The 188410-nt window shown below is 70.9% G+C and carries 176 protein-coding genes (1 of these 176 running past the window's edge); 88 read left to right on the top strand and 88 right to left on the bottom strand.

Translation table 11 applies throughout. The annotated features are described in order from the left end of the window. Window positions 1-448 carry the 3' portion of a secondary thiamine-phosphate synthase enzyme YjbQ gene (locus tag MKK82_RS16040; RefSeq protein WP_238286799.1) on the top strand. Its footprint begins 20 nt before the window's first position, so the window shows 448 of its 468 coding nt (coding positions 21-468); its start codon lies off the left edge, out of view; it ends in the stop codon at window positions 446-448. Between the two features lie 244 nt (window positions 449-692). Further along, on the top strand, window positions 693-1484 hold the full coding sequence (locus MKK82_RS16045) for a flagellar hook basal-body protein (protein ID WP_238286797.1): 792 nt from the start codon (window positions 693-695) through the stop codon (window positions 1482-1484). 16 nt (window positions 1485-1500) lie between these two features. Here MKK82_RS16045 and MKK82_RS16050 read toward each other — a convergent pair whose 3' ends face one another. The 3 genes from MKK82_RS16050 to MKK82_RS16060 form a co-directional block, all read right to left on the bottom strand. After that, complete coding sequence (locus MKK82_RS16050; protein WP_243986260.1) at window positions 1501-3036, bottom strand: efflux transporter outer membrane subunit; 1536 nt, start codon at window positions 3034-3036, stop codon at window positions 1501-1503. A 134-nt stretch (window positions 3037-3170) separates the two neighbouring features. After that, entirely contained in the window at window positions 3171-6320 is a 3150-nt protein-coding gene (locus MKK82_RS16055) for an efflux RND transporter permease subunit (protein WP_243986261.1), read from the bottom strand. 16 nt (window positions 6321-6336) lie between these two features. Further along, window positions 6337-7653 (bottom strand): efflux RND transporter periplasmic adaptor subunit, encoded by a 1317-nt coding sequence (locus MKK82_RS16060; protein ID WP_238286794.1) that lies wholly within the window; start codon window positions 7651-7653, stop codon window positions 6337-6339. Between the two features lie 291 nt (window positions 7654-7944). On the opposite strand from MKK82_RS16060, the gene MKK82_RS16065 reads away from it, so the two are divergent. The 3 genes from MKK82_RS16065 to MKK82_RS16075 all read left to right on the top strand — a co-directional run bounded on the left by MKK82_RS16065 (window position 7945) and on the right by MKK82_RS16075 (window position 13986). Beyond that, window positions 7945-8958: a CobW family GTP-binding protein gene (locus MKK82_RS16065; protein ID WP_238286793.1), complete on the top strand. Its 1014-nt coding sequence runs from the start codon at window positions 7945-7947 to the stop codon at window positions 8956-8958. Between the two features lie 338 nt (window positions 8959-9296). Then, window positions 9297-10568, top strand: coding sequence for an O-antigen ligase family protein (locus MKK82_RS16070; RefSeq protein ID WP_238286792.1), 1272 nt, complete (start codon window positions 9297-9299; stop codon window positions 10566-10568). A gap of 79 nt (window positions 10569-10647) precedes the next feature. Next, window positions 10648-13986 carry an ATP-binding protein gene (locus MKK82_RS16075; RefSeq protein WP_409566809.1) on the top strand — a complete coding sequence of 1113 codons (3339 nt, stop codon included), beginning with the start codon at window positions 10648-10650 and terminating at the stop codon, window positions 13984-13986. A 146-nt stretch (window positions 13987-14132) separates the two neighbouring features. Here the strand turns inward: MKK82_RS16075 and MKK82_RS16080 are convergent, their stop codons facing one another. The 4 genes from MKK82_RS16080 to maiA form a co-directional block, all read right to left on the bottom strand. Next, window positions 14133-14444 carry a hypothetical protein gene (locus MKK82_RS16080; RefSeq protein ID WP_238286790.1) on the bottom strand — a complete coding sequence of 104 codons (312 nt, stop codon included), beginning with the start codon at window positions 14442-14444 and terminating at the stop codon, window positions 14133-14135. Beyond that, on the bottom strand, window positions 14441-14752 hold the full coding sequence (locus tag MKK82_RS16085) for an EthD family reductase (protein ID WP_238286788.1): 312 nt from the start codon (window positions 14750-14752) through the stop codon (window positions 14441-14443). Before MKK82_RS16085 ends, MKK82_RS16080 begins: the two co-directional genes overlap by 4 nt. Before the next feature lie 56 nt (window positions 14753-14808). After that, a complete protein-coding gene (locus MKK82_RS16090) occupies window positions 14809-16140 on the bottom strand; it encodes an NAD(P)/FAD-dependent oxidoreductase (RefSeq protein WP_238286786.1) in 1332 nt (443 codons plus the stop codon). A 130-nt stretch (window positions 16141-16270) separates the two neighbouring features. Next, window positions 16271-16918, bottom strand: a complete 648-nt coding sequence (maiA, locus tag MKK82_RS16095; RefSeq protein ID WP_238286785.1) for a maleylacetoacetate isomerase — start codon at window positions 16916-16918, stop codon at window positions 16271-16273. A 143-nt stretch (window positions 16919-17061) separates the two neighbouring features. On the opposite strand from maiA, the gene moaB reads away from it, so the two are divergent. After that, entirely contained in the window at window positions 17062-17619 is a 558-nt protein-coding gene (gene moaB / locus MKK82_RS16100) for a molybdenum cofactor biosynthesis protein B (RefSeq protein WP_238286783.1), read from the top strand. 81 nt (window positions 17620-17700) lie between these two features. Here the strand turns inward: moaB and MKK82_RS16105 are convergent, their stop codons facing one another. Together MKK82_RS16105 and MKK82_RS16110 are read right to left on the bottom strand one after the other, a co-directional pair. Beyond that, entirely contained in the window at window positions 17701-19149 is a 1449-nt protein-coding gene (locus MKK82_RS16105; RefSeq protein ID WP_238286781.1) for an amino acid permease, read from the bottom strand. 135 nt (window positions 19150-19284) lie between these two features. Continuing rightward, the gene (locus tag MKK82_RS16110) at window positions 19285-19803 is read right to left on the bottom strand and encodes a hypothetical protein (protein WP_238286780.1); all 519 of its coding nucleotides are present in this window, start codon (window positions 19801-19803) and stop codon (window positions 19285-19287) included. A gap of 164 nt (window positions 19804-19967) precedes the next feature. Here MKK82_RS16110 and MKK82_RS16115 point away from each other — a divergent pair, with 164 nt between their 5' ends. Beyond that, entirely contained in the window at window positions 19968-21083 is a 1116-nt protein-coding gene (locus MKK82_RS16115) for a PA0069 family radical SAM protein (protein ID WP_238286779.1), read from the top strand. Window positions 21084-21125: 42 nt separating this feature from the next. Here the strand turns inward: MKK82_RS16115 and MKK82_RS16120 are convergent, their stop codons facing one another. Genes MKK82_RS16120 through MKK82_RS16130 form a run of 3 tightly spaced genes read right to left on the bottom strand, consistent with a single transcriptional unit; the run spans window position 21126 to window position 23659 of the window. Beyond that, window positions 21126-21749: a ribonuclease HII gene (locus tag MKK82_RS16120; RefSeq protein WP_238286778.1), complete on the bottom strand. Its 624-nt coding sequence runs from the start codon at window positions 21747-21749 to the stop codon at window positions 21126-21128. Between the two features lie 37 nt (window positions 21750-21786). Then, on the bottom strand, window positions 21787-22833 hold the full coding sequence (locus MKK82_RS16125; protein WP_238286777.1) for a glycosyltransferase family 4 protein: 1047 nt from the start codon (window positions 22831-22833) through the stop codon (window positions 21787-21789). 10 nt (window positions 22834-22843) lie between these two features. Next, window positions 22844-23659: a UDP-2,3-diacylglucosamine diphosphatase gene (locus tag MKK82_RS16130; protein WP_243986262.1), complete on the bottom strand. Its 816-nt coding sequence runs from the start codon at window positions 23657-23659 to the stop codon at window positions 22844-22846. Between the two features lie 514 nt (window positions 23660-24173). Between MKK82_RS16130 and MKK82_RS16135 the strand changes: the two genes are divergently transcribed. The 8 genes from MKK82_RS16135 to MKK82_RS16170 all read left to right on the top strand — a co-directional run bounded on the left by MKK82_RS16135 (window position 24174) and on the right by MKK82_RS16170 (window position 34706). Continuing rightward, window positions 24174-25382: an aminotransferase class V-fold PLP-dependent enzyme gene (locus MKK82_RS16135; protein WP_238286775.1), complete on the top strand. Its 1209-nt coding sequence runs from the start codon at window positions 24174-24176 to the stop codon at window positions 25380-25382. A 102-nt stretch (window positions 25383-25484) separates the two neighbouring features. After that, a complete protein-coding gene (locus MKK82_RS16140; protein ID WP_238286774.1) occupies window positions 25485-26429 on the top strand; it encodes a D-2-hydroxyacid dehydrogenase in 945 nt (314 codons plus the stop codon). 295 nt (window positions 26430-26724) lie between these two features. Continuing rightward, window positions 26725-27588 carry an NADP-dependent methylenetetrahydromethanopterin/methylenetetrahydrofolate dehydrogenase gene (locus MKK82_RS16145; RefSeq protein ID WP_238286773.1) on the top strand — a complete coding sequence of 288 codons (864 nt, stop codon included), beginning with the start codon at window positions 26725-26727 and terminating at the stop codon, window positions 27586-27588. A gap of 14 nt (window positions 27589-27602) precedes the next feature. Beyond that, complete coding sequence (fchA, locus tag MKK82_RS16150; RefSeq protein ID WP_238286772.1) at window positions 27603-28244, top strand: methenyltetrahydrofolate cyclohydrolase; 642 nt, start codon at window positions 27603-27605, stop codon at window positions 28242-28244. Window positions 28245-28481: 237 nt separating this feature from the next. Continuing rightward, complete coding sequence (locus MKK82_RS16155; protein ID WP_238286771.1) at window positions 28482-29660, top strand: malate--CoA ligase subunit beta; 1179 nt, start codon at window positions 28482-28484, stop codon at window positions 29658-29660. A 16-nt stretch (window positions 29661-29676) separates the two neighbouring features. Then, the gene (sucD, locus tag MKK82_RS16160; RefSeq protein ID WP_238286770.1) at window positions 29677-30567 is read left to right on the top strand and encodes a succinate--CoA ligase subunit alpha; all 891 of its coding nucleotides are present in this window, start codon (window positions 29677-29679) and stop codon (window positions 30565-30567) included. Window positions 30568-30790: 223 nt separating this feature from the next. Beyond that, a complete protein-coding gene (locus MKK82_RS16165; RefSeq protein WP_238286769.1) occupies window positions 30791-33541 on the top strand; it encodes a phosphoenolpyruvate carboxylase in 2751 nt (916 codons plus the stop codon). A 193-nt stretch (window positions 33542-33734) separates the two neighbouring features. Further along, window positions 33735-34706 (top strand): HpcH/HpaI aldolase/citrate lyase family protein, encoded by a 972-nt coding sequence (locus MKK82_RS16170; protein WP_238286768.1) that lies wholly within the window; start codon window positions 33735-33737, stop codon window positions 34704-34706. 217 nt (window positions 34707-34923) lie between these two features. Here MKK82_RS16170 and MKK82_RS16175 read toward each other — a convergent pair whose 3' ends face one another. From MKK82_RS16175 to MKK82_RS16190, 4 genes are all read right to left on the bottom strand, one after another. Then, window positions 34924-35775, bottom strand: a complete 852-nt coding sequence (locus MKK82_RS16175) for a glycosyltransferase family 2 protein (RefSeq protein ID WP_238286767.1) — start codon at window positions 35773-35775, stop codon at window positions 34924-34926. Next, window positions 35772-36365: an SAM-dependent methyltransferase gene (locus MKK82_RS16180; protein WP_238286766.1), complete on the bottom strand. Its 594-nt coding sequence runs from the start codon at window positions 36363-36365 to the stop codon at window positions 35772-35774. The genes MKK82_RS16175 and MKK82_RS16180 overlap by 4 nt, the downstream gene beginning before the upstream one ends. Beyond that, on the bottom strand, window positions 36362-37099 hold the full coding sequence (locus tag MKK82_RS16185) for a PIG-L deacetylase family protein (protein ID WP_238286763.1): 738 nt from the start codon (window positions 37097-37099) through the stop codon (window positions 36362-36364). The genes MKK82_RS16180 and MKK82_RS16185 overlap by 4 nt, the downstream gene beginning before the upstream one ends. A gap of 171 nt (window positions 37100-37270) precedes the next feature. Next, window positions 37271-37546 (bottom strand): multiprotein-bridging factor 1 family protein, encoded by a 276-nt coding sequence (locus MKK82_RS16190; RefSeq protein ID WP_308445430.1) that lies wholly within the window; start codon window positions 37544-37546, stop codon window positions 37271-37273. 270 nt (window positions 37547-37816) lie between these two features. Here MKK82_RS16190 and MKK82_RS16195 point away from each other — a divergent pair, with 270 nt between their 5' ends. Continuing rightward, window positions 37817-38332 carry an META domain-containing protein gene (locus MKK82_RS16195; RefSeq protein ID WP_238286760.1) on the top strand — a complete coding sequence of 172 codons (516 nt, stop codon included), beginning with the start codon at window positions 37817-37819 and terminating at the stop codon, window positions 38330-38332. A 94-nt stretch (window positions 38333-38426) separates the two neighbouring features. Further along, on the top strand, window positions 38427-38591 hold the full coding sequence (locus MKK82_RS16200; protein ID WP_238286758.1) for a hypothetical protein: 165 nt from the start codon (window positions 38427-38429) through the stop codon (window positions 38589-38591). A gap of 135 nt (window positions 38592-38726) precedes the next feature. Here MKK82_RS16200 and MKK82_RS16205 read toward each other — a convergent pair whose 3' ends face one another. Further along, window positions 38727-39029 carry a hypothetical protein gene (locus tag MKK82_RS16205; RefSeq protein ID WP_238286755.1) on the bottom strand — a complete coding sequence of 101 codons (303 nt, stop codon included), beginning with the start codon at window positions 39027-39029 and terminating at the stop codon, window positions 38727-38729. A gap of 237 nt (window positions 39030-39266) precedes the next feature. Between MKK82_RS16205 and MKK82_RS16210 the strand changes: the two genes are divergently transcribed. Then, a complete protein-coding gene (locus MKK82_RS16210) occupies window positions 39267-39800 on the top strand; it encodes a gamma carbonic anhydrase family protein (protein ID WP_238286754.1) in 534 nt (177 codons plus the stop codon). A gap of 39 nt (window positions 39801-39839) precedes the next feature. On the opposite strand, the gene ppa is transcribed toward MKK82_RS16210, so the two are convergent. After that, the gene (gene ppa, locus MKK82_RS16215; protein WP_238286752.1) at window positions 39840-40373 is read right to left on the bottom strand and encodes an inorganic diphosphatase; all 534 of its coding nucleotides are present in this window, start codon (window positions 40371-40373) and stop codon (window positions 39840-39842) included. 123 nt (window positions 40374-40496) lie between these two features. Then, the gene (locus tag MKK82_RS16220) at window positions 40497-41003 is read right to left on the bottom strand and encodes a GNAT family N-acetyltransferase (RefSeq protein ID WP_238286751.1); all 507 of its coding nucleotides are present in this window, start codon (window positions 41001-41003) and stop codon (window positions 40497-40499) included. Between the two features lie 172 nt (window positions 41004-41175). Between MKK82_RS16220 and MKK82_RS16225 the strand changes: the two genes are divergently transcribed. After that, the gene (locus MKK82_RS16225; RefSeq protein ID WP_238286750.1) at window positions 41176-41901 is read left to right on the top strand and encodes a tyrosine-protein phosphatase; all 726 of its coding nucleotides are present in this window, start codon (window positions 41176-41178) and stop codon (window positions 41899-41901) included. A gap of 7 nt (window positions 41902-41908) precedes the next feature. Here MKK82_RS16225 and MKK82_RS16230 read toward each other — a convergent pair whose 3' ends face one another. Both MKK82_RS16230 and MKK82_RS16235 read right to left on the bottom strand, forming a co-directional pair. Then, window positions 41909-42766, bottom strand: coding sequence for a prephenate dehydratase (locus MKK82_RS16230; protein WP_238286749.1), 858 nt, complete (start codon window positions 42764-42766; stop codon window positions 41909-41911). Between the two features lie 23 nt (window positions 42767-42789). Then, on the bottom strand, window positions 42790-43533 hold the full coding sequence (locus tag MKK82_RS16235) for a 3-deoxy-manno-octulosonate cytidylyltransferase (RefSeq protein ID WP_238286748.1): 744 nt from the start codon (window positions 43531-43533) through the stop codon (window positions 42790-42792). Between the two features lie 310 nt (window positions 43534-43843). Between MKK82_RS16235 and MKK82_RS16240 the strand changes: the two genes are divergently transcribed. After that, a complete protein-coding gene (locus MKK82_RS16240) occupies window positions 43844-44821 on the top strand; it encodes a c-type cytochrome (RefSeq protein ID WP_238286747.1) in 978 nt (325 codons plus the stop codon). A 142-nt stretch (window positions 44822-44963) separates the two neighbouring features. Beyond that, the gene (locus tag MKK82_RS16245; RefSeq protein WP_238286746.1) at window positions 44964-46145 is read left to right on the top strand and encodes a multidrug effflux MFS transporter; all 1182 of its coding nucleotides are present in this window, start codon (window positions 44964-44966) and stop codon (window positions 46143-46145) included. Here MKK82_RS16245 and MKK82_RS16250 read toward each other — a convergent pair whose 3' ends face one another. Then, window positions 46146-46652, bottom strand: a complete 507-nt coding sequence (locus MKK82_RS16250) for a GNAT family N-acetyltransferase (RefSeq protein WP_238286745.1) — start codon at window positions 46650-46652, stop codon at window positions 46146-46148. It abuts the gene before it with no gap. A 73-nt stretch (window positions 46653-46725) separates the two neighbouring features. Beyond that, entirely contained in the window at window positions 46726-47922 is a 1197-nt protein-coding gene (locus MKK82_RS16255) for an MFS transporter (protein ID WP_238286744.1), read from the bottom strand. Window positions 47923-47984: 62 nt separating this feature from the next. Between MKK82_RS16255 and MKK82_RS16260 the strand changes: the two genes are divergently transcribed. Then, on the top strand, window positions 47985-48803 hold the full coding sequence (locus MKK82_RS16260; protein ID WP_238286743.1) for an AraC family transcriptional regulator: 819 nt from the start codon (window positions 47985-47987) through the stop codon (window positions 48801-48803). Between the two features lie 7 nt (window positions 48804-48810). On the opposite strand, the gene hmpA is transcribed toward MKK82_RS16260, so the two are convergent. Beyond that, complete coding sequence (gene hmpA, locus MKK82_RS16265) at window positions 48811-50052, bottom strand: NO-inducible flavohemoprotein (RefSeq protein WP_238286742.1); 1242 nt, start codon at window positions 50050-50052, stop codon at window positions 48811-48813. Between the two features lie 190 nt (window positions 50053-50242). On the opposite strand from hmpA, the gene MKK82_RS16270 reads away from it, so the two are divergent. Continuing rightward, the gene (locus MKK82_RS16270) at window positions 50243-50734 is read left to right on the top strand and encodes an Rrf2 family transcriptional regulator (protein ID WP_238286741.1); all 492 of its coding nucleotides are present in this window, start codon (window positions 50243-50245) and stop codon (window positions 50732-50734) included. A 19-nt stretch (window positions 50735-50753) separates the two neighbouring features. Here MKK82_RS16270 and MKK82_RS16275 read toward each other — a convergent pair whose 3' ends face one another. The 8 genes from MKK82_RS16275 to MKK82_RS16310 all read right to left on the bottom strand — a co-directional run bounded on the left by MKK82_RS16275 (window position 50754) and on the right by MKK82_RS16310 (window position 63616). Continuing rightward, window positions 50754-51860: a microcin C ABC transporter permease YejB gene (locus MKK82_RS16275; protein WP_238286740.1), complete on the bottom strand. Its 1107-nt coding sequence runs from the start codon at window positions 51858-51860 to the stop codon at window positions 50754-50756. A gap of 4 nt (window positions 51861-51864) precedes the next feature. Next, a complete protein-coding gene (locus tag MKK82_RS16280; RefSeq protein ID WP_238286739.1) occupies window positions 51865-53724 on the bottom strand; it encodes an extracellular solute-binding protein in 1860 nt (619 codons plus the stop codon). After that, window positions 53721-55634 (bottom strand): extracellular solute-binding protein, encoded by a 1914-nt coding sequence (locus tag MKK82_RS16285; protein ID WP_243986263.1) that lies wholly within the window; start codon window positions 55632-55634, stop codon window positions 53721-53723. The genes MKK82_RS16280 and MKK82_RS16285 overlap by 4 nt, the downstream gene beginning before the upstream one ends. Before the next feature lie 169 nt (window positions 55635-55803). After that, complete coding sequence (locus MKK82_RS16290) at window positions 55804-57888, bottom strand: hypothetical protein (protein ID WP_238286736.1); 2085 nt, start codon at window positions 57886-57888, stop codon at window positions 55804-55806. Window positions 57889-58081: 193 nt separating this feature from the next. Further along, on the bottom strand, window positions 58082-60901 hold the full coding sequence (locus MKK82_RS16295) for a DUF4159 domain-containing protein (protein WP_238286734.1): 2820 nt from the start codon (window positions 60899-60901) through the stop codon (window positions 58082-58084). A 7-nt stretch (window positions 60902-60908) separates the two neighbouring features. Next, window positions 60909-61820 carry a DUF58 domain-containing protein gene (locus MKK82_RS16300; protein ID WP_238286733.1) on the bottom strand — a complete coding sequence of 304 codons (912 nt, stop codon included), beginning with the start codon at window positions 61818-61820 and terminating at the stop codon, window positions 60909-60911. A 2-nt stretch (window positions 61821-61822) separates the two neighbouring features. Continuing rightward, window positions 61823-62827 carry an AAA family ATPase gene (locus MKK82_RS16305; RefSeq protein WP_243986264.1) on the bottom strand — a complete coding sequence of 335 codons (1005 nt, stop codon included), beginning with the start codon at window positions 62825-62827 and terminating at the stop codon, window positions 61823-61825. Between the two features lie 240 nt (window positions 62828-63067). Beyond that, complete coding sequence (locus MKK82_RS16310; RefSeq protein WP_091718756.1) at window positions 63068-63616, bottom strand: formaldehyde-activating enzyme; 549 nt, start codon at window positions 63614-63616, stop codon at window positions 63068-63070. Window positions 63617-63945: 329 nt separating this feature from the next. Between MKK82_RS16310 and MKK82_RS16315 the strand changes: the two genes are divergently transcribed. After that, window positions 63946-67092, top strand: coding sequence for a rhamnan synthesis F family protein (locus MKK82_RS16315; RefSeq protein ID WP_238286729.1), 3147 nt, complete (start codon window positions 63946-63948; stop codon window positions 67090-67092). Window positions 67093-67111: 19 nt separating this feature from the next. Further along, window positions 67112-68644 (top strand): glycosyltransferase family 2 protein, encoded by a 1533-nt coding sequence (locus MKK82_RS16320; RefSeq protein ID WP_243986265.1) that lies wholly within the window; start codon window positions 67112-67114, stop codon window positions 68642-68644. A 167-nt stretch (window positions 68645-68811) separates the two neighbouring features. Here MKK82_RS16320 and MKK82_RS16325 read toward each other — a convergent pair whose 3' ends face one another. Beyond that, window positions 68812-70077 (bottom strand): FAD-dependent monooxygenase, encoded by a 1266-nt coding sequence (locus tag MKK82_RS16325; RefSeq protein ID WP_238286725.1) that lies wholly within the window; start codon window positions 70075-70077, stop codon window positions 68812-68814. A gap of 99 nt (window positions 70078-70176) precedes the next feature. Between MKK82_RS16325 and tesB the strand changes: the two genes are divergently transcribed. The 3 genes from tesB to MKK82_RS16340 all read left to right on the top strand — a co-directional run bounded on the left by tesB (window position 70177) and on the right by MKK82_RS16340 (window position 73286). Beyond that, complete coding sequence (gene tesB / locus MKK82_RS16330) at window positions 70177-71076, top strand: acyl-CoA thioesterase II (protein ID WP_238286723.1); 900 nt, start codon at window positions 70177-70179, stop codon at window positions 71074-71076. A 299-nt stretch (window positions 71077-71375) separates the two neighbouring features. Further along, complete coding sequence (locus MKK82_RS16335; RefSeq protein WP_010683623.1) at window positions 71376-71714, top strand: P-II family nitrogen regulator; 339 nt, start codon at window positions 71376-71378, stop codon at window positions 71712-71714. A 72-nt stretch (window positions 71715-71786) separates the two neighbouring features. Beyond that, on the top strand, window positions 71787-73286 hold the full coding sequence (locus MKK82_RS16340) for an ammonium transporter (protein ID WP_238286721.1): 1500 nt from the start codon (window positions 71787-71789) through the stop codon (window positions 73284-73286). Between the two features lie 248 nt (window positions 73287-73534). Here the strand turns inward: MKK82_RS16340 and MKK82_RS16345 are convergent, their stop codons facing one another. Further along, window positions 73535-74704: a phosphoserine transaminase gene (locus tag MKK82_RS16345; RefSeq protein WP_238286719.1), complete on the bottom strand. Its 1170-nt coding sequence runs from the start codon at window positions 74702-74704 to the stop codon at window positions 73535-73537. Between the two features lie 361 nt (window positions 74705-75065). Continuing rightward, window positions 75066-75815, bottom strand: a complete 750-nt coding sequence (gene trmD / locus MKK82_RS16350) for a tRNA (guanosine(37)-N1)-methyltransferase TrmD (RefSeq protein WP_238286717.1) — start codon at window positions 75813-75815, stop codon at window positions 75066-75068. 75 nt (window positions 75816-75890) lie between these two features. Here trmD and MKK82_RS16355 point away from each other — a divergent pair, with 75 nt between their 5' ends. Together MKK82_RS16355 and MKK82_RS16360 are read left to right on the top strand one after the other, a co-directional pair. Then, entirely contained in the window at window positions 75891-76622 is a 732-nt protein-coding gene (locus MKK82_RS16355; protein WP_238286715.1) for a class I SAM-dependent methyltransferase, read from the top strand. Between the two features lie 191 nt (window positions 76623-76813). Beyond that, complete coding sequence (locus tag MKK82_RS16360) at window positions 76814-77605, top strand: DUF4239 domain-containing protein (protein ID WP_238286713.1); 792 nt, start codon at window positions 76814-76816, stop codon at window positions 77603-77605. A gap of 23 nt (window positions 77606-77628) precedes the next feature. On the opposite strand, the gene rimM is transcribed toward MKK82_RS16360, so the two are convergent. The 5 genes from rimM to MKK82_RS16385 are packed head-to-tail and all read right to left on the bottom strand — an operon-like array spanning window position 77629 to window position 80847. Beyond that, window positions 77629-78324 carry a ribosome maturation factor RimM gene (rimM, locus tag MKK82_RS16365; protein WP_238286712.1) on the bottom strand — a complete coding sequence of 232 codons (696 nt, stop codon included), beginning with the start codon at window positions 78322-78324 and terminating at the stop codon, window positions 77629-77631. A gap of 12 nt (window positions 78325-78336) precedes the next feature. Beyond that, complete coding sequence (gene rpsP / locus MKK82_RS16370) at window positions 78337-78699, bottom strand: 30S ribosomal protein S16 (RefSeq protein WP_192706308.1); 363 nt, start codon at window positions 78697-78699, stop codon at window positions 78337-78339. A 4-nt stretch (window positions 78700-78703) separates the two neighbouring features. Continuing rightward, the gene (locus tag MKK82_RS16375; RefSeq protein WP_238286711.1) at window positions 78704-79036 is read right to left on the bottom strand and encodes a chorismate mutase; all 333 of its coding nucleotides are present in this window, start codon (window positions 79034-79036) and stop codon (window positions 78704-78706) included. Beyond that, window positions 79033-80601, bottom strand: coding sequence for a signal recognition particle protein (ffh, locus tag MKK82_RS16380; RefSeq protein ID WP_238286710.1), 1569 nt, complete (start codon window positions 80599-80601; stop codon window positions 79033-79035). Before ffh ends, MKK82_RS16375 begins: the two co-directional genes overlap by 4 nt. A 15-nt stretch (window positions 80602-80616) precedes the next feature. Further along, entirely contained in the window at window positions 80617-80847 is a 231-nt protein-coding gene (locus MKK82_RS16385) for a glutathione S-transferase (RefSeq protein ID WP_238286709.1), read from the bottom strand. Window positions 80848-81160: 313 nt separating this feature from the next. Here MKK82_RS16385 and MKK82_RS16390 point away from each other — a divergent pair, with 313 nt between their 5' ends. From MKK82_RS16390 to MKK82_RS16415, 6 genes are all read left to right on the top strand, one after another. Beyond that, the gene (locus MKK82_RS16390; protein ID WP_238286708.1) at window positions 81161-81790 is read left to right on the top strand and encodes an ATPase; all 630 of its coding nucleotides are present in this window, start codon (window positions 81161-81163) and stop codon (window positions 81788-81790) included. A 416-nt stretch (window positions 81791-82206) separates the two neighbouring features. Then, the gene (locus tag MKK82_RS16395) at window positions 82207-83256 is read left to right on the top strand and encodes an aromatic ring-hydroxylating oxygenase subunit alpha (RefSeq protein ID WP_373323303.1); all 1050 of its coding nucleotides are present in this window, start codon (window positions 82207-82209) and stop codon (window positions 83254-83256) included. Between the two features lie 104 nt (window positions 83257-83360). Then, complete coding sequence (locus MKK82_RS16400) at window positions 83361-83597, top strand: DUF6894 family protein (protein WP_238286706.1); 237 nt, start codon at window positions 83361-83363, stop codon at window positions 83595-83597. Between the two features lie 120 nt (window positions 83598-83717). Beyond that, a complete protein-coding gene (locus tag MKK82_RS16405; protein ID WP_238286705.1) occupies window positions 83718-84779 on the top strand; it encodes an MBL fold metallo-hydrolase in 1062 nt (353 codons plus the stop codon). A gap of 134 nt (window positions 84780-84913) precedes the next feature. Beyond that, window positions 84914-86533 carry an ABC transporter substrate-binding protein gene (locus tag MKK82_RS16410; RefSeq protein WP_243986267.1) on the top strand — a complete coding sequence of 540 codons (1620 nt, stop codon included), beginning with the start codon at window positions 84914-84916 and terminating at the stop codon, window positions 86531-86533. Between the two features lie 536 nt (window positions 86534-87069). Next, window positions 87070-87483 carry an EF-hand domain-containing protein gene (locus MKK82_RS16415; RefSeq protein WP_238286702.1) on the top strand — a complete coding sequence of 138 codons (414 nt, stop codon included), beginning with the start codon at window positions 87070-87072 and terminating at the stop codon, window positions 87481-87483. Between the two features lie 79 nt (window positions 87484-87562). Here the strand turns inward: MKK82_RS16415 and pcaD are convergent, their stop codons facing one another. Both pcaD and MKK82_RS16425 read right to left on the bottom strand, forming a co-directional pair. Further along, window positions 87563-88363, bottom strand: a complete 801-nt coding sequence (gene pcaD, locus MKK82_RS16420; protein ID WP_238286700.1) for a 3-oxoadipate enol-lactonase — start codon at window positions 88361-88363, stop codon at window positions 87563-87565. Window positions 88364-88634: 271 nt separating this feature from the next. Beyond that, window positions 88635-88892: a DUF2061 domain-containing protein gene (locus MKK82_RS16425; protein WP_243986269.1), complete on the bottom strand. Its 258-nt coding sequence runs from the start codon at window positions 88890-88892 to the stop codon at window positions 88635-88637. Window positions 88893-89080: 188 nt separating this feature from the next. On the opposite strand from MKK82_RS16425, the gene MKK82_RS16430 reads away from it, so the two are divergent. Next, window positions 89081-89365, top strand: a complete 285-nt coding sequence (locus tag MKK82_RS16430; RefSeq protein ID WP_238286697.1) for a hypothetical protein — start codon at window positions 89081-89083, stop codon at window positions 89363-89365. Between the two features lie 38 nt (window positions 89366-89403). Here MKK82_RS16430 and MKK82_RS16435 read toward each other — a convergent pair whose 3' ends face one another. Continuing rightward, window positions 89404-89787 (bottom strand): hypothetical protein, encoded by a 384-nt coding sequence (locus MKK82_RS16435; RefSeq protein ID WP_238286696.1) that lies wholly within the window; start codon window positions 89785-89787, stop codon window positions 89404-89406. Between the two features lie 101 nt (window positions 89788-89888). Here MKK82_RS16435 and MKK82_RS16440 point away from each other — a divergent pair, with 101 nt between their 5' ends. Continuing rightward, entirely contained in the window at window positions 89889-90311 is a 423-nt protein-coding gene (locus MKK82_RS16440; RefSeq protein ID WP_238286695.1) for a DUF1810 domain-containing protein, read from the top strand. Between the two features lie 10 nt (window positions 90312-90321). Here the strand turns inward: MKK82_RS16440 and MKK82_RS16445 are convergent, their stop codons facing one another. Together MKK82_RS16445 and MKK82_RS16450 are read right to left on the bottom strand one after the other, a co-directional pair. Continuing rightward, a complete protein-coding gene (locus MKK82_RS16445) occupies window positions 90322-92793 on the bottom strand; it encodes a PBP1A family penicillin-binding protein (protein ID WP_238286694.1) in 2472 nt (823 codons plus the stop codon). 127 nt (window positions 92794-92920) lie between these two features. Then, window positions 92921-93559 (bottom strand): HdeD family acid-resistance protein, encoded by a 639-nt coding sequence (locus MKK82_RS16450; RefSeq protein WP_238286693.1) that lies wholly within the window; start codon window positions 93557-93559, stop codon window positions 92921-92923. Between the two features lie 195 nt (window positions 93560-93754). Between MKK82_RS16450 and MKK82_RS16455 the strand changes: the two genes are divergently transcribed. Further along, the gene (locus MKK82_RS16455; protein WP_238286692.1) at window positions 93755-95011 is read left to right on the top strand and encodes an HlyD family secretion protein; all 1257 of its coding nucleotides are present in this window, start codon (window positions 93755-93757) and stop codon (window positions 95009-95011) included. Further along, complete coding sequence (locus tag MKK82_RS16460) at window positions 95008-96711, top strand: DHA2 family efflux MFS transporter permease subunit (protein ID WP_238286691.1); 1704 nt, start codon at window positions 95008-95010, stop codon at window positions 96709-96711. The genes MKK82_RS16455 and MKK82_RS16460 overlap by 4 nt, the downstream gene beginning before the upstream one ends. A gap of 108 nt (window positions 96712-96819) precedes the next feature. Here the strand turns inward: MKK82_RS16460 and MKK82_RS16465 are convergent, their stop codons facing one another. Continuing rightward, the gene (locus MKK82_RS16465; RefSeq protein ID WP_238286689.1) at window positions 96820-98109 is read right to left on the bottom strand and encodes a transglycosylase SLT domain-containing protein; all 1290 of its coding nucleotides are present in this window, start codon (window positions 98107-98109) and stop codon (window positions 96820-96822) included. Window positions 98110-98430: 321 nt separating this feature from the next. On the opposite strand from MKK82_RS16465, the gene MKK82_RS16470 reads away from it, so the two are divergent. The 11 genes from MKK82_RS16470 to MKK82_RS16520 all read left to right on the top strand — a co-directional run bounded on the left by MKK82_RS16470 (window position 98431) and on the right by MKK82_RS16520 (window position 111049). Next, window positions 98431-99621: an inositol-3-phosphate synthase gene (locus tag MKK82_RS16470; protein WP_238286688.1), complete on the top strand. Its 1191-nt coding sequence runs from the start codon at window positions 98431-98433 to the stop codon at window positions 99619-99621. Window positions 99622-99849: 228 nt separating this feature from the next. Then, complete coding sequence (locus MKK82_RS16475) at window positions 99850-100773, top strand: HD domain-containing protein (protein WP_238286687.1); 924 nt, start codon at window positions 99850-99852, stop codon at window positions 100771-100773. Window positions 100774-100817: 44 nt separating this feature from the next. Continuing rightward, window positions 100818-101999, top strand: coding sequence for a class I SAM-dependent methyltransferase (locus MKK82_RS16480; RefSeq protein WP_243986271.1), 1182 nt, complete (start codon window positions 100818-100820; stop codon window positions 101997-101999). Further along, window positions 101999-102994: a Gfo/Idh/MocA family protein gene (locus MKK82_RS16485; RefSeq protein WP_243986273.1), complete on the top strand. Its 996-nt coding sequence runs from the start codon at window positions 101999-102001 to the stop codon at window positions 102992-102994. The genes MKK82_RS16480 and MKK82_RS16485 overlap by 1 nt, the downstream gene beginning before the upstream one ends. A 228-nt stretch (window positions 102995-103222) precedes the next feature. After that, the gene (locus MKK82_RS16490; protein ID WP_238286684.1) at window positions 103223-104824 is read left to right on the top strand and encodes a YcaO-like family protein; all 1602 of its coding nucleotides are present in this window, start codon (window positions 103223-103225) and stop codon (window positions 104822-104824) included. Continuing rightward, window positions 104821-105687 carry a sugar phosphate isomerase/epimerase family protein gene (locus tag MKK82_RS16495; protein WP_238286683.1) on the top strand — a complete coding sequence of 289 codons (867 nt, stop codon included), beginning with the start codon at window positions 104821-104823 and terminating at the stop codon, window positions 105685-105687. Before MKK82_RS16490 ends, MKK82_RS16495 begins: the two co-directional genes overlap by 4 nt. A 109-nt stretch (window positions 105688-105796) precedes the next feature. After that, a complete protein-coding gene (locus MKK82_RS16500) occupies window positions 105797-107035 on the top strand; it encodes a glycosyltransferase family 4 protein (protein ID WP_243986275.1) in 1239 nt (412 codons plus the stop codon). A gap of 114 nt (window positions 107036-107149) precedes the next feature. Then, the gene (locus MKK82_RS16505) at window positions 107150-107908 is read left to right on the top strand and encodes a PIG-L deacetylase family protein (RefSeq protein ID WP_238286681.1); all 759 of its coding nucleotides are present in this window, start codon (window positions 107150-107152) and stop codon (window positions 107906-107908) included. Next, window positions 107898-108533 (top strand): uracil-DNA glycosylase, encoded by a 636-nt coding sequence (locus tag MKK82_RS16510; protein ID WP_238286680.1) that lies wholly within the window; start codon window positions 107898-107900, stop codon window positions 108531-108533. Before MKK82_RS16505 ends, MKK82_RS16510 begins: the two co-directional genes overlap by 11 nt. A 145-nt stretch (window positions 108534-108678) precedes the next feature. Continuing rightward, complete coding sequence (locus MKK82_RS16515; RefSeq protein WP_243986277.1) at window positions 108679-109767, top strand: lysylphosphatidylglycerol synthase domain-containing protein; 1089 nt, start codon at window positions 108679-108681, stop codon at window positions 109765-109767. A gap of 19 nt (window positions 109768-109786) precedes the next feature. Continuing rightward, window positions 109787-111049, top strand: a complete 1263-nt coding sequence (locus tag MKK82_RS16520; RefSeq protein WP_238286678.1) for an ATP-binding protein — start codon at window positions 109787-109789, stop codon at window positions 111047-111049. On the opposite strand, the gene MKK82_RS16525 is transcribed toward MKK82_RS16520, so the two are convergent. Beyond that, entirely contained in the window at window positions 111040-111642 is a 603-nt protein-coding gene (locus MKK82_RS16525; RefSeq protein ID WP_238286677.1) for a glutathione S-transferase family protein, read from the bottom strand. The two genes, MKK82_RS16520 and MKK82_RS16525, sit on opposite strands and share 10 nt — an antisense overlap. Window positions 111643-111812: 170 nt before the next feature. On the opposite strand from MKK82_RS16525, the gene MKK82_RS16530 reads away from it, so the two are divergent. The 3 genes from MKK82_RS16530 (at window position 111813) to MKK82_RS16540 (ending at window position 116122) form a co-directional block, all read left to right on the top strand. Continuing rightward, window positions 111813-114287, top strand: coding sequence for a heavy metal translocating P-type ATPase (locus tag MKK82_RS16530; RefSeq protein ID WP_238286676.1), 2475 nt, complete (start codon window positions 111813-111815; stop codon window positions 114285-114287). Then, the gene (gene cueR / locus MKK82_RS16535) at window positions 114284-114757 is read left to right on the top strand and encodes a Cu(I)-responsive transcriptional regulator (protein WP_238286675.1); all 474 of its coding nucleotides are present in this window, start codon (window positions 114284-114286) and stop codon (window positions 114755-114757) included. Before MKK82_RS16530 ends, cueR begins: the two co-directional genes overlap by 4 nt. Window positions 114758-114949: 192 nt before the next feature. Beyond that, the gene (locus MKK82_RS16540; RefSeq protein WP_243986279.1) at window positions 114950-116122 is read left to right on the top strand and encodes a M20 aminoacylase family protein; all 1173 of its coding nucleotides are present in this window, start codon (window positions 114950-114952) and stop codon (window positions 116120-116122) included. Window positions 116123-116440: 318 nt separating this feature from the next. Here the strand turns inward: MKK82_RS16540 and MKK82_RS16545 are convergent, their stop codons facing one another. Continuing rightward, a complete protein-coding gene (locus MKK82_RS16545) occupies window positions 116441-117805 on the bottom strand; it encodes a leucyl aminopeptidase family protein (protein WP_409566817.1) in 1365 nt (454 codons plus the stop codon). A gap of 177 nt (window positions 117806-117982) precedes the next feature. On the opposite strand from MKK82_RS16545, the gene MKK82_RS16550 reads away from it, so the two are divergent. The 3 genes from MKK82_RS16550 (at window position 117983) to MKK82_RS16560 (ending at window position 122787) form a co-directional block, all read left to right on the top strand. Further along, entirely contained in the window at window positions 117983-118792 is an 810-nt protein-coding gene (locus MKK82_RS16550) for a CDC27 family protein (protein WP_373323309.1), read from the top strand. A gap of 441 nt (window positions 118793-119233) precedes the next feature. Continuing rightward, on the top strand, window positions 119234-121933 hold the full coding sequence (gene acnA / locus MKK82_RS16555; RefSeq protein WP_243986283.1) for an aconitate hydratase AcnA: 2700 nt from the start codon (window positions 119234-119236) through the stop codon (window positions 121931-121933). 167 nt (window positions 121934-122100) lie between these two features. Then, the gene (locus tag MKK82_RS16560; protein ID WP_238286670.1) at window positions 122101-122787 is read left to right on the top strand and encodes a metal ABC transporter permease; all 687 of its coding nucleotides are present in this window, start codon (window positions 122101-122103) and stop codon (window positions 122785-122787) included. Window positions 122788-123043: 256 nt separating this feature from the next. On the opposite strand, the gene MKK82_RS16565 is transcribed toward MKK82_RS16560, so the two are convergent. Continuing rightward, on the bottom strand, window positions 123044-123706 hold the full coding sequence (locus MKK82_RS16565) for a 3-oxoacid CoA-transferase subunit B (RefSeq protein ID WP_238286669.1): 663 nt from the start codon (window positions 123704-123706) through the stop codon (window positions 123044-123046). Window positions 123707-123730: 24 nt separating this feature from the next. Continuing rightward, a complete protein-coding gene (locus MKK82_RS16570) occupies window positions 123731-124471 on the bottom strand; it encodes a CoA transferase subunit A (protein WP_238286667.1) in 741 nt (246 codons plus the stop codon). A gap of 310 nt (window positions 124472-124781) precedes the next feature. On the opposite strand from MKK82_RS16570, the gene MKK82_RS16575 reads away from it, so the two are divergent. Beyond that, complete coding sequence (locus MKK82_RS16575; protein ID WP_238286664.1) at window positions 124782-126611, top strand: AsmA-like C-terminal region-containing protein; 1830 nt, start codon at window positions 124782-124784, stop codon at window positions 126609-126611. Window positions 126612-126673: 62 nt separating this feature from the next. Beyond that, window positions 126674-127453: a DUF1499 domain-containing protein gene (locus MKK82_RS16580; RefSeq protein WP_238286662.1), complete on the top strand. Its 780-nt coding sequence runs from the start codon at window positions 126674-126676 to the stop codon at window positions 127451-127453. 17 nt (window positions 127454-127470) lie between these two features. Here MKK82_RS16580 and MKK82_RS16585 read toward each other — a convergent pair whose 3' ends face one another. Together MKK82_RS16585 and MKK82_RS16590 are read right to left on the bottom strand one after the other, a co-directional pair. Beyond that, window positions 127471-128391 carry an MBL fold metallo-hydrolase gene (locus MKK82_RS16585; protein WP_238286660.1) on the bottom strand — a complete coding sequence of 307 codons (921 nt, stop codon included), beginning with the start codon at window positions 128389-128391 and terminating at the stop codon, window positions 127471-127473. 131 nt (window positions 128392-128522) lie between these two features. Then, window positions 128523-128699 (bottom strand): hypothetical protein, encoded by a 177-nt coding sequence (locus tag MKK82_RS16590; RefSeq protein ID WP_238286659.1) that lies wholly within the window; start codon window positions 128697-128699, stop codon window positions 128523-128525. Window positions 128700-128919: 220 nt separating this feature from the next. On the opposite strand from MKK82_RS16590, the gene MKK82_RS16595 reads away from it, so the two are divergent. Further along, window positions 128920-129096 carry a DUF1328 domain-containing protein gene (locus MKK82_RS16595; protein WP_007568853.1) on the top strand — a complete coding sequence of 59 codons (177 nt, stop codon included), beginning with the start codon at window positions 128920-128922 and terminating at the stop codon, window positions 129094-129096. Window positions 129097-129436: 340 nt separating this feature from the next. Here the strand turns inward: MKK82_RS16595 and MKK82_RS16600 are convergent, their stop codons facing one another. Next, a complete protein-coding gene (locus tag MKK82_RS16600; protein ID WP_243986285.1) occupies window positions 129437-129775 on the bottom strand; it encodes a NepR family anti-sigma factor in 339 nt (112 codons plus the stop codon). A gap of 172 nt (window positions 129776-129947) precedes the next feature. Between MKK82_RS16600 and MKK82_RS16605 the strand changes: the two genes are divergently transcribed. Together MKK82_RS16605 and MKK82_RS16610 are read left to right on the top strand one after the other, a co-directional pair. Beyond that, the gene (locus MKK82_RS16605; protein WP_058194056.1) at window positions 129948-130751 is read left to right on the top strand and encodes a response regulator; all 804 of its coding nucleotides are present in this window, start codon (window positions 129948-129950) and stop codon (window positions 130749-130751) included. 430 nt (window positions 130752-131181) lie between these two features. Then, on the top strand, window positions 131182-131547 hold the full coding sequence (locus tag MKK82_RS16610; protein WP_243986287.1) for a hypothetical protein: 366 nt from the start codon (window positions 131182-131184) through the stop codon (window positions 131545-131547). A gap of 138 nt (window positions 131548-131685) precedes the next feature. Here the strand turns inward: MKK82_RS16610 and MKK82_RS16615 are convergent, their stop codons facing one another. Continuing rightward, the gene (locus MKK82_RS16615; protein ID WP_043349455.1) at window positions 131686-131874 is read right to left on the bottom strand and encodes a general stress protein; all 189 of its coding nucleotides are present in this window, start codon (window positions 131872-131874) and stop codon (window positions 131686-131688) included. A 242-nt stretch (window positions 131875-132116) separates the two neighbouring features. On the opposite strand from MKK82_RS16615, the gene MKK82_RS16620 reads away from it, so the two are divergent. Continuing rightward, window positions 132117-132323, top strand: coding sequence for a hypothetical protein (locus MKK82_RS16620; protein ID WP_238286655.1), 207 nt, complete (start codon window positions 132117-132119; stop codon window positions 132321-132323). A 9-nt stretch (window positions 132324-132332) separates the two neighbouring features. On the opposite strand, the gene MKK82_RS16625 is transcribed toward MKK82_RS16620, so the two are convergent. Continuing rightward, window positions 132333-133175 (bottom strand): electron transporter, encoded by an 843-nt coding sequence (locus tag MKK82_RS16625; RefSeq protein ID WP_238286654.1) that lies wholly within the window; start codon window positions 133173-133175, stop codon window positions 132333-132335. Between the two features lie 61 nt (window positions 133176-133236). On the opposite strand from MKK82_RS16625, the gene MKK82_RS16630 reads away from it, so the two are divergent. Beyond that, on the top strand, window positions 133237-133680 hold the full coding sequence (locus MKK82_RS16630) for a cyclic nucleotide-binding domain-containing protein (protein WP_238286653.1): 444 nt from the start codon (window positions 133237-133239) through the stop codon (window positions 133678-133680). 7 nt (window positions 133681-133687) lie between these two features. On the opposite strand, the gene MKK82_RS16635 is transcribed toward MKK82_RS16630, so the two are convergent. Then, window positions 133688-134131 carry a VOC family protein gene (locus tag MKK82_RS16635; RefSeq protein WP_243986288.1) on the bottom strand — a complete coding sequence of 148 codons (444 nt, stop codon included), beginning with the start codon at window positions 134129-134131 and terminating at the stop codon, window positions 133688-133690. Between the two features lie 157 nt (window positions 134132-134288). Between MKK82_RS16635 and MKK82_RS16640 the strand changes: the two genes are divergently transcribed. Next, a complete protein-coding gene (locus MKK82_RS16640) occupies window positions 134289-134981 on the top strand; it encodes a L,D-transpeptidase (protein ID WP_373323299.1) in 693 nt (230 codons plus the stop codon). Window positions 134982-135204: 223 nt separating this feature from the next. Here the strand turns inward: MKK82_RS16640 and MKK82_RS16645 are convergent, their stop codons facing one another. Further along, entirely contained in the window at window positions 135205-135456 is a 252-nt protein-coding gene (locus MKK82_RS16645) for a hypothetical protein (protein WP_238286650.1), read from the bottom strand. A gap of 193 nt (window positions 135457-135649) precedes the next feature. Between MKK82_RS16645 and MKK82_RS16650 the strand changes: the two genes are divergently transcribed. Further along, a complete protein-coding gene (locus MKK82_RS16650) occupies window positions 135650-136150 on the top strand; it encodes a thermonuclease family protein (RefSeq protein ID WP_238286649.1) in 501 nt (166 codons plus the stop codon). A 13-nt stretch (window positions 136151-136163) separates the two neighbouring features. On the opposite strand, the gene MKK82_RS16655 is transcribed toward MKK82_RS16650, so the two are convergent. Beyond that, entirely contained in the window at window positions 136164-137291 is a 1128-nt protein-coding gene (locus tag MKK82_RS16655; RefSeq protein WP_238286648.1) for an AI-2E family transporter, read from the bottom strand. 312 nt (window positions 137292-137603) lie between these two features. Here MKK82_RS16655 and MKK82_RS16660 point away from each other — a divergent pair, with 312 nt between their 5' ends. The 6 genes from MKK82_RS16660 (at window position 137604) to MKK82_RS16685 (ending at window position 140982) form a co-directional block, all read left to right on the top strand. Continuing rightward, on the top strand, window positions 137604-137912 hold the full coding sequence (locus MKK82_RS16660) for an acyl carrier protein (RefSeq protein ID WP_238286647.1): 309 nt from the start codon (window positions 137604-137606) through the stop codon (window positions 137910-137912). A 22-nt stretch (window positions 137913-137934) separates the two neighbouring features. Next, window positions 137935-138414 carry a 3-hydroxyacyl-ACP dehydratase FabZ family protein gene (locus MKK82_RS16665; RefSeq protein WP_238286646.1) on the top strand — a complete coding sequence of 160 codons (480 nt, stop codon included), beginning with the start codon at window positions 137935-137937 and terminating at the stop codon, window positions 138412-138414. Beyond that, entirely contained in the window at window positions 138411-139544 is a 1134-nt protein-coding gene (locus MKK82_RS16670; RefSeq protein ID WP_238286645.1) for a beta-ketoacyl-ACP synthase, read from the top strand. The genes MKK82_RS16665 and MKK82_RS16670 overlap by 4 nt, the downstream gene beginning before the upstream one ends. 513 nt (window positions 139545-140057) lie before the next feature. Beyond that, window positions 140058-140267: a cold-shock protein gene (locus MKK82_RS16675; RefSeq protein WP_010683690.1), complete on the top strand. Its 210-nt coding sequence runs from the start codon at window positions 140058-140060 to the stop codon at window positions 140265-140267. A gap of 106 nt (window positions 140268-140373) precedes the next feature. Continuing rightward, window positions 140374-140742 carry a DUF6481 family protein gene (locus tag MKK82_RS16680; RefSeq protein WP_238286644.1) on the top strand — a complete coding sequence of 123 codons (369 nt, stop codon included), beginning with the start codon at window positions 140374-140376 and terminating at the stop codon, window positions 140740-140742. Between the two features lie 39 nt (window positions 140743-140781). Further along, window positions 140782-140982, top strand: a complete 201-nt coding sequence (locus tag MKK82_RS16685) for a hypothetical protein (protein WP_238286643.1) — start codon at window positions 140782-140784, stop codon at window positions 140980-140982. Between the two features lie 4 nt (window positions 140983-140986). Here the strand turns inward: MKK82_RS16685 and MKK82_RS16690 are convergent, their stop codons facing one another. After that, complete coding sequence (locus MKK82_RS16690; protein ID WP_238286642.1) at window positions 140987-141475, bottom strand: GNAT family N-acetyltransferase; 489 nt, start codon at window positions 141473-141475, stop codon at window positions 140987-140989. After that, window positions 141472-142239: an NAD kinase gene (locus tag MKK82_RS16695; protein WP_238286641.1), complete on the bottom strand. Its 768-nt coding sequence runs from the start codon at window positions 142237-142239 to the stop codon at window positions 141472-141474. The genes MKK82_RS16690 and MKK82_RS16695 overlap by 4 nt, the downstream gene beginning before the upstream one ends. Before the next feature lie 143 nt (window positions 142240-142382). On the opposite strand from MKK82_RS16695, the gene cutA reads away from it, so the two are divergent. After that, on the top strand, window positions 142383-142736 hold the full coding sequence (cutA, locus tag MKK82_RS16700; protein ID WP_243986289.1) for a divalent-cation tolerance protein CutA: 354 nt from the start codon (window positions 142383-142385) through the stop codon (window positions 142734-142736). A 45-nt stretch (window positions 142737-142781) separates the two neighbouring features. Here the strand turns inward: cutA and MKK82_RS16705 are convergent, their stop codons facing one another. The 8 genes from MKK82_RS16705 to crtI form a co-directional block, all read right to left on the bottom strand. Further along, window positions 142782-143927: a glycosyltransferase gene (locus MKK82_RS16705; RefSeq protein WP_238286639.1), complete on the bottom strand. Its 1146-nt coding sequence runs from the start codon at window positions 143925-143927 to the stop codon at window positions 142782-142784. Window positions 143928-143994: 67 nt separating this feature from the next. Further along, a complete protein-coding gene (locus MKK82_RS16710) occupies window positions 143995-144753 on the bottom strand; it encodes a lysophospholipid acyltransferase family protein (protein ID WP_238286638.1) in 759 nt (252 codons plus the stop codon). An 86-nt stretch (window positions 144754-144839) separates the two neighbouring features. Further along, window positions 144840-146369: a phytoene desaturase family protein gene (locus tag MKK82_RS16715; RefSeq protein WP_238286637.1), complete on the bottom strand. Its 1530-nt coding sequence runs from the start codon at window positions 146367-146369 to the stop codon at window positions 144840-144842. 104 nt (window positions 146370-146473) lie between these two features. Further along, on the bottom strand, window positions 146474-147316 hold the full coding sequence (locus MKK82_RS16720) for a type 1 glutamine amidotransferase (RefSeq protein WP_238286636.1): 843 nt from the start codon (window positions 147314-147316) through the stop codon (window positions 146474-146476). A 104-nt stretch (window positions 147317-147420) separates the two neighbouring features. After that, entirely contained in the window at window positions 147421-148629 is a 1209-nt protein-coding gene (locus MKK82_RS16725; RefSeq protein WP_238286635.1) for an ABC transporter permease, read from the bottom strand. Next, complete coding sequence (locus MKK82_RS16730) at window positions 148626-149606, bottom strand: ABC transporter ATP-binding protein (RefSeq protein ID WP_238286633.1); 981 nt, start codon at window positions 149604-149606, stop codon at window positions 148626-148628. Before MKK82_RS16730 ends, MKK82_RS16725 begins: the two co-directional genes overlap by 4 nt. 4 nt (window positions 149607-149610) lie before the next feature. After that, window positions 149611-150072 (bottom strand): DUF2141 domain-containing protein, encoded by a 462-nt coding sequence (locus MKK82_RS16735; protein ID WP_373323297.1) that lies wholly within the window; start codon window positions 150070-150072, stop codon window positions 149611-149613. After that, window positions 150069-151658, bottom strand: coding sequence for a phytoene desaturase family protein (gene crtI / locus MKK82_RS16740; RefSeq protein ID WP_238286631.1), 1590 nt, complete (start codon window positions 151656-151658; stop codon window positions 150069-150071). The genes MKK82_RS16735 and crtI overlap by 4 nt, the downstream gene beginning before the upstream one ends. A gap of 289 nt (window positions 151659-151947) precedes the next feature. On the opposite strand from crtI, the gene MKK82_RS16745 reads away from it, so the two are divergent. After that, entirely contained in the window at window positions 151948-152328 is a 381-nt protein-coding gene (locus MKK82_RS16745; RefSeq protein WP_243986291.1) for a hypothetical protein, read from the top strand. A gap of 151 nt (window positions 152329-152479) precedes the next feature. Here MKK82_RS16745 and MKK82_RS16750 read toward each other — a convergent pair whose 3' ends face one another. Together MKK82_RS16750 and croR are read right to left on the bottom strand one after the other, a co-directional pair. Further along, on the bottom strand, window positions 152480-153325 hold the full coding sequence (locus MKK82_RS16750; protein WP_238286627.1) for a TrmH family RNA methyltransferase: 846 nt from the start codon (window positions 153323-153325) through the stop codon (window positions 152480-152482). Between the two features lies 1 nt (window position 153326). Continuing rightward, entirely contained in the window at window positions 153327-153800 is a 474-nt protein-coding gene (gene croR / locus MKK82_RS16755; RefSeq protein ID WP_010683707.1) for a 3-hydroxybutyryl-CoA dehydratase, read from the bottom strand. A 186-nt stretch (window positions 153801-153986) separates the two neighbouring features. On the opposite strand from croR, the gene MKK82_RS16760 reads away from it, so the two are divergent. Continuing rightward, complete coding sequence (locus tag MKK82_RS16760; protein WP_238286626.1) at window positions 153987-154592, top strand: cation transporter; 606 nt, start codon at window positions 153987-153989, stop codon at window positions 154590-154592. A gap of 8 nt (window positions 154593-154600) precedes the next feature. Next, window positions 154601-155479: a metallophosphoesterase gene (locus MKK82_RS16765; protein ID WP_238286862.1), complete on the top strand. Its 879-nt coding sequence runs from the start codon at window positions 154601-154603 to the stop codon at window positions 155477-155479. A 169-nt stretch (window positions 155480-155648) separates the two neighbouring features. Here MKK82_RS16765 and MKK82_RS16770 read toward each other — a convergent pair whose 3' ends face one another. Then, window positions 155649-156788 (bottom strand): glycosyltransferase, encoded by a 1140-nt coding sequence (locus MKK82_RS16770; RefSeq protein WP_238286625.1) that lies wholly within the window; start codon window positions 156786-156788, stop codon window positions 155649-155651. Window positions 156789-157877: 1089 nt separating this feature from the next. On the opposite strand from MKK82_RS16770, the gene MKK82_RS16775 reads away from it, so the two are divergent. After that, the gene (locus MKK82_RS16775) at window positions 157878-158759 is read left to right on the top strand and encodes a transporter (RefSeq protein WP_238286624.1); all 882 of its coding nucleotides are present in this window, start codon (window positions 157878-157880) and stop codon (window positions 158757-158759) included. 59 nt (window positions 158760-158818) lie between these two features. Here the strand turns inward: MKK82_RS16775 and MKK82_RS16780 are convergent, their stop codons facing one another. Beyond that, entirely contained in the window at window positions 158819-160264 is a 1446-nt protein-coding gene (locus MKK82_RS16780; RefSeq protein ID WP_243986293.1) for a homospermidine synthase, read from the bottom strand. Window positions 160265-160777: 513 nt separating this feature from the next. Here MKK82_RS16780 and MKK82_RS16785 point away from each other — a divergent pair. The 4 genes from MKK82_RS16785 (at window position 160778) to MKK82_RS33955 (ending at window position 165407) form a co-directional block, all read left to right on the top strand. Beyond that, window positions 160778-160954: a hypothetical protein gene (locus tag MKK82_RS16785; protein ID WP_238286622.1), complete on the top strand. Its 177-nt coding sequence runs from the start codon at window positions 160778-160780 to the stop codon at window positions 160952-160954. Window positions 160955-161081: 127 nt separating this feature from the next. After that, window positions 161082-161768, top strand: a complete 687-nt coding sequence (locus tag MKK82_RS16790; RefSeq protein WP_238286621.1) for an invasion associated locus B family protein — start codon at window positions 161082-161084, stop codon at window positions 161766-161768. A 127-nt stretch (window positions 161769-161895) separates the two neighbouring features. After that, window positions 161896-165288, top strand: coding sequence for a tetratricopeptide repeat protein (locus MKK82_RS16795; protein ID WP_243986294.1), 3393 nt, complete (start codon window positions 161896-161898; stop codon window positions 165286-165288). Then, window positions 165285-165407, top strand: a complete 123-nt coding sequence (locus MKK82_RS33955; RefSeq protein WP_279603059.1) for a hypothetical protein — start codon at window positions 165285-165287, stop codon at window positions 165405-165407. The genes MKK82_RS16795 and MKK82_RS33955 overlap by 4 nt, the downstream gene beginning before the upstream one ends. A gap of 208 nt (window positions 165408-165615) precedes the next feature. On the opposite strand, the gene MKK82_RS16800 is transcribed toward MKK82_RS33955, so the two are convergent. The 6 genes from MKK82_RS16800 to MKK82_RS16825 all read right to left on the bottom strand — a co-directional run bounded on the left by MKK82_RS16800 (window position 165616) and on the right by MKK82_RS16825 (window position 170787). Then, entirely contained in the window at window positions 165616-167064 is a 1449-nt protein-coding gene (locus tag MKK82_RS16800; RefSeq protein WP_238286619.1) for a pilus assembly protein TadG-related protein, read from the bottom strand. After that, a complete protein-coding gene (locus MKK82_RS16805) occupies window positions 167049-167762 on the bottom strand; it encodes a TadE/TadG family type IV pilus assembly protein (RefSeq protein WP_238286617.1) in 714 nt (237 codons plus the stop codon). Before MKK82_RS16805 ends, MKK82_RS16800 begins: the two co-directional genes overlap by 16 nt. Further along, window positions 167762-168307 carry a TadE/TadG family type IV pilus assembly protein gene (locus tag MKK82_RS16810; RefSeq protein WP_243986295.1) on the bottom strand — a complete coding sequence of 182 codons (546 nt, stop codon included), beginning with the start codon at window positions 168305-168307 and terminating at the stop codon, window positions 167762-167764. The genes MKK82_RS16805 and MKK82_RS16810 overlap by 1 nt, the downstream gene beginning before the upstream one ends. A 74-nt stretch (window positions 168308-168381) precedes the next feature. Next, on the bottom strand, window positions 168382-169155 hold the full coding sequence (fliP, locus tag MKK82_RS16815) for a flagellar type III secretion system pore protein FliP (protein ID WP_238286861.1): 774 nt from the start codon (window positions 169153-169155) through the stop codon (window positions 168382-168384). Between the two features lie 5 nt (window positions 169156-169160). Then, the gene (locus MKK82_RS16820; RefSeq protein WP_238286615.1) at window positions 169161-170228 is read right to left on the bottom strand and encodes a flippase-like domain-containing protein; all 1068 of its coding nucleotides are present in this window, start codon (window positions 170226-170228) and stop codon (window positions 169161-169163) included. A gap of 64 nt (window positions 170229-170292) precedes the next feature. Beyond that, on the bottom strand, window positions 170293-170787 hold the full coding sequence (locus MKK82_RS16825) for a hypothetical protein (RefSeq protein WP_243986299.1): 495 nt from the start codon (window positions 170785-170787) through the stop codon (window positions 170293-170295). 179 nt (window positions 170788-170966) lie between these two features. On the opposite strand from MKK82_RS16825, the gene MKK82_RS16830 reads away from it, so the two are divergent. Both MKK82_RS16830 and MKK82_RS16835 read left to right on the top strand, forming a co-directional pair. Next, complete coding sequence (locus MKK82_RS16830; RefSeq protein ID WP_238286613.1) at window positions 170967-172274, top strand: capsule biosynthesis protein; 1308 nt, start codon at window positions 170967-170969, stop codon at window positions 172272-172274. Between the two features lie 98 nt (window positions 172275-172372). Beyond that, window positions 172373-172657 (top strand): hypothetical protein, encoded by a 285-nt coding sequence (locus MKK82_RS16835; RefSeq protein WP_238286612.1) that lies wholly within the window; start codon window positions 172373-172375, stop codon window positions 172655-172657. Window positions 172658-172961: 304 nt separating this feature from the next. On the opposite strand, the gene MKK82_RS16840 is transcribed toward MKK82_RS16835, so the two are convergent. From MKK82_RS16840 to MKK82_RS33960, 8 genes are all read right to left on the bottom strand, one after another. Next, window positions 172962-174323, bottom strand: coding sequence for a sigma-54-dependent transcriptional regulator (locus tag MKK82_RS16840; protein ID WP_238286611.1), 1362 nt, complete (start codon window positions 174321-174323; stop codon window positions 172962-172964). Window positions 174324-174383: 60 nt separating this feature from the next. After that, entirely contained in the window at window positions 174384-174716 is a 333-nt protein-coding gene (fliN, locus tag MKK82_RS16845) for a flagellar motor switch protein FliN (protein WP_238286610.1), read from the bottom strand. Window positions 174717-174726: 10 nt separating this feature from the next. Continuing rightward, window positions 174727-175338 carry a FliH/SctL family protein gene (locus MKK82_RS16850; protein ID WP_238286609.1) on the bottom strand — a complete coding sequence of 204 codons (612 nt, stop codon included), beginning with the start codon at window positions 175336-175338 and terminating at the stop codon, window positions 174727-174729. After that, a complete protein-coding gene (locus MKK82_RS16855) occupies window positions 175335-176393 on the bottom strand; it encodes a flagellar motor switch protein FliG (protein WP_373323308.1) in 1059 nt (352 codons plus the stop codon). Before MKK82_RS16855 ends, MKK82_RS16850 begins: the two co-directional genes overlap by 4 nt. 37 nt (window positions 176394-176430) lie before the next feature. Then, window positions 176431-178062 carry a flagellar basal-body MS-ring/collar protein FliF gene (fliF, locus tag MKK82_RS16860; protein WP_238286607.1) on the bottom strand — a complete coding sequence of 544 codons (1632 nt, stop codon included), beginning with the start codon at window positions 178060-178062 and terminating at the stop codon, window positions 176431-176433. 282 nt (window positions 178063-178344) lie between these two features. Then, window positions 178345-178620 (bottom strand): DUF1153 domain-containing protein, encoded by a 276-nt coding sequence (locus MKK82_RS16865; RefSeq protein ID WP_007569077.1) that lies wholly within the window; start codon window positions 178618-178620, stop codon window positions 178345-178347. Window positions 178621-178711: 91 nt separating this feature from the next. After that, window positions 178712-179398, bottom strand: coding sequence for a flagellar hook assembly protein FlgD (locus tag MKK82_RS16870; RefSeq protein ID WP_238286606.1), 687 nt, complete (start codon window positions 179396-179398; stop codon window positions 178712-178714). A 95-nt stretch (window positions 179399-179493) separates the two neighbouring features. Beyond that, a complete protein-coding gene (locus tag MKK82_RS33960) occupies window positions 179494-181113 on the bottom strand; it encodes a flagellar hook-length control protein FliK (protein ID WP_279603060.1) in 1620 nt (539 codons plus the stop codon). Window positions 181114-181362: 249 nt separating this feature from the next. Here MKK82_RS33960 and mnmA point away from each other — a divergent pair, with 249 nt between their 5' ends. From mnmA to MKK82_RS16895, 4 genes are all read left to right on the top strand, one after another. Further along, window positions 181363-182517 (top strand): tRNA 2-thiouridine(34) synthase MnmA, encoded by a 1155-nt coding sequence (gene mnmA / locus MKK82_RS16880; RefSeq protein ID WP_238286604.1) that lies wholly within the window; start codon window positions 181363-181365, stop codon window positions 182515-182517. A gap of 25 nt (window positions 182518-182542) precedes the next feature. Continuing rightward, the gene (locus tag MKK82_RS16885; protein ID WP_192706426.1) at window positions 182543-183196 is read left to right on the top strand and encodes a class I SAM-dependent methyltransferase; all 654 of its coding nucleotides are present in this window, start codon (window positions 182543-182545) and stop codon (window positions 183194-183196) included. Window positions 183197-183252: 56 nt separating this feature from the next. Further along, window positions 183253-183969 carry a TVP38/TMEM64 family protein gene (locus MKK82_RS16890; protein ID WP_238286860.1) on the top strand — a complete coding sequence of 239 codons (717 nt, stop codon included), beginning with the start codon at window positions 183253-183255 and terminating at the stop codon, window positions 183967-183969. A gap of 197 nt (window positions 183970-184166) precedes the next feature. Next, window positions 184167-185633 carry a sensor histidine kinase gene (locus MKK82_RS16895; RefSeq protein WP_243986301.1) on the top strand — a complete coding sequence of 489 codons (1467 nt, stop codon included), beginning with the start codon at window positions 184167-184169 and terminating at the stop codon, window positions 185631-185633. 43 nt (window positions 185634-185676) lie between these two features. On the opposite strand, the gene bioB is transcribed toward MKK82_RS16895, so the two are convergent. Continuing rightward, on the bottom strand, window positions 185677-186675 hold the full coding sequence (bioB, locus tag MKK82_RS16900) for a biotin synthase BioB (protein WP_238286601.1): 999 nt from the start codon (window positions 186673-186675) through the stop codon (window positions 185677-185679). Window positions 186676-186918: 243 nt separating this feature from the next. Further along, entirely contained in the window at window positions 186919-187803 is an 885-nt protein-coding gene (locus MKK82_RS16905) for a fumarylacetoacetate hydrolase family protein (RefSeq protein ID WP_238286600.1), read from the bottom strand. 409 nt (window positions 187804-188212) lie between these two features. On the opposite strand from MKK82_RS16905, the gene MKK82_RS16910 reads away from it, so the two are divergent. Continuing rightward, the coding region (locus tag MKK82_RS16910) for an outer membrane protein transport protein (RefSeq protein WP_243986303.1) at window positions 188213-188410 on the top strand (198 nt) is incomplete at its 3' end.

Below are 188410 nucleotides of genomic sequence, written 5' to 3' on the forward strand. Positions count from 1 at the left end.
TCCGGTGGAGACGATGGCCGCAGGTCCGGTGGAGCGGCACGCCAGCGGGCGGCTGACCATCGCGACCGCGGGGCCGGGCTTCACGGATTTCACCGCCGCCGTGGTGGCGTTCGTGCGCGGCAGCGGCGTCCGGGACGGGCTGGTGACGGTGTTCTGCCGGCACACCTCGGCCTCGCTCACCATCCAGGAGAATGCCGACCCCGACGTCCAGACCGACCTGATGGCCGCTCTGGACGGCTTCGCGCCGCGGCATGCCGGCTACGTCCACGGTGCCGAGGGGCCGGACGACATGCCGGCGCATATCCGCACCCTGATCACCGATTCGGCCCTGACCGTCCCTCTGATCGACGGGCGCCTGGCCCTCGGCACGTGGCAGGGGATCTACCTGATCGAGCACCGCGACCGGCCGCACCGGCGGGAGATCGTGCTGAGCGTGATCGGGGCGTGAGGCTCCCCCTCGTCCCCGTCATCGCGGGCGCGGCGAAGCGATCCCGGGCCGCACGACACCGGCCGACATGGCGCCGCGGGATCGCGCCGCTCCGCTCGCCACGACGGCGCGTGCGTCACGCCGCGGACCTGGACCCGGGCGCCGGATCGGCAACATGCCGTCACACACCGCCGGTTAACCATAGGGCGCGCTTATGATCCCCCGTCGGATCGGTCTGTCCCGATCCCGCGAAGGGAGATCCCCGATGGGCCTGTTCGCCGCGCTCTCGAACTCGATTTCCGGCGCCTCGGCGCAGTCGCTCGCCCTGAACAACATCTCCGGGAACATCGCCAACACCCAGACGGCGGGGTTCAAGACCACGGAGACGCACTTCGCCGACCTGCTGGCCCAAACCGAGGGCGGCACGCAGCCGGCGGGCGGCGTGGGCTCGAGCACGCGCAACACCCTCAACATCCAGGGCACGGTGCAGTCGACCGGCGTGTCGACCAACCTCGCCATCTCGGGCAACGGCTACTTCATCGTCCGAGAGAACAACGGGACGACCGACAGCCCGGATTTCACCGGCGAGACCGGCTACACGCGGCGCGGCGACTTCGCGCCCGATGCCAGCGGCTATCTCACCAACGGCGCGGGCTACTACCTGTTCGCCGGACCCTCGGCGACGACCCCGGTCCAAGTCCCGACCGGCGCCAACACCCTGTCGAGTCTCGCGGTCTCGCCGGCCGGCACCCTCACGGGCACCGCCGCGGATGGCAGCCCCGTGGCGCTGGGGTCGCTGACGCTCGCGCAGTTCGGCCTGCAGGACAATCTGACCTCCCTCGACGGCGGGACCTACGTGGCCAATGGCCGGTCCGGCACGCCGAGCTACGGCCTCAACGGCGCGACCCTCACGCCCGGCTCGGTGGAGCAATCGAACGCCGGCATCTCCGACCAGTTCTCGAAGATGATCGAGACCCAGCAGGCCTACACGGCCAACACCAAGGTCATGAGCACCACCGACCAGATGCTGCAGGACGCCATCGCGATGTACACCTGACGCGGCCGGGGGCCCGTCACAGGAACTTCAGCGGATCCGTCTCGGGCGGGGGCGGCGCCACGTCGGCGCGGTTCCACCAGCCGCCGCCCAGGGCCACGAACAGGGCCGCGGTGTCGGCGTACTGGGTGGCGCGCGCGCCCGCCGAGGTCACCAGCGCGGAGAGGTAGCCCTGCTGGGCGATCAGAACCTGCGAGGAGGTGACCGCGCCCGCCGTGTATTGCTTGCGGATCAGGCCGAGGCTCTGGTTCGTCGCGCTCACCGCGGCGTCGGCGGCGGCCACCGCCCTGGCGTCGGCCTGGAGCGCCCGCAGGGCGTCGGCCACGTTCTGGAAGGCGGTGATGACGGTCGCCTTGTACTGCGCCTGCGCCAGCGTCAGCGATTCCTCGGAGGCGCGCTGGCGCCGGAACAGGGTGCCGGCATCGAAGATCGGCGCCGTCGCCTGCCCGATGATCGTGAAGAACGCGGCCCCCGGTGCGGCCACCTGCGCGATCCGCGTCGCGCTGGATCCGCCCGTGGCGGTCAGGCTGAACTGCGGCAGGCGGTTGGCCACGGCGACGCCGACATTGGCGCTCGCCTCCTGGACCAGGGCTTCGGCGGCCTTCACGTCGGGCCGCTGCTGCACGAGCCGCGACGGCAGGCTCACCGGAAGCTTGGTCGGCAGCCGCAGGGCGGACAGGTCGAAGGTCTCGGGAATCTCGTCGGAGGGCAGCCGACCGGCGAGCGCGGTCAGCAGGTTGCGCTGCTGGGCCAGCGCCTTCTCCAGCGGCGGCAGCAATTGCTGCGACAGCGCCAGGGCGGCCTGCTGCTGCACCACGTCGGCGCCCGCGATCTGCCCGAGCGAGAGCTGCTTGTTGTAGAGCTGCAGCACCTCGGTCTGCGCCTGGATCACCTTGCGGGTCGCGTCGATCTGCGCCCGGAGGGCCGCCTCCTGGATGGCGGCGGCCACGACGTTGGCGGTGAGGCTGAGGTAGGCCGCCTCCAGCTGGAAGCGCTGGTTCTGGGTGGCGGCCTCCAGCGACTCGATCTGGCGGCGGTTCCCGCCGAACACATCCGGATTGTAGGAGACCACCGCCTGCGGCGTGGACAGGCTGTAGAGATACTGGGTCTGGTTGTTGAGCGGCGATTGCAGGTCGAGGCCGGGCGCCAGGGCGCCCTGGATCTGCGGCGTCGCGGTGAGGCTCGGGTAGAGCGTGCCCTTCTGGGCGAGGGTATTCTGCTGCGCCACCCGCAGCGAGGCCTGCGCGGCCTCCAGAGTCGGGTTGTTGGCCAGGGCCTGCTCGACGATGCGGTTCAGCGCCTTCGAGTGGAACAGGGTCCACCACCGGCCGGGAATGTCGGCGCCGGAGACGAAGCTCTGGTCCGCCGAGCCGCCCTGGCGGGTGCGGATGTTGTCGGCCGCGGACGGATTCTGCAGGGGCTCCCGGGTGTAGCGACCGACCGGAGGCGCCTCGGGCGGCACGAAGTTCGGGCCGACCGCGCAGGCCGACAGGCACAGGGATGCGGCCAGCAAAGCGGCCGCCCGTCCGCACCGGCTCGGCGCAAAGCTCACCATCCCGCCCCCGAAAACCCCACCCCGGTAGAGCGGCGCGGGGCGCGTCCGAGTCAATGCGGCCGCCGCCGGGCCACGCGCGCGACCGGGACGTTGTGGCCCCCCTGCAACGCGCCGCCTGCCCATCCGGAACCGGCTCACGCGGCGGCCCGGTGCTCGGTCCGCGCCCGGGCATCCGGATTCGGCTGGCGGCGGGAGAAAAGGGCGATCAGCACCGGCACGATCACGAGGATCAGGTTCGGTGCCAGGATGATGCCGCCCACCACCACGAGCGCCAGGGGTTTCTGCACCTGCGAGCCGATGCCGGTGGAGACCGCCGCCGGCAGCAGGCCGACGCAGGCGGCCACGCAGGTCATCATCACCGGGCGCATCCGCACCACGGCCGCCTGCCAGACCGCCTCCTGCCGCTTCCAGCCCTCGTCGAGGAGCTGGTTGTAGTAGGCGAGCAGGATCACGCCCTCCATGGTCGAGATGCCGAACAGCGCGATGAAGCCGATCGCCGCCGAGATCGAGAACGGCGTCCCGGTCAGGAACAGGGCGAAGATGCCGCCGATCATCGCCATCGGGATCACCGACAGGGTCAGCAGCATGTCGGCCACCGACGAGAAGTTGATGTAGAGGAGCAGCGCGATCAGCAGCAGCGTCAGCGGCACCACGAGGCTCAGGCGGGCCGCCGCCTCCTTCAGGTTGGTGAACTGCCCGACCCATTCCAGCCGGTAGCCCGGCGGCAGGTCCACCGCGTCGGCGACCTTGCGCTGCGCCTCGATCACGGCGCTGCCGAGGTCCCGGCCGCGCACCGAGAACTTCACCGGGATGTAGCGCTCCTGATCCTCGCGGTAGATGAACGAGGCGCCCGAGACGAGGTCCACGTCGGCGATCTCGGAGAGCGGCACCTGGATGACGCCGCCGTTGGGGTTCTGCGCGCCGACCGCGATGTTGCGGATGCCGGCGAGCGACGAGCGGTACTCCTTGGCGAGGCGCACCCGCATGGGGAAGTGCCGGTCGGAGCCGTACTCGTAGAGGTCGCCCGCGGTCTGGCCGCCGATCGCCGCCTGGATCGTGGTGTTCACGTCGCCGATCGACAGGCCGTAGCGGGCGGCCTTGTGACGGTCGACGTCGATCCGCACCGTCGGCTGGCCCAGCGACTCGAACACGGACAGGTCGGTGACGCCCTGGACGGTGCCGAGCGCCGCCTTGACGGCGTTGGCGGTCTTGGTGAGCTGAGCGAGGTCGTTGCCGTAGACCTTCACCGAGTTCTCGCCCTTCACGCCCGAGGCCGCTTCCTGGACGTTGTCCTCGATATACTGCGAGAAGTTGAACTCGATGCCTGGAAATTCGTCTCCTAGTTGTTTGCTCAGGGTCTGGATCAGGGTCTCCTTGTCGAGCCCCTTCCGCCACTGGTCGATAGGCTTGAGCGGCGCCAGGAGCTCGACGTTGAAGAAGCCGGTGGCGTCGGTGCCGTCGTTCGGCCGGCCCTGGTGCGACAGCACGGTGACGACCTCGGGGACCTCCTGGAAAATCTTGCGCATGCGCTGGACGTAGGCGTTGCCGGCCTCCAGCGAGATCGAGGCCGGCATCGTGCCGCGCACGTACAGGTTGCCCTCCTCGAGGCGCGGCAGGAACTCCAGGCCGAGATTGCGCGCCACGAGACCCGAGGCCAGCAGGATCGCCAGCATCACCGCGAGCGACAGGATGCGGTTGCGCAGTCCGAAGGCCAGGATGCGCTCGTGGCCGAAGCGCAGGAGCCGCACGATCAGCGTGTCGCGCTCCTCCAGTTTCCTGGGCAGGATCAGCGCGGAGAGGGCGGGCGACACCGTGAAGGTCGCCAGCAGCCCGCCCAGAAGGGCGTACGCGTAGGTCTTGGCCATCGGCCCGAAGATGTGGCCCTCGACGCCCGTCATCGTGAACAGTGGCAGGAAGCCGACGATGATGATCGTGGCCGAGAAGAAGATCGCCCGGTTCACCTCGCGCCCGGCCACCGCGATGGTGCCGAGCCGGCCGGTCAGGCCGGCGGGAGGCGCCTCGCCCTTCACGTGGTCGGGTTCGGCGATGTGCCGGAACACGTTCTCGACCATGATCACGGTGGCGTCGACGATCAGGCCGAAATCGATGGCGCCGAGCGACAGCAGGTTCGCCGAATCCCCGCGCACGACGAGGATCAGGATCGCGAAGCCCAGGGCGAACGGGATCGTGGCCGCCACGATGATCGCGCTGGTGAGCGAGCCGAGGAACAGCCACTGCACCACGAAGACCAGCACCACGCCGAAGACGAGGTTGTGCATCACGGTGTGGGTCGTGGTGTGGATCAGGCCGGACCGGTCGTAGATCCGTTCGATCTTCACGTCGGGCGGCAGGATCGAGGACGCGTTGATCTTGTCGATCTCGGCCTCGACGCGCTGCAGGGTCGGCAGGCTCTGGCCGCCGCGGCTCATCAGCACGATGCCCTCGACGATGTCGGACGCGTCGTCGTGGCCCACGATGCCGAGCCGCGGCGCGTTCGACACGCGCACCTCGGCCACGTCCCGCACCAGCACCGGCGTGCCGTTGACGAGGCTGATCATCGTATCCCTGATGTCGTCCATGTCGCGGATCAGGCCGATGCCGCGCACCACCGCCGATTGCTGGCCGACATTGAGCGTCTGCCCGCCGACGTTGATCGAGGCGTTGTTGAGCGCCGTCGTCAGCTGGACGAGCGTCAGGCCCTGGGCCTGGAGGCGGTTCAGGTCGACCGCCACCTCGTATTCCTTGGCCTTGCCGCCGAAGGCGGTCACATCGACCACGCCGGGGATCGCCTTGAACCTGCGCTGCAGCACCCAGTCCTGCAGGGTCTTCATGTCCATCGGAGAGTAGCCCGCCGGGCCGACGAGTTTGTAGCGCATGATCTCGCCCACCGGGCTCGTCGGCGAGATCTGCGGCGTCGCCCCGTTGGGCAGCGTCGGCGCCTGCGACAGGCGGTTGAGCACCCGCTGCAGCGCCTGCTCGTACGTGTACTCGTAGTTGAACTGGACCTTCACGTCGGAGAGGCCGAACAGCGAGATCGTCCGCACCACCTGGGCGTTGGGGATGCCGGCGAGCGCCACTTCCAGCGGGATGGTGATGTAGCGCTCGATCTCGTCGGCCGACTGGCCCGGGTTCTGGGTGATCACGTCGACGAGCGGCGGAACCGGATCGGGATAGGCCTCGATGTTGAGCTGCGTGTAGGCGCCGTAGCCGATGCCCAGCATCATCACGAACAGCAGCACGACCAGCACGCGCTGGCGCAGCGAGAAGGCGATCAGGGCGTTCATCGGACCGGATCCCCGCTCAGGACGCCTTGTCGCCGGTGGCGGCCCGGTCGATGAACAGCGCGCCGCGGGTGACGACCTGCTCGCCGGCGCGCAGCCCCTGTGTGACCTGGGCGTTGTCGCCGTTGATCAGGCCGAGCTTGATGTCGCGCGCCTCCACGGCCCCGTCCGGCCGGGCCACCCAGACATGGGTGCGGTCCCCCTCGTACACGATGGCGGCCACGGGAATGCTGGGGGCCGGCTCGCCCTTGCCGGTGACGATCGTGTAGGTGGCGAACATCTCGGGGCGCAGCACCCGGTCGGGGTTGTCGACCTCGCTGCGCACGGCGAGCCGCCGCGTGGCCGCGTCGAGGCTGGCGGCCATGTAGTTCACCCGCGCCTTGAAGACCCGCGCGCCGAAGCCCGCCACCTTCGCCTCGACCTCCTGGCCGATGCGGATCTTCGGAATCTCGCTCTCCCGGACATTGGCGACCAGCCAGACCGTGGACAGGTCGCCGATCACGAAGACTGGATCGCTGGAGGCCGAGAGATACTGGCCGATGCCCACCTTCCGCTGCACGATCGTGCCGGGGATCGGTGCCCGGATCTGGGTCTCCGGGCTCATCGTGCCCTTCTTCTCGTAGGCGGCGATCTCGGCGTCGGACTTGCCCAGCAGCCGCAGGCGGTTCTTCACCGCGTCGAGGGCGGCCTCGGCGGTCTTCAGGTCGCTCTGGGCGGCGATCACGTCGTTCTGCGCCGACTGGTAGTCCTTCAGCGCCACCGCATGGGCCTGGAACAGCTCCTGCTGGCGCGCCGCGATGGTCTGATCGAGCTTCAGCAGCGCCTGCTGTTTCTGCAGGTTGTTCAGCGCCGCCTGATAATCGTTCTGCGCCTGGACCATATCGGTGGCCTCAAGCGTCAGGAGCACGTCGCCGGCCTTCACGTCGTCGCCCGCCCGGACCAGAACCTTGGTCACCCGGCCCGCGTAGGGCGAGACCACCGGCACGTTGTCGTCGTCGTTGAGGGCGATGCGCCCCTCGGCCGATCCCTCCGGCCGGAACACCTGCGTGGCGACCGGCAGGATCTCGAAGGCGGCGCGCTGCTCCTTGGTGGGCCGGAAGATCCGTTCGACTGGGCCGGCCTTCTGCATGTCGAGGCCCGGATCGGGGTTGCTCGGCGCGAACAGCCCGGTCAGCGAGGCGACGAGCCCGGACGCGGCCTCGCGGGCGCGGTCCGGGAAGGCGAAGGCCAAGCCGGCCGCAGTTCCGACGAGCACCAGCGCGACCACGAGGGCCGGCCACCGGCGCCTGGGCGCGGTGATGGCCTCGTCCTGTTCCAGCGGGTTTCGGGCGTCCATGGGATGATCTTCAGGAACCGGGCTGACCGACGAAGACACGCGCCGCGTCGGGACGCCGCTCACATCAATGCGACCGCAGGTGCTTTTCTATGGCAGAGCGTGCGGAACATTCCGCGTGACGCGATCTGCCTAGAGCAAAGCTTCTCCGACTCGCAATCGACCGGCAGCCCCGGTCGCGAAACCGTGTGGCCCCGTCTTCCTTTGACGGAATCTGTTACAATATGACAACGGTCGCGGGCGTGCCTCGCCTGACACGGCCTGCCCGATCCTCTCCGCCACGAAGAACCCGTCATGACCGATACGAGCGCCGCCTCTGCCCAAGGGGCATCACTTGCTGGATCGACCGCCGGCAAGATCCCCGTGACCGTGCTGACCGGCTACCTCGGCGCCGGCAAGACCACGCTCCTCAACCGGATCCTCACCGAGAACCACGGCAAGCGCTACGCCGTGATCGTCAACGAGTTCGGCGAGATCGGCATCGACAACGATCTCGTCGTCGGCGCCGACGAGGAAGTGTTCGAGATGAACAACGGGTGCGTCTGCTGCACGGTACGCGGCGACCTGATCCGCATCATGGACGGGCTGGTGAAGCGCCGCGGCAAGTTCGACGCGATCATCGTCGAGACCACCGGCCTCGCCGACCCGGCGCCCGTGGCCCAGACCTTCTTCGTCGACCAGGACGTGGGCGAGGCCGCCCGCCTCGACGCGGTGGTGACGGTGGCCGACGCCAAGTGGCTCTCCGCCCGCCTGAAAGACGCTCCCGAGGCGAAGAACCAGATCGCCTTCGCGGACGTGATCCTGCTCAACAAGAGCGACCTCGTGGCGCCGGCCGACCTCGACCGGGTCGAGGCCGAGATCCGCACCATCAACCCGCTGGCCAAGCTCCACCGCACCCAGAACTGCGCGGTACCCCTCGAGGCCGTGCTGGAGCGCAACGCCTTCGACCTCGACCGCATCCTCGACGTCGAGCCCGACTTCCTGGAGGAGGGGCACCACCACCATCACGATTCGGACATCCGCTCGATCTCGGCGCGGATCGAGGGAGAAGTCGATCCCGAGAAGTTCATGCCGTGGATCTCGAACCTGACCCAGGTCCAGGGCCCCGACATCCTGCGCTGCAAGGGGATCGTGGCCTTCCCGAACGAGCCGAAGCGCTTCGTCTTCCAGGGCGTGCACATGATCCTCGACGGGGACGTTCAGGGCGACTGGAAGCCGGATGAGGAGAGGGTCTCCCGGGTGGTGTTCATCGGCCGAAACCTCGACGAGGCGGCGATCCGGGAGGGTTTCGAGAGCTGCCGGGTGTGAGGCGTGGAGGGGCAGGGCGCGGCTCTCCCGCCCCTCCCTGCGGGGGCGAAGGACCTGCGTAGCAAGCCGGGGGAGCCACGGTGCAGGACAGGGCTCTGCCCTGCGTTGAAGGCTCCGCTTCTGCCTGGACCCGGGTTCCCGTCTCCCGACCCCTGCTGGCGCCGAGGGCGCCCATCGGGTCACCCGCGCACGCGGGGGAGGGCGACGCGTGAGGGCTCGGGGATGCTAACGTCGCAATCGAAGAGGCTCCCGGTTCGCCCCCGAAGTCGATTCTCAACCATTCCCGGTCAGTCTAGCGGCTGCGGGCCCGCGTCTCCGGCCTGCGGAGCCCGCGTATCATGGCCCATACCGCAGCGCCCGGAATCCCGGTTCCCTCCGGGCTGACGGATGGAATCCCGCGCGGCATCCCGCTCCTCGCGGCCGTCCAGGGCCTGGCGAAGGTGCTGTTCGCGGCCTTTATCTTCTTCGCCTGCTTCGCGTTCTCCGAGACGTCGCCCTACGACGCGGTGGCGCTGCCGACGATCCTGCTGTGGCTCTGCCTCGGAGTGCGGCTGCACCGCGGGATGGTGCCGCTGCTCGCGCTCCTGCTCGTCTACCTGGCGGCGATCGTCATGGGGCTGCTCCCGTACCTGAACGAGGACTTCCCGGTCACCTGGACGGTCCAGCTGATCTACCTCGCGGTCACCTGCATCTTCTTCGCCATGTTCTTCGCGGACGACACGCACGCCCGGATGGAACTGGCGCTGAAGGCCTACACGGCGAGCTGCGTGTTCTCGGCCGCGCTCGGCATCGTCGGCTACCTGCAGTGGCTCGGGATCGAGGACCTCTTCTACAAGTACGACCGGGCCTCCGGCACCTTCCAGGATCCGAACGTGTTCGGCTCGTTCCTGACGCTCGGCGCCCTCTACCTGATGCACGGCCTGCTCACCGGCACCGCGCGGCGGCCCCTGGCGGCGCTCGTCGGCCTGCTGATCATCGTGGCGGGCATCTTCCTGTCGTTCTCGCGGGGCTCCTGGGCGGGGAGCGTCGTCGCGGTGCTGCTGATGGTGGGGTCGGTCTACGCGGGCAGCACCTCGCTGCGCCTGCGCCGCCGGATCGTGCTCCTGACCGTCGCGACCCTCGTGCTCGGCACGGTCGCGGTGATCGCCCTGCTCTCGGTCGACCACGTGCGCAAGATGTTCGAGATCCGTGCGTCCCTGGCGCAGGACTACGACCAGGGCGAGACCGGCCGCTTCGGCAATCAGCTGCGCGGCCTCGCGATGCTGCTGGAGCGCCCGTTCGGGATGGGGCCGATGCACTGGCGCCTGGTCTTTGGGCTGGAGCCGCACAATTCCTACATCGGCTCCTTCGCCAACGGCGGCTGGCTCGGCGGCGCGGTGTTCATCGGCCTCGTGCTGACCACGGGCGTCGTCGGCTTCCGGCTGCTGGCGCGACCGTCGCCGGTCCGGGCGCACGCGCAGATCGTGTGGCCGGCGCTGCTGATGTTCTTCCTGCAGGCCTTCCAGATCGACATCGAGAAGTGGCGTCACGTCTACATGATGCTCGGCATGGTCTGGGCTCTGGAGGCGGCGCGGCTGCGCGCGCCGCCGCCGCAGGTCGGTGACGCTTGAAACCCGGGCCCAGCCGCGCCATCGCTCCCCCGCCGCGGAGGCGAACACCGCTCGGCGCATGCCCACCCGGAGACGGATCGTGACGAGACAGCCGGATAGGGAGGGGGACCGGCTCGCCGCTCTCAACGCCGTGGGCATCCTCGGGACGGCGCCCGAGCCGCATTTCGACGCGGTCTGCCGCACCGCCCGCCGCTTGTTCGGCGTGCGCAGCGCCCTGGTCGCTTTCATCGACGACACCGAGCTGTGGCCCAAGACCCCCTGCATCGACGTGCCGGGGGCGATCCCGCGCGAGAACGGCATCTGCCATCACACCATCCGCAGCGACGCCCTTCTGGTCGTCTCCGACGCCCGGACCGACCCGCGCTTCCGCGGCCTGCCGGGGGTCACCGCCGAGAACGGCTTCCGCTTCTACGCGGGCCTGCCGCTCAGCCTGCGGCCCGGGCTGCGGATCGGCACCTTCTGCCTGATCGATCCGGAGCCCCGCGCCGGGCTCTCGGAGGCCGAAGTGGCCGCCTTCCGCGATCTCGCCGAGGTCGTCCTTGCCCACCTTCGGCTCACCGAGGCCAACGCGCGCCGGGATCGCGAGATCGCACAGGCGACGATCCGCGAGGCCCTGATCCGCGAGCAGCACCGCGAGATCAACGCCCGCGCGAAGGCCCAGGAGGCGGCCAACCACCAGCTGACCATGGCCGAGCAGCTCGCTCATATCGGCAACTGGCGCGTGGAGCTCTCCGACGGCCAGCCGGTGTGGTCGGCCAGCCTCTACGCCATCGCGGGCCGCGACCCGCGGTCGCCGCCGCCCTGCCTCGCGGATTTCGCGCTGATCTACCATCCCGACGACCGGGCCCGCCTGGAAGCGATCGTCGCCGATGCCGTCGCCCGCCGCGCCAGCTTCGACTTCGAGGCGCGGCTCCTGCGGCCCGACGGCGCCATCCGCGACGTGGTCGTCCGGGGCCTGTGCCGGGGGGAGGGCGCGGCGGCCGGCCTCGTCGGCGTGCTCATCGACGTCACCGAGCGGCGGCGCGCCGAGGACGAGGTGCGCCGGAGCGAGCTGCGCTACCGGGGCCTGGCCGAGACGCTGCCGCTCCTGGTCTGGACCATGCGGGTCGGCGACGGGCGGGCGACCTACGCCAACGCGCAGTTCCACGCCTATTACGGGGCGCTCGGACCGGAGCGGGCCGAACGCCTCGCCCGCAACCATCCGGAGGATGCCGCCGCCATGGAGGCGGCCTGGAACCGCGCGGTCGAGACCGGCACGGGCTTCAGCGGCCAGTGGCGGATCCGGCGCCACGACGGCGTCTTCCGGTGGCACAAGATCTCGCTGATTCCGATCCGCCTCGATGCCGCGGACGGCGCCGTGGCGGAGTGGCTCGGCACCGCCCTCGACGTGGACGACATCGTGACCGCGCGCCTCGCCGTCGAGGAAGCCCGCGGATTGTTGGGGATCGCCCTGGACGCCGCGGAGGCCGGCACCTGGGATTGGGACATGCGCACCGGACTCGCCACGCTCAGCCCGGAGAGCGCGCGCATGCACGGGTTGCCGGAATCCGACGCACCCCGCGCCGTCACCGCCGCCGAGTGGACGGCACTCCTGCATCCCGACGACGTCTCGGACGTCTGGAACGAGATCCGGCGCGCGGTCGAGACCTCCACGCCCTACACGGCGGAGTTCCGCGTGGGCGGCCGCTGGCTGTACGCTCGCGGCCGCACGCTCTCCGGCGCCGAGGGTCAGCCGCAGAGCATGGTCGGCCTCCACCTCGACATCACCGAGCGCAAGTCGGCCGAAGCGGCTCTGCGGGCCGCCACCTTCGACGCGGAGGCGGCCCGCGCCGAGGCGGAGCGGGCGAGCGAGGCCAAGAGCGAGTTCCTGGCCGCGATGAGTCACGAGATCCGCACGCCCTTGAACGGCATCCTGGGCTACGCCGACCTGCTCCTCGAGGAGGGCGCGATCCAGAACGAGGATCGGCGACGCCTGGAACTGATCCAGAGCTCCGGGGCGGCCCTGCTCACCGTCGTCAACGACATCCTCGATTTCTCGAAGATCGAGGCCGGCGAACTGGTCCTCGATCCGGTGTCGTTTCCGCTGGTCTCCACGGTGGACGCCACGGTGTCGATCGTCCGGGGGAGCGCACTCCGGAGCGGCCTCACCATCGGGGCCCGGATCGATCCGGCGCTCCCGAACTTCGTGGTCGGCGATGCCAGCCGGTTGCGGCAGGTCCTGCTCAACCTGCTGAACAACGCCGTGAAGTTCACCTCCGAGGGCTCCGTCACGGTGATCGTGGAGCGGGAGGGCCAGGGCATCGCCCCCGACGGCAACCCGGGTGACATCGTGCGCTTCGCCGTGACCGATACCGGCATCGGCATCGCGCCGACGCAGCAGGACCGCCTGTTCAAGCGCTTCAGCCAAGTGGACGGCTCCATCAGCCGGCGCTTCGGCGGTACCGGGCTCGGGCTGGCCATATCGCGGCACCTCGTGACCCTGATGGGCGGCGAGATCGGCGTGGAGAGCCGCGAGGGCGAGGGATCAACCTTCTGGTTCCGCCTCGTCCTCCCGCGGAGCGCCGAGACCGTCGGCACGCACGGCGCCCCGGTGGAGGAGACCGGCACGGCGCCGCTGCGGTCGCCGGCGCCGGCGTCCGGTCCTGAGCCCGCTCCCGCGCCGCGACTCCGCTTGCTGCTCGTGGAGGATGTGCCGCTCAACCAGGAACTCGCCTGCGCGGTGCTGGAATCGCAGGGCTACGCGGTGGACGTGGCGGGCGACGGCGCCGAGGCGATCACGGCGGTCGGAACATCCGTGGCTTCGGGCCGCGCCTACGACCTCGTGCTGATGGACGTGCAGATGCCCCGCGTCGACGGCCTGACGGCCACCCGCCGCATCCGCGCCCTGGCGCCCCCGGCCTGCGACATCCCGATCGTCGCCATGACCGCCAACGTCCTCCCGGCGCAGATCGAGGAGCTGCGCGAGGCCGGGATGGACGATCATGTCGGCAAGCCGTTCCGCCGGGCCGACCTGTTCGCCACGATCAGCCGCTGGACCGCCCCCGGGGCACGTCGTCCGACGCGAGCGGAGGAAGCCTGCCGCGTCCCGGAGGTTGATTCCGCCGTCCTCGACGCCGCCGTGCTTACCGAGATGAGGGCGAGCTTCGGCGCGGACCGGGTGGCCGCACTCCTCGATCTCCTGGCCAACGAGCTGTCGGAGCGGTTCCGTCCGACGGAGACCGACCGGCTTCAGATCGCCCACGACGCCCACGCCCTGGTGGCGGCCGCCGGGCTCCTCGGCTTCGTCGGGCTGTCGAGCCTGTGCCGGGAGGTCGAGGCCGCCGCCCATGCAGGCGCCGACCTGATGCCGCTGATCCGGCGCCTGGAGGTGCAACGGGCGACGGCCCTGCGGGCGATCCGGCAGTTACGGGCGGCCTGAGCGGCGCCTCGACGGGATGGTCCGGAACCCGGCGCGTGCGCCGGGTTCCGGTGCTTCGATCCCCCCGCGGCGCCGAAGCGAGGCGGAGGACGCCCTCAAGGGGGGCGCCGCCCTTTAGGAGAGCGGGGACGAACGGAGCAGCCCGATCAGACCGGTTCCTCGGAATCCTCCGGTAGCGGATCCACCGTCCAGGTCGTGGCGAAGGCGGCGAGTTCCCGGGCGTCCGCGAAGGCCGCCACAGTCACCTCGCGCTCGGCCGGCACCGCCCCCGGATAGGGGGCGAGCTGGATCCGCACGCGGGCGACGCGGCCGCCAGGAGCGTTCTGCGCAATCCAGGCCTGTGCGTCCGGCGTGAGCCGCTCCGGACCGTCGAGGGCGCGGGAATCACCCCGCAGCACGATGACGTAGCTGCCCAGGCTGAGATCCGCCTCCTGCACGGCTTTGACGATGTCGATCACGGGTTTTCCGCGAAGTCGTTGATCTGCACCTGGGCCTGCGCCTGGGTGAAGTTCGGGATGTCGGCGAAGATCTCCTCGCCGTGGGCGGCCACGGCCTTCTTGAAGGCGTCCACCGATTCGAAGGTCAGCAGCGCCATCACCTGGAACGGAGCGGCTCCGCCGTCCGGGGTGCCGGTGCCCTTGATCACCTTCGCGTCGTGCAGGCCCAGCGAGGACCAGCGCTCCCGCACCAGCGGCATGTGGTGGCCGAGATAGTAGCCCATGTCGAAGCTCGGGCCGGCGGGGTACATCACGCTTACCAGGATCATGTGATCTCCTTCATGTGGGTCGCCCGGGCGCCCGCGATCGCAGCGCGCCGTGAGAGCTAGTGCAGCTTCACCCGCGGCTCGGTGCGGCGGGTGAGCGCGCGCGCCAGGGTGTCGAGCGCCGTCTTGGCGGTCCCGTGCAGCGCCTGCTCGTGCATCTTGTAGAGCGAGCGGTACATCATCCGGGCGAACAGGCCGGCGATCAGCATGTTCTTGCCGCGCACGAAGCCCATCAGGCTGCCCACGGTCGAGTACTCGCCGAGCGACACCAGCGAACCGAAATCCTTGTACTTGAAGGCTTTCAGCGGCTTGCCGTCGATCTTGGCCTGGATCTGGCCGATGAGATGGCTGGCCTGCTGGTGGGCGGCCTGGGCGCGCGGCGGCACCGGGGTGTCGGATCCCGCCTCGACCAAGTAGGCGCAGTCGCCGAGCGCGAAGATGTCGGGGTCGCGGGTGGTCTGCAGGGTCGGGGTGACCACGAGCTGGTTGGTCCGGGTGGTCTCCAGACCGCCGATGCCCTGCAGGAACGGCGGCGCCTTCACGCCGGCCGCCCAGACGACCAGCTCCGACGGGACGAATGTGCCGTCAGCGAGCTGGACGCCGTCGGCGCGGACCTCGGTCACCCGTGCCTTCACGCGCACGTCGACGCCGATCTTGTTGAGGAGCTGCATCACCTCGGACGAGAGGCGCTGCGGCACCGCCGGCAGGATCCGGTCGGCCGCTTCCACGAGGGTGATGCGGATATCCTTGCCCGGGTCGATCCTGTCGAGGCCGGTGGAGACGACGTGGCGCAGGGTCCGGTGCAATTCGGCGGCGAGCTCGGTGCCGGTGGCGCCGGCACCGATCACCGTGACGTGAAGCTGGCCAGGCCGGACCGGTCCGTCCTGGGTATGGGCCCGCAGGGAGGCGTTCACGAGGCGCTGGTGGAAGCGCACCGCCTGGTCCTGGGTATCGAGGGCGATGGCGTGCTCGGCGACGCCCGGCGTGCCGAAATCGTTGGTTGTGGAGCCCACCGCCATCACCAGGGTGTCGTAGGGGACGGAGCGCTCGGGCGTGACCTCGCGCCCCTCGGCGTCGTGGCTCGCCGCGAGCTGGATGGTGCGCCCCTCCCGGTCGAGTCCGGTCATCCGCCCGATCCGGTAGCGGAAGCCGTGGGTGTGGGCGTGGTGCAGGTAATCCACCGCGTGATGGCCGACGTCGAGGCTGCCGGCCGCGACCTCGTGGAGCAGGGGCTTCCAGATGTGGGTGCGCGCGCGGTCGACCAGCGTGACGTGCGCACGCTTACCGCGGCCGAGCTTGTCTCCGAGCTTCGTCACCAACTGGAGCCCGGCGGCGCCGCCACCGACCACGACGACGCGATGCAGGCCGGACTCGTTCTCGACGGGTACCATCGACACTCTTTCTGCCCCCGAACCGGGATTGAAACGCCGGCCTGCTTACACACACCGGGTGTCCGATTGCCACATCTGCCTGCCGGGGGCACCCGCTACCAGAAGGCGCGGGCCCGGCGCGACAAAGCGATCAGACGCCCGGGGCGCCGGGCTGACGCAACGGGTGTGCCTCGGCGACCTCGGGCAGGGCGAGGCAGGCTTCGGCGATCCGCGCCACATGGGGGTAGGGTGCCGTATCGATTCCGAAGATGCCGGTGCCGACCCAGAGGCTGACAAGGCAGAGGTCGGCGTGGCTCACCGCATCCCCCTGGCAGAACCGGCCGGTCCCCGGTTCCGTGCCGAGCCGCGTCTCCAGGGTCTTGAGCCCGGTCTCGAAGGCGTTGCGCAGGAAGTCCAGCATCCGCTCCCGGGGCAGGCCGTACTGCTCCATCAGGAAGGTGCGCACCCGGGGGACGTAGAGGGGATGGGTGTCGCAGGCGACCACCTGCGCCAGGGAACGCGCCCGCGCCCGGGCCCGGGGCTCCTCGGGCAGGAGACGCACGCCGCCCCTCGTCTCTTCCAGATAGTCGAGGATGGCGAGCGATTGGGTGAGCGGCGGCCCGTCGCCGTCGAACAGCGCCGGCACCGCGCCCTGCGGATTGATCTTGCGAAACTCCGGCTCGTGCTGGTCGCCCGCGTCGAGGTCGATGAAGGTCTCCTCGAAGGCGATGCCCTTCAGCTTCAAGGCGATCCGCACCCGGAAGGCCGCGGCCGAGCGCCAGTTGCCGTACATGTGCATGGGGGAAGGGTCTCCGGCGAGGTCGGGGGAGCACAGCCGAGTTTGCGTCGCGCCGCAAGGGGCGGGGCCTCGGAGGCGCCCGTGGGGGCGACAACCGGAACCGGCCGGCCCATATCGAGGCCGTGACCCGGAGACCCCGAACGATGGCCGACCAGACCGCCCCGCGCAGCTTCATTCCCCTCAACATCGCGGTCCTCACCGTGTCGGATACCCGCCGCCCGGAGGACGACCGTTCGGGGGACACGCTGAGCCAGCGCCTCATCGAGGCGGGGCACCGTCTCTCGGGCCGGGCGATCGTGCCGGACGAGATCCCGGCGATCCGCGGTCAGGTGGATGCGTGGCTGCGTGACCCGGACGTCGATGTCGTGATCACCACCGGCGGCACGGGCTTCACCGGCCGTGACGTGACGCCGGAGGCACTGGAGCCGCTGTTCGAGAAGCGCATGGACGGGTTCTCGGCCGTCTTCCATCGGATCTCGTACGACAAGATCGGCACCTCGACGCTGCAATCCCGCGCCACCGCGGGGGTGGCGCGGGCGACCTACGTGTTCGTGCTGCCGGGCTCCCCCGGGGCCTGCCGGGACGCCTGGGACGGCATCCTGGCCCAGCAACTCGACTACAGGCACCGGCCCTGCAACTTCGTGGAGATCATGCCGCGGCTCGACGAGCACCTGCGGCGCGGGGCGAGCGTGTCGGTGTGAAGGATCGCGACGCCGTCACTCCCAGATCGTCGCGGTAGAGCCGCACCCGATACGGCCGGGGACTTCGCGCATCGAACGGCGCTACGCCGCATTCCCCTCCTTGCGGCGCAGCACCGAGTGCTTGCGGCCGTAGAAGAAGTACACGGCCAGCCCGACCGCCATCCAGATCACCAGCCGCAGCCACGTATCGAGGGGCAGGCCGATCATCAGCAGCAGGCAGAGCAGAATGCCGAGAATCGGCACCACCGGCACGGCGGGGACGCGGAACGGGCGCTTCATGTGACGGTCGGTGCGGCGCAGGTAGATCACCGAGCCGCAGACCAGGATGAAGGCGGCCAGGGTCCCGATGCTGACCATCTCGCCCAGGATGTTGATCGGCACCAGGGCCGCCACGAGGGCGACCAGCGCCCCGATGAGCGCTTGGCTGCGGTAGGGCGTCTGGTAGGTCGGGTGGACCTGCGAGAACATCTTCGGCAGCAGGCCGTCACTCGCCATGGTGAAGAAGATCCGGCTCTGTCCGTAGAGCAGCACGAGGATCACCGTCGTCAGGCCGGTGAGCGCGCCGAGCTTGATCGCGATCGAGAACCAGCCGATGCCGATCGCGTCGACGCCCTTGGCGATCGGATCGGGCACGTTCAGGTCCTTGTAGGGGACGAGGCCGGTGAGAACGGCGGCCACCAGCACGTACAGGATCGTGCAGACGGCGAGCGAGCCCAGGATGCCGATCGGCATGTCCTTCTGGGGGCGGCGCGCTTCCTGGGCCGCGGTCGAGACCGCGTCGAAGCCGATGAAGGCGAAGAACACCACGCCGGCGCCGCGCAGGATGCCGCTGTAGCCGAATTCTCCGAACGTTCCGTGGTTGTCGGGGATCAGCGGGTGCCAGTTCGCCGAGTCGACATGGCCCCAGCCCAGCGCGATGAAGGCCACCACCACGGTGAGCTTCACCGCCACCATGATGTTGTTGAAGCGCGCCGATTCCTTGGTGCCGCGCATCAGCAGCATCGTGATCAGGGCCACGATCAGCACCGCCGGCAGGTTGAACAGGGCGGTGCCCCCACCGTCGATCGGCGTGCCGGGCGCGTGGGCGAACTGAGCCGGGATCACGATCCCGACGTCCTTCAGGATGCTGGTGACGTAGCCGGACCAGCCCACCGCCACCGTGGCCGCGCCCATGGCGTATTCGAGGATCAGGTCCCAGCCGATCAGCCACGCGAAGAACTCACCGAGGGTCGCGTAGGTGTAGGTGTAGCTCGATCCCGCCACCGGGATCAGCGCCGCCATCTCGGAGTAGCACAGGCCCACGAAGGCGCAGGCGATGCCGCCGAGCACGAAGGACAGCATGATCCCCGGCCCGGCATATTGCGCCGCCGCCGTGCCGGTGAGGACGAAGATGCCGGCGCCGATGATCGCGCCGACCCCCATGGCGGTGATCGAGAGGGCGCCCAACGTTTTCGAGAGCTGCTGCTCGCCCTCGCCGCTCTCAAGGATGTCGTCGACCGACTTCCGACCCATCAGGCCTGACGAATCCATTGGGCAATCCTTCCAGGCTGGGATCAGGTCAGCGTCCGCTCGCAGGCGAGAAGACGGCAAATCTTCCTCCCTGAACGGGGTGTTGTAGAGGAGGAATGTCCGACAACAACGAGCGACACGGATAGATTCTGCCGATCAGGCCCGGTCGATCCGCGCGATCAGCGGCCTGATCCTGAGGCGAGGCGCGAAGGCGTTCCCGGCCCGCAGCGCCGCCCGCCGCACGACGTCTCCAGCCCGGGCCTGCCGGGCACCGGCCAGGACCTCGATCCCACCGACGAGGCGGCGGCGCCAGCCGGCGGCCGGTCGGTGCAGGCGTCCGAGGCCGATCTCCGGGCGGGCGGTCCCGACGAAGCGGTCGAGGGTGCGGATCCAGCCCTCGCCGAGGACGTCGCCAGCTTCCAGGCAGAGGACCCAGTCCCGGCGGGCCGCGGCCGCACCCGCCGCGTAGGGATTGCCGTCCCGATGAAGGACGAGGGTGGCGCCGGTGGCCTCCGCCACGGCCGTGACCGCCTCGCTCTCCCGGCCCGTCACGATCACGGCGTCGCCGATCAGGCCGCCGGCCACGCCGGAGACGAGCACGCTGAGCGTGTCGGCCAGACGATCGATCGCGTCCGGATCGGCCGGGTCGGCCAGATAGGTCACCGCGGAGAGCATGAGCGCGCATAGACGATTTTGCGCGGCCGTAAACCGTTGATCCGTCTCCGGAAGGCGCTGGTGTGACCGAGGAGCGCGCTCAGACGTGGATTGCCTCAAAAAAGAGCGTCGCATGCGCTCTGCGTTCGCTCTATGTTCCCGTCGGGGGACAGGAGCGACTCGTCATGGTGCGGCCAGGGGACGGATCGAGACCCGACGCCTCGGCGCGGCTCGGCACCAGTACACCACCGGCGGGCGCGCGGCGCGGACGCGGGGCGACCGCCAACCCGGCCGGCCGCTTCGAGGCGGCCGAGCGGGAGGCGTTCCACGATTCCACCTGGGAATCCGATGAACCGCTCGCCTTGCGCACGCAGGTCACCCCGGAACGATCCGCCCGGATCATCGCCCGCAACACCTCGCCGGACATCCCGTTCGACCGCTCGATCAACCCCTATCGCGGCTGCGAGCACGGCTGCATCTACTGCTATGCCCGCCCGACCCATGCGTGGCTCGGCCTGTCGCCGGGGCTCGATTTCGAGTCGCGGATCGTCGCCAAGCCCGACGCGCCCCGGCTCCTCGCCCGCGAACTCGCGGCGCCGAGCTATCGTGCGGAGACGATCGCCCTCGGCACCGCCACCGACCCCTATCAGCCGGCCGAGCGCGAGCATCGCATCACCCGCGGCGTGCTCGAGGTGCTGCGGGAGGCGCGCCATCCCGTCGGGATCACCACCAAGTCCGACCTCGTGCTGCGCGACCTCGACATCCTCGCCGAGATGGCCGCGCGGAACCTCGTGCTCGTCGCGCTCTCGCTTCCGACCCTGGATCCGGACCTTGCCCGGCGACTCGATCCCCGCGCGCCGCGGCCGGAGAAGCGGCTCGCCGCGATGCGTCGCCTCAGCGAGGCGGGCGTGCCCGTGATGGTCAACATCTCGCCGATCATCCCGGGTCTGACCGACCACGAGATCGAGACGATCCTGAGCCGCGCCCGGGAGAGCGGCGCGGGCCGGATCGGTCACGCGCTGCTGCGGCTGCCGGGCGAGGTCGCCGACCTCATGGCCGACTGGTTCTCCGAGCATTATCCCGAGCGGAAGGACCGTGCCTTCGGGCTCCTGACGCAGGCGCGCGGCGGCCGCGAGAACGATCCCCGCTTCGGTCACCGCTTCCGCGGGGAGGGCCCCTACGCGGCGATGATCGGCCAGCGGGTCAGGCTCGCCGGCACCCGCCTCGGCTTCGCCTTCGGGCGGATGGAGCTGGACCGGACTGCGTTCCGCAGGCCGGGGGCGCAGCTGACGCTGCTCTGATCCGCCGGCTCCAGGTCCCCCGCGAGTCGTTCGGGGCGGGCTCTAAGGCCCGAACCCCCGGGTGAAGCTGAGCCGGTGATGCGGGCTGCGGCCCAGCTTCATCAGGCCGGCCCGGTGAACCGCCGTCCCGTAGCCGACATTGCGCTCCCAGCCGTAGCCGGGATGACGCGCAGCCAAGCACCGCATCAGGTCGTCGCGAAACACCTTGGCGACGATCGAGGCGGCGGCGATCTGCGGCACCAGCCGGTCGCCCCCGACCACCGCGCGGCCCGACAGGCCGGGCAGGGCATCCCGCCCATCCACCAGCACCGGGGCCGTGATCCCCAGGCGGGCGACCGCGCGCCCCATGGCGTCCAGCGTCGCGGCGCGGATGTTGATCCGGTCGATCAGCGCCCGGGATCCCGCCGCCACGGCGACGCGCCCATGGGCGCGGATCAGTGGTGCCAGCCGCATGCGGACCGGCTCGGGCACCCGCTTGCTGTCGTCGAGGGTGCCGAGCAGGTCCGGCGGGATCGCCGCGGGGTCGAACCAGACCGCGGCCACCACCACCGGCCCGCAGAGCGCGCCGCGGCCGACCTCGTCGCAGCCGATCACCGCGGGGTAATCGGTCGCGCGAGCCGGGTCGAACGGCAGGGTCGTGGCGGCTGGCTTCCGGACGGGCGGCATACTCCCTCCTGCCACCCCGCGCGGGCGCCGTCACCGGTCAGGCCGCGTCCCGGTCTTCCCGCTCGCCGCGATGCGCCGCGATGATGTTGCCGAAGAACTGCCGCGCGCTCACGTCCCAGCCGCAGCGCAGGGCTTCGGCGCGGCACTCGGTCCGCGACAGGGCGAGGGCGGCCAGCGCCGCGGCCCGCAGGTCGCGATCGAGGCAGCCCACCCGGGTGCCGCCGACCACGTCGTTGGGCCCGGGCACCGGGAAGGCCGCCACCGGCAGGCCGCTGGCCAGGGCCTCCAGGAGCACGATGCCGAACGTGTCGGTGAGGCTCGGGAACACGAAGACGTCGCAGGCGGCGTAGAGGGCCGAGAGGGCGGGTCCGGTGCGGGTGCCGAGGAACCGGGCTCCGGGCGCGAGGGCCTGCAGCCGTGCCCGGTCCGGTCCGTCACCGACCATGACCTTCGTGCCGGGCAGGTCGAGGCTGAGGAAGGCCGCGACGTTCTTCTCCACCGCCAGCCGCCCGACATACAGGAAGAGCGGCCGCGGCAGAGCGGCGAGCTCCGCCGGCACCGGAGCCCCGGGATCGGCGGGCCGGAACCGGCCAGTGTCGACCCCGCGGGTCCAGCGCATCAGCCGGGGGAAGCCTCGGGCGGAGAGTTCGTCCTGGAGCGAGGCCGTGCTGACCATCGTGCCCCGGGCGGCGCTGTGGAAGCGGCGCAGGTAGGCATAGGACCACGCCTCCGGCACCGGCGCGCGGGCGGCCAGGTACTCGGGAAACCGCGTGTGGTAGCTCGTGGTGAAGGGCAGGCCGTGGGCGAGGCAGTGGCGCCGGGCGGCCAGACCCACCGGGCCCTCGGTGGCGATGTGGACGTGGCTCGGCCGTTCCGCTCTCCAGCGCGCCGCCACCCGCTCCCGGCCGGCATACGCCAAGCGGATCTCGGGGTAGCCGGGCAGGGGCAGCGAGCGGAAGTCCGCCACCGTGAGCAGCGCCGTCTCGAAGCCGTGCTCGGGCGCGCGGCGGACCATCTGTTCCAGGGATCGCACCACGCCGTTGACCTGGGGGTGGTACGCGTCGCTGGCGATGAGGAGCTTCACGCCGGCCCCCTCACGCCACCGCGCGCCGGCCCGGCAGCGCCTGCGGCTCCGCCTCGGCCGCGCGGGCCCGCAGGACACTCGGGTAGTGCAGCACCTCGAGGCGGCCGTCGTAATGCTCCACCAACCCGGTGCAGGATTCCACCCAATCGCCGGTGTTGAGGTAGCGCAGGTCGCCGATCGACCGGTCGGCCGCGTGGTGGATATGCCCGCAGATCACGCCGTCGGCGCCCTGGCGGCGGGCTTCCTCGGCCAGGATCGTCTCGAACCGGCCGATGAAGCTGACGGCGTTCTTCACCCGCAGCTTCGCCCAGGCGGAGAGCGAACAGTAGGACAGCCCGAGCCGGCGCCGCGCCCGGTTGATGACCGTGTTGAGGGTCAGCGCCAGCGTGTAGGCGCCGTCGCCCAGATGGGCGAGCCAGGGCGAATGGCGCACCACCATGTCGAACTGGTCGCCGTGGATCACGAGGTAGCGGCGCCCGTCCGCAGCCTGGTGGATCGCGGTCTCGGCGAGTTCAATGCCGCCGAAGCTCGTGCCCACGTAGTCGCGCAGGAACTCGTCGTGGTTGCCGGGCAGGTAGACGATCCGCGCGCCCTTGCGGACCTTGCGCAGGAGCTTCTGGACGACGTCGTTGTGATCCTGCGGCCAGTACCAGCCGGAACGCAGCTGCCAGCCGTCCACGATGTCGCCGACGAGGTAGATTGTGTCGGCGTCGTAATCCCTCAGGAACGAGAGCAGCAGGCCGGCCTGGCAGCCACGCGTGCCGAGATGCAGATCGGACAGGAACAGAGTCCGCACGCGGACCGGCATCTCCTCAACCTCGGCCACGGCATCCTCTCCCGGCGGCTGTACGGTGCCGGAAGCCTGTGCGCGATCATGTCTCAGTTTGATGACGCGCGCTGCGCGTCCGGTCCGGATACACGTGCGTCGCCGCGACGGTTCTCAACCGGCGATCGCCATCGCTGCGCTGCACAAAAAATTTTTTTGCCAAGTTCCGGAAGTTTTTCCGGTTTTCCTTTCGAACTACGCCGCCTCATAATACCAGGAACTCACGGCTCGGCATGCGCTGGGTCGGGCGTACACAGGAAGGCGGCGAGGACGGCCCTGGGGCCGTTGAACGGGACGGCAATTCGGAGGCGACCGGTGCGCGGGGGCGTGCCGCGACGCGAGCGGCGCGAGGCCGCCTGCCGCTCCGTGACGCCCCCCGATCCACGGCACTGGAAGGCGTTCGAGGGTGCGCGGCGCGAGCCGCTTCCGCCGATGCCCGACCGACTCCCGACGACGCTTGGACAACCCGGCGCGAGCCAAGCCCGCGCACAGACGACTATTCGGAGGAAACATCATGGCCGCCACCCGTCGCCCCGGTCGCAACCACCTGTTCATCCCGGGCCCCACCAACATCCCGGACCGGGTGTTGCGCGCGATGCACGTGCCGTCCGAGGACCATCGCTCGCCGAGCTTCCCCGAGTTGGTGAAGCCCCTCTTCCAGGACGTGAAGATGGTGTTCGGCTCGACCAACGGGACGGTGATCCTGTTCCCGTCCTCGGGCACCGGCATCTGGGAGTCGGCCCTCTCCAACACCCTGTGCCGCGGCGACACGGTGCTGACCGCCCGCTACGGCCAGTTCAGCCACCTGTGGGTCGACATGGCCCAGCGCCTCGGCCTCGAGGTCATCGTGCAGGACGAGGAGTGGGGCACCGGCGCCGATCCCCAGAAGATCGAGGAGGCCCTGCGGGCCGACAAGGATCACAAGATCAAGGCCGTGATGGTCGTCCATAATGAGACCGCCACCGGCGTCACCAGCGACATCGGCGCGGTGCGCAAGGCGATGGACGCCGCCGGCCACCCGGCGCTGCTGTTCGTCGACGGCATCTCGTCGATCGGCTCGCTGCCGTTCAAGATGGACGAGTGGAAGGTCGACTGCGCCATCGCGGGCTCGCAGAAGGGCTTCATGCTGCCGGCCGGCCTCGGCCTGATCTGCATCAGCCCCAAGGCGCTCAAGGTCGCCGAGGGCGGCGCCGGACGCAACGACCGGCTCGGGCACGTCTACTTCGCCTGGAAGGACCAGCTCACCACCAACGCGACCGGCTACTTCCCCTACACGCCCGCTCTGCCGCTGCTCTACGGCCTGCGCGAGGCCCTTGAGATCGTGAAGGAGGAGGGGCTGGAGAACATCTACCACCGCCATCACGTGCTCGGCGAGGCGACCCGTCAGGCCGTCGCGGCCTGGGGCCTCAAGCCCTGCGCCAAGGAGCCGAAGTGGAACTCCGACACGGTCACGGCCATCCTGGTTCCGGAGGGCGTCGACGCCGTCAAGGTCATCAACCACGCCTACGCGCGCTACAACCTGTCCCTCGGCAGCGGCCTGTCCAAGGTTGCCGGCAAGGTGTTCCGGATCGGCCATATCGGCGACCTGAACGAGCTGTCGCTGCTCGGCGCCATCGCGGGTGCCGAGATGGCGCTCATCGACTGCGGCGTGAAGGTCACGCCGGGGTCGGGCGTCGCCGCCGCCTCCAGCTACCTGCGCGAGAATCCGCTTCACAAGGCGTGATCCGTTCGCGCCGCCGGGACGGGGCCGGGTTGCCGGTTCCGCCCCGGCGGACAAGTAAGAACAAGAATCCCGAGGAAACCGCCTTCGTCCGAGAGGGGATCTATGACAAAGAAGATCGTATTCCTGGATCGCGAGTCCCTCGACGCGACGGTCCGGCCGTTCAATTTCCCGCACGAATACGTCGAGCATGACTCGACCTGGACGCCGGAGGACACGGTCTCCCGCCTGAAGGGGGCCGAGATCGCGCTGATCAACAAGGTCCCGATGCGGGCCGAGACCCTGAAGCAGCTCCCCGACCTGAAGCTGATCGCGGTCGCGGCCACCGGCACCGACGTGGTCGACAAGGCCCAGGCCAAGGCGCAGGGCATCACGGTCGTCAACATCCGCAACTACGCGTTCAACACCGTGCCGGAGCACGTGGTCGGGCTGATGTTCGCCCTGCGCCGGGCGATCGTGCCGTACGCCAACTCGGTGCGGCGCGGCGACTGGGCGAAGTCCACGCAGTTCTGCTACTTCGACTATCCGATCTACGACATCGCCGGCTCGACGCTCGGCATCGTCGGCTACGGCGCGCTGGGCAAGTCCATCGCCAAGCGCGCCGAGGCGCTGGGCATGAAAGTCCTAGCCTTCGACGTCTTCCCGCAGGACGGGCTCGTCGACTTCGAGACGATCCTGACGCAGTCCGACGTGATCACCCTGCACGTGCCGCTGACCCCCGACACAAAGGGGATGATCGGCGCCGCCGAGCTCAAGAAGATGAAGAAGAGCGCCATCCTCATCAACACGGCCCGGGGCGGGCTCGTGGACGAGGCGGCCCTGCTCGCGGCGCTCAAGGACGGCACCATCGCGGGCGCCGGCTTCGACGTGGTGGCCCAGGAGCCGCCCAAGGACGGCAACATCCTGTGCGAGGCCGACCTGCCGAACCTGATCGTCACCCCGCACGTGGCCTGGGCGAGCAAGGAGGCGATGCAGATCCTGGCCGATCAGCTCGTCGACAACGTCGAGGCCTTCGTGGCCGGCAAGCCGCAGAACGTGGTCGAGAGCTGAAGCGCCATTCGCCCTCCCCTCTGCGAGGGCGGCCGACCCCTGCGTGAGCAGGGGCCGGGCGAGGGGAATCCGGCCTCCGAAGACGGACGCGCAGACGTGAAGGCCGGTGCCCGTTCTGCACCGTGGCTCCCCGCTCCTGGACCCGCTTCGCGCGCCGCCCTCTCCCGCAGGTGAGGGCGGGGGAGGCGCGGATCGGGTCCCCGCATTGGATATCTCCGCTTCCCTCAAGATCGGGAACGGATCGGAAGACACCACGACGGCGCTACGCAGGCGCCACGGAAAGGTCCGAAAAGAGATGACGAAGAAGCTGCTGTTCCTCTTCGATACCGATGCGGTGCCGAACGTGTTCGACACGGTGGTCGGCTACGACGGCGGTGCCGATCACATCACCGGATATGGCGGCGTGAACCCCGACAACGTCGGCGCGCTCGTGGACGGGACGATCTACACCCGCGGCGGCTCCGAGAAGAAGTCGACCGCGATCTTCGTCGGCGGCGGCAGCATGGCGGCCGGCGAGGCGCTGTTCACCGCGGTCAAGAAGCGCTTCTTCGGCCCGTTCCGCGTCTCGTGCATGCTCGATTCGAACGGCTCGAACACCACGGCGGCCGCCGGCGTGGCGCTGGTGGCGAAGGCCGCCGGCTCCCTCCAGGGCAAGAAGGCCGTCGTGCTGGCGGGCACCGGCCCGGTCGGCATGCGCTCGGCGGCGCTGCTCGCCGGCGAGGGCGCCGAGGTGACGATCGCGGGCCGCGCCCTCGACAAGACACAGGCCGCCGCGGACCAGATCAACAAGCGCTTCAAGGTCGAGGTGAAGGCCGCCGCGACCCCCGATGAGGCCTCGCGGGTCGCCCTCGTGAAGGGCACGAACCTGGTGTTCACCGCCGGCGCCATCGGCGTCGAGCTGTTGCCCGAGGCCGCCTGGGCGCAGGAATCGTCCATCGAGTTCGTCGCCGACTACAACGCCCAGCCCCCAACCGGCATCGGCGGCATCGACGTGATGGACAAGGGCAAGGACCGCAACGGCAAGAAGGCGTTCGGCGCGCTCGGGATCGGCGGGTTGAAGCTCAAGCTCCACCGGGCCTGCGTGGGTCAGCTCTTCGAGAGCACCGAGCAGATGCTCGACGCCGAGGAGATCTACGCCCTCGCCAAGAAGATGGCCTGACCGGAGAGGCGCCCATGTCGGACACGCAATCGCCTGAGAACGCGACCATCCAAACCTTCCTCACGGAGCTGGCGAGCGCCGCCCCGACACCCGGCGGGGGCGGCGCGGCGGCGATCTCCGGCGCGATGGGCGCGGCCCTGGTGTCGATGGTCTGCAACCTCACCATCGGCAAGAAAAAGTACGTCGAGGTCGAGGCCGAGCTGAAGGACGTGCTGGCCAAGTCCGAGGGACTGCGGGTCGTGCTCACCGGCATGATCGGCGAGGACGTGCAGGCCTTCGACGCCGTGATGGGCGCCTACGGCCTGCCCAAGGCCACCGACGACGAGAAGACGGTACGCGCCGGGAAGATCCAGGCGGCGCTGAAGACCGCCTGCGACGTGCCGCTCGCCTGCTGTCGCGCCTGTCGCGCGGTGATCGACCTTGCGGCGATCACCGCCGACAAGGGCAATCTCAACGTCGTGTCGGATGCGGGTGTCGCGGTGCTCTCGGCCTATGCCGGGCTGCGCAGCGCGGCGCTCAACGTCTACGTCAACGCGAAGGGCTTGGAGGACCGTGACTTCGCCGACGAACGGCTGAAGGAACTGGAGGGCCTGCTGTCCGAGGCCGGGGCGCTCACCGAACGAATCTACGGGGTGGTGAAGGCGAAGGTGAACTGACGCGCGCCGCGCGCGGTCCTCGCGCCGGCAAAGCATCGATAGTCGAGGCCGGGTGCATCTTGCCCCGGCCTCGTTGTTTTTCAGTATGCTGCGTTGCAGCATCGAATTCGATCTGTGTTGCGATTGCGAAAAAGTCGTCGTGAAGCGACGGATCAAAAAATTTGACGGGCGTAATCTTTCGACTCAACTAAAGTACAGCGCATCAACGGCGGCAACGAACCGCGGAGGAGGCGCCGAATGGATGTCCACGAGTATCAGGCCAAAGAGCTGCTTGCGAGCTTCGGCGTGGCCGTCCCCAAAGGCGCCATCGCGTTCAGCCCGGATCAGGCGGTCTACGCCGCCACCGAACTCGGCGGCTCGTTCTGGGCCGTGAAGGCTCAGATCCATGCGGGCGCCCGCGGCAAGGCCGGCGGCATCAAGCTGTGCCGGACCTACAACGAGGTCCGCGACGCCGCCAAGGACCTCCTCGGCAAGCGCCTCGTCACCATCCAGACCGGCCCCGAGGGCAAGCCGGTGCAGCGGGTCTACGTGGAGACCGCCGATCCCTTCGAGCGCGAGCTCTACCTCGGCTACGTCCTCGACCGGAAGGCCGAGCGCGTCCGCGTCATCGCCAGTCAGCGCGGCGGCATGGACATCGAGGAGATCGCCGCCAAGGAGCCGGAATCGCTCATCCAGGTCGTGGTCGAGCCGGCGGTGGGCCTGCAGCAATTCCAGGCCCGCGAGATCGCCTTCCAGCTCGGGCTCAACATCAAGCAGGTCTCGGCCGCGGTGAAGACCATCATGAACGCCTACCGGGCGTTCCGCGACTGCGACGGCACCATGCTGGAGATCAACCCGCTCGTCGTCACCAAGGACGACCGCGTGCTGGCGCTCGATGCCAAGATGAGCTTCGACGACAACGCCATGTTCCGCCGGCCGGGCATCGCCGACATGCACGACCCGTCCCAGGGCGATCCCCGCGAGGCCCAGGCCGCCGAGCACAACCTCAGCTACATCGGCCTCGAGGGCGAGATCGGCTGCATCGTCAACGGCGCCGGACTGGCCATGGCCACCATGGACATGATCAAGCACGCGGGCGGCGAGCCGGCGAACTTCCTGGATGTCGGCGGCGGTGCCTCCCCGGAGCGGGTCGCCACGGCCTTCCGGCTCGTCCTCTCGGACCGCAACGTCAAGGCGATCCTGGTCAACATCTTCGCCGGCATCAACCGCTGCGACTGGGTCGCGGAGGGCGTCATCCAGGCGGCCCGCGAGGTCAAGATCGACGTGCCCCTGGTGGTCCGCCTCGCCGGCACGAACGTGGAGGCCGGCAAGAAGATCCTGGCCGAGAGCGGCCTCGACCTGATCACCGCCGACACCCTGTCGGAGGCGGCCAGGAAGGCGGTCGAAGCCTGCGCCGCCGCCAAGACGCAGCACTGAAAGGGGAGACCGCGCCATGAGCATTCTCATCGACGAGACCACCCCGATCATCGTCCAGGGCATCACGGGCGACAAGGGCACCTTCCACGCCAAGGAGATGCTGGAATACGGCTCGAACGTCGTCGGCGGCGTCACGCCCGGCAAGGGCGGGCGCACCCATCTCGGCCTGCCGGTGTTCAACACCGTCAAGGAGGCGGTGGCGGCGACCGGGGCCACCACCTCGATCACCTTCGTGGCGCCACCCTTCGCGGCGGACGCCATCATGGAGGCGGCCGATGCCGGCCTGCGTCTGGTCTGCTCGATCACCGACGGCATCCCGGCCCAGGACATGATGCGGGTGAAGCGCTACCTCTACCGCTACCCCAAGGAGAAGCGGACGATGGTGGTCGGCCCGAACTGCGCGGGCATCATCTCGCCCGGCAAGTCGATGCTCGGCATCATGCCCGGCCACATCTACCTGCAGGGCAATGTCGGGGTGATCTCCCGCTCGGGGACGCTGGGCTACGAAGCCGCCTCGCAGCTCAAGGAACTCGGCCTCGGCATCTCGACCTCGGTGGGCATCGGCGGCGACCCGATCAACGGCTCGTCGTTCCTCGACCACCTCGCCCTGTTCGAGACCGATCCGGACACGGAGGCGGTGCTGATGATCGGCGAGATCGGCGGCCCGCAGGAGGCCGAGGCCTCGGCCTGGATCCGCGAGAACATGTCGAAGCCGGTGATCGGCTTCGTGGCCGGGCTCACGGCGCCGAAGGGCCGGCGCATGGGCCATGCCGGGGCGATCATCTCGGCGGCCGGCGACAGCGCCGCCGAGAAGGCCGAGATCATGCGCTCGTATGGTCTCACGGTGGCGCCGGATCCGGGCAGCTTCGGTCAGACGGTGGCCGACGTGCTGGCCCGGGCGGCGTAGCCGCATCTCAGCCCTCCCCTGTACGGGGGAGGGGACCCCGCGGAGGCGGGGCGGGAGAGGGGCAGCGCGACGGTGCGGGCTTCGGCTCCCGTCGCGACCTCTCCGGACAGGGCGCCCCCCTCTCCCGACCGCTGCTGACGCAGTGGCCACCCGTCCCCGCAGAGGGGAAGGGCGGGTGCGTCGCGCCGACCCCTGGAAGTACCCTGTGCCACGAGGTGGCCCTATGACCCGTACCCTTCATGCAACCCCCGGCCTCGTCGATGCCACGGCCTTCGCGCCGCCGGTGATCGTCGGCACGTCGTCGGAGCAGGCGCTGGACATCCTGTTCCAGGCGCTGCTCGACGTCGCCCGCCGTCACGATCCCGACCTTGAGGCGGTGCTGCACGGCACGGCCGACATCTCGCGTTTCTCGCCGCAGATGCTGGCGCGTGCCCTGCAGGTGCAGGGCATCTGGTTCCAGCTGATCTCCATCGCCGAGCAGAACGCCGCGATGCGCCGCCGTCGCCACGTGGAGCGCACGGAGGGCCGTGCCGCGCTCGGCGGCTCCTTCGCCAAGGTTTTTTCCGACGCCCGCAAGCAGGGGGTGCCCCCTGAGAAGATCCAGGCGCTGCTCAGCGATCTGCGCATCCGGCCGACGCTCACCGCCCATCCGACCGAGGGCAAGCGGGTGACGGTCCTCGAGAAGTTCCGGCGGATTTACCTCGTGCTGCGCGAGCTGGAGATGCCGCGCTGGACCGATCGTGAGCGCAACGGGCTCATGAACGAGCTGCGCGACCAGATCGAGCTGGTCTGGATGACGGGCGAACTGCATCTGGAGAAGGCGACCGTCGAGCGGGAGGTGGCCTGGGGGCTGCATTTCTTCGACGAGACCCTGTTCGAGATGCTGCCCGAGACTCTGGAGACCCTGGAGGAGACGCTCGCCGAGACCTATCCGGGCACGGACTTCAAAGTGCCGCCCTTCTTCCAGTTCGGGTCTTGGATCGGGGGTGACCGGGACGGCAATCCCTACGTGACGGCCGCGGTGACTCGGCAGACCCTCCACCGCAACGCGCTGGCCTCGCTCACCCGCTACCAGGATGGCGTGCGCGAGCTGGGCCGGACCCTGTCGCTCACCGAGCGCTCCCTGCCGCTCCCGGAAAGTTTCCGCGCGGAACTCGATCGGCAACTCGCCGAGAGCGGGCAGGAGCGGGCGATCACCCGGCGCAATCCCGGCGAGCCCTACCGCCAGTACCTGAGCTGCGTCTCGCGCAAGATCGAGGCGACGATCGCCCGAAACGAGGGCGAGCACCCGTCCGGCCCCGACTACGCCAGCGCGGACGGGCTGATCGAAGACCTGCGCGTTCTGGAGCGCGGCTTGGCGGAGGCCAAGTGCGCGGCGCTCGCCCGCGACCTGGTCCGGCCCGTTCGGCGGATGGTGGAGATCTTCCGGTTCTCGACGGTCCGCCTGGACCTGCGCGAGAACACGACCCGGACCACCGATACGCTCCACGCCCTCTGGCGCCAGCGCAACGGCGAAGGCGAACCGCCGGCCCTCGGCTCGGCCGGGTGGCGCCAGTGGCTCGACACGGAACTGGCCCGGCCGCGCGATCCGGAGCGGTCGTTCGAGGATCTGCCCGACGCCGCGCGGGAGACGCTCGCCACCTTCGCCCTGGTCGCCGAGATGCGCGAGGCCCTCGATCGCGAGGCGTTCGGCGCCTTCGTGCTGTCGATGACCCGTTCGGTGGAGGACGTGCTGGGCGCCTACTTGCTCGCCAAGGAGGCGGGGGTGTTCCTCGATGCGGCCGGCACCGAGATCTGCCCGCTGCCGATCGTGCCGCTGTTCGAGACGATCGACGACCTGCGCGCCGCTCCGGCGATCATGCGGGCGCTGCTCAACGTGCCGGTCGTGCGCCGCTCCACCCGCTGGCAGGGCGGGGTGCAGGAGGTGATGATCGGCTACTCCGACTCCAACAAGGACGGTGGCTTCGTCGCCGCCAACTGGGAGCTGTACAAGGCGCAGAGCAAGCTGACCCGGCTGGGGGAGGAACTCGGCGTCGGGATCGCCTTCTTCCACGGGCGCGGCGGCTCGGTGAGCCGCGGCGGCGTCCCGACCCACCGGGGCATCATGGCCCAGCCGCCGGGCTCGATCCGCGGCCGGTTCCGCACCACGGAGCAGGGCGAGGTCGTCTCGTTCAAGTACGCCAACCGCGGCACCGCCGCCTACCAGATGGAGCTGCTGGCGGCCTCGGTGTTCGAGCACGCGCTGGCCGGCGACGGTGAGCGGGCGGGGCCCGGCCACGACGACGCCCTGGAGGCCCTGGCCGGTGCGTCCCGGGCCGCCTATGTCCAGCTTCTCCAGACCGACGGCCTCGTCGACTACTTCCAGGCCGCGAGCCCGCTCGACGAGATCGCGCTCCTGAACATCGGCTCGCGTCCGGCCCGGCGTTTCGGCGCACGCTCGCTCTCGGACCTGCGGGCGATCCCGTGGGTGTTCGCGTGGTCCCAGAACCGGCACGTGATCACCGGCTGGTACGGGGTCGGCTCGGGGCTGGCGAGCTTCCTCGACGTGCGCGGCCGGGAGGGCGAGGCGACGCTCAAGCGGCTGTTCCAGGAATCCCGGGTGCTGCGCCTCGTCCTCGATGAGGTCGAGAAGACCCTGATGATGGTCGATCTCGACATCGCCCGCGCCTATGCCGGCCTGGTGCCGGATGCCGGCGTCCGGGACCGGATCTTCGGCATGATCGAGGCCGAATACGCGCTCACCCGGGAGATGGTCCTGCGGGTGAGCGGCGGCACCGACCTGGCCGAGCGCTTCCCCTTGTTCCGCGACCGCCTGAAGGGCCGGTTGCCGACCATCAACCAGGTCGGCCGCGAGCAGGTCGAACTGCTCGCCCGGTACCGCGCCGAGACCGACGAGGACCGGCGCGAAGCGGTCAAGTCGGCCCTGCTCCTGTCGATCAACTGCATCGCGGTCGGTTTCGGGGCGACGGGATGAGGCGATCGGGCACCCGCACGCGCAGGCCCTCTGCCTTGCCGGGGAAGGGCGCGCGCAGGTGTTGCGAGCTGAGGACGCCCTCTGAAACGCCGCCGTGCGCCCTGTCGCCACGCGACGCGAGCGCCATCTTCACCGCTGGGCGGGTCCTACCCCGCAACGGCATCAGAACCGACACACAGAGAGAGGAACATCCATGAGTTTCACCCTGATCCAGCAGGCCAAGCCGCGCCTGCACCGGTCCGAACTCGCCGTCCCCGGCTCGAACCCGACCTTCATGGAGAAGTCGGCCTCCTCGGCGGCGGACGTGATCTTCCTCGACCTCGAGGACGCGGTCGCCCCCGACGACAAGGAGAAGGCCCGCACCAATATCATCCAGGCGCTCAACGACCTGGATTGGGGCAGCAAGACCATGATGATCCGCATCAATGGTCTCGACACGCACTACATGTATCGTGACGTGGTCGACATCGTCGAAGCCTGCCCGCGCCTCGACATGGTGCTGATCCCCAAGGTCGGCGTGCCGGCCGACGTCTACGCGATCGACGTGCTGGTCACGCAGATCGAGCAGGCCAAGAAGCGCGACAAGCAGATCGGCTTCGAGGTGCTGATCGAGACGGCGCTCGGCATGGCCAATGTCGAGGCGATCGCCCAGTCGTCGAAGCGTCTGGAGGCGATGTCCTTCGGCGTGGCCGACTACGCCGCCTCGACCCGCGCCCGCTCCACGGTGATCGGCGGCGTGAACCCGGACTTCTCGGTGCTCACCGACAAGGACGAGGCCGGCAACCGCCAGACCCACTGGCAGGATCCGTGGCTGTTCGCCCAGAACCGCATGCTGGTGGCCTGCCGCGCCTACGGCCTCCGTCCGATCGACGGACCGTTCGGCGACTTCTCGGATCCCGATGGCTACCGCTCGGCGGCCCGGCGCTGCGCCGCCCTCGGATTCGAAGGCAAGTGGGCGATCCACCCGTCGCAGATCGATCTCGCCAACGAGGTCTTCACCCCGTCCGAGGCCGAGGTCACCAAGGCCCGCCGCATCCTGGAGGCCATGGAAGAGGCCGCCAAGGCGGGCCGCGGCGCCGTCTCGCTGGATGGGCGCCTCATCGACATCGCGTCGATCCGCATGGCTGAGGCACTGATCGAGAAGGCCAATGCCATGAAGGCGTGAGCGTTCTCTCCCTTCCCGGGAGGGCTGCCGGATCCACACGCCTCCATCAGCGGAGACGAGCTTGCGAAGCCGCGACGCTCGCCCTCCCCCGCAGAGGGGGAGGGCGGGGCGTGCGGAGCAGAGAGTGCCTGTTCCTAAAGGAGATCTGTGCGCGCCGCAGCCGGCGCGGAAGAACGAGCGCGTCGCGACCCGGATCACCGGCCGCGCCGCAATCCCGTCAGAGCGGCCGCTCGTCCGGTAGCCGTGCCGCCGCCATTTCCTCGGGCGTCGGACCACGCCGGACCATGATCCCCCCGGACCTGTCCGCATCGATCAGCCCCAGCCGAGCGAATCCGTCGAGCCAGCCGTCCATCGGCCAGAGGCCGTGTCGGGCATGAAACCGCGTGGCGTTGGCCACGATGTCGCGAAAATGCTGGAGCGGCGGGTCGTAGCCCGGATGGTGCTGGTGATAGGCCCGCGGGCCGCCGAGGAACAGGATCGGGACCCCCGCCGCGTCGGCCCGGAAGGCGAGGTCGGTATCCTCGGCCCCGTAGCCCGTAAAATTCTCGTCGAAGCCGCCGAGACGGTCGTAGGTGGCGGCGCGTACCGCGAAGGCGAGCGACCAGAACAGGCCGGGCTGCGGCGCGGGCGCAACCGCGTCCGCCGGTGGGAACGTCCGCACCGGGTGTGGCTGCCCCAGCCGCTCCAGATCGGTCTCCTGCCAGCCGTCCGTGACCGCTCCGGCCGGTAGGTAGCCGATCTCGCAGCAGATCAAGCCGTCCTGCTCGGCCACCGCCCGCGACAGGCCGGCGACGAGCCCCGCAGACGGGATGCAATCCACGTCGAGGAAGATCAGCGTGTCGGCCGTGGCCGCCCGGCGGCCGGCATTGCGCGCCGCCGCCAGCGGCAGGCCGGGATGCGGGAACGGGACGCGCTTCACCGGGAAGGGCAGGGCGGGCAGGGGCGCGTCGTCCCCGCCCATCTCCACGACGATGCCGGCATCCGGCGGCGCGCCCCGCCCGAGCCCTTCGAGCAGGCGCGTCAGATGCGGGCGCCGGCCCTTGTTGAGGGTGATGACCGCCGTGCTCACGGCGCGGTCCCTGCGCGCAGCAGGTCGATCCGGTATTCGGGTGTCCGAGACTGGTGCAGGACCCGGGCGAAGGGTGCGGCCAACCCGATGAAACCCTCGGCGGCCCCGTCGCCCGAGTGCGGGTAATCGGTCTCCCCGAGCCAGTGCACCAGCACGATGTCGCCGCCGGGCTCGACCGCTCCCCCGACCCGGCGCACCAGCGTGGCGAGATCCTCCGGCGCGAGGAAGTACAGGAACTCGGACAGCACGATCAGGTCGAACCGGCCCTCGGGCCAGTCGGCCGGCACGCCCCCCCGGCGGATCTCGACATGGGGTCGGTCGGCGCAACGGGCCTGCGCGGCCCGCACGGCCGTCGCGACGGGGTCGGTCGCGAGCAGGTGGTCGCACCGCTCCGACAAGGCGTGGGTGAAGACGCCGATCGAGCAGGCCGGCTCGAAGGCGGCGCGGTAGCGCGCCCGCGGCAGGGATGCGAGCGTCGCCGCGTACTTGTCGCGCTCGTAGGGCGAGGTCGTGAAGCGCCAGGGATCGGCTTCGCTGGCGTAGATGCCGGCGAAATAATCATCCGGCACGGTCTCGGTGCGCCGGCTCATGCCGGTACCGCCACGAAGCGCTCGTAGGGGCCGCAGAGCCGGTCGATCATCGCGGGCTCCAGACGGAAGCCCTGCGGATCGTCCGCGATCAGGTTGGTGGTCTGGGATTCGTGCGCGGCGACCGCCCGGGCCTTGGTTCCGCGCTGCGCGGAGACGTCGAGGCGCAGGCCGGCCGGCTCCGGGCCGACCTCGGTCTCGGGGGGCAGGGTCCAGCCCCAGACCGGATATTCATAGACCCGCACACCCGGCATGCGGGGACGGGCCAGCGCAACGATGAGGGCCGCAGCCCTGTGGTCGCAATGGGGATCGTGCCGCCACGTCACGAACACCGCGCCCGCACCGCACCGGGAGGCCGCCTGCGCGACCGATTCGGCGGCCGCCTCGGCGGAGGGCCCGGCGCTCGGCACATGGGCATCGGGCAGGCGCAGGAAGGTGATATCTTCCGGACGGAGACCGAGGATCGCCGCGGCCCGCAGGGTCTCGGCCTCGCGCAGCGCGCGCAAGGCCTCGGGCGGGTACAGGCGGGACTGCGTGTGGGACCCGCAACCGTCGCTGACCACGATCAGGTGCACGCGCCGCCCGGCCGCCCGCGCCGCAGCGATCAGGCCGCCGCAGCCCAGGCTCTCGTCATCGGGGTGCGGGGCGACGACCACGAGGCCACCGGGTCCCGCCAGATCGTCGAGGCTCGCGACCGGCAACCTGTCGGCGGCGGCGAGAAAGGCGTCGGCACGCATCAACGTGACGCCGCTACCGTCGCGGGCGCGGGAGACGCGCAGGCGTGGGAGGCGCGGCGGAATGGCTCGGTCACGGATCGCTCCCGGAACGGAAGGCAGGTCGATCCGCCCGCTATCGGCTCCGGCGCCTGAACGCGCCATGAGCGGCGCGACCGGCCGACCGCGCCGCCGCTACCGGTCGTTCTCGGTGGTCAGGGCGCCGAGACGGGTTCCCTCGTCGGCGCCGCGGCGCTCGCTCAAATGGACCCCGGCATTCGGAGCGTCGGTGAACACGGCACCGGCGGTGGTCATCGCGCTCCGCAGAGCCTCGATCTGCCCGCTCGGCGGATCGCCGTAGCCGCCTTCAAAATCGCGCACCAGCTTCTCGTCGACGCCGACCTTGGCGGCGAGATCGGCTTCGGACCAGCCGAGCAGGCCCCGGGCCGCCCGCGACTGGGCCGGACTCATCGCCGGTCCGCTCGCGCCGCTCTGCGCGCCTTCGTCAGATCCGACCAACATCACCCTCCCGACCCGCGATGTCAGATAACGGCGCTCCCGCCCGATCGTTTCCAAACCCGTCGCGGGACCGCACGACCATAATTGTGCTGAATTCCTGTCGCATCCGCTGAGGCGCATGGATTCGGGGCGGCCTCCGCGCAGGGCCGGCATGCGCCGCGGCGCTGCATCCCCCGACCTGGGTTCTGAGCCGAGCACTGAGCGCGAGATGGGGACTGAACGATGAGAGGGGTGCTGATCGCGACCTTGGCCTGCGCCGTATTGGCCGCAGACCTGTCCGCGGCGACGCAGGCGCAGGCTCAGATGGGCGGGGCTCCGACCGGCTTCGGCCGCGGCAACCGCCGTCCCGGTGGTGAGGACGAGAAGAAGCCTCAGTACGTGCCGGGCGCAAAGGCCAGCGAGAAGATCTTCCCGCTCGACTCGACCTGGACGGCCGTGAGCCTCAACGGCAAGCCGTTCACGGGCGGCGACCGGCCCAGCTTCATCATCGACAAGCAGTATCGCGCCCGTGGCTACGGCGGCTGCAACACCTTCGCGGCCACCGCCTTCCCGCTCAAGGAGCAGCACATCGCGGTCGGCCCGCTCGCGCTGACGAAGAAGAGCTGCGACAAGGGGCTCGCCTCGGTCGAGCAGGCCTTCTTCGTCGCGCTGCGGACCGCGGCCGTGTGGGATCTGGTCGGCTCGCAGCTCGTCCTGAAGAGCCCGAACGGCGAACTCAAGTTCGACCGCGCCCTTTAAGGGCCGGTTCACCACGCCGCACGAAGGCGGCCGCGGATTCAGAAGGCTTTGACGGAGGTCGGGCCTCACTCCCCGGGTATCGGGGAGGCCGCGGATGCCAGTCGGGATCGGAATCGGGCGAGGGCAACCGTTGCGCCCCGGCGTGACGCGCTCGCTCCGGTTCACCGGGCCGGAGAGCTTCCATCCGGGAGCCCTCTGGCTCGCCGCCGCCGTCCCCGTGCTGGCGACGCTGCTCTTGGTCGTCCGCCTCGCGTCGTGACGCCTCCGGCGGGGCTTGGTGGAGCCCGCGTCGTTCTGCGTCCCGACGGGCGAGCGCCGATTCCTGCACGGCGCGGCCGCTGGCGAGGGGTTTGTTCCCGGACGCGGCGGGACCTGATCGCGGCCGCTCCGCCGCTCAGCCCCGGTTGCGCAGCACGATGGCTCCCGGCGTCGCCCGGCGGCAGGCGGACGGTACGACGCTCATGATCGCGGCGCTCGGGCAGCGAGCCCGGCACTTCTGCTCCGCGTCGATCTGATCTGCCCCGCAGCCGTCGGCGAAGCAGAAGGTGCCGAGATCCTCGCAGGTCGCCCGGAAGCCGCTGAATCCGGGTCGCGCCGCGTGCAGGTCCGCCGCCGCGGCCTGCGCCAGCAGGAGGCCCGAGAGGACCAGAACGCCCAGGGCACGCGGAGGGCAGATCGATACCGAGAGCCGCCGCATCCGCCTCAATCCGGTTGCCGCGGCCGTACCGGAGGACAGGGCCGGCGCGCCCGTCCGGGGGCGCGGTGACGCCTGTCGGGTCGTTTGCCGCTTCGCGTACGCTGTTAGCATTGGCAGGCTGCCGATGCCTGTGCCATTCCCGCGACAGGATCGTGCGATCCGATCCCGTCGCGGGGCCCGGAGCCGCCGGAAGCCCGCGCGCGCATGCCTACGGATGCGAGCCCACGGAAGCCAATCATGCCGCTCTACGCCCTCGACGAATACGTGCCGCAGCTTGCCGATCCCGACCGGGTCTGGATCGCGCCCGACGCGCAGGTGATCGGCCGCATCCATCTCGGCCTCGACGTCGGCATCTGGTTCGGTTCGGCCCTGCGCGGCGACAACGAGCCGATCCGGATCGGCGACAGGACGAACGTGCAGGAAGGCGTGATCATGCACGTCGATCCCGGTTTCCCCGTCAGCATCGGGTCGGACGTCACCGTGGGCCACGGGGCGATCGTCCACGGCTGCACGATCGGCGACGGCAGCCTGATCGGCATGGGCGCGACGGTGCTCAACGGCGCCGTGATCGGCCGCGGCTGCCTCGTCGGGGCCAACGCGCTGATCACGGAGGGCAAGACCTTCCCGGATCACAGCCTGATCGTCGGGGCGCCCGCGCGGGCGGTGCGCACTCTCGACGAGGAGGCGGTCGCGGGCTTGCGACAGGCCGCCCTGCGCTACGTCGAGAACGCCCGGCGCTACCGGGCCGGGCTGCGTCGGATCGACGGCTGAAGCGGAACGGCCGCCCCCGGGCGGGAGCGGCCGGGTCGCCTACTTCTTGGCCTTGGCCCGCTCGATCGCTTCCTCGATCAGCCGGTGAGCCTCCTCCTTGTCGCCCCAGCGGACGAACTTGACCCACTTGCCGGGCTCCAGATCCTTGTAGTGCTCGAAGAAGTGCTGGATCTGTTGGATGGTGATGTCGGGGAGGTCGGTGTAATTCTCCACGCGGTCGTAGCGCTTCGTCAGGTGGCGCGACGGCACCGCGATGACCTTCTCGTCCTCGCCCCCCTCGTCCTGCATCACCATCACGCCCACGGGGCGCGCGCTGATGATCGCCCCCGGCAGCACCGCGCGGGTGTTGGCCACCAGCACGTCGCAGGGATCGCCGTCGCCCGACAGGGTGTGGGGGATGAAGCCGTAATTGCCGGGATAGAACATCGGCGTGTACAGGAACCGGTCGACGACCAGCGCGCCGGACTCCTTGTCCATCTCGTACTTGATCGGTTCGCCGCCGAGCGGCACCTCCACGATCACGTTGACGTCGTGGGGCGGCTTCTTGCCGAGCGGAATGGCGTCGATCTTCATGGCGTATCGGTCCCGGAACGCGGTCAGCTCCGCTTCCAGGACCTCTTAGAGGCGCGGCCCGGCATTGCAAATCTGTCGACGTTGCGGCTCGGCAACGAGCGCTGGAAAACGTCAGCCGACGATTCAGCCGAAGATGTAGCCGACCTTCGGGAGCGCGATGCCCGCCAGGCGGTCGAGGGCCTGCGGGCCCGGCCGGCCTCCGAGGCCCTCGTAGAACGCGCCGGCGCGGTCGTTGTCCGCGAGGCTCCAGACGCCGAGCCGGGTCAGGCCATGGTCCGCGAGGTCGTTCCGCACGGCCCGGAACAGGCGCCGGCCGAGGCCGATGCCCTGGTACTCCGGCAGCAGGTACAGTTCGTCGATCTCGGCCTCGGTACCGAGAGCTCGGCTGCGGGCCCGGCCGTAGGACGCGTAGCCGACCAGCAGGTCGCCGGTCTCCACCACGGCCACGGGCCGCCCGCGGCGCAGGGCGCCGCGCCACCAAGCGCGGTCGCGGTCCGCGATCAGGCGTTCCAGGGCGACGCCCGGGATGATCCCGCGATAAGCCTCGCGCCACGCGGCATCGAACACCTTGGACAAGCCGCCGATGTCGGCCTCGCGGGCCCGGCGGATGCTCGTGGTGCGCGTGCTCATGGGCTTCGGGCCTCCCGTCGTCCGACCGGCGTACAACCCGTGCGGCCCGCCCAGGTTCGATGCCGATCCGGGCGGAGTGAAGGCAAGATCGGCGCCGCGTCCCCGCAGCCGCGAATTGCCGGCCTCCCGGACGGCTGGTAGAGCCCGCGCTCCTCCCCTTGGCAGCACCGCCGTGTTCAACCGCTTCCTCAAGCCCGAGACGCGCTACGCGCGGCGCATGGCGCGGATCGCCCGCTTCGAGCGGCCGATCGCGGGCCCCGGCGACCGGCTGAAGGCCTGGGCCAACATGCTGCTGATGGACCACGGCGTGTTCCGGCTGGTCTACCTCAACCGCCACCGGGTCGGCTCGGGCGCGCTCTGGCGATCGGCCCAGCCCGGTCCGCACCAGCTCGCCCGGTTCCGCGCCGAGGGCGTGCGGACGATTATCTCCCTGCGCGGCGGACGCGAGCACGGGTCCTGGCCGCTCCAGCGGGAGGCCTGCGAGCGCAACGGCCTGATCCTGAAGGAGTTCGTGCTGCGCTCCCGGGAGGCGCCGGACCGGGATACCATCCTGAGGGCCAAGGCGTTCTTCGACGGCATCGCGTATCCGGCGGTGATGCACTGCAAGTCGGGCGCCGACCGGGCCGGCCTCGCCTCGGCCCTGTACCTGATCCTGCACGAGGGCCGCCCGGTCGCCGAGGCCGCCCGGCAGCTCTCGGCCCGCTACGGCCATCTCCGCTTCGCCAAGACCGGCATCCTCGACGCGTTCTTCGTCCGCTACCGCGTCGAGGGCGAGGCCAAGGGGATCGACTTCCTGACCTGGGTCGAGACCCTTTACGACCCGGAGGCGCTCAAGCGCGACTTCCGGCCGGGCTTCTGGTCGGATCTGGCCGTCGACCGGCTGATGCGGCGGGAGTAGGCGGGGCCTACTCCGCCGCCGGACGCGCGGCCTCCCGGAACGGGTGGGCCGGGTAGGTGCCGATCACCCGCAGCTCGCGGGAGAAGAAGCCGAGCTCGTCGAGCGCGCGGGCGAGGCCGGGATCCTCCGGGTGGCCGTCCACCTCGGCGTAGAACTGCGTGGCCGTGAACTCACCGTCCATCATGTAGCTCTCGAGCTTCGACATGTTGACGCCGTTGGTCGCGAAGCCGCCGAGGGCCTTGTAGAGGGCCGCCGGGATGTTGCGGACGCGGAACACGAAGCTCGTCACGCAGGCCTGGGTCCCCTGGGCGACCGGCTCGGCCTCGGGGGAGAACACCACGAACCGGGTCGTGTTGTGCACCTCGTCCTCGACGTCGCGCTCCAGGATGTCGAGGCCGTAGACCTCGGCGGCGAGCGCGGGCGCCAGCGCGGCCCGGCTCGGGTCGCCGATCTCGGCGACCTCGCGGGCCGCCCCGGCGGTGTCGCCGGCCACCACGGCCTTCAGCCCCAGGCGGCGGATGATCCGGCGGCACTGGCCGAGCGCGTGGATGTGGCTGTGGACGCTGCGCAGAGCCTCGATCCCCGTGCCCGGCAGGACCATCAGCTGGAAGTGGATCGGCAGGAAGTGCTCGGCCACGATGTGCAGCGGCGAGAGCGGGATCAGGTGATGGATGTCGGCGACCCGGCCCGCGATGGAGTTCTCGATCGGGATCATCGCCCGCTGGGCCCGGCCCTCGGTGACCGCCGCGAAGGCGTCCTCGAAGGTCGCGCAGGGCAGCGGGGTCCAGTCCGGATAGGCCTCCGCGCAGATGATGTGCGAGTTGGCCCCGGGCTCACCCTGATAGGCGATCGTGCGGTCTGTCATGGCGGTCGGGTTTCGTCTGGGAGTCAGTTCAGGCGCCGGCCCTGGAGCAGGGCGCGGGCGCGCTCCAGGTCGGCGGGAGTGTCGACGCCCAGCGGCAGGTCGTCGACGATGACGGCGTCGATGCGCATGCCGGCTTCGAGCGCGCGGAGCTGCTCCAGCTTCTCCCGCACCTCCAACTCGCCCGGCGGCAGGGCGACGAACCGGCTCAGCGCGGTCCGCCGGTAGGCGTAGAGGCCGATATGATGCCAGAGCGGGCCATCGCCCCAGGGCGCGCGCGACCGGGTGAAGTAGAGCGCGCGCAGGCGCCCCGGGCCGACCGCGTGGCCCACGAGCTTGACCACGTTCGGGTTGTCCGCCTCGTGCGGATCGGTGATCGGCGCGCACAGGGTGACGATGTCGACGGTGCGGTCGGCCAGTGGCAGGACGGAGGCGCCGATGATCGCCGGATCGATGGTGGGCAGATCGCCCTGTACGTTGACCACCACGTCGTGCCGGCCCTCCGGATCGACGATCTCCAGCGCCTCGGCGAGGCGGTCGGAGCCGGACGGATGGTCGGCGCGGGTCATGACGGCGAGGCCGCCGACCGCCTCGACGGCCCGGGCGATCTCGTCCGTGTCGGTCGCCACGACGACCGGGCCGATGCCGGCCTCCACGGCGCGGCGCCAGACATGCACGATCATGGCCTCCCCGGCGATGTCGGCCAGGGGCTTACGGGGCAGGCGCGTCGCGGCGAGGCGGGCCGGGATCAAGACCAGGGGATCGGACATGGGACTTCAGGCCTGGGCACGCGAACCCGGCGGTCGCGCCAGGCGGCGGGCGGCTGCTTAACAGGCCCGCCCCCGGTTGTCGTCCCCCGGCCCCGGCCGGGTCGGACAGGCCGGATCGCGGGGCGGCCGGTGACAAGCTGGGCAATTCGGTGAAACAATCCTGCGCCTGAGCGACGCGGATGGCGCTCTCGGCATTGTCAGGAACCGCCGGGAACGGCTAAGGCAACCTCGAAATCTTCCAATGTCCGGCGTCCGAGTCTGCTGGCCCGTGTCAGGCGCGCGTCGGGCCCGGCCGAGTCGTGAGAAGAGCATGAACTCATTCGAGGTGAACAAGGTCCTGGGTGCCGTCCTCGGCGCCCTGCTGTTCGCGGCTGGATCGGGGTTCGTGGCCGAATTGATCTACCACCCGCGACCGGCGGGCAAAGCCGGCTACGACCTGCCCGAGCCGGAGCCCCAGGCCGCCGCCGCGGCGCCGGAGGCCAAGGTCGAGCCGATCGCGGTCCGCCTCGCCAGCGCCAACGCCGAGAAGGGCGAGGCCGGCACCAAGGCCTGCCACGCCTGCCACGCCTTCGAGAAGGGCGGCCCCAACAAGGTGGGCCCGGATCTCTACGGCGTCGTGGAGCGTCCGAAGGGCGGCCATGCGGGCTTCGAGTACTCGGCGGCCCTGAAGGAGAAGGGCGGCGCCTGGACCTACGAGGATCTGGACGCGTTCCTCACCAACCCGAAGGGCTACGTGAAGGGCACCAAGATGGCCTTCGCGGGCATCGCCTCGCCGCAGGAGCGCGCCAACGTCATCGCCTACCTGCGCTCGAACGCGGATGATCCCAAGCCGCTGCCCGCCGTCGAGAAGGGCGACGCGCCCGCCGCCACGCCCGCGGCGGCCAAGCCTGAGGACAAGCCCGCGGCTGCCCCCGAGAAGCCCGCCGCTGAGAAGCCGACCGCCGACAAGCCTGCGGCGTCGAAGCCGTCGGAGGGCAAGGACAGCCCCGCCAAGCCTGCCGATACCAGCACCGCCAAGCCCGTCGAGGAGAAGTCCCCCGGCAGCCCGCGGGCGCCCAGCGAGTCGAGCGACCGCAACGCGCCGACGCCGCCGGCCAACGCCCATGACGGCGACCAGCAGGGCACGCCGTCGAGCGTGATCCCCGCGGAGCCGACCGCGCCGTCGGCCCCGGCCGCCAAGGAGCCTGCGGCCAAGGCCAATCCGGAGGCCGTCGACCGGGCGAAGGATCTCGAGGTCGGTGTTCCGACCAAGGATCTGAACGCGCCGCTGCCGACCCCGAAGGAGTAGTCCGAACGGGCAAAGGAGCCCGCCGTCCCGCGAACGCCCCGGGGTGGGTGCGCCCCGGCGGCATGGCTCTGGGCCCGGCCTTTGCCTAAGAGCGGCCGTGACCCGTCGTCCGTCGGGGTCGAGGAACCGCGAAGGAAGGCTCTTGCCAGAGCGAAGTCGCGAAGCGGGCGAGCGCCGGGCGCCCCTGCCGCTTCTGGTCGCCGTCACCATGACGGGCACGGTCGCCCTGCACATCTTCGTGCCGGCGCTCGCCGCCGTTGCGGCCGACCTGGGGACCAACGCGGCGGGCGCGCAACTCACCATCACCGTCTACCTCGTCGGCCTCGCGGGCGGGCAGCTCCTCTACGGCCCGCTCTCGGACCGCTACGGTCGGCGCCCGATCCTGATTGGCGGCCTCGGCCTCTACCTCGCCGGCCTGCTGCTCGCGATCCCCGCGCCGAACGTCGGCGTGCTGCTGGTCGCCCGCGTCCTGCAGTCGCTCGGCGCCTGCGGCTCGCTGGTGATCGGCCGGGCCATGGTGCGCGACGTCTCCACCCGCGAGGACGCGGCCCGGAAGCTCGCGATCCTGACCACCGCGATGACGCTCACGCCGGCCCTGGCGCCCGCGATCGGCGGCGTGGTGAACGAGGCCTTCGGCTGGCGCGCCGTCTTCGTGGTGCTCGCCGCCCTCGTCGCCGTGCTGGGCGCCCTGGTGGTGTTCACGCTGCCCGAGACCAACCGGCACAAGGTGGCGCTGCCGGGCGTCGTGGCGGTGCTGGCGGGCTATCTCCGGCTGGTGCGGGTTCCGGTGTTCCGCGCCTATCTGGTGGCGGGGGCCTGCGGCGGAACCAGCCTTTACGCCTTCCTGGCGGTGGCGCCGTTCCTGCTCGTGGACCGGCTCGGCCGCTCCTCGCAGGAGGTGGGGTTCGATTGCCTGATCGTGGTGTTCGGCATGGTCGGCGGCGCGGTGCTGGCGAGCCGGCTGGCCGCGCGGGTGCCGATCCGCAGGGCGGCGCGGAGCGGCAACCTCCTCTGCATCGCGGCCGCGCTGGCGCTGCTGGTGGTAGACCGGACCGGGATGCTCGGCGTCGTCAGCCTGATCGTGCCGCTCTTCGCCTACGCGGTGGGCGTCGGCCTGCTCAGCCCCAACGCGGTGGCCGGCCTGATGAACGTCGATCCCCACGCGGCGGGCTCCGCCTCCAGCCTCTACGGCTTCACGCAGATGACCTTCGGGGCGGTGTTCACCGCCGCCGCCTCCGCGTGGCCCGCGACCTCGGCCACGCCCGTGGCGCTGGCGCTGCTCGCGGCCGGGCTGATCGCCGCGCTGGCCCTGCGTCGGGCATGATCATCCGGCGCGCACCGCCTCGACGAGGCCGGCCGCGCCCGCACCGAAGCCGGGGCTGAGTTCCAGCCACAGGAGCCGCGCGGGATCGACCGGGCCCGGCAGGCTCAGGCGCCCGGGCGGCACGACGGTGAAGCCGAACCGTGCGTAATAGGGTGCGTCCCCCACGAGGATGACCAGCCCGTCGCCAGCCTGCCGCGCCGCCTCGATCGCCGCGCGAGTCAGGGTGCCGCCGATGCCGCGGCCCTCGAAGCTCGGATCGACCGCCAGGGGCCCCAGCATCACGAAGGGCGTGGCCCCGGTCCGCACCGGACCCATCCGCACCGAGCCGACCAGAAAGCTGCCCACCGAGGCGGTGACGCCGAGATCCATCCGCTCGTCCGCCCCCTCGCGCAGGCGATAGGCGGTGCGGGCGAAGCGCCCGGGGCCGAAGGCGCGGGCCTGGAGGCGCTCGATGGCGGGGGCATCCTCCGGCCGCTCGGGCCGGATGACGAGGGACAAAGCGGTCACGGGGGTTCAGGGGATGATGCCGATCGGACCGGCGCCGCGTAGCAGCGTCGGCCCCGACCCGCAAACCACGGCGCTACTCCGCCGCCGCGAGCCCGGGTCGCGCGCCGCCCTGCGTCAGCTTCAGGAAGCCGACGGCTGAGAGCCAGATCACCGCCCCGCAGGCGGAGGCGACGCCGAGGACCAGAGCGAACCCGCCCCGATCGTGGAGCAGCGCGATGGCCGGCACCACGAAGCCGCTCGCCGTGAAGCCCACGAAGTAGCGCACGCTGTACGCCCGGGCCCGATAGGCGGGCGGCACGTAGCGGGCGATCATCGCGTCGTTGATCACCACCTGTCCGTAGATCGCCGTCATGGCGAGCACGAGCCCGGCCAGCAGCGGCAGGCCGGTGGAGAGGGCGGCGATCCCCAGGCCCAGCGGCTGCAGCACCGAGAGCGCCACGAACAGCGACGGCAGGCTGTAGCGGTCGATCAGGCGGCCCATGGCGAGCTGCATCAGGGCGCCGAACAGGAACACCCCGGTGGTGAGGGAGCCGATGAGCGCCAGCGGCAGGGCGTGGCCGATGCCCTCGTCGATCACCTTAGGCAGGCTGATCGTGGTCAGGTTGAAGGTCAGGCCGCCCGCGAAGATCGACAGGCCGAACATCGCCATCAGCGCCCAGGGACGGGTCACCGGGATCACGGCCGCGCCGCCGGCCTTCTTGGCCGAAGCCTCGCCGTCGTCCGGCACCATCGCCACGAAGGCGGCCCCGCAGGCGAGGCAGACGAGGCCCGGCACCACGAAGGCCGCGCGCCACCCGGCGGTCGCCGCGAGCAACGCCGTGATACCGGACGCCGAGGCCGCGCCGAAATTGCCCCAGACCCCGTTGATGCCGAGATCACGGCCGAGCCGGCGGGCATGGGTCACCAGCATGGCCGAGCCGACCGGGTGGTAGATCGCCGAGGCGAGCCCGAGCACGCAGAGCCAGACGGCGAATCCCAGCGGCGTCGAGGCGCTCGCCACGCCGAGGCAGGACAGGCCGTAGCCGAAGAAGAACAGGGCCAGCATGTTGCGCCGCCCGAACCGGTCGGCGAGCGAGCCCATCGGCAGCGAGCACAGGCCGAAGGCTACGAAGGCGCCGGTGGCGAGCCCGATCAGCTCGCCGTAGCCCAGGCCCGTCTGCACCGCGATGGCGATGACCGCGGTCGGGTAGATCAGCAGTACGAAATGGTCGAGGGCGTGCGCGACGTTGACGAAGCGCAGGGTACGGCGGGACAGCGTGTCCGAATCCATCGCGGCGTATCCTCCGGGATCGGACCCTGATAGCCTGACCCGATGGAGGTGTCGGGCCGGATATGAATGCGAACGGGCCAATCTCCCCGGGCCTGGCGCGTCCCGACGGGCGTTCCACGAATGCCGCCGACTATCAGGACGTGCCCCGCGCCGTCGCGGTGATGCCGAAGGCCTACGCGGCCGGGATGAGGCTCGACCGGCATTTCCATCCGCGGGCGCAACTCCTCTACGCCACCACCGGCCTGATGATGGCGTCCGCCGAGGACGGGACCTGGGTCGTGCCCGAGGGCCACGCCCTCTGGATCCCGCCGCGCCTGCCCCACGCGGTGGCGACGCACGGCGCTGTGGCGATGTGCTCGGCCTACCTCGACCCCGATACCGTCGCGGACTTCCCGACGGGCTGCCGGGTCATCGCGGTGTCGCCGCTGCTCGCCGCCGCGCTGGCCGCGCTGGCGGAAGAGCCGGTGCTGTACGATCAGGACGGCCGCGGCGGCCATCTCGCCGCCCTCGTGCTCGACGAGATCGGCCGCGCCCCCGCGACGCCTCTGACCCTGCCGCTGCCGCGCGACCCGCGCCTGCGCCGGGTCTGCCTGGGGATTATCGAGGATCCGGCCCAGGCGTCGGATCTCGATGCCTGGGCCGACCGCGCCGGGGCGAGCCGGCGGACCCTGACGCGTGGTTTCCGCGCGGAGACGGGCCTGAGCTTCGGCGATTGGCGGGCCCGGGCCCGGGTGATCCGGGCGCTGGCCCTGGCGGCCGAGGGCCGGCCGCCGCGGGCGGTCGCGGCGGCCGTCGGGTATCGGAGCGCGCAGGCCCTGCGGACGACCGTGGCGCGGGTGCTCGGTCCGGAGCGCCCGCCCCGTGGCGACGGGGCCGCGTGAGCGCCGTCTAGGCCGCTTGGCGGGGTTCCTCGACGAGGTCGTCAGCCGGCCCGAAGAACTCGAACTTCACCCGCTCGGTCGGGACGCCGTGGCGCGCCAGCCCGGTGACGAGATCCCGCAGGAACGGCTTGGGACCGCAGAGGTAGTAGGTCGCGCGGTCGTGCGGCGTGTTCTGCACCAGCCAGTCCGCCGTGATCAGGCCCTGAACGTCGTAATCCTCGCCGTGCCGATCCGCGGGTTCGGGCGCCGCGTAGAAGGTCGCGAGCTTCGTGTTGCCGGCCCGCGTCGCGAGCGTCCGGGCGTGATCGCGCAGGGCGTGCACGCGGCCGAACAGGGCCCCGTGGACGTACCAGGTCGGCCGGTCCGGGCTGGCCGTCGCGATCGTCTCCAGCATGCTCATCATCGGTGTCAGCCCGACGCCGCCGCTGACCAGCACCACGGGTTCGTCGCTCTGCCCGTCGAGGGCGAAGTCGCCCGCGGGCGCGGCCACCTTCAACACGGTGCCGGGCCGGGCGTGGTCGTGCAGCCAGTTCGAGGCGATTCCGGCCGGGCGACCCGGCGCGACCTCGCGCTTGACGGTGATGCGGTAGGCCCGGTCGCTCGGCGCGCAGGAGATCGAGTAGTTCCGCTTCAGCACGCCGCGGCCCGGCAGATCCAGGAGAAAGCCGAGATACTGTCCCGGCCGATGCCGCAGCACCGGACCGCCATCGGCGGGAACCAGGACGAAGGAGCGGATCGTCTCGCTCTCCAGCGCGACGCTCTCGACCACGAAGTCGCGCCAGCCGTTCCAGCCGCCGGGCTTGCCGGCGTGGTCGCGGTAGATCGCGGCCTCCCGGCCGATCAGCAGCTCCGCCAGGAACCAGTAGGCCTCCCCCCAGGCGGTGGCGATCTCGGGCGTGGCGGCCTCGCCGAGCACGTCCCCGATCGCGCCGAGCAGGGCGTCGGCCACGAAGGGATAGTGCTCCGGCAGGATGTTCAGCGCGACGTGCTTCTGCGCGATCCGTTCCACCGCGCCCGCCAGGACACTCAGATTGTCGATGTTGCGGGCGTAGGCGAGCACGGCCTGGGCCAGGGCCTTCGGCTGCGAACCGGTCTCGCCGTGGTGGGACTGGTTGAAGAGGTCGCGCATCGCCGGATCCGCGAAGAGGCGCTCGTACATGCGCTTCGTGATGGTGAGGCCGTGGGCCTCCAGGGCCGGTACGGTGGCCTTGATGAGGCTGATGGTGGCGGGGGACAGCGGAGCGGGCATGTCACAGCTCTAAAGGTGTATCTGACATGCATCTTTTAGCGCGGCCCTCGAAAAGGTGCAAGCAGAATACATCTTATGGATACGACATCTGTCACCGGGTCGACGGTGGTGCCCGCCATCCTCACGGCTTACGGATCGAACCCGTGGCGCACGGTGCATCCCCCGGCAGGGATCGGCTTCTGGAGTTGAGATGCGTCTGACCCGCTATACGGACTACGCTCTGCGCACCCTGATCTACGTCGGCCTCCATGAGCCCGAGCAGAGCTCGATCGCCGCGATCGCGCGCGCCTATGGCATCTCGGAGAACCACCTGAACAAGGTGGTCCATCAACTGGGCCGGCTCGGCCTGATCCGGACGATCCGCGGGCGGGGCGGCGGACTCCGGCTGGCGCTGCCGCCGGGGGAGATCGTCGTCGGGGCGGTGGTGCGTCAGACCGAGGACGATCTGGCACTGGTCGAGTGCTTCGGCGGCGGCGCCTGCGCGATCACGGCCCCGTGCCGGCTCCGGCGGGTGCTGGGCGAGGCCCTGGCTGCGTTCCTCGCGGTCCTCGACCGCTACACCCTGGCGGATCTCCTCGGCGCGCCGGACGGGGAGGCGATCGCGGCGCTGCTGGGCTTGGCCGGACCGACGCACGGCGAGCCGCCCACGCCGGACGGCGCCCTGCGCCTGCCGGACCGCTGACGACCCGCACCCCTTGGGGTCAGGTCGCCCGCGCCGAGAAGTCGATCCGCGGGTCGATCCAGACGTAGATCAGGTCGGACAGCAGGTTCACCGCGAGCCCAAGCAGCGAGAAGATGTAGAGGGTGGCGAACACCACCGGGTAGTCGCGGCCCACGATCGCCCGGAAGGACAGTTCCCCCAGGCCGTCCAGGGAGAAGATCGTCTCGATCAGCAGCGAGCCGGTGAAGAAGGCCGAGATGAAGGCCCCGGGAAAGCCCGCGATCACGATCAGCATGGCGTTGCGGAAGACGTGGCCGTAGAGGACGCGCCGCTGGGACAGGCCCTTCATCCGCGCGGTCAGCACGTACTGCTTGCGGATCTCGTCGAGGAACGAGTTCTTGGTCAGCAGGGTCGAGGTCGCGAAGGCGCCGATCACCAGGGCGGTCAGCGGCAGCACCATGTGCCACGTGTAGTCGGTCACCTTGTGCCAGGCCGAGAAGCCCTCCCAGCCCTCGCTGGTCAGGCCGCGCAGCGGGAACCATTGATAGAACGAGCCGCCCGCGAACAGGATGATCAGCATCAGGCCGAACATGAAGCCCGGGATCGCGTAGCCGATGATCACCACGAAGGACGTCCAGCGGTCGAAGCGCTCGCCGTCCTTCACGGCCTTGCGGATGCCCAGCGGGATCGAGATCGCGTAGGACAGGAGCGTCATCCACAGGCCGAGCGAGATCGAGACCGGCAGGCGCTCCTTGATCAGCTGGATCACGGTGACGTCGCGGAAGTAGCTGCGACCGAAATCGAAGCGGACGTAGTCCCACAGCATCTTGGCGAAGCGCTCGGGCGCCGGCTTGTCGAAGCCGAACTGCGTCTCCAGCTTGGCGATGAATTCCGGGCTCAGGCCCTGGGCCCCGCGGTAGCGGGAACTCGCCTCGCCGCCACCGGCCGACGGCCGGCTGGCGCCGCCCAGGTCGCCGGAGCCGCCGGTCACGCGCGACATCGCGCCGTCGCGCTGGCCTTGCAGCTGCGACAGCACCCGCTCCACCGGGCCGCCTGGAGCGAACTGCACGATGGTGAAGGTGATCAGCATGATCCCGAACAGGGTCGGAATCATCAGGCCAATGCGGCGCAGGATATAGGCGAGCATGGTCTCAGTCCCGCCCGATCCGCTTGGCCTTCTCGGCGTCGAACCACCATGTGGCCGGCGCGCCGAGGTCGTATTTCGGTGGGTTGGCCGGGCGGCCGTAGATGTCCCACAGGGCGAGGCGGTGGGTCGAGGCGTACCACATCGGCACCCAGTAGCGGCCGGCCCGCAGGACCCGGTCGAGGGCCCGGCAGGCGGTGGTCAGATCCGCCCGCGACTTGGCGTCCGCGATCGCCGTGAGCAGGGCGTCGATGGCCGAGTCCGCGATCCCCGACAGGTTGTTGGAGCCCGCAGTCCCGGCCGCCCGGGAGCCGTAGGTCTCGCGCAATTCCGCGCCCGGGGTCACGCCGCTGCTGTACCGGCGCGCCGTGAGATCGAAGTCGAAATCCTTGAGCCGGGCTTGATACTGCGACGGATCGACCGTGCGTTGCGTCGCCTTGATCCCGAGCAGGCCCAGGTTGCGGATGAACGGCTGCGTGACCGCCTGGAAGACCGGGTCCTCGTCCAGCACCTCCAGGGTCAGGGGCTGCCCGCCGGGCAGCGCGAGGCTGCCGCCCTGGCGGGTGCAGCCCGCCTCCCGCAGCAGCGCGTCGGCGCGCTTGAGCAGGGCGCGGTCCTGGCCGGACCCGTCCGAGACGGGCGGCGTCCAGGCCTCGCCGAACACCTCCGGGGGCAGATCCTTCAGCGGCTCCAGCAGAACCAGTTCCTCGGACGACGGCTTGCCTGTCGCCTTGAGATCGGAATTCTCGAAGAACGACGCCGTGCGCGCGTAGGCGCCGTACATCAGATTCCGGTTCGACCACTCGAAGTCGAAGCACAGGCCGATCGCCTCGCGGACCCGGGGATCGCGGAACGCCGCGCGGCGGGTGTTGATCCACCAGCCCTGTGTGCCGCTGGGTCGGGCATCCGGCACCGTCTCGCGGACGACCCGGCCCTCGGCCAGCGCCGGGAAGTCGTAGCCGGTCGCCCAGACTCGGGCGGTGAATTCCTCGCGGAAGGTGAAGGCGCCGCTCTTGAACGCCTCGAACGCCACGGTGCGGTCGCGGAAATACTCGTAGCGGATCGCGTCGAAGTTGTTCTGGCCGACATTCACCGGCAAGTCCGCGGCCCAGTAATCCGGCACGCGCTCCAGACCGATGGAGCGGCCGGAATCGACCGTGCCGACCCGATACGGGCCCGAGCCCAGGGGCGGCTCCAGGGTCGAAGCTTCGAAGTCGCGGCCGCCGTAATAGGCGGCGGAGAAGATCGGGAGTTGCGCCACGAACAGCGGCAGATCCCGGGCGCGATCCGGCGCGAAGGTGACGACCAGCCGCGCGTCGTCCTCGGCGCGGGCATCCGTCATGGCGCGGATTACCTCGGCGATCTCCGGGTGCCCCTTGTCCCGCAGGAGCTTGAGGCTGAAGGCCGCGTCGCGTGCGGTGAGCCGCGAGCCGTCGTGGAACCGGGCCTGCGGGCGGAGGGAGAACACGTAGGTCAGGCCGTCCGGGCTCACCGCGACCGAGCGCGCCGCGAGGCCGTAAACCGCGTCCGGCTCGTCGAGGGCGCGGACCATCAGGCTGTCGAAGGTCAGGTTCATCCCGGCCGCGCCCTCGCCGCGCAGCACGTAGATGTTGAGCGTGTTGAAGGTGTTGAGTGCCTGATTGCCGATCGACGCGGCGAGCTGGCCCGAGAACCGGCCGCCTCGGGGCGCCATCGGATTGACGTAGGCGAAGCGCTCGAAATCCGGGCCGTATTTCAGCTCGCCGAAGCTCGAGAGGCCGTGCCGCTCCCCATCGGCGGCCCGGACCGCGCGGCCGGGCCGGATCGCCGCGAGGGCACTTGCGCCGAGGACGAGGGCGCGGCGGCTCGGCGTCCAGATCCGCCTCAACGGGGCGCCCCGGTCTTGGCGGCGAGCTTCTCGTCGTACCACCACGTCGTCGGAAAGCCGGAACTGGCGTAGAGCGGCAGGATCGCCGGGTGGCCGAACCGGTTCCAGCGCAGGGTCCGCTGCTGGTCGGAGGCCCATTGCGGCACGACGTAATCGTGGGCCAGCAGCACCCGGTCGAGCGCCCGGGTCGCGGCGATCACCGTGGGCCGGTCCTTGGCGAAGATCACCTTCTCGATCAGCGCGTCGATGCCGGGATCCTTGATCCCGATCAGGTTGCGCGAACCGGGCTTGTCGGCCGCCGCCGAGCCCCAGTACTCGCGCTGCTCGTTTCCGGGCGACAGCGACTCGCCCCAGTTCGACGTCGTGATGTCGAAGTCGAAGTTGCGGATTCGGTTCTGGTACTGCGCTTGGTCGATCACGCGCAGCGTCGCGTCGATGCCGATGAGCTTCAGCTGTGCCGAGAACGGCAGGATCACGCGCTCGAAGGTGCTCTGGAACTCCAAGAACTCGACGGTCAGCGGCTCGCCGGTCGCCTTGCTGACCATCTTGCCGCCGCGCAGGTCGTAACCCGCCTCGCGCAGCAGGCCGACGGCTTCGCGGAGGTTCTTGCGCACGGCCTCCGGACTGTCGTTCACCGGGTTCGCGTAAGGCGTGGTGAAGACCGAGGGCGGGACCTTGTCCCTGACGCTCTCGAGGATCGCCTTCTCGTCGCCTTCCGGCAGGCCCGTGGAGGCCAGTTCCGAGCCGAAGAAGTAGGAGTTGATGCGCTTGTAGAGGCCGTAGAACAGGGCCTTGTTCATCTCCTCGTAGTTCATCGCGAGGTTGAAGGCTCGGCGGACGCGCGGATCCTTGAACTTCTCCCGGCGGGTGTTGAACGTGAAGGCCTGCATGAGGCCCATGCCGCGGTCGGGGAACGCCTCCTTGATCAGGCGTCCTTCCCGCACCGCCGGGAAATCCTCGTAGGCCGTCGCCCAATTCCGGGCGATGTTCTCGACACGATAATCGTAGAGGTCGCCCTTCAGCGCCTCGACCAGCACGGTGCCGTCGCGGAAGTACTCGTAGCGCTCGGTATCGAAGTTGTAGCGGCCGGCATTCACCGGTAGGTCCTTGCCCCAGTAATCCGGCACGCGGGTGTAGGTCGCGGTGCGGCCGGGCTCGAACTTCGCCAGCCGGTAAGGGCCGGAGCCCAGCGGCGGTTCCAGGGTCGTCTCGGTGACGCTGCGCTGCCGGCCGCTGGCATCCTTGGCGGTCCACCAGTGCTTGGGCAGGATCCGGAGTTGCCCGATGACCTGCGGCAACTCGCGATTGCCGGTCTCCGAGAAGGTGAAGGTCACCTCGTGCGGCCCGCTCGCCTCGGCCTTGGCGACGGTCTGATAATAGGCGGCGTAGAACGGGCTGTTGGCCTTCAGCACGTCGAAGGACCAGACCACGTCCTCGGGGGTGATCGGCTTGCCGTCGTGCCAGCGGGCGTCCTCGCGCAGCCGGTAGGAGACCGAGCCCAGATCGGGGGCGATCCGCACCGCCTCGGCGAGCAGACCGTAGGAGGTGAACGGCTCGTCCGCCGATTCCGTCATCAGCGAATCGTAGATCTGCTGGATGCCGCCCTCGAGGTCGCCCTTGAGGCCCGTGACGACGATGTTGAAATTGTCGAAGCCGCCCTGCGCGCCGAAGCGGACCATGCCGCCCTTGGGCGCGGCCGGGTCGGCGTAATCGAAATGCTTGAAGGAGGGGCCGTATTTCGGCTGACCCATCAGCGTGATCGCGTGGGTCCATTGCCCGTTGGCGGCCGGCATCGCGGCGGGCGTGGACGGCATCGCGACCGGCTCCTGCACGCGCGCAGGGGTGAACTGGAGGCAGGCGACGAGGAGCGTCGCGGCGAGGAGGCGTCCGGTGGCGGTCTGCGCTGTCACGGGCAGGCTGTCTCCGTTGTGTCGGGCCGCGCGGAGCGCGGATGAGTACCGTGGCTCATAGGCCGGGGGAGCCCCGCCCGTCGAGCGCGCTGGCTCCCCCGCCGAGGGGCGTGAGAGGCGCGGGTTCTCTCCCCGCCTGCGGGGGTAGGGCAGCGCGCGGAAAACCCCCTCACGCGGCCCGGCCCCGCCGGCCCTCCACGAGCCACATGGCGAGGACCGCCGCCGCCAGCGCCGCCAGGGCGGCGAGGCCCAGCGCGAGTGGGTAGACCTCGACGCCGCGGATGTTGGCGCTGTCGCTCGGCCGGAAGCCGATCCAGTCCGCGCCCGCGAGGCGCCCGCTCCGCACGGTGGCGAGGCGCGGGACCTGGAGGCCGCCGCCGGTCTCGGCGACCCGGCGGACCGAGCCGCCCGATCCCTCCGCCACGGTCTTCAGGCGATCGGTGTCGCTGAAGACGTCGGCGAGTTCCCGCGGGTTGGCCGGGCCGACGCTGACGAAGGCGACGAGGTTGCCCGAGCGCAGGGTGTGCAGCCCCAGTGTCTCGGCGTCGAACGTCGCGGTGAACAGGCCGGGCTCGCCGGGCTTCAGCGGCAGCGTCGTCACCTTGCCGGTGGGACCGGTGACGGTGACGGGCTCGGCCTGATCCGCCATGGTCTGGCGCTCGACGCGCACCTCGCGACCGTGCCCGGTCATCTGCGCCCGGAGCGCCTCCTCCTCCAGCGCCGGCTCCTTCATGAGCCAGTGGCCGAGGCGGCGCAGCAGGTCGAGATAGGGACCGCCCTCCTGATAGCCCCGCGCCCACAGCCACGCGTGGTCGGACAGCAGCAGTGCGACGCGACCCTTGTCCTCGCGCGACAGGGCCAGCAGCGGCAGTCCCTCGGCCCCCGACAGGATCGGCTGGATGCCGGCGCGGGTCCGCGCCTCGACGATGCGCAGCCAGTCGCCCCAGGCGGGCGGGTTCGCGTCCGAACCCGGCAGCGCGCGGGTCACCGGATGCCGCTGGCCGGTCTGGGTCGGCGTCGCCTTGTAGGGCTTCTCGACAACCCGCCCGTCCGGGTCGCCCGGCAGGATGCCGGCGAGCCGGGTGCGGGCGAGGCTCGCCGGCCCGGCGAATTCGGGGCCGGCCGCGATGAGGAGGGCGCCGCCCTCGCGCACGTAGCGGACGATGTTGTCAAAATAGGCCTGCGGCAGCACGCTCTGGTTGGCGTAGCGGTCGAAGATGATCAGGTCGAAGTCCTTGATCTTCTGGACGAACAGCTCGCGCGTCGGGAAGGCGATCAGCGAGAGTTCGGAGATCGGCGTGCCGTCCTGCTTCTCCGGCGGGCGCAGGATGGTGAAGTGGACGAGGTCGACGTTGGCGTCCGACTTCAGCAGGTTGCGCCACGTCCGCTCGCCCTGGTGCGGCTCGCCGGAGACGAGGAGCACCCGGAGCTTCTCGCGGATGCCCTCGATGGGCAGGACTGCGCGGTTGTTGACCGTGGTGAGTTCGCCCGGCAGGGGCTCGACCTCGATCTCGACGACGTTCGGCCCGCCGTGTTCGATCCGAGTGGTCAGCGAGAACGCCTTGTCGGTGACGACGTCCCGGCGGCCGATCTCCTCGCCGTCGCGACGGATGGTGACGATGGCGTGGCCGGTTCCGCCGCGCTCCATGACCTCGGCCCGGATTGTCAGGTCCTTGCCGACGATACCGAAGCGGGGCGCTTCCAGGAGCTTGATCTGCCGGTCGCGCTCGTCCGGATGGCCGGTGACCAGGACGTGCAGCGGCGCCTTGATGCCGAGCTGCGCCATGGAGGCCGGGATATCGTGGACCACGCCGTCGGTGAGCATCACGATGCCGGCGAGGCGCTCCGGCGGCACGTCGGCGAGGGCTTGGCCGAGCGCCGTGAACAGCTTGGTGCCGTCGTCCCCGTCCTTGGAATCCGGCACGTCGATGAAGCGCGGCTCGATGTTGGTCAGCGCGCCGAAGCGCCGCTGCAGCTCGGCACGCACCGCGTCGGTCATCTGCGGCCGGTCGCCCAGGGCCTGCGATCCGGACCGGTCGACCACGATGGCCGCCACGTCCTTCACGGGTTCGCGGTCCTCGCGCACGAGCGCGGGGTTGGTGAGCGCCGCCAGCACCAGGGCGAGGACGAGGACGCGCAGCAGCGCAGTCCGCCCCCGGGCCAGGACGGCGAACACCGCCAGCACGGCGACGATCACGCCCAGGATGGCGATGGCCGGCCACGGCAGGAGGGGTGTGAAGCTGAGGCTCAGCATGGGGCACCACCGTTCCCTTCCCCGTCTGCGGAGGAGGGCGGCCCGGCCGTCAGGCCGGGTCGGGAGAAGGGGCCGACGGCGCAGGAAACGGGCCGGCCTTCATGACCGTCTTCGCCCCTCCTGTCGCGCAGGGGAGTGGTCCCCGCAGAGGGGGGAGGGGGAGCGGCGTCGCGCGCGTCGTCTCGAGGAGACATCACTGTCCCAGCCGTTCCAACAGCGCGGGCACGTGGACCTGATCGGCCTTGTAGTTGCCGGTGAGCGTGTACATCACGATGTTGACGCCCCCGCGGAACGCCATCTCGCGCTGGCGCTGGTCGCCGCCGACCACGGGATAGAGCGGTTCGCCGCGGCGGCCCACCGCCCAGGCGGCGGCGAGATCGTTGCCGGTGATGATGATCGGGCTCACGCCGTCGCCCGCGCGGGCCGGACGGCGCTCGGCACCCTCGGCGGCGGGCGGCAGGGCCTCCACCCAGGTCTGGCCGGTGGCGTAGCGGCCCGGGAAGCTGTCCACGAGGTAGAACGCCTTGGTCAGCACGTGGTCGAGGGGCACCGGCTCCAGCTCCGGCACCTCGAGGGTCGCCAGCATCGTGCGCAGATACGTCGCCTCCGGCGAGGGCGGCCCGCCCGGCCGGGCGGTGAGCGCATCGCGGGTGTCGAACAGGACCGTGCCGCCGTTGCGCATGAAGGCGTCGATCTTGCGGATCGCGGCTTCCGACGGCTGCGGCCGCGACGGCGCGATCGGCCAGTAGATCAGCGGGTAGAAGGCCAGCTCGTCCTTGGCCGGGTCGATTCCGGCCGGCTCACCCGGCTCCAGGGCGGTGCGGGACGACAGCATCTGGGTCAGGCCGGTGAGCCCGGTCCGGCTCGCCTCGTCGAGGGCGGCGTCGCCCGTGATGATGTAGGCGAGGCGCGTGACCAGCGCCGATTCGATGCCGTTTGGCCGGTTGGCTGCGGGCTCCTCGGCGCGAACCGGCAAGGCCGGCAGCGCCGCGAACAGCAGCAGGCCCGCGAAGGCCAGCATCGCCGGCCGGCCGCGCAGGCGGCGCGCGAGGCCGCCGCGGCGCAGGAAGCCGCCGAGCCACAGGCCCGCCAGGGTGTCGAGGGCCAGCAGCAGCAGCGCCAGGGTGAACAGGCTCGGGCGCAGGTCCACGGTCTCGGCCCCGGCGAGGGACCCGGTGCGGGCGTCCGCGATCGCCGCGATGTCGAGGGGCTTCAACCGGTCGTCCGGTTTCAGGGCGTTCACGCTGATGCCTCCGTCCGGCGGTCCGTAGAAACCCGGCGGGTGCTCCATGGTCGCGCGTTCGGCGTAGTCGGCCGAGACCGCGGTGGCCGAGGCCGGCGGCGAGCCCAGTGCGCCGAACCCGTCGAGGGTCACCCGGGGGGCGAGCACCGGGGCGGCGGCCCGCGGGGTCTCGCCCTGGACGGGGGCCGAGGCGCCCGCCAGCGCCACGACCCGCCGGAGCATGTCGATGAACAGCCCCGAGAGCGGCAGGTTCGACCACGTGGTGTCGGCGGTGACGTGGAACAGCACGATCGTGCCCTGGCCGCGCTTCTGCGCGGTGACGATCGGGGTGCCGTCCTGGAGGGAGGCCCAGGTCCGGTTCGGCAGGTCGCCGTCCGGCTCGGCCAGGATCTGCCGGCGCACGCCGATATCGGCCGGCGGCGTGAGGCCCGCGAACGGGCTCTCGGGCGGGAACGGCGCCAGCGTCTTGGGGCTGTCCCAGGACAGGGTGCCGCCCAGCGTCCGGCCGCCCCGGCGCAGGCGTACCGGCACCAGCGGATCGTTGCCGGCCGCGAGGCGGGGCCCGGCGAAGCGCAGCAGCATGCCGCCGTCCTTCACGAAGCCTTCGATTCGGGCGGTGGTCTTCTCGTCCAGCGCGCCGACATCGGCGAGGACGAGGACCGAGACCTGATTGTCGAGGAGCTGGTTGATCGACTCCGCCGTACCCTTGGCGCCCCGGGCCTCCTGAACGTCCGCGAAGGGCTGGAGCGCCCGCGACAGGTAGTAGGTCGGCGCCAGCAGAGGCTGGGCCTGATCGAGGGTGCCGCCGAAGACGAGCCCGACCCGGCGCCGCTTGCCGCGCTCGTCCTGCAGCACCACGGCACCGGCCGAGCGCTCGCCCGCGATTTCCAGGCGGCTGATGCTGTTGCGCAGTTCCACGGGCATCTCGAAGGTCGCGTCCGCTTCCGTGGCATCCGCCGCGAAGGCGAAATCGCGCTCGGCGAGCGGCAGCCCCTTCTGGTCGAGCGCCCGGATGACGCCGACATCGCGCCCGTTCGGGGTCGCGCGGAGCGCGTGCGTGACGAGCTTGCCGGCCTTCTCGGTGGCGGTGAGGGCGAGCGCGGGCGGTTTGTCGGCGCGCAGCACGGTGAGCGCGGCGCCGCTGCCGCCCGCGAGGTCGGCGAGGCCCTTGGCGAAGCGCTCGTCGCTCCCGCCGGCGACGCCGTCGCTGATCCAGACGAGGCCGGCACCCCGGTTCTTCTCCAGAAAAGTCTCGATCGCCGCGAGATGCGCGTCGCGGGCGGGCAGGATCGGGCGCGGCGCGATGGCGCGCAGGCGCTCCAGGGCGGCGGCCGGCGTCTTCGCCTCGAAGGCCGCGGCGGCGTCGGCCAGCCCGATCACCGCCACGGGCCGGCCATCGCGGGCGGCGCCCTCGACGGCGTCGGTGGCGACGCGCAGGCGGGCGCGCCAATCGTGGGCGGCCGGGAAGCCGTTGTCGAAGAGCACGAGCAGCGCGCTGCGGCCGCCCCCGGCTCCCACACCCCCGGCGTTCCAGACCGGCCCGGCGACCGCGAGGATCAGGGCAGCGGCGATCAGCAGGCGCAGGGCGAGCAGCCAGGGCGGGGTACGTGCAGGGGTCTGCCGCTGCGGGATCAGGTCGGCGACGAGCTTCAGCGGCGGGAAGTTGATCCGTCGCGGGCGCGGCGGGGTCACCCGCAGCAGGAACCACAGGGCCGGCAGGCCGATGAGGGCGGCGAGCGCCAGCGGGGCGGCGAAGGTCAGACCCAGCATGGCGGCCTCACTCCGTGCCGCGGGCGGCGATCAGCGTGGCGAGCCGCAGCGCCGCCTCGCTCGCGGGCCGGTCCGTGCGGTGGATCGTCAGGGTCCAGCCCTGCCCGCGCGCGATGGAGGCCAACGCGGCCCGGTGTTCCCCGATGCGGGCGCGGTAGCGGGCGCCCCAGGCGTCGGCGTCGCCGATATCGAGGCTGAGGCTGCCTTCGAGGTCGTGCAGCACGGCCTGCCCGGTGAACGGGAAGGTCTCCTCGATCGGATCGACGATCATCAGGATGTGGCCGCGGCTGCCGCGGCCGGCGAGGCTCTGCACGGAGGCGGCGATCCGGTCCGGCTCGGTGAGGAAGTCGCCGATCAGCACCACCTCGTCGAAGCGCGCCGGGCTCGCCCGCGGCGGCAGGTCCTGCGCGAGGCCGGCCCTGTCGGCGACGAGCGCCTGCGTCAGCCGCTCGACGATGCCGCGGGAGGCCGTCGCCCGGGTGAGACCGAGGAGGCCGACCCGCTCGCCGCCTTCCACGAAGGCGTCGGCCAGCGCCAGGCCGAGGACGAGGGCGCGCTCGACCTTCGGCGCCGAAGCCAAGTCCGAGGAGAAACCCATCGAGGCGGAGCGGTCGATCCAGAGCCAGATGTTGTGGGCCGCCTCCCATTCGCGCTCCCGCACGTAGAGCCGGTCGTCCCGCGCCGAGCGGCGCCAGTCGACCCGCGCGGCGGCCTCGCCGGTGACGAAGGGGCGGAACTGCCAGAAGCTCTCGCCCGGCCCCGCGCGGCGGCGGCCGTGGAGGCCGTGGGCCAGCAGGCTGGACACGCGGCGCGCCTCCAGGACGAGGCGGGGCATCCTGTCGGAGAGGGCGGTCGCGCCCTCGCTCTCGCGCCGGCCGGGGGTGCGCCTGCCGGCGTCGAGGGCGTGCGTCGCGACCAAAGTCAGAGCTTCTCCGCGAGCTTGGCGATCAGGCCTTCGATGGTCTCGCCGTCGGCGCGGGCGGTGTAGCTCAGCGCCATCCGGTGCTTGAGCACCGGCTCGGCGAGCGCCTTCACGTCGGCCACGGAGGGCGCGACCCGGCCCTCGATCAGCGCCCGGGCGCGGGCGGCGAGCGTCAGCGCCTGGCTGGCGCGGGGGCCGGGACCCCAGAGGAGCTTGTCCTTCACCAGGGCGTCGCCGCCGTCGGGGCGGGCGGCGCGCACGAGGTCGAGGATCGCCTCGACCACGGCCTCACCCACCGGAAGACGGCGCACGAGGCGCTGGGCGGTGAGGAGCTGCTCGGTCGTCATCACCGCGCGGGGTCGTGCCTCGTCGACGCCCGTGGTCTCGATCAGGATCCGGCGCTCTGCGGCGCGGTCGGGGTAGCCGACGTCGATCTCCAGGAGGAACCGGTCGAGCTGCGCCTCCGGCAGGGGGTAGGTGCCCTCCTGCTCGATCGGGTTCTGGGTGGCGAGGACGTGGAACGGACGCGGCAGGTTGTGGCGGGCGCCCGCCACCGACACGTGGCCCTCCTGCATGGCCTGAAGCAGGGCCGACTGGGTGCGGGGGCTCGCCCGGTTGATCTCGTCGGCCATCAGGAGCTGCGTGAAGACCGGCCCCTGCACGAACCGGAAGGCGCGGCGGCGCTCGGCATCCTCCTCCAGGATCTCGGTCCCGAGGATGTCCGAAGGCATCAGGTCCGGGGTGAACTGCACGCGCCGTGCGTCAAGTCCCAGCACGGTACCGAGCGTCTCAACGAGCTTGGTCTTGGCCAGACCCGGCAGGCCGACCAGAAGGCCGTGTCCGCCCGCCAGGATGGTCACGAGGGCGAGATCGACGACCTTCTCCTGCCCGAAGATCACCCCGTGGATCGCGTCCCGCGCCGCGCCGACAGCGGCGAGGCAGCTCTCCGCGGTCGCCACGATGCCGTCGTCGAGGGTCGTGGCCGGGTTGATCCCCTGCGTCATGCCGCTGTCCATCTCCTGCCCGGGCCTTCGGAAAGGCCCCCGGGTGAATCGGGTGAGTGTGGGGCGGATGGTACCGGGCTGGCAAGGTCGGGATCGCCGCACGCGGAAGCGCGGTCCGCGGCGGTCGTCGGCGTTCCGCCCGGAGCCGCGGACCGCCAGGCTCATCCGGGTTCGTAACGGATCGGGGAGCGGTCGGCCTCCGGGCCCGGACCGCTCCCGGCATCATAGGGACGTCGAAGGTCAGATCTTACCCTCAAGCCCCATCGTGTAGTATTTGTGCACGATCTTATCCTGGTTCTCCAGCAGCCAGTCGATCGACGGCTCGTTGGTCATGGCCTTGCGGATCGCCTCGGTCATGCCCTTGCGCTGGATCTCGAACAGCGCCTTGTGGTCGACCGTCTCGGCCTGGATCACGCCAGGGCTCAGCCAGACCGAGCAGATGATGCCGAGGTCGTTGGCCTTCTCCTTCGGGATGTAGCCCGCCCGCACGGCGTCGAGCACGCCGTTGGCGATGGCGAACTGCACCGTGCCCATGAGGATCGACGTGTACTTGCTCTCGGTCACGCTGACCTTGGAGACGCAGAGCGTCACGGGGCGGACCATGATGTCGGTGTTGAGCAGGGCGAAGACGCGGCTGTGGCCGACCACTTGGTCGCCCGTCAGCGTGGCGAGTGCCGTGCCGACCGGACCGTCGAGCTCGCCGATGATCACTTCCGGCTCGGAGGCCGTGTTGGGCGGTCCGCCCGCCACGAGTGCTTCGCCGGCGCGGAGGATGATGCGTTCACTCATTGAGATTGGCTCCCTGGGTTGCGGCCCGATCGGGCATGTCGCGGTCGTCGTAGCGCATGCCGGTCGGGGATGCTCCCCTTAGCAGGCGATCGGATCGGGCACGGCCGTCCACCGACATCGCCGCACCTCGTCCGCAACCCCGGCCGCGGCGCGGGGATCCGCCCCGGGTCTTAACCCCGGGTCTTGGCGCGGGCGACCCGGGCCATTAGGAAGGCGCCCAAGCCGGAGCGGTTCCGCCCGCGACCCGTCCACCGGCCGAACCCTCTGATGTCTCTCGCGGATCGCGGTGTGGGCAGCTTTGCGGGCTTCCCGCGTATCCGGACCTGACCATGCGCCTTCGAGATGTGTTCGTCGTCGGATCGTCGGAGAAGGCCGGCCTCGCCGGCGCCGCGCAATCCCTCGCGCGCCCGCTGACACGGCGCCTCAAGGGTCGCCGCCGCAGCGAGCCCCGCCAGGCGGACCTCGTCTGTGCGGTCAAGGAATCCGGCCTGTTCGATCCGGCCTGGTACGCCCGGCGCTATCCGGACGTGGTCGGCGAAGGGATCGACCCGGTGGTCCACTACGCGGTCCATGGCGGGCGCGAGGGGCGCTGGCCGCACCCGCTGTTCCACGGCGACCTCTACCTCGATTCCGTTCCGGGGCTCCGGGCCGAGGGCATCAACCCGCTGCTCCATTACATCGATCGCGGTGCCGCAGCGGGCATCCGGCCCAACCCGCTGTTCGACCCGGACTGGTACGCGACGCGCTATCTCGGCGGCGCCGAGCACCGCGCCCGGGCGTTCTCCGATTTCCTGTCCCGGACCGACACCGACCCGTCGCCGCTGTTCGACACCGCCTGGTACCTGTCCCGCTACCCGGATGCCCGCGCTGCCGGCGGCAGCGCCCTCAGCCACTTCTTCGAGACCGGAAGGAAGCAGGGCTACCTGCGCAACCCGGAGGAATTCGCCGGCCTGTCGCGGCACGTCGACCTGATCCGCCAGTCGGGCCTGTTCGACGCCGCGTTCTACCGCAGCCGCTGCCCGGAGGCCGAGACCAGCGGGCTCGAGCCGCTGGAGCACTACGTGATGGCCGGCGGCTACCGCCGCACCGCGCCCCATCCGCTGTTCGATCCCGACTGGTACGCGGCCCAATCCGCCGCCGTGCGGGCCGACAGCCTCAACCCCCTGGTCCATTACCTGGAGCACGGCGCCGCCGAGGGCCTCGACCCGGGGCCCTGGTTCGACACGCGCTGGTACACCGAGACCTACCTGGCGAACCCCGCGGCCGATGACGCGGCCGGGCAGAACCCGCTGGCGCATTTCCTCGCCGATGGCGGGCGCACGATGAGCCCATCGCCGCGCTTCGATGCGCCCTGGTACCGCGCCCGCTACCCGAAGGTCGCCGCCCTGGGCCTCAACCCGCTGGTCGACTACGTCACCACCGGCCTGGAGGCGGGCCGCCTGACCCGCCGCGTCCCCGGCGCGGCGGTGCCGGAAGCCTCCGACGCGCGCCTCTCGTGCCTCAAGCGCGAGAGGCGCCAGCACGGCCGCACGGCCCTGTTCATCACCCACTGCCCCGAGGGGCGGATCCGCGGCCACGTCGAGCCCTACCTGAGGGCCTTCGCGGAGAACGGCGCGGACATCGTCCTGATCATCGCCGCCGACCAGCAGAAGAACGCCGTGCCGCAGGCGATCCTGGACCTCTGCGCCTCCGTCTACCTGCGCGACAACCGCGGGTTCGATTTCGCGGCCTGGGCGCATGTCCTGCTGGAGGATACCGACCTCCTGGATTCCGAGACGCTCTACCTCGCCAACGACAGCCTCGTCGGGCCCCTCGACCGCGGCGACTTCGCCGGCCTGCTCGCCAAGATCGACGCCTTCCCGGAGGCGGTGATCGGGCTCGCCGACAATTTCTACTACAGCCACCACCTGCAGAGCTTCTTCCTGGCCCTGAAGAGGCGCTGCCTGTCCTCCTACGCGTTCAGCCAGTTCCTCCTGTCCGTCGCGAACTGGCCGGACAAGAACGCGGTCATCACCGAGTACGAGCTGACCTTCTCGGGACGGATGCGTGCGGCCGGACTCGGCATGCGCAGCCTGTTCTCGGCCCAGAACAAGCACATGTCGCTGGTCAACGACCCGCGCAACAACCGCACCCTGTTCGATTGGGAGAACATGCTCAGCCAGGGCTTCCCGTTCGTGAAGCGCTCGCTGCTGGGCGAGCACGCCGCGATCGGCGGGGCTGCGGTGCGCGAGGCGATCGCCGAGCGGGGTTTCGACCTCGACCGGCTCGACGTCACCTACACGTATCCGGGCGGGCGGATCTGGGCGGACCTGCGCAGGCCCCAGGCGCCGGACCGGCCGCTGCGCGTCGCCTACGTCTCGCCGATGAACTACGCCAACGGGCTCGGCGTCGCGGCCCGCAGCTACGCCCGCGCCCTGCACCGCGCGCCCTTCGCGCTGAACGTCCACCCGATGGAGCGGCCGTTCCACGTCCATGCCCGGGTGGCGCCCGCGTGGCAGGCCCGGACCTTCTCGGGGCCCGCCGACGTCGCCCTGGTGCATTTCAACGGCGACAGCTGGCACTCGCTGATGAGCGACCGGCAGCGGGCGACCGCCGCGGAGGCGCGGCTGAAGATCGGGCTGTTCGTCTGGGAGACCTCCCACGTGCCCGGCGGCTGGCTGCAGACCGTCGACGGCCTCGACGCGATCTGGGCGCCCACGGAGTTCTGCGCGTCGATCTTCCGGCAGATCACCGACATCCCGGTCGACGTCGTGCCCTACGTGGTCGAGAACGAAGCCGGCGAGCCGGCGAGCGCCGCCGCCAAGGCCAACCTGCGCAAGGCCTTCGCGATCGACCCGTCCAAGCGGGTGATTCTCTACGCCTTCGACGGCTCGAGCTACCTCGCCCGCAAGAACCCGCACGCGCTGATCCGGGCCTTCCGGGGGGCCGGCCTGGGACAGGCGGGCTGGCAGCTCGTGCTCAAGACCAAGCACGTCTTCGACCTGCCGGAGGAGGGCAAGAAGCTCCTCGACCTCGTGGGCACGTCGGGCGACGTGGTGGTGATCGACCAGCCGCTCTCCCAGAACGAGCTCGGCGCGCTGTTCGATCTCTGCGCGGTCTACGCGTCGTCGCATTCCTCGGAGGGCTTCGGCCTGACGATCGCCGAGGCGATGGAGATGGGCAAGGTCGTGGTCGCCACCGATTACGGCGGCTGCCGCGACTTCCTCGACGCCGCCTGCGGCTTCCCCGTGAAGGCGGAGGTCACGGCCCTCGAACAGACCTACGGCCCGTACCTGCGCGGCGCCGAGTGGGGCCAGGTGGACGAGGCGGACCTGACCCGGGCCCTCAACGACGCGGCCCGGGCAGTGACCGGCGGCGACGCGGCCCGGATCGGCGCCGCTGCCCGGGCGCGGATCCGCGAGCGGCTGTCCACCAGCGCGGTGGCCTCCGCCATGGAGGCGAGCCTGACCCGTCTGCTGGCGGCCGAACGTTCCTGACGTCCCGGAGACGCGACCCGTGTTGAAGAAGAAGCCGGTTCCGGCCCCGTCGGCCTCGTGGGGCACGCTCCCGTGGCCGGACGCGATCCTGCCGCTGCCCCTCGACGCCCAGTTCCGCCCCGTCGACGAGCGCCGGCTCGGCCAAGTCGCGGCCGGTCAGCTCCCCGCCTGCCGGGCGATCTTCGTCGCCCCCGCGGCCTCGGAGCTGCGCCCCGACCTCGTGGGGCACCTGACGCGCGCGCTGGCGGAGCGGCCCGATATCGGCATCTTCTACGGCGACGACGCCGTGGTGGACGGCGCCGGCCAGATCCGCAGCGTCCATTGCAAGCCGGCCTTCAACCCGGCCCTCCTCATGGCCGACGATTATATCGGCTTCCCGCTCCTCGTCCGCGTCTCGGCCCTGGCCGGTCTGAGCCCGGATTTCGGCCTGCGCCACGGCAGCGCCGCGTGGTTCCGGTTCCTGCTCGGCGCGATCTCCGCGGGGATCGGCATCGACCGGATCCCCCAGACCCTGATCGCCTCGCCGCTGGAGCGCCCGAAGGCGACGCGCACGGCGCGCGCCCACGCCCTCGACCGGTGGTTCGAGACGTCCGGCCTGCCGCTCCGCGCCGCCCCCGGGCTGACTGCGGACACGTTGGAGATCCGCCGGAGCTTCGACGCGCGGCCGGCCGTGACCCTGGTCGTGCCCACCAATCAGAGCCGCCCGAAGGACGATCAGGGCCGCGCCGTGGAGGGCGCCAAGCCCCACGTGATCAACCTGCTGGACAGCCTCGGCCGCAGCACCTACCCGGCCGACAGGATCCGCGTGCTGATCGGCGACGACGTGGCCGACGACGCGATCTATCGCGGGCGTTCCGACCGCTTCGCCGTGACCCGCCTGCTGACGACCCGGGCCCCGGGCGAGCGGTTCAACTACGCGGCCAAGATGAACACGCTCTGGCGCGCGGCCGAGACCGAGCTGGTCATCCTGATGAACGACGACCTCGTCGTGCGCCGGCCCGGCTGGATCGAGGCGCTCCTGGCCTTCGCGCTGGACCGCGGCGTCGGCGGCGCCGGCGGCCGGCTGCTGTTCCCCACGGGCAAGATCCAGCATGCCGGCATGACCGGCGGCATCTTCGAAGTGTTCGCCCACCCCTGGTACAACCGGGACGCGGCCGAGCCGACCTACGGCGACTGGGCGCTGGCGCAGCGCGACTGCTCGGCGGTGACCGGGGCGCTGTTCGCCACCCGCAAGGCGGTGCTGGAGGCCGTGAACGGCTTCGACGAGGGCTTCGCCCTCGACTTCAACGACGTCGACCTGTGCCTGAAGATGCGCCAGCTCGGCTACCGCATCGTCTACACGCCCTTCGCCGAGATGGCGCACCACGAGAGCGCCTCGCGGCAGGCCAGCTTCGCGCCCGGTTCGCAGACCGCGCGCTTCCTGCGGCGCTGGCACGACGTGCTGGCGGAGGATCCCGCCTACAGCCCGCAATTGCGGACCGACACCGACGTGGTCGCGCCCCGGGCCGACGCGACGCGCTGGATCACGGAATTGCGGGTGGAGGTTGTCTGAGAGCTGCGTTCAGCCCGGCGCGCCCGGTAGCGCGAAGCGGCGTCGAGCCCCGCTCCCACTTGGGAGAGGGCGGCTGTCGCGGGCCGTCATCGGCGTCGTGACCATGCCGGTGTCGAGCATCGCCATGTCGGGAGGAAGCCGCCTCGGCCCACCGCCGCTGCGCGTCGCTACAGCGCCTCCCCCCGCATCAGCCGCGGCCGCGACCCGCGCGCGGCCGCGGCCTCGCCAATGAAGAAGCGCTTCAACCCCGGCAACCGGTCCACGATCCCGAGGCCGAGATCGCGGGCGAGCCGCAGCGGAAGGGCATCGTTCGAGAACAGGCGGTTCAGCCCGTCGGTGGCCGCCGCCATGGCAAAGCTGTCGAAGCGGCGGGCGCGCTCGTAGGCGCGCAGGACGTCGGGGCCGCCGGGATCGAGGCCGAGGCGCAGCGCCCCGGTTACCGCCTCCGCCAGGGCGGCGGCGTCCGCGAGGCCGAGGTTGAGGCCCTGGCCGGCGATCGGGTGGATCACGTGGGCGGCATCGCCCAGCAGGGCCAAGCGCTCGGCCCGAAAGGCGCGGGCGAGGCCGAAGGCCAGGGGGTGCCGGCTCGGGCCGTGCTCGAGCGCGAGCACCCCGAGATCCAGGGTGAAACGGCGCTCGATCTCGGCCAGCACCTCGTCGGCGTCTCCGGAGAGCAGGGCGTCGGCCTCGTCCGCCCGCTCGGTCCAGACGATGGACGAGCGGTGGCCCAGATTGCCGCCGTCCCGCAGCGGCAGGATCGCGAAGGGACCGGCGGGCAGGAAATGCTCGACGGCGCGTCCCTCGTGCGGTCGGGCATGGCCGATGGTCGCCACGATGCCGACCTGTGGGTAGGACCAGCCGACCCACCCGATCCGCGCCGCCTCGCGCAGGCGCGATCGGGCGCCGTCGGCGGCCACCAGCAGGTCGCCCCGCAGGCTCTCGCCGGTCGTCAGGCGGGCGCGGATCGCCGTGCCCTCCGGAACGGCGCGCTCCACCCCTGCCGTGACGAAGGCCACCCCGACCGCCCGGCAGGCCTCCGCCAGCGCCTCGGCCAGGGGCTCCGCCTCGACCATGTGGGCGAAGGGCTCGTCGGCCGCGCGCGCATCCTCGTCCTCCCGCCCGAAGGTCAGGAAGACGGGCCGCACCGGATCGGCGAGGCGGCTGTCGCTGATCACCATCTCGGCGATCGGCTCCGCCGCGCGCGCCACGCGCGTCCACAGGCCGAGCTGGGTCAGCATCCGGCGTCCGCCCGCCGCGAGGGCGTAGGCGCGGCCGCGGTGCCGCGCGGGATCGGCGGCGCCCGGATCGATCACCGTCACGGCCAGGGCCGGGCCGTGGGCCTGCTTGAGGGCGAGCGCGAGGGCGAGGCTGGGCAGGCCGCCGCCGGCGATCAGGAGGTTGCGGCTGCCGGGGCGGGGCGTCTCGTCCGTCATCGTGGCGGATCTCCTTGGCTCCCGCGTGCGGGACGCGTGGATTGGTTCGTCGGAAACGCCTATGTCGCACGCGGGCAACGAACGGAAACCCCGCGGGCCATGACCGACGCCAATACCGATGCGGTGACGGATGCCGTCGCCGAGCTGATCGCCATCCTCGACCTGGAGCGCCTGGAGGTCGACCTGTTCCGTGGCCAGAACCCGAAGACGGGGTGGCGGCGCGTCTTCGGCGGACAGGTCGTCGCACAGGCGCTGGTCGCCGCGACCCGGACCGTGCCGGACGATCGCCCGGCGCACTCGCTGCACGCCTACTTCCTGCTGCCGGGCGATCCCCGGACGCCCATCGTGTACGAGGTCGAGCGCATCCGGGACGGGCGGAGCTTCACCACCCGCCGGGTCAAGGCGATCCAGCACGGGCGGGCGATCTTCGCCACGACGGTCTCCTATCAGGTCGCCGAGGAGGGCCTGACGCACCAGCCCGCGATGCCGGCGGTGGCGGGGCCGGACGGGCTCCTCGACGGCAAGGCCCTGGCGGCGGCCGGCGGTACCGGCATGCCCGAGGCGATCGCCGCCTATTTCGGCCGCGAGCGGCCGATCGCGCTGCGGCCGGTCGATCTCAACCGCTACATCGCGGCCGGGATGGGCGGTCGCCCGCCGGAACCGGTCTTCAACGTCTGGCTGCGTGCCGCCTCGGCCCTGCCGGATGATCCGGCCCTTCATCGGGCAGTTCTCGCCTACGCTTCCGACATGACCCTGCTCGACGTCTCGCTGATCCCGCACGCCCGGTCGGTGTTCGATCCCACCATCCAGGCGGCGAGCCTCGACCACGCGCTGTGGTTCCACCGCCCCGTGAAAATCGACGACTGGCTCCTCTACGCGCAGGACAGCCCCGCGGCCGGGGGCGCCCGCGGATTCGCTCGCGGGCAGATCTTCGACCGCGCCGGCCGTCTGGTCGCGTCCGTGGCGCAGGAGGGTTTGATCCGTCCGATCCGGGATTAAAGTCGTTTGCTGCGCGTGCGTTGCGTATCCGCCACAGGGCGGAATGCGCATTTTTGAGCAAGTTGTTTATTTCGACGGCAGATTTTCTCCGAGGCGTGCCCTGAATCTGGTCGCGCGCGGCTAATCCGTGGGCAGACCGGTGCCGCGCGGCCTCAGTCGCGGTCAAGCTTGCGTGGCATAGTCCTTGAATAGCGGCGTCCAACCGCGGGCCTTCCCGTCCCCGCGGACGATCCGGGCCGGGTCGTCCGCAGGCCGGGCGACGGCAACGGTTCCCAGGGACTTCGAAGGGGGCGTCGCCCATGAAAATCGTGATGGCCATCATCAAGCCGTTCAAGCTCGAGGAGGTGCGCGACGCGCTCACCGGCATCGGCGTCCACGGCCTGACGGTGACGGAGGTGAAGGGCTACGGCCGCCAGAAGGGCCACACCGAGATCTATCGCGGGGCGGAATACGCGGTGAGCTTCCTGCCCAAGCTGAAGATCGAGGTGGCGGTCGCCTCCGACCTGACGTCGAGCGTGATCGATGCCATCGCGGGAGCCGCCCGCACCGGCCAGATCGGCGACGGCAAGATCTTCGTGATGCCGCTGGAGAAGGCGGTGCGCATCCGGACCGGCGAGACCGACGCGGACGCCCTCTGACCCGCGGCCCGGCGCGCCCGGACCGTAGACCTCCTGAACCAACACGGACTTGAGACCTGGAGCCACGTGCCCATGAAACTTCGTCATGCCCTCATGCTCGGCTTGGGCGGGGCGGCCGTCGCCGCCCTCCTGATCGAGCCATCCCTCGCCCAGACCCCGGTACCGGAAGCCGCGTCGCCCCCGCCGTCACCGATCCCCAACAAGGGTGACACGGCCTGGATGCTGATCTCCTCGGCCCTGGTGCTGATGATGAGCGTTCCGGGCCTCGCCCTGTTCTACGGCGGCCTCGTGCGCACCAAGAACATGCTCTCGGTGCTGACCCAGGTGTTCGCGATCGTGTCGATCGTCGGACTGCTCTGGGTGTTCTACGGCTACAGTCTCGCCTTCACCAACGGCGGCGGCATCAACGACTTCGTCGGCGGCTTCTCGAAGGCGTTCCTGAAGGGCATCGACGCGAACTCGACGGTGGCAACCTTCTCGAACGGCGTCGTGATCCCCGAATACGTCTATCTGTGCTTCCAGATGACCTTCGCCATGATCACGCCCGCGCTGATCGTCGGGGCCTTCGCAGAGCGGATGAAGTTCTCCGCCCTGGTGGTGTTCACGATCCTCTGGGTCACGGTCATCTACTTCCCGATGGCCCACATGGTCTGGTACTGGGGCGGACCGGATGCCGTCGGCAACGCCGCGAAGGCGCTGGCCGCCGCCACCGACGACGCCTCGAAGGCGGCCGCGCAGGCGGCTCTGGACGCGGTCAACAAGGATGCGGGCTTCCTCTTCCAGAAGGGCGCCCTCGACTTCGCCGGCGGCACCGTGGTGCACATCAACGCGGGCATCGCGGGCTTCGTCGGCTGCCTGATCATGGGCAAGCGCATCGGTTACGGCCGCGACCTGCTCGCCCCGCACTCCCTGACCATGACGATGATCGGCGCTTCGCTGCTGTGGGTCGGCTGGTTCGGCTTCAACGCCGGCTCGAACCTCGAGTCCAACGGCACCGCCGCGCTGGCGATGCTGAACACCTTCGTGGCGACCTGCGGCGCCGCGGTGGCCTGGCTGTTCGCCGAATGGGCCCTCAAGGGCAAGCCCTCGCTTCTCGGCATGCTGTCGGGCGCGGTGGCCGGCCTCGTGGCCGTCACCCCGGCCTCCGGCTTCGCCGGCCCGATGGGCTCGATCGTGCTCGGCCTCGTGGCCGGCGTGGTCTGCTTCGTGATGTGCTCCACGGTGAAGAACGCGCTGGGCTACGACGACTCGCTGGACGTCTTCGGCGTGCACTGCGTCGGCGGCATCCTGGGCGCTCTGGCGACCGGCATCCTGGTCGACCCGAACCTCGGCGGCGTCGGCATCCCGGACTACAGCTCGAAGCCGGGCGAGATGGTCGTGGGCGCCTACGACATGATGAGCCAGCTCATCGTGCAGGCGGAGGCGGTCGGCCTGACCCTGCTGTGGTCGGGCATCGGCTCGGCGATCCTCTACAAGCTCGTGGACCTGACGATCGGCCTGCGGGTGACGCAGGAGGAGGAGCGCGAGGGCCTCGACATCGCCGATCACGGCGAGCGCGCCTACAACTACTGAGATCGGACGGCGCGCGGTCCGACGGGGCCGCGTCCCCGGCATGGGAAACCCCGGCTCCATGTGGGCCGGGGTTTTTCTTTGCCGAGGCGCGGGCCGGTGGGGGAAGGCTGCGGCCACGCCCTCATCCGGAGGCGCCTGTGCGCAGCGGAGTCCGCGAAGGAGGGCTCCAGGGAGTGCGGTGCTGTCGGGACGGCTTCTTCGCGGCGCACTCGAGGGAGCCGAAGATCAGGTGCTCACGATCCGCTGCCTCACGCCGCCCGGCTCAGAGCCGCCTTCTCCTCCGCGAAAGCCCAGTCGAGCCACGGCGTGAGCGCCTCCAGGTCCGACGTCTCGACGGTGGCGCCGCACCAGATCCGCAGGCCCGCCGGGGCGTCGCGATAGGCGCCGATGTCGAGGGCGACGCCTTCCCGGTCGAGGCGCCCGACGATCCCGGCCGCGAAGGCCGCGACCGCCGCGTCGCCGCGGGCCAGCACGTCCGGATCGGCGATCACGAGGCAGACGCCCGTGTTCGAGTACGTGGCCGGGTCGACCGCCAGCGGTGCGATCCAGGGCGTCCGGGCGACCCAGTCGTAGATCGTCCTGGCATTGGCGTCGGCCCGGGCGTGGAGCGCCTTCAGGCCGCCGATCCGCTCGGCCCAGGCCAGGGTGTCGAGGTAGTCCTCCACGGCCAGCATCGAGGGCGTGTTGATCGTATCGCCCCTGAAGATGCCCTCGATCAGCTTGCCGTCCTTGGTCAGGCGGAAGACCTTCGGCAGCGGCCAGGACGGGGTGTGGCTCTCCAGCCGCTCCACCGCCCGGGGCGACAGGATCAGCATGCCGTGCGCCGCCTCGCCGCCCATCACCTTCTGCCAGGAGAAGGTCACGACATCGAGCTTGTCCCACGGCAGCGGCTGCGCGAAGGCCGCCGAGGTCGCGTCGCAGATCGTCAGACCTTCGCGGTCCGGGGCGATCCAGGCGCCGTCCGGGACCTTCACGCCCGCCGCCGTGCCGTTCCAGGTGAAGACCACGTCGCTGCGCTTCGTGTCGATCGCCGCGAGGTCCGGCAGGATTCCGTAGGGCGTCTGGTGGATGCGCGGCGCGATCTTGAGCTGCCTGAGCGCGTCGGTGACCCACTCCTTGCCGAACGCCTCCCAGGCGGCGACCTCCACGCGCTTCGGCCCGAGCATCGTCCACATCGCCATCTCGACGGCGCCGGTGTCGGAGGCCGGCACGATCCCGATGCGGTAATCGGCCGGCACCTGCAGCACGGTGCGCGTCAAGTCGATGGCGCGGCCGAGCTTATCCTTGCCGATGGGGGAGCGGTGCGAGCGGCCCAGCGCGGCGTCGGACAGGGCGGCGGGGGTCCAGCCGGGGCGCTTGGCGCAGGGGCCTGAGGAGAAATGGGGCACGCGCGGGCGCTGCGCGGGGCGGCTGGTCATGACGGTCCATCCTTGCAGATGGGCGCTCCTCGGCGGGGAGGAGTTCCCGAGCCCGCGCATGCGCCCAAACCGCGCGCCTGGCAAGCGGCTGGCAAGCGGCTGCCGGGCGGGCAGTCTTCGGCCCATGCCCCTGGTCGGGACAGCCTCTCCGCGGGCGCGGAACAGACGATTAAGCCTGGAGCGTTAGCCTTAATGGCGTGCCGTGTTGTGTTCGAGGTACGCCTATGACTATCCACAGCGCCGCGATATTGGCGGTCTGGTCTGTTCTGCTTGTGGTTATTGGAGCCTTAACGGCCCACGCCGCGCTCCCGAGCCGCCTCCGACGCCCGGCGCCGCAGCCGCTGTGCCTCGACCCGATCGATTACGACCGCGACGGCCCGGTGATCGATTTGGAGCCGGCCTGATCGGGTGCGCTCCCGCCCCGCAGGTCCGGGCGCCGCTCGGCGGTGATGCGCTCGGCTTCCGCCCGGCGCCAGCGGGCGATGGCGGCGTGGTTGCCGCTGGAGAGCACGTCGGGAATCGCACGCCCCTCCCAGTCCCGGGGGCGCGTGTAATGCGGGTATTCGAGGAGGCCGCCTTCGAAGCTCTCCTCGACGCCGGAGGCCATCTTGCCCATCACGCCGGGCAGGAGCCGCACGCAGGCGTCGAGCACCACCAGAGCGGCGACCTCGCCGCCGGAGAGCACGTAGTCGCCGATCGACACCTCCTCGAGGCCGCGCCCGGCGATCACCCGCTCGTCGACCCCCTCGAAACGTCCGCAGACGATCAGCGCCCCCGGACCCTCGGCCAGGGCGCGTACCCGCGCCTGCGTGAGGGGACGTCCGCGGGGCGACATCAGCAGCCGGGGCCGTCGATCCTGCTCGCCCGTGGCCGCGTCGATCGCGGCGGCGAGGACGTCGCAGCGCAGCACCATCCCGGCGCCGCCGCCGGCCGGGGTGTCGTCCACCGAGCGGTGGCGACCGAGGCCGTGCTCCCGGATGTTGCGCGCCTCCAGCGTCCAGTCGCCCCGGGCGAGCGCGTCGCCCGAGAGCGACACGCCGAGGGGGCCCGGAAACATCTCCGGGTAGAGGGTCAGGATCGTGGCCCGCCAGGGCGTGTCCGTGCGCGTCATGCCGCTTGATCGCGCGCGGGGTGCGGCACGGTCAACGGCGCCGGCACCGATCGGGTCCCTCGCCGGTTGTCGGCGATGATCCGCGCCGTGGCCTCGCTCTCCATTCCCCTCGCCCTGCTCCTTGCAGGGCCGGTTCTCGCCGCGGAGCCGATGGCGCCGCCGGGCGCGCCCGCAGGCGCGTTCCCGAAGCCGGACCGGCCGGTGGCCGAGATCGTCGCCCCGCGCTGGTCCTCGGAGGCCGAGCGCGACCGGGCCGGCGAGTTCGAGGCCGTGGCGCAGGGAATGGGCATCGCGGCCGGCGAGACGGTGGCGGATATCGGCGCCGGCAGCGGCTACTACGTGGTGCGGCTGAGCCAGCGGGTCGGGCCGGGCGGCCGGGTGTTGGCCGAGGACGTCACGCCCGATTACCTCGCGGCCCTGGAGAAGCGCGTGGCGGGGCGCGCCAACGTGACGGTGGTGCAGGGCGAGCCGCACGATCCGCGCCTGTCCGCGGCCTCCGTCGACGCGGCGATCCTCGTCCACATGTACCACGAGATCACCCAGCCCTTCGGGCTGCTCCACAATCTCGCGGCCGCGATGCGCCCCGGCGGCCGGGTCGGCATCGTGGACGCCGACACCATCCCCTCTCGGCACGGCACCCCGCCGGCGCTCCTGCGCTGCGAACTCAAGGCCGCAGGCTACCGCGAGACCGCGTTTCAGCCCCTGAAGGACGGGGCCTACCTCGCGGTCTTCGCCGCACCCGCACCCGACGAGCAGCCGAGGCCGGAGACGATCCGTCCCTGCCGGGATGCGGCGACGCCGCGCTAGGGCGATCCTCGGTCGCAGCGCAGCCGGGCACTGCGCTGCGGCTTGGTTCCGGCGCGCTCGGGCCGGACCGGTGTCCCGTTCGGCGGCGAGCACTCCAGCGCTCCGGTTCCACGGCCGCCGTCCCGTCTTCATGCTTTCTCAGCCCGCGAGCCTCAGGATCGCGCTCCGTCGTTCTCGGTGCGGGCTGACGCATGCTCTTCGGACTCTGGCTCGATCAGCCCGTCTGGGCGATCTTCGCCCTCCTGGCGGTGCCGTTCGCCACCCTCAGCGCCCTCCTGTGCTTGGCTGCCCACGTGCGCCGGACCCGCCCGCTGATCGTCCGGCTCGGCGCCGGGATGGTGCCGACTTATTTCACCGCGCTCGCGACCCTGCTGGCCCTGCTCACCGGCTTCGTGGCCAACGACGCCTGGGAGCGTCAGCGCTCGGCCGCGCGTACGCTGCAGGCTGAGCGCGCCAATGCCCTGGCGCTCTACGACCTCAGCCTCGCCTCCGTGTCCGACATGCACAACATCCGGACGGCGCTGGCCGAGTATCTCGATCTGGTGATCACGCAGGAATGGCCCCGCATGGGCGAGGGCGGTTACGCGCCCCAGGCCGGAAGCGGGCTGCGGCACCTGCTCGAGGCCGTCTCCGATCCGAAGATCACCGCGGAGGCGGGCGCGCCGACGCACGCCGCCCTGCTCAGCGCCGCCATGGCGCTCAGGGCCGATCGCGGCGAGCGGCTGGCGCTGAGCCAGACCGCGAGCGACGGGACGAAATGGCTGACCCTGCTGATCCTGGCGGCGTTGACCCTTGTCGCCCTGGGCCTCGTCCATACGGAGCACCGGCCCGCACAGGCGACGGTCCTGACGACGTTCTCGCTGGCGATGGTGGCGACCCTCGGCCTGATCGCCCTGCACGAGCGCCCGTTCGACGGCCCGCTGGCGATGAGCGCCGAGCCGCTGATCATCGCGCGGGCGGCCGTGACGGGGCCCGCGCCGTAGCGGGCGATCCCGGCGTCGCGCGCTCAGCCCGGATCGTCCGCCGGCTTCTCGCCGGCCGGCGCGAACAAATCCTCCGGCGCGATGACGGTGACGCGCCGCCCGGCCAGATCCAGCACCGGCACGAAGGCCTTGGTGAACGGCAGGAGCGCGGTGGCGCCGCCGCCCAGGGGGCGCAGCTCCAGGAGGTCGCCGCCGCCGTAATTCGGCACGCCCACGACCGTCCCGATCGGGGTTCCGGCCGCGTCCACCGCCGTGCTGCCGATCAGGTCGGCCGCGTAGACCTCGTCCGCGTCCTCGGAGGCGGCCAGGCGGTCGCGGGGCACGAACAGGCCGACGCGGTTCAACACCTCCGCGGCGTTGCGGCCGGTGACGCCCGTCACGCGGGCGATCAGCATGTCGGGGGAGGAGCCCGGCGCGGGACGCACGTCGGCGAGGGTCAGCGTGCGCCCGTCCGTGGTCAGCAGGGCGCCGTAATCGGCGATCGCCAGTGGGTCGCCGGTATAGGATTTGAGGCGGATCTCGCCGTTCAGCCCGTGCGCGCGCCCGAACTCGCCCAGGAGGACGAGGCTCGGGTCGACCGCCACGGGCTTCGGGGCCGGCTTCGGGGCCGGCGCCTTGGGCGAGGTCGCGGCGTCCGGCGCAATCGCGCCGACCGCCGTACTCGTGCGGCCGCGGCGGCCGCCGTCGCGGGGAGAGGGACCTGCGGGGCGGCGCGCCATGACCGGAGCGCCTTACGCGGCGGCGTCCTCAGCGGGCGCCGCGGCCTTCTCGGCGCGCTTGGCGGCGCGCTCCTTGGCCTTCTCGCCCGGCTCGGCCTTCTGCGGGTTGTTGCGGGTCGGGCGCTTGGCGAGGCCGGCCTGATCCAGGAAGCGCAGGACGCGGTCGGTCGGCTGCGCGCCCTTGGCGAGCCAGCTCTGGATCTTCTCGTTGTCGAGGATGATGCGGGCCGGATCGTCCTTGGCCTTCATCGGGTCGTAGGCGCCGACCTTGTCGATGAAGCGGCCGTCGCGCGGGGCGCGGGCGTCGGCGACGACGATGCGGTAGTAGGGGCGCTTCTTGGCGCCGCCGCGGGTGAGGCGGATCTTGAGGGCCATGGTCTTACTTTCTCTCGGTGTCGGTCGCCGACTCGTGCGTCGCCGCGATCGACTGGTGGTGCCGGATGACCTCCTTGACCACGAAGGCCAGGAACTTTTCGGCGAAATCGGGGTCGAGCTTGGCCTCGACCGCGAGCTTGCGGAGCCGGGCGACCTGACGGGCCTCCCGGTCCGGATCGGAAGGGGGGATCCCCTTTCGGGCCTTGAGCTCGCCGACCCGCTGCGTGCAGCGGAAACGCTCGGCGAGGAGATGGATCAGCGCCGCATCGAAATTGTCGATGCTGTCCCGCAGGCGCGCCAGTTCGGGATCGACGGCTTGAGCGGAGAGGAGGCTCATTTCTTCTTCCCCGGCATGAACCCGCCGAGGCCCGGAAGCTTCGGGCCGCCGAGGCCGGGGAGTCCGGGGAGCTTCGGCATGCCCCCGCCCAGGCCGGGCGGCATCGGCGGCAGCTTGCCGCCGAACTGCTTCTCGATCTGAGCGATCTGCTCCGGCGTCGGCTCCGGCATGCCGGGGGGAAGGCCGGGCATGCCGCCCATCCCGCCGCCCATCCCGCCCCCGCCCAGGCCGAACATCGAGCCGAGCGCCTGCCCGATCCCGCGCTTGCCCTGGCCCATCGCCTTCATCATGTCGGCCATGGTCCGGTGCATCTTCAGGAGCTTGTTGATCTCCGAGACGTCGACGCCCGAGCCCGCGGCGATGCGCTTCTTGCGGCTGTTCTTGAGCAGATCAGGGTTCTTACGCTCCTGCGGGGTCATCGACGAGATGATCGCCCGCTGGCGCTTGAACATCTTCTCGTCGAGGTTGGCGCCCTCGACCTGCTTCTTGATCTGGCCCATTCCGGGCAGCATGCCCATCAGGCCGCCGATGCCGCCCATCTTCTCCATCTGGGCGAGCTGCATGGACAGGTCTTCGAGATCGAACTTGCCCTTGCGCATCTTCTCCGCGGTGCGGAGCGCCTGCTCGTGGTCGATGGTTTCGGCGGCCTTCTCGACGAGCGAGACGATGTCGCCCATGCCGAGGATGCGGTTGGCGACGCGGGCCGGGTGGAACTCCTCCAGCGCGTCGACCTTCTCGCCGACGCCGACGAGCTTGATCGGCTTGCCGGTGACGGCGCGCATCGACAGGGCCGCGCCGCCGCGGGAATCGCCGTCCATGCGGGTCAGGACGATGCCGGTGACGCCGAGCCGCTCGTCGAAGGCGCGGGCGGTGTTGACCGCGTCCTGGCCGGTGAGCGCGTCGGCGACGAGCAGGACCTCGTGGGGCCGGGTCGCGGCCTTCACCTCGGCGGCCTCGGCCATCAGGGCCTCGTCCACGGTGGTGCGGCCGGCGGTGTCGAGCATCACCACGTCGAAGCCGCCGAGCCGCGCGGCGTCCATGGCGCGCTTGGCGATCTGCACCGCCGACTGGCCGGCGATGATCGGCAGCGACTCGACGCCGACCTGCTTCGCCAGAACCGCGAGCTGCTCCATGGCGGCCGGGCGGCGCGTGTCGAGGGAGGCGAGCAGGACCTTGCGCTTCTCGCGGTCGGAGAGCCGCCGGGCGATCTTGGCGGTGGTGGTGGTTTTTCCCGAGCCCTGCAGGCCGACCATCAGGATCGGCACCGGGGCGGGGGCGTTGAGATCGACGGTCTCGGCATCGGTGCCGAGCATCGCAACGAGCTCGTCGTTGACGATCTTCACGACCATCTGGCCGGGCGTCACCGACTTGAGGACGACGGCGCCGACGGCCTTCTCCTTCACCCGGTCGGTGAAGCCGCGGACCACCTCAAGGGCGACGTCGGCCTCCAGCAGGGCGCGGCGCACCTCGCGCATGGCGGCGGTGACGTCGGCCTCGGTGAGCGCGCCGCGGCGCGTCAGTCCCGAGAGGATGCCGGAGAGGCGGTCGGACAGGCCTTCGAACATGGTCTGGACCCGCGCTTACTGTTCGAGGCCGGAGCGCTCGACGCGGCGCGCCTGGAGGGCGGCCTCGAAGCTGCGCAGGGCGCTCGCGAACTTGTCCCGGCAATCCGGGTTGCAGAAGCCGACCACGGCGCCGCTGTAGAGCGTCAGCGCGTCGGCCGAGATCGGCTTGCCCGACCACGGGCAGGTCTCGTTGATCGCGTCCTCGATGTGCAACTCGTGCTGCAACGCTTGCTGATCTCGCGTCATGCGGGTGCCTCGGCCGGCGGATCCCGTCGCGGCGGCGCGGCCCAACGCCCATCGCGCCCGAGGGCGCGCACGCGCTGTCGGGCGTTGACCTCCGGCCTCACGGGGCCGGTCGGCTTGGCACGGGTCGATCTGCTACGGATCGGGAGGGCGGGGCGTAGCCGCGATATGCGGGAAAGTCAATTTTGCGCACCCGCGCTTCGCCTTAGTGCCCCGGGGCGAACCTGCGATGGGGCGTCGCGAGGCGGTCGGGCTTTACCGATCGTTAAGCATGTTCGGATTGTCATCGGCGGGTATTCGCTCAGGACGCCCGCCGATGTCGGAACCCGCCCGCTCCACGCCGCCGATCGACGCCGGCACCCGCACCGCGCCGGGCCCGCTCCGAGACTGGCTCGCCGCGATGAAGACGCACAGCCCGGCCGAGACGCGCAGCGAGCCTCGCGCCCCGGAGATGTCGCCGGAGTCGAAGGGCGCGCGCCCCGCCGAGGCGAGCTGGTCGCCGCGGATCGTCGAGCCGGCCGTGCCGCAGAACGAGACGGTCGAGGATGCCGACCTGTCCGAGCTGATGGCCGAGAACCTGATGCTGAAGGCCAAGCTCCGCCTGGAGGCCGAGCGGAAGGACGAGCTGCAGGCGATCCTGGCGCAGGAGATCCGGGCGCTGCGCGAGCACATCCGCGAGGAGATGGGCTCCCTGGAGGATCTGCGGGCAGAACAGGAGGAGGTCCGCGCCGAGCGCGAGGCGCTTAAGGCCGAGCGCGCGCGGCTGCTTGCCGAGTGCGAGGCGATGCGGCTCGAACACGACCGGGTGCGCGTCGAGCGCGACGTCCTGCGCACCGAGGCCGTTACTCTGGCGGGTGAGCGCGACGCGCTGCGCGAGGAGCGCGACCTGTGGCGCGCGCGGACCGAGGCGCTGGCCCAGCCGTTGTTCCAGATGCAGAAGCGCTAAGCGCGCCGGTCTTCGTCGAGACCCCCGAAAAGCCGAAGGGCCACCCGAGTGGGTGGCCCTTCCATTGCCGAACCGTCGTGTCCGGCGGAACTGTCCCGAAATCGGGTCTCTGACGCGTCTTAGAGCGACGCGCCGGAGGCGACGGTCCAGGTCCGATGAGCCGAGACACACGGCTGATGACAATGAGACACTGGATCACCTCCTTTCGTTCGTTGCGGGTGAGGCGAAGGTAGGTGGCCGCGCCGGACTTGTGAAGCCCCGCGCCTGCGCCCGTTTGTCCTCCCTCGGTGCCGCGCTTCCCCACTCCGGGCACCGGGCGTATGACGGGCCATCCGTGGTCAGCCCGAACCGCCTTGAACGCGCCCTTCACGAATCCGCCGCGCCCCGCCGAGGAACCTGACCTCGATCCCGGTTCGATGCGCCAGCCGCTCGGCAATGCGTGGTACTGCGTCGGCCAGTCCCGAGGCCTCGGCAAGTCCAGCGGCAGGTCCGGCGGGAGCACGGGGCTGCGGGCCGTGGAACTGAACGGCGAGCAGATCGTGCTCGGGCGCGCCCCGGATGGCAGTCCCTTCGCGCTGCGCGACCGGTGCCCCCATCGCGGCATGGCCCTGTCGAAGGGCCGCTTCGACGGCGACACGCTGATGTGCCCGTTCCACGGATGGCGCTTCGGGACGGACGGGCGCTGCCGCGACGTTCCGACACTGTCGGAGCAGGACGCCGCCGATTTCTCACGCATCCAGGTTCAGCGCTTCCCCGTCCGAGAGAGCGCCGGGTTCCTCTGGGTGAACCCACATCTTGGTCCCGCCGCCGGGGAGGTGCCGGCGGTTCCGGCGCTGGATTTCGAGCCGGCCGGGTCGCTCGTGGTCGAACTCGTGGTGGAGGCCTCCTTCGATCTGACGACCCTGAGCCTCGTGGACCCGGGGCACGTCGCCTTCGTCCATGATTCCTGGTGGTTCCGCCCCTCGAAGCAGCTCCGCGAGAAGGTGAAGACCTTCCAGCCGGTGCCGCACGGCTTCGTCATGACGAGCCACGCCACCACGACGAGTTCGCCGATCTACCGGCTGCTCGGCGGCGTGCCCGAGGTCGAGATCGAGTTCCGCCTGCCCGGGGTGCGCCTGGAGCGCATCCGCGCGGGCGAGAAGCGCGTGGCGAACTTTACCTTCGCGACGCCGCTGACCGCCGACCGGACCCTTCTTACCAACGCCCTCTACTGGAGCATGCCGGCGCTGAACCTGCTCAAGCCGGTCGCGCGCCCGTTGATGCGGCAGTTCCTCACCCAGGACCAGGAGGTGCTTCAGCACGCGCAAGCCGGCCTGGATAGAAAGCCCACCATGGTGCTGTTCGGCCAGGGCGATCTGCCCTCGCAATGGTATTTCCGCCTGAAGCGCGAGGCGCTGGAAGCGGCGCGCGACGGGCGGTCCTTCACGAACCCGCTGGAGCGGCGGGACCTGCGCTGGCGCTCCTGACAGTGCGCCGGCTGTAGTTCCGAAAGCCGGTCGTTTAAGGCATTGTTAACCATAGGAGATCAATCGTTTCGGTGCATTACCTCTCATTGAGACAATTTGCGCTGATGCCTCGCTTCTTCATCGATCTTCATGACGGCTTGCAGCCGATCCGCGATGAGGTCGGCTTCGATCTTCCGGACCTGCCGGCCGCGCGCGCCAAGGTCACCCGCATCATGTCGGCGATCGCCCGCGACATGCTGCCCGACGTCGAACGTCAGGATTACGTCGCCTGCGTGCGCGACGGTGTCGGGAAGGTCGTCTATCGGGCGCGGCTGTCGCTGGCCGCCGAGGCGGTCGACTGAGCGGGCCCGCTGCCCAGTCGCTGCTGAGGCGTCCCTGAATTTCCCCGGGGTCTCCCCTGAGGCGCCCGGCCGCGCCGCCGGAGAGCTTGACCGGTCCGCGCCTGCGGCCATCTCACACCCATGAAACGGCGCAGCCTGCTTACGGTCGCCAGCGCGGCCACGGTGATGACTCTCGGTGGTGTCGGCTACGCCGCCCATCGGCGCGGCAGGAACCCGTACTACAGCGGGCCGACCTCCGATCATTTCGACGGCCTGCGGTTCTTCCTGCCGGATCAGGCCACCGACAAGTCGCTGCCGGACGTACTCCGCTGGCAGGCCAAGCGGCAGCGCGAGCCCTGGCCGAAGAGCGCCCCCAGCCCCTATCCAGCGGACCATCCGCCCGAGCGCGTCGCCGGCCTGCGGGTCGTGCTCATCGGCCATGCGAGCTACCTCGTGCAGGTCGCGGGCCGCAACATCCTGATCGATCCGGTCTTTGCCAGACGGGCGAGTCCCGTCCGCTTCGCCGGGCCCCGGCGCGTCAACCCGCCGGGCATCGCCCCGGCCGATCTTCCGCCCATCGACGCGGTGCTGATCACCCACAATCACTACGACCATCTCGACGGGCCGAGCCTCGCGCGGATCTGGCAGCAGCACCAGCCGCTGATCGTGGCGCCCCTGGGCAACGACGCCATCCTGCGCGGCTACGACGACACGATGCACGTCGAGACCCGCGACTGGGGCCAGACGGTCGATCTCGGCGACGGGCTCCAGGTCTACCTCACGCCGGCGAACCATTGGTCGGCCCGGGGCGTCAACGACGGGCGCATGGCCCTGTGGTGCGCCTTCGTGATCACCTCGCCCCGCGGCGTGCATTACCATGTCGGCGATACCGGCTTCGGCGATGGCGGCCTGTTCCGCGAGATCCGAGCCCGCTTCGGGCCTCCGAGGCTGGCGACGCTGCCGATCGGCGCCTACGAGCCGCGCTGGTTCATGCGGGCCCAGCACGTCAATCCCGCCGAGGCCGTCGACGCCTTCACGCTGCTGGGCGCCGAGCAGGCCCTGGGCCATCACTGGGGCACCTTCCAGCTCACCGACGAGGGCATCGAGCGACCCGCCGAGGCCCTGACGGCGGCACTCGGGGCCGCGGGCCTGCCGCCCGAGCGGTTCCTGGCGCTCCGGCCCGGTCAGGTCTGGGAGGCCTGAACCCGCCGTCCAGCTCGGCATGATGCGTGCATCATTCTGTATGCGGCACGGGTTCGCGGCGCGGGAGCGCCGCCGCACGCCTGAGAGGCGGGCGCCGCTCCGTGCGGCGCATCCGCCCTCAGCCGAGAGACACGATGGACTCGATCAAGCCGACACGTCGATCCCTGATGGCCGGGGCCGCGGCGCTCGCCGCGGTCGCGGCTCCGGGCCGGGCCGGTGCACAGGGCGCAGCGCCCGGCGGCCTGACCTACGGCATCTCGATGACCGACCTGCCGCTCACCACCGGGCAGCCGGACCGGGGCGCCGGCGGCTACCAGTTCACCGGCCTGACCCTCTACGACCCGCTGGTGGCGTGGGAACTCGACGTCGCGGACCGGCCGGGCAAGATGGTCCCCGGGCTCGCCACCGACTGGTCCAGCGACCCGGCGGACCCCAAGGTCTGGACCTTCCACCTGCGCGAGGGCGTCAAATTCCACGACGGGTCCGGCTTCGATGCCGACGCGGTGATCTGGAACTTCGACAAGGTGCTGAACAAGGAGGCACCGCATTTCGATCAGCGGCAGGCCGCCCAGGTCCGCCCGCGCCTGCCCGGCGTGGCGAGCTACCGGAAGCTCGACGCCAAGACCGTTCTGGTCACGACCAAGACTCCCGACAGCCTGTTCCCCTACCAGATGCTGTGGTTCCTGATCTCCTCGCCCGCACAGTACGAGGCGGTCGGGCGCGACTGGGCGAAGTTCGCCTTCGCGCCGGCCGGCACCGGGCCGTTCCGGATGGGCCAGCTGGTCCCGCGGGTGCGCCTCGAACTCCTACCGAACGCCGCGTACTGGAATCCGAAGCGGGTCCCGAAGCTCGCCAAACTCACGCTCACCTGCATTCCCGAGGATCTGGCGCGGGTGAACGCGCTCCTGTCCGGCAACGTCGACCTGATCGAATCGCCCGCGCCCGACGCGGTGCCACGGCTGAAGGCCGCCGGCATGCGCGTCGTCGGCAACGACACGCCCCATGTCTGGAACTACCACCTATCGATGCTGGAGGGCTCGCCCTGGCGGGACCTGCGTCTGCGCAAGGCGGCCAACCTCGCCATCGACCGCGCCGGCGTCGTCGAGCTGATGGGCGGCCTCGCCCAGCCGGCGATCGGGCAGGTTCAGGCGTCGAGCCCGTGGTTCGGCAAGCCCAATTTCCAGATCAAGACCGACGTCGACGCGGCCCGCAAGCTCGTGGAGCAGGCCGGCTACTCCGTCCAGAAGCCCGTCAAGGCCACGATCCTGATCCCCACGGGCGGCACCGGGCAGATGCTGTCGCTCCCGATCAATGAGTTTCTGCAGCAGAGCTGGGCCGAGGTGGGCATCCAGGTCGAGTTCAAGACCGTGGAGCTCGAAGTCGCCTACACGGCTTGGCGCCAGGGCGCGGCCGATCCGAGCCTCAAGGGCGTCACCGCCGGCAACATCGCGTACGTCACCTCGGACCCGTTCTACGCGATCCTGCGCTTCTACGATTCGAAGCAGATCGCCCCGAATGGGGTGAACTGGAGTCACTATCGCAATCCCGAGGTCGACGCCCTCTGCGACCAAGTGAAGGCGAGCCTCGACGCGGATGAGCAGAACAGGCTGCTGGCGCGCATCCACGGGATCGTCGTCGATGATGCCGTGCAGGTGTGGGTGGTGCACGACACCAATCCCCACGCATTGTCACCGCGAGTGAAGGAGTATGTTCAGGCTCAGCATTGGTTTCAGGACTTGGCGACACTCGCCTGATCCCACGGGATACCTCGGGCGCGGCAGCGACGACGGGGCGGCCGGGAGCGATCTTCGTAAGAACGTGTCGGGTCGCCACGGCACGCAGGAGCGTCCCACGAGGACCCTGCTCGCTGGCGCCGTTCTGGCCCCCACCGTGCCGACGGTCGTCCCGGCTTCGGCGCAGCGGCGCAGCGCAGGTCGACATCGGACCGGGCGGCCCGCGCGTCGACCTGCATGCCCGCGCCCAGCGTGACGGTGACGTCGGCCGCGAAGAGTATCGCCGCGTCCGCACCTGCGACGAGGGTGTTACTACCGGCGTCACCGCTTCGACAAGGATCGTTCCGTGGGCCGCCGCGGCTACGGATACTGATTCGGCGCTCCACTTCGGTTTCGAGGACTAGCCCTACAGGAAGGGGCCGGCATCCGCCGGCCCCTTTTTCTGCGCGCGGAACATCCAAACACGACGCGCGACCCTGGGCAGGCGATTTCGCACTTGCAGCATGGCTGCGCTAGGATTAGGACGACCAAGCATCAAATTTCGGGAGCATCTGGCAATGACCCTTCGTATCCTCAGTGGTTTCGCCGCGGCAGCCCTCGCCGTGTCCGCATTCTCGGTTCCGGCTGCGCTGGCCAAGCCGGTGAGCGGGGCGAGCGCCGTCAAGATGATCGACACCGACAACGATGGCACCGTCGACATGAAGGAAGTGGAGGCGGTGGCCTCGGCTACCTTCGATCGCCTGGAGAAGGATGCGGACGGCACCCTTGATGCCCGCGAGCTGAAGGGTCGTCTGAGCCAGGCCGGCGTGAAGCGGGCCGATCCGGACAGCGACGGCACCCTCGACAAGAAGGAGTACCTCGCGGCGGTCGGCGAGCGCTTCAAGATGGCCGACCCGGACGGCGACGGTACCCTGGATGCCAAGGAGCTGAACTCGAAGGCCGGCAAGGCGCTCCTTGCCCTTATCAAGTGAGGCGCGGTGAGCGTTCCTGAAGGAGCGCGAAGGGAGGCCCTCGCGGTCGTATCCGCGGGGGCCTTCCCGTTTGTCGGCCTCAGGCGTCGGACGCCGCGTTGCGTTCGAGGAAGGCCCGCAGGTAGCCACCGGCGGCCCCCGCGCGTTCGACGGCCAGGAGGTGGGCGGCTCGCGGCAGGACCACGAGTTCGGCCTGAGCGATCCCCCGGCAGATCTCCTCCGCCATCGCGGGCGGCGTCGAGGAATCATCGCGTCCGGCGATCACGAGTGTCGGCGCGGTGATGGCGGGAAGAACCGGCCTCAGGTCCATGCGTCCGATGGCGCCGCAGCAGACCGCGTAACCCACCCGGTCGCAGGCCAGGAAGCGCGCGCGCACCGCCTGGATCGCCTCGGGCGCGCGTTCGGCGAAGCCGGGGGTGAACCATCGGCCCAGGGTCGCCTCGACGACGGCGCCGGTGCCCTGGCTCCGGACGGTGTCGGCGCGTTCGTTCCAGCTCTGCGCACTCGGCAAGTGCGCCGCCGTCGCCATCAGGGTCGCGCTGAGCACCCGTTCGGGATGGGCGCTCGCGAGGGCCTGAACGGTCATGCCACCGAGCGACAAGCCCACCAGATGGGCGCGGCCGATCTCGAGGGCGTCGAGCAGTCCCGCGAGGTCACCGGCTAGATCGGCGATCTCCGCGGGCGCGTCGCGGGTCTGCGAGCCGCCATGTCCTCGCGTGTCGTAGCGCAGCGTGCGGAACCGGTCCCCCAGTACCGGCAGCACTCCGTCCCACATCTCCAGCGTTGCCCCGAGGGAGTTCGAGAAGGCGACCACCGGGGCGTCCTCCGGTCCCGCGAGGACGTAGCGGAACGTGAGTCCGCCGATTGCGATCTGGGACATGCGGTAACCTCCGAATGACGGTCTCACCTCCGCGGCGCATCACGCCCGCAGGAAGCAAGCCCCGTCGAGATAGGTCTCGCTCCGGCCGATGGGCAGCACCCGCCGAAACAGCACGGGCCCGTTCGCCACAGGATCCGCCGTGCCCGTGATGCGAGGCCGCAGCCCCGATCGCGATCGTCGCTCCCGTGCTCCGGACCGCGGGCGTGCCGCCGCTCGGAGTGAGCGCTCGTCTTGCCGGCGGTCCCGCTGAGGGGGCATCGCGGCGTCCCGGTCAGGCGCGGCCCAGCGCTATCAGGCTCCAGCCGCGCTCGTGCAGGTAGTACAGAACCGTCTTGGTCACGGTCTCGGTCGACGCGATGGACCCCGCGATGAGGACGTTCCCGGTAAACAGGTAGGACAGCACCAGCGTGTCCAGGCTTCCGATGATGCGCCAGCTCACCGCCTTGGCGATCGAGCGGACCCGGCTCTCGCGGGCGAGCGCGGCCCGCTGCTCCGCGGGGACCGGACCGGCTCGGTCCTGGGCTGGCACACCTTCCCGGCCATGTCGGAATCCTGCGGTTGATTCACCGGCCAACGCGCGGATCGGCGTCGGGTCCACGGACCGCATCACGGTCCCTCCGGAATGCTGGCGCCGGCGGCCAGCCTGCAACATGTGTCGATGCGGATCACGGACATTCGCCCGGCACAGCACGCTGCGAAGCGGGAGGGTTACGCGCGATGCACGAGCCTTCGGTTCAGGATCCTACATCCCGCGAGCCTGCGACCCGCCCGGCTGAGATCTGGGAGACGGTAGCCGGTTTGGTCACCGCGAAGGTTGAGCCGGTAATCGGACGGGGTGAGACGCTGCGCGGTCCGGCGACCGACGACCTGCGCGATCTGGAGGCGCTGGCGGGGCGCCACTGCGACAGCCCCGACACGGTCCAGATCATCGCCTCAGGGCGGCGGCTCCTCGGCGATCGTCGCGAGATCGGTCCGCCGGAGGGGCCCTTCCGGCGGACCTGAGCACCCGGCCGCGGTGCGCGCGGAACGTGAGGCGGGCGCTAGGATGATCTGCGGTTCGACGGGACAGTGGTCGCGTCCCGCCCGGTCCGGGACCGGATCAGGACGATGGCCGCAGCCACCGCCCAAGCCGTGCAGGTCGGCGCGACCCATTGCTGGAGGTTCGGAAGCGTCCAACCGTACAGGAACTCGGCGCCGAGATGCGCCTCAACGGCCTCCCAGCCGGCATGCTTGAGGTCGTGCTCGCGCTGTCCGGCCTCGCGGCCGTAATAGTAGCTCGACACGACGAGGGCTGCGGTGACTTCCGGGCGCGGACCGCGCAGCGCGACCATGGCGACCGCCACGCCCACGGTCTCCAGGACCGCCGTGAGGGCGTGACTGGCCGCCGGGTTCGCGATCATGAAGGCGACGAGGGATTCGAGCATGCGTCCGCGCTTACACCGGGCCGGTGGATCTGCGGCCGAGAGCGTCTCGGATCGGCCGCGCGGGTGACGCGCCGGCCATAGGGGTACCGAGGAGCGAGAGGATGAACGACGCGTACGATCTCGGCCGCTTCGTGGCGGCACAGGAAGGCATCTATCCGCGGGCGCTGGCGGAGCTTCAAGCCGGGGAGAAGCGCAGCCACTGGATGTGGTTCATCTTCCCGCAGATCGCCGGGCTGGGCCTCAGCTCGATGGCGCGGCGTTACGCGATCCGGTCCCTCGATGAGGGACGCGCCTATCTCGGCCATCCGCTGCTCGGGCCACGCCTGCGCGCCTGCACGGCAGCCGTCAACGCCCTGTCCGGACGCTCGGCAAACGCGATCTTCGGGACTCCCGACGACGTGAAGTTCCGCTCCAGCATGACCCTGTTCGCCGCCGCCGCACCGGAGGAGCCGTGCTTCGCGGAGGCGCTGGCGCACTACTTTGCTGGCTCACCCGACCCCCTCACCCTGGAAAAGCTTGGCTGAGCCGGGCGGGTCAACGGCCCCACAGGCCCACCCGCTCGGCCCGGGCCTGTTCTTCGGCGCCGAGAAGGTCGGCCGGCGCATCCTCGGAGGCGCGCGCGCCGCCCGCCGCGAGGATCAGCGCGGCGAGATCATCACCCTCGATGCGACAGCGCGCCGTGGCGCTGTCCGAGACGCCGGTGCAGACCACTTCTCGCCGCCGCAGATAGCTCGCGAGCTGGCGGGCGAGGTGGCCGCGCTCGCCCTCGACGCCGAGGAGGCGCACGGGTCGCCCGCGCAGGGTCAGCGTTCCGGTATCGATCACCTCCGGCACACCGCGGACCTCGCCGGCCGCCGCCGCACCGGCCGGAGTTGCGACTGCGCGGGCCGCCTCGGCGCGCTCCGCCGCGGGCCGCGGCTTGCCCTTCGTGAGCTTCTCGGAGGCCCGCTGGACGAAATCGTGGAAGATCCCGGCCGGCATCTCGCCGCCGAACATCCGGTTCATCGCGCTGTCGTCGTCGTTGCCGATCCAGACTCCGACCACGAGGTCGGGCGTCATGCCGATGAACCACGCGTCCCGGAAATCCTGGCTCGTGCCGGTCTTGCCGCCGATGATCTGCCCCGGCACCCGCGCGGCTCGGCCGGTGCCGGATTCCACCACCGCCTGGAGCGAGTCGAGCATCATCGTGCGCGGCTCCTGGGCGAGGCTCGTTCCGCCCGCCGGGTCGGCGTGGACGTAGAGCGGCTGCGGGGTGCCGCCGCGGATCGCGTGGATGGCGAAGGCGTCGAGCGGGGTGCGGCCGGCGAGGACCGAGCCGTAGGCCCGGGTCATCTCCAGCAGGCTGACGCCGCCGGAGCCCAGGACGAGGCTCGGCACGTTCGGAAGGTCGGACTGGATCCCGAGCTTGCGCGCCGTGGCGATCACCGCCGGGATGCCGACCTCCTGGCCGAGTTCCGCCGCCACCGTGTTGATGGAGAGCGCGAAGGCGGTCCGGAGCGGCACCGACCCGCGGTAGCGCCCGTCGTCGTTCTCCGGCTCCCAGTCGCCGATCTTCACCGGGCGATCGACCACGATCGATTCGGGCGTGAAACCCTGCTCGTAGGCCGTGAGGTAGACGAGCAGCTTGAACAGCGAGCCCGGCTGTCGCTTGGCCTGAACAGCCCGGTTGAACTGGCTGTCCTCGTAGTCGCGCCCGCCCACCATGGCGAGAATCGCTCCCTCCTTCGACAGCACCACCATGGCCGCCTGGCCGACCTTGCGGCGCGCCCCGTCCTTGTCGAGGCGGCGGCCGACGATGCCTTCGGCGAGGCTCTGGAGGTCGAGGTTGAGGGTCGACCGGACCGTGATGTCGCCGTCCTTGCCGGCCAGGCGCTTCACGTCGCCCGCGATCATGTCGAGGAAGTAGTTGGTGCCGGGGGGCGCCTCGGGCGGCGACTTCAGGGTCACGCTCTGCTTGCGGGCCGCGTCGGCGGCGGCCGGGGTGATCGCTCCCGTCTCGACCATCGTCTGGAGCACCACGTCGGCGCGCTCCTTTGCGCCGCCGAGGTTGCGTGTCGGGGCGAGCTGCGAAGGCGCCCGCACCAGCCCGGCCAGCATGGCCGATTCCGGGAGGTTCAGGGCCTTGGCGGGCTTGCCGAAGTAGCGCCGGGCGGCCGCGTCCGCGCCGTAGGCACCGGCGCCGAAATAGGCGGTGTCGAGGTAGCCGAGCAGGATCTCGTCCTTGCTCATCGTCGCCTCCACGCGCAGCGCCAGGAACGCCTCCTGGACCTTGCGCCAGAGCGACTTTTCCTGGTTGAGGGAGGTGAGACGCGCATATTGCTGGGTGATCGTCGATCCGCCCTCGCGCACGCCGCCGCCCGCGAAGTTGCGCCAGGCCGCCCGGGCGAGCCCGCGCAGGTCGATGCCCCAGTGGCTGTAGAAACGCCGGTCCTCGATCGCCACGATCGCCTGGGCGAGGTGCGGCGGCAGGTCGGCCTGGGTGAGCTTCTGACCGCGGAAGCTGCCGCGTGTGGCGAAGACCCGCCCGTCGTCGGACTCCACCGTGATCGCCCGCTGTCCGGTCTCGACCACGGCCCCGCCGAGCGGCGGCAGCGTCAGAAGCGCGGCGAGCAGGTAGACCGCCAGGGCCAGGACCGGCAGCAGGATCGCGGCGCCGGCGAGGCGCAGGACGGGAATCCGGCCCCCGCGCCGGAATCCGGCCGCCCTGGCGCTCGGCCGCACGGCGGGGGCTGGCGGGCGGGCGGTCGAGGCCGCGTCGGGTCGCAGGCGAGCGCGGCCCCGCGCCATCAGGGCGCCGGACCGCGCCGATGCCCTGCGCCCGAGGCGGACGACGCCGCGCGCGGCCGCCGCGATCAGGACCCACAGGTGGCGGACGAGGTCCAGCGCCGCGCGCCGCGCCTCCCGGGCCGCCAAGCGCGGATCCGGGGCGGGGGCGGCCGATCCGGAATCCGGTCTCGGCGGTGTCGGCTCCTCGGCCGGGGCGCGTTCCGGCGCGTCGGGCGTCATCGCAGTGCGGCTTCCGGGACCGGGGGGTTCCGGTCGACGGCGTGTCTTAAGCCTCATCCGGATCCCTGTCCCACGCTGCGGGGACGCAATCCCGCCCGGCGAGCGTCGGACCGCGGGCCACCTGCGGTCACCGCCGGGCCGGCGGGAGCGTCGAACCGTGCTGGCTGCGCAGCTTGAAGGCGAGGATCAGCAGGAGCACGCCGAACGCGAACGTGTAGGAGCCGATCCACCACGTCAGCACCAGGGCCGACATGCCCGGGTTGATGAGGAGCGCGGCTCCGAACAGGATCGACACGACGCCGCCGAGGACGAGCCACCAGCGCCCGTAATGCAGATGCAGGCGGAACGCGGCCGCGATCATCAGGCCGCCGGTGACCAGCGCCCAGGCCGCAAGCAGGAGGACGAAGGCCCAGACGGCGGCCGCCGGCACGAGCACCGCGGCGACGCCGACGATGACGTCGACGATGCCCTCCAGCAGCAGGAAGCCCCAGCGCTCGTGCCGCTGCGCGGCCCGGACGGCGCCCACGATGGCGAAGACGCCGTCGGCGAACATGTAGGCCGCGAAGAACAGCACCAGGGAGAGCACGAAGGCGCCCGGCGCCACGAACGCCAGGATGCCGAACAGGATGGCGACGACCCCGCGCAGGGCGATGAGCCACCAGTTGCGGGCGAGGGCCGCGCTCATGGCGTCGAGGCGCGCGACCCCGACGAGGGGGACGCCGGAGGATGAGGTGGCGGTCGGACCTGGGTTCGGGCTGCTGGTCATGGCTGGACTCCGGAACGTGCTGGCAGTGCACGGCAAAGGTTCCCGGCGCAGAACGCCGCACTGCGGCAACCGTTCCTGAGCCCCGGCCAGACGATAGGGAACCTTGTAGCAGGGCCCGGCTTGTGAAGGTCGAGGCGGGCGATGTGCAGCGCCCGGTCGCTGCGAGGCGACCGGCCCATCGGGCGACGATTTCCCATGTTTGACGATCAGCGGCAGGCCTCCGAGGCCGAGGCGTGCGCGCGGCCGGTCGACGGCCGGAGCGGTGCGGTCGATCGCGATGTGCTCGACCTCGGCCGGGACCGCGCGGCTGCGGACCGCGAGACCACCCGCAAGCCCGGCACCGAAGACGCGGATCCGGCCGAGGACCCGGATACGCAGGACGGCGAAGGCGACGACGGCGACGATGATGCTTGGGCGCGGCGGCCCAACATTCTGCGGCGCCACCCGTTTGCGTTCCTGCTCGGCGGCCTCGCGGTGGTCGCCCTCTGCGTCGGCATCTTCTTCTACTGGCTCCTGTACATGCATCCGTACGAGAGCACCGACGACGCCTTCGTCGACGCGCGCAGCATCGCGATCCAGCCGAAGGTCGGGGGCTACCTCGCCGAGGTGCCGGTCACCGACAACCAGCACGTCGAGGGTGGTCAGGTGCTGTTCCGGATCGACCCCCGCGACTACCAGATCGCGCTGGAGCAGGCGAAGGCACAGGTCCAGGCCGATCAGGCCGCGATCCGGAACATCGACGCGCAGATCCAGGCGCAGAACGCCAACATCGACGTGTCCAAGGCGCAGGTCGCCACCGCCGAGGCGGCCCTGAAATTCGCCCAGGAGGACGCGGCCCGCTACAAGGACCTCGCCGAGCGCGGCTCGGGCTCGGTCCAGCAGTCGCAATCCGCGACCTCGACGCTGCAGCAGCGGCAGGCCTCCCTGCAGAGTGCCAGTGCCAGCGTCGTCGCGGCCCAGAAGCAGATCGGCTCCCTCCAGGCGCAGAAGGCCTCGACCGAGGCGCAGCTCGCCCGCGACGCCGCGCAGGTCGAGCAGGCCGAGCTGAACCTCGGCTACACCACGATCCGGTCCGTGCAGCCCGGCCGCATCGTCCGGCTCACCGGAGGCAGCGGACAACTCGCGCAGGCCGGCCAGAGCCTGTCGATGTTCGTGCCCGACGACATCTGGATCACCGCGAACTTCAAGGAGACGCAGATCACCGACATGCGCCCGGGCCAGCCGGTCGACGTCGAGATCGACGCCTATCCGGGCCGCAGGATCCACGGCACCGTGGCCTCCGTGCAGCCGGGCTCGGGCACAGCCTTCAGCCTGCTGCCGGCGCAGAACGCCACCGGCAACTACGTGAAGGTGACGCAGCGTATCCCGGTGAAGATCGTCGTCGAGGAATGGCCGAAGGACGTCGCGATCGGTCCGGGCATGTCGATCGTCCCGACCGTCACGGTGCGGTGAGCGCCGTGACCGGCCAAGCGGGCGCCGTGCCCGGGCACAAGTCGAAGGCGGGCCGGGCATCGTCCGGCCAAGCATCGTCCGGCAAGGGGTCTTCCGGGAAAGCGTCTTCCGGGAAAGCATCGTCCGGCACGGCACCGGGCGGCCACAACCCGTGGCTGATCGCCGGCGTGGTCGCGCTGGCGACCTTCATGGAGGTGCTCGACACCACCATCGCCAACGTGGCCCTCCGCTACATCTCGGGCGGCCTCGCGGTCGGCCCCGACGAGGCCGCCTGGGTGGTGACGAGCTACCTCGTGGCCAACGCCATCACGCTGACGGCCTCGAGCTTCCTGGCCAAGCGCTACGGCCGCAAGGCCTTCTTCATGTGGTCGGTGGGCCTGTTCACCGTCGCGTCGATCCTGTGCGGCTTCGCCTGGAGCCTGGAATCGCTGCTCTTCTTCCGGGTGCTGCAGGGACTCGGCGGCGGCGGCATGGCGCCGCTGGCCCAGTCGATCCTGGCGGATTCCTTCCCGCCGGAGAAGCGGGGGCAGGCCTTCGCGCTCTACGGCGTCGCCATCGTGGTCGCGCCCGTGATCGGGCCGACGCTCGGCGGCTGGCTGTCCGACAACGCATCCTGGCACTGGTGCTTCCTGATCAACGGCCCGGTGGGCGTCATCGCCCTCGGCCTGATGCACTGGCTCATCGAGGACAGCGAGGCGGCCAAGAAGGAGCGGCGCGCCCTGGTGCGCAGGGGCATCCGGTTCGACAGCGTCGGTTTCCTGCTGGTCGCCCTCTTCCTCGGCTCGCTGGAGGTGATCCTCGACGAGGGGCAGCGGAAGGACTGGTTCGGCACCTCGACGCTGATGAACGTGTCCGGCGTCCTCATGGTGGTCTCGTTCGTGGCCATGATTCCGTGGCTCCTGAACGCGAAGAACCCCGTCGTCGACCTGAGGCTCATCGGCAACCGGCAGTTCGGATCCTGCTTCGTGGTGATGATGTTCACCGGGGCGATCCTCATCTCGACGACGCAGTTCATCCCGCAGATCACCCAGGAATATTACGGCTACACCGCCACCCTGTCGGGACTCGTCCTCGGCCCGGGCGGCATCGTCACCGTGGTGATGATGTTCCTCACCGGGCGCGCCTCGGCGTTCCTCCAGCCGAAATGGCTGATCGCCACCGGCATGGCCATCGTGGCGCTCGGCATGTACGACCTGACGCGGATCGACGGCACCACGACGTTCTCGTTCTTCGCGTGGTCGCGGGTCTACATCGGCATCGGCCTGCCGATGGTGTTCCTGTCGATCACCTCGGCTTCCTACGAGGGCATCCGCAAGGACCAGACCGATCAGGCCTCGGCGCTGATCAACGTCGCCCGCAACGTCGGGGGCTCCATGGGCGTCTCCCTCGCCCAGAACATCCTGGCCTACCGCGGCCAGTTCCATCAGAGCCGGCTGGCGGAGAGCGTGAACTCGACGGCGCCTGCGTATCAGGAGACCATGCGGCAGGCGACGCAGTACTTCTCCGAGCACGGCTACGCCGGCGTCGAGGCGAAGAGCCAGGCAACGGCGTGGATCGGGAGCGTGCTGAGCACGCAGGTAGCCTACTGGGCCTATATCGACGTGTTCTGGGTCCTCGGCGTCGTGGCCGCCTGCGCGGTGCCGATCGCACTCAGTCTCAAGAGCGTGAAGCGTGGTGGCGGCGCCCCGGCCGGGCATTGAGGCGGGAGTCGAGGTTCAAGAACGTGGACCGCGCCCCGCACGTCGCGCGGTCCTCGGTTTCGGAACGGAACTCCACCCGCGGCCGGATCCGCTCGCCCCGAGCGACCGTCACACCCCGTCCGGCGGCAGCGCTTCCGTCACCTCGACGCGGCGGCTGCCGGCGGGCGCGGGCGTCTCCTCGGCGGCCACCTCGGTCGGGGCCGGCGGCTTCTCCAGGGCCTCCGCCACCGCGGCGACGCCCTGGTAGCGGGTCAGGCGCCGGTCGATCATGCCGTCGATCCGCCCGTGCAGTTCCGCGACGGTCAGGCTGCGGCGCTTGCCGCCCGTCTTCTGGGTGAACAGGCTGCGGTTGGCCCGGGCAGCGCTCCGGAATTCCCGTCCCGCGACCTCGTCGGGCCTCTCGGACGAGAGCGACAGGAAGCGGCCGGCGCTGGCCGTGCCGAGGAAGTGGGCGAGGTACAGTTCGGTCGTGGTCAGAGCGCGGCCCACACGGGCCTCGATCCGCTCGCGGTCGCGCTTGATCAGCTCGGCCGCCATCAGCGCCGCCACGCGGGGATCGTTGCGCAGCCCGAGAACCCGGGTGCGCATGCCGGCCGTGACGGTGATCGCGGAGCCGCGACCCTTCACGGAGGCGGCCTCCTCGGCGAGCCCGTAGCGGGCCCCGTAATCGCGGATCATCTCCAGCCACGTGCGGGCCACGAACTGGAACAGGCCTTGCGCCGAGGAGGTCGCGGCCTTCGCGTCCGTGTCGAAGCTCGATTCCTTGTCGGCCAGCGCCATCATGTAGACGGGGTCGACCCCGGCCTCGTCGGAGGCCTTCACGATCGTGTCGACCACCTTGCGCGGCACGCTCCGCTCGCCGAACTGAACGGTGGTCTCGCCTTCCCCCTCGGTCACCCGCGGAAGGGTCGCGAGGTCCTCCTGGACCAGCGCCGTGGTTGCCGGCTCCTGCTCGGGCACCGGCAGGCCGTTCCAGGCGGCCGGGGTGTCGATCTCCGGCGCCGGAGCCTGGTCCAGGCTCGTCCGGAGGGACAGCTCCTGCGCGAATGCCGCGACGGCCTGCGCCTGTGCGGCGAGCGCCTGCGCAGCGAGGTCCTGTGCGGCGCGGGGGCTGGTATCGACGCGGTCGTGAGCCTGCGCGGCAGGCGCGAAATAGGCGGGCGCGAAGGCGGCCTGCGGCAGGCCGAACCCGGCGACGAGGCCGAGTGCCAGCGTCGACGAGAGGTGCCGGATCCCGCTCCGGCCCGCGCGGCGGCGTGGCCGGCGCGTCATCGTGCGACCGGCGCGCGGCAGCCACGCCACGGCTTCATCTTCGAAATGGCCCGCGCCGTTCCGGATCTGCGGCACGAGTCGGCTCACGTCGTCGGCGCGACGCGCCGGCTCCGGGAAAACCCCCATCACTGGTCCTCTTCCGATTGGTCCTTACGTCGGCCCGACGTCTTCCGGCCGGGCTCCTTGAAGCGGCGGCCCTATCGGCGCCGGCCGTGACCAGAATGGGACGACCGCGTGATCCAAGCGTGGCACGGTCAAGGAAGGGTTAACCGTGCGCGTTAAGGCCGTCCGGGCGCCGCGATCCCGCCGTGGATGCGACGATGGAGGCGCAAAGTTGTCGCATTCAGCTTGGAACGCCGCACGTCCGAGCCAGTTAGGTACGGCCCGGGGGGCAGAACTTTCCGTCCCAAGACGCCACCCGCGTCCCCACAAGGACTCTAATTTCCGATGAGCATACAGTCCGGTCGCCGCGTCGGTGTCGCCTTCGTTGGCATGGGAGGCGCAGTCGCCACCACCGCCATCGCCGGCATCGAGATGATCAAATCCGGCTCGAACCGGCTCGACGGGCTGCCGCTCGCCGGCCTCTCCGTTGCGGGCATGGTGGACTACAAGGATCTCGTCTTCGGCGGATGGGATCTCAACGGCGACGATCTCGGCGCGGCCGCGAGCGGCCACGGCGTGCTGTCGAAGGACGACATCGATAACGGCGCCCAGGTCTTGAAGGGCATCACGCCCTGGCCGGCCGTCGGCAGTGCCAAGTTCTGCAAGAACATCGACGGTCAGAACCGCATCGTGGCCAAGGATCACCGCGAGGCGGTCTCCGTGATCGCCAACGATCTCCGCCGCTTCCAGAAGGAGAGCAACCTCGACGACGTGGTCGTGGTGAACCTCGCCTCCACCGAGCGCTGGCCCGACCTGAACGACCCGACCCTGAACTCCGCGGCGGCCTTCGAGAAGGGCCTCGATTCCAGCGACGAGTCGATCTCGCCCGCGATGCTCTACGCCTACGCGGCGATCAAGAGCGGCATCCCCTACGCCAACTTCACCCCGAGCGTGGCCGCCGACGTCCCGGCCCTCCTCGACCTCGCCAGGGAACTGAACGTTCCGGTGGCCGGCAAGGACGGCAAGACCGGTCAGACCATGATGAAGACCGTGCTGGCTCCCGCCTTCAAGGCGCGGGCGCTCCACGTGGACGGCTGGTTCTCGACCAACATCCTGGGCAACCGCGACGGCCTCGCCCTGAACGATCCGAACTCGCTCCAGTCGAAGCTCAACACCAAGGGCACGGTGCTCGACTCGATCCTCGGCTACCCCGTCGAGGACCACTTGGTGCACATCCACTATTACCGCCCGCGCGGCGACGACAAGGAAGCCTGGGACAACATCGACGTCACCGGCTTCATGGGCCAGCGGATGCAGATCAAGGTGAACTTCCTCTGCAAGGACTCGATCCTGGCCGCGCCGCTCGTCATCGAGATCGCCCGCGTCCTCGATCTCGCCAGCAAGCGCGGCGACGGCGGCGTGCAGGAGCAGCTCTCGACCTTCTTCAAGGCTCCGATGGTCAAGAACGGCCACGGTCCGGAGCATGCCTTCGGCAAGCAGGAGAAGATGCTCCACGACTGGCTGGGCGTGCACTGACCGGGCGCTGACGCGTCACCGCGGACGCTCCTCCCCCGGGCGGGAGGGGCCTGGAGACGGCGGGCGCCCCCCGGACGCTCGAGCCTGCGCCACGCCATCCCCCTGTGGCCCTTCCCACGAGGGAAGCGGCCTCGCGCCTTCAGTTTCGCGCCTTGACGGTCCAGAAGTATCCGCGCGGAATCCGGCGAGGACCCCGCGCGCATTGCCGACCGCTGTCTGAAAGAGCCGATGTCCAGCGACAACCAAGGATCCGGCCCCGCGGCGCCGGAAGCGCTGCGCGACCTGCTGGTCGAGATGAACGACCTCAAGCGCGTCCGCTCCGCCGGACGCACGGGTTCGATCGCCGAGCGGCTGTTCGCGCAGGGGTGGGGTCTCCTCACCGGAGGCACTCCGCCGGACGACGTCGCCCTCGACATCACCGCGACCACCCTCGCGGCGACGCGCCTCTGCGACCTCGACGCGGCCTTCCTGACGGCGGCGGGCCTGTCGGAGGAAGCGGCCAGCGCGGTGCTGGTCGCGGGCTTCGATGCCGTGACGGGTGACCTCGATCCGGATCTCCGCGCCCGGTTGCGGGCGCGGCTCGCCCCGCGTCCGGCCGGTCAGCCGGGCCCGTTGCCGGGTTTCGTCGGCGCCCTGGCGCAGCAGCCGCGCGCCGGCGTCACCTGTCCGGGACGCGCCCGCATCCTGCTGGAGCCGCCCGAGAACCACGCCGAGCATTGCCTGATCGTGGCCGCCTACGGCGTCTGCCTCAGCCCGTTCTACCGGGCCGACCCCGGCACCGTGTTCCTGGCCGCCATGGCGCACCACTTCCACAACGCCGCGATGCCGGATGCGGGCTTCACCGGCGAGATGCTGCTCGGCGATCATCTGGGGCCGATCATGGCCGCCACCACCGCCTGGGCCCTGGACGAACTCGCCGAGCCCCTGCGGGGTCAGGTCGAGCGCGCCCGCGCGGTGCTCCCCGACGACGCCACCGCCGAGGGCCGTGCCTTCCACGCGGCGGATTGCATCGACCGGGTCCTGCAGATCGCCCAGCACCTGCGCGGGGCCTCGACCACGATGGGGATGGTGCTCGACGAGTGGGAGCTGGTCCATGCCGGCCCCGTGAAGGGTTTTCACGACCGTGTCCTCGCCGACATGCGCATCCCTTGATCGCCCGACCCATCCGCCCATCTGCCCGGGCGGTCCCGAGAGCCATGATCCCCTTCGAACTCAGATCGCCGGATACCGGCCACCCGCTGAAGGCCGACGGCCCGCACGCCCTGCGCGACGCGGTCACCGGCGCGCGCTGGCCCGTGATCGATGGCATCCCGTACCTGCGCGTCGGCCGCGACACCCTCATCGAACGGGTATTGGCGCATCTCGACGCGGGTGAGCCCGACGAGGCTCTGGCCGTCCTGCTGGTCGATCAGGACGAGTGGTGGAACGGCCCCCCCGCCGATCCCGCCGGGATCATCCGCCTCATCAAGGATCGCCGCACCGCCACCCTGCGCGACGCGGTCGAGCTCCTCGGGTGGGGACGCGTCGGCGACTACTTCGTGCACCGGTGGAGCGACCCGACCTACCTGGCCGGCCTGTCGCTCCTGGAGGCGCACTGGAACGAGCCGACCTGCGTCTTCGAGTTCGCCTGCGGCATCGGTCATTACCTGCGGGAGCTGCAGCGCCGCGGCTGCAAGGTCGCGGGGGCCGACGTGGTCTTCGCCAAGCTCTGGGTCGCGCGCCACTGGGTCGTGACCGAGAAAGCGCAGCTCGTCTGCTTCGATGCGGGCTCGCCGCACTGGCCGATCCCGGGGGCGCCGGTCGATCTCGTCGTCTGCAACGATGCCTTCTACTTCCTCGACGACAAGGCGACACTCCTCGACTGCCTGCGCCAGAATGCCGGCGACGACGGGTGGCTGGCGCTCAGCCACATCCACAACAGCGACTGCCCGGGTTTCTCGGCCGGTCGGGCGGTGGCCGCTGAGGAGATCGCCGAGCTGTTCCCCGACGCCTTGGTCTACGACGACGCGGAGCTGACCCGGGCGCTCGTGGCGGCGCGGGCGCCGGGTCCGCAGGAGCCCGCGGCCCTGCGGAGCTGCGAGGCCTTCTCGGTGGTGTGCGGTCCCGGGATGCGCCCGGCACCGCGCGCGCTGGTCGACGGTCTGACCCTGCCGAAGCCCGGTACGGTGCTGCGGCTCAACCCGCTCTACGAGGCCGAGGGCGAAGGCTACGCCATCCGGTGGCCGTCGGAACGCTACGAGGCGGAATACGCCCCCCGGGCCACCTACCCGCTGCACTCCCCCGGTCCCGAAACGCTGACCTTCGCGGAGGGCCTCGACGCGGCGGAAATCCAGCGCGTCCGCGTGCGCGAATTCGTCGACCTGCCGGAGCGGTGGTGATGGACGCGGTCGGCTGGGGCATCGTCGGCTACGGATGGGTCGCCCGCGACTACATGGAGCCGGGCATCCGCGCCGCCGGCCACCGATTGGTCGCGGTCTGCGATCCGCATCCGGACAGCCGCGCCGCCGCCGAGCGGGCGGGCGCCCGCGGCCATGCCGACCTCGCCGGCCTGATCGCCGAGCCGGAGGTCGAGGCCGTCTACGTGGCCACGCCGAACCATCTCCACCGGGGCGCCGTCGAGGCGCTGGCTGCGTCCGGCAAGGCGATCCTGTGCGAGAAGCCGATGGCGGCGACGCTCAGCGACGCCGAGGCGATCACGCGGGCGGTCGAGAGCGAGAAAGCCTTCTACGGTACGGCCTTCGACCAGCGGCACCACCCGGCCCACCGTGCGATCCGCGCCCAGATCGAGGCCGGCCGGCTCGGAACCGTGACCACCGTGCGAATCGTCTACGCCTGCTGGCTCGGGCGCGACTGGTCGGAGGCCGGCCAGCCGAACTGGCGGATCGACGCCGCCCAGGCCGGGGGCGGCGCCCTCATGGACCTCGCCCCGCACGGGCTCGACCTCGTGGATTTCCTCCTCGCCGAGCCGATCACGGACCTCGCGGCCCTGACACAGACCCGCGCCCAGGACTACGCCGTCGACGACGGCGCCCTGCTGATCGGGCGCACGCCGAGCGGCGCGCTGGCGAGCCTGCACGTCGCCTACAATTGCCCGGACGCGCTGCCCCGCCGTCGCCTGGAGGTGGTCGGCACGAAGGGCATGCTGGTGGCCGAGAACACGATGGGACAGACGGCCGGCGGATCGCTGACCTTCATCGACGGCGCGAGCGGGCGCTCCGAACCGGTCGCCTTCGACCGCGACCGGTCCCCCTTCACCGAGCAGGTGCGCGCCTTCGGCTCGGCCCTGCGCCGGCCCGAGGAGCGGGTCGCGTATTCGGCCGCACGCGACCTTCACACGATGCGGCTCGTCGCCCGCGCCTACGGGCAGGGGTAGCGACCACAGGACAGGACGACCAGACGCCGACACACCACCCGCTCCATCCCGTCCCCGCCCTCATCCTGAGGTGCCCGCACCAGCGGGCCTCGAAGGAGGGCTCCAGCCGGCCGCACGGTCCCTGAAGGGCTCCTTCGAGGCGTCCGCTGCGCTCCGCCACCTCAGGATGAGGGGTCGGGTGGGACATGACGGCGGAACGGGCGGATACGAGAGGGACGGGACCATACCTTGACCAACGCAGACGCCTTCCACGACCAGGACGACCGCGCCCGCCACGAGCGGATCAAGGCGCCGCGCTCCTACCGCTTCGGTGCCAAGCGGCCCATCGAAGGTCTGCCCGCGATCCTGCCCGATCCCGTGCGCGCCTATCTCGACGTCCTGCCGGAGGGCCGCGTCGTCGGCTTCCCGCTGGCGCCGCTGGACCGCACCGGCATCCCGGTCTGGTTCGTGGCCCTGTTCCTCGACGACCCGTTCTTCGTCGGCGCGATGCCGTCGGGCATCGGCTACGGCGCCACCGACGACGAGGCGCTGATCGGCGCCGTGGCGGAGATTGCCGAGAACCTGATGCCGTCGCTGGCGGTGCTGCCCCGGGCCAAGGAGCGGGCGAGCTACAATGATCTCGCGCGCGTCTACGGCCTGAAATCCGTTGCCGACCCGCTGACCCTCTGCCTGCCCGCTGGCTCACCGGTCGGCCGCGACACGGTGCTCGAATGGACGCCCAGCGTCCGGCACGCCACGGGCGAGATCGTGCTGATGCCCCTCGACGTGGCCGCCACCGACTATTTCGAGCTGTCGGAGGGCTACCGGCCCTTCACCAATCTGATCACCAACGGGCTCGGCGCCGGGCCGGACGTGCCCTTCGCGCTCGGCCACGGGGTGCTGGAGCTGCTCCAGCGGGACGGCAACGGCCTGCTGTTCCGGGCCCTCGACCAGGGCGTGATGCTCGATCTCGACGGCATCGGCCCGGAGAACGCCGCGATGCTGGCCCGGCTGAAGGAGCTCGGGATCCGCGCGCTGCCGAAATTCGCCACCGACCAGTTCGGCCTGACCAACCTCTACGTCGTCGGCTACGACGAGGACCCGGCGCGCACCCCGGCGCCGATCGCGCTGTCGGCCTGCGGCGAGGCCTGCGATCCGGACCGGGAGCGGGCGCTCCGCAAGGCGCTCCTGGAATTCCAGGCCGCGCGGGTGCGCAAGACGTTCGGGCACGGCCCCCTCGACATGGCCGCCACGGTGACGCCGCCGGGCTATATCGACGCGTTCATCCAGAAGGCGCTGCCGAGCCTCGACCTGGAAGAGAGCCGCGCACTCCAGGCGATGCTCGAATGGATCGAGATGCCGGCGGGCGACCTCCGGGGCGTCCTTGCCGACACCGTCTATTCCCAGCGCAGCACCAAGCGCTTCGCGGAGCTGCCCTCGACCCCGGCCGCCGACGGCCATGCCCGGGGCAAGATCGCCTGCGACCGGCTGCTGGAGGCCGGGTTCGACGTGCTCTACGTCGATTGCACGCCTCCCGGCGGCGGTGTCGGCGTGGTGAAGGCGATCGTGCCGGGGCTCGAGGTCGAGACCATGAGTTATTACCGGATCGGCGAGCGCAACACGAGGAAGCTCCTCGACCGCGACCATCCGCTGATCCGCTTCGGCACCGAGAGCGAGACCCTGCGCCCGGTGCGGCTCACGCCGGAGGCCCTGGAGCGGTTCGGCGGCCAGCCGCTGTTCGACGTGGCCCTGGCCGAGACGATCGTCGGGCGGCACTATCCGCTTTACCGCGAGCCCGAATCGCACCACGCGCCGTTCCGGCTCGCCCAGCGGAAGGGGAGAGAGGCGTGACGCTCCGGTTCGCCTACAACACCAACGGCGCGGCCAACCACCGCCTCGACGACGCGATCCACCTGATCAAGGCGGCGGGCTACGACGGCGTGGCCCTGACCCTCGACATCCACCACCTCGATCCGTTCTCCGAGACCTGGGCGGCCGAGGCCGGCCGGGTGGCGAGCCTGTTGGAGAAGCTGGAGCTGACCTGCGTCATCGAGACGGGCGCCCGCTTCCTCCTCGACCCCAATGCCAAGCACGAGCCGACGCTGGTGACGGCCGACGCCGCGGGCCGGGCGCGGCGGGTCGGCTTCCTCAAGCGGGCGATCGAGATCGGCGCCATGCTCTCCGCCGAGGCGGTCTCGTTCTGGGCCGGCGTCCCGAAGCCCGGCGTCGATCACGGCGAGGCCCGGCGCTGGCTGGCCGAGGGCCTTCACGAGGTCGCGGGTTTCGCCACCGAGGCCGGGATCGTAGCCTGCCTGGAGCCGGAGCCCGGCATGCTGATCGAGACGCTCGACGACTACGCGGCCCTCGACATCCCCGGGTTGAAGCTCGCCCTCGACACCGGTCACTGCCTCGTCACCGGCGAGCGCGAGCCGGAAGCGGCGGTGCGGGAATTCGCCGACCGGATCGGCACCGTGGCAATCGAGGACATGAAGCGGGGCAGCCACATCCATCTCCCCTTCGGCGAGGGCGACATGGACGTGCCGGGCGTGCTGGAGGCGCTGGAGGCGGTCGGCTTCGGCAAGCTGATCTGCGTCGAGCTGTCCCGCGAGAGCCACCGGGCCGACGTGATGATCCCGCAGGCGCTGGACTATCTCCGCGGCTGCCGGCGCTCCGGCCCGGTGCTGGCCGGCAGGCAGGAGACACGGCGTCAATGACGGTGAGGGTGATGCCGCGGCGGGCCGAGGATGCGGCGCAGGCCCCCTCATCCGCTCGCGAGAGGACATTCCGGAACTTCTCCTCCTGCCGGATCGATGGCGTCGCGCGATGAGAATCCTCTTCCTCAGCCGCCGCTACTTTCCCGCCATATCGGGCATGAGCGTCTACTCGCAGAACCTGCTGCGTGAACTGGCTGGCGCCGGCCACGACGTGACGATGATCTCGCAGTACCGGGGCGACGCCTTCGGGACCCGCGTCTACGGGGGCGGTCCGCCGCCGCCGGTGCCGGGCGTGCGGGTGATCGGCCTGGAGCAGCTCGGCGAGCAGGAGGCGGGCGATTTCGAGCGTGATATCGCCACGATGGTCGACGCCATCTGCCGGGAGCACGCGCGTGAGCCCTTCGACATCCTGCACGCGCAGTACGGCTACCCCACGGGCTGGGCGGTGCTGCTCGCCGCGCGCAGGCTCGGCGTGCCGAGCGTCGTCTCGATCCAGGGCGGCGACGGCCATTGGGTCGGTTCCTGCTGCGAGACCCACAGGGTCGCGATGTGCGAGGTCCTGGCCCATGCCAACGCGCTCCTGATCGGCGGCGCCTCCTTCGTGAACGAGGTCTGCGGCCGGCTGGGATCGGATCCCGCCCGCTTCACGATCGTACCCGGCGCGGTTGATACCGACCGCTTCGCGCAGGGGACGCCGGACGGGCTGCCGGCGCCCCATGCCGGTCCGGTGCGGCTGTTCTACCACGGTCGTGTCGACCGCCGGAAAGGCGTGCTCGATTTCATCAATGCCCTGGCGATCTTGCGCGAACAGGGCACGCCGTTCGCCGCGACCATCTCGGGGATCGGACCGGACGTGGAGCCGGCGCAGGCGCTCGCCGCGGAACTGGCCTTCTCGGCGGCCGAGATCGCCTTCACGGGCTACGCCGAGTACGGTTCGGTGCCCGATCTCTACCGCCGCGCCGATGTGTTCGTCTCGCCGACCTACGCGGAGGGGTTCTCCAACACGATCCTGGAGGCGCTGGCGGCCGGCCTCGCCACGGTGTCGTGCCACGCCGTCGGCGTCTCGGACTGCCTGCGCGACGGCGAGAACGGATTGCTGGTCGATCCCGGCGACGTGCCGGCGCAGGCCGCCGCGCTGACCCGGATCATCACGGACGAGGAGTTGCGCCGCCGCATCGCGACGGCCGGCCTCGAGGAGTGCCGGCGGGTTTATTCCTGGCACGCGGTCGGGCAGCAGATCATGGAGATCTACGGGCGCGTCCGGCACGAACGGCCGGCCACCGACTTCACGCCGGACCTGCCTTACGATCCGAGCTGCCGGTTCCGAGCCGAACCGCATCTCCTCTGAAGGCATCGCTCACGCGGGATGACTCGCCCAGCCTATCATCCCGAGGCGCGGCGCTCCGGCGCCGCGGGAGGCGGCGGCGGATTGGACTTCGCCCCAGCCGAGAGGCCTTGAAACGTGCCAATTGCCCTCGCCCTGTCACCCCATCTCGACGACGCCGCTTTCTCCTGCGGCGGCCTCCTGGCGAGCCTCGCCGCGGACGGCTGGCGCGTGGTGATGGCGACCCTGTTCACCGGCAGCGTCGCCGAGCCGAAGGGCTTTGCGCTGGCCTGTCAGCTCGACAAGGGCCTGCCCGCCGGGATCGACTACATGGCGCTGCGCCGGGATGAGGATATCGGCGCCGCCGCCGAACTCGGGATCGCGCCACCCGTCCATCTGCCGTTCCGGGAAGCGCCGCACCGGGGCTACGGCTCGGCGCCGGACCTGTTCTCCGACACCCGCCCGGACGACGGCATCGCGGCCGATCTCGCCCCGGCCATCGCGGAGCTGATCGCGGCCGAGAGCCCCGACCTCCTCCTGGCGCCGCAGGCGATCGGCGGACATGTGGACCACGTGCAGTTGGTCCGGGCGCTCCGCAGCCTCGATCCGGCGCAGCCGATCCTGTGGTGGCGCGACTTCCCCTACACCGTGCGCGATGCTGCCCCGAAAGCGCCGCTGGCCGCGTCGTTCACGAATCTCGCCGAGCCCACGATGCGTCTCGGTCCGGATGCGCAGGCCCGGAAGCGGGCATCGTGCGCCGCCTATGCCAGCCAGATCGGCTTCCAGTTCGGCGGTCGCAAGGGCCTCGATGCGCGGCTCGCCCAGGAACAGGGAGTCGAGCGCTATCGATTGTCCGGCCGGCTCGGTGCAGCCATCCGCGGCCTCGATGTCGGCTGAGCCGCAGGCGCCGAAGTCCCTGGCTGATCCGGACGCCCTCGCGGCCCGCCGCGCGATGATCGGGGCTCCGCACATCGCGCCGATCCGGGCGCTCGGCGACCGGATCTCCGCGGAGCGCGGGGCGCCGGTCCCGGTGCCCGATCCCCTCGACGGTGGGGTCGGCGCGCGGATGCTGCTCCTCCTGGAGACGCCCGGTCCGGCCGTGCTGCGCACCGGTTTCGTCACCCGCGACAGCGCGAACGGCACCGCCGCCAACCTGTTCCGCTTCCTCGCCGAGGCCGGCATCGCCCGGACCGACACCCTGATTTGGAACGCCGTACCCTGGCTGATTCACCCGGAAGGCGCGCTCAACCGCGCCCCCCGCCGGGCCGAGATCGCGGCCGCCGGGCCCTATCTGGAGCCGCTCCTCGACCTGCTGCCGCGCCTCGCGGTGGCCATTCTGGCCGGCCGCCATGCCGGCGAGGCGGCCCCTGTGGTCGCGGCGCTCCGACCCGACCTGCCGGTGATCCGGGTTCCGCACCCGAGCCCGACCTACGTCTGCACCTCGCCGGACGTGCCCGCCCGCATCCGGCGCGGTCTCGCCGAGGCGGCCGCGATCCTTGGCCGAGCGGCAGGTTGCGGATAGAACAGCGCACACCGTCGGACCTTCCCTGGCCTTAAGCGCTTGTTCGGCCTACATGCGGGGCAACGGGCCGCGGTCCGGGAGATCCCGGCATAGGCTGACGGCCTTCGGCCGGGCCGCGCAGCCGGAAGGGCGGACGCCGAACGGCATGAATTTTCAGGGACAGCACAGGGACGCGGCCGAGAAGGCCGAGCCGGTCCAGCACGACGACGCTGCCGCCGCGAAGCGCAAGATCCGGCGCAGCCGCTATGCCTGGATCGGCACGGCCGCCAGCATCGTGCTGGTCGCGGTCTCCCTCGGCGTGCTCTGGAAGCTCGTCCAAAGCGTGAGCTGGGCGGAGGTGCGCACCGCCATCGCGGCCGCCACCGCCGAGCAACTCGGCCTCGCCTTCCTGTTCGTCGGGATCAGCTACCTGTTCCTCACCGGCTACGACGCCCTCGCGCTGCGCCAGCTCAAGATCAAGGTGCCCTACCGGATCACGGCGCTCGCCTCGTTCACCAGCTACGCGGTGAGCTTCACCCTGGGCTTCCCGCTGCTCACCGCCGGCACGATCCGCTACTGGATCTACGCCCGGCAGGGCCTGTCGACGGCCAAGATCGCGGCGCTCACCGTCATCGCGGGCTTCACCTTCTGGCTCGGCATGGGCGTCGTACTGGGCCTCAGCCTGATCATCGAGGCGGGCCAGCTCGCCGGGCTCGCCTTCACGTCGATCCGGATCAACCAGGGCGTCGGGCTCGCGGCGCTCGCCCTGGTGCTCGGTTACCTGGCCTGGGTCTCGGCCAAGAAGCGCAGCATCACCGTGAAGCAGTGGCGCCTCGAGCTGCCCGGCGCCTCGGTGTCGATCGGGCAGATGATCGTCGGGATCGGCGACGTCTGCGCGGCCGCGGCCGTGCTCTACGTCCTGCTGCCGCAGGAGACGACGATTGGCTTCACGACCTTCCTGGCGGTCTACGTGCTCGCCGCCATGCTGGGCATCGCGTCGAACGCCCCGGGGGGCATCGGCGTGTTCGAGGCGACGGTGCTGCTCGCCCTGTCGAGCCTGCCGCGCAACGAGGTGCTGACCTCGCTCCTCCTGTTCCGGGGTTGCTACTACGTCGTGCCCTTCGTGACCGCCCTCGCGATGCTCGGCCTGTATGAGATTGTGAAGCGCGCGGGCGGTGCGCGCGATTCCGGGCCGCCGGAGGGCACCGCCGGACCGTCCGGCCGGGCGTGGCGCGACAAGACCGAGTCGCGGTAATCCGCCCGCCGCGCCCGCCATGTCCGGCCGCCTGCACAGTTCCCCCGCCTGGGCCGGTGCCGCGATCGCTGCGGGTCTGTTCGGGCTCGCCACGGCCCTCGCCGGACGCCTCGATCTCCCGCTGATCCTGGTCGGGCTCGGATCGGTTTGCCTCGGCGGATGGCTGGGGGGGCGCGACCGCGAAGCTCCGGCACCGCGGCCCGCCGCCGCGGCGCAGCGTTACGCGGTGGCGGAGGCGCTGCTCGCCCACGTTCCGGACCCGGTGATCCTCGTGGACCGGCGGACCCTGGTGGTGGAGGCGAATCCCGCCGCCCGTTCGCTCCTGCCGGCCCTGCATCAGGCCCGGCCCCTGTCCTTCGCTCTGCGTGACCCGGAGGTCCTCGACGCCGTCGAGGCCGTCCTGAATTCCGGCATGCCCCGTCGGGTCGCCCTCTCGACCCGGATTCCCCTGGAGCGGACCTTCGACGTCCAGATCGGCGCCCTGCCGATGCCCGACGGCTCGGGGGTCAGCGCCCTGCTGTTCCTGCGCGATCTCACGGCCGCCCGGCGGCTGGAGGCGATGCGGGTCGATTTCGTCGCCAACGCGAGCCATGAGCTGCGCACGCCGCTCGCCACCCTGATCGGCTTCATCGAGACGCTCCAGGGCCCCGCCCGCGAGGACACGCGGGCCCGGGAGCGTTTCCTCGAGATCATGCGCGGGCAGGCCCTGCGCATGACGCGGTTGATCGACGACCTGCTCTCGCTCTCGCGGATCGAGCTGCGCGAGCACGTCGCGCCCACCACCGTGGTCGATCTCGGGGCGCTCGCCCACCAGATGGTCGACGCGCAGGCGCCGCCGGCCGAGGCCCGGGGCGCCGCGATCCGGTTCGAGGACGGTCACGGGCCCTACCGCGTGGCCGGTGACGCGGACGAGCTCGCCCGGGTGATCGAGAACCTGATCGAGAACGCGGTGAAGTACGGCGGCGGCCGGATCAGCGTGGGGCTGTCCCGCGAGGACGACCCCCGGCTCGGATCCCGGATCGTCCTCTCGGTGGCCGATGACGGGCCCGGCATTCCGCCCGAGCACATCCCGCGGCTGACGGAGCGCTTCTACCGGGTCGACGTCGCCTCCAGCCGGGCCCGCGGAGGCACCGGCCTGGGGCTCGCCATCGTCAAGCACAGCCTGAACCGCCACCGCGGCCGCCTCACCATCGAGAGCTCGGCGGGCCAGGGGACGACGGTGCGGGTCAGCCTGCCCGAATACGGCTCCGCCGCCGTGCAGCCGCCAGCCGATCAGACGTAGGCGCCGATCCCGAGCCCGGCCTCGACGCGTCCGATCCAGGCGCGGACGGCCGGATAGGCGCCGAGATCGAAGCCGCCCTCGTGGGCCATGCGGGTGTAGGCGACGAGGGCGACGTCGGCGAGCGTCAGGGCGTCCCCCGCGATGTAGGCGGAGCGTGCGAGGGTTCCATCCATCAGCTGCAGCGCGTCGGCACCGCGCACGGCGAGCTTCGAATCCAGGTCCTCGGGCGGACGCTTGAGGTAGTGAAGCTGGTAGCGCCGGACCGCGATGTAGGGCTCGTGGCTGTACTGTTCCCAGAACATCCACTGCAGCATCCGGGCACGGGCGAGTGCCGCCTCCGGGATAAGCGGGGAGCCCTCCGCGAGGTAGGCGATGATCGCGTTCGATTCCGACAGCACGGCGCCGTCGGGAAAGACCACGACCGGCACCCGCCCGGCCGGGTTCAGGGCCAGGAATTCGGGTGTGCGCGTCCCGCCGCGGGGCACGTCGACGTCGTGCCAGAGTGCGGGAATGCCGAGGTGGGCGGCGACCCATTTGACCTTGAGGCAGTTCCCGGACCCCGGATCGCCGTAGATCGTCAGCGGTTCGGTCATTTGTTTCCTCGTCGTCCCGGGTGCGGCCGAGCTTCGACGGACCCGCGCGATTCCGCAACGGGCACTTCGACGAAGCCCCCCGTGACACGTCCGCGAGCCTGGCCCTTGACCTTCCCATGATGGGAACCCCCATCTGACGCAGCGTGGAAGCTTCGAATGGAACTGCCGCCATGCCGGACCCCGTCGTCCTGACACTCCCCGTGGAGGGGATGTCCTGCGCCTCCTGCGTCGGGCGCGTCGAGCGTGTCCTCCGGACCCTGCCCGGCGCGCGCGACGTGGCGGTCAACCTCGCCACCAGCCGGGCCAGCCTCATCCTGGAAGGCGCCGCCGGTCCGGCCGACGCGGCCGCGGTTCTGGCGGAGGCCGGCTATCCGGTGCCCGAGACGCAGAGCCTGCTGGCGGTCGACGGGATGACCTGCGCGAGTTGCGTCGGCCGCGTCGAGCGGGCGCTCGCCGCCGTACCGGGCGTGACCGGCGCCAGCGTCAACCTCGCCGCCGGGCGCGCCGCGATCCGCTATCCCGAGGGCGTCGTCGCGATGGCCGATCTGGTCGCCGCCGTCGAGACGGCGGGTTACGAGGCCCGGCCCGTCGACGCGGCGCATCCCGCCGACCCCGCGGCGCGTCAGGAGGCCGAGAGCCGGATCCTGCGCCGCGACCTGCTCGCCGCGGCCCTGCTCTCGGCCCCCGTGGTGATCCTCGACATGGGCGGCCACGTCCTGCCGAGCGCGGACGGCGGCGCAGTGACAGCGCTGGTCCAGGCCGTCCTGGCTACGCTGGTGCTCGTCGGGCCGGGCCGGCGCTTCTTTCTCAAGGGCGTGCCGGGCCTCCTGCGCGGCCATCCGGACATGAACGCCCTCGTCGCCCTCGGCGCCGGTGCGGCCTATCTCTATTCCCTGGTCTCGACCGTGGAGCCCGCCCTGCTACCCGTCGGCGCGGCGCATCTGTACTTCGAGGCGAGCGTGCTCATCGTCACGCTGATCCTGCTCGGCCGGACCCTGGAGGCCCGGGCCAGGGGCCGCACCGGGCAGGCGATCGCCCGATTGATGAACCTGGCACCGAAGGTGGCCCGGGTGGTCCGGGACGGCGCGGAGGCCGAGGTGCCGCTCGACGCGCTGCGGGTCGGCGATGTGGTCCGGGTCCGTCCGGGCGAGCGCGTCGCCGCCGACGGCGCCGTGGTGTCCGGCACCAGCCTCGTCGACGAGAGCATGGTCACCGGCGAGGCGGCACCGGTGCGCAAGGGGCCGGGCGATCGGACGGTCGGCGGCACCCTCAACGGCCGCGGCAGCCTCGATCTCCGCGTCGATGCGGTCGGAGGCGCCACCGTGCTCGCCCAGATCGCCGCCATGGTGGAGCGCGCCCAGGGCGGCAAGCTGCCGATCCAGGCGCTGGTCGACCGGGTGACCGGGCGCTTCGTGCCCGCCGTGATCGGCATCGCTCTGATCACCTTCCTGGCGTGGCTGTTCCTCGCTCCGGCCCCCGCCCTGGGGACGGCACTGGTCAACGCGGTGGCGGTGCTGATCATCGCCTGCCCCTGTGCCATGGGCTTGGCGACGCCGACCGCCATCATGGTCGGCACCGGCCGGGCGGCGGGACGCGGTGTCCTGTTCCGCGACGGCGCAGCGCTGCAGCGCTTGCGTGACGTGCGCGTCGTCGCCCTCGACAAGACCGGCACCCTGACGGAGGGACGGCCGCGGATCACGGATCTCGTTCCGGCGCCGGGCGTCGCGGCGGACGAGGCGCTCGCGCTGGCGGCCGGCCTGGAGAGCCGGTCCGAGCATCCGCTGGCCGGCGCCGTCGTGGCGGCCGCGCGGGCCCGCGGCCTCCGCACGCTCGAACCCGACACCGTCGAGGCTCTGGAGGGATTCGGCATTTCCGGCCGCGTGGCCGGGCAGGCCGTGGTCCTGGGCGCGCCGCGCTACCTCGACCGTCTCGGCATCGCGCCGGATCCCACCCTCATGGCCCGCGCCGAGGGGCTGGCCGAGGACGGGCGGAGCCCGATCCATCTGGCTCTGGACGGGCGCCACGCCGCCGTACTGGCCGTGGCCGATCCCGTGAAGGCCGGCGCCCGTGAGGCGGTGGCGGCACTGAAGGCCCGCGGCCTCACCGTCGCGATGGTGACGGGCGACGATCCCCGCACCGCCGCGGGCGTCGCCCGTGGCCTCGGCATCGACGTGGTGGCCGCCGGGGTTCTGCCCGGCGGGAAGGTCGAGGCGGTCCAGCGGTTCCGGGCGGAGCACGGGCCGGTGGCCTTCGTGGGCGACGGCATCAACGACGCGCCCGCCTTGGCCGAGGCCGATGTCGGGCTGGCCATCGGGACCGGCACCGACATCGCCATGGACAGCGCCGATGTGGTGCTGATGTCGGGCGCCCTGGACTCCCTGGTCGAGGCGCTGGCCCTCTCCCGGGCCGTCATGGCCAACATCCGCCAGAACCTGTTCTGGGCCTTTGCCTACAACGCCGCGCTGATCCCCGTCGCCGCGGGCGTGCTGGTGCCGTTCGGCGGCCCGGCCCTCTCGCCGATCCTGGCCGCGGGCGCGATGGCGTTCTCCAGCGTCTTCGTCCTGGGCAACGCCCTGCGGTTGCGCCGGGCGGGCCGGCGACCTGCGCCGGCCGGCGCGGACGCACTCACCCCGAGGCCGGCATGAGCGCCGCGCCCCTGACCATCGGCGAGGCGGCGCGCCGCACCGGCGTCTCGGCCAAGATGATCCGCTGGTACGAGGCGACAGGCCTGCTGCCGCCAGCCGTTCGGTCGGAGTCCGGGTACCGCCATTACGGCGAGGCCGACCTGCACACGCTGCGCTTCATCCGCCGGGCCCGGGATCTCGGCTTCAGCGTGGACGGGATCGCGGACCTGCTGGCGCTCTGGCGCGACCGCGCCCGGCCGAGTGCCGGAGTGAAGGCGATCGCGCAGGAGCAGATCGCCGATCTGCGCCGCCGCATCGCCGAATTGGAGGGCATGGCCCGGACCCTGGAGCACCTGTCCGATGCCTGCTGCGGCGACGACCGTCCCGAATGCCCGATCCTGGACGACCTCGCCGCGGCGGATCGTGCGCCGATGCCCCGGCCGTCGCGCCGCGGCTTGCCGGGGCGCGGACCGGCGCGGAAGAGCGTCTGAGCGGGGCAGCGTCCTCGCGGTCGGTTCTTGACGACGTTTGAGGTGGACGCGGCCGGGCCACCGCTCGGCGGTCAACCGCTCGTCCGTCAGCTTTCCTTCTGCGGCCTCCCCGAGCGCGGCCGTTGACGACGGCTCTGGCCCCGGCTTTGCTGAGACGGTCGATATTCCCTGGACCACGAGAGCCCCGATCCGATGCCCGTCCTCGAACGGATTCGCGACTTCGCCGAAACGATGCAGGCGTGGCGCCACGACCTGCACGCCCATCCGGAGCTGCTCTACGACGTGGAGCGGACGGCCGGGTTCGTGGCCGAGAAACTCCGGTCCTTCGGCTGCGACGCGGTGGTGACCGGCATCGGCCGCACCGGAGTCGTCGGCGTGATCCGCGGGAAGGGGCGCGCCTCCAACCGCGCCATCGGGCTGCGCGCGGACATGGATGCGCTGCCGATCCAGGAGGTGCGGGATCTGCCCTACCGCTCGACCGTGCCGGGCATGATGCACGCCTGCGGCCATGACGGGCACACGACGATGCTGCTGGGCGCCGCCAAGTATCTCGCCGAGACCCGCGATTTCGACGGCGCGGCCGTGCTGATCTTCCAGCCCGCGGAGGAGGGCGGCGGCGGCGGCGAGGCGATGGTCGAGGACGGGCTGATGGAGCGCTTCGGCATCGAATCGGTCTACGGGATGCACAACATCCCCGGCATGGCTGTGGGGACCTTCGCGGTCCGGCCGGGTCCGATCATGGCCTCCACCGACCGCTTCACCATCACCGTCGAGGGCCGCGGCGGCCACGCGGCCCTGCCGCAGAACGCCGTCGACAGCGTGCTCGTGGCGAGCCACGTCATCATCGCCCTGCAGAGCATCGTGTCGCGCAACATCGATCCGGTGCAGTCGGCCGTGGTCTCGGTGTGCACGCTCGAAGCCGGCGATGCGTTCAACGTGCTGCCGCAGACCGTGACCCTGCGGGGCACCGTGCGCACCTTGTCTTCGGCGCTGCGCACGCAGGTCCGGGCGCGCATCGAGACGCTGGTGGCCGAGATCGCCGCGGGCTTCGGCGCGACCGGCGTCACCGAGTTCGGCGGCAGCTACCCGGTTACCGAGAACCATCCGGCCGAGACGGTTTTCATGGCCGACGTAGCCGCGGCTGTGGTCGGTGAGGAGAACGTCGACCGCGCGGTGGCGCCGATGATGACCGCCGAGGACTTCTCCTACATGCTCGAGCGCCGCCCCGGCGCCTACATGTTCATCGGCAACGGCGACAGTGCCTCGCTCCACCATCCCCATTACGACTTCAACGACGCGGCTGCGCCATACGGCGCTTCCCTATGGGCGCGCCTGATCGAGACGGGATTGCCGCTCCAAGCCTGAGGGTTCACGCCCTCGCCGAGGCCGTCCCGCTCTGGCTGCGCGGGGCGGCCCCGTCCTTAGGGGACCCGCCGGCCAGATCGCCGAGATGCCCCGGATCCCGTTGCTGCCCGGGCTCTACACCCTGACGACCCTGGGCCGGCTGTACCGGCTCGGGGGTCACGTCGACGTCTGGCCCGCCCGATCTTCGGCCTGAAAGCCGCGGTGCCCGCCAACAGGCCGCACGCCCGCCGGCGCCATCGTCATCGCGGGCGCACCGACGCGGAGATCGGGCGCCGCGCCGGGTAGCCCCGCAGCGCCCGCGACGACGCGGCAGCCGCATCACCCCCCGTAGCGCGCCTTCAGGAGCGCGTAGGTCAGCCGCGCGGTCTGGACCTCGCCGCCCTCCGGCCGGCCGGGCTTGGTCGAGGGGTTCCAGCCGTACAGGTCGAAATGCCCGTGCGCCTTCGTCTTCGGAGCGAAGCGCCGCAGGAACAGGGCCGCAGTGATCGCCCCCGCGAAAGGCCCACCCGAGACGTTGTTGAGGTCGGCCACCTTGGAGTCGAGCAGGCTCGCGTAGGGGGCGTGCAGGGGCATCCGCCAGATCGGGTCGATCGCCGTCCGGCCGGCCTGCGCCACCGCCTCGGCCAGCGCTTCGTCCTCCGTGAAGAATGCGGGCAGGTCCGGCCCGAGCGCCACCCGCGCCGCGCCCGTCAGCGTCGAGTAATCGAGGATCAGCTCCGGGCCGTCCGCATCGGCCAGGGTCAGGGCGTCCGCGAGGATCAGCCGGCCTTCCGCGTCGGTGTTGCCGATCTCGATGCTGAGTCCGGCGCGGCTCGGCAACACGTCGCCGGGGCGGAAGGCATTGCCCGAGACCGCGTTCTCCACCGCGGGGATGAGCACGCGCAGGCGCAGCCTGAGACCGGCGCCCATGACCATGTCGGCCGCCGCGAGCGCCGCGGCGGCGCCGCCCATATCCTTCTTCATCAGCAGCATCGCGGAGGACGGCTTGATGTCGAGGCCGCCCGTGTCGAAGGCCACGCCCTTGCCGACCAGGGTCACGCGCGGGGCGTCCGCCGGGCCCCAGGTCAGATCGATCAGCCGCGGCGCCCGCGGCGAAGCGACCCCTACGGCGTGGATCAGGGGGAAATTGCTGGCGAGCGCGTCCCCCTGCACGACACTGATCGCCGCGCCATGGCGCTCGGCGAGCCCCCGGGCGGCGGCCTCGATCTCGGCGGGGCCGAGGTCGTTGGCGGGGGTGTTGACGAGGTCGCGGCCAAGCGCCACCGCGGCGGCGATGCGCTCCACTTCGGTGGCATCGATGCCCGCCGTCGCCGCGAGCCGCGCCTTGGTGCCGCCGCCGGAGCGGTAGCGGCCGAACCGGTAGCTCCCCATCAGCCACGCGAGGGCGGCCTCTGCGGGATCGGGCGCGTTCTCCAGGCGGAAGATGCCCTCGGGCAGCAGACCCGGCAGCTTGCCGACGAGCAGCCGGTCGTAGGTGGGCGCCTCGGGGTCGCCGAGGCCGTACAGCACGCGGGCGAGGGTGCCGTCCGGGCCGGGCAGCAGAGCGAGGCTGCCCGCCTTCGGCGTGAAGCCGAGGGCCTGCGCAAATCGCCGCTGGGCCTGTTCCAGGCCGGCCTCGGCCTCCGTCCAGGACGCCGTCGTGACCAGGGTCACCGGCACGGCCGGCGTGTCTGCGGGCATCATAGCCGGCCGCCCTGCCGGAGTTCCGGCCTGCGTCGTGTCAGCCTGAGTCATGGGCCTCTCGTGCGCCGGCCGGTCCGCCGGCTTAACCGCTGGTTAGGGTTAACGCTCTATCACCGGCCGGCCGGGAGCGTGAAGCGCGCGCCAGCCTTCACCGTCCCGCCCGCGGAGCGTACCATGATGACGGCCCTGACCCGTGTCGCCACCACGTCGGCTTCCGCGGGACGCCGCGCCGGCCTCGCCGTCGCCCTGCTGGCCGCCCTCGGCCTCGCCGGCTGCAACACCCGCTCCCCGGAGACGACCGGCTCGATCGGCGATCGCGGCGCCCGAGCGCCCGATGCCCGCAAGGAGGTCGAGTCGCTGGCCGAACGCTACAACGCCAACCCGGGCGACGCCCGCACCGCCATCGCGTATGCCCGCGCCCTCCGGGCCACCGACCAGACCAGCCAGGCGAGCGCCGTCCTCCAGCAGGCGGCCCTGCGCAACCCGCGCGACACCGTGATCCTCGGCGCCTACGGCAAGTCGCTGGTCGAGGTCGGCCGCTACCGCGAGGCGATCGACGTCCTCGCCAACGCCCATTCCCCGGCGGCCCCGGATTGGCGCATCCTGTCGGCGCAGGGCTCAGCCTCCGCACAGCTCGGCGAGCAGACCCGCGCCCAGGGCTTCTACGAAGCCGCCCTCAAGATCCGGCCCAACGAGCCCTCGCTCCTGTCGAATCTCGGCCTGTCCTACGCCCTGTCGCGCAACCTCGATCAGGCCGAGCAGACCCTGCGTCTGGCCGCCGACCAGCCCGGTGCCGATGCGCGGGTGCGGGCGAACCTCGCCATGGTGCTGGGCCTGAAGGGCCGGTTCGCCGACGCCGAGGCGGTCCTGTGCCGCGACATGAGCCCCGAGGAGGCGGCTACGAACGTCGCGTCCCTGCGCAAGCTCGCGGCCCAGCCGAATCGGTCCAAGGCGCTGTCCGGCGCGGGTGCGCCGGGGCAGGGGTGACGCGGCGGCGCATCACAGTACCGCTTCGCGGACGCCCCGAGACCTCCGACGAACAACCGCCTTGCCGTCAACCGCCTTGCCGTTCAGGGGCCGCGACGCGGATCCCCTGCGTGACGCCGTGCCAGGACGCCTGAGTGCCGGTCACGGCGAAGCGACCCCGCGCGTCCGCCCGCCACCGTCACGCGCCTCCGCGCCATGCCGGACACGCAAACGCACCTGTCATCACGACACGGTAGCGGCCAGATTCGAAAAGTTCTATATCGTTCCGCGGCTGCGCCGCGCGGCTCCACGGGCGTCCAAATCGCCCCCGCGCATCGTCTCCTGCCCGGGCACTCCCGGGGCGGCGCGCGCCCGTCGGGCGCTACACAGGCCGAACACAGACTTCGTAGCGCAGGTCTTGCCTGTGCGTGTTCGACAACCGCAGCGAGGATAGAACCAGCCGTGCCATCATTAGACAGCTTCAAGGCTCGCCAGACGCTCGAAGCCGGCGGCAAGACCTACATGTATTATTCGATTCCCGAGGCCGAGAAGAACGGCCTCGCCTCGGCGGCCGCGCTGCCCTTCTCCATGAAGGTCATCCTGGAGAACCTGCTGCGCTACGAGGACGACCGCTCGGTCAAGAAGACCGACATCGTGGCCGCGGTGGACTGGCTCGCCGAGAAGGGCAAGGCCGAGGCCGAGATCGCGTTCCGCCCCGCCCGCGTGCTGATGCAGGACTTCACCGGCGTCCCGGCCGTGGTCGACCTCGCCGCCATGCGCGACGCCATGGTGGCCCTGGGCGGCGACCCGCAGAAGATCAACCCGCTGGTCCCGGTGGACCTCGTCATCGACCACTCGGTGATCGTCGACGAGTTCGGAACCCCGAAGGCGCTCGCCGATAACGTCGCGCTGGAATACGAGCGCAACGGCGAGCGCTACACCTTCCTCAAATGGGGCCAGTCGGCCTTCGACAATTTCTCGGTGGTCCCGCCGGGCACGGGCATCTGCCATCAGGTGAACCTGGAATACCTCTCGCAGACCGTCTGGACGAAATCCGAGGACGGGTCCGACGTGGCCTACCCGGATTCGCTGGTCGGCACCGATTCGCACACCACCATGGTCAACGGCATGGCGGTGCTGGGCTGGGGCGTGGGCGGCATCGAGGCCGAGGCGGCCATGCTCGGCCAGCCGCTCTCCATGCTGATACCCGAGGTCGTCGGCTTCAAGCTGTCGGGCAAGCTGCCCGAGGGTACCACCGCCACCGATCTCGTGCTCACCGTCACCCAGATGCTGCGCAAGAAGGGCGTGGTCGGGAAGTTCGTGGAGTTCTACGGCCCCGGCCTCGACGACATGGCGGTCGCCGACCGGGCCACCATCTCCAACATGGCGCCCGAGTACGGCGCGACCTGCGGGTTCTTCCCCGTCGACCAGAAGACCATCGACTTCCTGAAGGTCACCGGCCGGTCCGACGACCGGATCGCCTTGGTGGAGGCCTACGCGAAGGCGCAGGGCATGTGGCGCGACGCCCGCACGCCCGATCCGGTCTTCACCGACACGCTGGAGCTCGACATGAGCGAGGTCCGGCCCTCGCTTGCCGGGCCGAAGCGCCCGCAGGACCGGGTGCTCCTCGACGGCGCCAAGCCCGGCTTCGCGACCTCGATGGAGACCGAGTTCAAGAAGGCCGCCGACCTCGCGCGCCGTTACCCGGTCGAGGGTACGAACTTCGACATCGGGCACGGCGACGTGGTGATCGCCGCGATCACGAGCTGCACCAACACGTCGAACCCCTCGGTGATGATCGGCGCGGGCCTGCTCGCCCGCAACGCCGTCGCCAAGGGCCTGCGCTCCAAGCCGTGGGTGAAGACCTCGCTGGCCCCCGGATCGCAGGTCGTCGGCGAGTACCTGGAGAAGTCCGGGCTGCAGGAGCCCCTCGACGCCCTGGGCTTCAACCTCGTGGGCTTCGGCTGCACGACCTGCATCGGCAATTCCGGCCCGCTGCCGGAGGCCATCTCCAAGGCGATCAACGACAACGACGTCGTCGCGGCGGCGGTGCTCTCGGGCAACCGCAACTTCGAGGGCCGGGTGAACCCGGACGTGCGGGCGAACTACCTCGCCTCGCCGCCGCTGGTCGTCGCCTACGCGCTGGCCGGCTCGATGCAGATCGACATCACCACGGAGCCGCTCGGCCTGGGGTCTGACGGCAAGCCCGTCTACCTGAAAGACATCTGGCCGTCCTCGGCCGAGATCCAGCAGTTCATCGAGGAGAACATCACCTCGGCGCTGTTCAAGTCGCGCTACGCGGACGTGTTCGGCGGCGACCAGAACTGGAAGGACGTCGAGGTCACGGAGGCCGAGACCTTCGCGTGGAACCCGGGCTCCACCTACGTGCAGAACCCGCCGTACTTCGTCGGCATGGAGAAGACCCCGAAGCCGGTGGAGGACATCGCGGAGGCCCGCATCCTCGGCCTGTTCCTCGACTCGATCACCACCGACCACATCTCGCCCGCAGGCAACATCCGCGCGGCCTCGCCGGCCGGCGAGTACCTGCAGTCGCATCAGGTGCGCGTGCAGGACTTCAACCAGTACGGCACAAGGCGCGGCAACCACGAGGTGATGATGCGGGGCACCTTCGCCAACATCCGCATCAAGAACCAGATGGTCCGCGACCCCTCGGGCAGCGTGGTCGAGGGCGGCTGGACGCTGTTCCAGCCCTCCGGCGAGAAGATGTTCATCTACGACGCGGCGCAGAGATACGCCGCCGAGGGTACGCCGCTCGTCGTCTTCGCCGGCAAGGAATACGGTACCGGATCGTCGCGCGACTGGGCGGCCAAGGGCACGAAGCTGCTCGGCATCCGCGCCGTGGTCGCCGAGAGCTTCGAGCGCATCCACCGCTCGAACCTCGTCGGCATGGGCGTGGTGCCGCTGGTCTTCCAGGGCGAGACGAGCTGGCAGTCGCTGGGCCTGAAGGGGGACGAGACCGTCACCATCAAGGGGCTGGCGGGTGAGCTGAAGCCGCGCCAGACGCTGATCGCGGAGATCAAGTCCGCCGACGGCTCGGTGAAGGAGGTCCCGCTGACCTGCCGGATCGATACCCTCGACGAGCTGGAATACTTCCGCAACGGCGGCATCCTGCCCTACGTGCTGCGCTCGCTCGCGGCCTGATCCCTCAGCGGGGCGGCGTTCGCGCCGCACCCGGGTGAGTTCGAGGCGGCGCCCGGGAGGGCGCCGCCTTATTTGTCTGTCAGTCTGGTATGTTTCGCTTGCGCGCAACCTTGTTTGGCGGGTCTGGCGCCCCATAACCCGGCTCCTGAAGTCAGGATGGGATCCCGATGAAGCACCTCAGCAAGACCCTCGCCGCCGCCGGCCTGACAGCCCTGCTGTCGAGCGCGGCCCTCGCCGCGCAGGTCGAGCGCGTCCGCGGCACCATCGACAAGGCCGAGGGCAGCACGCTCACGATCAAGACCGACGACGGCAAGTCGGAGACGGTGGATGTCGGCGGCGCCAAGTTCGCCTGGGTGGTCCCGTCGAACCTCGACGCCATCAAGGACGGCGTCTTCATCGGCACGGCCACCAAGGGCGAGGATCCGATGACGGCCCTGGAGGTGGTGCTGTTCCCCGAGTCGATGCGCGGCACCGGCGAGGGCCATTACGGCTGGGACACGATCACCGACCAGACCGCGGGCGCCGGCGCCAAGGTGAAGAGCGCCATGACCAACGGCACCGTGAAGGCCGAGACCTCGAACGCGCCCAAGGTGAAGAGCGCGATGACCAACGGCACCGTGAAGGCCGACAAGGCGGCCTCCGGCGGCGAGCGGACCCTGACGGTGAGCTACGGCAAGGACGGGTCGAAGGAGATCGTGGTGCCGTCCTCGGCGCCGATCGTCGCCTTCGAGCCGGCCGACAAGGCGATCCTGAGCCCGGGCTCCAAGGTGTTCGCGGTGGTCGCCAAGGACGGCGCCAAGGCCGAGGGCAAGCTGGTGGCCGTCGGCAAGGACGGCCTGACCCCGCCCATGTAACGACGCGAGGGGCCCGCCCGGCGATCCTCGTCGGGCGGACCGGAATGGTCGGAGCGCGGGGCCTGACTCCGCCGCCGCGGGCCATCCCGCCCGCGCCGCCATCGCGCGGTGCGGGGGCGCAGCGGAAGCCCCCAGATCGAACCGCGTCCCGGGAGCGCGCCGCCGAGGCTGCTGCGGAGCCGTTCGGGATCATAACGCGGGGGGGACGATCCCCGATCACGATGCCCGGCGAAGGGTGTCGCCGGGCTCGCGTGGATCAGCCCTTCAGCGCGACCGTGAAGTCCGCCTCGGTCTTCGTCCGGATCTCGTCCTCGGTGACGCCGTCGGCGAGCTCGATGAGCCTCATGCCGCCGTCGCCCTTCTTGTCGATCTCGAACACGCCGAGGTCGGTGATGACGAGGTCGACCACCTGGGTGCCGGTCAGCGGCAGGTCGCAGGCCTTGAGCAGCTTCGGGCTCTCGGTGCCGTCCTTGTTTCTGGCGACGTGCTCCATCACCACCACGACGCGCTTCACGCCCGCCACGAGGTCCATGGCGCCGCCCATCCCCTTCACCATCTTGCCCGGGATCATCCAGTTGGCGAGGTCGCCGTTGCCGGCCACCTGCATGGCGCCGAGGATCGACAGGTTGATGTGACCGCCGCGGATCATCCCGAAGGAGTCGGCCGAGGAGAAGTAGCTCGTCGTCGGCAGGGCGGTGATGGTCTGCTTGCCGGCGTTGATCAGGTCCGGGTCCTCCTCACCCTCGTACGGGAAGGGACCCATGCCCAGCATGCCGTTCTCGGATTGAAGCTGCACCGACATGCCCTCGGGGATGTAGTTCGACACCAGCGTCGGGATGCCGATGCCGAGGTTCACGTAGAAGCCGTCCTCCAGCTCCTTGGCGGCGCGCGCCGCCATCTGCTCGCGGGTCCAGGCCATGATGTTCGCTCCCTTCCCGTCCGATCAGTGCGTGCCGCCGCCGGCGGCGGCGGCCGGGGTGCTGTCGCCGCGCTTGCGGGTCGTGCGCTGCTCGATGCGCTTGTCGCGCGTGCCCACGTCGATGATGCGCTTCACGAAGATGCCGGGCGTGTGGATGGTGTCCGGGTCGATCTCGCCGGGCTTCACGAGGTGCTCCACCTGCGCCACCGTCATCCGGGCGGCGGTCGCCATCATCGGGTTGAAGTTGCGCGCGGTCATCCGGTAGCGGAGGTTCCCCTCGGTATCGCCCGTATGGGCGTGGACCAGGGCGAGGTCGGCGAACAGGCCGCGCTCCATGACGAAGTGCTCGCCGTCGAACTCGCGCACCTCCTTGCCCTCGGCGACCTTGGTGCCGACGCCGGTCTTGGTGAAGAAGGCCGGGATGCCGGCGCCGCCGGCGCGGATGCGCTCGGCCAGCGTTCCCTGCGGGTTGAACTCGATCTCCAGCTCGCCGCCGAGATACTGCCGGGCGAATTCCTTGTTCTCGCCCACGTAGGACGAGATCATCTTCCGCACCTGGCGGGTGTCGAGGAGCTTGCCGAGGCCGACGCCGTCGATGCCGGCATTGTTCGAGACGACGGTCAGGCCCTTGACGCCGGAGAGGCGCACCGCCTCGATCAGCTCGTCGGGAATGCCGCACAGGCCGAAGCCGCCGCACATCACCATCATGTCGTCGCGCAGGAGGCCGGCGAGCGCCGCGGCGGCATCCGAGTAGACCTTCTTCATCGAACCGTCCTTTTCCCGCCGGACCCGACCGGCCGAAATCTTTGGGAAGCGCGTTTCCTCGCGCCCCCTGTCGGCGATTCCCCCGGCGAAATCCAGTGCCGTACACCGCAACTCCGTGCGGCCGGCGGCGATCCGTAACCCCCGGCGGCAGGGGAGGGGCCGAAGGTTCTGTGCGGAGCCGGCAGACAAAACCCGCGGAGGACGCTACAACGCCGCCTCGATGAGCAGAGCCTGCCGGGCCCCGCGACGGCTTGAGGGGGCCTGGCGCGGCCCCGGCTTCCGGCCGCAACCGCGGCCCGTCCGGAGCAAGATGTCGCCGCGCCGCCCTATCCTCTTCCTCGCCGCCGGGAGCGTGGTCGTCGCTGGTCTCGGCCTGCGCGACTGGCCGGTGGATGCCGTGAGGGCTTCCGCCTTCGCCGGCCGCGCCTTCGACGCATACGGTCTCACGGTGACCGTCGAGGGGCCGGCGAGCCTGACGCTGCTGCCCCTGCCGCGCCTCACCCTGGGCCGCGTCCGCGTGGCGGCGGAATCAAACGGGCCGCCGCTGGCGGCGGACGGCCGCCTGGTCCTCGACTTCGATCTTCTGAGCCTGCTCGCCGGGCGGGCGGCCGTGGGGGGGCTGCGCCTGGAGGGCGCCCGCCTCGCGCGCGACGCCGATTGGCGGACGCCCCTGACCCGCCTCGCCGAGCAGGCCCGCGCCGGCGGGACGGTGCGGCCGCGCCGGATCACTCTGAGCGCTGCCCGCCTCGACGGTGGCGATGAGGCCCGGGACATCGACCTCGACCTCGCATGGCCGTTCTGGAGCGCCGCGGCGGAGGGCCGTGCGAGCCTGACCTGGCAGGGCGTGGCCACGCGGATCACCCTGGCGAACCTGCGCCCGGCCGACATCGTCCAGGGGCGAAGCAGCCCGTTCTCCGCGGAGGTCGCGTGGCCGGGCGGGCGCCTCGCGGCGGACGGGACGGTGGCGCCCCCGAGGCCCGGCGCTGCGCTGCCGGTCCTCGCCGGACAGGTGCGGTTCGAGACGCGCGCGCTGCCGGAGTGCCTCACCTGGATCGGCCGGGACGTGCCGCTCTCGCCCCTCGCCGGCGCTTTCTCGATCGCCGGGCGGATCGAGACCGCGGACAGGTCGGTGTCCTGGCCAAGCCTGCGGATCGGCCTCGGCCAGAACGTGCTGGAGGGCGCGGGCTCCGTCGCCCTGGGCCCCGGCGCCACGCCCCGCCTCTCCGTTCAGGCGACGCTGGCGGCCGAGACCCTCGACCTCGCGCCCCTGGTCGGTGACCTCAGGCAACTCCTCGACCGGGAAACCCGACCGCTGGCCCTGGGACCGTTCACGCGCGGGGACCTCGATCTGCGCCTGTCGGCGGCCGAGGGACAGGTCGGGCCGGTTCAGGTCCAGGATCTGGCGGCGAGCGTCCTGGTGCGCGACGCCGCCGTCGAGATCGCGGTGAACCGGGCCCGGATCCAGAACGGCACGTTCAAGGGCCGGATGACCCTGGCGAGCGGAGCCGATCCGGACGCGACCGAGATGCGCGCGCAGGGAAGCCTCGACCGCCTCGATCTCGGCAGCCTGCTGAGCGACCTCGGCGTAGCCCGCTGGCTGACGGGGCCTGCGCACGGCCAGTTCGCCCTCGAGGCCAGCGCCCGCGACAGCGCCGGCCTCTTGGCGCGCCTCGGCGGTCGGGCGAGCCTCGCCGTCGAGAACGGCACGATCACGGGCCTCGACCTCGCCGACGTCATCCACCGCAACGGTGCCGTCGCGGCCGGGGCGCTCGCGCGCCGCAACGGCCGTACGGCCTTCGAGCGCGCCGCCATCACCCTCCGCTTCGCCGACGGCATCGGCGAGATCGCCGAGGCGGGCCTGATCGGGTCGGCGGTCGGGGCGACCCTGCACGGACAGGTGTCGCTGCCGGACCGGCGCCTCAACGCCAGGGGCAGTCTCGTCCTGCGACCCTCGAGCGAGCCGTCGCGCGGGCTGTCCTTCGAGATCGCGGGACCCTTGAGCGCGCCCGCCGTTCAGACCGGCGCGCAGGACGAGGCCGCCGAGGCGGCGGGCCGGGCAGGGGAGGCGATGTTGCCCGAAGCCCTCAAGGAACCCGCCGCGCTGGGCCTCCCCGGCACGGTCCGCGCCTACGCTCCGTAGCATCCCCGATGGCGCCTTCGACGGCCAAGCTCTAAGATCGCGCCCACCGCCCCATGATCCCCATGCGCCGCCTGCTCATCGAGGAACCCGTCACCCGCGCGGGGCCGCTGGCCCGCCGGCTGGCCGTGTTCTCCATCGTCGCCACCGGGATCGCGCTGATCCTGGTCCGCGACCCGCGTGCCGATACCGACGCGGCGCTCGCCGCCCTGGTGGCCGGGCTCGGCATCGCCATCGCGGCGGCGCTCGCCGCGGTCTTCGCCTTCGTGCAGGTCTGGCGCGAGGGCGCGCGGGGTCTCGGCGCCGCCGTCGCCGGGTTGATCCTCGCACTCCTCGTGCTGGGCTATCCGGCCTTCCTCGGCCTGCGCGGCCTGCGCCTGCCGGCCCTGTCGGACATCACCACCGACATCGACAATCCGCCCGCCTACTCGCGCTCCCGCGCCGCCTTCACGGCCCGCGGCGGCCGCTACCCGGCCGAACCCGATCCGTCGCTCCGCGAGCGCCAACGCGGCGCCTATCCGCAGATCGCCCCGCTGACCCTCGATATCGGCGCCGACGAGGCCTTCGAACTGGCCCGCAAGGCCGCCCTGAAGCGGAACTGGCAGATCGTCGAGGCGATCCGCCCGGGCGGCCGCACCGGCAACGGCCGGATCGAGGCGGTGGCGCGCGGTCTGATCCTCAACCTGCCGGACGACGTGACCGTCCGGATCCGCCCCCGTGCCGACGGGGCCCGGATCGACGTCCGGTCGGCCTCGCGGCTCGGCGGGCGCGACTTCGGCAGCAATGCCGACCGGATCCGCGCCTACCTCGACGACGTCGCCAACCTCGCCCTCGCGGTGAAGTGAGGCCGCGCCGACCGTCCTCAGGCGGGGGCGAAGGTCCCGTCGAGGCTCGGCGTGCCCTCCGTCCGCGCCAGCCCGCGCCCGACCAGATCCTCCAGATGGGCGAGGACCGACAGGGCCGCCGCTCCCTTCAGCCGCGGATCGAGTCCCTGGTAGATCGCCGCGACGATCTCGGCGACGCGCTCGTCACCGGCGGCCAGCCGGCCCCGGATCGCGGCTTCGCGCTGGCGGCGGTGGCCCGCGAGGCCGCGGAGGAAGCGGGCCGGGTCGCGGACCGGGCCGCCATGGCCCGGCCAGTAGATGGATTCAGTGCGGCCGCGCAGCTTGTCGAGCGAGGCCATGTAGGCGCGCATCGTCCCGTCCGGTGGGGCCACGATCGTCGTGGACCACGCCATGACGTGGTCACCCGAGAACAGGGCTTCCGCCTCCGGCAGCGCGAAGGCGAGGTGGTTCATCGTGTGCCCGGGCGTCTCCACCGCGACGAGGGTCCAGCCCGGACCGGTGACGGCATCGCCCTCCGCCATGACACGGTCGGGGTCGTGATCCCGGTCGGCGCTGGCGTCGAGCCTCGGTACCTCCGCGTCGGTCAGGTCCCGCGCGGTCCGATGCAATCCGCAGCCGAGGATCGGCGCCCCTGTCCGGGCGGCGAGGAGCCGGGCGCCGGGCGAGTGATCGCGATGGGTGTGGGTGACTACGATGGCCTCGATCGTCTCGCCGGAGAGGTCACGGAGGAGCGCGTCGATGTGGCCGGGATGGTCCGGGCCGGGATCAAGCACCGCGACGCGACCCTGGCCGATCACGTAGGTGCAGGTGCCGCTCGCCGTGAACGGGCCGCCGTTCGGCGCCACGCGCCGGCGTATCAGCGGTGCGACCGTCTCCAGGCATTCGGCCCGGGGCATCGAGGGATCGAAAGTCAGCTTGATCTCGTCTGCGTCCGCCATCGCCGCCTTGCGCGATCTGGTGGGCGCTTCCTAAGGCTCATCCACGCCGCGTAGCAAACGCTGCAGGCACCGACGACATCCTGGGCCAGCCGCCGATGCGGGCCGGTCTGGGATCGACCGACGGCGTCGGCTCATTCCGCCCGGTTCTGGCGCCGGGCGCGGACGCGGACCGGGACGGGCGCGGGGGCCGGAACGAGGCCGAGCGCTGCCTCGCGCAGAGCGTCGCCGGCTCTGTCGATGAACGCCGCGAGGCGGGCGGCCGTCGCGGCTGTCTTCGATTGAACGGCTTTCTTGGCAGAGTGCAGCATCACGGATCCCGGCTCGAACCTGACGACCTATCTTCGAACGCTAGCCTCTCCGTACCGTTCCGTCACCCATTGCCGCGGCCCGACGTTCTGGACGTCGCAGCCCTGGGGATACCGCGCACAGGACTTTGTCGAGGGGGCGGAACCCGAGCGAAACCTTGGCGTTTTCGTGGTCAGAACGACGCGGCCCGCCCGCGTTGAATTTTTTCGAAGGATACGAACAATGCTCGGTTGGGCCGTAACTTTCCTTGTCGTCGCCCTCGTGGCCGCGCTGCTTGGTTTCGGTGGAATCGCCGGAACGGCGATGGAAGCCGCAAAGCTGGTGTTCTTCGTGGCGATCGTCCTATTCGCGATCTCGGCCGTCGTGGGCCTGATGCGCGGCCGCTCGCCGACACTCTGACGCGTGTCAATTCACGCCGGCCCGGCGTTCGTGCCGGCGCGACGAAGGTGAGGGCCGCCGCGATTCGCGGCGGCTTCTTCGTTGATACTATCGGTCGGTGCGACGGGCGGCTTCGCGATCGCGGCAGTGCCGCTTCTCAGACACGCAGGCGTGCTCCGGTCCGTTGGCCTCTGGTGAACTGCGAGCCTTGTTCTCGGCCGGCCTGCGCGATCAGAGCGGAGCAACCGGATGCTGCGGCCGCCACGCCTCACGAGTCTCCGCTGTCGTCATCTGCCCGCGAAGACTGCGCAGAGAGCGTCGCGCAAAGTTGCCGCGATGAGCGGCCGAAACCAGACGCCCGTCAGGCTTTCCCGCCGTCACCACTGTCGAGCTTGGCGATCAGGTCCGCGAAGCGATCGGGCACGGGCTGCTGCGTGATGGAATCGTACATCGTCCGCAACTGCGCGGCGAGGCGATTGCGGGTGTGGTCAGTCAGGCTGCTGCGGGTCGCATTTCTGGCGCTCGACGGACGGGTTTCGTCGACGTTGCTGTTTCGGATCTCTGATCTGTGATCGGAAGCAGTTCCCGAACGCGGATCCCGCGCGCGGAGAGCTGCATCCTTCCCCTGGTCCACCATCGATACGCCCCTTAGTGCCGAAGTCGGCTTGACCGCATTGTGCTGCGGCTCGACATACGCCATGGCTGCGGCGGCAACGCCTGCCCGCCGGGATCGGTTCCGCCGGGGGGTGGAACGGAGTGCGGGCCGCCGCGTTGGGCGGTAGGCTGCGCAGGATACAAGCCGGCCCCGGCACCGCTTCGGTTACAGATCGAGGTGACGCGGCCGGGCAACACGGCGAGGCACAGGGGATCGAATGTCGACATCGCAACTCGTGGTACAGCACCTGCCGTACCTGCGCCGCTACGCGCGCGCGCTCACGGGGAGCCAAGTGGCGGGTGACGCGTACGTCGCCGCCACGCTGGAGACCCTGGTCAACGAGCCTGACACGCTCGGCCGCAGCACCAACATCAAGGCCGACCTGTTCCGCGTCTTCACGCGGATCTGGAACTCGCTCTCGGTGAACGGCCGCAGCGAGCAGGTTCAGCACGACCTTCCGGCGGAGGTCCGCCTCGGCCAGATCACGCCGCTGCCGCGGCAGGCCTTCCTGCTCTCCTGCCTCGAAGGCTTCTCCGAGGAGGACGCTGCGATCATCCTGGCCGTCGACGTGTCAGAGGTCCGCGACCTCGTGGACGAGGCCGGCCGTGAGCTCGCCGCCGACATGGCCACAGAGATCCTCATCATCGAGGACGAGCCGCTCATCGCCATGGATCTCGAGGCGCTTGTCGAGGGTCTCGGCCACAACGTGATCGGCGTCGCCCGCACTCGCACCGAAGCGATCAAGATCGCTGGCGAGGGCAAGCGGCCCGGACTGATCCTGGCCGATATTCAGCTCGCCGACGGATCCTCCGGTCTCGACGCCGTGAACGACCTGCTGAAGACTTTCGAGGTGCCGGTGATCTTCATCACGGCCTATCCGGAGCGCTTCCTCACCGGCGAGCGGCCCGAGCCGGCCTTCCTCATCGCGAAGCCGTTCCAGCCCGCCAACGTCTCCGCTGTCATCAGCCAAGCGCTGTTCTTCCAGCAGACGGCCCGCCGTCGGGAAGCCAAGACCGCGTGACCTGACGCGGCGTATCGGCGGGACAGTCCGCCGCCCCGACGTCTCCGAACGGATACGAAGCCCCGGCGCGAGCCGGGGTTTTTTTATGCCGGCACGGTCCGGCGCCGGACGCAAAAAAACGGGCCGGAGAAGGCTCCAGCCCGTCGCGAAGGTTCCGGCCGATGCACAAGGGGAATGCGGGGAGGACCAGGTGGCCGGGTGCTGGAGAAACGGCCGCGGAACCGGGAGGTTCCAGGGCGCGCACTTTTTCGACGGAAGTGGCTAAAAAACCACAGTGGACAGTTGTGGATGGCGCGCGTGCGCCGTCGCACCAATCCCGCAACGGCGATTGAATACTGAGGGCGCGTAGAAGCGCGGAAGTCTAGGAACCTGCGATTGCAGGCCGCGTTATCACCACATCCTGTCAAGCTCTCGCGATGAGGTCGGGGCGATGCTGCGGTCTGGTTTCATTCTGGGCGTGAGCGCTCCCGCCGCTCTCCTCACCGTTCTGGTGCAGCCGGTGGTGCGGGAAACAGCCGATCGCTGGACTGCGCCGGTCCCGACGATGCAGATGAGCCAAGCGCCGCTGCCGGGAATGCGGCCGGTCTCATTGTCCATCAGCCCCACCCGGGTCGCGGGGGTCCAGAAGATTGAGAGCCGTACGGCGCCGGTGGCGGGCGAGGCGGAGGATCTGAGCATCCGCCCGATCCTGAAGCAGCCCCCGCGTCGCTTGGTGCGTGAGGGTTGCGAGACGGCCCTCAGCTCACTGGTCGGTCCTGAGGCGCGGCGCATGACCCCGGGCCGCTGCATCTCCTGATCGAGAAACCTATCACCGCGCACAACAAAAGGCCCCGTCCATCGGCGGGGCCTTTTGTTGTGCGCGCCATGTTGGGAATGAAGACGGCGCCGGTCCGGAGGACGCGGCGCCGTTACGCATTACGAAGGTTCGGCTGCGTCACTCGGCGCGGCCGGTACCCGTGGACTGGCCACCCTTGCGCCCCGCCGACGACGCGAGTTCGCGGTCCTGGGAGAACGAACGCTTCTCGGCGGGCACGCTGCGGCCGCCCTTGCTGGCGATCTCGCGCTGCCGCTCCAAGTTCATCGAGGCAAAGCCCCGCTTCGAGGTCGAATTTCCGGATGCCATCAGTTCCTCCTCAGGCTTCGCTTCACCCCGCAACAACCTTCAGCAATAACCAAGGTTCCTGTTCCGAGACCTGCTTAAGCTTCTAACAGCTCAGCTTGGCGGCAACCGGGCTCTTGTGCGCCGCGTTGACCACCGAACGACCGGGTTTGCTTGTCCGCGCCTGTTCTCGGAATGCGCCCGAGGCGCGGCGGACGACTCGGCGGGCCGCATGGGGCGGCGATCGCGAAAGGGCTTCTGACAGGATGACGAATCGCAACATGGTGAAGGACGGCGCCGGGTCGCCGCCGCAGATGAAGCCGAATGCACCGCCCCTTCCGCCGATGCCGGCACCGGAGGATTCCGCCCGTCCAACGACCCGCGAGGAGCCGGTGGATTCGCCGCACCTGAATGCGAGCCTCAAGCGCGAGGCCCCCGGGCCCGGCGAGCAGGGCCTGTCGACCAAGCGATGAGGTGCCGGCTCAGCCCGCCTGCCTCCGCGTCAGGCGGGTGAGCCCGAAGATCAGCAGTCCGATGGCCAGGATCGTGACGATCCCGGCCACGGCGAGGATGCGCTGGACGAGTGGCGTGTAGACGCCGCGGACGGCGTCGAAGCCGTAACACAGCAGGGCGAGCCGGTCGGCCAGCCCGCCGATCCGGCCCTCGCCGGCCTCCGTGAGCGCGAGGCGCAGGTCCCGCCCGGTGAGAGCCAGGGGCGAGAGCACGCGGGCGACGCGCCCGTCGCCGGCGAGCAGCAGGGCGGCGGCTGGGTGGGCGAAGCTGTCCGTGTCGGCATCGTAGATCGCGGTATAGCCGAGGGCCCCGGTGAGCCGGGCGACGGCCGCCTCCGCGGCCACGAGCGGCACGAGGGCGATCGCGTCCGCGCGGTCGCCCAGCGTCTCCCGGATCATCCGGCGGGCGGCTGCGGCATCGTCGCGCGGGTCGATCCCCACGAGGATCAGGGCATAGCCGCCCGCCGGCAGGCCGGTGGCCGCCAGGGCGTCGGCCGACATGGACACCATCGGGTCGCAGACGTTGCCGCAGGTGTAGTCCACCGGCAGCAGCAGGGTGGGCCGTCCGGCCAGCGCCTGTCCGAGCGTCGTGGCCCGCCCGGTACGGGCGTCTGTGACCGGAAGGTCGAGGGGCGCGCGGGCGCCCGGCGACGGTGCCGCCGCGACGCGGGCGAGGTCGGCCTGAACGAGGCGGGCCCGGGCCGGCGGCGCGGCCAGGCACAGGGCCAGCAGCGACAGGGCGGTGAGGCTCCGGCGCGTCCGGGAGCCCCCTTGGCCCGGTGCGGGACTAGACAAGTGCTTGACGAACCGCATGGATGTGCGGGCTCGTCCGGCCCCGCCGTCCTGGGCCTGAGATCCGCCGCGGAGCCGCTGTATGACCCTCGACACCGAGGTTTCCTCCCTGAAGCAGGTGCCGCTGTTCCGCGAAGTGGAGCCGGCGCGCCTGAAGCTCCTGGCCTTCACCAGCGAGCGGGTGCATTTCGAGCCCGGGCAGCGGTTCTTCGCCCGCGGCGACGTGGCGGATGCGGCCTACGTGATCCTGCAGGGGACCGCGGAGGTCAGCATCGACGGTCCCGCCGGCCCGGTGCGTCTGGCGCTGCTCGGCCAGGATGCCCTCGTGGGCGAGATGGGCATCCTGGCCGAGCAGCCCCGGTCGGCCACCGTGACGGCGGAATCCGCGGTGACCGCCCTGCGCATCGACCGCGGCGTGTTCCTGGAGCTGTTGGCACAGTTTCCACAGATCAGTATCGCCCTGATGCGGGTGCTCGCGCTGCGCCTGGAGCAAACCAACCAAGCGCTCGCCGAGAGCCGGGGCTGAGGCGGGATCACGCCGGCGGATAGGTGATGAACTCCAGAAGTGAGCCGTCCGGATCCCGGAAGTAGACGCTGACGCCCGCGCCTGCGGCGCCGTGCCGCTCGACCGGGCCGAGTTCCACGGGCACGCCGGCCGCTTCGAGATGCGCGATCGCGTCCTCAATCGTCCCGGACCAGCGGAAGCAGAGGTCGCTGTTGCCGGGCTGGACCGGCTTCTCGGCCACCGGCGTCGCCGCGACGCCCGGACCGTGGCAGTTGAGCTGCACGCCGCCGAACCTGTAGGCGAAGCCCGGACCCCGCTCGATGATCTCGGCGCCCACCACGTCGCGGTAGAACGCGTTGGAGCGCCCCCAATCGCTCACGTGGATCACGCAATGGTCGAGGTGGATGGCCGGCCTGAGCACCGCCACCGGCGCGAGCGTGGATTCCTCGGACAGGGTCTGGGTCTCGGGCATCGATCTCCTCCGCGAATGGCGCCGTCACGATCCGCCGCCTTTCAGAATTAGGGCGCAACCGTGGCCGCGGGAGCAGGCGCTGGCCGCCCGCTGCGGCGGAAAAGCTACATCGTCGCCGACCGCGAGACGGTAGTCATGGCCCGAGGACCGCACCCGCATGACAGGACCTATGATCGCGACTTACCCCTCGGCCTGGAGCCGCATTCGCCGGCTTGTCCGCTCGCGAATCCTGCTCGCCGTCGTGGCGATCGCACCCCTGGCCGCGTGCCAGACCCGGCCCGTTCAGGTCGCGCAGGACGACGATTCGGCGTGGTACATCGGGTCCAAGCCCGACAAGCCCTACGACATCCCGCTCGTCGACACCGGGCGCCTGGATCCGAAGTATCGCCGCCAGCAGGTCAGCTACAACGGGCCGGAGCAGCCCGGCACGATCGTGGTCGACATCGACAAGCGCCAGCTCGTCCTCGTGCAGGCGGACGGCACCGCGATGCAGTACGGCGTCGGCGTCGGGAAGGCTGGCTTCTCGTGGAAGGGCGAGGCCCGGGTCGGCCGCAAGGGCGTCTGGCCGGATTGGAGCCCGACCGTCACGATGGTCTCGCTCAATCCCGATCTGCCGCGGACCCGCAAGGGCGGCGTCGACAATCCCCTCGGTGCCCGCGCCCTGTACCTCTACCAGGGCAACCGCGACATCCTGTTCCGCATCCACGGCACCAACGAGCCCTGGAGCATCGGCGAGCAGCTGTCGTCGGGTTGCGTGCGGATGCTGAACGAGGACATCGCCGACCTCTACGAGCGCGTGCCGGTTGGGACCCGCGTCCTCATCAAGCGCAACGGCAAGTACCGGGTCTGAGGCGCGGTCCACCCGGGCGCGGCGCCGCGCCGGCCGGAAATCGGTCGCCCGTTCCAAGCCGTCATCCCTCACGGCCTTCGCCGTGCTCCGGCGGCGCAGGATCGCGGTTCTCGGACCGCCTTCACGGCAAGCGGCGCGGGTTCGACGGGGCGGAGACCTCAGGCCGCGCGTGGCCCGACGTCATCGCGACCCGCCCGTCATGGCGGCGTGTCGAGCCGGTGCCTCAGCCGGCCGGCGCGGTCGGTTCCTTCCCGCCCGCGACCGCCCCGACGAGCCGGCCGAGGGCCGCGCGGTCCAGGATGGGATCGCCGGGCCGCCCGTCCGGAGCCATGCCGTCGCTCGCCAGTACCTCGGCGGCCGTCAGACCCGTCGCCGTCTCGACGACCGGACGGACCGGTCCGATGGCGTGGTCGGCCCAAACCAAGAGGGCCGTACACAGGGCGAGGGCGCCCATCAGGGTCTTGAAAAAGGTCATGCAGCTCAACGGTCGCCCGGAGCCGCCGTTCCGGGGCGCGGCGCGGAACACTTTCGCAACCCGCGCGCGATAGCGTTCCCTTTGTGCGACCTGCAAGTGTGTGAGTCGGCAAAATCGCCACATTGGCCGCGCAGCTTGGCGGCTTCACCAGACCTCTCTCAGATCGAACGCCTCCCGCGTGGACCATTCTTCGATGATCAGACCGATGTTCGCCCTGCTCCTCCTCTGCGGCCCCGCGGCCGCGGCCGGGACGGTCAGCGGTCCGGCGACCGTGATCGACGGCGACACGATCGAGGTGCAGGGCACCCGCATCCACCTCTACGGGATCGATGCCCCCGAGACCGCGCAGAGCTGCGAGACCGCGAAAGGGCTGGAATACCGCTGCGGTCGCGAGGCCGCGCTGGCGCTGGACGCCCGGATCGCCGGGGCCGTGGTCACGTGCGAGCGGCGCGACACGGTCGCGGGTCGGCTCGCCGGGATCTGCCACGTCCACGGCGAGGACCTGTCGGCCTGGATGGTCGGACAGGGACTGGCGCTCGCCAGCCGCCAAGTCACGGCATCCTATGTCCGCCAGGAGGGCCACGCCTGGGCGACCCGCCGCGGCATCTGGGCCGGCACCTTCGAGAAGCCGGCCGACTGGCGCCAGGACCGGCGCCGCGTCGAGGCGTCGGCTGGGGCCGGCGCGGCCGAGTAGCCGCGCGGCCGGTTCAGGCCGTCCGGTCGTGGCCCTCGGTGTAGTCCCGCCACAGTAGCACGAGGGCGGCCATGACGGCCGGACCGACGAACAGGCCGAGCAGCCCGAAGGTCTCCACACCTCCGAGGATGCCGAGCAGCACCCACAGGAAGGGCAGCTTCGTCGTGCCGCCGATCAGGGCCGGTCGGATGAAGTGGTCGGCCACGAAGGTCACCACGAGGCCGGCCGCCGCGACCACGATGGCCGCCGTCACCGAGCCCGCCGCCACCAGCAGAAGCGCCGCGATGGCGATGGCTACGGCGGCGCCGAACGGGATCATCGCGGCCACCGCCGTGAAGGCGCCGAGCAGGACCGGGTGCGGTACGCCCGCGAAGTAGTAGACGATCCCGAGCACGAAGCCCTCGCCGAGGCCGACCAGCACGAGGCCGTCGACGGTGCCGTGCACGGAGGCCACCATCTGACGGGCGACGCGCTCGCCGCGCGGGCCGAACAGGCGATGGCAGGCGGTGAGCGACTGGTCCCGCACCGTCCGCCAGTCGCGGAACAGGAAGAACAGGGCCACGAGGCTGAAGCCGAACAGCACGATCCGGTGCATGACTTCGCGGCCAACGTTGCGCGAGGCGCCGATCACCGAATGGTTCTCGAAGCGGCGCAGCAGCTCGGAACCCGCCTTGGCGTGGCCCAGATTGTCGTTCCACCACGCCGTCGCCTGAGGCGCGCCGTAGGGCAGGTGCTGAAGGAATTCGGGCGCCGCGATGCCGTTCGCCTCCGCGTTGCGGACGAACTCGGCCACGTCGTGGGCCTCCCGGGCGGCCTGGATGCCGAGGATCGCCAGGGGCGCCAGGAAGACGAGGGCCACGGCCGCCGTCATGAGCGTGGGCAGGAGCAGGTTGTGCTTGCCGGGCGGAAAGCGGTGCTCGAGGCGCGTGTAGAGCGGCCAGAGGGCGATCGCCAGCACGACCGCCCAGGCCAAGGCCGGCAGGAACTCGTGCAGGATCCACAGGCCGAGGGCCGCGAGCGCCAGCGCCAGAAGGACCCGGGCCGCCCCCTGCGAGCGCGCTCGCTCCTGCGGCGGCTCCGCCCCCGGGGGCTGCGTCTCGACCGGCACCGGCGTCGTGCCGGGCTTGATCATTGGTTGCATCCGTCAGGTCTCCTGGGCAGACATGGCCGCCGCACCCTGCACCTAGGGGCGGCGCCGGGCAGCGGTACGCGCGTCCGCGCGCACGATCCTGCGCGCTGCCGATACGCTGTGGACAAGCCCTGAAACGCTGTGGGAACCGTCGCGGTTGCCGCCCCTGACCCCCTCGTGTAGAGGTCGCCGCCATCCGACCGGGCCGTGTAGGATGGCCCGTATATGCGTAGGGTGGCCGCGCAGGGCGCGAGTGCCGGGCCGCCCGGCGGCGAGGGGGCTCCCGCACGACCGACCCGGAATTCGAACAGCCCGCGAGAAGACATGTCCGACGAGCCCGCCCACGGCAGCGCCACCTTCCAGCGCGTGGCCGATATCATAGCCGAGACTGCCGACATCCCGCGGGACAAGATCACGCCCGAGAGTCACGCCATCGACGATCTCGGTATCGACAGTCTGGCGTTCCTCGACATCGCCTTCGCGGTTGACAAGGCCTTCGGGATCAAGCTGCCCCTGGAGCGCTGGACCCAGGAGGTCAACGAGGGCAAGGTCCCGGCCGAGGAATACTTCGTCCTCAAGAACCTGTGCGCGCGCATCGACGGCCTCGTGGCCGAGAAGGCCGCCAAGGTCTGAACCAAGGCCGATTCGACACGTCATGCGCCTCGAATACTTCGAGATGATCGATTCCGTGCGGCTCCTCGACCGGGCCGCCGGCCGCATCGAGGCGCTCGCCCGGGTGCCCCTGGAGAGCCCCGTCTTCGAGGGGCACTTCCCCGGCCATCCGCTGGTGCCCGGGGTGCTCCTGACCGAGACCATGGCGCAGGCCTCCGGCTACCTCGTGCTGGCCCATCTCGACTTCACGCGGATGCCGTTCCTTACCGGCGTCGACAAGGCGCGCTTCCGCTCCTTCGTGGGGCCGGGGGCGGAACTGGTGGTCACGGCGAGCCTGGAGCATGACGGCTCGGGCTACGCGGTCACCCGGGCGGCGATCAGCCATGCCGGCAAGGCGCTGTGCGATGCCGAGCTGCGCTTCCGCACCATGCCGTTCCCCGACGGGCTCGACGTGCCCATGCGCGAGCGGGCACGGACGATCGGCCTGTTCCCGGACGCGCGCCAGCCCGTGAGCCGATCATGAGCCGCGCGGTCGTCATCACCGGTCTGGGCCTCGTCTCCTGCGCGGGCGAGGGCGTCGAGGCGCACCTCGCGGCCCTCGACGGTGACGCGGCGCCGCGCACCGACACCGAAACCTTCGCCCCGTATCCGGTTCATCCCGCCCCGGCGATCGCCTGGGACGGCCAGATCCCCAAGCGCAGCGACCAGCGTCAGATGGAGGCGTGGCAGCGGCTCGGCGTCTACGCCGCGGGCCTCGCCCTCGACTCGGCCGGGGTGAAGGACGACGCCGCCCTGAAGCAGGCGCTCCACCTCGTGGTGGCGGCCGGCGGCGGCGAGCGGGATTACGCGGTCGACGGGGCCATCCTGACGGGCCTGCGCGACGCACCGGACCCCGGCGCCTACCTCAACGAGCGGCTCCAGAACGACCTGCGCCCGACCCTGTTCCTGGCCCAGCTCTCCAATCTCCTCGCCGGCAACATCGCCATCGTGCACGGGGTGACGGGGGCCTCGCGCACCTTCATGGGCGAGGAATCCGCCGGGGTCGACTCCCTCCGGATCGCTCGGGCACGGGTCGCTTCGGGCCAGATCGACGCGATCCTGGTGGGCGGCTCCTACAGCGCCGAGCGGCCGGACGTCTTGGTGGTCCACGAGATGGGCGGATACCTCGCCCACGGGGGCTATCGGCCGGTCTTCGCGCGCGGCGCGCCGGGCGGCTTCATCCTGGGCAGCTGCGCCGCCTTCCTGATGCTCGAATCGGACGATCACGCCGCCGCCCGTGGGGCCCGCGCCTTCGCCCGTCTCGACGCCGTGGCGAGCGACCGCACCCGGCGCATGCCCGGCAGCCTCGCCGGCAGCCTCGCCGACCTCTGGCAGAAGGCCGGCCTCACGGCGCCCGACCGGATCCTGTCGGGCGCCACCGGCGTCCCGTCGATCACCGCGGAGGAGGGCGATGCTCTTGCACGCCTGGCGCCCGGAGCCCGCATCCGCGCCCTCGGCGATGTCGTCGGGCACGGGCTTGAGGTGGCGGCACCGCTCGGGGCGGCACTCGCGGCCGCCCTCGTCGCCCACGGCCGGGCCCGCGAGGTCGCCGTGACGACGGTGGGGCATCGGCGCGGCGAAGGGGTGCTCCGCGTGGTTCCAGCGTCACCCTAGCCGCCAGAGCCGACGCGAAGCGGCGGGTCTGCGCCGCCCCGCGATCCGCCGTCGGCCTGATGCCGCGGCGGCGTCCGTCGTCGGCCAAGGGGCCCGCACCGCGCGGGTCCCGCTCCGCTGCCCGGAAGCCAGCCTGCGTCGACGGACGGGCGGACCGGCTCCGCTCGCGCGAATGCGCAGCCTCACGGGCTCCCGGGAACAGATCTCCAGGATCGCGCCCGGTACATCCCGCGGCCGCCTGGCTCACGTGGCGCTTCCGGCGCCATAAACCGCCGTTATCGTTCGAGGAATTGCCAGCGCGGCGGGCCGATTGCCGTCGGAAGTATTGCTCCGCGCTTGCCAAAAAACCGTCGGGGGTTTATTTCAGTGCCATCGGCACGTGTCCGGATATCTTGGACCGTTACGCCTTCGCAGGGCGGTTCTGACTTTCCTATCGCTAGCGGTCGATGCCGGCGCCAGCTCAGCCGAGCGGGCGCAACCACTCACTTTTCCTGCGAAGATCTAAGGACTTCCATGAGCACCGGAACCGTCAAGTGGTTCAATGAGACCAAGGGCTACGGCTTCATCCAGCCGGATGACGGCGGCAAGGACGTGTTCGTCCACATCTCGGCCGTCGAGCGCGCGGGACTGCGCAGCCTGAACGAGGGCCAGAAGGTCTCCTACGAGCTGGAGACCGACCGTCGCTCCGGCAAGCAGTCAGCCGGCCAGCTCCAGACGGCCTGATCCCCGTCCGAAGGGTCTCTTTTGAAGCCGCTCCCCCGGAGCGGCTTCTTCGTATCTGCAATTCCCTCTGTGGGCGGCGGTTTCCGCGCCCGATCCAGGAGTGTCTGTGAGCTTTCTGAACAAGCAAGGTGTCGTCGATCGCCTCGAGACGGCCGCCAAGGCGCGGTCCGAGATGCTGGCCCGCTTCCGGGCGCGTCCCACCGCCGACGATCCGGCCGTCCTCGCCCGCCAGTCCGCCCGCCGCGCCGTGGTCGATGCCCGTGAGGCCCGCGCGGCCGAGCGCGCCGCGCAGCGTCAGGTCGAGATCGAGAAGGCCGCCGCGCGCGCCGAGGCCGAGCGTCTCGCCGAGATCGAGCGCAAGCACGCCGAGCAGCTCGCCGCCCAGGAACGCGCCAAGGCCCTCCAGGCCGAGCAGAAGGCCCAGCGCGACGCACGCTATATCGCCCGCAAGGCGAAGGCGCAGAAGCGGCGCTGAGCCGCGACGCGCGCCTCCGGAACCGCTCAGGAGCCCGGCATGTCCCACAAGTACAAGATCGGCCAGCGGGTGTGCCGGCCCCGACTCGGGCTGCCCGGGGACAAGGGCGAGGGCGAGGTGTTCGAGATCCTGCGGCTGATGCCGGCGGACCAGACCGGCGAGCCCTCGTACCGGATCCGCACCCAGGCCGGGGAGCGGGCCATCCGCGAGAGCGATCTCGTGGCCGCGCCCCTCGCCTGAGGGCCTAGAGCCGCCGGAACATCACCAGGGCGTCGACTTCGCCCAGCCCCGGGTGCCGGAAGGCCCCCGGGAGACGTCCGACCGTGTCGAAGCCGAAGCTGTGCCAGAGCCGAACGGCCCGGACGTTGGTGCTCACCACGAAGTTGAACTGCATCGCCGCGAAGCCGCGCGCCCGCGCCCGGTCGAGGGCGTGCGCGCACATGGCCCGCGCGATCCCGCGGCCCGACGCGGCCGCCTCGGTCATGAAGCCGCAATTGGCGACATGGGCACCTCCGCCCGCCTGATTGGCGCGCAGGTAGTAGGTGCCGAGCATAGCCCCGTCCCACTCCGCCACGAAGGTTTCGCGGTCCGCGCCGGTCCAGTACGCCAGGGCCTCGGCTTCGGGCAGGTCACGATTGAGCGCGTAGGTCTCGCCGGCCCGGATCACCGGCAGGATGATCTGCGCGATCCCCGCGTGATCCGCTCCGTCGGCGTGGCGGATGCGGAGGCTCAACCGAACTGCTCGCGCAGGATGCGCTCGTCCAGGCTGTGTCCCGGATCGTGCAGCAGGACCAGTTCGGTGGCGCGGTCGAGCGACGTTTCGACCGTGCAGACCCGGCGGAACTCGGTGTGGTCGGCCACCGCCGCCACGGGGCGATGGGGGGCGTCCAGGACGTCGATCCGGATCCGGGCATAATCCGGCAGCAGTGCACCGCGCCAGCGGCGGGGCCGGAAGGCCGAGATGGGGGTCAGCGCCAGCAACTTGGCGTCGAGAGGTAGGATCGGGCCCCCGACCGACAGGTTGTAGGCCGTGGAGCCGGCCGCGGTGGCGACCAGCACGCCGTCGGCGATCAGCAGATCGAGACGCACGTTCCCGTCGACGGCGATCTTCAGCTTGGCGGTCTGATGCGTCTGGCGCAGCAGATAGACCTCGTTGATCGCCCGCGCCCGATGGGAGCGGCCCTCGGTGTCGAGCACGTCCATGATCAGCGGGTGGATGACGCTGCGCTGGGCGCTCTCCAAGTGTTCCAGGAGATCGTCGTCCCGAAACTCGTTCATCATGAAGCCGACCGTGCCGCGGTTCATCCCGTAGATCGGCTTCGGGTGATCCATGAACCGATGGAGGACCTGGAGCATCAGACCGTCGCCACCGAGAGCGATCACGACGTCCGCCTCCTCGGGCGGGACGTGGTCGTAGCGCCGCATCAGGGCGGCGGCGGCTTCGCGGGCGTAGCCGGTGGGGCTCGCCACGAAGGCGATCTTCTTGAAGCGCGGCATCGCTCAGGCGCAGCCAGGCGGGCGCGTCGGGGTCGCGTCGGCGTTCACGTCACGGCTCCAGTCTGTTGAGCGAACCGCCCGGTTGACGTCCAGGCCCGGCCTGCGCCTCACTCCCGAGACACCCGCGCACCCGGAGGCATAGCATGGAGCGTCCGCTCCTCGTCTACACCACCTTTCCCGACCTCGCCTCGGCCCTCAATATCGGCGAAGCCCTGGTCCGCGAGCGGCTCGTCGCCTGCATCAACGTGTTGCCCGGGATGCACTCGGTCTACAGCTGGCAGGGCACCGTGGCGCGGGGCGAGGAGGTCGCGGCGATCCTCAAGAGCCGCGAGGGTCTCGCCGACGCGCTGTCGGCGGCCCTGAAGGCGCGCCATCCCTACGAGACGCCGATCATCCTGCACCTGCCGGTTGCGGGCGCGGATGCCGACACGGCGGCCAGGATCCTGGCGGAGACGGGGGCCGGTGCGTCGAACGGCTCGCCGGTTCAGGAAGCCTGACCGGCCGATGCGGGGGCGGGGGCAAGCGGCGGATCGGCCCCCCTCTCAGGCGCCGCTCACCGGATAGCTCCGGCCCTTCCAGGTGGCCGCGCCGGCGCGCTCCCGGCGTAGCAGGACGTTCCACTGGATCGCCAGGGCGACCAAGACCGCGACCGGATGGAGCGGGATCGTCGCCAGCGGCGCCCGCACCGCCAGGGTGATTGCCGTCCGGGTCGCGAGCGCGAGGAGGAGGGCGAGCGCGGCGGCAACGAGGGCCGGGGTTGGGATCAGCCCGCACAGGCCGGCCAGGACGAGGAGCGGTGGCAGGACTTGGCCGCAGCCGAGCAGCAGGGTCCAGACCGGCAGGGCGCGGGGCGTCGCCATGCCCTCGTGCGCGTTCTTGGAGAAGCCCGCCCAGGCCTGGGCGAAGCCCTCGTACATCCGGCACGTGGCCAGCGTTGCCGCCGCGACGAGCTCGGTCCTGTAGCCGGCGGCGCGGAACAGCCGCGGCAACCGCACGCCGTCGTGCAGGGACATGCGGATCGCACCGTGGCCGCCGGTCGCCTCATAGGCTGCGCGGTCGATCAGGATGAGCTGTCCGCAGGCCGCGCCGAGGGACGGATCGCGCAGGCGGCGCATCAGGAGGACGGGCAGGTAGCCGAGGAGCAGGAAGTCGATCATCGGCACGGTCAGCATCTCGCCGACGGTCTCGGTGCGCTGGCGCGGCACGCCGCTGACCAGGGCCGCCCCGGTGCGGCGCGCCTGCGCGGCGAGGCAGGACGCCGCCTCCGGTACCAGACGCACGTCGGCGTCGATGAACAGCAGGTGCCGGCCGGCGGCCGACCCGGCCATGTGGCTGCAGGCGTGGTTCTTGCCCGTCCAGCCTTCGGGCAGCGTCGGAACCGATACGAGGCGCAGGCGCGGGTCGCCGATCGCGCGGACGATCTCCGGCGTCGCGTCCGTCGAATGGTCGTCGCCGACGATCACCTCCACGGGCACGCCGGTGCTGGCGAGGGCCGCCCGCACGGTCTCGGCGATGTTGCCGGCCTCGTTCCGCGCCGGAATCAGGATCGAGACGAGATCGGGATCGTCCTGCGGTGCGGGCCGGCGCAGGACCGAGAGGTTCACGGCGGCCAGCACCGCCGGGAGCAGCGCCGCGATCAGGCACAGCAGCGCCAGCGCGGTCGGAATCGCGGTGAACGAATCGGTCATGCTCCGGCCTTGGGTGAGGCGCCGCCGGCTCCCGGCATCGCACGCGGACGAGAGCGAGTGGAAGAGGTCATGCGGTGGGACCGGATCGGTTCGGCGCCCGGTGAGCCGGATCGAAGCGGCGCCCGGAGAGCCGCGCCGCGAGGCGTCGCCACAGGTCGTAGATCCCTCCGACGCCCTTCCGGCCCGTGACCAGGGCGCGGAAACGTTCCGGCTCCCGGCTGATCACGTCGGCGCTGAGCCGGTCCAGGGTTGCAGTCAGATCGAGTTCGAGGCGTGCGAGCCGGTCCGCTCGCGGCAGGGCGGCGATCTCCGCGGCGGCGATGCCGGCCCCGAAGGCCGCGAAGGCCCCGGCGCCGCGCTCGTCCCAGAAGGCGTACTCGACCGCCAGCGGGACGAACAGGGCGTCCGGTGCGATCTCGGCGAGCCGCGCCACGCCGGGCCGCAGGTCGAGCGGCCTCGCACGCGCGTCGGCGAAGCGGCCCTGCGCGGTGATCCAGAGCATGCCGTCGGACGTCGCGAGGATGGATCGGGCGGCGGCCAGGAACTGCGCGGCGCCGCGCGGGCTTTCGAGATCGACCCCGAAGGCGCCGATCCGCTCGAAGATGCGGTAGCGCGCCAGCATGGCCGCGTCGAAGGGCGCGCGGCTGATCCGCGACGGATAGAGCCGCCCCGCCAGCACGATGATCAGGGCCGCGTCCCACCACGCGGGGTGGTTGCTGTAGACGACGATCGGGCCGGGATGGTCGGCGGCCGGCGGCGTGCTCCACAACGGCAGGCGCAGGGCGTCGAGGTGACGGTGCAGGTAGCGCTCGAACCACGCCACCATGAAAGTGCGGATCGTGGGGGAGACAGGTGGCAGGGGCGAACGTCGCCCCGCCCCGCCGGTCGGGGGAGGGGAGGGTTGCGCGGCTGTCACGCCGAGGCGCGCAGGGCGCCGCGTGCGTCCTGGTCGTGCGCGTCGGCGGCGATCCAGCCGGACATCATCACCATCGGCATGCCGGGCCCCGGATGGGCGGCGCCGCCGGCGAGATAGAGGCCGCGGACCTGCCGCGAGCGGTTGCCGGGCTTGAACGCCCCCATCACCCGCCCGTGTGAGGCGAGCCCGTAGATCGCGCCGTTCAGCACGCGATAGCGCTCGTGGATGTCCTGGGGCGTCAGGTGGCGCTCCACCACGATGCGCTCCTCCAGGTCCGGCATGCCGCCGGTGCGCTTGAGCTTCTCGAGGATCGTCCGGCGGTAGTTCTGGAACAGCGGTCCGTCCGGACGCCAATCGTGATGCGGCCGAAGGTAGGGGGTGTGCACCAGGACGTAGAGCGCCTCGCCGCCCTCCGGTGCCACGCTCGGATCCGTCGAGGAGGGCGCCGCCAGGTAGGCGGTCGGGTCCGGGGCCGGCTCGCCCTTGTTGTAGATGTAGTCGAACTCTTCCTCGGGATCGCGGGAGAAGACGAAGTCGTGGTGGTTCAGGTGCTCGTAGCGCTTGTTCAGACCGAGGTAGAGCACCACGCCCGAACAGGCCGGCTCGGGGTTCTTCTTCGCGTAGGCCTTGGCGGCATCGCCCCCGACGAGTTCCCGGTAGGTGCGCACCGAATCCATGTTGGAGATCACCGCGTCGAAGGGCGTCACGCCCGCGGCGGTGCGCACGCCGCGGACCGCGCCGTTGGCGGTCTCGATCCCCGTGACCTCCGTGTCGGTCCTGCAGGTGGCGCCGAGTTCCTGGGCGAGCTTCGCCAGCCCCTCCGCCACGGCGCGGGTCCCGCCCATCGGGTACCAGACGCCGTCTGCCGTCTGCATGTGTGCGATGGCGCAGAGGACCGCCGGCGCGCCGTAGGGCGAGGAGCCGACATACTGCACGAAATGGTCGAGCATCTGCGCCAGACGCGCATCCTTCACCTTGCCGCGGATGGTGCTGGCGACCGAGGCGTGCATGCGTAGGGACAGGACGTCCCGCAGCGTGCCGGGATTCATGTTGGCGCGGATGTTGATCGTATCGAACAGGTCCTCGACGGGCTTCCAGAAAAAGAACTTCTCCGAGACGCCGTGCAGATGCTCCGAGATGGACAGGAACTTCTTGTAGCCCTCGCCGGTGCCGGGGGCGAAGCGCTCCATGTCGCCGGCCATCCGCTCGACATCCTGCATCAGGTCGATGTGGGTGCCGTCATCGAAGAAGCAGCGCCACTGGGGGTCGAGGCGGCGCAGGTCCATGTAGTCGTGGACTGAGCGGCCGGCCTCGGCGAAGATTCGCTCCAGCACGCGCGGCACGGTCAGGATCGTCGGGCCCATGTCGAAGCGGAAGCCACCCTCGTGCAGCACCGCCGCCTTGCCGCCGAGCCAGCCGTTCTTGTCGTAGACCGTCACGCGGTGGCCCCGCGCGGCGGCCACGCACGCGGCCGCGAGTCCGCCGAGCCCGCTGCCGATGACGGCGACCGTGGAATCCTGGCTCATCCTGCTGGATCGCTCCCGAGGCCCTCTCGAACGTGGCCCACGAGAGCGAAGCTAGACGCGGGGCCGGCCCGGTCAACGCGCCACCCGGTCGCGGCAGCGGCCGATCAGGCTTCGCCTGTGGACAGGCGCGCCAGGAAGTTGCCGATTTCCCGGCGGCGCAGATCCGCTTCGAGCACCTCCGGGCCAAGGCCGTGGCGCCATGCGAGACGGCGGGCCGCCTCCGGGTCGTCCCCCTTCAGGGCCACGATCTCGTCCGCGTAGCCCGACACGCCCGCTGGATCCTCGGCGAGGCCCGCCTCCACGATCGCGGTTTCGCAGAGGCGCAGCATGGCGGCGAGATCGTCGAGATCAAGTTCCGGATGGTACTGGGTGCCCCAGAACCACCCGGCGCCGTGCCGGATCTCCAGAGCCTGGATGCCCAGGATTCGGTTCCCGGCCAGTACGCGGGCGCCGGCCGGGGGCTGCAGCACGGCGTCCGAATGGATCGCCGGCGCGTCCCACGAGGCCGGACGCCCGGCGAGCAGCGGATGCGTGCGGCCCTCCTCGGTCGGACTGATCGCCCGGGCGAACCCGTATTCCGGCCCGCGCGGGTTCGCGGCAGCCTTGCCGCCGGCCACGGTGGCGGCGACCTGCACGCCCCAGCACGAGCCGAAGACCGGCAGACCCGCCTCCAGGGCCGACCGCATCAGGTCGAGCTGCCGCGTCACTTCGGGCGTGCCTTCGCCGACCTTGAGGGTCGATCCGGTGAAGATCAGCCCGTCGAAATCCGACAGGCCGGCCGGCAGGTTCGCGTCGGCATCGGCCGGGTTGACGAGGCGGCAGGCGGTCTCGGGGACGAGATCCCGCACCACCGCCGCGTAGGACTCGGCCGAGGTGCGGCCGGTGGCGGCGACGTGCCGATCACGGGCCGCACGGTCGTTGCCGTCGGCGATGAGCAGGCGGAGCATTGGGCTTTCCGTAGAGCAGGTTCGAAGCGGCGCGCTGTCCGTATGTCGGCGCGCTTACGCGCGCGGAAACGGCGCGGATCGTCGCGGAGCCGATGCGTCCCGGCTCAGGCGGTCCGTCGCGCCGCCAGCGCCAGGGCGAAGCCCAGCCCCCCGAGGGTCAACGCCCCCAGCACCGCCAGTGCCGGCGCCGCGGCGGCGAAGCCCTCGCCCAGGGCGCTCTGATAGGCCTCGATCGCCCAGGCGTTGGGAGTGAGCCAGCCCGCCTGTTGCAGCCACGGCGGCATCAGGAACCGGGGCACCATCGAGCCGCCCACGGCCGAGAGCAGCAGCACGCCGAAGGTCGAAGCGAGGTGAGCCTGCTGGCGCGAGGCGGCGAGGGCGCAGGCGGCGAGGGCAAGGCCCGCCGCCATCGCGGAGACCAGCAGGCAGGCCGCCAGGAACGCCGGCCAGTGCGGCCCGATCTCGACACCGTACAGGAGCGCGGCGGCCAGGAAGATTAGGCCGGCCTGGACGACGCCCTGCACGGTCAGGAAGCCGAACTTGCCCAGCACGACGACCGGCAGGCCGCCCGGCCCCGCCATCAGCCGCTCGGCGAGGCCGGTCTCCCGCTCCTCGACCAGGGACATCCCCCCCTGCATGGCGGCGAACAGCAGGAAGACGGCCGTGATCGCCCCCGCGTAGTAACTCACCCGCGCGTTGCCGCTGCCGGCGGCGGTGCTGCGCCGCTCGACCATGTCGGCGAAGCTGAACGGTTCCTTCTTCGCGCGCTGCTCCGCGAAGGCCTCGTCGAGAAAGCGGCGCTCGTCCGCCCCGATCTTCCCGGTCCGCTCCACGTCGGCGACGATGCGGGACAGGACCACGTCGGGCAGCGCCTCGTTCAGAACGCGCTGGAGCTGGCCCAGCGCGATCGGCGTCGCGAGAGCCTTGGCGGGATTCTCGACCAGGACCACCGGCTGGCTTGCGGGCGCGGATGCCGCGGCCGCGGGGGCCGCGATCAGGTCGCCGCGCAGGACGAGCGCCACGTCGACCTCGCCGGAGCGCACGGCGCGCGCCACCTCCGCGAGACCCGTTGCCGGCAGGCGCGTGACCCGCAGGGACGCGTCGGCCGCCAGCGCGTCGGCGAGGCGGCCGGTGGCGGCCGTCTGCGCGAGATCGGCCAGCCCCAGGTGGATCCGGATCCGGTCGCCGGTCGCCCCGGAGAAGATCGCCGCGAAGATCGAGAAGATCACGGTCGGCAGGACGAAGGCCATCACCAGGGCAGCGCGGTCGCGCATGAGGGTCAAGGCCATGACCCGGAACGCGGCGCCGATCACCGGGCGGATCCGAGGCGGCGCGGGGGCGGCGCGGCGCGGTCCGTGACCTCCCGCGGCCGGAGCGCGTCGAGGTAGAGCGCTTCCAGACGCGGCGCGCGCACCCGCACCTCAGCGACGGGCACGCCCTGCGCCCGCAGGGCGCCGAGCAGGGCCGCGCCGTCGAGGCCGGAGCGCTCCACCGAGCGCCACGTCAGGCCGTCCGCCTCGGCCGGTGCGAAGCCGGCGCGTCGCAGCACCGCCTCGGCGGCGGCGTCCGCCGGCACGGCGAGGCCCAGCTCCCGCTCCGGCGCGCCCGCGCGCAGCTGCGCCAGGAGATCGGCGAGCCGTCCCTCCCGCACGATGCGACCCTGCGCCAGGAAGGCGACCCGGGTCGCGAGGCGCTCCGCTTCGCCGAAATCATGGGTGGCGATGAGGATCGCCGTCCCGGCCGCCTTGAGCCGGTCGAGCACCGCGTGGATCGCCGCCCGGGCCGCGAGGTCGACGCCGCTCGTCGGCTCGTCGAGGAGGACGAGGCGCGGCCGGTTCATCAGGCTCGCCGCGATGTTGACCCGCCGTTTGTACCCCCCCGACAGGACCCCGACGGGGCGGCGCGCCACGTCGGCGATGTCGGCCATCGCGAGCGCCGCCTCGACCGCCGCCCTCCGGTCGCGCCGGGGCACGCCGGCGAGCTGCCCGAACACGCCGAGGTTCTCCGAGACGGTCAGCCGCGGGTAAAGGGCGATCTCCTGCGGCACCCAGCCGATGGCGCGGCGAGCGCCGCCCTCCCGGTGGGGATCGGCACCCGCCACGCGCACGGATCCTGCGGTCGGTCCCAACCGGCCCGCCACGAGGCGCATCAGCGAGGATTTTCCGGCCCCGTTGGGTCCGAGCAGGGCCAGGGTCTCGCCGGCGGCGAGGGCGAGGTCGACCTGCTCGAGCACCCGTCGCCCGCGGAGATCGAGGTCGACGCCCTCGATCCGGACGAGGGGGTCGCTCATCGTCTCACCGCCGCGGCAGGGCGCGCGCGAGACGCACCCGCACGGCGACACCCGGATCCCGGAGGGCGAACGCGGCCTCGGCGAAATCCGGCCGCCCCCGGCGGCCGATGCCCCCGGAGAATCCGTAGGGCTCCAGCGGCAGGCCGAGGCCGGTGCGGTCGAGCCGGCCGTTGCCGTTGCCATCCTGGTAGGCCGCCACCGCGTAGGTCCCGGGCGCCACGCCCCGGAACGTGAACAGCGCCCGGTCGGCCGAGGCCGGGGCGTCGTCGCCGCGGCTGCACGACGCCTCCGAAAGCCCGCCCTGGCACAGGGCCACGCGCACTTGGCCGCCGCCGGGCTCGATCCCGTCCACCTCGACGTGAACGGTCGCGGCCGCGACCGGCAAGGCGAGGGCGCACAGCGAGGCCGCCACGGCGAGCGCGAGGCGACCCGTCGCGTGCTGACCGCCCCTCCGGGCCCCGGTCACGAGGCTTCGCCGGAGGTGGCGAGCGGCGCGGTCTCGGGGATGCCGGCCGTTGCGGCCGCGCGGGCGCCGGCCAGCTCCTCGATCAGAAGCCGGGCAGAGATGCGCGCACCCTCGTAGATCACCGGCAGGCCGGAGCCCGGATGGGTGCCGCCGCCGACGATGTAGAGCCCGGGTCCGAAGCGGTTGTGCGGCCGGAAGTACAGCATCTGCATCAGGTCGTGGGCGAGGTTGAAGGTGGCGCCCTCGTGGACCGCGAAATCCTCCTCCCATTGGGTGGGGTCGATGATCCGTTCGTAGCGGATCCGGGATTCGATATCGCCGAGGCCCAGGAGCTTCAGGCGTTCCAGGATCAGGGCGCGGTAGGTCTCGCGCAGGGCGGCCCAGTCGATCCCGGCCTTCAGGTTCGGCACCGGCACCAGCACGTAGAGGGCCGTGTGGCCGGGCGGCGCCATGCCGCCGTCCGTGTAGCCGGCGTGCTGCACGTAGAGGGAGGGCTGCATCGGCAGCGTCCCCTCGGTGATCTCACGGATGTTCTTCTCGTAGCCCTCGGCCAGGAGGATCGTGTGGTGCCCGAGGCTGTCGGGCATGTTCCCCTCGATCCCGAGGTAGAGCATGAAGGTCGAGCAGGAGAGCCGGGCCTTCTGGATCTTGGCGTCGCGCCAGCGCGGACGATGCCGCTCCGGCACCAGGGCCCGGACCACCTTGGCGAAGTCGCCGTTGATCAGCACCGCGTCGGCGTTGAAGGTCTCGCCGTCCGCCACGACGCCGCTGGCGCGTTTGCCGTCGAACAGCACGCGCTCGACGTTCGTGTTAAGCCGGAGGTCGACGCCCATGCGGCCGGCCAAGCCCGCCATGGCGTCGGAGACGGCGCCGCAGCCGCCGACCGGGTGGTAGACCCCGTGCTCATATTCGAGGAACGACAGGATCGTGAACAGGCTCGGGCACCGGAACGGCGACATCCCGAGGTACTTGGTCTGGAACGAGAAGGCGAGGCGCACCCGCGGGTCGGCGAAGTAGCGCTTCAGGTCGCGGTCGACGCTCCGGCCGGGATGCAGATGAGGTAGGGCCGCCAGCATGGCCGGGCTCACCATGCTCCGCAGCGTGTGGAAAGCCTGCTCAAGCACGGGCTTGAAATAGTTCAGCTTCGTGCGGTTCTCCGCGAAAAAGGCTTTGACGTTCTTCGCGTCGTCCGGGGCCACCCCGGCGATCTCGCGCTCCAGGCGTTCGACGTCGCCCGTGGCGCGGATCGTGCCCGAGATCCCGTCCGGACCCTCGAAGACGAGGTGGTATTGCGGGTCGAGGCGCTCCAGTTTGACGTGGTCCTCCAGCCGCTCCCCGCAACTCGCGAATATGTCCGCAAGAATCTGTGGATAGAGGAAGAACGTCGGGCCGATATCGAATCGATACCCACCCGGAGCCTTGACCGTCTTGGTCCGGCCGCCGACCTGCGCGTCCTTCTCGAACAGCGTGACGTGGATCCCGGCGCGCGCAAGCAGCAGGGCGGACGCGAGCCCACCCGGACCGGCCCCCACCACCGCCACCCGGCGTCCGGTCAGCGCCCGCAACCCATTCCCAGACTGAAGCAACGCAGTTGCCTCCTTACACAATCCCCGCACCCGTCGCGGCCAAGCTAGCTTCGCATCATCGGACGACAATTGCAGCCGTTTGTCGCGTGTCGATTGCGGGACGTGGACGGACGCCGCGGTCGTGCCCTCTTGGACTGCGCCGCCGCGGCAGAATACGGAGTTTTCGCCGCGCCGGAAAATTCGGGGACGGGCGGTGACGCCGTGCGGCCGCGCGTCGGGCAGGTGCGTGCGGTCCAACCGTCGCGGACCGGATCCGGGGCGCCCAGAATCCGATCGACAGGTGACACCGATGCCAGACCGGAAGACCCCCTCGCTGCGGTGCCGCGCACTCCTCCTGACCGCCGCCATATTGTTGTCGGGCACGGCGAGCGGGCGCGCGGAGGAGGCGCCGGACCTGCCGGCCCCGAAGCGCAACGCCGCCAAACTCGCCGGGCTGGTGGGCTTCGTGAACCTGCACTGCGACACGCTCCGGCCCGATCAGGACCGCTTCAAGGGAGCGGTGCAGGCGATGGGCGTCGATCCGGCCGAGCTGGACCGCGACATCCTGCTGCTCCAGGCTCGATCCTACCTGGCCGCGTACGAGAAGGACGTGCCGGGCAGCTGTCAGCGCGCCGAGGAACTGTTCGGCCAAACCGGCAGGATCATTCCCCTGCTGTTTCTCCCCCGGTGAGGCCCCACGCGCTGGGCCCGGCGGCGGAGGTCCGGGCGGAGCGGGCGGGCGCGGCGATCCGTCATCCGGGCCCGGCCCCGGGCCCCTCCCACGGACGGCTTTTTCGCCGGAGCCCGCGGTGCGGCGGTGGACTGGATCCGAGCGCGACGGATCACGCCGGTCCGGTTCGGACGGTTCCGGCGCGGTCGAGCCGCCCCTGGCCGCGCGCGATGGCGTGCAGGGCGATCCCAGCCGCGGTGGCGACGTTGAGGGAATCGAAGCCCGCCGCCATCGGAATGCGGATCGGCCGGGCGCCTGCGAGGGTGGCCGGGTCGAGGCCGGGCCCCTCGGTGCCGAGGATCAGGAGTGCCCGCGCCGGGACGGCGAGGGCGTCCAGAGGCTCGACCGCACCGGGACTGAAAGCGAGGGGCTGCAGATCCAGCGTCTGCGCGAGACGCAGCCAATCCTGTCCCGCGGGCAGGCGCGCGAAGGGCTGGATCAGCGCGGCACCGGCCGAGACGCGGATGCTCTTGCGGTAGAGCGGGTCGCAGCTTTCCGCATCCAGGAGAACCGCGTCCGCCCCGAAGGCGGCGGCGTTGCGGAAGGCGGCACCGACATTGTCGTGGTTGGTCAGCCCCGCGAGGCCGAGCACCAGCGCCGGGGCGGGCCTCGGCGGCACCGGGGCGGCCGCGTCGAGCTCTCCGCCGCGCACGCCGATCGCCAGCACGCCGCGGTGGATCGGGAACCCCGTCACGGCGCTCATCACGGCCTTGGCGGCGAGATAGACCGGCGCCGGGCAGGCCGCGACGGCATCGGCGAGCCCCGGCCAGCGTTCCGGCGCGAGCAGGATCGACTCGGCGCGGAAGCGGCTGCGCGGCCCGAGGAGCAGCCGCAGGGTCACCTCGCCCTCGACGACGAAGCGTCCGGCGCGGCCGACGAGGTCGCGCTCGCGCATCCGCGTGTAGGGATCGAGGCGGGGATCGCCCGGGTCGGTGACCGTCTCCGGGGCCGGCCCCACCTCAGCCCTGCTGTCGCTCGGTGCGGCTCGCCAGCGGATCGGCCTCGGCCTTGGTCGGCACCTTCACCAGCGCCTCGCCGTCGAGGACGGTTTCGCCGGCCACCGAGCACTGGCAGGCGAGGCGCGCCCGCCGCCGCTCGGGCATCAGCTCGGCCACCGTGACGGTCACCTCGACGACGTCGCCGATCCGCACGGGCGCGCGGAAGTTCAGGGTCTGCGAGATGTAGACGGCGCCAGGACCCGGCAGGCGCGTGCCGAGCACCGCCGAGATCAGGCCGGCGGTGTACAGGCCGTGGGCGATCCGGGTGCCGAACGGCGTGCGCGCCGCGAAGTGTTCGGACAGGTGGATCGGGTTGCGGTCGCCGGTGATTTCGGCGAAGCCGACCACGTCCGAGGAGGCGATCGTCTTCGAGAGGGTTTCCGACAGCCCGACCTCGAGATCCTCGAAATAGAGCACGCGCAATTCGGGCAACATGGCTCGGCAGACCTCCGGTTGCGGCCGGTCTCTGATCGCGCGCGGCCGGCTCTCGACATCGCCTCGCACGATCGCGGCGCCGAATCCACCCGGACGAAGGCGTAAGAGCCTCGAACTTTCTTGAGGCGCCGAGAGGGATTTCTCAACAGTCCTCGACAGGCGCGCCGCTCTCGGCGAAGAGGCCCCGTGACCGCCGATAACGCTCCCAGGCCCACGCCGCCTGCCCTCCGCACCGTCGTCGCCCGCGTGGCGGCGCTGAACCTCGGCTATTTCGGCATCGAGATCGCGGTGGCGCTCGCCATCGGCTCGGTGGCGCTCATCGCCGACAGCCTCGATTTCCTGGAGGACGCGGCGATCAACCTGCTGATCTTCGCGGGCCTGAGCTGGAGTGCGCGCAACCGCGCCCGCCTCGGCACCGCCATGGCGGGCATCCTGCTCTTGCCGGCCCTGGCGGGGGCCTACGCGGCCTACGAGAAGGCGTCGGATTTCGTCGCCCCCGCGGCCCTGCCGCTCACCCTCGCGGGCCTCGGGGCGCTCGCCGTCAACCTGACCTGCGCGCTGATGCTCGCCCGGCACCGCTCCGGGGCGGGCAGCCTGACCCGTGCGGCCTATCTCTCGGCCCGCAATGACACCTTCGCCAACCTCGCGATCATCGCGGCCGGGCTCGTGACGGCGCTTTATCCGTCCCCGTGGCCGGACCTCGTGGCGGCGGCCGGGATCGCGCTCCTCAACGCCGATTCCGCCGCCGACATCCTCCGGGCGGCCGCGGCCGAGCGCCGGGCCGCCCGGTGAGCACGGCCCTGCGCATCTTCCCCATCTCGGACCTGCACCTGGAGCGGCGGCGGCTCGACCGGATCGCGCTCGCGGCGGAGCCGTTCGACCTGCTCGCCTGCCCGGGGGATCTCCATGAGGGGCATCCCGAACGGGGGCTCGCGGCCCTGCTGCACCTCGCGCGGGGGCGACCCGTCGTGCTGGTGCCGGGCAACCACGAACGCTACGCCCCGGCCGGCGATCCGCGCACCGCACCGGACTTGCTCGCCGCCCTGGAGGCGGAGGTCGCGCGGCGGAACCGCCAGGGGGCTCGCATCCACCTGCTCCAGCGGGCACAGACCTGCACCATCGACGGGGTTCGCTTCATCGGCGCCACCCTGTGGAGCGACTGGGACCTCGCCGGGCGCTGGCTCGCTCCGGACGATCCCGACAGGCCCGACGACCCGGTGGCCTATGCGGCCGCCCGCATGACCGATCCGGCGACCGGCTCGCGGGAGTATCTCGGGTCGATCCGCAAGGGTGACGGCAGCCCGTGGCAGCCCGCCGACGCGATGGCCGCGCACCGGGTCGAGCGGGCCGCCGTGCACGCCGCGCTCCAGATCCCCCATGCGGGCCCGACCGTGGTGGTGACGCATCACCCGGCGAGCCCCCGCGCGGCCGACCGGTTTCGCGACGCGCCCGGCGTTCCCTGGTGGGTGCCGGCCTTCTACGCCAGCACCGCCCTCGACGACCTCGCCGACGCCCAGCGGCCGGATCTGTGGATCTCGGGGCATTTCCACGCGGGCCACGATATGCGGCTCGGCCGCTGCCGGTGGGTTTCCAACCCCGTGGAGGGCGCAACCTACCGGAGCGATCTCATCGTGGACGTCGGGGACGCGCCGCGGCCGGCCCCCGAGCCTTGCGGATGAGCGACCGCGACGCCGGACGCGTCCGAACACCCCTCCGACGACGTCGAGCGGGCCGGTCGGTCGCGAGGCTGACGGTCGACGGCCTGGGGACGAGCCCCAGGTCGGGGCGGCGCCGGCTGGATCGGGGCCCGATCCCCGGCCACACGGTGCGGCCGTGGACGCGCCTGTCCTAGGTCAGGGCTCGCGCCTTCGACGCGTGTTCGAACTTCTGAGCGTATGCATTCAGCTCATCGTGTCTGCGCAGCAACGCCGGCGTAGCCTCCAGTCCGACGACCTTGAGGATCTTTGCCAGACGGTGGCTCCAATCGTGCAGGCGCAGGCATTCGATCACGCCCATCGAACGCGCCGCGTTCAACTGCTCCTGCCGCCGATCGAGGTCGTGCAGGAAGTCCGGGACGTCTTCCGAGTCCGAGGGTAGGCTCACGACTGCGTCCGGCCAGGGGAAGATGTCGTTGAACTCGGGGCACTGCGGCGGCGATCCGATGATCGTAGAGCCGCAGGCTATGCCCTCGAAAATGCGAGGCGGCACGATCTGCTCCCCTTGGCTCTCCGTGAACTTGTGCCCGCCGGCCCTCAGATGATCGAAGCAGACGAAATACTTCGCACGCTTGATCTTGCTGAACATGAGAAATCTATGCTGTTCCCAGTCGAAGACCCGCGCTTCCGAGATGCGCACCGTATCGTACTCGTAGAAGATGTTTTCCGATCGGGCCATCTCAAGGAAGCGGAGATGGACATCCTCGGAGCGGCGGCCGATCGAGAGGATGTCGATCGTTCGGTCCGGCGCGGAGATCCGGGGTGCGGCCTCGAGGGCGTTGACTGCGGTGGGAAGGAACTCGCAGTGAACGCCTATGGCATCCTGCAAGACCGGCGCAGTATTTGAATGCAATGTAAAAACGTAATCGAACTGCGCCAAAATATCGATGTATTTCTTCTCTTTCTTCAGGCGGTTGGCCCAGATTTCGATGATGTAGGCGACTTTCAGACCGGTATGATTTTTCCATCCGTGAAAATTGTTGAGTTCGATCACCGACTCGATTGTCGATCCAACAAAAATGAATAAATCGTAGTTCTTCTCGATTCTGACTTTAGTCGTGTGCGGTAGTCTCGCGTGCCTGACCCGTCTGCTCAGGCCTGACATGACGGTATGCGTGAAAGTCCGGTAAATCGAATCGCCGCCGACCAGGGGAGGGGTTACGACATCAGCATCCGTGATGTCGGCGAGGATCTTCACCATTTCAAATGCTGTTACTTGAAAGGCTTGCATCTTAGCCATATAGTCTGAAAATATCAGCGTTTTATAGGCCATAATACCGCCCTTTGATTTGAAAGATACTGTTCTCTATCGGTTCTGACGTGCCCACGCCGACCGCTCCGGCTCGAAGTCAGTGACGCGTCGCCGGCAAGCCTAGTCCTGCTCACCGCCGACCGGCGCGCCAAGCGGGTCGCTGACTTCGGTGCGAGCGGTCGATGGATGGCGATGCGTCTGTGCCGATGTTGATATTGGTCGCTCGCTATCGTTCGATTAGGCTACATGCCGTTCAATTATAGAGCATATCAAGCCGTTGGAAAGATCGTCTGGCAGTTTTGCGGCCAAGCCCCGGCAATAACCGCACTCTCACACGCGGCCGAGTTCGATTTCAGCGATCTGCCAAGTGGCGATGGCAAACCGATTTCGGCTGATTGTGACGTGAGCGTCGGATCATCGTTCAGGCGTGTGCGATGTTGACAGTCGAACGCGCGCTTACAAGCGGGATGATTTTGAACATGCGGAGTGTAAATCCGTATATCTTGCCAAAATCATTGGCATTAAAGCTGGCAGATAATTAAGTGTAATGTTGGTCGATCTGTGCGGGTCGACCGAAATCCGAGACCTCAACAGGATAGGGGTGGACGGCGCCGCCGCTTCGGCCCTGAGCGGTCGTCTGCTGCCGCCGCCACTTTTTTAGGCAGAGCGCGCCGGGCCTGTGTCGCCGCCGCGCCACCCGCGCGTGTTGCGCGCGAGAGGCGGCCAGCCCGGTCTCCGGTGCCGCTCCCGTTCCATGAACGAGGGCGGCGCAGCGCATCCGATCACGCCGCGGTCGCGACGGTCCCGGAGATCGGACGACCACGCACCACCCTGCGGTGATGCCGGTCCCCGGCCGGGCGAGCCCGGCCCGTCCGGAGGCGCTCCGCTTCGGCCGAACGCCGCGACCTCCGCGAATCCGCGGGGCAGATGCCTGTGGTCCAGACGATAGGACCCGATCGGGCCGGATCTCGATCTATTCCCGCGCCCCGCCCGTGAAATGTTGTTCCGGTGTCGTTCCGCACAGCTTGGCTGGAGCGGCAGGATGGTGACGGTCCTGATGCGCGTCCAACCCTGATCAGCCCAGGTCTCGGGCTCTGGTTTGGAACTCTCATGGCCGGATTTAGCCTGACGTCACGCAGAGTCGCGGCGACGACTCTTGCCCTTTACAGTGCAACGACCGCGACAGTCGTGCGGGCCGGATCCGCCGCGCAACCGGGGCAGACGGTCGGCCTGCCGGTCGGCGATCAGTTGCCGATCGGGTTGTACTTCGTGAACCTGTCGAGCTTCGGCACGCGCAGCACGCAGCCCCGCGACTCGTCGACGAGCGTCAACCTGCCGACCTTTGCATGGGCGACGCCGTGGACCATCGCGGGTGCGCGCCTGCAATTCTTCTTCACCCAGCCGATCGTGGCGGCGAGCAGCCAGGGGACGGCCTATCAGAGTGGCGTCGGTCAGCAGCTGCTGGCCGCCCAGCTCGCCTGGGACCTCGGCGGCGATGTCGGCGTCAGCTACCTGTTCGGCGGCTACCTGCCGATCCAGACGCGATTCCTCACCCAATCCGCCTCGCTGAGCCACCGCTTCGCGGTGAGCTACACCGGCCAGGGCTGGAACCTCACGTCGAACCTGCTCTACGGCGTCTTCCTCGACAGCCGCTCGCCGTCCGGCACCCTCTACCCGGATTACCTGAACCTCGATCTGACCATGACGAAGAAATTCGGGCAGTGGCAGATCGGCGCGGTGGCGTTCGGCTCGACCGACCTGCCCACCGGCGTGGGCAGCTACCGGCCGCAGGGGCAGATCGCCGTGGGCGGCCTCGTCGGGTACAATTTCGGGCCCGTGAACCTGCAGGCCTACCTGACGCACGACGTGATCGAGCGGAACTATCGCGGACGCGAGGTCCGCGGCTGGCTGCGCGCGATCGTGCCGCTCTATCGGGACAAGAACGAGGTCGAGCCCGGCCGCACCCTGGTGACGCGGCGTCAGGCCGAGTAGCCGGGGCGCGGATCGAAGTGCCAGCCCGCGCCCGTCTCGGATGGGCGCGGTCCGGCGTCTCAGCCGTGCACCAGCACGTTGCGGAACTGCCAGGGATCGCTGGTGTCGATGTCCTCCGGGAACAGGCCCGGGCGGTCGGTCAACGGCGTCCAGTCGGTATAGACCCCCACGACCGGGCCGAGATACGGGGTCTGAACCTCCAGGCAGCGGCGGAAATCCATCTCGTCGGCCTCGACGATGCCGGCCTCCGGATTCTCCAGGGCCCAGACCATGCCGGCGAGCACGGCCGAGGTCACCTGCAGGCCGGTGGCGTTCTGGTAGGGCGCGATCCGCCGGGTCTCCTCGATGGAGAGCTGCGAGCCGTACCAGTAGGCGTTCTTCCTGTGGCCGTAGACGAGCACGCCAAGCTCGTCGATGCCGTCGACGATCTCGGTCTCGTCGAGGATGTGGTGCTGCGCCTGCACCTTGGCGGCGTTGCCGAACATCTCATGGAGCGAGAGCACCGCGTCGTCGGCCGGATGGTAGGCGTAATGGCAGGTCGGCCGGAAGATCGGCGTCCCGTTCTCCAGGACAGTGTAGTAGTCGGCGATCGAGACGGCCTCGTTGTGGGTCACGAGGAAGCCGAACTGCGCCCCGGCGGTCGGCACCCAGGTGCGCACCCGCGTGTCGGCTCCGGGCTGCAGCAGGTAGATCGCGCAACGCGACCCCTTCTCCTGCTGGCGGGCATTGGCGGGCTTCCAGGTCTCGTGCGTGCCCCAGCCGAGCTCGGCGGGCTGGTTGCCCTCGGAGACGAAGCCCTCCACCGACCACGTGTTGACGAAGACGCCGCGCGGCTTCGGCGTCCTGGCGCGCTGGGTGTCGCGCTCGGCGATGTGGACGCCCTTGACGCCCAGGTCCTTCATCAGGCCGGCCCAGTCGGACCGGGACTTCGGCTCCGGCCGCTGGAGGCCGGTATCCTGGGCGATGTTCAGGAGCGCCTGCTTGACGAACCACGAGACCATGCCGGGATTGGCGCCGCAGCACGACACGGCCGTGCTGCCGCCGGGCTTCTGCGCGCGGGCGTCGAGGATGTCCTGGCGGAGCGCGTAGTTGGTGCGGTCGCCCTGGCTCTTGCTCTTGTCGAAGTAGAAGCCCGGCCAGGGCTCGGCCACGGTGTCGATGTAGAGGGCGCCGAGTTCGCGGCAGAGTTCGAGGATGGCGCGCGAGGAGGTGTCGACCGAGAGATTGACGCAGAAGCCCTGGCCGCCGCCCTCGGTGAGGAGCGGGCTCAGCACGTCGCGGTAGTTCTCCGGGGTCAGCGCGACCGTCTCGAAGCGCAGGCCGTGCGACTCGGCGAGCGCCCGGTGGGTGTCGACCGGGTCGATCACGGTGAAGCGGGCGCGGTCGTACTCGAAGTGGCGCTCGATGAGCGGCAGGGTGCCTCGGCCGATCGAGCCGAAGCCGATCATCACGATGGGGCCGGTGATGCGGCCGTGGATCGGGTGATGGGTCGGCTGGTCGGTCATGGCGGGAGATCCTCGTTGGCGGATGCCGGGCGCATCCGCGGGTCTGGCTCGCGGGCGGGTTATGGCGCGCGTGTGACAGGGCGGCGACAGGCGCTCCGCGGGCGGCGCCAGCACGGTGCTCGAGGCCGATCGCCGGACGCGCGCTCAATGGCGGGTCGACCGCCGCCGGTCAACCGCGCCGCGCTGTGGGAGGGGCCGACAGATCGGCCGCGGCTTGCGGGGAGAGGCGCAGCGCCCCGCCCCGGGTCCGTGCCCGGATGCACCGCGCCGGCGCTGCCTCGGGTGGCGAAGGGCCGACTCGCGCAGACGACGGATCACGGCGGGCCGCACAAAGGTTAAGGTTCGCCTGATGCCCAGGACGACGATCATGCCTCCGGTGCATGCGTCGCCCGCGCTTTTCCCGGTGGCAGGCGTGAATTGCAAGTCTCATATTGCAATGCAGCAAAGCCGCCGAGACGGCTGCAAGCTCAGGGATCATGGAAGCGCCCGGGACTTCACGCCTCGGAGTTCGCCATGCTCGCGCTCATCACCTCCCGGATCCCCGGCCCGGTCATCGAGATCGCCGACCGTGACCCCGGCTTCCTCACCCTCGTCTTCGCCGTGGCCCGCGCGGCCCGCAACGGGGCCGAGACCGCATTCGCCCGTCGCTGTGCCCTGGCGCGCGCGGTCGGCGGCCCCAACCCGCTCTGACGCCGGAGCCGACGCCACGGCTTCGCGCCGGCCCCGTCACGGGGGTCGGCGACGTCCGGAGATTGCGTCGTCCCGGCTGGGGCTTTAGGCGGCTGTGCCGCTCCATGGCCCGGGGGTTCGTGATTCCATGCCGTCGTTCTCAGCCCATGTGCGGGTCAGCCTGGTCGCCGCGCTGCTGCTCGCCGTTCCCGTGACGCCGCGGGCCCAGGATGCCGAGCCCGACGCGGGGGCGCCCGCGGAGGCGGCCCCCAAGGCGCGTCCGAAGCCCAAGCCGAAACCGGTGGCCGCGCCGAAGCCCGCCGCCAAGCCCGCCGAGACCGCGCCGAGTTCCGCCGCCCACGGACCGGCCGCGGCCCATGCCGCTTGGCCGACGGGCGCCAGCACGGTCAGCGAGAGCTACGGCGACTGGACCATGACCTGCACGCGCCCGAACGAGACGGTGACCTGCATCGTGGCCCAGTCGCAGGGTGATTCGCAGACCGGCCGGCGCAAGTTCGCGGTCGAGCTGCAATCGCCGGCGGGGGGACGCTCCGAGGGTCTCGTGTTGATGCCCTTCGGCCTGTCCATCGAGGCGGGCGTGACCTTCAAGCTCGACGAGCAGACCCTCGGCAAGGGCGCGCCCTACTCGATGTGCGGGGTCGACGGCTGCTTCGTGCCGATCAGCTTCCCGACCCTGGCCCTCGACGGCATGCGGACCGCCAAGAAGTTGTTCGTGACCGGCCAGAAGGCGAGCGGCACCGATCCGGCGACGATCGAGGTCCCGCTCACCGGCTTCCCCCAGGCCCTCGACCGCGCCGCCGCCCTGAGCGGCTGAGCATCGGTCGTCGGGCCAGTTTCCCCGTTACGGTTAAGCCAGCGTTAGTCCGGCTGCCGCAGGATCCCGCCGGAAGTGGCGCTGTGCGTCGCGGCGGTGCCGCGCGCCGGGATCGGATCGGCGGGGGATGGAATCGGTGGGCGGGCGACCCCGAATCGGTCGAGGATTCGGCGCGCGGCTGCTGCGCGCGTCGCTGCCCCTGCTCGCCCTCGTGGCCGGTCCCCTGGCCGGGATCGATCCGGTTCTCGCCGCGAAGTTGATCGGCGCCAAAGGCAGCGAATCCGGGAGCGGTCCGGGCGGCTACGGCCGGATCGTGCTCACCTTCGACAAGCCGGTCCCGGTCAAGGCCAAGCTCGCCGGCGGCGTGCTGCTCCTCGGCTACGGAGAGCGCATTGCGGCCGGCCCCGAGCGCCTCGCCGAGGAGATGCCGGTCTACGTGTCCAGCGTCCGGCGCGACCCGGACGGGTCGGGCCTGCGTGTCGGCCTGCAGCGGCCCTACCGGATCAATCTCCAGGCGGCGGGCGAGCGGGTGTTCGTCGACCTGCTGCCGGAGAGCTGGTCCGGCTTGCCGCCGCCCCTCCCACCGGAGGTGGTGGCGGAACTCGTCCGCCGGGCCCAGGTCGCCGAGGAAGCCCTCAAGGCGCGCATCCCCGAGCCGGTGCGCAAGCCCCTGTCCCTCGAGATTGCGCGGCTCCCGACCCTGACGCGCCTGTCGCTGCGCCTGCCGACGGAAGCGGTCACCTCGGTGACGGCCGAAGGACCGGCGACGCGCCTGCGGGTGGTCGGTTCCTGGACCATCGATTCGGGCGAGACCCGCGGCCGGCCGCGCCCCGGCATCGCGAAACTGGCGACCGACACGGACGCGACTTCGGCCAGCCTGCTCGTCACCCCCGAGGACGGGTTCACGATCGGCACCGACCGCGAGGACGACGCCTTCATCCTGGACGTGGTCCGGCGCAAGCCGCCAGAGCCCGCCAAGACCGCCGTCGAGGTGCCGGGACCGGCCGCATCCGGTCCGGCCTCGGCGGCGCGCCCCGCGCCCACGCCGTCCGTGCGCGCGGCCACGCCGGCCTTGCCGGCTGCGCCGGAGCGCCCGGCCGACGCGGCGCCGACGCGCCAGGCCGGATCCGGTCTCGTCTTTCCGTTCCGCGCCCTGCCGCCGGCCGCCCTGTTCGAGCGCGGCGGCATCGCCACGATGGCCTTCGAGACCGCCGAGCCCGTGAAGGTACCGGAGGGACGCCAGGGTCTGATCCCGGTGGGACCGCCGGAGCGGAAGGGGCCGCTCACGATCCTGCGCTTCTCGGTGCCGCAGGGCCGTCTCGTCGATCTCAACGCGGTCACCACGGGGAGCGGGCCGGCCTGGGAACTCTCGGCCGGCGACGCCCTGAGCCCGAGCGACTCCGTCGATCCCGTGCGCAAGCCCGACCCGTCCGGCCGGATCGCCGTCTCCCTCGCCCTGCCGCACCCGGGAACGACGACGTGGCTCGACCTCGACGGCGAGCGCGTCGCGGTGGTCACTTCGGCTGCGCTGAAGCCCGTCGGCAATCCGAAGAGCCGCCGCTTCGTGGATTTCGAGATCCTGCCCAGCCGGCACGGCCTCGCGGTTCTGGCCGGCGCCGACGACCTGGAGGTGCGGCCCGAACTTGACGCCGTGACGATCGGCCGAGCGGGCGGCCTCGCGGCTTCCGGCACCGGACGGAAGCCCGACCCAGTGCTCGCCGAGGTGGGGACGCTCGCGATCACCCGCGAGAGCTGGGACCGGGCGCGGACCGGGAACGTGCGCGAGACCCTGCGCGGCCTCACCACCGCGGCGGCCGCGGCGGCACCCTCCGAGCGCGGCCCGGCGCGCCTCGCGCTGGCTCGGGCCTATCTCGCCAACGGGCTCGACCCCGAAGGCCTGGCGGCGTTGGAGACGGCGGCGGCCGACGACCCGCTGCTCGCCGCACAGCGCGATACCGCGATCCTGCGGGGCCTCGCGCTGGTGCGTCTCGGACGGAACGCCGACGCCCTGAAGGTGCTGTCGGTGCCGCAACTCGCCGACGATGCCGAGGCGGCCCTGTGGCGCGCCATGGCCTCGGCCGCCACCGCCGATTGGAAGGCGGCGGAGACCGGCTTCCTGAAGGTCCTGCCGCTGGCCCAGAGCTATCCAGCCGATCTCGCGCAAGGCATCCGCGCCGCCGCGGCGGAATCGGCGATCGAGACGGGGGACGCCGAGACGGCCGCCGCCCGGGCGGAGCCGGAGCGCGACCTGCAGCCCTGGATCCGCGACCGGCTGGCCCTGACCCGCGCCCGCGTCGCCGAGGCGACCGGCCAGACCGCGGCGGCGCTCGATTCCTACGCCCGCCTGCAGGACGCCGGCGTGCTGCCGGTCGCGGCCGAAGCGGGCCTGCGCGGGGCGCTCCTCGCCCGGGCCTCCGGCAAGCTCACCGTGGACGCGGCCGTCGAGCGCCTGGAGCGCCTCGCCCTGACCTGGCACGGCGGCCCGATCGAGGACGCCATCACCGCCGGCCTCGCGCGCCTCTACCTCGGCGCCAACCGCTGGCGCGACGCCTTCACGGCGGTGCGCCGGGCGAATACGTTCGCGCCGATGGCCGCCTCCTCGGAGGCGCTGACGCGCGAGGCGCAGGCGGCCTTCGAGGATCTGTATCTCACCGAGAAGGGGGACGCGCTTCCGGGCATCCAGGCCGTGGCGCTGTTCTTCGATTTCCGCGAGCTGAGCCCGATCGGCCGGCGCGGCGACGAGGTGGTGCGCCGGTTGGCCGATCGTCTCGTGGGCCTCGACCTTCTCGACTCCGCCGCCGACCTCCTCCAGTACCAGATCGACCACCGCCTCACCGGCCCGGCCCGCTCCGCCGTCGCGGCTCGCCTCGCCACGGTGCGGCTGATGGACGACAAGCCGATGCGGGCGCTGCAGGTGCTCGACGCCACCAACCTGCCGGAGCTTCCCGGCGAGTTGAAGCGCGCCCGCGGACTGATCCGCGCCCGGGCGCTGTCGGACCTCACCCGCACCGACCTCGCCCTGGAAACGCTGGAGGGCGAAAGCGGTCCCGACGTCGAGCGCCTGCGCGCCGACGTCTACTGGGGCGCCCGCCGCTGGCGCGAGGCCGGGGAGTCGCACGAGGCGCTGCTCGGCGATGCGTGGCGGTCGGGCCAGCCCCTGGACGAGCAGTCGCGGGCCGACGCGATCCGCGCCGCGATCGCCTATGACCTCTCCGGCGAGACGATCGGACTGGAGCGGCTCAAGGCGAAGTTCTCGGAGACCATGGCGGTGAGTCCGGACGCGCGCACCTTCGCGCTGCTGACGGGCGCCAACCCCACCCGGGCGCCGGGCTTCCGCGCCATCGCGGCCCGCGCCAGCAAAGCCGACACGTTGTCGGCGTTCCTGGCCGAGTACCGCAAGCGCTACCCCGACGCCGCAACGCCCGACCGGGGCCGTCCGGAAGCCCCGGCGGGCGCGCAGGGGGCACCCGGCAGCGCGCAGCAGAGCAGCGCCGCCACCGCGGAGTCGCCGCCAGGGTGACCTCCGCCCGCGTGGTCGACCCCGACATCGTCCTGAAGGTCGACGGCGTCCCTGTGGGGACTCCGGTGCGAGACGGCGAGGCTTGGCGGCGGGCCCACGAGGCGCCGCGCCCCGGCTGACGGCAGGATCGCGCGGGTGGTGACCGTCCGGGGCCGGCAGGGGGCCAATCCCGCCGGATCGCCCGGCCGGTTCAGGCCGACGCGGCCCTGCCCCGGGGCGCAGCGCCGCGCGCCCTTCATCGCCCTCGCGCGGGTCCGGATCCGCAGGCCGCCGCCCGTCGCGCCGGAACGCAACCGCCCGCGCGCCCGACCGACGCGTCCCGCGGCTCTACTGCGTGAGACGGGCCACGGCGAGCGCCTGATCGAACATCGCGTTGAGCGCGGCCGTGATGTCGCTCGGGCTGTTGGCCGTGTAGAAGAAGCCCGGTGACGCGCAGCTCTTGAGCGGCGTTGCCAGGGTCGGGCTGAACCCGTTCACGCGGTTGTTCTCCCAGGCGATCCCCCCGCCGTAATCCGTGAAGCTGATGGTGTTGTAGGGGATGTAGAGGACCGAGATCGTCGCGCCCGCGGTCTTCAGCGCCGTGCAGAGCGACGGGTCGATCTGCGAAGGCTGCGAGCCGTCCCAGTTGCCGGCGCCGTAGCCCGTGAAGCTCGAAGGGTTGCCAGGATAGTAGTACTTGCCGTTCTGGTTGATGGCGAAGTGCTGGTTGTTCTGCATGCCGTCGGTGACCAGGAACACGAAGGGCCGCCGCAACAGAGCACTGGAGCCGTCGCCGAAGCCGCCCGCCGCCGTAATGGTGGTCTTCATCTGGGGCAGCACGACCTCGAAATGCGTGCCGCCCGCGCCCGTGCCCGTGCTCGGGTCGTTGGTGGTGTAGAGCTGGGTCGTCCCGGTATCGAGGAGGCTCGTCAGGGCGAGCGGCCACGATTGGGAGCACTGGACCTTGCTGTTCAGCGTGGCGATGGAGCTGTTGATGTCGGCGAGCGTGCCCATCTGGTTGATGAACGGGTACAATCCGACCCGGTACTGGTTCGTCATCGACGGCGTGGACGCCCGGGAGATGAGGGAACAGACCGCGTTGTTCAGCGCGTCCGACCGCAGCTGGATCTTGCCGGCAGCGAGGTTCCAGCCGGTATAGCCCGGGAAGTGGCAGGCGAACTGGCAGCCCTGCTTGTAGTCCGACCACATGTCCTTGTTGCTGGACGCGAGCTGCGCCATGCCGCCGCTCGTGGCGGGCAGGCCCATGGAGCCGGACACGTCGAGCAGGAGGTAGAAGTCGAGATAGCTGGGCAGGTCGGCCGAGGCCGTCACCGTATTGCCGATCGTCGTGGTCGGCGTCCGGAAGATCTGGCCGAAATTGTTCTTGATCGTGGCCGTGTAGGTGACCGACGACGTGATGGTCTGGCCGGTGCGGCTGATCTGCGGCACCTGCAGCTGCACCTGCGCGAACGGCACCTTGCCGGCGTTGACCGTAAAGGCGTTGGTCGCCTGGGCGGAGCCGGCCGCGAAGGCGTTGGCGGTGAGGTTGCTCTGGATCGGGTTCGCCGCGAAGTAGGCCTTGGCGGAGACGACGCCCGCGATGGCGGCCGCGTCCGCGGCGGCGTCGAGCTTCGCCTTGTCGGTGATCGCGACGCCGTAATCGACGCCGTAGCCGATCAGTCCGACCATCGGCACGAGGCTGAACGCGAACAGGATCGACACGTTGCCCGACCGCGCCCTGCGCAGCCCCGCCGCTCTGTCCCGCAGGCGACGGACCGGGTTCAGTAACCGGGGCATTTCACGGCGATTCCATCGTTGCCCGTCGTGTCAAAATTGACGAGGGCGGCGTAGCGCGGCTGCACGTACATCGAGCGGGCGATGCGCACCGCCGGTATGAACCGTGCGCCGAAGCTCGGCTGGAAGTTGAAGACCACGTCGACCGCGATGAGCGAGCCCGGCCCGAAGACGGAGCGCGGCAGCGTGGTGCGGGAGGGCGGGGCGGTGTTGTCCGCCGGGAGCTGGGCCGGCGTGCAGGGCCGGTAGTTGCCCCCGCTCGTCCCCGTGCTCGTCCAGACGACGTTCGCCGCGTAGCAGTTGCTGAGGTCGGTGGTCCCGGTGCAGTTCGAGGCGGTCTGCGTGAAGGCGACCGACGCGAAGGTGATCGTGATGTCCTGCCACCATTGGAGGCCCTGACGGGGGGCGTCCTTCATGAGGTACGGGAACAGGACGAGGGTCGAGTCGAAGCTGAAATGCAGATCGGCGGCGTTGACGGTGGCGACCGTCGTATTCTGGGGCGGCTGGGCCTGCGAGAGCATCTGGCTGATCGACTGGGCGAGCAGCTCCACCTTGCGGGTGGCGTTGATGTAGGTGACGAGCTGCGTCCCGGCGATCATGAGGATCAGCAGCACCGGGAAGATCAGCGCGAACTCGACCGCCGACACCGCCCGGGTGTCCGTCCCGAAGCGCCGCGCCGCCGATCGTACCGCCGGGCCCATCAGAACAGCTCGTTGCGGAAGGCCGCCGTCGAGACGGCGAGGTAGGCCGGCGAGCCGTTGAAGGTGCCGCTCCCGCCGAGCACCGTCGCGAAGGCCGTGGGCAGGAACGTGATCGGGTAGACCACCAGCAGGTACTGATAGGCGCCGCGCGGGCCGAGGGTGTACTGGCCCGACCCCGGCGTCAGAGGCGGCATCAGCAATCCGCTGACGTCCGGCTTGACGTAGCTGTAATAGCCGCTCGGCGAGGTTCCGGTGGGCACCGTGTAGAGGTTGATCACGACGTTGCCGCACTTCACCATCGACGGCAGGTAGCCGCACAGGGCCGCCCGGAAACCGGCCTGGTCCATGGACTTGGCCTGCGCCGCGCCGGTCATGATCTGCCGCGACGCGCGGGTCGTCGCGTAGTCGATGGATTGGTTGACGAACAGGATCATGGCGACCGTCATGACGAACAGGATCGTCAGGATCAGCAGTCCGGCGACGAGGGCGAACTCGACGGCCGCGGCACCTCTTCGATCGCGTAGAAATCGGCACACTGAGAGCATGCGGAATGGTCGCATGAGAGTGCTAAACGTCCCTTAAAGCAGACGCGAGCACTCCCTATGGCATCGCTGAATCGTTATCCGCCGTAGCTTTGAACAAGCGAGCCCGCCACCAGGGTCCAGCCGTCGACCAACACGAAGAAGATCAACTTGAACGGGAGTGAGACTGAGGCCGGCGGGACCATCATCATGCCGATGGCCATCAGAACCGAGGCGACCACGAGGTCGATGATCAGGAACGGGATGAACAGCAGGAAGCCGATCTCGAAGGCGCGGCGCAGCTCCGAGATCATGAAGGCCGGGGTGACGATCTCGAGCCCGATCTCGTCCGGACCCTTCGGCACCGGCACCTTCGCGAGGTCGAGGAACAGCTTGAGGTCCTTCTCGCGGACGTTGCGCAGCATGAAGGTCTTGAACGGCGCCGAGGCCCGCTCGAAGGCCTGCGCCTGCGTGATCCGCCCGGCGATCAGGGGCTCGATCCCGGCGCTGTAGGCGGCCCGGCCGGTGGGGGCCATCACGAAGGCGGTCAGGAACAGCGCGAGGCTGACGATCACCGCCGTCGGGGGCGCCGTCTGGGTGCCCAGCGCCGAGCGCAGGAGCGAGAGCACGACGACGATGCGGGTGAAGGCCGTGGTCATCACCAGCACCGAGGGTGCCACCGCCAGCACGGTGATCAGCGCGACGAGCTGGAGCGCGCGCTCGGTGGTGCCGCCGGCCCCGAGGTCGAGGGTGACGCTCTGGGCGAGGGCCGGACCGGCGGCGAGCAGCGCGCCAGCCAGCAGGGCGGGCCCGAGGATGCGGGGGGAGCGCTTCCGCACCCTGGGCTTCGGACGGATCGGCACGGCGCGCATCGTGATCACGGACGGTCGCAGGTCGGGGCCGCGGGGCGCACGCTGGCCCGCCGCGCCTCGAGGTTCTGCCAGACGAGGAGGGCCGGCAGGCCGAGGACGACGTCGGGCACGCGGCGGGCCAGGGAGAGGGCGATGGCGGTGCCGGCGTCGATGCCGAACAGGCCGCAGACCAGCACGAGGCCGCCCTCCTGCACGCCGAGCCCGCTCGGCACCAGGAAGGCGGCGGCCTTGATGGCCTGGCTGAGCGCCTCGATCACGAGGATGTCCGACAGGCCGACGGTGTCGACCCCGATGCAGGTGAGGACGACGAAGACCTCGGCCGTGCCCAGGATCCAGGCCAGGGCGTGAAGAACGAAGGACTGGGCGAGATGCCCCCGGCGCCCCGGCGCCCAGACCGCATCCAGGGCGCCCTGGATGCGCTGGCCCGGCTCCGGACGCGTCTCCGTCTCGCGCACGAAGCGACGGCCGAGGGCGGTGAGACGCTCCTCGACCACCCGCACGATCCCCGTGCGCTGGAGCGCGAAGAAGGCCGCGAGCGCCAGGCCGGCTGCCGCGAGCGTCCGCAGCGTCCAGCTCGCGAGTTCGGCCGCCGCGGCCCCTTCGACGTGGCTGAGGAGGGTGGCCCCAAGACCGGCGAACAGGGCGAGCGTCCCGACCTGGAACAGCAGGTCGGCGAGTACGGAGGCCGCCGCCAGGGACCCGGCGACGCCCCAGAAAGTCAGGAGACGTGCCCCGAGGACGTCGCCGCCCACCGAGGCGACCGGCAGCAGGACATTGATGCCCTCGCGCACGAAGCGGAGGATCAGGCAGGCCGAAGACGGCGCGGGCGAGAGTCCGTCCAGGATGCGCGCCCAGGCGATGCCGCAGACGATCACCACGAGGGCGCGCACCAGCGTGACGCCCACGAAGCCCGCCATCCCGATTCGTCCGAACGCCGCCGCCACCGCCCCGAGATCGTTGGTCGCCACGAGCCAGGTCGCCAGGCCGAGCCCGAGCAGCGTGCCGAGCAGGGGCAGGCGGCGCACGACCGCGCGGGACGCCCGGCGCGTCCAGGATGCGCGGTCGCCGCTCACGGGCGGGGTGTGCGGGTTGCGCGACGGAGGGTGGGCAAGCGCGGGCGCTCCAGGTTCGAGCCGGTCAACGGCCCGGCGGCGATTCGTCAGGCGGTACCGCCGCTAGAGCGGTAATGGGGCCGAATTCGGGGACGGATTTGCGCGGGCGTGCCGGCGGGAGCACGGGGTCGAGTATGGCGGCGAGGGCCGCCTGGGGATCCGCTTCGGGATCGAGGAGAAGGACCCGGCCGGCCGCGAGGCTCGCGCCGGTGGCGACCGCCACCGCCCGCTTCGGGCAGGGGCCGAGGCACCCGGTTTCGACGATGCGGAGCTTCCTCCGGGGCCCGCCTCCCGCAGCCTCGGCGGCCCGCTTCCCGGCCTTCTTCAGGAGGGCGCGGACGGACCGGGCCGGGAGGCCCTGCCGCTTGGCGCATTTGGAGCACACGACCACGATCTCGGTGAGTTTCGTCTTGGCCGACTTCGCGGCCCCACCCGTGGCCCGGCCCCCGGCCGGACCGCTGGTCGAGCTCCTGGCCGGACCGGCCTCCGCGCCGCTCGCTGAACGTGGGTCTGTCATCATCCGGAGACTGTAGGCCGCGATACCCGGGCCGGGCTACGTCGCCCGTCGCCGCGGCGCGGCTGGGGGGATCGGCGCCATAAAAAGGGCCTAAAAGAACGGGATCCCGGTACCGCGCACGGGTCGCCCTAAGGCCGGCGCCGCGGCAGCGGGACCGGCGCAGATCCAGGAACAATGAGCGGATGAACTTCGACGACGTCAAGGACGACACGCGCGAAGCTGAACTCGTGACGTTCACCGCATCGCCGATGACCGAGCTGCGGCGCAGCGCGGAGACGATCCGGCCGATCCCGGAGAAGCGTACCGCCCGGGCGCTGGTCGCCTCGGTGCGCGCGCGCCTGGACTGGACGCAGCTGCCGGGCCTGCGTCCCCGCCAGGAGGATACGTCGAGCTACGGCTCGCGGCTCATCCGGCGCGTCAGCCTGTTCGTGCTGCTGCCGACGCTCGTGGTCGGCCTGTACCTGTTCGCCTTCGCGTCCAACCAGTACGTGGCCGAGGCTCAGTTCGCCGTCCGCGGCAACGTCGAGCCGATGGAGAACATCTCGCTCGGCCAGTTCACCAACCTGATCCAGAAGCACAACAGCCAGGACAGCTTCATCGTCCGCGACTACATCAGCAGTCAGACGATGGTCGAGGCGCTGGAGAAGAGCGTCGGCCTATCGAAGATGTTCTCGCGGAGCGAGGCCGATTTCTGGACGCGCTTCAACCCGAACGACCCGATCGAGGATCTCACCAAGTACTGGCGCAAGCACGTCGACGCGCATATCGACTCGATCTCGGGCGTGATCCGCCTGTCGATCCGCGCCTTCACCCCCGAGGACGCCCTCACCATCGCCCGCGAGGTGGTGACGCGCGCCGAGGCGCTGATCAACGACATCTCGAAGCGCGCGCAGGCCGACATGGTCACCCAGGCCGAGTCCGACGCGACCGTCGCCCAGGAGCGCCTGCGCAAGGCCCACCTCGCGCTGCAGACCTTCCGCAACCAGTGGGGCGTGATCGACCCGATCAAGACGGCGGAGGGGACGATGACGACCCTGATGCTGCTCCGGAAGGACAAGCTGAAGGCCGAGAACGACCTGCAGGTCCTTCGCGGCTCGACCCTCGACGATCGCTCGCGCTCCATCCAGGTCCTCGTCTCCAACCTGGCGGCCATCGAGCAGCAGATGAAGGCGCTCCAGGCCGAGCTGACCAGCGCCAGCACGGCGGGCGGCCAGAACCTGACCGAGGCCCTGGTCCAGTACGAGGGTCTGATGGTCGAGCGGACCATCGCCGAGAAGCTGGAGGAATCGGCCCACATGCTGCTCGACCGCGCCCGCGTCTCGGCCACCAAGCAGCACATCTTCCTGGCGACCTTCGTGCCGCCGGTTCTGCCCACCGACAGCCTCTATCCCGAGCGGTGGCACACCCTCATCGTGTCGTTCTTCTGCTTCCTGGTGATCTGGAGTTCCTCGGCCCTCCTGATCGCGGGTGTCCGCGACCAGAGAATGTAGGCCTCCAGGCGGGATCTGGATCCCGCGCGGCGCGGTCTGTAGAGGAAGGCGGCCCGGCTCTCCGGGCGGCCCGGTGAAAGAGCGAAGTCTAACCGTCCATGTCGGATTTCTCCGATCTCGTCGCGAAGGCGATCCAGCCGTCGATGACCCGGGAGGAGCGCGAGGCGGTCTACTCCGTCGTGCGGCAGGCCGTGCTCCGCTTGCAGGAGCGCGAGGCACTGCCCCCCGAGGACCCGCGGGTGACGCTCCAGCGCCACCTCGTCGAGGAGACGATCCGCGACATCGAGGGGGACGTCGCCCGCTTCCAGTCGCTCCGCAAGCTCGAAGAGGCCTTCGCGGCGCAGAACGCCGACGCCAAGGCCGCGCAGGGCCGGAAGCGGTAGGGCGCCGGTCAGGCGTCTGAACGGGGGCGCGGAGCCGGGCCCGGCGGCACCGTCACGATCCACCGCCCGACACCGGGAAGACTCCGGACGGCTGTCCGATCCGCCTCAGGCGGGGCCGCGAAGGAGCGCTCCGGGGACCGCGCGGTCGGCGGGAGCCCGCCTTCGAGGCGCGCCGACGCGGTCGCCGCGACCCGAGGCAGGGGCCGCGGAACGCGCTCGTGGCGCGCTGCAGCCCGATCCGGCAGGGCATCACGGCCTCGTCCCGGCTCCGCCGTCCGAACCGATGCGCCCGTGCGGCGTATGCCTACCCGCAGGCCGCGCTCGCGCGGATGCTGCCGGGTTCGGCCACGTCGAGGCCCGCCGAGACGTACTCGTTGAGCTTGTTGCGCAGGGTCCGGATCGAGATCCCGAGGATCTTGGCCGCGTGGGTGCGATTGCCGAGGCAATGGTCCAGCGTGTCGAGGATCAGGTCGCACTCGACCTGCGCCACCGTCCGCCCCACCAGGCCCCGCGTCGCCGCCTCCGCAACCTGTGCGGCGCGCGCCGCCGGCCCCTCGGCCGCGAAGGCCTCGCCCTCCGGCGAGAGGATCGCGTCGGAGCCGATCGCCTCGCCCGAGGCCAGCAGCACCGCCCGGTGCAGGGTGTTCTCCAGCTCGCGGACGTTGCCGCGCCAGGGGTTCTTCAACACCAGGGCCCGGGCCTCCGCGGAGAGGGGGCGGACCGGCACGCCGTTCACGGCGGCGTATTTGCGGGCGAAATGGTGGGCGAGCTCGAGGATGTCGGCCGGGCGCTCGCGGAGCGGCGGCAGCTTCAGGGACACGACGTTCAGCCGGTAGAACAGATCCTCGCGGAACGTGCCCTTGCGGACCTCCTCCACGAGGTTGCGGTTCGAGGTGGCCAGCACGCGGATGTCGACCCGCACGGGCGCCGTGCCGCCGACCCGGTCGATCACCCGCTCCTGCAACGCCCGCAGCAGCTTCGACTGCAGGCGCACGTCCATCTCCGAGATCTCGTCCAGCAGCAGCGTGCCGCCGTTGGCCTCCTCGAAGCGGCCGATGCGCCGGGCGACGGCGCCGGTGAACGCCCCCTTCTCGTGGCCGAACAGCTCGGATTCGAGCAGGGCCTCGGGGATCGCCGCGCAGTTGACCGACACGAAGGGCTTGCCCGCCCGGTTGGACTTCTGGTGGACGTGGCGGGCCAGCACCTCCTTGCCGGTGCCGCTTTCGCCGGTGATCAGCACGGAGGCCTCGGACCGGGCGACCTGCTCGGCGAGCTTGACCACCCGCTCCATCGACGGGTCCCGCCAGACGAAGGCGGCGCGGTCGGTGGTGACCGCCTCCAGCACCGCGGCGATCATCTCGGGATCGGGCGGGAGCGGGATGTACTCCTTCGCGCCGGCCCGGATCGCCGCAACGGCGGCCTCCGCGTCCGCCGAGACCCCGCAGGCGACTACCGGCGTGCGGATCCGCTCCGCCTCCAGCGCGGTGACCAGGTCGCGGATCGGCAGCGAGACGTCGATCATGATCAGGTCGGCGCCCCGGGCGCGCAGGACGTTGAGGCCCTGCGGCACGGCATCGGCCTGCGTCACGGTGGCCCCGCGCTGCATGGCGATCTTCGAGGCGGTGATCAGCTCGCCGTTGAGCCGCCCGATCATCAGGAGCCGCATGGTTCGTCCCTTTCAAAGCGCGTGGCGCGGACGGCCGTCACCGGCGCCGCAGCCGAAACCTCAGTCACCCTTGACGATCTCGGTCATCGTCACCCCGAGCCGGTCCTCCACGAGGACCACCTCGCCGCGGGCAACGAGCCGGTTGTTGACGAACACGTCGATCGCCTCGCCCACCTTCCGGTCGAGTTCGAGCACCGCGCCGGGGGCCAGCCGCAGCAGGTCGCCGATCGGCATCCGGGCGGAGCCGAGCACCGCCGAGACCATCACGGGCACGTCGAAGAGCTGCTCCAGGTCGGACGCGGATTTCGGGGTCGTGGGCGCATCGCGGATCGACTCGCCCACGTAGTCCGGGTCGTGCTCGCCGAGCTGAGGCAGGCTGAAATCGTCGGACATCCGGGTTCCTTCAGAATCTCGGGGTCAGGCCGAGGGCGTCGAGGACGGACGCCTCGATGCGGGCGCGCTCCCGCACGATGCCGCCGTCCGCCCATTCGATGCGGGCGTCGCCCGCCGCCATGTCGGGGTCGCCCAGGACCACGAGGCGGCCCTCGTAGCCGCGCTCGCGCGCGAGGCGCTTCACCAGGGCTTCGGCCTCCTCGACGAGGCCGTCATGCACGCGCACCACGAGGTGGGGCACCCCGCGCAGGTGCTGGAGCGCGGTGCGCGCCGCCTCGCCGATGCCCGCGAGGGGGGCGGCGTCCAGCGCATCGCCCGCCACCTTGCGGGCGATCAGCATGGCCACCTCGACGGCCTGGGCCTCACGCTCGGTGTCGCGGGCGTCGGCCTGGGCGATGAGGCCCGCGGCGGCGAGGGCGAGGCGGGTCATAGCGTCGGCGAGGCGACCCTGCGCCTGCGCCTCGGCCTGAGCGCGCCCCTCCTGCAGGCCGCGGGCATGCGCCTCCGCCTCGGTGCGGGCGGCGGCCTCGGCGGCGCGCTGCGCCTCGGGGCTCGGGCGGGCGCTGCGGAAATCGGTCTCGAACAGGAACGGCTTCGCGCTCCGGGAGGCTTGGGCGCTCAATAGACCAACTCCTCCTCGGCGCTATTTTTGGCGATCATGATCTCGCCCTTCTCGGCGAGGTCCTTGGCGATCTCGGTCATCTTGGCCTGCGCCTCGTCGACTTCCTTGAGCCGGACCGGCCCGAGGGCGGCCATCTCGTCCGTGAGATTCTTGGCCGCGCGGGTCGACATCTGCTTCATGAAGAAGGCCCGGGTCGTCTCGTTGCCGCCCTTCAGGGCGCGGCAGAGCGTGTCGTTGTCGACCGAGCGCATCAGCGTCTGGACGCTGCCCGAATCGAGCTTCAGCAGGTCCTCGAAGGTGAACATCAGCTCGCGGATGCGCTTGGCCGAGCCGCGGTTGGCCTGATCGAGGGCGGCGAGGAACCGGCCTTCCGTCTGCCGGTCGAAGGCGTTGAACACGTCGGCCATCATCTCGTGGGCGTCGCGGCGCTGGGTCTGCGCGATGGTCGATACGAACTCGACCCGCAGGGTCTCCTCGATGTGGCGCAGCGCCTCCTTCTGCACGGTCTCCATGCGCAGCATCCGGTTGAGGCAGTCGATGGCGAAGTCCTCGGGCAGGATGGTCAGCACCTTGGCGGCGTAGTCGGCCCGCACCCGCGAGAGCACCACCGCCACGGTCTGCGGGTACTCGTTGCGCAGGAACGAGGCGAGGATCTCGGGGTCCACCTGGGCGATCGAGGCCCAGACGCGCTTTCCGGACGCGCCCTTGATCTCCGCCATGATCAGCGAGACCTGATCGCTGGGGAAGATCTTCAGGAGTAGCGCCTCGGTCCGCTCGAAATTCGACGAGATGCCGCCACTGTTGCCGAGCTTCGTCACGAACTCGATGATCAGCCGCTCGACGGTCGCGGCCTCCAGCGTGCCGAGCTGGACCATCGCGTGGCTGACCTTCTTGATCTCCTCCTCTTCCAGCATCTGCCAGATCGGCGCGCCTTCCTCCTCGCCGAGCATCAGGAGGAGCGCGGCCGCGCGCTGGGGACCGGGCATCGACGCGAACGAATCGCCGCCCGCCGTCGCGAGGCTGTTCGCAAGACCTGCCGTCATACCCGCCGCCATACCGCCCGCCATCGTGCTGCCCTCGACTCCCGACGCGTCACTCTTCCTGGATCCAGGTGCGCAGCACCTCGACGGTCTCGGACGGGCTCGCCCGGACCATGTCGACCACGCGCTGGACCGTCTCGGCCTGGACCTGACCGTTGATCTTGGCGAACTCCATCAGCCGCGCGGTCGGGCTGTCCCGGTCGATCACCGTGACGGTGGCGCCGGGACCCGCGATCACGGACGCCTCGCCGGCGATCCCCATCCCGGGGCCGGCGAGCGACGGCGGCGACGGCACGGGCGCCAGCACCTGGCGCACCAGCGGCCGCACCACGGTGAGGAGGACGATCAGGGTCAGGAGCGCCAGCACGCCGAGCTCGGCCACGCGCAGTACGTCCTCCTTGGTGGGGGCGAGGAGCGACTGCATCAGCGACGGCTCGGTGAATTGCGGCACGCTCGGCGCTTCCGCGAAGCGCAGGTTCACCACCTCGATCTGGTCGCCGCGCGCCTTGTCGAAACCGACGGCGCTGCGCACGAGCGCGGTGATCCGCTCGATCTCGGCTGGGGCGCGGGGGCTGTAGGTCTGCTTGCCGTCGGGCGCGACGGCGTAGACGCCGTCGACCACCACCGCCACCGAGAGGCGCTTGATCCGCCCGCCCTCGGCGACCTCGGTCTTGGTGACGCGGGAGATCTCGTAGTTCGTCGTCTCCTCGTTCTTGTTGGTCGCGTCCTTCGGTGCGGGGGCCTTGTCGCCGCCATTGGCGCCCGGCAGCTCGTTGCCGACGCTCACCTGTCCGTCGGCGTTGGCGGTCAGCGCCGATTCGGTGCGGGTCTGCGCGGAGCGGACCACCCGGCTCTCGGGATCGAAGGTCTCGGACCGGCTCTCGATTCGGTTGAGGTCGAGCTCCGCGTTGACCTGCACCCGGGCGCGACCCGGTCCCACGATCCCGGCGACCACGTCCTCGATCTGGCCGCGCAGGCGACGCTCCAGGGTGATCTGCCGGTCCTCGAAGCCGCTGGCGGCGTCCGCCTCGGCGCCCTTCGCGCCGTCGGCGAGCAGTCGGCCGCGCTCATCGACGATGGAGACGCGGTCGGGCTTCAGGCCCTCGACCGCGGAGGCCGCGAGGTGGCGGATCGCCCGCACTTGGCCGGCGTCGAGGTCGCCCATCAGCTTCAGGACGATGGCGGCGCTCGGGGTCTCCCGGTCGCGCTCGAACAGGCGGCGCTCGGGCAGGACGAGGTGGACGCGCGCCGCCTGGACCCGGCCGATCGCCCGGATCGAGCGGGCGAGTTCCCCCTCGAGGGCGCGCAGGTGGTTCACGTTCTGCACGAAGTTGGTGGACGAGAACGCGTCGCCCTTGTCGAAGATCTCGTAGCCGACCCCGCCCTGCACCGGCAGGCCCTTGCCGGCGAGGTCCATGCGCAGCTTCGCGAGGTCGGGGCGTGGGGCCATGATGGTCTGGCCCGCCTCGCCCTTGGTCTCGTAGCGGATGCCGCGGGCGTCGAGTTCGCGGACCACCGCGGCCGAGTCCTGCATCGACAGGTCGGAGAACAGCACGCCCATGTCGGGGCGCGAAACCCGCAGGATGATGAAGGCGAAGAAGCCGATGAGCGTCAGGGTCACCGCCGCCATGGCGGCGATGCGGGCCGGTCCGAGCTTCGTGACGAGATCGAGGACCGGCTTCACGGCGGGGTTCACTGCACTCTGAACGCAAGGCGAGGCTGTTCGGCCGGCTCGGCAGAAATTGCCCGGTCCATGGTTAGCGGGGCGTTAATGCCGGGCCTCGACGGGGCGCTGGAACGCGTAAAGCCGCGCCCGGGGTACGGACGCGGCTTCGAGAGCACCGGGAATGGTCGTCGAACCGCATCCGCGGCGTCCGGATCGGGCGCTCGCGACGGCGGCCACACCGTCGTCGCGTGACCGCGCAGCGGAGTCCCCGATGACGTCGCGCGTCTCAAGGGCTCAGCATCAGTGCCGGTAGTGCTGGATCCGGGTGGTCCGCAGACCGGCCAGCCCGTGCTGGTCGATGGAGAACTGCCAGCTCAGGAATTCCTCGGTGGTCAGCGTGTAGCGCTTGCAGGCCTCCTCCAGGCTGAGGAGGCCGCCGCGCACGGCCGCCACGACCTCGGCCTTGCGGCGGATCACCCACCGGCGGGTGCTGGGCGGCGGCAGGTCCGCGATCGTAAGGGGGCTGCCGTCGGGCCCGATCACGTACTTCACTCTCGGGCGGCTCGGTTCGGTCATGATACGCTCTACACTCGACTGACCTGTCGAGCATTGAATGTACTTGCGCCCGCTTAAGAGATGTTGAAGCGAGTCACTCGGATGTGATTCGTTAAGTGCCACTTGTGGACAACCCGATGGTCTGCACGCTGGACAGGGGCACTTTCTGGGAGCCCACCATCAGGACGGGGGTCGTCCCGCTGAGATCGACCTCGTCCACCGTACCGGTCAGGCTCGTATCGACGGCGACGCTTGCGCCGGTGGCATCCGTGGCCGCGACCTTGATCGTGTAGTTGCCATCCGCCGAGGTCATCCCGGCCGAGGTCTTGCCGTTCCACGTGTAGGCCTGGCTTCCGGCGGTGAGCGATGTGGCCTGCGTCGCCACGACGTTGTTCTTCGAGTCCAGGATCGTGATCACGGCCTTCGAGGCGGCGCGGGACGGTGTCAGGTTCCAGGAGGCCGAGCCGTTCGACAGCTGGGAGGTGCTGCCGTCCGCCGTGATGGTCTTGCCGATGTAGCTGGTGGCCGAGGCCGAACTCGCAGCCTGCGATGCGCTGAGAATGCTGTCGAGGCGGTCGTTCGACTTGAGCTGCTGCTCGACGCCGGCGAACTGCACCAGCTGCTGCGTGAACTGGTTGGTGTCCATCGGGTCGAGGGGGTTCTGGTTCTTGAGCTGCGTGGTGAGCAGCGTCAGGAACTGCGTGAAGTTGCTGGCGATCTCGGTGGCGTTGCCGCTGCTGCCCGCCGATACGGCCGTCTTGGCCGTCGTGTTCGTGGTGCTGGATATGCCGGTCGTCACGCTGTTCTCTCCCGTGCCAGGTCAATCCGCGCGGCCCGCGCGTCGCATCGTTGTCGGCGCAGGCGGGCCGGAGGCCGGGGCCTGCGCGTCATGGCCTAGATCCGTATGTCCACGCCGCCGTAGCCGCGCAGCCAGCGCGTCGGGGCGACCTCCTGCGGCGCGTCGCCCTTGTCGCGGGTCCAGGCCGTCGCGCCTCCCCGCGGGGCGCCGTCCTGCTGTCCGCCGCCGCCGGCCTGAGCGCCGCCGTCGCCCCGCAGCGACAGGTTCAGGCCCCCGCCCGACGGATCGAGGCCGGCCTGCGACAGGGCCTGCTGCAACTGGCCGGCGTCGCGCTGGAGCAGCGCCAGGGTTTCCGGCCGGTCGACCACCAGATGGGTCATCACCGTGCCGTGCGCCTTGTCGATCGCGAGCTTGACGTCGATGCGCCCGAGCTCGACCGGGTCGAGCCGGATCTGGAACTCGCTCGATCCCCCCAGGGAGCGCAGGCCGATGGTCATCGGCACCTGACCGAGGGGGATCGGGGGATCGACTCGGGCCGGCGCGGCGGCCGGGGGGGACGCCGGCTGGGCGGCTCCGGACGCGCCGACGGGCGCCGCCTGTGCGGCGGCCGGCTGCGGGGCGCCGGGGACCGGGGACGGTGCGAGCTGCGGCGGAGCCGCGCCAGCCCCCTGGCCGGCATCGGCGAGGGCGGCGAGAAAATCTCCGCCGGTCGCGGCCCCCGTCATGGCGGCCGCGGCTTCGCCGGGTCCGGCCGGCGCGCCCTCGACGGCGGTGGAATCCTTGCCGGCTTTGCCCGGGGTGACCGGCGGCGCGGGCGCCGTCGCACCGGCGGCGGGTCCGGCGGCTGGGCCCGCGGCGGCGGACAGAGACTTGCGGCCCGCGGGCGAAGCATCCGCGGCCGGATGGCCGGGCGCCGCGGAGGGCGACGCGCCCGCGCCGGCCTTCGCGGGTTCGATCGTCCCGCCGCCCCCGGCCGCGCCCGCCGCGGTGAGGCCCGGGGCCGCGTCCGCCGCCTCCGGCGCGCGGACCGGGCCGCCTTCGGCCAGACTCGCCAGGAGGGCGAGCAGCGCCGCGGTCGGATCGGCGGTCGGGTCGACGGGCGCCGGCTGTGCCGCCTGTGGCGGGGCGGCTTCAGCCTGCCGGGTCTGCGATTCCGCGTCGGCCTGTCCTGTCTCGGCAGCCGCCGCGTCCGGCGCGGCATCCAACGCGGCGTCGGTCGCCGCGGAGGGCTGCGGAGCGCTGCGCTCCGCCTCGGCGGGGCGCGTCGCGGGTGCCGCGGCCTTCCGGTCGGCCGGCGCAGCGGTGGGGGCCGGCGGGGCCTCCGCCTGGGCGGAGTCCGGGAGCCGGCTCGGCGCGCGCGGCGTCGGCTTGGCGAGGCTCGAGCGCCTGTCCGCAGCCCGGATGTCGGCCTGCGCGGCCGAGTCCCGCGCCCGCTCCGCCGCCGTGCGCCCCGCGCCGGCCTGATCGCGCTGATCGGCCTCACGAGCCCGCGCCGCCGCGGTGTCGTCGCGGCGGGTCGCCGCGTGGGACCGCGCCGCCGCGGCGTCGTCCTGCGACCGGGCGGCGCTCAGGGCTTGGCCGAAGCGATCCTGCGGCGTGTCGCCGGACCGGGCCGCGACGCCCGCCGCATCCCAGCCCGAACGCGCGGCGGGTGCGCTCCGCGCGGGCGGAATCCACGCGGTGATATCCAATCGATCCGCCGACCCGCTCGCCATACAGGACTCCTCTGGCCCGCCTCGGAGCAAGCCGCGCGCCAGTCCGGTCCGAGGATAAGGCGTTGATCGAACTGGATTTTCGCGAAGAGGGCGCGATGCCGGTACGGTCGAAGCTGCCGCGCGCCCGGCAGGATCTGCCGGGTTGCCGCAGCCGAGGCGAGCCACCGCCCTGGAAAGCCGGGCGGAGTCCCGCTATAGACGCACCGTGCAGCCGGGAAGCTTCCGGGCCGGCGGCTGCGGACCCACGTGATGAACGCCCTCGATCTCCCCAAAGCCCCCCACGAGACGCGCGTCGTCGTCGCCATGTCGGGCGGCGTCGATTCCTCCGTGGTGGCGGGCCTGCTGAAGCGGCAGGGCTTCGACGTGGTCGGCGTCACGCTGCAGCTCTACGACCATGGCGCCGCGACCCACCGCAAGGGCGCGTGCTGCGCCGGCCAGGACATCAACGACGCGCGGGCGGCGGCCGAGCATCTCGGCATCCCGCACTACGTCCTCGACTACGAGGACCGGTTCCGCGACGCGGTCATCGAGAAGTTCGCCGAGAGCTACCTCGCGGGCGAGACGCCGATCCCCTGCGTCGAGTGCAATCGCACGGTGAAGTTCCGCGACCTCCTGGGCCTCGCCCGCGACCTGAACGCCGACGCGCTGGCCACCGGGCACTACGTGGCGAGCCGCGCCCTGCCGGGCGGCGGCCGGGCGCTCCACCGCGCCCTCGATCCCGCCCGGGACCAGAGCTACTTCCTCTACGCCACCACGGCCGAGCAGCTGGATTTCCTGCGCTTCCCCCTCGGCGAGATGGCGAAGACCGAGACCCGCGCGCTGGCGAAGGAACTCGGCCTGTCGCTGGCCGAGAAGCCGGACAGCCAGGACATCTGCTTCGTGCCGCAGGGCCGCTACAGCGACGTGATCGCCCGGCTGCGCCCCGACGCGGCGCGGCCCGGCGAGATCGTCGACCTCGCGGGCCACGTGCTGGGCCGGCACGAGGGCATCGTGCACTACACGGTCGGTCAGCGCCGCGGCCTCGGATTGTCGGGGGCGGAGCCGCTCTACGTGGTGCGGCTGGAGCCGGACTCGGCCCGCGTGGTCGTCGGCCCGCGCGCCGCGCTGGCCACGACCCGCATCCGCCTCTCGGACCTGAACTGGCTGGGCGAGGGCCCGGTCGAAGCCGTGCGCGACCTGCCCGTGGCGGTTCGCGTGCGCTCGACCCGGCCGCCGCGCCCGGCGACGCTGACGGTCGGGCCGGACGGCGCGGCCGAGATCGTGCTTGCCGAGCCCGAGGACGGGGTGTCGCCCGGCCAGGCCTGCGCGATCTACGCGGATGACGGCCCCCGGGCCCGGGTCCTGGGCGGCGGCACCATAAGGCGTGTCGACGCGTTGTCGGCCCGGCCCCGCGAGGCCGCCTGATCTCAACCTCTGGAATCTTCGAACGATGCTGAGCGAGCCGCAGATGGCCGGGCCGAGCACGGCCCTGATGCGCAAGGCCTATGCCCGCTGGGCCCCCGTCTACGACGTGGTCTACGACAAGCTCACCGAGCCCGCGGCCCGCGCGGCCGTCGAGGCGGCGGCCGAGCACGGGCCGCGGATCCTGGAGGCCGGCGTCGGCACCGGGCTGGCGCTGGGCTACTACCCGAAGGCGAGCTTCGTCTGCGGGGTCGACCTCTCCGAGGACATGCTCAAGCGCGCCCGCGCCAAGGTCCGGCGGCGGAACCTGTCCCACGTGAAGGGCCTCCAGGTGATGGATGTCTGCCACCTGGGCTACGCGGATGCGAGCTTCGACGCCGTGGTGGCGCAGTTCCTGATCACCCTGGTGCCCGATCCCGAGGCCGCCATGTCGGAGTTCCTGCGGGTGGTCCGGCCGGGCGGCGGCATCGTGCTGGCCAACCATTTCGGCCAGAGCGACGGGCCGGTCGCGCGGGTCGAGGAGATCGTGGCGCCGCTCTGCACCAAGATCGGCTGGTCGTCGGACTTCAAGGCGACGCGGATCGAGGCCTGGGCCCGGCGCAACGGCGTCGAGGTGGTGGGACTGAAGCCGACCTTCCCGGGCGGGTTCTTCAAGATCCTGCGGATGCGCAAGCCCGGGTGAGCGCGACCGCGCCCATCGCCGAGGGGCGCTGGAAGCGGCTGCGGCGCTGGCTGCCGATGGTCCTGCTGCTCACCGTGTCGGCCATCGTCCTCGTCTCCGGTGCCGCCCAGCTCCTCAGCCTCGACCGCCTGCTCGCGTCGCGGGACTGGCTGCGCGGCTTCGTCGAGGGCGGCTACTGGCGGGCGCTGGTCTCGGCCTATTGCCTGTATGTCGGGGCCGTCGTCGTCTCGGTGCCGGCCACGCTGATCCTGACCATGATCTGCGGCTTCCTGTTCGGGATCGTGCCGGGGGCCCTCACCGCGGTCTGCGCCGCCACCACCGGCGCGGCGATCGTGTTCACCATCGGCCGCGGGCCGGGCGCCGACCTGCTCCGCCGGGCGGGCGGAACACGCCTCGCCGGCCTGGCGGAGGGCTTCCGGCGGGACGCCTTCGGCTACATCGCGTTCCTGCGGCTCCTGCCCCTGTTCCCGTTCTGGATGACCAACCTCGCCCCCGCCGCCTTCGGGGTGAAGCTGCGGGTCTTCGTGCTGGCGACCTTCCTGGGGCTCCTGCCGGGGGCCGTCGTGTACGCCACCACGGGCGCGGGGATCGAGGACGTCGTCGCCGCCCATGAGACCGCCAAGGCCGCCTGCCTGGCAGCGGGGGAGGGGGGCTGTGACACTGCGCTGACCCTGCGGACGCTCGTCACGCCCAGGATGGTGGCGGGCCTGGGGATGCTGGCCGTCTTCGCCCTGGTCAGCCTGCTGCTCGGCCGACGCGCCAAGCACCGATGATATTCATAATTCAAGCGCGACGCGATTTTTCCGTGTCGTAGGGAACATCCGGCTGCCTCCGGGTAAATATCGTATAGTGCCCGCCGCCGAGTGCCTGTATTCCCGCTAGCGAAACTGTGGCTTGCGAACATGTCTCCCGCGACGGCCGGACCCGGCTCGAGCATCGTCAACCCTCGTCCCGCCGATTCACATCCGCGATGCCCGCGCGGAGCGTGACCGGCATGACCGTTGAACTCGATCCGACCGCTGCGCCGGCGGTTGCCCCGACCCGCGAGCTGTCCGAGCGGCGCGCGACGCGCCTCGGCCTGTCCGGCCGGCTGTTCCTCGTCACCGTCGCCTTCGTGGTGGTGGCCGAGGTGCTGACCTACGTGCCGGCGGTGGCCAACTACCGGATCGAGTGGATGTCCGACCGTCTGGCCGCCGCGCAGGTGGCGGCCCTCGTCCTCGACGGGCGGACGGGCGAGCCGGTCTCGGAAGCCCTGGAGAGCCGCCTGCTGGCGGGCGTCAACGCCCGGGCCATCGCGGTCCGCGGCGGCGGCGCCCAGCGGCTGCTCGCGATCGAGCCCATGCCGGAGATGGTCGCCGACACCGTCGACCTGCGCGAGGTCTCGGCCCTGTCGGCGATCCGCGGCGCGTGGCGCACCCTCGTGGCTCCGGTGCGGGAACCGATCCGCGTGGTCGGCGAGGGGGGCATCGGCTTCGACCGCGTCGAGATCCTGCTCGACGAGGCGCCCCTGCGCACGGCGATGATCGACTACGCGCTGCGGCTGCTGGTCTCGTCGCTGATCATCGCGGCCTCGGCGGCGGGACTCGTCTTCGTCGTGCTGCAGGTGCTCATCGTCCGCCCGGTCCGGCGGCTCGCCACCAGCATCACGGCCTTCTCGGACGATCCGGAGGATGCCGGGCGGATCATCGCACCGTCCCGCCGCAGCGACGAGATCGGTCAGGCGGAGCGGGCGCTCGGGCGGATGCAGCGCAGCCTCGCCGATCAACTCCGGCAGAAGCGGCGGCTCGCCGAACTGGGCCTGGCGGTGAGCAAGATCAGCCACGAACTGCGCAACCTGCTCACCGGCGCGCAACTCCTCGGCGATCGCCTGGAGGGCACCGCAGATCCGACGGTGCAGCGCGTCGCCCCGCGCCTCGTCGGGACGCTGGCGCGGGCGATCCGCTTCTGCGAGGCGACCCTCGCCTACGGGCGCGCCTCCGAGCGGGCGCCGCATCTGGCCAGGACGCCCCTGGCGCCGATCTTCGCGGAACTCCCGGACCTCGCCGCGCTGGCGGCCAGCCCGGTGGCCGTGCAGGTCTCGGCGGCCGACCTCTGCGTCCAGGCCGACCCCGAGCAGTTCGGCCGGGCGCTCGCCAACCTCGTCCGCAACGCCGTGCAGGCCCTGGACGGGGCCCAGGTGGCGGAGGCCGTCGTACGGGTCGCAGCCAGCCGCGACGAGCCGGGCCGGATCACCATCCTGGTGGCCGACAACGGCCCCGGCCTGCCGGCCCGCGCCCGGGAGAACCTGTTCGCGCCGTTCCAGGGCTCCATGCGCTCCGGAGGAACCGGGCTCGGCCTGCCGATCGCCGCCGAGCTGATCGGGATCAACGGTGGCACCCTCAGCCTCGATGCCTGTGAAACCGGGGCACGGTTCCGGATCGTGCTGCCGGAGGGCTGAGGCACCCGCGAGGACGGGTGCGGAGGGGGAGGCGGGTGAGCGCCTACTCGGCCGCAGCCCGCACCGGCTCGGCGACCCGGATGCCGAGATCGGCCAGGAGGGCCGCGTCGTCGTCCTGGCCGTTATTGGCGGTGGTGAGCAGCCGCTCGCCGTAGAAGATCGAATTGGCGCCCGCGAGGAAGCACAGCACCTGAGCCTCGCGGGTGAGGCCCTTGCGGCCGGCGCTGAGACGCACCCGCGCCCGCGGCATCACGATCCGCGCGGTGGCGCACATGCGCACGAGATCGAACGGGTCGACCGCCGGCTGGTCCTCCAGCGGCGTGCCCGGCACCGCGACCAGGGCATTGATCGGCACGCTCTCGGGATGGGGTGCGTGGTTGGCGAGCACCTGGAGCATCGCGGCGCGGTCGGTGACGCCCTCGCCCATGCCGACGATGCCGCCGCAGCACACGCCGATCCCGGCTTCCCGAACGTTCTCGAGGGTCTGCAGCCGCTCGTCGTACGTCCGGGTCGAGATGATGTCGTTGTAGAAATCCGGTCCGGTATCGAGGTTGTGGTTGTAGGAAGTCAGCCCGGCCTCGGCCAGGCGGCCGGCCTGCGAGGGCGTGAGCATGCCGAGGGTCACGCAGGCCTCCATGCCGAGGCCGCGCACGCCGCGCACCATGGCGAGGACCGCGTCGAATTCCGGGCCGTCCTTGGGCTGGCGCCACGCGGCACCCATGCAGAAGCGATGGGCGCCCGCAGCCTTGGCGGCGGCGGCCTCGGCCAGCACCGTCTCCACCGGCATCAGCCGCTCGCGGGCGACGCCCGCGCCCTTGTGGTGGGCCGATTGCGGGCAGTAGGCGCAATCCTCCGGGCAGCCGCCGGTCTTGATCGAGAGCAGCGACGCCCGCTGGATGTCGGCCGGATCGTTGTGCCGGCGATGGAGCTGCGCGGCCCGGAACACGAGGTCCATCAGCGGCAGGTCGTGGAGCGCGCGGATCTCGGCCACGCTCCAGTCGTGGCGGATGTCGGTCGCGTGGGGGTCGACAGCTTGGTTCATGGTGCCCTTGAGTGGGATCGGCGCGGAAAAATCAAGCGGTGCGACGGGCATTGGGGCGGCGCCGGTGGCGCGGCCTTCCCGTGCCGGGGTCCGGATCGCATCCCGCGCGCGCTCCGTGCGCACCGGGAGGGGGATGGATCCCGGTCCGCGCCTGCACCGGGGCGCGGGCCGCGGAAGCGGGACCCGATCCGGAACCGGCACGCGCATCGCCCGGTCGGGGGCGCAGGATCGGCCCCGAAGGCGCTAGTCCGTCGGCTCGCCGGCCGAGACCTTGGCGGTCCAGTCGTCGAACGCGATGACCTTCTGGCGCTGCTCGCCGAGCCGCTCGATCCGCAGCACCATCTCGTCGCCGGCCTTCAGGTAGCGCGGCGGCTTCATGCCCAGGCCGACGCCGGGCGGGGTGCCGGTGGTGATCACGTCACCGGGCTCCAGCAGCATGAAGTGCGACGTGTACGCCACCAGCTGGGGCACGTCGAAGATCATCGTGGCGGTGGAGCCGGTCTGGCGGCGCTCGCCGTTCACGTCGAGGCTCATGGCGAGGTTCTTCAGGTCCGGGATCTCGTCCAGGGTCACCAGCCACGGGCCGAGGGGGCCGAAGGTCGGCGCGCTCTTGCCCTTGGTCCAGGTGGGACCGCGGTTCATCTGCCACTCGCGCTCGGAGACGTCGTTGCAGATGCAGGCGCCCGCCACGTAGCTCAGCGCCTCGTTGGCGTGGACGTAGCTGGCGCGCCGGCCGATCACCACGGCGAGCTCGACCTCCCAGTCGGTGCTGTGCGAACTCTTGGGGATGATCACCGTGTCGTTCGGCCCGCACAGGCTGGACGGCGCCTTGTTGAAGATGATCGGTTCCGCGGGGATCGGCGAGCCGGTCTCGGCGGCGTGGTCGGCGAAGTTCAGGCCGATGGCGACCACGTTGCGCGTGCCGCCCACGCAGGGTCCGAGCCGCACGTCCGGCGGCAGCTTCGGCAGGGTCTCGGGATCGAGGGCGCGCAGCCGCGCGAGCGACTCCGGCGCTAGGGCCGGGCCGGCGATGTCGCGCACGACCCCCGAGAGATCGCGCAATCCGCCCCCCGCGTCCACGAGGCCGGGCTTCTCGTCGCCGCTCGGGCCGTGCCGGAAGAGCTTCATCGCCGCGTCTCCTCATCGTTCCCTGTGCCGGTCCGTGCCGGCTGCGGGGACCATGGCCGGGCGCCGATCCCGGCGCAAGCGCGCGGCCGATGCCGGGGGGCCCACCGGGTGTCGCATTCGGGCAACATCATGGCGGAAAAGTGCAGGATAGCGGTCTTCCGGATCTATCATTCATGGCGGCGAATGTCTGCCTGGATTCAGTTTTCGACCGGCAATAGTTCAGCGCCACATGGATACGCGTGTCGATCCAACGTGCAGCATACGCCCTCGTCTTGGCGTCGTCTTCGTCCCCGCCATCGCGATCGCGATTGCGAATGCCCCCTCAAAGACGGCACCATCCGGCAAAAGGGGCCGCCCGAAACGGGGCGGGCACATCGAGACGGGTTGGGGGAACGAGATGGGCGGGACAATGCGCGCGGGGTTGCTCGCGGCCACGGCGGTGATCCTCGGTGCCGGGCAGGCTCACGCCGGCGCCTTTGGGATCCGGGAGCAGAGCACGCAGGCGCAGGGTCTGGCCTGGGCGGGGGCGGCTTCGGGTTCGGGTGGCGTGTCGTCGATGTTCTGGAACCCGGCGACGATCACCATGCGCCCGGGCTTCGTCGCGGAG

Source organism: Methylobacterium sp. E-046 (genome assembly GCF_022829625.1).
Lineage (GTDB): Bacteria > Pseudomonadota > Alphaproteobacteria > Rhizobiales > Beijerinckiaceae > Methylobacterium > Methylobacterium longum.

Coding starts and splice junctions, on each gene's coding strand:
- MKK82_RS16045 (WP_238286797.1), top strand. CDS start 693: ATGGGCCTGTTCGCCGCGCTCTCGAACTCGATTTCCGGCGCCTCGGCG.
- MKK82_RS16050 (WP_243986260.1), bottom strand. CDS start 3,036: ATGGTGAGCTTTGCGCCGAGCCGGTGCGGACGGGCGGCCGCTTTGCTG.
- MKK82_RS16055 (WP_243986261.1), bottom strand. CDS start 6,320: ATGAACGCCCTGATCGCCTTCTCGCTGCGCCAGCGCGTGCTGGTCGTG.
- MKK82_RS16060 (WP_238286794.1), bottom strand. CDS start 7,653: ATGGACGCCCGAAACCCGCTGGAACAGGACGAGGCCATCACCGCGCCC.
- MKK82_RS16065 (WP_238286793.1), top strand. CDS start 7,945: ATGACCGATACGAGCGCCGCCTCTGCCCAAGGGGCATCACTTGCTGGA.
- MKK82_RS16070 (WP_238286792.1), top strand. CDS start 9,297: ATGGCCCATACCGCAGCGCCCGGAATCCCGGTTCCCTCCGGGCTGACG.
- MKK82_RS16085 (WP_238286788.1), bottom strand. CDS start 14,752: ATGATCCTGGTAAGCGTGATGTACCCCGCCGGCCCGAGCTTCGACATG.
- MKK82_RS16090 (WP_238286786.1), bottom strand. CDS start 16,140: ATGGTACCCGTCGAGAACGAGTCCGGCCTGCATCGCGTCGTCGTGGTC.
- maiA (WP_238286785.1), bottom strand. CDS start 16,918: ATGCACATGTACGGCAACTGGCGCTCGGCCGCGGCCTTCCGGGTGCGG.
- moaB (WP_238286783.1), top strand. CDS start 17,062: ATGGCCGACCAGACCGCCCCGCGCAGCTTCATTCCCCTCAACATCGCG.
- MKK82_RS16105 (WP_238286781.1), bottom strand. CDS start 19,149: ATGGATTCGTCAGGCCTGATGGGTCGGAAGTCGGTCGACGACATCCTT.
- MKK82_RS16110 (WP_238286780.1), bottom strand. CDS start 19,803: ATGCTCTCCGCGGTGACCTATCTGGCCGACCCGGCCGATCCGGACGCG.
- MKK82_RS16115 (WP_238286779.1), top strand. CDS start 19,968: ATGGTGCGGCCAGGGGACGGATCGAGACCCGACGCCTCGGCGCGGCTC.
- MKK82_RS16120 (WP_238286778.1), bottom strand. CDS start 21,749: ATGCCGCCCGTCCGGAAGCCAGCCGCCACGACCCTGCCGTTCGACCCG.
- MKK82_RS16135 (WP_238286775.1), top strand. CDS start 24,174: ATGGCCGCCACCCGTCGCCCCGGTCGCAACCACCTGTTCATCCCGGGC.
- MKK82_RS16140 (WP_238286774.1), top strand. CDS start 25,485: ATGACAAAGAAGATCGTATTCCTGGATCGCGAGTCCCTCGACGCGACG.
- MKK82_RS16145 (WP_238286773.1), top strand. CDS start 26,725: ATGACGAAGAAGCTGCTGTTCCTCTTCGATACCGATGCGGTGCCGAAC.
- fchA (WP_238286772.1), top strand. CDS start 27,603: ATGTCGGACACGCAATCGCCTGAGAACGCGACCATCCAAACCTTCCTC.
- MKK82_RS16155 (WP_238286771.1), top strand. CDS start 28,482: ATGGATGTCCACGAGTATCAGGCCAAAGAGCTGCTTGCGAGCTTCGGC.
- sucD (WP_238286770.1), top strand. CDS start 29,677: ATGAGCATTCTCATCGACGAGACCACCCCGATCATCGTCCAGGGCATC.
- MKK82_RS16165 (WP_238286769.1), top strand. CDS start 30,791: ATGACCCGTACCCTTCATGCAACCCCCGGCCTCGTCGATGCCACGGCC.
- MKK82_RS16170 (WP_238286768.1), top strand. CDS start 33,735: ATGAGTTTCACCCTGATCCAGCAGGCCAAGCCGCGCCTGCACCGGTCC.
- MKK82_RS16180 (WP_238286766.1), bottom strand. CDS start 36,365: ATGAGCCGGCGCACCGAGACCGTGCCGGATGATTATTTCGCCGGCATC.
- MKK82_RS16185 (WP_238286763.1), bottom strand. CDS start 37,099: ATGCGTGCCGACGCCTTTCTCGCCGCCGCCGACAGGTTGCCGGTCGCG.
- MKK82_RS16190 (WP_308445430.1), bottom strand. CDS start 37,546: ATGAGTCCGGCCCAGTCGCGGGCGGCCCGGGGCCTGCTCGGCTGGTCC.
- MKK82_RS16195 (WP_238286760.1), top strand. CDS start 37,817: ATGAGAGGGGTGCTGATCGCGACCTTGGCCTGCGCCGTATTGGCCGCA.
- MKK82_RS16200 (WP_238286758.1), top strand. CDS start 38,427: ATGCCAGTCGGGATCGGAATCGGGCGAGGGCAACCGTTGCGCCCCGGC.
- MKK82_RS16205 (WP_238286755.1), bottom strand. CDS start 39,029: ATGCGGCGGCTCTCGGTATCGATCTGCCCTCCGCGTGCCCTGGGCGTT.
- MKK82_RS16210 (WP_238286754.1), top strand. CDS start 39,267: ATGCCGCTCTACGCCCTCGACGAATACGTGCCGCAGCTTGCCGATCCC.
- ppa (WP_238286752.1), bottom strand. CDS start 40,373: ATGAAGATCGACGCCATTCCGCTCGGCAAGAAGCCGCCCCACGACGTC.
- MKK82_RS16220 (WP_238286751.1), bottom strand. CDS start 41,003: ATGAGCACGCGCACCACGAGCATCCGCCGGGCCCGCGAGGCCGACATC.
- MKK82_RS16230 (WP_238286749.1), bottom strand. CDS start 42,766: ATGACAGACCGCACGATCGCCTATCAGGGTGAGCCCGGGGCCAACTCG.
- MKK82_RS16235 (WP_238286748.1), bottom strand. CDS start 43,533: ATGTCCGATCCCCTGGTCTTGATCCCGGCCCGCCTCGCCGCGACGCGC.
- MKK82_RS16240 (WP_238286747.1), top strand. CDS start 43,844: ATGAACTCATTCGAGGTGAACAAGGTCCTGGGTGCCGTCCTCGGCGCC.
- MKK82_RS16255 (WP_238286744.1), bottom strand. CDS start 47,922: ATGGATTCGGACACGCTGTCCCGCCGTACCCTGCGCTTCGTCAACGTC.
- MKK82_RS16260 (WP_238286743.1), top strand. CDS start 47,985: ATGAATGCGAACGGGCCAATCTCCCCGGGCCTGGCGCGTCCCGACGGG.
- hmpA (WP_238286742.1), bottom strand. CDS start 50,052: ATGCCCGCTCCGCTGTCCCCCGCCACCATCAGCCTCATCAAGGCCACC.
- MKK82_RS16270 (WP_238286741.1), top strand. CDS start 50,243: ATGCGTCTGACCCGCTATACGGACTACGCTCTGCGCACCCTGATCTAC.
- MKK82_RS16275 (WP_238286740.1), bottom strand. CDS start 51,860: ATGCTCGCCTATATCCTGCGCCGCATTGGCCTGATGATTCCGACCCTG.
- MKK82_RS16290 (WP_238286736.1), bottom strand. CDS start 57,888: ATGCTGAGCCTCAGCTTCACACCCCTCCTGCCGTGGCCGGCCATCGCC.
- MKK82_RS16295 (WP_238286734.1), bottom strand. CDS start 60,901: ATGCTGGGTCTGACCTTCGCCGCCCCGCTGGCGCTCGCCGCCCTCATC.
- MKK82_RS16305 (WP_243986264.1), bottom strand. CDS start 62,827: ATGACGCAGGGGATCAACCCGGCCACGACCCTCGACGACGGCATCGTG.
- MKK82_RS16310 (WP_091718756.1), bottom strand. CDS start 63,616: ATGAGTGAACGCATCATCCTCCGCGCCGGCGAAGCACTCGTGGCGGGC.
- MKK82_RS16315 (WP_238286729.1), top strand. CDS start 63,946: ATGCGCCTTCGAGATGTGTTCGTCGTCGGATCGTCGGAGAAGGCCGGC.
- MKK82_RS16325 (WP_238286725.1), bottom strand. CDS start 70,077: ATGACGGACGAGACGCCCCGCCCCGGCAGCCGCAACCTCCTGATCGCC.
- tesB (WP_238286723.1), top strand. CDS start 70,177: ATGACCGACGCCAATACCGATGCGGTGACGGATGCCGTCGCCGAGCTG.
- MKK82_RS16335 (WP_010683623.1), top strand. CDS start 71,376: ATGAAAATCGTGATGGCCATCATCAAGCCGTTCAAGCTCGAGGAGGTG.
- MKK82_RS16340 (WP_238286721.1), top strand. CDS start 71,787: ATGAAACTTCGTCATGCCCTCATGCTCGGCTTGGGCGGGGCGGCCGTC.
- MKK82_RS16345 (WP_238286719.1), bottom strand. CDS start 74,704: ATGACCAGCCGCCCCGCGCAGCGCCCGCGCGTGCCCCATTTCTCCTCA.
- trmD (WP_238286717.1), bottom strand. CDS start 75,815: ATGACGCGCACGGACACGCCCTGGCGGGCCACGATCCTGACCCTCTAC.
- MKK82_RS16355 (WP_238286715.1), top strand. CDS start 75,891: ATGATCCGCGCCGTGGCCTCGCTCTCCATTCCCCTCGCCCTGCTCCTT.
- MKK82_RS16360 (WP_238286713.1), top strand. CDS start 76,814: ATGCTCTTCGGACTCTGGCTCGATCAGCCCGTCTGGGCGATCTTCGCC.
- rimM (WP_238286712.1), bottom strand. CDS start 78,324: ATGGCGCGCCGCCCCGCAGGTCCCTCTCCCCGCGACGGCGGCCGCCGC.
- rpsP (WP_192706308.1), bottom strand. CDS start 78,699: ATGGCCCTCAAGATCCGCCTCACCCGCGGCGGCGCCAAGAAGCGCCCC.
- MKK82_RS16375 (WP_238286711.1), bottom strand. CDS start 79,036: ATGAGCCTCCTCTCCGCTCAAGCCGTCGATCCCGAACTGGCGCGCCTG.
- ffh (WP_238286710.1), bottom strand. CDS start 80,601: ATGTTCGAAGGCCTGTCCGACCGCCTCTCCGGCATCCTCTCGGGACTG.
- MKK82_RS16385 (WP_238286709.1), bottom strand. CDS start 80,847: ATGACGCGAGATCAGCAAGCGTTGCAGCACGAGTTGCACATCGAGGAC.
- MKK82_RS16390 (WP_238286708.1), top strand. CDS start 81,161: ATGTCGGAACCCGCCCGCTCCACGCCGCCGATCGACGCCGGCACCCGC.
- MKK82_RS16395 (WP_373323303.1), top strand. CDS start 82,207: ATGCGCCAGCCGCTCGGCAATGCGTGGTACTGCGTCGGCCAGTCCCGA.
- MKK82_RS16400 (WP_238286706.1), top strand. CDS start 83,361: ATGCCTCGCTTCTTCATCGATCTTCATGACGGCTTGCAGCCGATCCGC.
- MKK82_RS16405 (WP_238286705.1), top strand. CDS start 83,718: ATGAAACGGCGCAGCCTGCTTACGGTCGCCAGCGCGGCCACGGTGATG.
- MKK82_RS16410 (WP_243986267.1), top strand. CDS start 84,914: ATGGACTCGATCAAGCCGACACGTCGATCCCTGATGGCCGGGGCCGCG.
- MKK82_RS16415 (WP_238286702.1), top strand. CDS start 87,070: ATGACCCTTCGTATCCTCAGTGGTTTCGCCGCGGCAGCCCTCGCCGTG.
- pcaD (WP_238286700.1), bottom strand. CDS start 88,363: ATGTCCCAGATCGCAATCGGCGGACTCACGTTCCGCTACGTCCTCGCG.
- MKK82_RS16430 (WP_238286697.1), top strand. CDS start 89,081: ATGCACGAGCCTTCGGTTCAGGATCCTACATCCCGCGAGCCTGCGACC.
- MKK82_RS16435 (WP_238286696.1), bottom strand. CDS start 89,787: ATGCTCGAATCCCTCGTCGCCTTCATGATCGCGAACCCGGCGGCCAGT.
- MKK82_RS16440 (WP_238286695.1), top strand. CDS start 89,889: ATGAACGACGCGTACGATCTCGGCCGCTTCGTGGCGGCACAGGAAGGC.
- MKK82_RS16445 (WP_238286694.1), bottom strand. CDS start 92,793: ATGACGCCCGACGCGCCGGAACGCGCCCCGGCCGAGGAGCCGACACCG.
- MKK82_RS16450 (WP_238286693.1), bottom strand. CDS start 93,559: ATGACCAGCAGCCCGAACCCAGGTCCGACCGCCACCTCATCCTCCGGC.
- MKK82_RS16455 (WP_238286692.1), top strand. CDS start 93,755: ATGTTTGACGATCAGCGGCAGGCCTCCGAGGCCGAGGCGTGCGCGCGG.
- MKK82_RS16465 (WP_238286689.1), bottom strand. CDS start 98,109: ATGGGGGTTTTCCCGGAGCCGGCGCGTCGCGCCGACGACGTGAGCCGA.
- MKK82_RS16470 (WP_238286688.1), top strand. CDS start 98,431: ATGAGCATACAGTCCGGTCGCCGCGTCGGTGTCGCCTTCGTTGGCATG.
- MKK82_RS16475 (WP_238286687.1), top strand. CDS start 99,850: ATGTCCAGCGACAACCAAGGATCCGGCCCCGCGGCGCCGGAAGCGCTG.
- MKK82_RS16480 (WP_243986271.1), top strand. CDS start 100,818: ATGATCCCCTTCGAACTCAGATCGCCGGATACCGGCCACCCGCTGAAG.
- MKK82_RS16485 (WP_243986273.1), top strand. CDS start 101,999: ATGGACGCGGTCGGCTGGGGCATCGTCGGCTACGGATGGGTCGCCCGC.
- MKK82_RS16500 (WP_243986275.1), top strand. CDS start 105,797: ATGAGAATCCTCTTCCTCAGCCGCCGCTACTTTCCCGCCATATCGGGC.
- MKK82_RS16510 (WP_238286680.1), top strand. CDS start 107,898: ATGTCGGCTGAGCCGCAGGCGCCGAAGTCCCTGGCTGATCCGGACGCC.
- MKK82_RS16515 (WP_243986277.1), top strand. CDS start 108,679: ATGAATTTTCAGGGACAGCACAGGGACGCGGCCGAGAAGGCCGAGCCG.
- MKK82_RS16520 (WP_238286678.1), top strand. CDS start 109,787: ATGTCCGGCCGCCTGCACAGTTCCCCCGCCTGGGCCGGTGCCGCGATC.
- MKK82_RS16525 (WP_238286677.1), bottom strand. CDS start 111,642: ATGACCGAACCGCTGACGATCTACGGCGATCCGGGGTCCGGGAACTGC.
- MKK82_RS16530 (WP_238286676.1), top strand. CDS start 111,813: ATGCCGGACCCCGTCGTCCTGACACTCCCCGTGGAGGGGATGTCCTGC.
- cueR (WP_238286675.1), top strand. CDS start 114,284: ATGAGCGCCGCGCCCCTGACCATCGGCGAGGCGGCGCGCCGCACCGGC.
- MKK82_RS16540 (WP_243986279.1), top strand. CDS start 114,950: ATGCCCGTCCTCGAACGGATTCGCGACTTCGCCGAAACGATGCAGGCG.
- MKK82_RS16545 (WP_409566817.1), bottom strand. CDS start 117,805: ATGATGCCCGCAGACACGCCGGCCGTGCCGGTGACCCTGGTCACGACG.
- MKK82_RS16550 (WP_373323309.1), top strand. CDS start 117,983: ATGACGGCCCTGACCCGTGTCGCCACCACGTCGGCTTCCGCGGGACGC.
- MKK82_RS16560 (WP_238286670.1), top strand. CDS start 122,101: ATGAAGCACCTCAGCAAGACCCTCGCCGCCGCCGGCCTGACAGCCCTG.
- MKK82_RS16565 (WP_238286669.1), bottom strand. CDS start 123,706: ATGGCCTGGACCCGCGAGCAGATGGCGGCGCGCGCCGCCAAGGAGCTG.
- MKK82_RS16570 (WP_238286667.1), bottom strand. CDS start 124,471: ATGAAGAAGGTCTACTCGGATGCCGCCGCGGCGCTCGCCGGCCTCCTG.
- MKK82_RS16575 (WP_238286664.1), top strand. CDS start 124,782: ATGTCGCCGCGCCGCCCTATCCTCTTCCTCGCCGCCGGGAGCGTGGTC.
- MKK82_RS16580 (WP_238286662.1), top strand. CDS start 126,674: ATGCGCCGCCTGCTCATCGAGGAACCCGTCACCCGCGCGGGGCCGCTG.
- MKK82_RS16585 (WP_238286660.1), bottom strand. CDS start 128,391: ATGGCGGACGCAGACGAGATCAAGCTGACTTTCGATCCCTCGATGCCC.
- MKK82_RS16590 (WP_238286659.1), bottom strand. CDS start 128,699: ATGCTGCACTCTGCCAAGAAAGCCGTTCAATCGAAGACAGCCGCGACG.
- MKK82_RS16595 (WP_007568853.1), top strand. CDS start 128,920: ATGCTCGGTTGGGCCGTAACTTTCCTTGTCGTCGCCCTCGTGGCCGCG.
- MKK82_RS16600 (WP_243986285.1), bottom strand. CDS start 129,775: ATGGCGTATGTCGAGCCGCAGCACAATGCGGTCAAGCCGACTTCGGCA.
- MKK82_RS16605 (WP_058194056.1), top strand. CDS start 129,948: ATGTCGACATCGCAACTCGTGGTACAGCACCTGCCGTACCTGCGCCGC.
- MKK82_RS16610 (WP_243986287.1), top strand. CDS start 131,182: ATGCTGCGGTCTGGTTTCATTCTGGGCGTGAGCGCTCCCGCCGCTCTC.
- MKK82_RS16615 (WP_043349455.1), bottom strand. CDS start 131,874: ATGGCATCCGGAAATTCGACCTCGAAGCGGGGCTTTGCCTCGATGAAC.
- MKK82_RS16620 (WP_238286655.1), top strand. CDS start 132,117: ATGACGAATCGCAACATGGTGAAGGACGGCGCCGGGTCGCCGCCGCAG.
- MKK82_RS16625 (WP_238286654.1), bottom strand. CDS start 133,175: ATGCGGTTCGTCAAGCACTTGTCTAGTCCCGCACCGGGCCAAGGGGGC.
- MKK82_RS16630 (WP_238286653.1), top strand. CDS start 133,237: ATGACCCTCGACACCGAGGTTTCCTCCCTGAAGCAGGTGCCGCTGTTC.
- MKK82_RS16635 (WP_243986288.1), bottom strand. CDS start 134,131: ATGCCCGAGACCCAGACCCTGTCCGAGGAATCCACGCTCGCGCCGGTG.
- MKK82_RS16640 (WP_373323299.1), top strand. CDS start 134,289: ATGACAGGACCTATGATCGCGACTTACCCCTCGGCCTGGAGCCGCATT.
- MKK82_RS16645 (WP_238286650.1), bottom strand. CDS start 135,456: ATGACCTTTTTCAAGACCCTGATGGGCGCCCTCGCCCTGTGTACGGCC.
- MKK82_RS16650 (WP_238286649.1), top strand. CDS start 135,650: ATGATCAGACCGATGTTCGCCCTGCTCCTCCTCTGCGGCCCCGCGGCC.
- MKK82_RS16655 (WP_238286648.1), bottom strand. CDS start 137,291: ATGCAACCAATGATCAAGCCCGGCACGACGCCGGTGCCGGTCGAGACG.
- MKK82_RS16660 (WP_238286647.1), top strand. CDS start 137,604: ATGTCCGACGAGCCCGCCCACGGCAGCGCCACCTTCCAGCGCGTGGCC.
- MKK82_RS16665 (WP_238286646.1), top strand. CDS start 137,935: ATGCGCCTCGAATACTTCGAGATGATCGATTCCGTGCGGCTCCTCGAC.
- MKK82_RS16670 (WP_238286645.1), top strand. CDS start 138,411: ATGAGCCGCGCGGTCGTCATCACCGGTCTGGGCCTCGTCTCCTGCGCG.
- MKK82_RS16675 (WP_010683690.1), top strand. CDS start 140,058: ATGAGCACCGGAACCGTCAAGTGGTTCAATGAGACCAAGGGCTACGGC.
- MKK82_RS16685 (WP_238286643.1), top strand. CDS start 140,782: ATGTCCCACAAGTACAAGATCGGCCAGCGGGTGTGCCGGCCCCGACTC.
- MKK82_RS16695 (WP_238286641.1), bottom strand. CDS start 142,239: ATGCCGCGCTTCAAGAAGATCGCCTTCGTGGCGAGCCCCACCGGCTAC.
- cutA (WP_243986289.1), top strand. CDS start 142,383: ATGGAGCGTCCGCTCCTCGTCTACACCACCTTTCCCGACCTCGCCTCG.
- MKK82_RS16705 (WP_238286639.1), bottom strand. CDS start 143,927: ATGACCGATTCGTTCACCGCGATTCCGACCGCGCTGGCGCTGCTGTGC.
- MKK82_RS16710 (WP_238286638.1), bottom strand. CDS start 144,753: ATGGTGGCGTGGTTCGAGCGCTACCTGCACCGTCACCTCGACGCCCTG.
- MKK82_RS16715 (WP_238286637.1), bottom strand. CDS start 146,369: ATGAGCCAGGATTCCACGGTCGCCGTCATCGGCAGCGGGCTCGGCGGA.
- MKK82_RS16720 (WP_238286636.1), bottom strand. CDS start 147,316: ATGCTCCGCCTGCTCATCGCCGACGGCAACGACCGTGCGGCCCGTGAT.
- MKK82_RS16730 (WP_238286633.1), bottom strand. CDS start 149,606: ATGAGCGACCCCCTCGTCCGGATCGAGGGCGTCGACCTCGATCTCCGC.
- MKK82_RS16745 (WP_243986291.1), top strand. CDS start 151,948: ATGCCAGACCGGAAGACCCCCTCGCTGCGGTGCCGCGCACTCCTCCTG.
- croR (WP_010683707.1), bottom strand. CDS start 153,800: ATGTTGCCCGAATTGCGCGTGCTCTATTTCGAGGATCTCGAGGTCGGG.
- MKK82_RS16770 (WP_238286625.1), bottom strand. CDS start 156,788: ATGGCCTATAAAACGCTGATATTTTCAGACTATATGGCTAAGATGCAA.
- MKK82_RS16775 (WP_238286624.1), top strand. CDS start 157,878: ATGGCCGGATTTAGCCTGACGTCACGCAGAGTCGCGGCGACGACTCTT.
- MKK82_RS16780 (WP_243986293.1), bottom strand. CDS start 160,264: ATGACCGACCAGCCGACCCATCACCCGATCCACGGCCGCATCACCGGC.
- MKK82_RS16785 (WP_238286622.1), top strand. CDS start 160,778: ATGCTCGCGCTCATCACCTCCCGGATCCCCGGCCCGGTCATCGAGATC.
- MKK82_RS16790 (WP_238286621.1), top strand. CDS start 161,082: ATGCCGTCGTTCTCAGCCCATGTGCGGGTCAGCCTGGTCGCCGCGCTG.
- MKK82_RS16795 (WP_243986294.1), top strand. CDS start 161,896: ATGGAATCGGTGGGCGGGCGACCCCGAATCGGTCGAGGATTCGGCGCG.
- MKK82_RS16800 (WP_238286619.1), bottom strand. CDS start 167,064: ATGCCCCGGTTACTGAACCCGGTCCGTCGCCTGCGGGACAGAGCGGCG.
- MKK82_RS16805 (WP_238286617.1), bottom strand. CDS start 167,762: ATGGGCCCGGCGGTACGATCGGCGGCGCGGCGCTTCGGGACGGACACC.
- MKK82_RS16810 (WP_243986295.1), bottom strand. CDS start 168,307: ATGCTCTCAGTGTGCCGATTTCTACGCGATCGAAGAGGTGCCGCGGCC.
- fliP (WP_238286861.1), bottom strand. CDS start 169,155: ATGCGCGCCGTGCCGATCCGTCCGAAGCCCAGGGTGCGGAAGCGCTCC.
- MKK82_RS16825 (WP_243986299.1), bottom strand. CDS start 170,787: ATGATGACAGACCCACGTTCAGCGAGCGGCGCGGAGGCCGGTCCGGCC.
- MKK82_RS16830 (WP_238286613.1), top strand. CDS start 170,967: ATGAACTTCGACGACGTCAAGGACGACACGCGCGAAGCTGAACTCGTG.
- MKK82_RS16835 (WP_238286612.1), top strand. CDS start 172,373: ATGTCGGATTTCTCCGATCTCGTCGCGAAGGCGATCCAGCCGTCGATG.
- MKK82_RS16840 (WP_238286611.1), bottom strand. CDS start 174,323: ATGCGGCTCCTGATGATCGGGCGGCTCAACGGCGAGCTGATCACCGCC.
- fliN (WP_238286610.1), bottom strand. CDS start 174,716: ATGTCCGACGATTTCAGCCTGCCTCAGCTCGGCGAGCACGACCCGGAC.
- MKK82_RS16855 (WP_373323308.1), bottom strand. CDS start 176,393: ATGGCGGCGGGTATGACGGCAGGTCTTGCGAACAGCCTCGCGACGGCG.
- MKK82_RS16865 (WP_007569077.1), bottom strand. CDS start 178,620: ATGACCGAACCGAGCCGCCCGAGAGTGAAGTACGTGATCGGGCCCGAC.
- MKK82_RS33960 (WP_279603060.1), bottom strand. CDS start 181,113: ATGGCGAGCGGGTCGGCGGATCGATTGGATATCACCGCGTGGATTCCG.
- mnmA (WP_238286604.1), top strand. CDS start 181,363: ATGAACGCCCTCGATCTCCCCAAAGCCCCCCACGAGACGCGCGTCGTC.
- MKK82_RS16885 (WP_192706426.1), top strand. CDS start 182,543: ATGCTGAGCGAGCCGCAGATGGCCGGGCCGAGCACGGCCCTGATGCGC.
- MKK82_RS16890 (WP_238286860.1), top strand. CDS start 183,253: ATGGTCCTGCTGCTCACCGTGTCGGCCATCGTCCTCGTCTCCGGTGCC.
- MKK82_RS16895 (WP_243986301.1), top strand. CDS start 184,167: ATGCCCGCGCGGAGCGTGACCGGCATGACCGTTGAACTCGATCCGACC.
- bioB (WP_238286601.1), bottom strand. CDS start 186,675: ATGAACCAAGCTGTCGACCCCCACGCGACCGACATCCGCCACGACTGG.
- MKK82_RS16905 (WP_238286600.1), bottom strand. CDS start 187,803: ATGAAGCTCTTCCGGCACGGCCCGAGCGGCGACGAGAAGCCCGGCCTC.